The sequence below is a fragment of the Terriglobus roseus genome, from assembly GCF_900102185.1.
Lineage (GTDB): Bacteria > Acidobacteriota > Terriglobia > Terriglobales > Acidobacteriaceae > Terriglobus > Terriglobus roseus_A.
The window spans coordinates 2,129,923-2,360,608 of sequence record NZ_LT629690.1; the positions used below are offsets into that span (position 1 = coordinate 2,129,923).

At 56.6% G+C, this 230,686-nt stretch carries 172 protein-coding genes, 3 tRNA genes, 1 pseudogene and 1 riboswitch (2 of these 177 running past the window's edge); of the genes and pseudogenes, 99 read left to right on the forward strand and 77 right to left on the reverse strand.

Annotation, left to right across the window (positions count from 1 at the left end; genetic code table 11):
* The 4 genes from BLT38_RS08995 to tpiA form a co-directional block, all read left to right on the forward strand.
* Positions 1–136, forward strand: the final stretch of a protein-coding gene (locus tag BLT38_RS08995; protein WP_083344869.1) for a M56 family metallopeptidase. It extends 1,184 nt beyond the left edge of the window; only the last 136 of its 1,320 coding nucleotides appear in the window; its start codon lies off the left edge, out of view; its stop codon occupies positions 134–136.
* A gap of 33 nt (positions 137–169) precedes the next feature.
* Positions 170–1,753, forward strand: coding sequence for a trypsin-like peptidase domain-containing protein (locus BLT38_RS09000; RefSeq protein ID WP_083344870.1), 1,584 nt, complete (start codon positions 170–172; stop codon positions 1,751–1,753).
* Between the two features lie 95 nt (positions 1,754–1,848).
* Entirely contained in the window at positions 1,849–3,063 is a 1,215-nt protein-coding gene (locus tag BLT38_RS09005; protein WP_083344871.1) for a phosphoglycerate kinase, read from the forward strand.
* Between the two features lie 69 nt (positions 3,064–3,132).
* Complete coding sequence (gene tpiA, locus BLT38_RS09010) at positions 3,133–3,894, forward strand: triose-phosphate isomerase (protein WP_269456839.1); 762 nt, start codon at positions 3,133–3,135, stop codon at positions 3,892–3,894.
* A 318-nt stretch (positions 3,895–4,212) separates the two neighbouring features.
* Here tpiA and lepB read toward each other — a convergent pair whose 3' ends face one another.
* Positions 4,213–4,770: a signal peptidase I gene (lepB, locus tag BLT38_RS09020; protein ID WP_083344873.1), complete on the reverse strand. Its 558-nt coding sequence runs from the start codon at positions 4,768–4,770 to the stop codon at positions 4,213–4,215.
* 140 nt (positions 4,771–4,910) lie between these two features.
* On the opposite strand from lepB, the gene murQ reads away from it, so the two are divergent.
* A complete protein-coding gene (gene murQ, locus BLT38_RS09025) occupies positions 4,911–5,870 on the forward strand; it encodes an N-acetylmuramic acid 6-phosphate etherase (protein ID WP_083344874.1) in 960 nt (319 codons plus the stop codon).
* A 64-nt stretch (positions 5,871–5,934) separates the two neighbouring features.
* On the opposite strand, the gene BLT38_RS09030 is transcribed toward murQ, so the two are convergent.
* Together BLT38_RS09030 and BLT38_RS09035 are read right to left on the reverse strand one after the other, a co-directional pair.
* Positions 5,935–7,755 carry a sensor histidine kinase gene (locus BLT38_RS09030; RefSeq protein WP_083344875.1) on the reverse strand — a complete coding sequence of 607 codons (1,821 nt, stop codon included), beginning with the start codon at positions 7,753–7,755 and terminating at the stop codon, positions 5,935–5,937.
* Between the two features lie 82 nt (positions 7,756–7,837).
* A complete protein-coding gene (locus BLT38_RS09035; RefSeq protein ID WP_083344876.1) occupies positions 7,838–9,127 on the reverse strand; it encodes a M24 family metallopeptidase in 1,290 nt (429 codons plus the stop codon).
* A gap of 197 nt (positions 9,128–9,324) precedes the next feature.
* On the opposite strand from BLT38_RS09035, the gene BLT38_RS09040 reads away from it, so the two are divergent.
* Positions 9,325–9,729 (forward strand): hypothetical protein, encoded by a 405-nt coding sequence (locus BLT38_RS09040; RefSeq protein WP_083344877.1) that lies wholly within the window; start codon positions 9,325–9,327, stop codon positions 9,727–9,729.
* 46 nt (positions 9,730–9,775) lie between these two features.
* Here BLT38_RS09040 and BLT38_RS09045 read toward each other — a convergent pair whose 3' ends face one another.
* Positions 9,776–11,374 (reverse strand): hypothetical protein, encoded by a 1,599-nt coding sequence (locus tag BLT38_RS09045; protein ID WP_083344878.1) that lies wholly within the window; start codon positions 11,372–11,374, stop codon positions 9,776–9,778.
* 60 nt (positions 11,375–11,434) lie between these two features.
* On the opposite strand from BLT38_RS09045, the gene murA reads away from it, so the two are divergent.
* Entirely contained in the window at positions 11,435–12,721 is a 1,287-nt protein-coding gene (gene murA / locus BLT38_RS09050) for a UDP-N-acetylglucosamine 1-carboxyvinyltransferase (RefSeq protein WP_083344879.1), read from the forward strand.
* 51 nt (positions 12,722–12,772) lie between these two features.
* On the opposite strand, the gene BLT38_RS09055 is transcribed toward murA, so the two are convergent.
* Positions 12,773–12,964: a hypothetical protein gene (locus BLT38_RS09055; RefSeq protein WP_083344880.1), complete on the reverse strand. Its 192-nt coding sequence runs from the start codon at positions 12,962–12,964 to the stop codon at positions 12,773–12,775.
* A 121-nt stretch (positions 12,965–13,085) separates the two neighbouring features.
* On the opposite strand from BLT38_RS09055, the gene BLT38_RS09060 reads away from it, so the two are divergent.
* The 3 genes from BLT38_RS09060 (at position 13,086) to BLT38_RS09070 (ending at position 16,627) form a co-directional block, all read left to right on the forward strand.
* The gene (locus BLT38_RS09060; protein WP_083344881.1) at positions 13,086–14,696 is read left to right on the forward strand and encodes a M28 family peptidase; all 1,611 of its coding nucleotides are present in this window, start codon (positions 13,086–13,088) and stop codon (positions 14,694–14,696) included.
* Positions 14,697–14,807: 111 nt separating this feature from the next.
* Positions 14,808–15,665 carry a pyrroline-5-carboxylate reductase gene (proC, locus tag BLT38_RS09065; RefSeq protein WP_083344882.1) on the forward strand — a complete coding sequence of 286 codons (858 nt, stop codon included), beginning with the start codon at positions 14,808–14,810 and terminating at the stop codon, positions 15,663–15,665.
* A gap of 26 nt (positions 15,666–15,691) precedes the next feature.
* A complete protein-coding gene (locus tag BLT38_RS09070) occupies positions 15,692–16,627 on the forward strand; it encodes a COX15/CtaA family protein (RefSeq protein ID WP_083344883.1) in 936 nt (311 codons plus the stop codon).
* Between the two features lie 64 nt (positions 16,628–16,691).
* On the opposite strand, the gene BLT38_RS09075 is transcribed toward BLT38_RS09070, so the two are convergent.
* Positions 16,692–17,111 (reverse strand): hypothetical protein, encoded by a 420-nt coding sequence (locus BLT38_RS09075; protein ID WP_083344884.1) that lies wholly within the window; start codon positions 17,109–17,111, stop codon positions 16,692–16,694.
* A 148-nt stretch (positions 17,112–17,259) separates the two neighbouring features.
* Here BLT38_RS09075 and ppk1 point away from each other — a divergent pair, with 148 nt between their 5' ends.
* Entirely contained in the window at positions 17,260–19,623 is a 2,364-nt protein-coding gene (ppk1, locus tag BLT38_RS09080; protein WP_083344885.1) for a polyphosphate kinase 1, read from the forward strand.
* A 40-nt stretch (positions 19,624–19,663) separates the two neighbouring features.
* On the opposite strand, the gene BLT38_RS09085 is transcribed toward ppk1, so the two are convergent.
* The 3 genes from BLT38_RS09085 to BLT38_RS09095 all read right to left on the reverse strand — a co-directional run bounded on the left by BLT38_RS09085 (position 19,664) and on the right by BLT38_RS09095 (position 22,918).
* Positions 19,664–21,835, reverse strand: a complete 2,172-nt coding sequence (locus BLT38_RS09085) for an alpha-ketoacid dehydrogenase subunit alpha/beta (RefSeq protein ID WP_083344886.1) — start codon at positions 21,833–21,835, stop codon at positions 19,664–19,666.
* A gap of 324 nt (positions 21,836–22,159) precedes the next feature.
* Positions 22,160–22,519: a hypothetical protein gene (locus BLT38_RS20780; RefSeq protein WP_231966831.1), complete on the reverse strand. Its 360-nt coding sequence runs from the start codon at positions 22,517–22,519 to the stop codon at positions 22,160–22,162.
* A gap of 21 nt (positions 22,520–22,540) precedes the next feature.
* Positions 22,541–22,918 carry a hypothetical protein gene (locus BLT38_RS09095; RefSeq protein WP_156785074.1) on the reverse strand — a complete coding sequence of 126 codons (378 nt, stop codon included), beginning with the start codon at positions 22,916–22,918 and terminating at the stop codon, positions 22,541–22,543.
* A 134-nt stretch (positions 22,919–23,052) separates the two neighbouring features.
* On the opposite strand from BLT38_RS09095, the gene BLT38_RS09100 reads away from it, so the two are divergent.
* Complete coding sequence (locus tag BLT38_RS09100) at positions 23,053–24,015, forward strand: mechanosensitive ion channel family protein (RefSeq protein ID WP_231966832.1); 963 nt, start codon at positions 23,053–23,055, stop codon at positions 24,013–24,015.
* Positions 24,016–24,055: 40 nt separating this feature from the next.
* Here the strand turns inward: BLT38_RS09100 and BLT38_RS09105 are convergent, their stop codons facing one another.
* Together BLT38_RS09105 and BLT38_RS09110 are read right to left on the reverse strand one after the other, a co-directional pair.
* On the reverse strand, positions 24,056–26,278 hold the full coding sequence (locus tag BLT38_RS09105) for a PP2C family protein-serine/threonine phosphatase (protein ID WP_083344889.1): 2,223 nt from the start codon (positions 26,276–26,278) through the stop codon (positions 24,056–24,058).
* A 2-nt stretch (positions 26,279–26,280) separates the two neighbouring features.
* Positions 26,281–27,240, reverse strand: a complete 960-nt coding sequence (locus BLT38_RS09110) for a YihY/virulence factor BrkB family protein (RefSeq protein ID WP_083344890.1) — start codon at positions 27,238–27,240, stop codon at positions 26,281–26,283.
* Positions 27,241–27,360: 120 nt separating this feature from the next.
* Between BLT38_RS09110 and BLT38_RS09115 the strand changes: the two genes are divergently transcribed.
* From BLT38_RS09115 to BLT38_RS09130, 4 genes are read left to right on the forward strand one after another with little or no spacing between them, the layout of a single operon-like run.
* A complete protein-coding gene (locus tag BLT38_RS09115; RefSeq protein WP_231966833.1) occupies positions 27,361–28,626 on the forward strand; it encodes an alginate lyase family protein in 1,266 nt (421 codons plus the stop codon).
* A 28-nt stretch (positions 28,627–28,654) separates the two neighbouring features.
* A complete protein-coding gene (locus tag BLT38_RS09120) occupies positions 28,655–30,769 on the forward strand; it encodes a glycoside hydrolase family 20 zincin-like fold domain-containing protein (RefSeq protein WP_083344891.1) in 2,115 nt (704 codons plus the stop codon).
* Positions 30,766–31,929 (forward strand): N-acetylglucosamine-6-phosphate deacetylase, encoded by a 1,164-nt coding sequence (gene nagA, locus BLT38_RS09125; RefSeq protein ID WP_083344892.1) that lies wholly within the window; start codon positions 30,766–30,768, stop codon positions 31,927–31,929. Before BLT38_RS09120 ends, nagA begins: the two co-directional genes overlap by 4 nt.
* A 27-nt stretch (positions 31,930–31,956) precedes the next feature.
* Positions 31,957–35,862 (forward strand): sodium:solute symporter family transporter, encoded by a 3,906-nt coding sequence (locus tag BLT38_RS09130; protein WP_083344893.1) that lies wholly within the window; start codon positions 31,957–31,959, stop codon positions 35,860–35,862.
* 263 nt (positions 35,863–36,125) lie between these two features.
* On the opposite strand, the gene cobA is transcribed toward BLT38_RS09130, so the two are convergent.
* The 5 genes from cobA to BLT38_RS09155 form a co-directional block, all read right to left on the reverse strand.
* Complete coding sequence (gene cobA / locus BLT38_RS09135; RefSeq protein ID WP_172838205.1) at positions 36,126–36,923, reverse strand: uroporphyrinogen-III C-methyltransferase; 798 nt, start codon at positions 36,921–36,923, stop codon at positions 36,126–36,128.
* Positions 36,920–37,573, reverse strand: coding sequence for a precorrin-2 dehydrogenase/sirohydrochlorin ferrochelatase family protein (locus BLT38_RS09140; RefSeq protein ID WP_083344895.1), 654 nt, complete (start codon positions 37,571–37,573; stop codon positions 36,920–36,922). The genes cobA and BLT38_RS09140 overlap by 4 nt, the downstream gene beginning before the upstream one ends.
* Positions 37,574–37,643: 70 nt before the next feature.
* On the reverse strand, positions 37,644–39,392 hold the full coding sequence (locus BLT38_RS09145; protein WP_083344896.1) for a nitrite/sulfite reductase: 1,749 nt from the start codon (positions 39,390–39,392) through the stop codon (positions 37,644–37,646).
* 9 nt (positions 39,393–39,401) lie between these two features.
* Entirely contained in the window at positions 39,402–40,091 is a 690-nt protein-coding gene (gene phoU / locus BLT38_RS09150; RefSeq protein ID WP_083344897.1) for a phosphate signaling complex protein PhoU, read from the reverse strand.
* Positions 40,092–40,227: 136 nt separating this feature from the next.
* Entirely contained in the window at positions 40,228–41,496 is a 1,269-nt protein-coding gene (locus BLT38_RS09155) for an MFS transporter (RefSeq protein ID WP_083344898.1), read from the reverse strand.
* A 260-nt stretch (positions 41,497–41,756) separates the two neighbouring features.
* On the opposite strand from BLT38_RS09155, the gene BLT38_RS09160 reads away from it, so the two are divergent.
* The 3 genes from BLT38_RS09160 to BLT38_RS09170 are packed head-to-tail and all read left to right on the forward strand — an operon-like array spanning position 41,757 to position 44,385.
* Positions 41,757–42,566 carry a DUF4410 domain-containing protein gene (locus BLT38_RS09160; RefSeq protein ID WP_083344899.1) on the forward strand — a complete coding sequence of 270 codons (810 nt, stop codon included), beginning with the start codon at positions 41,757–41,759 and terminating at the stop codon, positions 42,564–42,566.
* Positions 42,567–42,581: 15 nt separating this feature from the next.
* The gene (locus BLT38_RS09165) at positions 42,582–43,124 is read left to right on the forward strand and encodes a hypothetical protein (RefSeq protein WP_083344900.1); all 543 of its coding nucleotides are present in this window, start codon (positions 42,582–42,584) and stop codon (positions 43,122–43,124) included.
* Positions 43,125–43,149: 25 nt separating this feature from the next.
* Positions 43,150–44,385 carry an alpha/beta hydrolase family protein gene (locus tag BLT38_RS09170; protein WP_083344901.1) on the forward strand — a complete coding sequence of 412 codons (1,236 nt, stop codon included), beginning with the start codon at positions 43,150–43,152 and terminating at the stop codon, positions 44,383–44,385.
* Positions 44,386–44,462: 77 nt separating this feature from the next.
* Here BLT38_RS09170 and BLT38_RS09175 read toward each other — a convergent pair whose 3' ends face one another.
* Positions 44,463–45,185, reverse strand: a complete 723-nt coding sequence (locus BLT38_RS09175; protein WP_083344902.1) for a response regulator transcription factor — start codon at positions 45,183–45,185, stop codon at positions 44,463–44,465.
* Positions 45,182–45,535 carry a PilZ domain-containing protein gene (locus BLT38_RS09180; RefSeq protein WP_083344903.1) on the reverse strand — a complete coding sequence of 118 codons (354 nt, stop codon included), beginning with the start codon at positions 45,533–45,535 and terminating at the stop codon, positions 45,182–45,184. The genes BLT38_RS09175 and BLT38_RS09180 overlap by 4 nt, the downstream gene beginning before the upstream one ends.
* 164 nt (positions 45,536–45,699) lie before the next feature.
* Between BLT38_RS09180 and yihA the strand changes: the two genes are divergently transcribed.
* Positions 45,700–46,326, forward strand: a complete 627-nt coding sequence (gene yihA / locus BLT38_RS09185) for a ribosome biogenesis GTP-binding protein YihA/YsxC (protein ID WP_083344904.1) — start codon at positions 45,700–45,702, stop codon at positions 46,324–46,326.
* Here yihA and BLT38_RS09190 read toward each other — a convergent pair.
* The 5 genes from BLT38_RS09190 to BLT38_RS09210 are packed head-to-tail and all read right to left on the reverse strand — an operon-like array spanning position 46,323 to position 50,834.
* Positions 46,323–46,991 carry a hypothetical protein gene (locus BLT38_RS09190; protein ID WP_172838206.1) on the reverse strand — a complete coding sequence of 223 codons (669 nt, stop codon included), beginning with the start codon at positions 46,989–46,991 and terminating at the stop codon, positions 46,323–46,325. The two genes, yihA and BLT38_RS09190, sit on opposite strands and share 4 nt — an antisense overlap.
* A gap of 4 nt (positions 46,992–46,995) precedes the next feature.
* Positions 46,996–47,457: a DUF4760 domain-containing protein gene (locus BLT38_RS09195; RefSeq protein ID WP_083344906.1), complete on the reverse strand. Its 462-nt coding sequence runs from the start codon at positions 47,455–47,457 to the stop codon at positions 46,996–46,998.
* A 30-nt stretch (positions 47,458–47,487) separates the two neighbouring features.
* A complete protein-coding gene (locus BLT38_RS09200; RefSeq protein ID WP_083344907.1) occupies positions 47,488–47,889 on the reverse strand; it encodes a type II secretion system protein in 402 nt (133 codons plus the stop codon).
* Positions 47,890–47,891: 2 nt separating this feature from the next.
* Positions 47,892–48,368 carry a type II secretion system protein gene (locus BLT38_RS09205; protein WP_083344908.1) on the reverse strand — a complete coding sequence of 159 codons (477 nt, stop codon included), beginning with the start codon at positions 48,366–48,368 and terminating at the stop codon, positions 47,892–47,894.
* Between the two features lie 15 nt (positions 48,369–48,383).
* A complete protein-coding gene (locus BLT38_RS09210) occupies positions 48,384–50,834 on the reverse strand; it encodes a cohesin domain-containing protein (protein WP_331711416.1) in 2,451 nt (816 codons plus the stop codon).
* A gap of 178 nt (positions 50,835–51,012) precedes the next feature.
* On the opposite strand from BLT38_RS09210, the gene smpB reads away from it, so the two are divergent.
* The 3 genes from smpB to BLT38_RS09225 are packed head-to-tail and all read left to right on the forward strand — an operon-like array spanning position 51,013 to position 53,387.
* Entirely contained in the window at positions 51,013–51,540 is a 528-nt protein-coding gene (gene smpB / locus BLT38_RS09215) for an SsrA-binding protein SmpB (RefSeq protein WP_083344910.1), read from the forward strand.
* 45 nt (positions 51,541–51,585) lie between these two features.
* Positions 51,586–53,091, forward strand: a complete 1,506-nt coding sequence (locus BLT38_RS09220) for a leucyl aminopeptidase (protein WP_083344911.1) — start codon at positions 51,586–51,588, stop codon at positions 53,089–53,091.
* Complete coding sequence (locus tag BLT38_RS09225) at positions 53,088–53,387, forward strand: response regulator (protein WP_172838207.1); 300 nt, start codon at positions 53,088–53,090, stop codon at positions 53,385–53,387. Before BLT38_RS09220 ends, BLT38_RS09225 begins: the two co-directional genes overlap by 4 nt.
* Positions 53,388–53,524: 137 nt before the next feature.
* On the opposite strand, the gene BLT38_RS09230 is transcribed toward BLT38_RS09225, so the two are convergent.
* Entirely contained in the window at positions 53,525–55,510 is a 1,986-nt protein-coding gene (locus BLT38_RS09230) for an arginine--tRNA ligase (protein ID WP_083344913.1), read from the reverse strand.
* 48 nt (positions 55,511–55,558) lie between these two features.
* Entirely contained in the window at positions 55,559–56,599 is a 1,041-nt protein-coding gene (locus BLT38_RS09235) for a lysylphosphatidylglycerol synthase transmembrane domain-containing protein (protein WP_172838208.1), read from the reverse strand.
* A 137-nt stretch (positions 56,600–56,736) separates the two neighbouring features.
* On the opposite strand from BLT38_RS09235, the gene BLT38_RS09240 reads away from it, so the two are divergent.
* Positions 56,737–58,272, forward strand: coding sequence for a hypothetical protein (locus tag BLT38_RS09240; protein WP_083344915.1), 1,536 nt, complete (start codon positions 56,737–56,739; stop codon positions 58,270–58,272).
* A 58-nt stretch (positions 58,273–58,330) separates the two neighbouring features.
* Here the strand turns inward: BLT38_RS09240 and BLT38_RS09245 are convergent, their stop codons facing one another.
* The 7 genes from BLT38_RS09245 to BLT38_RS09275 form a co-directional block, all read right to left on the reverse strand.
* On the reverse strand, positions 58,331–63,742 hold the full coding sequence (locus tag BLT38_RS09245) for a cellulose biosynthesis protein BcsC (RefSeq protein WP_083344916.1): 5,412 nt from the start codon (positions 63,740–63,742) through the stop codon (positions 58,331–58,333).
* 158 nt (positions 63,743–63,900) lie between these two features.
* Complete coding sequence (gene bcsZ, locus BLT38_RS09250) at positions 63,901–65,082, reverse strand: cellulose synthase complex periplasmic endoglucanase BcsZ (protein ID WP_083344917.1); 1,182 nt, start codon at positions 65,080–65,082, stop codon at positions 63,901–63,903.
* A complete protein-coding gene (bcsA, locus tag BLT38_RS09255; RefSeq protein ID WP_083344918.1) occupies positions 65,083–69,648 on the reverse strand; it encodes a UDP-forming cellulose synthase catalytic subunit in 4,566 nt (1,521 codons plus the stop codon). It lies immediately after the preceding gene.
* Positions 69,645–71,984: a cellulose synthase operon protein YhjQ/BcsQ gene (locus BLT38_RS09260; RefSeq protein ID WP_172838209.1), complete on the reverse strand. Its 2,340-nt coding sequence runs from the start codon at positions 71,982–71,984 to the stop codon at positions 69,645–69,647. Before BLT38_RS09260 ends, bcsA begins: the two co-directional genes overlap by 4 nt.
* A gap of 288 nt (positions 71,985–72,272) precedes the next feature.
* A tRNA-Lys gene (locus BLT38_RS09265) sits at positions 72,273–72,348 on the reverse strand.
* 112 nt (positions 72,349–72,460) lie between these two features.
* Complete coding sequence (gene hldE, locus BLT38_RS09270) at positions 72,461–73,945, reverse strand: bifunctional D-glycero-beta-D-manno-heptose-7-phosphate kinase/D-glycero-beta-D-manno-heptose 1-phosphate adenylyltransferase HldE (protein WP_083344920.1); 1,485 nt, start codon at positions 73,943–73,945, stop codon at positions 72,461–72,463.
* 9 nt (positions 73,946–73,954) lie between these two features.
* The gene (locus BLT38_RS09275) at positions 73,955–74,986 is read right to left on the reverse strand and encodes a glycosyltransferase family 9 protein (protein ID WP_231966834.1); all 1,032 of its coding nucleotides are present in this window, start codon (positions 74,984–74,986) and stop codon (positions 73,955–73,957) included.
* Positions 74,987–75,047: 61 nt separating this feature from the next.
* Between BLT38_RS09275 and BLT38_RS09280 the strand changes: the two genes are divergently transcribed.
* The 6 genes from BLT38_RS09280 (at position 75,048) to BLT38_RS09305 (ending at position 80,524) form a co-directional block, all read left to right on the forward strand.
* A complete protein-coding gene (locus BLT38_RS09280) occupies positions 75,048–75,740 on the forward strand; it encodes a DUF4254 domain-containing protein (protein ID WP_231966835.1) in 693 nt (230 codons plus the stop codon).
* A gap of 101 nt (positions 75,741–75,841) precedes the next feature.
* Positions 75,842–76,441, forward strand: a complete 600-nt coding sequence (locus tag BLT38_RS09285) for a TPR end-of-group domain-containing protein (protein ID WP_083344922.1) — start codon at positions 75,842–75,844, stop codon at positions 76,439–76,441.
* An 87-nt stretch (positions 76,442–76,528) separates the two neighbouring features.
* On the forward strand, positions 76,529–77,488 hold the full coding sequence (locus BLT38_RS09290; protein ID WP_231966836.1) for a 2-hydroxyacid dehydrogenase: 960 nt from the start codon (positions 76,529–76,531) through the stop codon (positions 77,486–77,488).
* Between the two features lie 47 nt (positions 77,489–77,535).
* The gene (locus BLT38_RS09295) at positions 77,536–78,582 is read left to right on the forward strand and encodes a gluconeogenesis factor YvcK family protein (RefSeq protein ID WP_083344924.1); all 1,047 of its coding nucleotides are present in this window, start codon (positions 77,536–77,538) and stop codon (positions 78,580–78,582) included.
* Positions 78,579–79,175: a GNAT family N-acetyltransferase gene (locus BLT38_RS09300; protein WP_083344925.1), complete on the forward strand. Its 597-nt coding sequence runs from the start codon at positions 78,579–78,581 to the stop codon at positions 79,173–79,175. The genes BLT38_RS09295 and BLT38_RS09300 overlap by 4 nt, the downstream gene beginning before the upstream one ends.
* A 26-nt stretch (positions 79,176–79,201) precedes the next feature.
* The gene (locus BLT38_RS09305) at positions 79,202–80,524 is read left to right on the forward strand and encodes a M16 family metallopeptidase (RefSeq protein WP_083344926.1); all 1,323 of its coding nucleotides are present in this window, start codon (positions 79,202–79,204) and stop codon (positions 80,522–80,524) included.
* 55 nt (positions 80,525–80,579) lie between these two features.
* Here the strand turns inward: BLT38_RS09305 and BLT38_RS09310 are convergent, their stop codons facing one another.
* The 10 genes from BLT38_RS09310 to BLT38_RS09355 form a co-directional block, all read right to left on the reverse strand.
* Positions 80,580–81,254, reverse strand: coding sequence for a PepSY-associated TM helix domain-containing protein (locus BLT38_RS09310; protein WP_231966837.1), 675 nt, complete (start codon positions 81,252–81,254; stop codon positions 80,580–80,582).
* The gene (locus tag BLT38_RS09315) at positions 81,235–82,803 is read right to left on the reverse strand and encodes a DUF2271 domain-containing protein (protein ID WP_231966838.1); all 1,569 of its coding nucleotides are present in this window, start codon (positions 82,801–82,803) and stop codon (positions 81,235–81,237) included. The genes BLT38_RS09310 and BLT38_RS09315 overlap by 20 nt, the downstream gene beginning before the upstream one ends.
* 83 nt (positions 82,804–82,886) lie before the next feature.
* Positions 82,887–83,747, reverse strand: a complete 861-nt coding sequence (locus BLT38_RS09320; protein WP_083344928.1) for an EF-hand domain-containing protein — start codon at positions 83,745–83,747, stop codon at positions 82,887–82,889.
* A gap of 137 nt (positions 83,748–83,884) precedes the next feature.
* Positions 83,885–84,550: a LolA family protein gene (locus BLT38_RS09325; RefSeq protein WP_231966839.1), complete on the reverse strand. Its 666-nt coding sequence runs from the start codon at positions 84,548–84,550 to the stop codon at positions 83,885–83,887.
* 72 nt (positions 84,551–84,622) lie between these two features.
* Positions 84,623–85,135 (reverse strand): type IV pilin protein, encoded by a 513-nt coding sequence (locus BLT38_RS09330; protein WP_083344930.1) that lies wholly within the window; start codon positions 85,133–85,135, stop codon positions 84,623–84,625.
* A gap of 114 nt (positions 85,136–85,249) precedes the next feature.
* Entirely contained in the window at positions 85,250–85,765 is a 516-nt protein-coding gene (locus tag BLT38_RS09335) for a DUF3224 domain-containing protein (RefSeq protein WP_231966840.1), read from the reverse strand.
* A 324-nt stretch (positions 85,766–86,089) separates the two neighbouring features.
* Positions 86,090–86,968: a glycine betaine ABC transporter substrate-binding protein gene (locus tag BLT38_RS09340; protein ID WP_083344931.1), complete on the reverse strand. Its 879-nt coding sequence runs from the start codon at positions 86,966–86,968 to the stop codon at positions 86,090–86,092.
* Positions 86,965–87,597, reverse strand: coding sequence for an ABC transporter permease (locus tag BLT38_RS09345; RefSeq protein ID WP_083344932.1), 633 nt, complete (start codon positions 87,595–87,597; stop codon positions 86,965–86,967). The genes BLT38_RS09340 and BLT38_RS09345 overlap by 4 nt, the downstream gene beginning before the upstream one ends.
* Positions 87,594–88,370: an ATP-binding cassette domain-containing protein gene (locus tag BLT38_RS09350; RefSeq protein ID WP_083344933.1), complete on the reverse strand. Its 777-nt coding sequence runs from the start codon at positions 88,368–88,370 to the stop codon at positions 87,594–87,596. Before BLT38_RS09350 ends, BLT38_RS09345 begins: the two co-directional genes overlap by 4 nt.
* A gap of 6 nt (positions 88,371–88,376) precedes the next feature.
* Positions 88,377–89,213 (reverse strand): ATP-binding protein, encoded by an 837-nt coding sequence (locus tag BLT38_RS09355; RefSeq protein WP_083347011.1) that lies wholly within the window; start codon positions 89,211–89,213, stop codon positions 88,377–88,379.
* A 195-nt stretch (positions 89,214–89,408) separates the two neighbouring features.
* Here BLT38_RS09355 and gap point away from each other — a divergent pair, with 195 nt between their 5' ends.
* Entirely contained in the window at positions 89,409–90,416 is a 1,008-nt protein-coding gene (gene gap / locus BLT38_RS09360; protein ID WP_083344934.1) for a type I glyceraldehyde-3-phosphate dehydrogenase, read from the forward strand.
* 69 nt (positions 90,417–90,485) lie between these two features.
* Here gap and BLT38_RS09365 read toward each other — a convergent pair whose 3' ends face one another.
* Complete coding sequence (locus BLT38_RS09365; protein ID WP_083344935.1) at positions 90,486–90,995, reverse strand: DinB family protein; 510 nt, start codon at positions 90,993–90,995, stop codon at positions 90,486–90,488.
* A 70-nt stretch (positions 90,996–91,065) separates the two neighbouring features.
* Between BLT38_RS09365 and pyrE the strand changes: the two genes are divergently transcribed.
* Complete coding sequence (gene pyrE / locus BLT38_RS09370) at positions 91,066–91,674, forward strand: orotate phosphoribosyltransferase (RefSeq protein ID WP_083344936.1); 609 nt, start codon at positions 91,066–91,068, stop codon at positions 91,672–91,674.
* Here pyrE and BLT38_RS09375 read toward each other — a convergent pair.
* The gene (locus BLT38_RS09375) at positions 91,671–91,874 is read right to left on the reverse strand and encodes a hypothetical protein (RefSeq protein WP_083344937.1); all 204 of its coding nucleotides are present in this window, start codon (positions 91,872–91,874) and stop codon (positions 91,671–91,673) included. The two genes, pyrE and BLT38_RS09375, sit on opposite strands and share 4 nt — an antisense overlap.
* A 58-nt stretch (positions 91,875–91,932) precedes the next feature.
* Between BLT38_RS09375 and BLT38_RS09380 the strand changes: the two genes are divergently transcribed.
* The 5 genes from BLT38_RS09380 (at position 91,933) to BLT38_RS09400 (ending at position 95,291) form a co-directional block, all read left to right on the forward strand.
* A complete protein-coding gene (locus BLT38_RS09380; protein WP_083344938.1) occupies positions 91,933–92,778 on the forward strand; it encodes a PGN_0703 family putative restriction endonuclease in 846 nt (281 codons plus the stop codon).
* 52 nt (positions 92,779–92,830) lie between these two features.
* Positions 92,831–93,925 (forward strand): S-methyl-5-thioribose-1-phosphate isomerase, encoded by a 1,095-nt coding sequence (gene mtnA / locus BLT38_RS09385; protein WP_083344939.1) that lies wholly within the window; start codon positions 92,831–92,833, stop codon positions 93,923–93,925.
* The gene (locus BLT38_RS09390; protein WP_083344940.1) at positions 93,909–94,217 is read left to right on the forward strand and encodes a permease; all 309 of its coding nucleotides are present in this window, start codon (positions 93,909–93,911) and stop codon (positions 94,215–94,217) included. The genes mtnA and BLT38_RS09390 overlap by 17 nt, the downstream gene beginning before the upstream one ends.
* 95 nt (positions 94,218–94,312) lie before the next feature.
* On the forward strand, positions 94,313–94,756 hold the full coding sequence (mscL, locus tag BLT38_RS09395; RefSeq protein ID WP_083344941.1) for a large conductance mechanosensitive channel protein MscL: 444 nt from the start codon (positions 94,313–94,315) through the stop codon (positions 94,754–94,756).
* Positions 94,757–94,853: 97 nt separating this feature from the next.
* Complete coding sequence (locus BLT38_RS09400) at positions 94,854–95,291, forward strand: CYCXC family (seleno)protein (protein WP_083347012.1); 438 nt, start codon at positions 94,854–94,856, stop codon at positions 95,289–95,291.
* 70 nt (positions 95,292–95,361) lie between these two features.
* On the opposite strand, the gene BLT38_RS09405 is transcribed toward BLT38_RS09400, so the two are convergent.
* Genes BLT38_RS09405 through rfaD form a run of 3 tightly spaced genes read right to left on the reverse strand, consistent with a single transcriptional unit; the run spans position 95,362 to position 97,875 of the window.
* Positions 95,362–96,267 carry an ROK family protein gene (locus BLT38_RS09405; protein WP_197674953.1) on the reverse strand — a complete coding sequence of 302 codons (906 nt, stop codon included), beginning with the start codon at positions 96,265–96,267 and terminating at the stop codon, positions 95,362–95,364.
* A gap of 13 nt (positions 96,268–96,280) precedes the next feature.
* The gene (locus BLT38_RS09410; RefSeq protein ID WP_083344942.1) at positions 96,281–96,883 is read right to left on the reverse strand and encodes a D-sedoheptulose-7-phosphate isomerase; all 603 of its coding nucleotides are present in this window, start codon (positions 96,881–96,883) and stop codon (positions 96,281–96,283) included.
* Positions 96,880–97,875, reverse strand: a complete 996-nt coding sequence (rfaD, locus tag BLT38_RS09415; RefSeq protein ID WP_083347014.1) for an ADP-glyceromanno-heptose 6-epimerase — start codon at positions 97,873–97,875, stop codon at positions 96,880–96,882. Before rfaD ends, BLT38_RS09410 begins: the two co-directional genes overlap by 4 nt.
* 153 nt (positions 97,876–98,028) lie before the next feature.
* On the opposite strand from rfaD, the gene metG reads away from it, so the two are divergent.
* The 4 genes from metG (at position 98,029) to BLT38_RS09435 (ending at position 102,721) form a co-directional block, all read left to right on the forward strand.
* Entirely contained in the window at positions 98,029–100,173 is a 2,145-nt protein-coding gene (gene metG / locus BLT38_RS09420) for a methionine--tRNA ligase (RefSeq protein WP_083344943.1), read from the forward strand.
* An 8-nt stretch (positions 100,174–100,181) separates the two neighbouring features.
* Positions 100,182–101,030, forward strand: a complete 849-nt coding sequence (locus BLT38_RS09425) for a TatD family hydrolase (RefSeq protein WP_083344944.1) — start codon at positions 100,182–100,184, stop codon at positions 101,028–101,030.
* A gap of 74 nt (positions 101,031–101,104) precedes the next feature.
* Positions 101,105–101,605 carry a YajQ family cyclic di-GMP-binding protein gene (locus BLT38_RS09430; protein ID WP_083344945.1) on the forward strand — a complete coding sequence of 167 codons (501 nt, stop codon included), beginning with the start codon at positions 101,105–101,107 and terminating at the stop codon, positions 101,603–101,605.
* Between the two features lie 111 nt (positions 101,606–101,716).
* The gene (locus BLT38_RS09435) at positions 101,717–102,721 is read left to right on the forward strand and encodes a polyprenyl synthetase family protein (protein ID WP_083344946.1); all 1,005 of its coding nucleotides are present in this window, start codon (positions 101,717–101,719) and stop codon (positions 102,719–102,721) included.
* Between the two features lie 58 nt (positions 102,722–102,779).
* Here the strand turns inward: BLT38_RS09435 and BLT38_RS09440 are convergent, their stop codons facing one another.
* From BLT38_RS09440 to BLT38_RS09455, 4 genes are all read right to left on the reverse strand, one after another.
* Complete coding sequence (locus BLT38_RS09440) at positions 102,780–104,411, reverse strand: glycoside hydrolase family 28 protein (protein WP_083344947.1); 1,632 nt, start codon at positions 104,409–104,411, stop codon at positions 102,780–102,782.
* Positions 104,412–104,520: 109 nt separating this feature from the next.
* Positions 104,521–107,220 carry a pyruvate dehydrogenase (acetyl-transferring), homodimeric type gene (gene aceE, locus BLT38_RS09445; protein ID WP_083344948.1) on the reverse strand — a complete coding sequence of 900 codons (2,700 nt, stop codon included), beginning with the start codon at positions 107,218–107,220 and terminating at the stop codon, positions 104,521–104,523.
* 128 nt (positions 107,221–107,348) lie between these two features.
* Positions 107,349–108,572, reverse strand: a complete 1,224-nt coding sequence (gene argJ, locus BLT38_RS09450; protein WP_083344949.1) for a bifunctional glutamate N-acetyltransferase/amino-acid acetyltransferase ArgJ — start codon at positions 108,570–108,572, stop codon at positions 107,349–107,351.
* Positions 108,573–108,609: 37 nt separating this feature from the next.
* Positions 108,610–109,707: a Gfo/Idh/MocA family oxidoreductase gene (locus BLT38_RS09455; protein WP_083344950.1), complete on the reverse strand. Its 1,098-nt coding sequence runs from the start codon at positions 109,705–109,707 to the stop codon at positions 108,610–108,612.
* A 166-nt stretch (positions 109,708–109,873) separates the two neighbouring features.
* Here BLT38_RS09455 and BLT38_RS09460 point away from each other — a divergent pair, with 166 nt between their 5' ends.
* The 3 genes from BLT38_RS09460 (at position 109,874) to BLT38_RS09470 (ending at position 113,447) form a co-directional block, all read left to right on the forward strand.
* Positions 109,874–111,484: a TolC family protein gene (locus tag BLT38_RS09460; protein ID WP_231966841.1), complete on the forward strand. Its 1,611-nt coding sequence runs from the start codon at positions 109,874–109,876 to the stop codon at positions 111,482–111,484.
* A gap of 2 nt (positions 111,485–111,486) precedes the next feature.
* Positions 111,487–112,725, forward strand: a complete 1,239-nt coding sequence (locus tag BLT38_RS09465; RefSeq protein ID WP_083347016.1) for an HlyD family secretion protein — start codon at positions 111,487–111,489, stop codon at positions 112,723–112,725.
* A 128-nt stretch (positions 112,726–112,853) separates the two neighbouring features.
* Positions 112,854–113,447, forward strand: a complete 594-nt coding sequence (locus tag BLT38_RS09470) for a Dps family protein (RefSeq protein ID WP_083344951.1) — start codon at positions 112,854–112,856, stop codon at positions 113,445–113,447.
* Between the two features lie 60 nt (positions 113,448–113,507).
* Here BLT38_RS09470 and BLT38_RS09475 read toward each other — a convergent pair whose 3' ends face one another.
* On the reverse strand, positions 113,508–116,819 hold the full coding sequence (locus tag BLT38_RS09475; protein WP_231966842.1) for an alpha-mannosidase: 3,312 nt from the start codon (positions 116,817–116,819) through the stop codon (positions 113,508–113,510).
* A gap of 502 nt (positions 116,820–117,321) precedes the next feature.
* Here BLT38_RS09475 and BLT38_RS09480 point away from each other — a divergent pair.
* The 3 genes from BLT38_RS09480 to BLT38_RS09490 all read left to right on the forward strand — a co-directional run bounded on the left by BLT38_RS09480 (position 117,322) and on the right by BLT38_RS09490 (position 123,051).
* Positions 117,322–119,757 (forward strand): glycoside hydrolase family 38 C-terminal domain-containing protein, encoded by a 2,436-nt coding sequence (locus tag BLT38_RS09480; protein ID WP_172838210.1) that lies wholly within the window; start codon positions 117,322–117,324, stop codon positions 119,755–119,757.
* Positions 119,758–119,911: 154 nt separating this feature from the next.
* Complete coding sequence (locus tag BLT38_RS09485) at positions 119,912–121,069, forward strand: T6SS phospholipase effector Tle1-like catalytic domain-containing protein (RefSeq protein ID WP_083344954.1); 1,158 nt, start codon at positions 119,912–119,914, stop codon at positions 121,067–121,069.
* Between the two features lie 197 nt (positions 121,070–121,266).
* Positions 121,267–123,051, forward strand: coding sequence for a FecR family protein (locus BLT38_RS09490; RefSeq protein WP_083344955.1), 1,785 nt, complete (start codon positions 121,267–121,269; stop codon positions 123,049–123,051).
* A 63-nt stretch (positions 123,052–123,114) separates the two neighbouring features.
* Here BLT38_RS09490 and BLT38_RS09495 read toward each other — a convergent pair whose 3' ends face one another.
* Entirely contained in the window at positions 123,115–123,909 is a 795-nt protein-coding gene (locus BLT38_RS09495) for a type 1 glutamine amidotransferase domain-containing protein (RefSeq protein WP_083344956.1), read from the reverse strand.
* A 1,084-nt stretch (positions 123,910–124,993) separates the two neighbouring features.
* Here BLT38_RS09495 and BLT38_RS09500 point away from each other — a divergent pair.
* Positions 124,994–126,523 (forward strand): SulP family inorganic anion transporter, encoded by a 1,530-nt coding sequence (locus BLT38_RS09500; protein ID WP_083344957.1) that lies wholly within the window; start codon positions 124,994–124,996, stop codon positions 126,521–126,523.
* A gap of 38 nt (positions 126,524–126,561) precedes the next feature.
* Here the strand turns inward: BLT38_RS09500 and tal are convergent, their stop codons facing one another.
* Positions 126,562–127,647 (reverse strand): transaldolase, encoded by a 1,086-nt coding sequence (gene tal, locus BLT38_RS09505; protein WP_083344958.1) that lies wholly within the window; start codon positions 127,645–127,647, stop codon positions 126,562–126,564.
* Positions 127,648–128,316: 669 nt separating this feature from the next.
* On the opposite strand from tal, the gene BLT38_RS09510 reads away from it, so the two are divergent.
* Positions 128,317–130,884, forward strand: a complete 2,568-nt coding sequence (locus BLT38_RS09510) for an ABC transporter permease (protein ID WP_083344959.1) — start codon at positions 128,317–128,319, stop codon at positions 130,882–130,884.
* 46 nt (positions 130,885–130,930) lie between these two features.
* Here the strand turns inward: BLT38_RS09510 and BLT38_RS09515 are convergent, their stop codons facing one another.
* From BLT38_RS09515 to BLT38_RS09525, 3 genes are all read right to left on the reverse strand, one after another.
* Positions 130,931–131,743, reverse strand: coding sequence for a hypothetical protein (locus tag BLT38_RS09515; RefSeq protein ID WP_197674954.1), 813 nt, complete (start codon positions 131,741–131,743; stop codon positions 130,931–130,933).
* A complete protein-coding gene (locus tag BLT38_RS09520) occupies positions 131,743–135,084 on the reverse strand; it encodes a TonB-dependent receptor (RefSeq protein WP_231966843.1) in 3,342 nt (1,113 codons plus the stop codon). Before BLT38_RS09520 ends, BLT38_RS09515 begins: the two co-directional genes overlap by 1 nt.
* A gap of 75 nt (positions 135,085–135,159) precedes the next feature.
* Positions 135,160–136,614, reverse strand: a complete 1,455-nt coding sequence (locus BLT38_RS09525; protein ID WP_172838212.1) for an alkaline phosphatase family protein — start codon at positions 136,612–136,614, stop codon at positions 135,160–135,162.
* Between the two features lie 368 nt (positions 136,615–136,982).
* Here BLT38_RS09525 and BLT38_RS20935 point away from each other — a divergent pair, with 368 nt between their 5' ends.
* The 3 genes from BLT38_RS20935 (at position 136,983) to BLT38_RS09540 (ending at position 139,167) form a co-directional block, all read left to right on the forward strand.
* Positions 136,983–137,489 (forward strand): hypothetical protein, encoded by a 507-nt coding sequence (locus BLT38_RS20935; RefSeq protein WP_156785076.1) that lies wholly within the window; start codon positions 136,983–136,985, stop codon positions 137,487–137,489.
* A complete protein-coding gene (locus tag BLT38_RS09535) occupies positions 137,482–138,249 on the forward strand; it encodes a hypothetical protein (RefSeq protein ID WP_083344962.1) in 768 nt (255 codons plus the stop codon). The genes BLT38_RS20935 and BLT38_RS09535 overlap by 8 nt, the downstream gene beginning before the upstream one ends.
* Positions 138,250–138,369: 120 nt before the next feature.
* Entirely contained in the window at positions 138,370–139,167 is a 798-nt protein-coding gene (locus BLT38_RS09540; protein ID WP_083344963.1) for a DoxX family protein, read from the forward strand.
* A 126-nt stretch (positions 139,168–139,293) separates the two neighbouring features.
* On the opposite strand, the gene BLT38_RS09545 is transcribed toward BLT38_RS09540, so the two are convergent.
* The 3 genes and pseudogenes from BLT38_RS09545 to BLT38_RS09555 all read right to left on the reverse strand — a co-directional run bounded on the left by BLT38_RS09545 (position 139,294) and on the right by BLT38_RS09555 (position 145,131).
* The gene (locus tag BLT38_RS09545; RefSeq protein ID WP_083344964.1) at positions 139,294–140,736 is read right to left on the reverse strand and encodes an efflux transporter outer membrane subunit; all 1,443 of its coding nucleotides are present in this window, start codon (positions 140,734–140,736) and stop codon (positions 139,294–139,296) included.
* Positions 140,720–141,970: an efflux RND transporter periplasmic adaptor subunit gene (locus tag BLT38_RS09550; protein ID WP_083344965.1), complete on the reverse strand. Its 1,251-nt coding sequence runs from the start codon at positions 141,968–141,970 to the stop codon at positions 140,720–140,722. Before BLT38_RS09550 ends, BLT38_RS09545 begins: the two co-directional genes overlap by 17 nt.
* Positions 141,967–145,131, reverse strand: a pseudogene (locus tag BLT38_RS09555) (efflux RND transporter permease subunit). The gene BLT38_RS09550 and the pseudogene BLT38_RS09555 overlap by 4 nt, the downstream one beginning before the upstream one ends.
* A 128-nt stretch (positions 145,132–145,259) precedes the next feature.
* On the opposite strand from BLT38_RS09555, the gene BLT38_RS09560 reads away from it, so the two are divergent.
* The 3 genes from BLT38_RS09560 (at position 145,260) to lpxD (ending at position 147,518) form a co-directional block, all read left to right on the forward strand.
* Positions 145,260–145,535 (forward strand): ArsR/SmtB family transcription factor, encoded by a 276-nt coding sequence (locus BLT38_RS09560; protein WP_231966844.1) that lies wholly within the window; start codon positions 145,260–145,262, stop codon positions 145,533–145,535.
* A 100-nt stretch (positions 145,536–145,635) separates the two neighbouring features.
* Positions 145,636–146,595: a lysophospholipid acyltransferase family protein gene (locus BLT38_RS09565; RefSeq protein WP_231966845.1), complete on the forward strand. Its 960-nt coding sequence runs from the start codon at positions 145,636–145,638 to the stop codon at positions 146,593–146,595.
* The gene (gene lpxD / locus BLT38_RS09570) at positions 146,595–147,518 is read left to right on the forward strand and encodes a UDP-3-O-(3-hydroxymyristoyl)glucosamine N-acyltransferase (RefSeq protein ID WP_083344968.1); all 924 of its coding nucleotides are present in this window, start codon (positions 146,595–146,597) and stop codon (positions 147,516–147,518) included. Before BLT38_RS09565 ends, lpxD begins: the two co-directional genes overlap by 1 nt.
* Before the next feature lie 66 nt (positions 147,519–147,584).
* Here the strand turns inward: lpxD and BLT38_RS09575 are convergent, their stop codons facing one another.
* On the reverse strand, positions 147,585–149,096 hold the full coding sequence (locus tag BLT38_RS09575; protein ID WP_083344969.1) for a hypothetical protein: 1,512 nt from the start codon (positions 149,094–149,096) through the stop codon (positions 147,585–147,587).
* 146 nt (positions 149,097–149,242) lie between these two features.
* On the opposite strand from BLT38_RS09575, the gene BLT38_RS09580 reads away from it, so the two are divergent.
* From BLT38_RS09580 to BLT38_RS09590, 3 genes are all read left to right on the forward strand, one after another.
* On the forward strand, positions 149,243–151,120 hold the full coding sequence (locus BLT38_RS09580; protein WP_083344970.1) for a bifunctional homocysteine S-methyltransferase/methylenetetrahydrofolate reductase: 1,878 nt from the start codon (positions 149,243–149,245) through the stop codon (positions 151,118–151,120).
* 14 nt (positions 151,121–151,134) lie between these two features.
* Complete coding sequence (gene xseB, locus BLT38_RS09585) at positions 151,135–151,359, forward strand: exodeoxyribonuclease VII small subunit (RefSeq protein WP_083344971.1); 225 nt, start codon at positions 151,135–151,137, stop codon at positions 151,357–151,359.
* A 137-nt stretch (positions 151,360–151,496) separates the two neighbouring features.
* Complete coding sequence (locus BLT38_RS09590; protein WP_083344972.1) at positions 151,497–152,177, forward strand: hypothetical protein; 681 nt, start codon at positions 151,497–151,499, stop codon at positions 152,175–152,177.
* Between the two features lie 82 nt (positions 152,178–152,259).
* Here BLT38_RS09590 and BLT38_RS09595 read toward each other — a convergent pair whose 3' ends face one another.
* A complete protein-coding gene (locus BLT38_RS09595; protein WP_083344973.1) occupies positions 152,260–153,210 on the reverse strand; it encodes a UDP-glucuronic acid decarboxylase family protein in 951 nt (316 codons plus the stop codon).
* Between the two features lie 18 nt (positions 153,211–153,228).
* A complete protein-coding gene (locus tag BLT38_RS09600; protein ID WP_083344974.1) occupies positions 153,229–154,632 on the reverse strand; it encodes a UDP-glucose dehydrogenase family protein in 1,404 nt (467 codons plus the stop codon).
* A gap of 112 nt (positions 154,633–154,744) precedes the next feature.
* Between BLT38_RS09600 and BLT38_RS09605 the strand changes: the two genes are divergently transcribed.
* The 6 genes from BLT38_RS09605 (at position 154,745) to BLT38_RS09630 (ending at position 161,832) form a co-directional block, all read left to right on the forward strand.
* The gene (locus tag BLT38_RS09605) at positions 154,745–157,000 is read left to right on the forward strand and encodes a GumC family protein (RefSeq protein ID WP_083344975.1); all 2,256 of its coding nucleotides are present in this window, start codon (positions 154,745–154,747) and stop codon (positions 156,998–157,000) included.
* Complete coding sequence (locus tag BLT38_RS09610) at positions 156,997–157,968, forward strand: polysaccharide biosynthesis/export family protein (RefSeq protein ID WP_172838214.1); 972 nt, start codon at positions 156,997–156,999, stop codon at positions 157,966–157,968. The genes BLT38_RS09605 and BLT38_RS09610 overlap by 4 nt, the downstream gene beginning before the upstream one ends.
* Before the next feature lie 63 nt (positions 157,969–158,031).
* Positions 158,032–159,246, forward strand: coding sequence for a glycosyltransferase family 4 protein (locus BLT38_RS09615; protein WP_231966846.1), 1,215 nt, complete (start codon positions 158,032–158,034; stop codon positions 159,244–159,246).
* 4 nt (positions 159,247–159,250) lie between these two features.
* Entirely contained in the window at positions 159,251–160,411 is a 1,161-nt protein-coding gene (locus BLT38_RS09620) for a glycosyltransferase (protein ID WP_083347019.1), read from the forward strand.
* Positions 160,412–161,017: a putative colanic acid biosynthesis acetyltransferase gene (locus BLT38_RS09625; protein WP_083344978.1), complete on the forward strand. Its 606-nt coding sequence runs from the start codon at positions 160,412–160,414 to the stop codon at positions 161,015–161,017. It begins immediately after the preceding gene.
* Positions 161,014–161,832, forward strand: coding sequence for a glycosyltransferase family 2 protein (locus tag BLT38_RS09630; RefSeq protein ID WP_083344979.1), 819 nt, complete (start codon positions 161,014–161,016; stop codon positions 161,830–161,832). The genes BLT38_RS09625 and BLT38_RS09630 overlap by 4 nt, the downstream gene beginning before the upstream one ends.
* 77 nt (positions 161,833–161,909) lie before the next feature.
* On the opposite strand, the gene BLT38_RS09635 is transcribed toward BLT38_RS09630, so the two are convergent.
* Entirely contained in the window at positions 161,910–162,278 is a 369-nt protein-coding gene (locus BLT38_RS09635; RefSeq protein WP_083344980.1) for a response regulator, read from the reverse strand.
* A 175-nt stretch (positions 162,279–162,453) separates the two neighbouring features.
* On the opposite strand from BLT38_RS09635, the gene BLT38_RS09640 reads away from it, so the two are divergent.
* Positions 162,454–163,788, forward strand: a complete 1,335-nt coding sequence (locus BLT38_RS09640; protein WP_083344981.1) for a nitrate/sulfonate/bicarbonate ABC transporter ATP-binding protein — start codon at positions 162,454–162,456, stop codon at positions 163,786–163,788.
* On the forward strand, positions 163,785–165,572 hold the full coding sequence (locus tag BLT38_RS09645) for an ABC transporter permease (protein WP_083344982.1): 1,788 nt from the start codon (positions 163,785–163,787) through the stop codon (positions 165,570–165,572). The genes BLT38_RS09640 and BLT38_RS09645 overlap by 4 nt, the downstream gene beginning before the upstream one ends.
* Here the strand turns inward: BLT38_RS09645 and BLT38_RS09650 are convergent.
* Positions 165,569–166,081 carry an AI-2E family transporter gene (locus BLT38_RS09650; RefSeq protein ID WP_231966847.1) on the reverse strand — a complete coding sequence of 171 codons (513 nt, stop codon included), beginning with the start codon at positions 166,079–166,081 and terminating at the stop codon, positions 165,569–165,571. The genes BLT38_RS09645 and BLT38_RS09650 overlap by 4 nt on opposite strands.
* 126 nt (positions 166,082–166,207) lie before the next feature.
* On the opposite strand from BLT38_RS09650, the gene BLT38_RS09655 reads away from it, so the two are divergent.
* The 9 genes from BLT38_RS09655 to BLT38_RS09695 all read left to right on the forward strand — a co-directional run bounded on the left by BLT38_RS09655 (position 166,208) and on the right by BLT38_RS09695 (position 174,502).
* The gene (locus BLT38_RS09655; protein WP_083344983.1) at positions 166,208–167,548 is read left to right on the forward strand and encodes an alpha-amylase domain-containing protein; all 1,341 of its coding nucleotides are present in this window, start codon (positions 166,208–166,210) and stop codon (positions 167,546–167,548) included.
* 19 nt (positions 167,549–167,567) lie between these two features.
* A complete protein-coding gene (gene purQ / locus BLT38_RS09660; protein ID WP_083344984.1) occupies positions 167,568–168,263 on the forward strand; it encodes a phosphoribosylformylglycinamidine synthase subunit PurQ in 696 nt (231 codons plus the stop codon).
* Positions 168,264–168,268: 5 nt separating this feature from the next.
* Complete coding sequence (locus tag BLT38_RS09665; protein ID WP_083344985.1) at positions 168,269–169,087, forward strand: tyrosine-protein phosphatase; 819 nt, start codon at positions 168,269–168,271, stop codon at positions 169,085–169,087.
* An 86-nt stretch (positions 169,088–169,173) separates the two neighbouring features.
* The gene (locus tag BLT38_RS09670; protein ID WP_231966848.1) at positions 169,174–169,443 is read left to right on the forward strand and encodes a FeoA family protein; all 270 of its coding nucleotides are present in this window, start codon (positions 169,174–169,176) and stop codon (positions 169,441–169,443) included.
* Positions 169,440–171,305 carry a ferrous iron transporter B gene (gene feoB / locus BLT38_RS09675; RefSeq protein WP_083344987.1) on the forward strand — a complete coding sequence of 622 codons (1,866 nt, stop codon included), beginning with the start codon at positions 169,440–169,442 and terminating at the stop codon, positions 171,303–171,305. Before BLT38_RS09670 ends, feoB begins: the two co-directional genes overlap by 4 nt.
* Before the next feature lie 34 nt (positions 171,306–171,339).
* Entirely contained in the window at positions 171,340–172,725 is a 1,386-nt protein-coding gene (locus BLT38_RS09680; RefSeq protein WP_083344988.1) for a glycoside hydrolase family 28 protein, read from the forward strand.
* 23 nt (positions 172,726–172,748) lie between these two features.
* Positions 172,749–172,825, forward strand: a tRNA-Val gene (locus BLT38_RS09685).
* Between the two features lie 22 nt (positions 172,826–172,847).
* Positions 172,848–172,917: riboswitch (Fluoride riboswitch) on the forward strand.
* Between the two features lie 55 nt (positions 172,918–172,972).
* On the forward strand, positions 172,973–174,259 hold the full coding sequence (locus BLT38_RS09690) for a voltage-gated chloride channel family protein (protein ID WP_083347021.1): 1,287 nt from the start codon (positions 172,973–172,975) through the stop codon (positions 174,257–174,259).
* 166 nt (positions 174,260–174,425) lie between these two features.
* Positions 174,426–174,502 (forward strand) — tRNA-Asp (locus BLT38_RS09695).
* 341 nt (positions 174,503–174,843) lie between these two features.
* Here the strand turns inward: BLT38_RS09695 and BLT38_RS09700 are convergent.
* The gene (locus tag BLT38_RS09700; protein WP_083344989.1) at positions 174,844–176,949 is read right to left on the reverse strand and encodes a winged helix-turn-helix domain-containing protein; all 2,106 of its coding nucleotides are present in this window, start codon (positions 176,947–176,949) and stop codon (positions 174,844–174,846) included.
* A gap of 626 nt (positions 176,950–177,575) precedes the next feature.
* On the opposite strand from BLT38_RS09700, the gene BLT38_RS09705 reads away from it, so the two are divergent.
* Entirely contained in the window at positions 177,576–179,042 is a 1,467-nt protein-coding gene (locus tag BLT38_RS09705; protein ID WP_083344990.1) for a sigma-54 interaction domain-containing protein, read from the forward strand.
* A gap of 89 nt (positions 179,043–179,131) precedes the next feature.
* Here BLT38_RS09705 and BLT38_RS09710 read toward each other — a convergent pair whose 3' ends face one another.
* Genes BLT38_RS09710 through BLT38_RS09730 form a run of 5 tightly spaced genes read right to left on the reverse strand, consistent with a single transcriptional unit; the run spans position 179,132 to position 184,295 of the window.
* On the reverse strand, positions 179,132–180,127 hold the full coding sequence (locus BLT38_RS09710) for an NAD-dependent epimerase/dehydratase family protein (RefSeq protein ID WP_083344991.1): 996 nt from the start codon (positions 180,125–180,127) through the stop codon (positions 179,132–179,134).
* On the reverse strand, positions 180,124–181,230 hold the full coding sequence (wecB, locus tag BLT38_RS09715) for a non-hydrolyzing UDP-N-acetylglucosamine 2-epimerase (protein ID WP_083344992.1): 1,107 nt from the start codon (positions 181,228–181,230) through the stop codon (positions 180,124–180,126). Before wecB ends, BLT38_RS09710 begins: the two co-directional genes overlap by 4 nt.
* Positions 181,230–182,027: an N-acetyltransferase gene (locus BLT38_RS21035; RefSeq protein ID WP_083344993.1), complete on the reverse strand. Its 798-nt coding sequence runs from the start codon at positions 182,025–182,027 to the stop codon at positions 181,230–181,232. Before BLT38_RS21035 ends, wecB begins: the two co-directional genes overlap by 1 nt.
* A 30-nt stretch (positions 182,028–182,057) precedes the next feature.
* Positions 182,058–182,894, reverse strand: coding sequence for a glycosyltransferase (locus BLT38_RS09725; protein WP_083344994.1), 837 nt, complete (start codon positions 182,892–182,894; stop codon positions 182,058–182,060).
* Between the two features lie 33 nt (positions 182,895–182,927).
* On the reverse strand, positions 182,928–184,295 hold the full coding sequence (locus BLT38_RS09730) for a nucleotide sugar dehydrogenase (RefSeq protein ID WP_083344995.1): 1,368 nt from the start codon (positions 184,293–184,295) through the stop codon (positions 182,928–182,930).
* 270 nt (positions 184,296–184,565) lie between these two features.
* On the opposite strand from BLT38_RS09730, the gene BLT38_RS09735 reads away from it, so the two are divergent.
* The 19 genes from BLT38_RS09735 (at position 184,566) to BLT38_RS09830 (ending at position 209,617) form a co-directional block, all read left to right on the forward strand.
* The gene (locus tag BLT38_RS09735; protein WP_083344996.1) at positions 184,566–185,681 is read left to right on the forward strand and encodes a Gfo/Idh/MocA family protein; all 1,116 of its coding nucleotides are present in this window, start codon (positions 184,566–184,568) and stop codon (positions 185,679–185,681) included.
* Between the two features lie 13 nt (positions 185,682–185,694).
* On the forward strand, positions 185,695–186,075 hold the full coding sequence (locus BLT38_RS09740; protein ID WP_083344997.1) for a hypothetical protein: 381 nt from the start codon (positions 185,695–185,697) through the stop codon (positions 186,073–186,075).
* Positions 186,069–186,431 carry an EamA family transporter gene (locus BLT38_RS09745; RefSeq protein ID WP_083344998.1) on the forward strand — a complete coding sequence of 121 codons (363 nt, stop codon included), beginning with the start codon at positions 186,069–186,071 and terminating at the stop codon, positions 186,429–186,431. Before BLT38_RS09740 ends, BLT38_RS09745 begins: the two co-directional genes overlap by 7 nt.
* A 2-nt stretch (positions 186,432–186,433) precedes the next feature.
* Positions 186,434–187,867, forward strand: coding sequence for an NAD(P)/FAD-dependent oxidoreductase (locus BLT38_RS09750; RefSeq protein ID WP_083344999.1), 1,434 nt, complete (start codon positions 186,434–186,436; stop codon positions 187,865–187,867).
* Positions 187,868–188,051: 184 nt separating this feature from the next.
* Entirely contained in the window at positions 188,052–188,825 is a 774-nt protein-coding gene (locus tag BLT38_RS09760) for a polysaccharide deacetylase family protein (RefSeq protein ID WP_083345001.1), read from the forward strand.
* 8 nt (positions 188,826–188,833) lie between these two features.
* On the forward strand, positions 188,834–189,973 hold the full coding sequence (locus BLT38_RS09765) for a glycosyltransferase family 4 protein (protein WP_083345002.1): 1,140 nt from the start codon (positions 188,834–188,836) through the stop codon (positions 189,971–189,973).
* Positions 189,970–191,250: a glycosyltransferase family 4 protein gene (locus BLT38_RS09770; RefSeq protein WP_083345003.1), complete on the forward strand. Its 1,281-nt coding sequence runs from the start codon at positions 189,970–189,972 to the stop codon at positions 191,248–191,250. The genes BLT38_RS09765 and BLT38_RS09770 overlap by 4 nt, the downstream gene beginning before the upstream one ends.
* A gap of 138 nt (positions 191,251–191,388) precedes the next feature.
* Positions 191,389–192,024, forward strand: coding sequence for a polysaccharide biosynthesis/export family protein (locus BLT38_RS09775; RefSeq protein ID WP_083345004.1), 636 nt, complete (start codon positions 191,389–191,391; stop codon positions 192,022–192,024).
* Positions 192,021–193,307 carry a hypothetical protein gene (locus tag BLT38_RS09780; protein WP_083345005.1) on the forward strand — a complete coding sequence of 429 codons (1,287 nt, stop codon included), beginning with the start codon at positions 192,021–192,023 and terminating at the stop codon, positions 193,305–193,307. The genes BLT38_RS09775 and BLT38_RS09780 overlap by 4 nt, the downstream gene beginning before the upstream one ends.
* A complete protein-coding gene (locus tag BLT38_RS09785; protein ID WP_083345006.1) occupies positions 193,297–194,784 on the forward strand; it encodes a GumC family protein in 1,488 nt (495 codons plus the stop codon). Before BLT38_RS09780 ends, BLT38_RS09785 begins: the two co-directional genes overlap by 11 nt.
* Positions 194,785–195,585: a tyrosine-protein kinase family protein gene (locus tag BLT38_RS09790; RefSeq protein WP_083345007.1), complete on the forward strand. Its 801-nt coding sequence runs from the start codon at positions 194,785–194,787 to the stop codon at positions 195,583–195,585.
* A gap of 35 nt (positions 195,586–195,620) precedes the next feature.
* The gene (locus tag BLT38_RS09795) at positions 195,621–199,826 is read left to right on the forward strand and encodes a BACON domain-containing protein (RefSeq protein WP_083345008.1); all 4,206 of its coding nucleotides are present in this window, start codon (positions 195,621–195,623) and stop codon (positions 199,824–199,826) included.
* 14 nt (positions 199,827–199,840) lie between these two features.
* Entirely contained in the window at positions 199,841–201,754 is a 1,914-nt protein-coding gene (locus BLT38_RS09800; RefSeq protein ID WP_083345009.1) for a DUF2079 domain-containing protein, read from the forward strand.
* Positions 201,751–203,274, forward strand: coding sequence for a lipopolysaccharide biosynthesis protein (locus BLT38_RS09805; RefSeq protein ID WP_083345010.1), 1,524 nt, complete (start codon positions 201,751–201,753; stop codon positions 203,272–203,274). The genes BLT38_RS09800 and BLT38_RS09805 overlap by 4 nt, the downstream gene beginning before the upstream one ends.
* Entirely contained in the window at positions 203,271–204,677 is a 1,407-nt protein-coding gene (locus BLT38_RS09810) for an O-antigen ligase family protein (RefSeq protein ID WP_083345011.1), read from the forward strand. The genes BLT38_RS09805 and BLT38_RS09810 overlap by 4 nt, the downstream gene beginning before the upstream one ends.
* The gene (locus BLT38_RS09815; protein ID WP_083345012.1) at positions 204,674–205,816 is read left to right on the forward strand and encodes a glycosyltransferase; all 1,143 of its coding nucleotides are present in this window, start codon (positions 204,674–204,676) and stop codon (positions 205,814–205,816) included. Before BLT38_RS09810 ends, BLT38_RS09815 begins: the two co-directional genes overlap by 4 nt.
* Complete coding sequence (locus tag BLT38_RS09820) at positions 205,797–206,984, forward strand: glycosyltransferase family 2 protein (RefSeq protein WP_083345013.1); 1,188 nt, start codon at positions 205,797–205,799, stop codon at positions 206,982–206,984. Before BLT38_RS09815 ends, BLT38_RS09820 begins: the two co-directional genes overlap by 20 nt.
* A gap of 112 nt (positions 206,985–207,096) precedes the next feature.
* Positions 207,097–208,059 (forward strand): polysaccharide deacetylase family protein, encoded by a 963-nt coding sequence (locus tag BLT38_RS09825; RefSeq protein ID WP_231966850.1) that lies wholly within the window; start codon positions 207,097–207,099, stop codon positions 208,057–208,059.
* A complete protein-coding gene (locus tag BLT38_RS09830) occupies positions 208,001–209,617 on the forward strand; it encodes an IPT/TIG domain-containing protein (RefSeq protein WP_172838217.1) in 1,617 nt (538 codons plus the stop codon). Before BLT38_RS09825 ends, BLT38_RS09830 begins: the two co-directional genes overlap by 59 nt.
* Here the strand turns inward: BLT38_RS09830 and BLT38_RS09835 are convergent.
* Together BLT38_RS09835 and BLT38_RS20950 are read right to left on the reverse strand one after the other, a co-directional pair.
* Positions 209,614–210,873, reverse strand: a complete 1,260-nt coding sequence (locus tag BLT38_RS09835) for a glycosyltransferase family 4 protein (RefSeq protein WP_083345015.1) — start codon at positions 210,871–210,873, stop codon at positions 209,614–209,616. The genes BLT38_RS09830 and BLT38_RS09835 overlap by 4 nt on opposite strands.
* Entirely contained in the window at positions 210,866–211,231 is a 366-nt protein-coding gene (locus BLT38_RS20950) for a serine O-acetyltransferase (protein ID WP_231966851.1), read from the reverse strand. The genes BLT38_RS09835 and BLT38_RS20950 overlap by 8 nt, the downstream gene beginning before the upstream one ends.
* Before the next feature lie 642 nt (positions 211,232–211,873).
* Between BLT38_RS20950 and BLT38_RS09845 the strand changes: the two genes are divergently transcribed.
* The gene (locus BLT38_RS09845) at positions 211,874–217,594 is read left to right on the forward strand and encodes a beta strand repeat-containing protein (protein WP_172838218.1); all 5,721 of its coding nucleotides are present in this window, start codon (positions 211,874–211,876) and stop codon (positions 217,592–217,594) included.
* Between the two features lie 53 nt (positions 217,595–217,647).
* Here BLT38_RS09845 and BLT38_RS09850 read toward each other — a convergent pair whose 3' ends face one another.
* Both BLT38_RS09850 and BLT38_RS09855 read right to left on the reverse strand, forming a co-directional pair.
* Positions 217,648–218,988, reverse strand: a complete 1,341-nt coding sequence (locus tag BLT38_RS09850; protein WP_083345017.1) for a sugar transferase — start codon at positions 218,986–218,988, stop codon at positions 217,648–217,650.
* A 9-nt stretch (positions 218,989–218,997) separates the two neighbouring features.
* Positions 218,998–220,221 (reverse strand): DegT/DnrJ/EryC1/StrS family aminotransferase, encoded by a 1,224-nt coding sequence (locus BLT38_RS09855; protein ID WP_231966852.1) that lies wholly within the window; start codon positions 220,219–220,221, stop codon positions 218,998–219,000.
* 282 nt (positions 220,222–220,503) lie between these two features.
* On the opposite strand from BLT38_RS09855, the gene BLT38_RS09860 reads away from it, so the two are divergent.
* Positions 220,504–221,487: an NAD-dependent epimerase/dehydratase family protein gene (locus BLT38_RS09860; protein ID WP_083345018.1), complete on the forward strand. Its 984-nt coding sequence runs from the start codon at positions 220,504–220,506 to the stop codon at positions 221,485–221,487.
* Between the two features lie 37 nt (positions 221,488–221,524).
* Entirely contained in the window at positions 221,525–223,408 is a 1,884-nt protein-coding gene (gene glmS / locus BLT38_RS09865) for a glutamine--fructose-6-phosphate transaminase (isomerizing) (protein ID WP_083345019.1), read from the forward strand.
* Between the two features lie 204 nt (positions 223,409–223,612).
* On the opposite strand, the gene BLT38_RS09870 is transcribed toward glmS, so the two are convergent.
* Together BLT38_RS09870 and BLT38_RS09875 are read right to left on the reverse strand one after the other, a co-directional pair.
* A complete protein-coding gene (locus tag BLT38_RS09870) occupies positions 223,613–227,149 on the reverse strand; it encodes a TonB-dependent receptor (protein ID WP_083345020.1) in 3,537 nt (1,178 codons plus the stop codon).
* A gap of 219 nt (positions 227,150–227,368) precedes the next feature.
* Entirely contained in the window at positions 227,369–229,729 is a 2,361-nt protein-coding gene (locus BLT38_RS09875; protein WP_231966853.1) for a transglycosylase SLT domain-containing protein, read from the reverse strand.
* A 275-nt stretch (positions 229,730–230,004) separates the two neighbouring features.
* On the opposite strand from BLT38_RS09875, the gene BLT38_RS09880 reads away from it, so the two are divergent.
* Positions 230,005–230,686: the 5' portion of a hypothetical protein gene (locus tag BLT38_RS09880; RefSeq protein ID WP_083345021.1), read on the forward strand. It continues 161 nt past the right edge of the window; the window shows 682 of its 843 coding nt (coding positions 1–682); the start codon lies at positions 230,005–230,007; the stop codon falls past the right edge of the window.

Genomic DNA, 230,686 nt, shown 5'->3' on the forward strand with positions numbered 1-230,686 from the left:
GACAGCTACACGTAAGCCCCGCATGATGAAGGCTGCCGAACAGGATGACATGCAGCCACGCTTTGTTACTACCGAGTTTGTTCAGCCCTATGTGGCTGTCCCCGTTCGCGGCGGATGGCTGCTCATCGAGTTGTAGTTCCCACTAACGTTACCTGGAGAAAGAAGCACTATGTCCGCAACAACTAATTCCTTAGTAGACAAGAAGAACATTCGCCGTTTTGCTCTGCCTGGATCGCTTGCCGCTGTGGCGGTGCTGGGTTCTGCGATGGCTTTCCATGGCATGGGTGGTGTGCATGCCGGTGCTGTAACTGCTGCCGCGCTGGATGACCAAAGCGTGTCTTCCCTATCCGCGCTGGATCAGGATATGGAGCGCCTGGCTGCGCGTGTTACGCCTGCCGTGGTCAACGTTGCTGTGACCAGCCGCGGCGGCGCTGAGGATGATGACGACAGCGATGGTCAGGCGCAGCAGCAGATTGATCCGTCGCAGATTCCTCCGCAGCTACGCCAGTTCTTTGGGCTGGGTGGTGGCGGTGGTCGCGGACAGGGACGCATGCAGCCGCAGCAGCAGCCGTTGCGTCATGGTGTGGGTTCGGGCGTGATCATCTCGTCAGACGGCTACATCATCACGAACAACCACGTGGTGGAAGGCGCGACGCAGATCAAGGTGACGCTGCATGATCGCCGCGTGCTAACCGGCAAGGTTCTGGGCACGGATAAGCTGACGGACATTGCGGTGATCAAGGTGGACGCGCATGATCTGCCTGCGATTTCGTGGGGCGACAGCGGCAAGCTGCAGCCGGGACAGACAGTGCTGGCGTTTGGTAGCCCGTTTGGTGTGCTGCAGTTCAGCGTGACGCGCGGTATTGTGTCGGCGGTGAATCGTCCTGCTCCGTTCTCTTCAGACGCTCGTACGCCGGGTGGTTTGATTCAGACGGATGCTGCTGTTAACCCCGGAAACAGCGGGGGTCCGCTGGTGAATGCGCATGGCGAGCTGGTGGGCATTAACCAGATGATTGCGACGAACAGCGGCAGCTTTGCTGGTGCGAGCTTTGCGATTCCGTCTTCGACGGCCAAGGCGATTGCAGATCAGATCATCAAGACAGGCAGCGTTCACCATGGCTACCTGGGCATTGCGATGAACGATGTGACGCCGGAGAACGCGCAGTTCTTTAACCTGACGGACGCGTTGGGCGCGATTGTGTCGCAGGTGTCGCCGGGTTCGCCTGCTGCGAGTGCTGGTATGAAGAACGGCGATGTGATCACGAGCATCAACGGCAAGCCTGTCGAAAATGGCAGTGCGTTGCAGGTGGATGTGGCGCAGATGACGCCGGGAACGAAGATCAACCTGGGCATCAGCCGTAGCGGTCAGCACCAGAGCGTGAACGTGACGCTGGGTGAGTACAACAAGGACAAGGAAGTGGCCAGCAACGATGGTGACGGCAGCGGCAAGCAGGGCAACAGCGGCAAGCTGGGTGTTGCCATGAGCGACCTCACACCGGACATCCGTCAGCAGATGAACATTCCTGCGAACGTGAACGGCGCGGCGGTGGCACAGGTTCGTCCTGGGTCGCCTGCGGAAGAAGCCGGGCTGCAGCCGGGCGACGTGATCATGGAAGTGAATCGCAAGGCGACCGCTTCTGCTGATCAGGTGGCTAGCAACATCAAGGCCTCTCCTGATGGCAAGAATGTGTTGCTGCTGGTTTGGTCGAATGGTGGTGCTAGCTATCGTGTGGTGACGCCGAACGCTGGTTAATCTTCCATCAACACAATGACAAGGGGCTGGCTTCGCGCTGGCCCCTTTGTCGTTGCGACTCACGCACATCGGCGTGTGCCGTTAGACTGTTAGCCATGGCAACGCTTTCGATCCGCGATCTCGATCTCCACGGCAAGCGCGTCTTTTTGCGCGTCGACTTCAACGTACCGCTTTCCAAGGATGGCGGCGAAATTCTGGATGACACGCGTATTCGCGAGACGCTTCCTACGATTGAATATGCCCTGCGGCATAAGGCTCGGTTGATTCTTGCAGCGCATTTGGGACGTCCTAAGGGCGAGCGTGTGGAGTCGATGAGTCTGCGGCCGGTGGTGGATCGTCTGCGGATGCTGCTGGATTCGGACCTGGGACTTTCGCGCAATGTGGCTTTCTCGCCGGACTGCGTGGGCGAAATTGCGGAAGAGCTCGTAGACAAGCTGGAGTACGGGCAGGCGCTGCTGCTGGAGAATCTTCGCTTTCATAAGGAAGAGGAAAAGAATGATCCGGCATTTGCGAAGAAGCTGGCTTCGCTGGCAGATATCTATGTGAACGACGCGTTTGGTGCGGCACATCGTGCGCATGCGTCCACGGAAGGCATTACGCATTTTGTGAAGCAGTCGGCCAGCGGCTTGTTGATGGATAAGGAACTTAACTATCTGGGCAAGGCGCTTGAGTCGCCGGACAAGCCTTTTGTCGCCATCATTGGCGGAGCGAAGGTGAGCGACAAGATCGACGTGATCGACAACCTGCTGAACAAGGTGGACGCGATCATTGTAGGCGGCGGCATGGCTTATACGTTCCTGAATGCGCAGGGACAGAAGACCGGCAAGAGCCTGCTGGAAGCCGACAAGATTGACGTGGCTGCTGCTGCGTTGAAGAAGGCCGAGGAGAAGGGTGTGAAGTTCCTGCTGCCTGTGGATCACATCCTTGCCGATAAGTTTGCGCCCGATGCGAAGACGGAATTGTTTGATGGCACGGGCGACTTCCCTGCGGATCTGATGGCGCTGGACATTGGTCCGAAGTCAATCAAGCTGTTCACCGATGAGATCGCGGAGGCTCGCACCATTGTTTGGAATGGGCCGATGGGCGTCTTTGAAATGCCTGCGTTTGCCAAGGGCACCATGGCCGTTGCGCATGCTGTGGCGGACAACATTGATGCAACCAGCATTGTTGGTGGCGGCGACTCGGTTTCCGCGGCGCATATGGCCGAGGTGACCGACAAGATCACGCATATCTCCACTGGCGGTGGCGCTTCGCTGGAGTTCCTGGAAGGCAAGACGCTTCCTGGGGTGGCTGCACTTACGCAGAAGTAACGGTATGGGGTGGCGGAGGGAGCCCTTCGCCACTATCATGCAAGCTGCTTTACGGGAGAGAACAGTCGAGTGTCCACACGCAAGAAGATCATTGCCGGCAATTGGAAGATGTACAAAACTCCGCGCGAGTCGCTGGAGTTTTTGAACGCGTTTCTGCCGAAGGTGCATGACCATGAACGGGACGAGATCATCATCTTCCCGACTGCGACTTCGCTTTCTACGGTGATTGACCGCGTGCGGGGTACGCATCTGCGTGCGGGTGCGCAGACGATGCACTGGCTTAACGAAGGCCCGTACACCGGCCAAACTTCGCCGAACATGCTCACCAGCATTGGCGCGACGCACGTGCTGTTGGGGCACTCGGAACGCCGTCTGTATGCCAACGAAACATATGAGCACGTGAACCTGAAGATCAAGGCGGCGATTGCGCATGATCTGATCCCGGTGCTTTGCCTGGGTGAGTTGCTGGTGGATCGGCAGGGCGGATTTACGCGCGACATCATCATGGCGCAGATGGGTGCCGCGCTGTCGAACATTCCTACGGAGAACGCGAAGCAGATTGTGATTGCGTATGAGCCGGTGTGGGCTATTGGTACGGGATCGACAGCATCGCCGGAGATTGCAAACGAGGTACACAGCATCATTCGGTCGCAACTGGAGTGGGTGTTCAATGCCGAGATTGCGAACAATACCCGCATTCTTTACGGCGGTTCTGTGAAGCCGGAGAACAGCGCAGCGTTGCTGACGCAGCCGGATATCGATGGACTTCTTGTGGGCGGCGCGAGCCTTGATCCGGCTTGCTTTGCGAAGATCGTTCATACGAAATATTGATCTGGATTCTTTTGAAATGATGAAAAGCCCCGCTGATTTGCGGGGCTTTCGTCGTTCGGAATCGAAATCGATTTAGCGTGCGTGACGATAGTGATGATGAGCACGGTGATGGCGGTGGTGGCGCGGCTGGGCAGAGGCGACAGTTCCGGCAACTGTGAGAAGGGCAAGGAGAACAAGGGCGCTGCGACGAATCATCTTCAAGGGAGAAGCTCCAGAATGGCAAAGCCATTGATCGCATTCTCCGCGAGTACTGCCGCAGCGTGACCTGTGAAAATGAAATTTTCTGCGGGGATGTTCCTTGCTTGATTCCCTGACGTCTTAGTGGACGACGCCAGCCTGATCAAAGGGCCAATACACAAAGCTGGCCTTGCCGTAAATCAGCGTGCGGTCTACCGGACCAAAGTCGCGGCTGTCCGACGAGATGGAACGGTGATCCCCCATGACGAAGTATTCGTTCGCGGGGATGGTCATCTCTGGCTGCGAACGTTCGTCCGCGAATCTTACGGGGACATACGGCTCTTTGAGTTGCTTATCATTCACGAACACGCGGCCATGCTCAATACGCAAACGGTCGCCCGGAAGCGCAATGACTCGTTTGATATAGCTCTTGGTGAGGTCGCGGGGATAGTGGAAGACAACCACATCGCTGGGGTGGATTTCACCCACGTGATAGGCCAGTTTGTTGATGAACAGGCGATCCTGATCCTGCAACATGGGCACCATGCTGGTGCCTTCTACACGGACCGGCTGGTAAAGAAACAGAATGATAAACACTGAGACTGCGACGGAGGCTAATACGTCTCTTAACCACGCCCAGGAGACGGCTTTGCGTACCGTAGTTGTCTCTTCCACGTTCTGCTGCTTTGCTTCGTCCATTGCCCTTCTACTACTGTATAAGACGGGCAAGATGACACAATAGTCACAGTCCGGGGCGGTTCCGCAGATATCTGAAAGGATTTCCCCGGCATCGAAAGAGCTTGGACTAGAATGACGATGGCGAAGGACATAGAAGATCCATGCCTGCACTCATGATCGAAGAACAGAACAAACCGGCCCTGCAAGATAAGCAGGGCATCCGCTCTCTGGCCACCGAGCGGCAAAATGAAGCTTCTGAAGGGTTCGACACCAAGTCGGCTCTTGAGATTGCGCGCATCATCAATGCGGAAGATGCGAAAGTCGCCGCAGCGGTGAAGAAGGCACTTCCGGAAATTGCGCAGGTCATCGACGTGGTGGCGCGCTGTCTTCGGGATGGCGGACGGCTCATTTACGTGGGTGCCGGTTCGTCGGGGCGCATTGCCTCGCTGGATGCAGCGGAATGTCCGGCTACCTTCTCAACCCAGCCAGCACAGGTGCAGTACATCATGTGTGGCGGCCCCAAGGCACTTGCCAGCGCCGCGGACGTGAATGAAGACTCCCCTGAGATGGGCCAGCGTGACATTGCCAAGCGGCGCCCTACGCGTAAAGACATCGTGATCGGCATCTCGGCTTCCGGACGTACTCCGTACGTTGTGGGAGCGGTAGAGTATGCCCGCTTGCGAGGCGCACAGACTGCGGCCATTGTCTGCAACCAGAACACGAGACTGGCGGACGCTGCGGACATCTGCATGGTGGCGGAAGTGGGACCTGAGGTGATCAGCGGATCGACGCGCCTGAAGGCCTCCACGGCGCAGAAGATGATCACCAACATGATCACGACGGGCGCGATGACTCGGCTTGGATATGTGTACGACAACCTGATGGTCAACGTGCACATGAAGAACGAGAAACTGGTGGAACGCGGCATCAATGTGCTGCAGCGCGTGACCGGCGTGGACCGCGAAACTGCGATTCGCACGATCAAGTCCGCTGGTAAGTCCATCCCGATTGCCGTGGTTATGCTGAAGGCGAGCGTGGATAAGATGGAAGCCGTTCGACGTTTGCAAAAGTCTGATGGCAACGTTCGTCGCGCGATTGAGAACGCACCACTCGACCTCTAAGACAAACTTTATGCGTAAGAATGGGCCAGCGATTGCTGGCCCATTCTGTCTATACAGAGGTGGCTTAGGTTGCTGAGACCGCGTCCAGTTCGTCTTCGATTGCTTCTTCTTCCGATACCGCTGGAAAAAACATGACGAAGCATGTTCCCGAATGCTCTCCTTCGCGGGTGCGAAGTCGTACCAGGCCGCGATGCTTGCGAATGATCTCTTCACTGACCCAGAGGCCAAGTCCTGTACCCGTTGCGTGCTTGGTGGTGAAGAACGCTTCAAAGACTTTACGTGCGGTCTCTGCAGACATGCCATGACCGGTATCAGCCACCGTGAGTAAAACGCCACCCGAAGGATGCGAGGTTTGGCGTATGCGAACGGACAACGTACCGCCGCCAGGCATGGCATCCAATGAATTTGCCACGAGGTTTGCAAGAAGCTGACGCATCTCTCCGGCAAAACACATCAGTGATGTGTCTCCGCGGCTTTCGCGCAGAACGTTGATATTGGCGCGCAGCAGACGAGGCTGATAGAGCGTGAAAACTGAATCCACAATCTCATTCAGATCAACGCGTGCACGCGATACCGACTGCCGGTAGAAGCGGAGCGTTTGTTGCGTGACCTGCGCGACGCGTGCAAGTTCTTCCTGCGCCATCTCAATGAAGCCGACCGCACCGCCATCCATGGGCTCATGATTGCGAAGGATGTAAAGAAGATTGGTTACGGATTCAAGCGGGTTATTAATCTCATGCGCGACGCTGGCTGCAAGACGACCAGCAGCGGCCAGTTTTTCTGTGCGACGCAACGTCTCTTCTGCCTTGAGGCGTTCGGTGATCTCGCTGCCCACGACACCCACCCAGCGCACGCTGTCTGAGGCTGTCCGCACGGGATAGAACTGCATCAACCATGCTCGTGGCGAATCTTCGCGCCCGTCCTGCAGTTCAAGATTGCGAATGCCTTGCCCCGTTTTGAAGACTTCTGCTGCGCGAGCCTGCACCTCTCGCGCTAAGGAACCGGCGAGAATGCCGCCGTCTGCATCCTGCGTGGCGAACATGACCGAGAAGAAGTCGTTCTGGCGCACGATCTGAAAGTCCGCATCGAGGAAGGCAAAGCCGATGGGTGCGTTGCCCAACATGGAATCGAGCAGTGCCAATGTCTCCAACAATCCGCTGCGCTGCTCTTCGAGCTCACGCACCATGGTGTTGAAGTTTTCGGTGAGCACACCAGCTTCATTCCGTCCTGTGACGGGCAAAGGAAACTCAGGATTGGGCAGAGTGCCGCGTAATACGCCGTGCGTTGCCGTGCTGAGCCTGCGGATGGGCTTGGTCATGCGGCGCACGATCAGAAAGATGGGTAGCAGATTGGCGAGTAGCGCGAGAGCACCATACGTCAGCGCAATGCGGGCGATGGCGGTGACTGTGCTGGCTCCAGAGGTTGGATTGGGCTCCAGCCACAGCAGTGCGACCGGTTTGCCATTTTCCAGCAGAGGCGTGACCGCCTCCACCTGCCCTCGTTTCGAACGGAAGATGTGCTGCCCTGTGACGGTGGGCAGGACTTTGCGTTCTTCGTCGTCCAGATCGCGGTTCATGCCGCCCCTGCTGGCAGCGACGGTATTGCCGCTAAGATCTGTCAGTCGCGTGGACTGGATGCTGGGCGCGATCTCGGCAAGCTCCAGCAGTTCACGGAGGCCCTCGCTGTCGCCACGGCGAATGCGTTCCGTGCAGGCGGCGGCCAAACGATCAATCTGGCTGGAGATACGTGCTTCCAGGCTCTTTCGTGATGCCTGTCTTGTACTGACAACCACGTAATAGAGGTAGCCGCTGAGCACAAGCGTCTGTGCAAGGATGATTCCAAGCACAAGCTGGCCAAAAAACGTTCGCGGCACGAGGCGGCGCATGTAACTGATTATCACGCACGGACAAGCCTACGCGAAAGCGCCGCGGGAAAGTATGACAATCCATTTCGAGAACTGTTGCGTTTTAAACGGCGAACGGCTCCGTGAGAGATGGGCTCTGCGGCGTGAATAAAACTCCACCTTGCGGCGTAATGTGCATGCAATCTTCAAGGCGAACACCAAATTCATTCGGCAGATAGATACCGGGTTCGTCACTGAAGCACATGCCTGTTTCAAGGATCGTCTTGTTGCCGCGCACCAGGTATGGCCACTCATGGCCGTCCATGCCGATGCCATGGCCGACGCGGTGTGTAAAGGTCTTGTAATCAGGGCCGAAGCCGGCAGCGGTGATGATGTCGCGTGCGGCTTTGTCTACGGACTGGCATTCGTTGCCTGCCTTGGCGGCGTCGCGTGCGGCAGCCTGCGCTTTGTGTACGGTGTCGAAGACGCGTTTCATCTTGTCTGACGGTGTGCCGTAAACGAAGGTCCGCGAGATGTCTGCGGCGTAGCCTTCGACGGTGCAACCGTCGTCGATGAGGACGATGTCGTTTTCCTTGATGACCTGCGGTTTGATGGAGCCGTGCGGCAATGCGCTGTAGATGCCGGTTTCGCAGCTTGAGAATCCGGGGAATCCACTCTTGACGTAGGCTGCGCCCATGAGTGCGCTGAAGTCAGCGGTGTTCATGCCGGGGTGGCCAGCCTTCCATGCGGCTTCGTAGACAGAGAGCGTTACCTGATTGGCCAGAGTGAGTAGATCAAGCTCGTGCTTTGTCTTGATTCGGCGGCAGCCCGCGGTGATGGGTGTTCCATCGACTACTTGCAAGCCCGGATTGGCTTTTGCGATTTCTGATGCGTAGATGTAGGGTGTCTTCTCTTCGATGCCGATCTTGCCGGTGCGCAGACCTGCGTCGGCCAAGCCTTTGCCTACGAGAGCGAACGGGCTTTCGTCCTCGTGCCAGGTGTAGATGCGCACGTTCTGGCCGCCGGGGATGGTGTCGAGGCGTTCGCGCATGCGGTCTTCTTCAAATGACGGACAAACGAGAAATGCTGCGCCTTTGACGGGAATGATGAATGCGAACATGCGTTCGCTGTTGCCGCTGCGAATGCCGGTGAAGTACACCATGGAGGTTCCGCCCGCCAGCAGAACTCCCGCGTATCCCTGCTTCGCCATCAACTCCTGCGCGCGGGCGATGCGTTCGCCACGTTCGGCAACGGTGATGGGGGTTGCCTCAGACTTACGGTTGGGGAGAGCTGCGATGGATGGCGGCAGGGGGCCTTTCACGGGCGCTTGGGTTTCCGGGCGCTGGGCGTCGGCCATGAAGGATGTGGAAGCTGCTGCCAATGCGGCGGTCGAGAGAAAATGGCGGCGGTTCATGAAAATTCTCCTTCGCGCCGAACGCATGACGCGGTGGCGCTTCCCTGCAGAAATGTTTGAGTAACAACAAGGTATCAGCAAGTGGCGCGTACAACAGCGGTCGGAGAAAAAAGTTGCGCGCAACGATTGCGTACAGCCGTGTTTGTATCTGCAGAGCGCATGCAAATGTTGCCGCTCTCGTAAGGAGTAACCCCGTCATGAAACAGATCCTCCTGACCTCTGCCCTTCTTCTCTCGTTTGCAGGCACTGCCGCATTCGCGCAGGCTGCCGCACCGCAGACCGCTGCACCGCAAACGCAGGTAACGCACAAGCATCACCGTCGCGCGCACAACCCGCATAAGGTCGCGCTGAAGATGGGTAAGAAGCTTGGCCTGTCTCAGGACCAGACGGCGAAGCTGGAACCGATCCTGGCGGAACGTCAGCAGAAGATGAAGGCGCTTCATACCGACACGACACTCACCGCCGATCAGAAGAAGGATCAGCGTCATCAGATTCAGCAGAACACCCAGACCGAGATGTCTGGCGTGTTGACACCGGAGCAGATGCAGCAGTTGAAGACCATGCGTCAGGCGCATCGTCATGGCGCTAAAACGGGTGCTTAAGCCTGTCTGCACTGACATAAGAGCGCGGAGCGATCCGCGCTCTTGCTCATTTCGCTTGTATCCAGGCGTGAGAAGGCAGCGTTCTGCGAAACGCGCCTAATTGGGGCAGCAAACGCTTTGCCGCGTCCGTTGATGTGGCATAGAACGACACGCCGATGGTAGAAATCGGGCTCTCGAAGTATTGCTGCGATTCATGCAGGACGCCCAGTTTGATCCAGTCTGGCGGAGGGCTGGCAAACCAAGAATCGTAGATCATGACGAGCTCAACATCGTGTTTCTTGGTGACGCGATCGAGCCATGCGGTGTCGCGTTTTTTCTCACGCAGGGTTTCCAGGTTCGCCAATCCGATGAGATCCAGAACGTAGAACTTGCCGTAAGCGTTGAAACTGACCCAGCCGAGGTCGTTCACAGCGACGTTTTCTGAGCCTACCTGCTGCAGGAAGCGATGCATTTCGTATTGCTGGCGGGCAATTTGGAGAGATGCACCGGGCGATCCCAGTAGAGGCGGAAGAAAAGCGACAGCACTCAATAGAGTGAGGAGCCATATGACAGGCGCAAGCAGCTTCTGCCCTTTCATGGCGTGAAGTGTCAGGCCTAATGCAAGAAGCAGAACGAAGATTCGGAGTGCAACGTCGTATCGGAAGTACCAGTCGTATGGCCCAACGAGAACCATGGCTACTGCAGCCAACAGGACTGCCATCATGGGCCACATTGTGTAACGTCGCCGGAGGTATACGCAGCATGTTGCAATCGCCAACAGGCACAAGAAGATGATGCGACGTGACGGCCGCACAAACAGGTTTTTCGCATTGACGGCGACCAGACCTATCAGATGGGTGAGGCCAGTTGAGCGGCCGCTGCTGGCTTCCATGCCGCCCTTCGCCATGACGGAGTTCGGGAATGGTGGCAATCCATGCGCGTGAAGAAAAAGCCCAAGCCCAACCAACGGCAAGATGCTGACGACGAAGACCGTCACGGCTATCCCGTAGCGACGCTTCAGCAGCAACGCCGCGCAGACCGCGCCTGTGTAGACAACGTTCTCGTAGCGGACGGCGGGCGCGAGCGCAGCGGCTGCCAGATAGGGCCACGCGACTGAACCGCCCTCATACACACGGAAGATCGCGATCACGCATGCGACGACGAGCAATACCTGAAGGGAGTGCTCCATGCCGGTCATGGTCAGGCCCGGCATGTTTGCCGCAAGTACCAGGCAGATGGCAAGTCCAGCGATAGAGGGGTTGCCGAATCCGGCAGATCGTAGCCGCGGTTCCAGCCAGCGGGCCAGCAGGATGCAGGTTCCGAGTGAGAACACCATATTCAGGAACAATGGCACCCACTCGGCCACTATGGTCCGACTGAGCGGCGCGAGCAAAAATGGCCATAGCACGCTGGAAGAGGGCGACGTCGTTTCGCCCGGATTGATTCCGTAATGGCCGATTGCGATGTTCTGCGCAAGTGCCAGATGGATGTACGGGTCGTCCAGTGTGTAGCTGAAATGTGGGGCGCGCAGGAGCACGATCATCAACATCACGGCTATGGCCGTGAGATAGACGACGATCATGACGGGAGCAATGACTTTTTGGTTGGCTGCCAACTCCATGTTTTCCGAATGGCGGCTCCCGGTCAGGTCAACGGATTTCAACATACAAAAGGAACCTCTCCCGATAACCTGCAAACCTGCCAAGTCTTCCGTAGACTGAGATACATGGATAAGTTTGTTGTCCGTGGTGGCAATCCGTTGCTTGGCACCATCAAGGTTTCCGGCGCAAAGAACTCTGCTCTTCCCTGCATGGCTGCGGCCATCCTTACGGAAGAGGAAGTCGTTCTAGAAAACATTCCCCAGGTCCGCGATATTGAGACCGAACGCAAGCTGCTGGAAAGCATGGGCGCGCACGTGGAGCTGGGTTATGGCCGCGCGCAGCATCGCACCACGATTCAGTGCGCTGTGCTGTCTGATCCGGAAGCCAAGTACGAGATTGTGAAGACCATGCGTGCGTCTTCGCTGGTGCTGGGACCGCTGGTGGCGCGTGCTGGCATTGCTCGCGTTGCGCTGCCGGGCGGATGCTCCATTGGCGACCGCCCCATCGACCTTCATTTGAAGGGTCTGGAGCTGATGGGCGCGAAGATTACGCAGGAGTATGGCTACATTGAAGCCAAGGCGGAACGCCTGAAGGGCGCGCATATTTCCTTTGACAAGATCACCGTTACCGGCACGGAAGACCTGCTGATGGCCGCGACGCTGGCCGACGGCGAAACCGTGATGGAAAACTGCGCACAGGAACCGGAAGTGACCGACCTGGCCGAGATGCTGATTGGCATGGGTGCGCACATTGAAGGCGCAGGCACTTCGACGATTCGTGTGAAGGGCGTATCGAAGCTGCACGGTGTGCGGCATCGCATTAATCCCGACCGCATTGAGGCTGGCACGTTCCTGATTGCGGGCGCTATCTCGGGCGGCGACCTGAATGTGGATTGCCTGAACCCAGCGCATCTGGGCGCTGTGATTGCCAAGCTGGAAGAGTGCGGCGTCCGCATGGATATTGGCAAGGACAACATTCGCGTTCGCAGCGAAGGCAGCGGATCGCTAAAGGCCGCGGACGTTACCACCGTGGAGTATCCGGGCTTCCCCACTGACATGCAGGCGCAGTACATGGCGCTGGCTACGCAGGCGGAAGGCACCAGCGTTATCACGGAAAACATCTTTGAAAACCGCTTCATGCACGTGCCGGAGCTGTCGCGCATGGGAGCAAACATCCGCGTTGAAGGCCGCACGGCTACGGTTCGCGGACGTACGCCGCTGCAGTCGGCTGCGGTTATGTGCAGCGATCTTCGCGCTTCAGCTTCGCTGGTGCTGGCTGCGCTGATTGCGGATGGCGAGACGATTCTGGATCGCGTGTACCACATTGACCGTGGCTACGAGCGCATTGAAGAAAAGCTTCGCGGAGTGGGCGCGCAGATTCGCCGTATGGGCGAAGTCTTCGGCAAACGATAGTCAACAAAACAAACAGTGTAAAAGGCCCGGCGATGCCGGGCCTTTGCATTTTCAATCTGCCAAAGCAGGGATTCCCATGCGTTGAAGTTTCTCCCGAAGAGGCATGCCTGTGAGCGTTTGGCGCGCCACCTTTTCCTGCACCGGGTCTTCATTGGGATCGTGCATGTTGAAGAGGACTTTGGCGGCTAAGGCCAGAGGCAGAACAAACATCACGGCAAAGACAAACAGGGCGGGTTCGATCATCTGGGAAGTCGTATCTCCTGCGGATATGCGGGGCTGACCTTCTCATCGGCTTCCCCGGGAAACCCTTGAGCGAGTTAGTATGGAAGCCACAACATCCAATTCCCGCAGGAGTTCTCTGCCCATGCGTCGTCTATCGCGGCTTGCCGCTACGCTGCTCTGCTTTTCGTTCGCCTCGCTTGCGGCCTCTGCGCAGATTCCCGTGCTGAGTGAACGCAAGGACTGGTCTGGCCCTGCCGATGCCTGGTGGGCGCATGTTTCTTACCTGGCGGATGACAAGCTGGAAGGACGTCGTGCGGGAACTCCGGGCTATGAAAAGGCCGTAGCGTATGTCGAAGAACAGTTCAAGACGATTGGTCTGAAGCCTGCCGGTACCAGCGGCTATCAGCAGTCGTTTGCGCTTGTGCCTACTTCGATTGATACGGCAGCCTCGTTCTTCCGTGTGAACGTCAATGGCAAGACGGTGGACTTCCCCGTTGGGTCCGATGCGACGCTGGCTCCCGGCATGGAAAACACCTCGGTTTCAAATGCGCCGATGGTCTTCATTGGCTATGGTCTGCGTATCCCGAAGAAGCATATTGACGACTTTGCTGGCACCGATGTGAAGGGCAAGGTTGTTGTCTTCTTCAATGCGCCGCCGATCAACCTTCAGGGACCGCAGCGCGCCTATGCTCGCAGCAACGATCAGCGCTGGAAGCAGCTTTCAGCAGCCGGTGCGGTGGGCATGATTTCGTTGGCACTGGCACCGCCGCAGAATAATGCGAATGGTCCGGCGCGCGCTGGTGGGGCTCGCCTTCTGTTTGAGGATCCGGCGCTGAACGCCATGAAGGGTTTGCAGGTGAACGCGGCCATTGCTTACAACGCGGGCGAAAAGCTGTTTGAAGGCAGCGGCCATAGCTATGAAGAGCTGCGTAAGCTGGCCAATGTGGGCGAGACGCTGCCGCATTTCGCTTTGCCCGGCACGCTGGAAGCGAAGACGACGATCAGCAAGGCTGCGGCGGTTCACATGTCCAACGTGATTGGCCTGCTGGAGGGCTCTGATCCGAAGCTGAAGAAGGAATATGTGGTGGTCAGCGCGCATCTGGATCACCTGGGCATTGGTCGTCCTGTTAACGGCGACAGCCTGTATAACGGCGCGATGGACAATGCTTCCGGTTCCGCTTCAGTGATTGAATGCGCCAAACTGATGGCGAAGTATCCGCATCCGAAACGGTCGATCTTGTTCATTACGCTGGCGGGCGAGGAGTTGGGCGAACTTGGCTCGGCTTACTTTGCGAATAAGCCCACCGTTCCCAAGAAGGACGTTGTGGCGGATCTGAACATGGACATGTATCTGCCGCTGTTCCCGCTGCGCTTCATTGAAGTGCAGGGTCTGGGCGAAAGCACGCTGGGTAATGATGCTCGCGCGGCATTTCAATTGAATGATGTTGAAGTTCAGTTCGATAAGCAGCCGGATGAGAACCGCTTTGTTCGCTCGGATCAGGTGAATTTCGTGAAGCAGGGCATTCCGGCGCTGGCCTTCAAGTTTGGCTGGACGCCTGATTCGCCTGAGCAGAAGATTTTCATGGATTGGGTAAAGACTCGCTATCACAAGCCTAGCGATGACCTGCAACAGCCTGTCGATAAGGTTGCTGCTGCACAGTTCACCGTGGTGCTTGGACAGTTGACCACGCGCGTTGCCAATGGACCGCGACCGGAATGGTATCCGGAGAGCTCTTTCGCAGATCAGAAATAACCCGGCAACGATCACCGCACACGAACGCCAGCCGGCATTCACCGGCTGGCGTTACTCTTGTAAGAGAACAGATATTTCTTAGACACCCTATAAAGCAGCGATAAGAAGAGCATGAGCACAGAACTGGAATACGAAAACACACTGCCCCCCGCAGCGATGCCCGGTATCAAAGTGGCCATCTTGGGTACCGGTAAGATGGGCGGCATTCTTCTGCAGGCCTTCCTGAAGAACAACCTGTTGCACGCCGAACAGATCATTGCCACCGTTGCCCACCCGGAGCGCGCGCATGCGCTCTCCGCGCAGTACAGCGTGGAGGTGACCACGGACAACCTGGAAGCAGCGAAGCAGGCAGACGTGATTCTGCTTGGCGTGAAGCCGATCCAGGTGCCAGCGCTGATTGAGCAGATTCGACCGGCACTTTCGCCGCAGAAGATGCTGGTTTCGTTTGCAGCTTCCGTAAAGACTTCGGCGATTGAAGACGCTGCGGGCATCGAGATGCCGGTGGTGCGTTCCATGCCGAATACTCCGGCGATGCTGGGTGCTGGCATTACGGCGCTTTGCCGCGGACGCTTTGTGTCAGAAGATCAGCTTGGTATTGCGCAGCGCATCTTCGGTACCGTTGGCCGCACTGTGGTGGTGGATGAGAAGCACATGGATGCTGTCACGGGACTTTCGGGTTCGGGTCCGGCGTTCATTTACATCATCATTGAAGCGCTGGCGGAAGCAGGTGTGAACGTGGGTCTACCGCGTGACATTGCGACGCAGCTTGCAGCGCAGACGACCTTTGGTTCTGCACGCATGGTGTTGGAAACCGGCTATCACCCTGCCCTGTTGAAGGACGCGGTAACCACTCCGGCAGGCTGCACGGTGGACGGCATTCTGGAACTGGAAGAAGGCGGCTTGCGTGTGACGTTGATCAAGGCTGTTAAGCGTGCAACGCAACGCGCTAAGGAACTCGCAGCCGGATAACCAGAAGTTAGTTAGGAAAACGAAACATGAATACCGCCGTTGCTACGCCCAGCCAGACACGCTCCTTAAAAGGAGTGCGCCTGTGGGCGTGGACCACGCTTGCGCTGTTTGTTGTGGTGGTACTGCAGGGAGCGGTTGTTCGCGCGACTTCTTCCGGTGCTGGGTGCGGTAATCATTGGCCGCTGTGCAACGGCGAGGTGGTTCCCCACTTTCAGCGGTTGGCTACAGTGATTGAGTTCATGCACCGGTCGCTGACCGGCATCTCCAGCACGATGTTTTTTGTACTTGCTGGATGGACCTTTTACGCGACTCCGAAGAAGCATCCGGCCAGGAAAGCTGCCATGTGGTCGCTCGGTTTCCTGATTCTGGAAGCGCTGCTTGGCGCAATCCTGGTAAAGGGACACTACGTTGAAAACAACACGTCCAACATGCGTGTTTTCGTTCAGTCCATCCACTTCACGAATACGATGATTCTGCTAGCGTGGACTACGGCTGTTGCGGTTCTGCTGGGGAATGTGAAGGCTGCAGCCTTTAACAAGCCGCTACGGCAGGCGTCGTTGCTGACGATTGTGGCTGTTCTCATCACAGGCGCAGCGGGTTCAGTGGCGGCACTTGCGGACACGATCTTTCCGTCGCACTCGCTTCACGCTGCCATTGCAGCAGATTTTGCGGCCGATTCGCCGTTGCTGATCCGCATGCGTTGGATACATCCTGCGGCGTCTTTGCTCATCATTGCCGCAACGCTGCTGTTGGCAAAACGATTAAAGCAGAACAACGCTGGCCATGCAGCGAATCTTCTCTTTGCGAATCTGGCGTTGCAGATGGTAATTGGTGTGGCCGATGTGCTGATGCTGGCGCCAACGTGGATCCAGGTGCTGCATCTGCTGGGCGCGGATTTGTTCTGGATTTCACTGATTGGTATCAGCGTTCCTTTGTTTCTTGCCAAGCCTTCGACGACATAACAAACGTATCGACAGAAAAGCGGGGATGCTGATGCATCCCCGCTTTTCTGTATTTGGATGTGGTCTAGTGACCGTCAACCTTGTCGGCCATCTTCTCTGTGCCGGACTTGGTTTTCTGCGCGGCGACCTTGGTGCCATGAGCGGTGGCATCCGCAGCTTTCACGGTGCCTTCCTTCGTCTTCTCAGCGGCTACTTTCGTGCCGTGTGCGGTCGCGTGGGCTGCTGTCACAGTACCGTCCTTGGTCTTTACGGCAGCGGTCTTGGTGCCATGCTCCGTTGCATGAGCCGCCTTTACGGTGCCTTCCTTGGTCTTGTCGTAGCCGGTCTCAGTGCCCTTTGCGATGGCGTGTCCGGTGTTCTTGGTAGCCTGCGCCGTATCGTGGCCGGCGGTCTTCATATCCTGCTTGGCGGTCTGCGCCATCAGACTGCCTGCGGAAACCACCACTCCTAGAGCCAGCACTGCAAATCGTGTCTGTCGCGTCATCTTGCCACTCCCTCTAAAGAAACGTCTTAGCGTTTCTTTCTATAGACTCTGAAACACGCATTCCGGTTGGACGTTGCGCGATATTCCGGGTTCGTTCACACATCTCTGATAGCCTTGCGCAGCATAACCGCATCCAAGACAAGAGAACATGCCGACATCTGTACGAAAAGGAAAAGCCGCCGCAACACGCAGCGGAAGCGCAACATCCGGTAATAGCAGCCAGCCGCGACATCTCTTCTTTAATCGCGACGAATCATGGTTGCGGTTTAACAGCCGGGTGCTGGAAGAGGCGCAGGACACGACCAATCCGCTGCTGGAACGCGTTAAGTTTCTGGCGATCACAGCCTCCAATCTGGATGAGTTCATCGAAGTGCGCGTGGCGGGTATTTTGCAGCGCATTGAAGACGGCTATCAGCAGCCTTCAGGTGATGATGACGACGGCCTGACAGAGCAGGAACGATTGGATCAACTGGCCGACCATCTGCATCGTTTCAGCCGCGAACAATACTCGGGCTGGACGCGCGATCTGCTGCCCTCGCTGCGTAAGGCGGGCATCGACATTCTTTCCTGGAAGCAACTGGATGATGCGGCTCTGCGGCACGCTGCGGAGTTTTATGAGCGCGAAGTCGACCCTCTGTTGACGCCGGTTACGATCGATCCAACGCACCCGTTTCCGCGTGTGTTGAACAAGGCGCTTTGCATTGGTTTGCTGCTGCGTCGCAAAGGAAATAAACGCGACAAGCGTCCGCTGGGAGGCAGCACTCTTGGCGTTGTGACGGTGCCGCGCACACTGCCACGGCTGATTCGTTTGCCTTCTGCTGAGGGGACGTATCGCTTTCTGTTCCTGCATGAGTTGATTGAAGAGCGCATGCAACGCCTGTTTCCGGGATACGAGATTCTGGCGCGATCGCCCTTCCGCGTAACGCGTAACAGCAATCTTTATATGCAGGAAGAAGAGTCGCGTTCGCTGCTGGAAAGCGTGCGTGCGGAGCTTCATAACCGCCGCAAAGGCGACGTCGTGCGGCTGGAGATTTCATCGGGAGCCGATGAAGAGTTGATCGATCAGCTTCGCGTCAACTTCGAGCTTGATCGCTGGCAGGTCTTCCGCGTTGACGATCCGGTGAACCTGACACGGTTGATGGAACTTTACAGCGCAGTCGACCGCGCTGACCTTAAATTCTCGCGCTTTGCTGGACGAGAATTTGCACCGCCGCCCCTGGCAGATGGCCGCCCCGGTTGTCTATTCGACACGATTCGTAGTCGTGACGTGCTGCTACATCATCCGTTCGATTCGTTCCGCACCGTTGAGAAGTTTATTGAGGCCGGAGCAGAAGACGAATGCGTGATCTCTATCAAGCAGACGCTGTATCGCACATCGCGCGATTCACCGCTGTTTCAGGCGCTGCTGGATGCTGCACAGACCACGGACGTGACGGTGGTGGTGGAGTTGATGGCGCGTTTCGATGAAGACTCCAATATTCGCTGGGCACGTACGCTAGAAGATGCAGGAGTGCAGGTGTTTCACGGCATTGTGGGCCTGAAGACACACGCGAAGCTGGCGCTGTTGGTGCGTCGCGATCCCGATGGAGTGACGCGTCGTTACGCGCATTTGGGCACTGGGAATTACAACTCCATCACTGCGCGGTTTTATACGGATGTGAGTTTGTTGACGGCGAATGAAGCGGTCACTTCTGCCGTGCAGAAGGTGTTTAACTATCTGACCGCCGATGCGCAGAATGAGAACTTCCGTCCGTTGCTGGTGGCGCCCGTTACGCTGGCCACGGACATTCTGCATTTGATTGAGCGTGAGGCGCAGCATGCGCGAGCAGGGCGGCCTGCACGGATTGTTGCGAAGATGAACGCTCTGCTGGATGGCAATACGATCCGCGCGCTGTATGCCGCTTCTCAGGCTGGCGTAGAGATTGATCTGATTGTGCGCGGCATGTGCGCGCTGCGCCCCGGCGTGCGGAAGTTAAGCGAAAGCATCCGCGTGCGCTCCATTGTTGGGCGTTTTCTGGAACACAGTCGTATTTATTGGTTTCAAAACGGAAGCACGAGCGACAACGGCGATGCCAATGACCACACCGAGGTTTACTGTGGCTCAGCAGACTGGATGCCCCGCAACCTGTTTGAGCGATGTGAAGCGGTGTATCCCGTAACGCAACCGGATCTGAAGAAGCGTCTGCGCCACGAAATCCTGGAAACCTATCTGGCCGATAACGTGAAGGCTCGGTTTCTGCAGGAGGATGGCAGCTATACGCGGCCTCCTGTAGGTGCTCGTCCTGTGAATGCGCAGGAACGTTTGATGGAACTGGCGGCGTTGCCCTGGCCTGCTTTTGCACCTCCTGCATCCCCTTCGGTCTCGATGGCGAAGGTGGTTGAAGAGAAGACCGCTGTGCAGGCCGAGAGCAAGCCAACCGTAAAGAAAACTGCCGCGAAGAAGAAAGCGATGCCTGCAAAGAAGACTGCGGCGCGCAAATCTTCGACGAGCAAAAAAACAAGCCGTTCCTGAGCATCTGCTCGGAACGGCTTTGTGGATGTTGTTTTCGCTTTTAGAAAGCGGCCAGGTCTGCCATGGCTGCGTAGATGTGTTCCGGCTGCGGCAGGATCGCATCTTCCAGAATCGGCTGGTAGGCCACGAAGGTGTCCATACTGCCGATGCGGCGCACGGGTGCATCGAGATCGTGGAAGAGTTCGTCACTGATGCGTGCGGCGAGTTCTGCACCAAAGCCCCAGCTACGCATGTCTTCGTGAGCGACGATTACTCGATTCGTCTTGCGGACGCTTTCAGCGATGGCTTCAAAGTCATACGGCGAGAGCGAACGGAGATCGATGATCTCGGCCGAGATTCCCTTCTCGCGTTCCAGCTTTTGCGCGGCCTGCAAAGCGCGCGGCACGACTGCGCCGTAAGTGATGACGGTGAGATCGGAACCCGACTTGACGGTCTTCGCTTTGCCGAACGGAATCATGTACTCCGGGCCGGGGTTGGGGCCGCGTCCGTAGGATTCGCGATAGAGACGCTTGTGTTCCAGGAACAGGACGGGGTCGTCGCAACGGATGGCGGTGCGCAACAGGCCTGCGAAATCCTGTGCGGAAGAAGGCATGACTACGCGAATGCCGGGCGTGTGCGTGAAGATGCTTTCGCCCGATTGCGAGTGATAGATGGAACCGCCGGTGAGATAACCGCCGATGGGAACGCGGATGACCAATGGCGAAGAGTGATTGCCGTTGGAGCGCCACCGGAAGTTCGAGAGCTCATTGCGCATCTGGTGTACGGCGGGCCAGATGTAGTCGAAGAACTGAATTTCAACGACTGGCTTCAGGCCGCGTGACGCCATGCCGATGGCACGTCCGACGATGTTTGCTTCTGCAAGCGGTGAGTTGAAGACGCGGTCCGAACCAAAGTCGGTCTGGAGACCAGCGGTGATCTTGAAGACGCCGCCCTTGCCTTTAAGTTGGCCCGATTTCAGATGCTGATCGCGCGTGGCGTCCGCCACGTCTTCACCGAAGATGACGATGCGTTCGTCACGAGCCATCTCGTCATGCAAGGTGCTGTTAATGAGGTCAGCGATAGTGTGATCGACGGCATCAACCGGCTTTGGCTGCGTGGAGAAAACGCTGTCAGTGGGGTCCAGGTCCTCTGAGTACACGTGCTTCGTGATGTTCTCAATCTTCGGCAGCGGCGCGGCCAGAGCTTCATCGGCAGCCTTGCGGACTTCATCGTCCACTTCGGTCTTGAGCCGCTGAAGCTGCTCCTCTGTGAGAATGCCTTCGCGAAGGAGCAGCGCTTCTGTCTTCAGAATGGGATCGCGGAGGGCGTCAGCATCCAGTTCCGAGGGATGGCGATACCAACGCTCGTCGTCAGAAAGTGCGTGCGAGTACGGACGGATTACATGGCCGTGGACAAATGCCGGCCCTTTGCCGCTGCGGCAGTAGGCGACCGCTTCCTGCATCGCCTCATAGCTTGCGATGGGATCCGTGCCGTCGACTTCGGCGAAATGGAAGTTCGGGAAGTTTGCGACGAGTCGCGAAATGTTGCCGCCGGGCGTGTTTGCCTCAACGGGCGTGGAGATGGCGTAGCCGTTGTCTTCCACGACGAAGAGTACCGGGAGCTTGGCGTTGGAGGCAGTGTTCAGTGCTTCCCAGAACTCGCCCTGCGAGGTGGAGCCTTCGCCTACCGAGGTGTAGACCACTTCGTCGGCGTGGAAGTCGACGTCTTTGAAAGCGCGATAGTCGCCGGGACCGTAGTTCCCTTTTGCGGCTTCAGGATGATTGCTGAAGTAGCGACCTGCTTCTGCGCAGCCGACTGCGTGGAGTAGCTGAGTGGCCGTCGCGGAGGAAGGCGACATGAGGCGTAGCGCCTTGGAGGTCCAGTGAGAGGGCATCTGACGGCCGCCGCTGCCGGGATCGTCCGCTCCAACAGCCTGCAATAGCTGATCCTTCACGGTCTGGCCGACGGTGAGGGCGAATGCGCGGTCACGATAGTAGGGGAAGAACCAGTCGTAGCCCGGCTTCAGCGAGAGGCCCGCAGCAACAAGAAGCGCTTCATGCCCTGCGCAGGATATCTGGAAGAAAATCTTCTGCTGGCGTTTCAGCAGGATTTCACGATCATCTGTCTTCCGCGAAAGATACATCAGGCGGAAGAAGTGAATCAGCTTTTCCGGCGAGAGCGATCCGAGTGCGCTCTGGGAAGACTTCTGTGGTGCGTTCGCGCGTGTTGCCATCGCTATCCGGCCTGCCATCCTTACCTGCTGGAATCAGCGGATCGCCGGCGCGAGGCACAACGTTCCCTGTTGATTGTACTGCTGTTGGGCGGCGCGCGCTAAAGCGTGAAATCGATGGCAGATAAGGGCAGTGTCGCAACGCAGACAGCCATAGTTGTTCCACCCACAAAATCCAGCCAGGCACCAGCGCGTCCACACCGCTGATGGCGGGTGTAGCGGCGTTGCCATCTAATTGTGGCAGTGCGTGCATCGACCGTGCCTACGGCGACCATGCCGTATGGCGTGGTGAATGCAGCTACTGCACTGGCTTGCAAACCGTGATGCTTACTGTCGCATCCGGTCTTTGACTGATTTGGCCAGCTTTTCAATCTCATCTGCCTGCCGGATGACGTCTATGGAGAGTTCATCCTTGCGGGTTTGATCCACTGCGGCTTTCAATAGCTGCGCCTTCGCCAGAAGTTCATCGGCATCTGCAAGCATCTTCTTCTGGCGATCGGACGCGGCCATCTGCGCCTGTGAGTTCATCATCCTTTTCACTGCGGCACTTTCCATGTTCTGCGCGCGGGCAGAGCTCATGGGAACTGCGATAAGTACCCCCGCGGCAATCGCCGCGAAACGAACGTACTTCAACATCCCACACCATCCACACAATGGTCCGTAACGGCGGCACATCTTCGTCGTCATGCGGTCCCCCAGAGGCGCATGTTAGTTGCGCATCTGGTCCTTCACCTGGCGTGCCAGCCGGGCAATCTCATCGAGTCGTTTCTGATCTTCCGGGGTTGCTTCGCGTCCCTGAAGATCGGCTCGAAGCTGTTGCGTCAGCGCCAGCAGCCGATTGGCGTTGTCCACCATACGCTTCTTTCGGTCCAGTTTGCGAGCTTCTTCACGACGACGAATCAAGGCAGGATCGATCCCGGTGTCCGGGTCGCTGGCGGTGCCGAGCGGCATGTGAATATCGGATGAAGAATCGCCCGAGGGAACCCGGCCACCACTTGTCGGGGAAGGGTTGGGCGAACCGCTCTGGGCAGCAGCCGGCAGAGTGACAAAGGATGCGAGAAGTAACAGCCGTACGGTTTTCGTCATGGGAAACCTCTCGTGTGGATATGCGGATGGGTTGCAGCGCGGGAGTGCCTGCGCCATCCTTAAGAGATCAGGACTGCTGGTTTTGGCCTGATTGTACCCCCGGCGGCTTCTGCCGCAAGAAGGACATTTTCAGCATGATGCATCTTTTCGCTCTTCTCCTGGCCGCTGCCACCAAGCAACCGGCGGACTCCCACTCCGGGGAGACTTTTCACGATCTGGGGCAGAGCTGGCACGCCGACGTGGTGGACTTTGTCCGATTTGACGTGCCGAAGCTGGTTGTCATCCTGCTGATGGCATTTGCGCTTCAGAGCATCGTCAAGTTCTTTGTGAACCGCATGCGCCGCCTAGCGGACTCGTATCACGGCACCCAGCGCGCATCGCAGTTGCGAACCATGGCGGCGATTGTTCGCGCTACGTGCTACGGACTGATCGGTTTCATTGCACTGCTGCAGATTCTGCAGTTGTTCAACATTGATCTGAAGCCTCTGCTGGCATCCGCCGGCGTGGTTGGCCTGGGAATTTCGTTTGGCGCGCAGAGCATGTTCAAGGACATGTTGAATGGCGTCTTCATCCTGATTGAGGACCAGTTCAACGTTGGCGATGTAGTGACGATTGCCGGACTGACCGGAACGGTGGAGGATCTGACGCTTCGCTCAACGACCTTGCGCGCGGGCGATGGCACGCTGAACTTCATTCCGAACTCGCAGATTGCTACCGTGTCGAACCTGACGCGTCAGTATTCGGTTGCGACACTCAATGTCGCGGTGGATGCGTCTGCCGATCCTGACCGGGTGATGGCGCTGCTGAAGACCGTGGCGATGGAAGTCCGCAAGGACGATGCGTTTCAGAATGTCGCGATTGCCGACCCGGATATTCTCGGCGTCGACAAGATCAATGGACGCGAGGTGATCTATCCGGTGAATATCCGCGTGAAGGCGAACCAGAAAGATCCGATTCTGCGTGCATTGCGGCGGCGGGTTCTGCTTGCGTTTGAGAAGGAAGGCATTCCGCTGGGGCTGCCGACGAGCACGATCGTGATGCAGGCGAAGGGCGATCCCACATTGGCGCAGCCTCCGGTTTCGATCACTGGAAGCTAGTCAACGTAAATTGCAAGGGTGCGGCGGAAGCCGTGCCCTTTTAAACTTTGCGCGCGAGTACGAGGGTGATGTCGTCTGGTTGTTCCGCGCCACCGATCCATGCGTCCAGCGCAGCCATCACTTCTATGGAGATGACTTCCAGCGGCTGATCGCGATTGGCGCGGACCACGTCCAACAGGCGGTCTTCGCCAAACTCACCGAAGTCATTCTCCGGCTCAGTCACACCGTCGGAATAAGCGATGAGCAAGTCACCACTTTCCAGTTGAATAGTCTCCTGGTCGTAGCGCATGCCGTCCATCAGGCCGACCACGGTGCCACCTTTATCAAGCGCACGCACGCTGCCGTCTGGCTTCATGACAAAGGGCGGAAGCTGCCCTGCATTTGAATACGTGAGGCGTCCGCTGCGGTCGTCGTAGTGCGACAGGAAGAGCGTCGCGTACTTTTCTGGCTGCGTGGAGCGGTAGAGATGGCGATTAAGCAGCGCGAGGATGCGCGCAGGTGATTCGAAGAGCTCGCCGCATTCCAACGACTCCTGATGCGTGGCGCTTCGTGCCTCCTCGGAGAACAACTCCTCACTGGCGAAGCGGTAGGCGCGCACAGCCGCATGGAGCGTTGACATGAGCAGCGCTGCGGAGATTCCCTTGCCGCTGATATCGCCAAGCGCCAGGCCCATTCCGGTGACTTTCTTGGGCTGGTACGGGTCGTCATGGAAGATCAGGAAGTCGTAGTAGTCGCCGGAGACAGTACGAGCCGGGCGGCAGATGCCGTGTAGCTGCAGCGATGGGATCCCCGAAAGCGAATGCGGGAAAAGGTTGGCCTGCACTTCCTGCGCGATGCTGAGTTCGCTCTGCATGCGCTCCTTTTCCTTCTGCTCTTCAATCAGTCGGCCCAGTGACCACGCCATGCGGTTGAAGGAACGCCCGAGGTCGGCAAGCTGATCGTCCTGCTGCACGTGAATGCGATGCGAAAGGTCGCCACTGTCGATGGAAAGCGTTGCAGCATACAGGTCCTCGACGGAGCCGGTCATGGAACGCGTGAGCCGCATAGCGACGTAGAACGCAAAGATCTCAAGCAACGCGAAGATGATGCAGACGGCGATGAAGGAGAACCGCACCGCATCGGTGATGGAACTGGTGAGGCCTGTGCCAAAGAGTTGCTGGAACAGAACCGAAGGCCGCGATGTGACAACAAGCGGCACCGGACGGATGTCTCCGCTCTCCCAGTTCAGAACCGGAAGACGCGAACGGAAGACCACCTGGTAGTCGAATAGATTTACCGAGCCTGGCCTTGTGCCACCCGAGACCCGCTGCTGCTTTGCATTGGAACGTACGCTGCCCGACGCGGTATCTTCCACGACCCCAGGAAGCAACGTCACTACGCCTAATCCCTTGGCCACGTTCGCGAGCAAGGGTTGCGTGACGGGCATGGTGCCAATCACGGTGATCATGTGACCGTTGCTCGATGCCACGCGGTCCACAACCGACATGTACAACACGCCACCGTCTTCGGCGAAGACTTTGAGCTGTCCACCACGGCGCTGTTTAATCCAAGACGAGATCCGCATGGGGCTATGCGCATTGCCCATGAAATCGCGGAACTCGATCTCCTGATCATCCAGATAGACCGAACGCTGTCGCATTCCCAAAGGGCGAGCCCCCTGAGACGGCGTTGCACCTGCGGGCTGCCCGACAGGCTGTGGCGGTGGTCCTGTACGACGTCCCGTCGTAGTAGCAGCAGATGCTACTCGTCCTTCATCTCTTCCCTGTGCCAAATCGGCAGCAGTTGCTCCATCTTCCACGCGACGCGCGAGGGAGAACGCGAAGCCCGCATCACTGGTGCCCATGTTGTCTAACTGAAGCTGGAGATGCTGCGATGCCAGATGGACTGCAAACTGCCCCGCGGCAACATACGCAGAGAGGAAGACCAGCGTGAAGAACAGCACGACAGGCGTGAGGCCAATCAGCAGGTAGGTGAGGATCAGTTTGTTTCTCAGCCGCCATAGCAGGCCGTGCTTTGTTGCCCGATACAGGTATGGGACCGTCACGATGAGCGTGACAGCCAATAGGCCCCAACGCAGGAGGAACGTCTGATCGCCCAGCGTGCCAGGGACAAATGCCAGCGCGATTAGCAGCGCGGTTATGCCCCACAGGATGCGCAGATACAGCGGAAAATGCGAAACATTGGCAGAGAGAGGCGCGCTCGTGGTGGCGTAGAGCGGGTCAGATACGTTGTTCTGCTGGCGGGGACGGAGGATAAGCGGCATGCCTAGGATTCCCCCCGTGCCTGCAAGGCCGCCATGTGCATCGCATGCCGTGTTGCAGAGAAATGTGCTCCTGCCAGCAGGAGCAGTCCGCTGAGAAATGCCCAAAGCATCAGGCCTACCGAGATGTAAAACGGCCCGTAAACATTTTCAAGATCAAGATGCGGCAGAGTGAAGATGTACAGGAACTTTGCCCCCTCCCAGAGCAAGCCCGTCACGATTGCAGTGGGCAACACCGCCATGGGGGGAATCTTGCGATTGGGCAGGATCCAGTAGATCAGGAAAAAGATACCGATGGAACTGATGGTGGCCACAACGCTGAGAAATCCATTGGATAGCGCGGTGTAAAACACATTGTTCGTATGGCCAAAGAAGATGAAACCAAGCACCGACTTCTGCGCGGTGGACATGGCCACCGAGAACATGGCAAGCAGCCCGACGGAGATGGCCAGTCCTAGCGAAACAAGCTGATTGCCGAGATAGCTGCGATTCTTGGGAGCGCGCCACACATTGTTCAACGCCACTTCCAGTGGCAGAAACACGCCTGTGCTGCTGATGAACAGCATGATCACCGAGAAGATCTGCACGCTCTTGTGGGGATGAGCGAGCAGATTCATGTTGCGCATGACGAAGTCCTGCCCCGTTGGCAGGTAGCTGTACATGAGTTCGCTAACAACGTTCGCCATCTGCTGCGAATGAAAAACATTGCGCGACAGTGTGAGCAGCAACACGATAAATGGGAACAAGGACAGGATCACGTTAGCGGCGACAGAAAAGGCGTAGGTATGAACGTCTGTCTGTGTCAGATAACGCAGCAGTTCCATGAATTGTGCCGCAGAGCCGCCCTCCACCGGATCGGGCCAAAGCTCTCGTTCGCCAGGTGCTTCACTGACCTTACTGAGCTTTTCCGCTGCCTCCGCCGGCACGGGTTCGCTTGCGTTTTCCTGCGGCGTGATAAACGGCATAGGGGCTGGTCTGCCGACTCCTGGAAAGGCGGTTGGAACGATGCTAGCAGAGGCGGCATAGGGGATGCTTGCACACCCTCATTTGACCGCAAGGCTTTGAAATTGAGACGTGTAAGAGCCTTGGAAAGACGCGATGCCATCCCGTTAGAACGCGAAGGTGATAGGCTCTTCGGCACGATGTCTCCCCGCTCCAAGATCGCGCTTTCCCGCCGTGCATTCCTCTCCGGAATGACTGCCGCTGGTTGCGCGTATTCGCTGGGAGGATGGAGCCAGGCGGCTGAGAATATTCATTTCAATGTGGCCGAATACGATCGCGACAATATTCTCGCCGGGGCAGCCGATGCCCTGAAGCTGGCACCGCAGACCGTCACCTCTGTGCCCGCACCTAAGAAGCTGGCGAGTCCTCATTTGTATTTTTCAGAGGACACGGAGTGGTTCGCGATCGAGGGTGGTCACTTTGAGCATCGACCCGGGTATTCCAATCCTGCGGCGTTTTCGCAACATCGCGATGCGCTGGTGCGGATGAACGGCGTGGTGGCCGCGTGCGTTGCCGCGTGGCGGCTGACTTCAGAGGTGAAGTATGCGCAGCACGCCTTGAATCATCTGCGAGCCTGGTTCATCGACGCGGATACGCGGATGGAGCCGAATCTGGATCATGCTGCCTGTATTCCGCCTTCCGTTGATGGCAGTTTTCGGGGTGTCGAAGACACGGTAATGCTGGCGGAGACTTCGCGTTGCGCGTCGTTTCTATGCGCTTACAACGGAGCTGCAACTGAGGATGATGCCGCCGCGCTGCGCAAATGGTTTACCGACTTCACCACGTGGATGAACGAAAGTAAGCCAGGCTTTATTGCGCGTGAGATGAAGGATCGCACCGCCATCTGCTGGACTCTGCAGGCGGCCGAAATGGCTCGATTCACGCGCAACGGCGCGCTGCAACTGGATTGCCTGCATCGCTTCCGTGACAAGCTGCTGCGCGAGATGAATTTCGATGGCCAGTTCCCCGCCGAACTGCATCGGCCTGATGCTTATGCCGCGTCCATCTTCACACTGGATTGCCTTTCGATGACGTGCGAGGCGGTGTCGTCGCCGCTGGATCGGCTGTGGGACTACAACCTGCAGGACGGACGCGGCATGCGGTCAGCGGCGGCATGGCTGTTTCCTGTGCTGCTAAACCGTGGGGCCTGGAAGTTTCCATCTGACGCGGAACATTTCACCGATTGGCCTGTACGCCAGCCGAGCCTGTTACTCGCAGGACGTGCATACAGTCGCTCGGAATACATTGTGTTGTGGAAGCGTCTGCCGCTGGAACCGAAGAAGCCGGAGTTGCTCCGGACGTTTCCGATGCGACAGCCCGCACTCTGGACGGTACGTCCGCCTGCCTAAAGGCAGCCAAATCATTTAGTTTGTTTGCATGGCCCTTGCCCCAAAGTTGCGCCGACTGTCTCTCCCCTGCACGTTGATGTTCAGTGTCACGGCTCTCTCGCAGATGGCGCTGATCCCTACGCCACGCGAGGCAAACGCTGTTCGTGCGATTCCTCTTTCGCAGGGTGTGAGCATTGTTTGTTCTGCGTGCAATGCAGACGACACTTTTGTAGTGAACGAACTTACGCGTCAGCTTCGTGAAAGCAACATTGTGGTTACTGCGTCCGGTTCGGCACACATCACTTTGTTGCGCTATGGCAGTGATGCAGGCAAACAGGCGTTGAGTGTCGCGCATGTGGCGTGGTCGCCCGAGATGCAGGACGAGGGTTACGCCATTGTTCCTGACGCATCGGGCGTCAGCGTTGTGGGTGCGACGTCTGCGGGTGTGTTCTACGGGGCGATGACAGCAAAGCAACTGATCGCTGGTAGTGGCAACGCGGCGACTTTGCAGACAGCCAGCATTCGCGATTGGCCTGCGATGAAATATCGCGGTCTGCATGATGATCTTTCGCGCGGACCTGTGCCGACGCTTGCGTTTCAGAAGGAGTTGATTCGCAAGCTTGCGTCGTACAAGGTGAATGTCTATTCGCCGTATTTCGAAAACACGATGCAGTACCGCAGCGAGCCGCTGGCCGCACCTCCGGGAGGTTCGATCACGCCGGAGCAGGCGCGTGAGTTAGTTGCCTACGCTGCGCAATATCACATCACCGTGATTCCCGAGCAGGAAGCATTTGGCCATCTGCATTACATGCTGAATCAGGAGATGTATGCGCCGCTGGCAGAGACTCCGCATGGACATGTGCTGGCGCCGGGGCAGCTGGGCTCTGTTGAGCTGACGAAGCGAATGTATACGGAGTTGGCAGCGGAGTATCCTTCGCCGCTATTGCACATTGGTGCAGATGAAACAGTTGAGCTTGGCAAGGGACAGACCAAAGCTGCAGTGGATTCACGTGGTCTTGGCCCTGTGTATCTTGACTATCTGCAAAAGACCGTTGCAGCGCTGAAGCCGTTGAATCGTCGTTTTCTTTTCTGGGGCGATATTGCGATGAAGGAGCCTGCGCTGCTGAAGACGCTGCCGCCGGACTTTAAACAGCAGACCATTGCCGTAGGTTGGGAATACAACCCGCATACAAGTTTTGCTCCGTGGATTAAGCCGTACACCGATGCGGGTATGGAGTGCTGGGTGGCACCGGGCGTGAATAACTGGAGCCGCGTGTGGCCCAACTTCAACAATGCTCTGCCTAACATTCAGCAGTTCACCGCACAGGGTCAGGCTGCGGGTTGCACCGGGCAATTGAACACACTATGGGAAGACGATGGCGAGGCATTGTTCAACAACAACTGGTATGCGCTGCTGTTTGGTGCGCAGGCCGCATGGCACAAGGGTGAAAGCTCGATTCCGCAGTTTCAGGACAGCTTCGCCCAGGTGTTTCACGGCGATGCCAGCGGCAAGGTAAATGAAGCGCAGAAAGAATTGATGGCCGCGCATGCCGTCTTGAAGAACGGATTCAAGACGAGCGATGCTTCCGACCTGCTGTTCTGGATTGATCCGTGGAGTGCTGACGGACAGATTTATGCGCCGAAGATTCGGCCTTATCTGCATGAGTTGCGCATGCACGCGGAACAGGCGATTGTGTTAGTCGAACAGGCTCGTAACTCTGCAACATTGCGCGAGCAAGATGCTCTGGATGCAATGGAACTTGGCGCGCGCCGCATGGATCTGATCGGCTTGAAGTTTCAACTGACTGACGAGATGGCAACGACGTACGACAATGCCTATCGCTTGCAGAATGCTAAGGACAAAGACAGCCGCACCGAAGTATCGCGCGATTTGAATGACATCAACGCGGTAAACGGCAAGCTGCAGGATCTGCGCAATCAGTATTCGTTGATGCGCGATCTGTATGAGGCTGCGTGGCTCAAAAGCAATCGCCCGTACTTCCTGCGTAATAACCTTGCGCGGTATGACTACACGCTGAACACGTGGCTTAGCCGCATTGATAAAGTGCGTTCCGCACAACGACAGTGGGACCGCACGCAAACGATTCCTCCGGCATCCGAAATTGGATTGCCCGCGCCGCCTGCGCCAGGAGCTCCTCAATGACTGACGAAACGAAACTCGCATCCGGCACACACCCGAAAGCCATCGCAGCGAAAACGCTGATCACTCCACACTCGGTAGTGCATGAGCCACTGCTGATTTTGGAAGACGGCAAGGTCCAACAGGTGACCTCGCTGGAACGCGACGTGTTGCCGGAAGGCGCGCTTTATCTGCCGGAAGCAACGCTCAGCGCTGGGTTCTTTGATGTCCACGTGCATGGTGCGGGCGGACGCGATGTGATGGAAGGTACGCCCGAAGCCATTGATACCGTGGCACGCACGCTTGCACGGTACGGCACGACGCAGTTCCTTGCGACGACTGTCACCGCTGGCATCGACCACACTCTGCACGCATTGGAGAGCATCGCGAATGCAATTGAATCGGCAGCGCCGGAACATGGCGCAGAGATTCTGGGCATTCATCTGGAAGGGCCATTCCTTTCGCATGAAAAGCGCGGTGTACATAACCCAGAGTTGCTGGAGAAGCCTTCGGTTGCACTCTTTGACCGTTTTCAGGAAGCGGCACGAGGTCACATCAAACTGATGACCGTTGCTCCAGAACTACAGGATGCGCTGGAGATGATCGCGCATGCGAGCGAGAAGGGTGTCCGCATCAGCATGGGTCACAGCGATGCAGTTGCAAGGCAAGCGCGAGCGGGCATCGCCGCAGGTGCTGTAAGCGCGACGCATACGTTCAATGCCATGCGTGGCCTAACGCAGCGTGAACCGGGCATGCTGGGCGTTGTACTGGATGCCAAAGAGCTGTATGCGGAATTAATCTGCGACGGCATTCACACCACGCCAGAGGCTGTCCGTCTGTGGTTCCGGATGAAGGGTGAGGAGCGCGCAATGTTGATCACCGACGGCATGGCCGCTACCGGCATGCCAGACGGCGAGTATCTGCTGGGTGACATGAATGTCCAGGTGAAGGACGGAGTGGCGATGTACGCAGGCGTGCTGGCGGGGTCCGTGCTGACGATGGACCGCGCCGTTGCCAATGTACAGACCTTCACCGGCTGCGGACTGGATACAGCCGTGCGGTTAGCGTCACGCAATCCCAAGAACATGCTGAGCCTGCCTTTTGACGAAGCGGAGGCGAGTTTCAATGTCTTCAACGCAGCAGGAAGCCGCGTAGGAACCATCCTGCGAGGAGAGGTTCTGTAACACTCCTGTCACCTGTAGACTCGATGCATGCCGACGCGGCTTCATGCCTTCGACCTTGGACTGATTGTCCTTTATCTGATTGCGATCACCCTGTTTGGCCTGCGCTTTCGCAAGCCCACAGACACATCGCTGTCGTCGTACTTCCTTGCCGCGCGCAGCGTACCGTGGTGGGCCATTGCGCTGTCCATCGTGTCGGCTGAAACCAGTACGCTGACGATCATCAGCGTGCCGGGCATTGCCTTTGGCGGCAATTTCACCTTTCTGCAGCTTGTCTTCGGCTACATGATCGGCAGACTGCTGATCTGCATCCTTTTTCTCCCGCGCTACTTCGATGGCGAGTTGTTCACCGCGTATCAGCTTATCGATCGTCGCTTTGGCCCAATACTGCATAAGGTCACTGCTGGTTTGTTCCTGTTGACGCGTGCTGCAGCGGAAGGCGTGCGCGTCTATGCGGTCAGCATTGTGGTGGGCATTGCGATTGGCACGAATGACATTGCCAGCATTGTCATCATCAGCATGTTGACGTTGGCTTATACGTTTGAAGGCGGCATGGCGGCGGTGATTTGGACCGATGTCGTGCAGATGTTCCTATACATCGCAGGAACCATCATTGCTCTGTTCACGCTGGGTGCAAAGGTCGATGGCGGATGGGCAACGGTGCATGCCGTTACCAGCGCGGCGCACAAGTTGCAACTGTTCGACTTCACCGTAAACCTGACCTCGAATTACACATTCTGGGCCGGTGTGATTGGCGGCGCATTCCTGACCATGGCTTCGCATGGCACCGATCAGTTGATGGTGCAGCGTCTGCTGGCTGCGAAGAACCTGCGTGAGGCACGAGTCTCGCTGTTGGCCAGCGGTGGCGTTGTCTTCCTGCAGTTCACTCTGTTCCTGGTGATTGGCGCGGGGTTGTACGTGTTCTATGGACAGCATCCGGCGTTGCTTATAGTGCATGGTTCGGATCGCCTCTTCCCTGCGTTCATCGTGCAGCAGATGCCAACTGGCGTTGCAGGATTGCTGATCGCGGCGATTCTTGCGGCAGCGATGTCTAACCTTTCCGCAGCATTGAATTCCCTGTCTTCAACGACCATCGTGGACTTCTACATGAAGCTGAATCCCAATGCGTCTGACACGAAGCGTAATCTGCTGTCACGTACAGCAACGCTGCTATGGGCAGTTGTACTGGTTGCCATTGCTATCTATTCGGTAAAGGTAGGAGGCAAAGGACACGTTGTGGAGATGGGGTTGTCCATTGCGTCGGTTGCGTATGGTGCGTTGCTGGGTGTGTTCCTGCTGGGAACGCTGACTCGCTATGCGACACAGTTTGGCGCAACCGTCGGTATGATTGCGGGCTTCGCCTTCAACCTGGCTCTGTATCTGCCAAAGATCCTTCCTGTTCCCCCTATTCATATCGGAGGTTTCTCTCTGTCTGACATTGCGTTCACCTGGTATGTGTTGCTTGGCTCCGTTGTGACGTTTGTGGTTGGCTCGCTGTTCAGTCTTATGGGCAAGCCGCGTGCGAAGGCTGTTGCTGCGGTATTGGTGATGGTCGTATTTGGCACTGCATCGATGCGTGCGCAGAGTGCCGACTTCTCCGAGATCGATACGCTGATGGCGCAGGCGCTGAAGGACAAGCTGTTGCCTGGTGGCGTTGTCGCCATTGGTAGCAATGGACGCGTCGTCTATGAGAAGGTTTATGGCAATCGTGCGGAAGATCCGGCGATTGAGGCGATGACGGAAGACACCATCTTCGATATGGCGTCGCTGTCCAAGTGCATGTCCACTTCCGTTGCCATCATGCAGTTGTATGAACAGGGCAAGCTGCAGTTCGATGATCCGGTGGTGAAGTATCTGCCGGAGTTTGCGTCCAATGGCAAGAGCAGTGTGACAATCCGTGAGTTGCTGACGCACTACAGCGGATTGCGTGAAGATGTGTCGCTGAAGGATGCGTGGAGCGGCAAGGCTGAAGGCGTGAAGCGCGCGATGGAATCGGACCTTTACGGACCTCCGGGAAAGACCTTCAAGTACTCCGACATCAACTTCATCACTCTTGGCGCGATTGTGGAGAAGATCAGCGGTGAACCGCTTGATGTCTACGCAGCGAAGCATATTTTTTCGCCGTTGAAGATGACGGAGACGGGATACTTCACCCCCCACTGCCCTCACCTGTACTGGGAACCAGCCCCTGTTACGTGCCCTGCCGTGTCAAGTGCGGCAATGCGTGCACGCATTGCACCCACAGCCCATAACGACGACAAGCCCATGGATGACGACCGTATGTTGCGGGGTGAGGTGCATGACCCTACGACTCGGCGCATGGGTGGTGTCGCCGGTCATGCTGGTGTATTCTCCACGGTGCATGACACCAGCCTGTTCGCGCAGGCTCTGCTGGATCGGCTGGCGGGACGTCCGAGCAACTTCCCCCTGAAGCAGGAGACGCTGCGGCTGATGTGCCAGCCCGAGCAGCCTACGGGTGCGAAGGGGCTGCGTGGCTTTGGATGGGATATCGACTCGCCCTACTCGCGTCCGCGAGGCACGATCTATCCGGTGGGCAGCTTCGGGCATACAGGCTTCACTGGCACTTCGGTGTGGATGGACCCGCGTAGTGACAGCTATGTGATCCTGCTGGCGAATGCGGTGCATCCGCGTGGGCGCAAGCCGATTACGCCGCTGCGTGGCACGATTGCTACGGCCGCGGCGAAGGCACTGGGATTGGACAAGCCGTTGCTGGGTAAGGCAACACTCACTGGTATTGACGTGCTGGAGCAGACCAACTTCCAGGCGTTGCATGCACTGGCTGCCAAGACACCGGGACATCTGCGCATTGGACTGCTGACCAATAACACCGGCCTGAACCGCAGCGGTAAGCGCACCATTGACGTGCTGTATGCGCAGCGCGGCAATGGGATTGAGCTGACCACGCTGTTCGCGCCTGAGCATGGGATTCTGGGCGCTGAGGACCATGAGGGTCTGGGCAATGCCGTGGATGCAGCAACACATCTACCCGTGATCTCTCTGTATGGGGCGAAGCTAGCCGACCGCTATCCGAAGGTGGAAGACCTGCAGAAGCTGGATGCGGTGCTCATTGACCTGCAGGATGTTCCGGCGCGCTTCTATACCTACGAGACCGAGATGGGTTACGTGATGGAGTCGGCGGCCAAGGCTGGCACGCAGGTTGTGGTGCTGGATCGGCCAGCGATCACGAGCGGTGTGCAGGTTGTTGGGCCGGTTGCCGATGCGGGCGTGCAGAGCTATGTCGACTACATGCAGGAACCCATGTCGCTCGGGCTGACGATGGGTGAGCTTGCAGGGTTCTTCAATGGGGAGAAACAGCTTGGCGTGAAGCTGAGCGTGGTGAAGATGCAGAACTGGCAACGCGGTGTTTGGTATGACCAGACCGGTTTGCCGTGGGTGAATCCTTCACCCAATCTGCAGAGTATGAGTGCGGCTACGCTTTACACCGGCATTGCGTTTGCCGAGTACACAAACCTTTCTGTTGGCCGCGGAACGGATGCGGCGTTTGAGCAGGTTGGCGCTGCGTGGATTGCTTCCGATGCGGAGGCGAAGAAGCTGGCTGACACGCTGAACGCTCGTGCGATGACGGGTGTGACGTTTGCACCGGTGACGTTCACTCCGGCGAAGCCTTATCCGTTTGCCGGACAGGCGATTCATGGCGTCCGTGCGACCGCTACCGATCGGACACGGCTTGATGCACCTGCGATGGGCGCGGAGTTGCTGGCCGCAGTTCATGCGCAATATCCGACGCAACTGCTGTTGGCGAAGGCACAAGGCCTGGTGCTGAATAGTGCGACGATGCAGGCGCTTGCTGCCGGGAAAGATCCGCATGACATTGTGGCAGCGTGGGAACCGGAGCTTTGGAAATTCCGCGAGGCGCGACAGAAGTATCTGCTCTACAGCTACCTACCGGAGTAAGGGGGTACCCCTCCCCTGTTTTTCTAAAATCGTCTTTCTATTGGGGTTACGGCGAGGGTGGCGCTAAAATCGTCTGCCCATTGGGGTTAGGGGTAAAATCGTCTTTCTAAACGAGTTAGGGCCGCGCTATGCGCGGCCCTTCATCTTGCCTGTTTTTATTGTAGTCCTGCACATGTGGGATCGTGCCAACAAATTTTGTTGGGTAACGCATTTGGAATGATTGGCTTATACCGCCTCGGGACGCACTCGGGGATTGACAGGGTTCAGAATGATGGCGAAGTGAGTGCTGAAGCTGCATCTTTGACTAGATGATCCGCGGTTTCATCGTGCTTGCCTTCGAGCATGGACACCATGGCTCGGCCGATGAGGACGAGCAGCGGCGCGTGGCCCGGTTGCAGGTTGCCGAAGTCTTCGAGTGTGGCGGCGACGGCGGATTGCTGTGGTGTGGCTGCGGAGGAGATCGCTACACAGGGCATGTCTGTGGGGACGCCGTGAGCGCTGAGGTCTTCTGCGAGCGTCTTCAGGTTGCGGCCTGGCATGTAGATGGCAAGCGTTGCGTCCTCTGGCAGAGGGCCCTGCCACATGGGTAGCGGATTGGTCTTGTCTGCCGCGTGCGAGCCGCTGATGAGGATGAGCTTGGAGGCGGTGCGGCGGTCTGTGAGCGGGAGTTGAAGCGTGGCTCCTGCGGCGAAGACTGCTGACACACCGGGGATGACTTCCGCTGGGATGTTGGCTTGTTGGAGGGCGTTGAGCTCTTCCGCAGCGCGACCGAAGACGAGCGGATCGCCGCTCTTGAGACGCACGACACTGAGATTGCGGCGCGCGGAATCGATCATGAGTTCGTGGATGCCTGCCTGCGTGATGCGAGGGCGTCCGCAGCGCTTGCCGACGCTGGTGATGAGTGCGTGCGGATTGGCAAGTTGCACGATGGCGTCGGGAACGAGGTCGTCGTGGAGGACAACGTCTGCCGTGGCGAGAAGGCGCGCTGCCTTCAGCGTGAGCAGGTCGGGGTCGCCTGGGCCAGCGCCTACGAGATAGACCGTTCCCTTTTGCGCGCTCATCGAGATACCTCCGCAGGATTCCGCTCGGGATAGTGTTCGCGGGCGTGTCGTTTCGCGATCTGGCGAGAGGGGCAGGCTTCGGCTCCACAGACTTCGCGCTGGGCGAGCTGGTGCAGGAGTTGTTTGCGCGGCTCGCCGAGGGGTTCCATCTGGAGGACTTCGCGACGGAGGCGTCCGAGTTCTTCCAGCCAGGGGCCAATGTCATGCGGCAGCGCTTCATTCAACGCTTTGCGAAGCTGCATGGCATACGCGGGGCTTTCGCCTGCGGTGGAGATGGCGATCTGAAGGTCGCCACGGCGGACGATGGATGGGAAGAAGAAGTCGCAGTAAGGTGGGTCGTCGACCGCGTTGACGAGTATGTCGCGGGACTGTGCTCCGGCGAAGACTGCGCGGTTGACTTCAGGAACGTCGGATCCGGCTACGGCGAGGTACATGTCGTCCAGATCGCTGTCCTGAAACTCGCGAAGGTGGAGGGTGATTTCTCCTGCTTCGGCTTGTTGCTGGACCTTGGCTGACGCGCGTGTGGCGATTACGGTGATCTGCGCTTCGGCGTCGAGCAGTGATTGGATTTTGCCTTCCGCAATGGATCCTGCGCCGACGACGAGGCATGGGCGATTGGTGAGTTTCAGGAAGATTGGGAAGAGTGACATGAGGCTGGTCCTTACGACTTACTACGCTCCGCTCAGGATGATGGACCTCCGAGCGGAGCGGCAGGGTTGATTACATCTCTGCAGGCGGGCGACCGCTGGGCTTGTCGCGTTCTGCGGCTGCGACGACTGCTCCTGCGAGCTGGCCACGAAGTTCTTCGTCGGAGAAGCGGGCGAAGTACTGGCGGAGGTTTTCGTTTTGGGTGCGGTCCTTCAGGTACGTCTTCAGCAGACGCTCCATAGCGACCGGAACTTCCGTTGCGGGCGCGCGGTAGCCGATGGCGCGGGCGAAGCCTGCGTGTTCACCGAGGGCGCCGCCGAGGCAGAAGTAGAAGGCGTCGACCATCTGGCCTTCGTGCTTGACCTTCTTGCCTTCGAGGCCGATGTCAGCGATCCATGCCTGGCCGCAGTTGTTGGGGCAGCCGGTGACGTTGATGCGGAGCTGCTGGTCGAAGTTGGGGACGCGCTCCTCCATCTCGTCGACGAGCCAGCGGGAGAAACCCTTGGTTTCTGCGATGGCGAGTTTGCAGAACTCCGTGCCGGTGCAGGCGACGGTGCCACGCCAGAAGTTGGTGGCTTCGACGTGCAGTCCGAGGGCATTGATTTTCTCAACTAATGCTTGAACTTTTTCGTTTGGCACGTTGGTGATAATGGCGTTCTGCTGGATTGTGAGGCGCACATCTCCATTGCCGTACTCGTCAGCGAGGTCGGCGAGGGCGTGAAGCTGGGAGGCGTCCATCCGGCCACGGAGGACCGTGATGCCCACCGAGGAGAGGCCTGCCTGCTTCTGCGGAAGAACGCCGGTGTGGTCGCGGTAGATGTCGTCGGGCTGGGTTTCTGCGGGTGCGGGGTCCAGCTTGTAGCCAAGCTTGCGCTCGATTTCCGCGAGGAAGGTTTCGGCAGTCCAGCCGTCCTTCATGAACATGTACTTCAGGCGCGCGGTGGTGCGGCTTTCGCGCAGGCTACCTTGCTGGTCGCGGAAGATTTCGGTGATCTTGTAGCAGACGTCTTCTGCCTGATCCTGCTTAACGAAGGCGTTCAGGCGGATGGCGAGATGCGGTTCCTTGGAGAGACCGCCGCCGACGCGGACGGAGTAGCCGACTTCACGCTGGCCGTTGACGGTGCGCTCGATGGCGGTGAGGCCGATGTCGTTGATCTCCGGATAGTTGCACCATTCGGGGCAACCGCCGACGGTAATCTTGAACTTACGCGGCAGGTTGACGAAGTCCGGATGGCCAGTGAGGAAGGCAGCTACCTTCTTCGCGAGCGGTGCGGCATCAAGGAGTTCGTGCTTGTGCAGGCCTGTGAGCGGGCAGCCAGTGACGTTACGGACGACGTCGCCGCAGGCACCCTTGGGCGACAGGCCGACCTTGGAGAGAGCGTCGACGACGAGCGGCAGCGACTCAATGGTGAGCCAGTGGTACTGGATGTTCTGGCGCGTGGTGATGTCGGCGAGATCGCGGCCGTGGTCACGCGCGAGGTCGGCGAGGACGCGGGTCTGTTCGCTGGTGAGGATGCCGTTGGGGATGCCGACGCGCATCATGAAGTATTCCGTGGCCTTGCCTTCGCCACCGACGCCGCCTACGGCACCGATGCCGTCGCCCTGCGTGTAAATGCCCCACCACTTGAAGTAAGCGCCAGCCCAGTCGGGCACGACAGATTCACGGCCTTCTTTGGCGAAGGCGACGACTTCATCCCAGTGCTCCCAGGGGTTCTTTTCAACCTTGAGGCGCTCCATCTTTTGCGCCTTCGTCTCTTTCTTTTCGACGGCGGGCTTTGCTGGGGTTACGGGCGTGGCGTTGCTCTGGACTTCGTCTACCATGATTCCCTTCTACTGCGCCGCGGCTGCGGCAATGTCGTTGTGGCGTACGTCAGAACCGCGCACCCAGAAAATGACGTCTTCGGCGATGTTGGTGGCGTGGTCTGCACTGCGTTCGAGGTTGCGCGCCACGATGATGGAGTTGAGTGCGTTTTCTGTAATTTCCGGCCGGCGGGCCATCTCATCGCGGAGGGCGGCCTGCGTTTCGCGGTTGAGACGGTCCATCTCGTCGTCCATGGTGAGGACTTTTTCTGCGAGGACGGGATCGCCTTCGAGCAAGGAACGGATGGCGCGGCGGATCATTTTGACGGAGAGCGCGCCCATGGCTGCGAGATGGCCAGGCAGGTTTTCGGGGCCTGCGTCAGGGTTCGTCTTTTGCAGCTCTGCACAACGTTTGACGATTGCGGCAGCCTGATCGCCTACTCGTTCCAAGTCGCCATTAATTTTGATGACGGCCATAAGGAAACGGAGGTCCATTGCCATGGGTTGTTCCTTGGCGAGGAGCTCGTAGGCCATTTCGTCGACACCACGCTCGGCGGCGTTGATGGCCTGCTCGATATCGTAGACATGGACGCAGAGGCCTGTGTCGCGCTGCAGATACGCCTCGACGGACAGTTCCAGCGCCTGCTGCGAAAGGGCTGCCATAGCGAGCAGCTTGTCTTTGAGCATGGCGAGTTGTTGCTGGAAATGGATACGTGGCACGGCTAGGGGTTTCCTATCCTCTATTGTCGCGGAAAATTGATTTCTGCGCCAACTTTTTACAGAAAATGGGCAAAAAGTTGAGATTACGGTTTTGAGTGGTCAGACCAGTTGTGCTTTTTGAGGCTAATCGCAGTGGTCAGGCTGGTAGGTCCTCCACGGAGGACATGCTTTGGCCCTTGGCTTCCCTGCCAAGACCGGCGAGGAGAGCCACGGCAACCGCTACGATTGCGACTGTCCAGGCGAGGACGGGTGTCAGGTCGCCATGGAAGTACTTGCGCGCCAGCGCGGTCTGGAACTTGGCGTTGCGCGAGGAGAGCAGGTTGCCGAGCTGGTAGGCCAGGCCCGGAAAGGTGGCGCGAACGGCGGCAGGCGAGAGCTCGTTGAGGTGTGCCGGGACGATGCCCCAGGCGCCCTGAATCATGAACTGCATCAGGAAGCCGCCAGCGGCCACCATGATGGGTTCCCAGGTGAAAGCCCAGATGTAAATCATGGGGATCGCAAGAAGCGCTGCGATGACGATGGAGCGGCGTCGGCCCCAGCGTTCAGACAACGTACCGAAGGTGATGCCGCCGAGGAGAGCGCCGATGTGGCCTACGTCGCTGACCCAACCGACGCGTCCTGGAGTGAAGCCCTTTGCCTTCTGCAGGAAGGTGGGATACAGATCCTGCGAGCCGTGGCTGAAGGAGGTGAAGGCCGTCATGAGGAGGACGAGAAAAAGGAATGTGGGCAGGTAGTGTGCGATGTCGCCCAGGTGGATGGTGGGTTTAACGGCTTTTGCCTGACCGCTGCGGTAGGCGGGAGACTCTTCCACCTTGCTGCGGATGTAGAAGACGAGGATGGACGGCAGCGCTCCGATGAAGAACATGACGCGCCAGTTCACCAGCATGCCTGTGCCGTGAAGATGCGGGAAGACAAGGCCGTACACGGTTGCTGCGAGCAGGTTGCCGACAACGTAGCCTTCCTGCAGCAGGCCGGAGAAGAAGCCTCGGCCTTTTTCTGGCAGTGTTTCAAAGGCGAGCGCTGCGCCGACGCCCCATTCGCCGCCCATGGCGATGCCGAAGAGAGCGCGGAAGACGAGTAGCCAGCCGAGAGTTGGCGCGAGGCCGGAGGCTACTTCAAAGACGCAGAAGCTGATGATGTTGATCATCAGCGTGGGGCGTCGGCCAAACTTCTCTGCCATGGCACCAAAAATGAGAGCGCCAACGGGGCGCATGACGAGTGTCCAGAAAAGGGCTTCCGTCACAGTCTCGACGGTGGTGTGGAAGTCACCCGCGATGGCGGTAATGCAGTAAGTGAGGATGAAGAAATCAAAAGCGTCCAGCGCCCAACCAAGGAAGCAAGCGATGAAAGCATTCTTCTGCGGCGACGTGAGCGCACGCCACTGATGCACAATTCCGGAGGCCATGTTTGAAGGAATGTTAACGGCTCTGCGGCAACACAGGCCATAAAAATCTTTCACGACGAAACATTGTGGCTTTGTGATTCGGTCTGCGACCGATGAACTGCAGACTGAATGCGCGCAAAAAACACCTGTGAAGGTCGCATGACCTTTGCGAAAACTAAATGCATTGGCGCTCGGTCGAGAGGTTATGATGACGCCATTCGTGATTCAGTATTCGGCTGTCTTGTGAACTTTGTGTTCCGCACGGGACAAGGAGATCGAGTATGGCAGAACGTATTGTGCGCATGCATGCGGCTTCGACGCTTGTCTTTGCGATGCTCTCCACCAGTGTTGCCATTGCCCAGAACAAGGCTGAAAAACTGCTGGTAGGCGACACGAAGATTACCGTGATCGCTGGATACAAAGGCGAAGCCAAGTTGGCAGCACCAGCGAAGATTGTTGTTCATGATTTCGATGTGCCGAGCGAGATCATCACCGTGGATCATTCACCGGCGTCACATGTTCTTTCCAACAGTCCGATTGCGCGTATGAAAGGCGATGCCGGGCAGGACCAAGATCCTGCTGCGATTGCGAAGAAGGTGCAGACGGCGTTTTCTAAAACACTGCTCAACGATCTGAAGAAGACTTCTATCCCCTCAGCAGGATCACCACTTGGGGCGAACCCGGAGGAACCCGCAGGCACACTGATTGTGCGTGGAGACTTCATCACGATTAAGCAAGGCAACAAGACGACGCGCATGATGATTGGGCTGGGACGCGGTGCGAGTGATGTGCAGGCGCATGTGGTGATCTCCCTGCTGACAGATAACGGACCGATTCTGCTAAGCGAATTCAAAGTGGATGCCGCGAGCGGCAAGAAGCCCGGTGCCGTAGAGACGATGGGTGTTGGTTCCGTGGCAACCAGCGCTGCGGCAGGCGCAGCAACGGATAGCAAATCAAGCGTGGAAGGCGATACCGCGCGCATTGCCAATGCCGTTGCGAAAGAGATGAACACCATCATGGCTACGCAGGGTTGGGTTGCTTCTCAGCCGAGTGGTGATAAGTCACAAACTCCAGCGCAACAAGCGAAGTAAGAAAGGAACAGCACGATGGGAATTCTGCTTGGCTTATCGCCGTTTATTGCATTTGCAGTGTTGAGCCGCTTTACGAGTGCCGCAGTGGCACTATGGGCTGCCGCAGCGGTGTCCGTTGTGCTGATCCTGCGCGAATTGAAACTGGGGCGCTCGTTGAAAGTGTTGGATTGTGGCACCTTAATTTTGTTTGCGGGGTTGGCATGCTACACAACACTGGTGCATCGGACCTGGGACATTATGGGAGTCAGAGCCGTAGTGGATACGGGACTGTTTTTGATCATGCTGATCTCCCTAATCATTAAGCTGCCATTCACGTTGCAGTATGCGCGTGAAGAGGTTCCGGAGTCGCTGCACACATCACCCATATTTATTCGCACGAATTACATCCTGACTGCCGTGTGGACGGTGGCTATGGCGACCGTTGCGGCGTTCGATATGTTGGCGCACTCCAATCCGGATTATTCAACGTTGTCACGCAGGATGATCATCGTCTCGCTGGTTGCGGCATTCAGCTTCACGAAGTGGTATCCGGACCACGTTAGCAAGGCACACGCTTAACAAAGACACGAAAAGGAAATTACTTATGTTGAAAGCGGGACGCTTTCCCTTCTTCCCTGACAATGTGCAGTACTGGTTTGAAACAAAGCGCGCCTTTGGTGCAGCAAGCTATGGCGCTTCAGAATTTGGCGAAGTGATGGCTACGGTTAATCGCATTACTTCTGGCGATCCGGATGGTTGGTACACAGAGTGGACTGCGACAGCGGAACGCGTGCTGGCAGAAGCTGAATCGCAGATAGAGCGGGGACATCGTGTGAGTGCCCGGGATAGTTATCTGCGCGCCACAACTTACTTCCGCACCGCAGAGTTCTTTCTCCACGGCAATCCGGATGATCCTCGCATTTACAACTCCTATCAAAAATCCATTGCGGCCTATAAGGCTTGTTGCGTGCTGTGTGATCCGCCTGTGCTTCCGGTGGAGATTCCGTATGAAGGCACGACGTTACCGGGCTACTACCACCGCGTGGATGAGTCCGATACAAAGCGTCCGTTGTTCATCATTCATTCCGGTTTCGATGGCTCAGCCGAGGAACTGCATGGCGAGGGCGCTATTCCAGGTGTGGAACGCGGCTATAACGTTCTGACGTTTGATGGTCCGGGGCAGTATGGACCTATCCATCGTGAACGGCTTCCCTTCCGCCCGGACTGGGAGAAAGTGGTGACGCCAGTGGTGGATTTCGCACTGACTCTGCCTGGAGTTGATCCGGACAAGATTGCTTTGATGGGCATTAGCCTAGGAGGCTATCTGGCACCGCGCGCTGCTGCGTTCGAGAAACGGATTGCCGCACTGGTGGCCAACGACGGCGTGTATGACTACGGAATTGCGAATCTTGGTGGCAATGTTTCGCCTGAGCAACTTCCTGTTATCGAGTCCATGATTCGTGCGCCGGAAGCACCGGAACTGGATGCAAAGCTGGAAGAAGAAAAGAAATCGTCTCCGGTGGCAGACTGGGCACTTACCCATGGAATGTTTGTTACTGGAACCAAGTCGCCGCGTGAATACATTGCGGCTACCTTGGAGTATCACCTTCGCAATGGCATTGCAGAAAAGATCGCCTGTCCTACGTTGGTTTTAGAAGCGGAAGACGATCTTTTCTTTAAAGGTCAGCCCCAGGCCCTTTTCAACCATCTGACCTGCCCGAAGACGTTTATTCGCTTTACTGGGGAGGAAGGTGCGGGAGCGCATTGCCAGGTGGGTGCGCATCGCATGGCGTTTGCGCGTATCTATGATTGGCTGGATGAAACGTTCGAAGGCATGTAAGTTACTTACTTCATAAGTAGAAATCGCCACTCCTGCACAAGAGGAGTGGCGATTTTGTTTCTGGGTCGTTGGTCACGTTACGGTAGTTGCTGATCCTGCGGATAATCCTTCAGTAACTGGTGATGCATGCAGTAAAGCGCGAGCTCGAGACGGTCGCTAACTCCTAGTTTGTCGTAGATCTTGCGCAGGTAATTCTTGATGACCTGTTCCGTTGTACCGACGTGATACGCAATTTCTTTGTTGCGCATGCCGCGTGTAATGCAGGAGATGATCTGCACTTCTTTCGGTGACAGATGCGGCTTGTTGCGCGGGCTCATGATGGCTGCCGCTTGTGCGCGATAAGCCTCAATGACCCACGAGACAGACTGGTTGTCGATCCAGGTTTCTCCTGCGGAGATCTTGCGGACGCACTTGACGAGAAGGTCAGGCGAGATGGCGCGCGGCACTACACCGCGAACACCGCGACGATAGAGCTCCACCGTCGTAGCCTCATTGGATTCAGTGACCTGGACGATAATTTTTGCCTGCGGTGCGCGACGGATGAGCTCGGGAATGGCGTCGACAACTCCGGCGATGAGGCTTCCTTCGAGGATGACGACATCGGCGGGAAAACGCTGCAATGCGGAGTAGAGATTGGACAGGGTTTCCGCCTGGGCGACGACGCGGATATCGTCTTCAAGAGCAAAGACTTTGCGGATACCGACTCGGTAAATGGCTTGCGAATCTGCAAGGATGACGCGGATTCCCTCGTTGGGAATGTGGTCTTCTTCAAAGCCGTCCTGCAGGGAACGATCCTTCATTTAGGACCTCCTGCAATGCGGTAACTATCAATGACCGCGCCGATTTGCTGACCATCTTGACTCGATCTTCTCCAGATGACTCGCCCTAGACAATGGACCACAGTATCAGCGGGGCCTCCCATGACTTCGCCTGGTAAAACCATCGTCCACGAGAGCTGGGCATTGATTGCAGGCGCCTCCGCCTGCGTACGGAAAAGCACGCCACTTGCAGAAACATCTTCCGTTTCTGCATCAAACGCTCCCTGCTCTGTTTCCACGCGCACTTTTAACCTGAGAGGAAAACGTACACCGTTCCGCATGGGATCAGCAGGGCTTCCAGATTGTTCTTTCTGTATTTCTTCTGAAGCCATGTAGTTACTGTCGTCACCAGTTACTGTAGTGTAAACCTTTTTCTGACGCTGTATGACGCAACGGATGAATCTCTATTTTGAGGGGATTCAGTGGTTCCGAATCGGCACCTTTGAGCGGTAGCGATCACTTCGATTCATTCCGTAAGGCATTACACTCAGGAACGATGAAGTTGAATGCACAGTTCCTGCTGTCGGCGTTTGCGCCAGAACATTTCCCCACCCAGGCACGCACGGGCGGCGCGCCCGAAGTGGCGTTCCTGGGGCGTTCGAACGTGGGTAAATCCAGCCTGATCAATGCTTTGCTGGGTGCGGGAATGGCCAAGGTGTCGTCTACGCCGGGTCGAACGCGGTCGATCAACTTCTTTGGGCTGTATCCGGTGAGTTCCAGTGGGCAACAGAAGTCGCTTCCGGCGTTGGTGTTTGCCGACCTTCCGGGGTATGGATACGCGAAGATTTCGAAGTCAATTGCAGCGGAGTGGTCGGGTTTTATTGACCCATACCTGACGGATCGTGAGCAGTTGGCGCTGTGCTGCTGCCTCGTCGACACGAACATTCCGCCCCAACCAAGCGACACCCAGTTAATGGACTTTTTACGGCATGAACAACGGCCGTTTGTCGTCATTGGAACGAAGAGTGACCGGTTGAGCAACAACACGCTGGCCAAGTCCATTGCCGCGCTGAAACGGGAGCATGGCGTGGATGAAGTGATCGCCGTTTCCGTGGAGAAGGGCAAGAGCGACAAGGGACTGCGTGCGCTTTGGGAGCGGTTGGAGTCGGTGATTCCGGCTTAAAGCGCTGTCCAGTAGGCCCGGCTTAGGGAACGCGGGAAGAGGGTTGGGGCTGTCTCGAACCAGCGCTTCTGTAACGCTTGCGGTAGGGCTTCTGATTGCTGTGTGCGAAGAATTTCGTCTTTGCTGCGGCGGTCTTGCAGCGTAGCGGCGGTGTCTTCTGCGATGCCGGCCCGCAAGGATGCCAGCGGGGCTTCCAAGTTGCGACTTGCTTTGTTGATTGCGGTTAGGCCGCTTGCGTGAAGTGGTTGCGCTCCCCACTGCTGCAGCGTTTGCAGGGGCGATTGCTCTGCCTCGGTAAGTGGGCGTGACGTTGTGATGGCGGTGGGGAGGACTCCTCGTTCGACCATTTCCGCTAGCCGTTGCGCTGAACTACCGGCGAGGCCGATGGTGATGGCTCGTTTCTGCCGGATTTCATTTTTTAAGGCGCGCAGGGCTTCGTCGAGGGTGGTGACGGTGAAGGTGAGGCAGCCTTCGCGGTTGGCTTCGCGGAGTTGTTGGCTGTCTTCTTCGAGGAGTAACGACGCTGCGCCTGCGGCGAGGGATGCGAGGGCTAGTTCCCTGCCGGATTCGTTGAGGCCGATGTGGAGGAGGAGTTGTCCTGCCCAGTCTTCGCGATGCAGTGAGAGTGCGGTGTAAAGGCGCAGGGTTTGGGACTGCGAGGGCATGCGGTTATGCCCTCGAGGCATTACGCGCGGCGGCGATGGCTTCCAGGTTCTTTCGCATGGTGGCGAGTCGGGCACGGCCAGCTTCAGTGCCTTCGACTTGCCGTTCGATTCCGCTCATCCATTCGGGCAGATTCATCTGCTGCCGGAAGCCAGCCAGGAATGGCTGAATCTTCGCGTATTGGAAGTACATTTCCTGGCAGGTGTTGTAGATCAGTTGAGGAGTGAGCGCGCCGCTGTCGACGAACGACGCCACCATGTCCCAGTAGCCATAGACCTGGAGTACGAAGGCACCCTGCTTTGTGCCGCTGCTGACGATGGCTACGAGTTCTTCCACCGAGGCAGGCAGGAATTCTCCGCCAATGTAAGAACGTGCTTCGCGCATGGTGGCTTCGCGTCGCAGGTCGTAGAGCTTCAGGATCAGTTCAGCTTGTCGGATGGCAATATCAACGGCGGATAGATCGCTCATCGCACTCTCTCTGAAGTGAGTATTTTTCTTTTACCAGGTGGAGTAAAGCGAACCGTCGAGCGAGGCGTTCTGCGCTCCGCTGTGGACGTCATTGATGCCGGTCTGCGTTTCGTCGACAGAGTTGTAGCTGTCGGTGCGATCGCCCATCCAGGAATCCTTGCGGTTGGTGATGGGGTCCATGGGGAGAGCTTTTAGATAGCCTGCGGTGACGAGATCGTCCAGTGTCTGCGGGGCTTTCTGCTTGTCCACCGTATAGCTGTCGATTGCCTCACGCATGACGTGCAGATCCTGCTTGAGGACAGCTTCCTTTGCGGCGCGCAGGTGGCGCGTGTACGCAGGCACCGCCATGGCGGCGAGCACGCCGATGATGACCATGACGAAGAGGAGCTCCAGCAGGGTGAAGCCTTCGTCGTTGCTATGCCCTTTGGTCATGGTTACCATTCTGAATATTTTGTCCCGTCCAGAGCGATGCCCTGACTCTTGGAATGTACGTCAAAGACGTTCTGGCCGCCCCAGCCGCTGGTGTCAGGCTCGTCCTGCATGGAGCGGAGTTGCCAGTCGGTATCACCGGTCATGGGGTCTTTCGGAATGCCCCGCAGAAACTTCACCTTCTTGGTTTGGACGTCTACGCCGTCGACCAGTGTTTCCAAATCCGGCGGATAGTTGAAGCTATCGAGCTTGGTCTGGAAGGCTCCGCGATCTGCGGCGTCCTTGTACCGATCGATGGCGGAACGCATCTGCCACAGGGCGGTGCGCAGTTCCCTTTCCTTGGTCCGCTTCACCTGCCAGCGAGTGACCGGGATGGCGGCACCCGCGAGGATGGCGAGGATGCCCACCACCACGATGAGTTCGACAAGGGTGAAACCGCCCTGACCAGAGTCCGGCCCGGATTTCGCCGTTCGCATACGCATGGCGATTCTCCCCTGTTACTTCACGTGGACCGTGGCCTGCGAACCGACCGCGGGCAGATTGACCTGCGTGCTGTTCTTCGCGCCTACCTTGCTGAGCGAAACGGTCGAGTCACCTGCGGCGTTTGCCTTGAAGGTTAGGACGCACACCGATCCCTGGCCATCCACACCGCGTACCGCAGGCGGACGCGAGATGGAGATGGTGGTGGTGCCGTTGCCTTCGTCGCGGTGAACGACGGCTACGGACTGGCCGTCACGCGAGAGGAGTTCGCCCGAATCGACGTTGACCAGCGACAGAACAGCAGGATTGAACTGCACCTGCAGCGGCACGGAGTACAGGTCCTTCGCACCGGAAGCGATGACCGCCATCTGGAAGGTGCTGCCGACTGTCTGTGTGGCCTGTCCCGGGGCGACTGCGAAGCTTACCGGTGGAGCAGAGGCTGCGGCGGCTGGCTGAGCAGCGGGTGATCCAACTGGCTGCGAATTCTGTTTCAGAGCGGCAGCTGCGGCCTGCGCTGCGGGCGTGTTCTCATTGCCGATCTGGCCGATCATGGCCGATGCGGCCTGCGCTGCTGTAATGGGAGCCGATGGCGGCAGGTTCCGCGCAGGCTGCTGCGGGAAGGCGCTGGTATTCATGCTGGCGGCGTTATCGCCTGCAAGCGCCTCAGCGACGACTTCGCGACGGAGTTCGATCGCCTGACCGGAACCTGTATCGATGGCGCGCGTGTTCAAGCGCGTGATCAGCGGTTCGCGCACGATGTGCGGGATCAGCAGGAAGACGACTTCGTCCTGCGAACGATCGCGGTTGTGCGTACTGAAGATGTTCTTGAGGATCGGAATTTCAGACAGACCGGGTGTGCCGGAGAGCGAATCCGTTTCCTGCCGCGTGAGGATGCCGGCGAGGATGCTGGGTTCGCCTTCCTTAAGCTGGATAACCTGCTCTACCGTGCGCTGACCGATGACCGGCTCTGTGACGCCGGAGATGGTGACGTCGCTGGCATGGGTGGAGATTTCCAGCTTCATCTTGAGTGAGACTTCGCGGTCCTGATGAACGGTCGGCGTGAGGTCGATGTTGACACCGATATCCATGTAGGTGAACTGCGTGTTCACCAGCGATGACACGATGGCCGTAGACGCGCCGGAGGAGTACGAACCGGTGGCGACGGGGATCTTCTGACCGATCTTCAACTGCGCGCGCTGTCCGTCAGTAGCGCGGATGCGCGGATTCTGCAGGATGCGTGTATCGCTGTCCGAAAGCAGTGCTGCCACCGTTGCGTTACCGACGCTGACGGCGAAGTTGCTGGCGGTCAGGTTTGCGAAGGTATTCAGCGTTGGAGACGTTGTTGTGGTGGTTGTGCTGCTGGACGAACTGGACGAGGACGATGAGGTGCTGTTGGCAACCTGTGGCGTGATGGTGACGCTCTGCGGCAGCGTGAGACCGAGATTACGCGAGTGATCGCGATTGACTTCAAGGACAGCCACGTCCACCACGACTTCGCTATGCGGACGGTCGAGGTTGTTCAGCAGCTCCTGCGTGAGCATGAGCTGATCGGGCGTGCCGCGCTCCACGATGGCGTTCTGGCTGGGAACGAGGAAGATTTTGACGTCTTGTTCCAGCACGTTACGCAGTGCGGTCAGAAGCTCGTTCTGATCCGCCTGTGTGGCCGCGTTGGAGAGGTAAAACGTCTGCACGGCACGCGTCTGCAGGTCCTGACGCTTCTGCTGCGTGTTCTGCGCGACGAAGATCGTGTTCGACGTGACTGGCTTATAGAACGTGCCGGACTGCGTGCCGAGAATGCGCAGACCGTCAGACAGCGAAACGCCCTTCAGATCAAGCTGGATCCGGCGCGAGGTGTAGTCGGGGTCGAAGATGACATTGAGGCCGGCAGCTTTGCCGATGGCCTGATAGAGCACCTTGGTGTCTTCCACCATGCTCAGCGTCAGCGGGTCCGATGAAACGGGCTTCAGCTTTAGCGGCTCGCCAAGCGTGGCAAGCTCTGGCGCGGGGCCCGTGGATGCTGGCAGGTCGAGATTGCTGGTCGGGGTGTTCGCGAGAATCCGCTCGGTGACATTAATTTCCTGCTGAGCGGATTGATTGCTGCCGTCAATGGCGAGGGCGCGCTCAAACTCAGTGAGAGCACCATGAATGTCGCCACTTTGACGCAGGACGCGACCACGGTCAACGTGGGCGGCGGCGGCCGAAAAGCGTGCGCGCTCAAAGTGCGTCTTGTAGCGAAGGTCGTTTGGCTTGAGCAGGTGGGCCTGGCGGTACGCCTCAAATGCAGCGTCCCAGTCTTCACGAGACTCGGCATCTGCGCCGCGCTTGGACCATGCCGAGGCGGACTGTGCGTGCGCCGGCGGCGCGGTGAAGGCAGCGGTACTGATGAGCAATGCGGCGGCAGCGCCTGCGTGGAATAGGCTGCGGCCCAACGTCGTACATGCGCCTCTGCCCGGTTTCTGAATCGTCAACTTCCGCTTCCGCCTCTCAGGGGATTCCTGCCTCTCTGTTGGACGGATGTAAGCAAAAACCGCTCACACAAAGCCAATGTCAGGGACGCTGAATCTGCCTGTTTTGTGTGAGAAGTGTACCATCGTGAGAAGGGCGCTGGATGCTTCCGTAGTGGAGGTCCACGCATCAGATAGAACCATGCCGCATTCTCCCGCCGTATTTCAGCAAAACCCATCCAAAAAACCAGCGCAACGCGACCCGGTCGCGGTGGGCCAGCGGGATGCTGCCGTAAACCGGTCTGCCAGCCATAACTACTTTCTTACAGACCGTTTTGAATGTGGAATTGCGCTGCGCGGCACCGAAGTGAAGAGCATTCGCGAAGGCAAAGCGCAGTTGAAAGACGCCTATGGGCTGATCAACAACGGTGAGGCATTTTTGCTGAATGCTCACATTGGCGCGTTTTCGCACGGCAACATCATGAACCACGAAGAGACGCGCACCCGTAAGCTGCTGCTGCATAAGGAAGAGTTGCGCAAGTTGACGGCACGGACCAAGGAAAAGGGTTTCACCCTGATTCCGACGCGTTTCTACTTCAAGAATGGTCGCGTAAAGTGCGAACTGGCGTTAGCCCGCGGTAAGCAGGATTGGGATAAGCGCGAGACCGAACGCAACCGCGAGGCAGATCGTGAAGCTCGCGCGGCTGTTGCGCGTAGCCAACGTCGATAGTCGCGCTGCGATTTTCTTCCGTTGGCAGAGCTACACTGTTGGGGCATGAATGCCTCGCTTCAGTTCTCAAACGCCCCCGAATTTGTGACATCGCTGCTGACCGTGTTTGCCGTTGATAATGGCAGCGCACCTGATGCTCCTTCCATTTCTCTTCTGACAGCAGAACAAGCGATTCTTGCTGCCGCTGCGCCTTTCCTGAACTCTGGTGAGTTTAAGGCGGATGCTGGCGGGACATTGCTGCTGCATGCGCCTGCTGGACTGAAGGCGGAGCGGTTGTTGATTGTGGGTGCAGGTAAGGCTGCGAAGCTTTCGACTGCGGAATTGCGTAAGGCTGCTGGCACCGCGATTCGTACTGCGAAAGCGAAGAGTATTCGCGATGCGGCGATCGTATTTCCGAAGCTGAATGAAAATCTGGACGCCGCGGAAGTATCGCGTGCGTTGACGGAAGGCATTCTGCTGGCGGATTACGATGCGGATACGTATCGCAGCCAGCGGGAAGACCGCAGCATGCAGAATGTTGTTCTGCTTGGTGATGAGACGTCGCGTGGTGCGTTGGAGCGTGGGTTCGCTGAAGGTGAAGTTTTTGCTGCGGCACAGAACTTTGCGCGGACGCTGGTGAATGAGCCCGGCAATGTGCTGACTCCTACGGAGCTTGGCAAGCGCGCTGCTGCGATGTGCGAGGCCAATGGGCTGTCCTGCGAAGTTCACAGCACGGAGAAACTGAAGGAACTGGGCATGGGTGCGTTCCTGGGTGTGGCGCAGGGTTCTGTGCAGCCGCCTGCGCTTATCGTGATGCGCTATAAGCCTGCGAAGGCCGCGAACAGCAACGTGATTGGCCTTGTGGGCAAAGGCATTACGTTTGATACCGGCGGCATCTCCATCAAGCCTGCGGATGGCATGGACAAGATGAAGTACGACATGGCTGGTGCTGCTGCCATGATTGGTGCGATGCAGACGATTGCTGCGTTGAAGCCTGCGGTAGAGGTGATCGGTGTTGTGTGTTCTGCGGAGAATATGCCGAGTGGCTCCGCGTACAAGCCGGGTGATGTATTAACGGCGATGAGCGGCAAGACCATTGAGGTGATGAACACAGATGCTGAAGGTCGGCTGGTGCTCGCAGATGGCTTGCACTATGCGAAGACTTTGGGTGCAACGCATCTCATCAATGCGGCGACGCTGACGGGCGCGTGTGTCGTTGCGTTGGGCAAGTTGAACAGCGGTTTGTTCTCAAACGATGATGAGACCGTTGCGTTGTTCCGCGAAGCAGTAAATACAACCGACGAAACTTTCTGGCAGCTTCCCTGTACCGATGATTATCGCGAGTTGATTAAGAGCGACATTGCCGACATTAGAAACACCGGTATGGATCGTTGGGGTGGTGCGATCACTGCTGCGATGTTCCTGAAAGAGTTTGTTGGCGAGACGCCGTGGATTCATCTGGACATTGCAGGGCAGGCATGGATTGACGAATCTCGTTCGTACATTGCCAAGGGACCGAGCGGCGTCGCGGTGCGGTCGATTGTGGAATGGGTGCGGGCGCTGGCGCAATGACTTTGGCTGAGAGCACCGTCCTTGTTGTGGACGACGAACCTATTTTGCGACTTACATTTTCTATCGTGCTGCAGCGGACGGGAGCACGTGTTCTTACCGCTGACGATGGAGCGGAAGCACTGCGGATTGTGGAAGCAGATCCTGTCGATCTGATCCTGACCGACAAACAGATGCCGAACGTGAATGGAATGGCTTTGCTACGCCAACTGCGCGAACGCGGTGTGATGACGCCAGTCATTTTGTTTGTGAATGTGTTGTGCCAGAAGACGCGTCAGAGATGGAACGACTCGGCGTAGCACAGACTGTGACCAAGCCAATTCATCCACTGGAGTTGGTGCGTGTTATGGAGGCGGTGCTTGTAGACAGGTAATACCCTTATCAGTGTGGAGCTACAAGTGAGGTCAACGCGGTGATTGCGTTGACCTCAACTTTCTTACATCGACAGTGGCACTTCGATGCCGAGCCAGCCGAGGACGCGCGTGAGTTCGCGTGAAGCTACGGCAGCGGTAGCCAATAGCAACTTCTTCCGTGCGGGATCGGTTTCGTTCAACACGTGATTGCGGTGGTAGAAATTGTTGAACTCCTGCGCGAGCTGGAAGGCAAAACGCGCGACGATGGCGGGTTCTGCTGCCGCAATGGACTGCTCAACAATCGTTGTCACACGCGACAGGATGAGCCACATGGCCCACAGGCTGTCGCCTGCTTCACCTTCGAAGTAGGGGGCCAGATCGAGGTCAGCAATGTCATTGATCGCGTGCTGCTCTGTGACGCCTGCCTTCTTCAGGATGTTTGCGGCGCGTACTGCGGAGTACTGCACGTACGGGCCGGTTTCACCTTCGAAGGAAAGCGCATCGCGGAAATCAAACGCGATGATGGTGTTGCGTGTGTACTTCAGCATGAAGTAACGCAGAGCACCCACTGCGATCTGTTCCGCGGAACGTTGGCGCTGCGACTCGGGATCTTCCGGATGACGTGCGTCGACTTCGGATTTCGCAGCTGCGATGAGGCGATCGAGAAGATCGTCTGCCTTTACACCAAAGCCTTTGCGACCACTGACTTCGAGGTGTGTCTTTTCCTTGTCGGCATCGCTGAGGGTGTAGCCGAGATCGATGGCGCAACGCGGTGTGAGCGCAACCATGGCGTAGTTGATGTGCGTGTAGTTCGCTGCGGCCTCGGTGTAACCGAGTGCGCGAAGACTCTCTACGACGTTGGCCTGCGGATCGTTCTGACGTGAGTCGATCACGTTGTAGATGGCAGCGGCCTGACCGTAGTTAGGATGCGGTTCTTCGCCGTGCATGGTGCTGATCCAGCAGGGATGCGTTTCGTACTCGCGGAAGATCTTGTAGCCGAAATCGCGACCCGGTAGAAGGCCGAACTTCCATAGGTGATACGCGATGTCTTTGCCTACGTAAGTCACGGTGCCGTTGGAACGGATGATGACCTTTGCATCTTCATCGGGGCCTTCCACAACTTCTGCGCCGGGGCGACGCATAACCCAGCAGCCCTTATTCTTGCCTTCGGTTTCGAGATACAGAACACCGCGCTCAACCATCAACTGGCGTGCTGCTTCCCAGAAATGCAGGTGCAGGATTTCGCTTTCACGCGGCAGGAAGTCGTACTCGATGGAGAGGCGCTCCATGGTTTCGAGATGACGCTCGAGAACCGCAGTGGCGACGAGGTCGGCTACCTTTGCGATTTCGTTGTTGCCTTCTTCAATGTGGTGCAGCGTGTCCAGGCGCAGCTTCTTGCGTGCTTCTTTCTGGTCGGCATCACTGTCATACCACTGCGAGACGCGGGCGTAGAGATCCCACAGGTAGTAGTCGACGCGTTCGCCGCGCGCGACGAGATCGCCGATGAGTGCATCCACATCCGCAGACGACTTCCCTTCCAGATGCAGCAGGCCGACGACTACGTCCGCCACCTGAACGCCGGTGTTATCGATGTAGTTCTGCACCACGGTGGGATAGCCGGACTTATAGCTGTCCTTGCGCAGGAGACGCGCGAAGCTGTCACCGAGGATGGCGTTGCGCAGATGGCCTACGTGAGCGGCTTTGTTCGGGTTGATGCTGGTGTGTTCGACGAGACGGAGGCCTTCGCCGCCAATGTCAGAGTGTTCGCCCTTGGCAATGCGCTTGGTGATGGCTGCGCGATCAAGCTTTACGTTGAGGTAGCCAGCACCGGCGACTTCAACCGTGGCAACACCGTCGATGCCGTTGAGTTCAGCGGCAAGTTCAGTGGCGATCATCTTCGGTGCTTTGCGCAGGCGCTTGGCGAGCTCAAAGGCGACGGGCGTGGCGATTTCGCCCATCGCGATGTTTGGCGGAAGCTCTGTGGCGATGTTTGCGCCGGTGACTTCGTATTTTGTTTGCAGCACGTTTGCTGTGGTTTCCAGCAGTGCCTGTTTGAGCTTGCGATACATAGTTCGTTCTTTCTACATGGGCTGCGCGTGTGCGCAGCAGTTCTTCACTTACAGGAGATCGGCTTCAGGCGGAAGTGAATGAATTTCCTGCGAGAGCGTTTTACCACCATGCTCTTTGCGGTTGATCAGGAAGCCGATGCCACCGACGATGTTGACGAGCATAAAGATGACGAAGTGCACAAAGAGTGCGTACAGGATGGCCAGCGATGTGGGCACACCCTGCGACTCCATGGCGAGCTTGCCAAATGCTTCAAAAGGGCCGATGCCACCGGGAGCGCTGGGCAACATAAAGCTCAGATTGCTGAGAATGGACGCGAGCATGGAGCCGTGGAATGTGTTGAGGCCCAGGAGCTGCGCGGTGGAATAAAAGACCATGCCTTCACAGAGCCAGACGATGGACGTGAGCAGCACGAGCAGAAAGCGCACCGGGTACGGGATGTGCACGATGGCATCAAACAACTGCTCAGCCCACTCGCCGAACTTGCGTGTGCGTGGGTGATTGCCGTAACGCGCAACGAGTTTCTGCACGAGGAGGTGCAGGATGTGTGTGCCGAAGAGAAGCAGGCCCAGGCAGAACACCAGAATGACGAGCACCAGACGAACCGTCTGCGCGACGCCATACCCGTGGAATGAGAACGCAGCAAAGCTGCTCTCAAGCCCGGAGGCTGCCACGGCAAAGAAGCCGAGCAGCATGACCGTATCCAGCAGACGTTCCAACACCACGGTACTAAGCACAGCGGACGATGACGCGTTTACATCCGGGGCATAGGCAAAGATGCGCAGGAAATCGCCAATGCGGAAGGGCAGGATGTTGTTTGCCGCCAGGCTGGTCATGAGCACGCGAAAGCATGCGGTGAGGCGCGCGTTATATCGGCGCAGCATGAGCCACCAGCGATAGCTGCGGAGGCCGTAATCTACCGAGATGAAGCCCAGTACACCCAGAATCCATACGGGATGGCCGAAGTGCACATCGCGCAGCTCATCCAGGTGGAATCCGCGCAGGGTCCGCCAAAGGAAAAAGGCGGAGATGAGAAGCCCGGGAATGAGTTTCCAGTAGCGGCTTGCGTTGCTGGATGGCTTTTCGCTCAAACAATGGCTCCTGCTCTGCGGGGATACGGGCGGGAATGAAATTGGGACATGCCTCACCGATTATACGAAGATTGGCAGAAGACGCCGCTGCGTACGTCTAACTCTGCACGTTAGTCTTAGGTGCTCGCACACAATACATGGCAACAGTTTCGATTCTTACAGAAGCGCGTTTGCGCTCGATGAATGCAACGGAAAGCAGCAAGCGGACGACGCTGCTGTTTTTAGGTGCATTATCACTGGTGGCCGCGGCACTCCTTGGCTATCACCCGTATGCGGAGGATGGCGGGATTTATGCGTCGGCTTTGGCGCTGCGGTTAAATCCGTCGCTGTTCCCTGCATTTCGAGCCTTTGCCGTGGCGCATACCGGCAAGAGCCTGTTCATCCCGGTTGTGGCTGAAGTGGTGCAGCGGAGCCGTATGCCGCAGGAAGTCGTACTGCTGGGGCTGTATTTGCTGTCGATTGCCGCGACCGTGGCCGCAGCGTACGGAATGGCTTGCGAGTTGTTCTCTACGCGACGGCAGCAGCTTTGGTCTACATTGTTGCTGGCGCTGGCTATGGGCATGCCGGTGGGCGGGACGTCGCTCTATATTGCGGACCCGTATCTGACGTCTCGTTCGTTCTCCACGCCATTGATTCTGTTGGGGCTGACTGCCCTGTTGCGTAAGAGATATGGCGCTGCGGCTGTGTGTGGAGGGATGTCGTTTGCCGTGCATCCGCTGATGACGCTGTGGGCGCTACTGCCGGCTGCTTTTTTGCTGCTTTGGCAGAGATCGCCGAAACGTACGCGGGGTTTTATTCTGCTGGCGCTGGCTGTGATTGGCATCATGGTGGCGATACAGTTTGTGGCGCCTGTTGATTCCGCGGCCGTGCGTGCCGCGTCGCTTTCGCGGGGTTACTGGTTCCCTTCGCAGTGGCAGTGGTACGAGTGGATTGGTCTGATTGCGCCGGTTCTGATGCTGTTGACCGTGGCTTCCGGCCGAAGTAAGACGATGTCTTCTGCGGCGCAGTCCGTAGCTGCTGCGATGGCTGCTTCCATGGTGACGGTGACTGCGGGCGCGTTGCTGCTGATCCATACGGGCAATACGGCTTTCCAGTTGGCACGCTTGCAGCCACTGCGGTTGCTGCATCCCGTCTCCATTGTTTTTGTACTGCTGCTGGCTGGACGGCTGGCAGATCCGGACGCAAGAACGTGGCGGCGCTGTGTGCTCTATCTGTTCGTGCTTGGCGCTGTTGGCGGAATGCTGTTCTTGCAGAGAGAGACTTATCCGCACTCTGCTCACTGGGAAAATCCGTGGCAGCAACGTGGCAATGGATATGAGAACGCTGCTCTTTGGCTTCGAAAGAACACGCCTGTGGATGCGCTGATTGCTGTCGACGCGCGCTACACGACGACGCGCGGTGAAGATGCGCAGATGGTGCGGGCCATTGCGCGGCGAAGCACAATTCCTGATGCGGCTAAGGATGGTGGTATTGCGTCTGTTGTGCCGGTGCTGGCCGATACATGGCTGGCTGGTAGCCAGGCACAGGAAGGACTTGCTTCTCTTCCAGACGCTCAGCGCATTCAGCGGTTGCGTCCGTATGGGGCGTCGTGGATTTTGTTACCTGCGGATGCTGAGACGGCGTTTCCCTGCCCGTATCGCAATGGGGATGCGAAGGTCTGCCGCGTTCCCTGATGTACTGCAGCAAAAAGCACAGCCGAAGCTGTGCTTTCGTTAGCCAATGTTTTGATTGCTATGGAACGCGTAGCGGTCGGAGACCTTCCATTGGGAACAGGCCCGTTGGATAATCCTCTGTCGGGTACTGTGCCTTAAACAGATAGCGCGCGAAGAAGGTGGGCTGCACCATGGTGTAGTTGTTCGTGTTGTTCGCGGCCAACGCTCCGCCCACATACCAATGTTCCGCAACTTGATAGCTGAACTGGCCACCGATGTTGAAGTTGGCTCCGGTGGAGGTGCTGCGTGGCGAATAGGCCGTGGCGCAGGTCTTCTGGGCAATCTCAGTCAGAGAGCAGCCAGAGAGCGATCCGTTAAACAGTGCTACGCTGGCGGAGTCGGACATGGGATAGAACTTGGCCGTGTCCTGTACAAAGGTCTGCACGCCGAGGGCGCCTGCGATGGTGTAGTGCCACTTGTCGCGATAGTGGCCATTCCAGGTGACGGGCAACGAGCCGAGGAAGTAGACCTCAGGGCTGAAGTAGCCGCCGTTACCGTAGGTCAATGGGATTTCGTTGTGGGCATAATGCATGCCGAAGAAGCTACCACCCACGTTCAGCGAACCATACTGCGGCACCTGCCAGACGCGGAAGTACGCGCCCATGGTGCCTTCGAGCTTCTGGTTGTCGAGCGTCTTGTAACCGTTGACCGTACCGCCGTCGCCGCTGATGTAGAAGCCGGACTTTTCATCGCCGAAATCGACACGAGCGCCCACGGTGGTGGAGACCACGCCGCCCCAGATGTTGCCGGAGAAGACAGGTGTTACAGAACCCGGATCACGCAGACCGGCGTAGGAAAGCTGCGTGTCCTTCACGGAGTCGCGTTCGCCGTAGAGCGTGAGGTGATTGAAGAAACGCGCACGCGCGCGACCGGTGATGTTGTTTACCAGGAACGAGTACGGGGTATAGCCAACGGCCAGGCCGAAGTTCGTGCTGGTCATCTGCAGTTCACCGCCGACGCCGGACGAATACTGCGGCGCGGGAGAGGTGATGGCCGTGGCAGGCAAGGTGCCCAATAGCGGTGTGGCAGTGGTTGCGCCCAGCGTGCCGAGATCGAGTGTTCCGCTGTTCAGGAAGACTGCCTTCGGGACTACGGAGAAGCGCACGCGATTCCCCGCCACGAAGGTGGCTTCCATGGGAGCTTCGTAGTCGAAGAGACGGTTGACGCCCGGTGTGCCGCTACGGAAGCGTACCCAACCGCTGCCACCTACCCAACCGGAGTAGCTGGATTCAAGCGTGGCCAGGTCAAGTTCTGTCTGCTGACGTTCGTTGAGCGGCGGCGCTACCTTCTCGTTCGGGTCGTAATAGCCGCGCAGTGGCGGGACGCTACGCGCGACCAAATCGCCATCCGTTGGGATGCGATTGTTGCCGTTGTTATATGGCGGCAGATCCGGGTATGGCTGCGTGGAAAGCTCGCTGGGTGCCGCGGGATAGAAGATGGGCGCAGAGGCCTGACCCACGCCAGCAATCGACGTGGCGGAACGCGAACGCGTGGTGCGGTGAGCCGTCGTTGTGCCCTTGATCACAGGGCGCGTGGGCTGCGGATACTGCTGGCCGTAGGTGTTCTCGCCGCTCTGGATGCCGTAATTGTTGTACGAGCGACCGGGCTGAACCGTCGTGGTGCGTGTGCTGCCCAGTCCCTGACGGTAGGTGTTGCCATCGTTGGTGGATGACGTGTCGTACGGCTGCGTGTTCGTGGGAGCCGTTGCCGGGAGCGACGATGGCTGGCCCGTCTGGCCGGGAACCGGTGTCTGCGCGTATTGCGTGTTGCGCGGCGTGCCGTCCGCGATTTCGTCAGGCGGAGTGCTCTGCCCCATCATGCTGCGTGGATCGGACTGGCGGCGGCGCGCTGCAGCAGCTTCCGCAGCGGCGATTTCAGGATGCACCGTCTTCCCGCCGCGCTTGGTGTTGCTGACGGCATGGGTCGGGACGCGGACGTCGCTGGCCGAGTACGTGACCATTGGGGTTGCGTTCTGCTGCGTTGGCGGAACGTATGGGATGTACGGGCCGTAGACTTCGCCGTTGAACTGGCCGGTCTGCGCACCTTCTTTATACGAGCCAGCGAGATACACCGGATCCGATGTGTTTGCTGACTGAGCCTGCTGGGTGGAACGACGAATCTGTTCCTGCTGGTAGGCGAGTGAGGCGTCAGGCGCGGTGCCTGGCAGATCGGTCTCAGAAGAAAGCGGCTGTGCGCTTGCTGTCAGCGGCGCTTCCTGTGCATGCCCTGTTACATCCGGCATTGAGTAATTCTGTGAGACACCGGGATACACGATGGAGCCTGCGGCCGGAAGCGTGCCGGAGTTGGGAACGTAGTCACGCAGGCGCTGCGTGGAAGGCTGCTGGCGCACCGTGGAATTGGGGTTCGCCATGTACGACGGTACCGTTGGCTGAGCGGTATTGCCGTTGTAAGGCTGTGCGTATCCAGACCCTGGCAGCGGTGCCTGCGTGCCGATCTGCACCGGCGCCTGACCATACGAGTTGGAGGCGTTGGGAAGGTACGGATGTGCCGGAGGCTGCGTCATGGGCGTGCCGTCCGGGTTGCGATCTTCTTGGCCGGGGGCCAGAAGCTGCGCAAGGCCTTCTGCTTGCGTGGGGCTCGGCAGTTGGCGGGGATTCAGCTGCGGCGTTGGCTGATTAAGGATGCTCGCCAGTTCCGAACCCGGATCGGGCTGCGGTTGCGCGGCGAGCGATGCGCGATAGTAATCGGCGGCACGCGTGCTGTCGCCGCGGGCCTGCTCGAAACGTGCAGCAAGGTTCAGAATCTGGCCGTCGCGGGGGTATTGATCCAGCGCGTAGCGCAGCCAGTTTTCGGCGTCCTTCAGATCATTTGCGGCAAGCGCGGAACCGACTGCGGCCTTGTAATCCGCTGCGGAGCCAGTGCTCATGTCCTGCGCCTTGAAGATGGCGACGGCTTGCTTTGCCATTCCGGCGCGGAGATATCCGCCGGCGAGGGCCTTGATGACACCGGGATTATCCGGGAAGGCTTTCGCCGTGGCATTCAGAATTGCGAGTGAGCGCTTCTCGTTGTTGGCAGCGGCAGATTGATTTGCCTTGCGCACAGCCCAGTTGGCCCAGATGACCTGCACCGTGCGGCGCTGTTCGTCGGAGAGATCCTGACGGCTGCCGAGCACCAGCAACTGGCGATAGAGACCAACGTCATTCTGCCCGTTGAAGAGCAGCCAGGCGTTCTGAATGTCAATGTCTGCCGGAGCTACCGTGTGTTGGCTGGCATAACGCTGCTGCACACGGTTCAGGAAGAGCATGGCCTGAGAAGGCTGGCCGAGACCGTTGTAGATGTTGCCAACGGTCTGGAGATATTCCACGTCGCCTTCGAGCGTCTTGCGCGTGGAAACAGGAATCTGCTGAATCTGCGCCAGCGCATCGCGGTCGCGGCCTGCGGTATGCAGCGCGGTCAGCAGGCCCTTCCATGCATCCACGCGATCCGGGTTTTCACTCAGGATGCGCTGGTAGATGGGAAAGGCGTGTGCTGCGTCGTTCCGCTGAAGATACAGGCCCGCCAACTGCAACTGCAATGCTGCCGGGATGCGCTGACCTGCGGTGTTCTGCTGCGCGATAGCGCGCTCCAAGAGGCTTTGCGCGATGTCGTACTTGTTCTGCGATTGATAGATGGCTGCGGCAGTGCCGAGGAAGCCGGGGTCATGGAGCGCCTGATCGTAAACAACAGGCGGCATGCTCTCCAATGTCTGAATCGCGCCCGCATCGTCATGCATGGTGTGCAGGGTGTTAACTAATCCCTGCCATGCGAGCGCGTTCGTAGGGTCCCCGGAAAGTACCTGCCGGTACAGGCCAGCGGCCTGATCAAGATGGTTTGCCTGCAAGAGCAGGCTGGCGTACTGCAGCTGTGTGTCTGCCTTCAAGCCCTGCGCTCCCGCAGGAAAAGGCATATCGAGCGCCGAGCGCAAAACGCGTTGTGCATCCGCGTCGCGGCCAACGGCGGAGTAAGCCGACGCGAGCGAACGGAGGTAGTCAGGGTCACGCATGAGCTGCGTGCGAATGGTCTGCGGTGTGCGGCGTTCCGTCTCAAGTGCGGCGGCGGCATGGCCTGCCTGATACTGCGACATGAACAGACCGCGCCAGCCTTCAATCGCTTGCGGCTTCAGGCGAATGTATTCCTGATACGCAGCACTGGCTGGTTCCGGCTGCTGTGCCTTGGCGAGTGTTCCCGCGAGGCCCAACAGAGCCTCCGGGCCGCTGGGACGGATAGTAAGCGCCTGCCGGTACTGTTGTTCCGCAGTGGTCAGGTCGTTTTCATTGAGAGCGATGCCGCCCTCTTGAATGGTGTAGAAGTAACGCGCCGAGTTGAGGTTCGCGTCGAGGCCCTTGTCCGTTGCACCTTCCTGCTTTGCCTGCTCCAGGAAGGAGATGGCGCCGCCGAAGTTCTGCTGGTTCATGCGGACATATCCCATGCCAGCGAGTGCGCGAGCGTCGTCGGGATTCTTGGCCAGCAAGGTCTTGAAGCGCTCTTCTGCCTCAGTGAAGCGCTTCGCGTTCAGCGCGGCGTAAGCAGCACTCTGCTCCGCGTTGTACTGACGCTGCTGAGCGTTTTCTGGTGGTTCAACATATGGAGTACCAGCACCGGGCTTGCGGCTCTTTGCGGCGGCACGCTGGTTCGCTTCCGTGGTGCGGAGCGCGTCCTGCAACTGCGCGTCTTTGTGTTTTGCGAGATAGTTGCGGATGTCACCGGCGGAAGCCGGGTTCTGCGCGTCCCACACCAGCGATTGCTTAAGAGCCTCCACTGCCTGAGGATCGTTGGGATGGCGCTCCAGCAGGCGACGGCCTTCCGCTCGCGTCTTCGGGTTGTACGTGAGGATGCGGCCCAGGGCTACTTGATAACGCGAGTCCGCGGGATAGCGGTCCATCAATGACCGCAGCGCGGCAATGGCGTGCGGGCGACCGTCTTCCGTGGCGGCTTCTGTCTCGTAATAGGCCAGTGCCCATTCGCCCTGCGGCGGGTTGTTGCCGAAGACGGAGCGGTAGATGCGGACGGCTTCCGCGTAATTTCCAGCGGCGGCAAGCTTGCCTGCCTTCTGCAATTCCGCGAGCTGTGCTCCCTGCTGCATCACGCTTTCTGCGCGAGCAATGCCGGGGTCGTTCGGATTGATGGAACGCAGGCGTTGCAGATAGGTGTTGGCGAGAGCGTTGTTGCCGGACATCTTGGCGGCGCGTGCCAGGCCAGCGAGTGCGTCCGTATTGTTGGGATCGGCCAGGAGGACCTGCTGCCAGGTCTGGGCAGCCATGTCCATGCGTCCGCGCGACTCCAGCGAACGGGCCTTATCCAATAGAGCTTGTGTTGCCGCGCTGGTGGTGGCGGGTTGTGTCTGGGCCTGCAGGCACAGTTCTGCCGGAGTGCTCAGGAGAACGGCACTCAGGAACAGAAGCGTCCGCCGGGATGGAGCTTTGTATGCCATTCAATCTGCCTCTGCGCTGGTACGCTGCCTGCGCATGCTAAGACCCGCGACCTGGGGGTCAGGTTTGCCGTGTTCCCCACAGAATCTTACTCGTTTCTTGGGTGGAACAGCCGGTTTTTTTAGGGGTTTACTCTTGTGGTAACAGCTACTTGGCTTCCCTACTTCCATTTCAGCCTGAGCTTTCCATCACGGTCGAAGCGAAAACGTCCCTCCTGCCAACCTGTCGCAAATAACGCAAGATTCTGGTCATAGTACAGAGAAGAGTGGCCATACAGACCGGTTGCTGAGTCCTTGCTGGCCGTCAGGCGATCGTTCTGCGTCTTTGCCTGACTCATGCGGCCAGTGCTGACCAGAAAAGGAATCATGGCTGCCGAAAACCCGACCGTGCCCTCTGGATTCAGGATCTTTCCGGTGGCATCCACCTGCAGCGGAGGCGTCGGGGCCGTTTGCATGTAACGTCCCATGCCCTGCAGATATCCCAGCGAGTCAGAAACGCCGTTGGTGCCCTTGTCGGCCATGCCGAGCCAGAGATAAACACGGATGGATTCATAACCGCCGACCGGAGCGAAATCAGTCTTGCCGGTGGCTAGTTGTGCCGGGGTTCCGCTGGGACGTACGGCTGTCCCTGCAGTGACCCAATCCATGGCATATCCGGTGGGAGAGCTTCCCTGTATCAGCGCAGGGTAACTTTCCAGCAGCGGTGTCCATGGCCCTTGCGGCGATTCCGTACGCAGACGGGCCACCACCTGCGGCGGCGTGTATGAGGGATTCAGGATGAAGGTGTTCTGATCAGGGTGAAAGCCCTGCGGACCGGGCAGCAAAACTGTCCCCAGTCCCGGCACCAGCGCGACTTCGCTCTGTGCGATGCGGTTCGCAAGGACCGTACCAAGCTTTGCGAGACGATCGTCCTTCCAGAGACGTCCGGCCTCAACGAGGTCGTAAGCCATCCAGAGATCGGCGTCAGCCGCGGAGTTGGCATCGAGCGTCTTCCACTGGCCTTCGGGTGACTTGCCCCAATTCCATGCAGGGAGACGTGCTGTGAGGTCGCCGCCGGCGAGGTTGTCCTCGGTCCAGCGGAGCATCTTGTCAAAGGTAGGACGGTCGTTGGTGACAAGGGCGAAGAACATGCCATACGCCATGCCTTCGCTGGTGGTGCGGTCGTTGGCGTCGTGGTCAATCACGCGGCCGGAGGCATCGACAAACTTTGCACGATAGGACTGCCACAGCGGCCACGGGACCTCTGCACGGCAGCCCGTCTGCGATAACAACGTCACGCACGCGATTGCGACCGCCGCTGTGCGACGGAAGCCATCACGCCACCCTTTTCGTACTCCCAGCATTTAGTCCTCTCCCTGCAACCGCAGCCGTGCGCGACGGCGGAGCGATACACGGATGATTATTGCCAGCAGGATGCTGGCCAGGATCACCAGTACTACAACGGATGCAGGGAATTCGGAAAAGAACAGCTGGAGACGTGTCCAAATTGACAACGACCCAATCTTGTAGACGTCGTTGCCAATGCGGTATGAGACGAACTGCGTACCGTGAAGCACGGCGACGGACTGCGAGATGTCCGAGGACGAGCTGACGCGGAGGAAGGTTGTGAGGAACGCGGGGATGACCGAATGGTCACGCAGAGCGATCACAACGACCGAGCGGTTGGAACGCGCAGGCCATTCCATGCCTTCGATCAAAGCGTCGGGCAGACCGCCGGAGACTTCCAGCTCGCCTGTCTTGACGTGATCGGAGGAGCGAACCTTCCACCATGCGTGTTCGAGAGGAGCGAAGAAGCCCTGGGTGTCGGAAATCTTGAGGCCGCTGGTTGAAGGCTGTACCGGCAGGTGGTTGTTCAGCTTGGCGAAGGCCGTCTGATCTTCCACGGTGCCCATGACGATGTAGTCCTTCTTACCGTCAGACTTCAAGCCGTCGGGACCGTCGACTGTGACATCGATTGCGGGATAGCCGGTGGCAGCACCGAAGTGGCCCATGAGGGTCAGGTAGGCTTCGATCTCATCTGCGCCTGGGTTATCCGGCAGGATGAAGGCGGTCTGCGACAGGTCCTTGTATCGCGTGAACGGGAAGCCTGCGTTGGAGAACAGTTCCAGATCGGGCAGCACAGCCAGATGCGGAATGCCACGGATGTCGAGGTAAGAATCCTTAACGATGGCTCCCTGCAGGTTGAGCGGCGCCGTGTCCTGGCACTTGTTCTTCTTCGCGATCTGGAAGACGAACTTGAGGCTCATGGTCTGCGAGAACGGACGCATGTTTCCGCGTGGGATGGGGATTTCCGTTTCGAGGCGCGCGGAGGCGCGATCCGCATGAGGCATGGGCGTGGACGAAACGTACGCCGTGTTCATGTAGACCTGCAGCGTGCTCTCATTCGCCAGCGGCACCGGGTTATACCGGTAGTCCATGTGGAAGATGATGTTGGCGCGCGAACCGTAATAGAGATCCGGTGGCAGACGCATGAAGACGCCTACAGGCACGGAGCCGTCGCCCTGAAGGTCTCCCGTCTGCATTAACTCACCAACGGTTGTGAGGCGATCCGTGGGCATCCAGCGTGGTGCATCGTCTGGCTGGCTGGGAGCAGGATGCGTTACGGATACCGACACCTGATTGCCCTGCCACATGTCTTTCTGCAGCGAGAGCGCTTGCGCAGCAAGTACTGCGTCTGCGGCGGAATTTCCGGTGAGCACCAGAACCTTGGAATACGGGTCGGATGGATTCGTCCGCATGGCTATGGTGGGCCCGCCAGTGGACTGCACATTGAGCGATGACGGGAGTTCCGCGGCGTTCTCGCTAATGAGGATGACGTTGCCCTGAGGAATCTGTCCGAACGACACCGGGAAGCGGACCTTGCGGTAGTCGGTGAGTACGCCGAAGTAGGAGGCGACAATGCCGGCAGCCTGCATCGCTTTCGTGGAAGGCTGGTTCAGGAAGACGATGGGCACCACGGGGTGCAGGTTGACTGCGGCGTCATAGAACGGCAGCGGCAACAGCTTGAGGTCGTCCTGCAGGGGCAGCAGATTGCCGGTGAGTTCGATGGAACTGTTGTTATCGATGTGCGACCACAGCGTGGAGTGCGAGGGGTCTTCGCACTGCAGGGTGTAATGGCCGATGAACTCAAAGGTGATCTGGTTGTCGCGGACGAGCATGTCCGCGGGCATTTCCAGCGTGGCTTCCATGAGCGCGTTGTTCTCGTTAACGCGCGTGACGGAAAGCTTCTGGCTCTCTGCAATCTTCTCTTCCGGTGTCAGATCTGCAGGCGTCAGATTCGGCTGTTGCGTGACGGGCAGCGTGGCGAAGAGAGTGCCGTTGACAGAGACCTTCAGATGGCTCAACGCAGGCAACAGGCCCGGCGAAAAGTGATAGCGCAGATGCAGTGTCGCGGTCTTCACAACCTGCGTCTGCGGCACAGCGAAGTAGACAGAGTGGTACGCGTCCACACCGCGCAGAACGACGGTGTCAGCAACGCCTACGTCCTGCAACGTGAAGACGTTGTCGAACTGTCCCGGAGGCATCACACGCTGTTGCAGCGCGGAACCGGGTGTCACACCCAAAGCGCCAACGTTTGCGGCTCCACTTTGTGGTGCAGGTGGCACCATTATGCCGGGTGCTTGCGCATGCGATGACGCGCCCAGGCCCAATAACATTCCCAGCGTGAGCAGCAGCGCCAGCGGGGCGATTCCCGTACTCAGCGCACCTTTTCCACTACCACCGTTCTTCTTCATCAGACCTCGGAAGGTTTCTCTCAACCCAATTACTGCAAGATGCAAGATGCGCGCCAGGCTCTTCAGCGGCCTATCGGCTTCACGTGCTTCGCCCCATCCGAGCCACGTGTCGGCACGCGAGTACAGCACTTGCGTGAGCGCCTCTTCTTCGGAGATGGAGAGTGGATCAAACTGCGCGCGAAGCTCTGTTCCATTTACGCGAACGATCGTAGCGGGAAGCGACTCTTCGCCATCCAGCACCGGGAAGTGGAGACGAACCGGTTCCCCGCCTTCCACCATTGCCGCTGCTTCGTCGGTTTCCATCATCACGCCGCCACTGGAAACGTCGGCGGTCACACCAGTGAGCATGGTTCCATCGGGCAGTTCAACGGTTACAGGCACCTGCATGGTGACACGCACTGTTTGACGACGTTGCTGGCTTTCCCACGCCACACCGCAGGCCACGCCCAGGATGAGGATGTTGAAGAAGGTCCAGATGACGTTCATCAGGATGGTTCCAGGGTGGGTGCCGTCATACATGTTCGCGAGAATGTTCAACGGCCAGATAAGGCCGCTTCCCGGGAAGTGAATGTATCGCGGAATGGCGCAGAGCAGCCCAAGGAAGCTAAACGCGAGCATTGTGAGGAACGGCAATGCGATACGCGAATCGAAGAACCTGCGGCTAACCACACCGCCCTTTGCCGTTACGTTGAACGAACCCAGCTTGGGGTTGAGGATGGCCATGAACGTGGGCAGGAAGATGTACGGCGCCAGCACGGTCTCGTAGATCTCGTTCCAGAACGAATGGCGATGCTGGCCCTGGATGCGCGAGTTCGTCATGGATGACAACACAAGGTGCGGGAAGGCGTACGCGAGAATCGCTGCCCAGTACCCCGGCACGTTCGTGTGTCCCAGGATCAGGTAGATCAACGGAGCGAACAGGAAGATCAAACGCGGCAGACCGTAAAGGAAGTGGGTCATCGCGTTGAAGTAGCAGAGCCGCTGCATGGGCTTGAGGCCCGGCGCAAACAGCGGATTGTCTGTACGCATGATCTGAATCATGCCGCGTGCCCAGCGAATACGCTGCTTTACGTGACCACTGAGGCGTTCCGTAGCCAGACCTGCTGCCTGCGGGATGTTGATGTATGCCGTGTTCCAGCCATTGATCTGCATGCGGAGGCTGGTGTGAGCGTCTTCCGTGACGGTTTCAACAGCGATACCGCCAATTTGATCCAGAGCTTCGCGACGAAGTACGGCACAGGAACCGCAGAAGAATGTGGCGTTCCAGAGGTCGTTGCCGTCCTGCACGATGCCGTAAAACAGTTCGCCTTCATTGGGGATGGCGCGGAACTGGCCGAGGTTACGTTCGAACGGATCGGGCGAATAGAAATGATGCGGCGTTTGCAGCATGCCCAGCTTGCGGTCGCGAACGAACCATCCCACAGTGACCTGCAGGAACGAGCGTGTGGGAACGTGGTCTGAATCGAAGATGGCCACGAGCGGTGAGCTCAGGCGCTTCAAGGCGCGGTTGATGTTGCCAGCCTTGGCGTGCGCGTTATCGTCACGCGTCATGTAACCGATGCCTGCTTCTTCGCAGAAGATACGGAACTCTTCGCGCTTGCCGTCGTCGAGCACATAGACGTTCAGCTTGTCGGCGGGCCAGTCAATGAGTGTGGCGGCGAGTGCCGTGTAACGGACCACGTTGAGCGGTTCGTTGTAGGTCGGGATCAGCAGATCCACTGCAGGCCAGTCTTCCGTATCGTCCGGTAGCGGCACGGGGGTGCGGCGCAGCGGCCAGAGCGTCTGCATGTAGCCCAGATAAAGAATGGAGAACGAATACGCTTCCGCCAGAACCAGCAGGAAGATAAAGAACGCATCGAGTCCGCCCCACTGCGAAGCGGGGTCCAAGAAGAACTTAATGACTGTAGAGATACGCCAGTAGGCGTAGCGGTACGTGGAATAGCAGGACGCCATCATCAACGTGAGCGTGATGAGGTACGACGAGGACGAACGATCCATCCATACCGCGATGAGAACGGTCACAACGCCGAGAATGGCCTGCTGTGGCCACGTGAGTTCCAGTAAACCTGCGTAAACCAAAAGGCAGACGCAGCAGAAGACTACCGTCGTGCGGAGGAGAAGCAAGAAATAGTTGTCGCCGCTCTCAAACTGCTGCCAGAGTCGCGTTTCTGTCATCGTTCACTCCAGCGGATGCTTCGCATACTGTTCTGCGCTGGTGCTGCAAGGTTGCGAGCCCACTCCGCCAGATGCATGTAATCCTCCGCAACCGGCGATTCCGGCGCGTAATCCATAACGGTCATACCTTCTGCCAACGCTTCCGAAACTGCAGGAGAACGGCGGATCATCACCGGCAACAGACGGTCGCCCAGTTGCTGACGCAACACCTCACGCACATCCAGATGAAGCGGCAATGAGGCATCAAACTGGTTCAGAACATAGTAAGGACGAACGGGGCGCCCCTCCGTGTCCTGTGTTCCCGCAAAGAAGCGTTCCATGTTCTTGATGCCGAGAACGGAGTTCATGTCTGGCGTGATGGGCACGAGAATCTTCGCCTGCTTCTCTGATGCAAGGCGACGTCCTAACCATGCGCTGGCGCTGTTCAGATCCAACAGTACGCGCTGCGTGCCGTGTGCATGCCGAGATATCTCATCCAGAAGATCCGCCTGTCCTTCGTCGTTACCATTCAGTCGCTCTGCCTGGTAATTCACCATGAAGACTGGTGCAGCCTTGCTGCCTGGTGGGGGCGAGAAGGTCCGCACTACATCTGGACGCAATTCGTTTGCGCCAAAGTAATACGGCAGTAGACCGTGAGGCGTGACGTCAGCAAGAAGAACTCGTTCCCCCATGGAGGACAGCGTGCGTGCGACGGTAGCCACCATGCTGGTCTTGCCGACACCGCCGGCCAGAGACATGACGCAGAGTGTTGGCACCGGAACATCCTTGCTGCGCGCGGGGACAGCGGGCTCCGAATGCGTTTCCGACCCGACCAATCCCTTCAGAGCAAACCAACGTGCGGCAACGCGTTCGCGCGACTGCTGCAAGGTATCTGATGAAGGACGCGCGGTTGGCGCGTTCGCGACATCGCTGGAGGCCGATCGAGGTTGCGACACTTCCCTTTCCGCCACGTACTCCGGCGCGGGCTGACGCACATCGCGTGCAGCACGATCATCTGAAGCAGCTTCTATGCGCTGCGTTTCGGAGAATCCTGCGGCGGGGCTTTCGCGACGATCCTGATACGAAGGCACTTCGGCAGAGTCTCGTGCATCGCGTCCTAGCCATTCCGGACGCTCCTCGGAAGAACGCGCGGGCTCGCCCTGGATGGTGAATACGGGATTGGAATCGGACCGGCGGACATCTGTAGGAAGCCGACGCATGGACTGTTGCGAATCAGCAGCGTATTCCCCAGCTTCCGAAACATCACTGTCACGCCGTGCGGGTTCCTGGCGCGAATGACGCGTCGTGCGCGCCGAGATGTCAGTTGCAGATTCGCGACGACGAACACGCGAGGTGTCCAGCACGTGGGTATTCCCCGGTTCCGGGTCCACAGGACGGGTTATTGAACGTACGGCTCTCTCAGCAGATGCAGATGATGGTCGAGCACCGGGAACGCGCGGCGGGATATATAGATCGCCCGGCGCAGAGTTCAGGTCTGACGGAGACCGTGGAATAGCAGAAGCGCTTGCGGCTTCAGGCTTGTGATCGTAATAGCCGTGGTCGTCGATGTCCTGCGCGCGCATTTCGCTGGGGCGATGCAGGCGCTCCTGCTCGTCCGGACGACGGCGTTCGTGTGCATCTTCCGGAGTGTCGGTCCGGTGGTCCGGATAGGCATAGTTCTCTGTATAGGGAGAGCGCTCCGTTCCCGCGGCCGCAGGCATTTCTGCGCTGCCCTTGGAACGGTAGTAATTTTCTGTGATCCTGCGCTCTGAAGAGACACGCTGCGGGACGGAACTGCGGACGCCTTTGCCGGGAGCAAATGCCGTGGGTTCCAGGTGCCCAGCGTAATAGTAGGGATCCTCGATCTCACCGGGGATGTTCTCCCGGGTCGAGTTGCGGTAACGCGCATCGGCCTCTGCGTAACGTGCCGCCTGCTGCTCAACATGGCGGCGCGCCTCCTCCATCTCTCGTTCTGCATCCTGGAGTGCGCGCTTCAGATTTTCTGCGGTTTCTACGTGGCGCTGGGCGGCCTGACGCTCGCGGCTGGCGCGCTCTTCTGCAAGTCGGCGAGCCTCTTCTGCTTCCTGCCGGGCCGCTTCGTTATCTGCAACTTCCTGCTCGTGGCGGCGCGCCTCTTCCAACTCTCGCACGGCAGCCTCCTCCATTGCCTGTGCGGCATCCAGCTCAGCCTGACGCTGCGCTTCCACCATGCGATGACGCTGTAGCGCGCGATGTTCGCGGCGCTCCGCGGAGAAATCTCTGTACTTGCCACCGTGGACGTTTGCCCACGTATACAGAACGGCTACGTCTTCCGGAGTCTCCGGAGCGTCCTGGCGTTCGTCTTCGGCTGGATTCATGCTGCTATCGTCCATGCTCTCCGTTTCTTTCCGCCTGTACCTTCAAGGTCATCCTTCAAAAACCGGCTCAATAACAAAAAGCGGCCACGGAGGGCCGTGCCGGTTTTAGGCCGGCAATCGGACGAGGTTTGCACATCAGCTGGTGCGAAAAGCACCCTGCTTGTGGTGAGGCTACGTTCCTTACCATCTCAAGTCAACCGGGGTATCTGCCACTAAAGTTGCAGGCAGGAACCTACGTCGGAACCCATGCTCCGGAACGGGAATGTCATGAAAAAAATGCGGTGGGAGTGGTGAGAGGTCTGGGATTCGAACCCAGGACCAGCGCCTTAAAAGGGCGATGCTCTACCAACTGAGCTAACCTCTCGAACAATTCAAGAATACCTGATTCTGATCAGAATGTCGGCCTACCCAACGGTGGAAGAGTGGCTCAGATATTCTGAGCGAACCGTTCGCGATACTCCCAAGCAATTCGCACTCTACTTCGCGTAGCCTGCCGTCATCTTCTTCACGATGTTGGTGGTGGAGAAGCCCTCCACAGTGGGCACAATCTCTACGCGTCCACCAGCGGCAAGAACATCTTCGTGGCCCACAACGGTCTCCACGGAATAGTCGCCGCCCTTCACCAGAACATTCGGCTTGAGAGCACGGATCAACTCGAGCGGCGTCTCTTCATCGAAGAGCACCACCATGTCGACACAACCGAGTGCAGCCATCACGCGCGTGCGTTCGTTCTGACCCACGATGGGACGTGTGGGTCCCTTCAGTTCACTCACAGAACGATCCGTGTTCATTGCGACCACGAGCTTCGAACCGTAGCGGCGGCAGTCTTCCAGAAGCGTTACGTGACCAATGTGAAGGAGATCGAAGCAGCCGTTGGTGAACACAACCGTTTCACCAGACTCCTTCCATTCGTCGATGCGTGCAACTGCGCGATCAAGATCCAACACCTTCTCGGCAGAGGTGATGCCACCGGAGACAGTAAGCTCTGCGACGATCTCATGCGCCGCCACAGGCACTGTTCCCAGCTTGGCAACGACAATTCCTGCGGCAACATTCGCCAGATCCACCGCGGTGCCTACCTGCAGACCACCGGCCAAGCCAGCTGCCAACGTTGCGATGACGGTGTCGCCTGCACCAGATACGTCAAAGACTTCGCGAGCACGTGAGGGGGAATGAATCTCTTCGCCTTTGCCGTCTGCATGGAGTACGCGGATGCCCTTCTCACTCATGGTGACCGTGAGGTAATCCATTTCAAGGGAACGCAACAGATCTCGCCCTGCCTGCAACAGATCATCCGTCTGGTGAGGAGGAACACCAGTCGCCATGCTGAGTTCATTCAGGTTGGGGCTGATGGTGGTGGCGCCGCTGTACTTGGTGAAGTCGCGCGTCTTTGGGTCTACCAGAACGGGAACACCACGGGAACGTGCGGCTTCGATGACGGCGTGGCAAAGCGACCTGGTCAGTGCGCCTTTTGCGTAGTCAGACAGGATGACTGCCTGAACGGAGGAGACTGCCTTCGTCGCGAAGGCGCGGAGAGCCTGGCAATCACCGTCTGCATGCTCATTGCGGCTCTCTACGTCGATGCGCATCAACTGCTGCGTTCGGCTGACAACACGCGTCTTCGCGATCGTGGGAAGGCCGCAGTCAACGAGTCCTGACGGATCCACACCAGAATCCTTGAGCAAGGAACGCAGTTCCGCTCCGGCTGCGTCGTCACCTACAAATCCTGCCAGGGTTGCCTTCAGCCCGAGTCCGGCAAGGTTCATCGCGACGTTTGCTGCGCCGCCCGGTCTGGAATATTCACGAACCTGCCGCAGGACTGGGACAGGTGCTTCCGGCGAGATGCGTTCCACATCGCCCACAATGTAGCGATCGATCATGACATCGCCAACTACCAACACACCGAGGCTGCCGAAGCCGCCCTCCAGCAGGTCAAGTACCTTGTGCAACTCGGGAAGCATGCATCTCCTTCAGAACGTCTTTGCGACGGACACCTTCATGGTAGCGGTAAGTGCAGCCAATACCTCATCCACGGTGATAGAAAGCAGACATTTGCGCTTTTGTTCAATGCAGGTCTCCAAAGCGCATCCCCAACAGTCAACATAGTGGTAAATCACACGATGATGTTTGCCGAAGGGGAACCACATACGCGGCTTGTTACGTGCTGCAAAGATAGCCACGCAAGGCGTTTGAACCGAGGCAGCGAGATGCATTGGTCCGCTGTCATGACCGAGAAAGACTTTGCATTTGTGGAAGGCAGCCGCACTCTGCCGGGGCGACAGCTTGCCGCACAGATTCACAACGGGACCGGCTCCCTCAATAGAACGCCAGCCATCGGCTGCAAACTCGCTTGCCTCTGATTCCTCTGGAGCACCGGCGAGCACGAGGCCGTGGTTCGGATAGAGCTCTGCAACTCGAGTCAGAAGAGCACGCCAGTTATCGCGACCCCAATCCTTCGCCTGCACCTTAGTCCCCACGCTGACTGCGATGCACGGCATATGAGCAACGGGTTCCAGGAGACGATCGGCTGCGGCAATCTCATCGTCGGAGAGTCGCATGTCCCAGCTTGTGGGCTCGTTCAGATAGGCTTCACCGAGAGCGCCGATGTTACGTGCCAAACGCGATGCTTCCGGTTCCAGCATGCCTGTGGCGTCGACCCTGCATCGCTGCATGTCTTCTGTAACGGGAATGCCGATGATGTTGCGGATGCCGCAGATTGTTTGGAAGAAACGTAAATCTCGCTGAGCTGTAACAGTGCCGCGCGCAGCCATGAGGTAGACCATTGCGTTCGGGCGGAAGCGGCGAATGCGGAAGACAAGCTTCAGCAGCTCCCACGGGCTGCGTGTGCCTACCGTGTAGCGCTCATAGCCATGGATAAGCCCGGAGTCGCCCAGAACCGCGGCAGCAGCGGGCGCCTTCCCTGAAACAGGAAAGTTTGTCAGCAATCTACGATCCGCCATGGGAAACGCACGTTCCACCAGGTGAAGCGATGGAAGTGCCACCAGTGTGTCACCTAAACTTCCCAGTCGATAGATCAGAACCCTACGCGCTGATCGGCCGATAGTGGCACTCCTGCCTGTTCCCGTTACACTCATTCTGACCTGCATGCTACACGCCAACTCCACTTTCGACCCCACGCCAGAAATGACACATCTGCTTGATGCGCATGCGGAAACGCTGCGTTTTGCGGAGCACACCGCAAGCTGGCACGTTGTTAACTCAGAGGTTCCTGACGTTGATTTATTACTGCGTTTACATCGCAGTAACTTTGACCTATGGCACCTGGAAGATCGAGCACGCGACACAGGCGCAACCGATGCAGTGATCGCCCAGGTGAAGCGCGAGATTGATCAAACCAATCAACGCCGCAACGACCTGGTGGAGAAAGTGGACAACGCATTGATGTCCGCGCTGGCTACTGCAAGTTTACCCAATCCTGAGTCTCCGTTGCATTCGGAGACGCCGGGCATGATTTTGGATCGACTATCAATTCTGTCCTTGAAGGTCTTTCATACAGACGAAGAGACACGGCGAGAGGACGCATCCGAAGAACATCGCGAGCGCAACCGTCAGCGACTGTCGATCCTGCAGGAACAGAGTTCTGCACTGACCGGATGTCTGGCTGACTTATGGCAGCAGGTGGTGCGTGGTGAGCGACGTTTTCAGCTCTACCGACAGATGAAGATGTACAACGATCCCACTCTGAATCCGGTGCTGTACGCTGCAGCGGAACGCAACCGGATGCGGGGCTCTTGACCGCGCCGCAACACTCCCGTATAACGCATAGCGAACACCCGTTGCCAACTTTATACGTTCCCCCCAAACAAACGGGCATACGGAAAACTCTCAGGACACTCATGCCAGCCGCAAAATCCGCAGCCTCCACCGCCTCCAAGACTTCTGCAAAGCCCGGTAAGAACGCGACCACCGGAAAGCCACCACGCACCATTGCAGGCACCGTAGCGCCTCAGCAGGACGAGTTGAGGCAGGAAATTCTCCGGCAGTATGAAGAGGCAGTCCGCGCGATGCAGCAGGGCAACTATGCCGCTGCACATCCGGCGCTGGAAAAGCTTCTGCAGATTGCCCCGCCGGAGTTCGTCGATCGCATCCGCATGTATCTTGCTGCTTGCGTTGCGCAAGCGAACCGCAAGACGGCGACCTTCACGTCTGCGGAAGAGAAGTATGACTACGCAATCTCACTGCTGAACGATGGACAGTTTGAGGATGCGCGGGAACATCTGAACGAAATCCTGGATGGCAACTCCGAGGCCGATTATGCGTTCTACGGTCTGGCCGTCCTTGCCTCAGTCACCGGCGACTCGCACAACTGCCTGGAGAAGCTTACGGAGGCGATCCGGTTAAATGGCCAGAACCGCATCCTGGCGCGCTCCGACTCAGATTTTCAGGACATGTCGGACGATCCTCGCTTCACCGAACTGCTGTACCCGGAAGCGTAAAAATACAAACGAAACATCGAACCACGGGCCGGCATCTTGTCGGCCTGTGGCTTTTGGTGCGATACCGCTGCGACTAACATGGAATCCATGAAGCCTATCCTTGCCGTGGCCCGCCACTTCACACCTGAGGTGAATGCGCGCATTGACCGCGATTTTGAGCCTCGCTGGAATCCCAATGAACAGCCATGGACGCAGGATGAACTGCTGCAGGCCGCGGATGGCGCCGACGCTGTCCTTGTTTCGCCGGTGAACAAGCTGGATGCGCGCTTCTTCTCGCTGCTTTCTAACTCAGTGAAGGTGATCGCGACGTTTTCTGTGGGATACGACCACATCGACCTGGCAGCGGCGCACGCCAGAGGCATCCCTGTCTCGCACACGCCGGGTGTGTTGACCGATGCGACCGCGGACGTGGGCATGCTGCTTCTTCTAGGTGCCTCGCGCCGCGCATACGAGGCCCAGCAGCGGCTTCGCAGCGGTCTGTGGGCATCGTCCAAGGGCGATCTGCTGGGATGGTCGCTACAGGGCAAGGTGCTGGGCATTTATGGCATGGGCCGCATCGGCCAAGCGCTGGCACATCGTGCGCGCGCTTTCGGCATGCAGGTGCACTACAACAATCGCAGCAGACTTTCGCCTGATGAGGAACAGGGCGCGGTCTTTCACGAAGACGCTGCTTCCCTTCTGCGTGTAAGCCAATTCCTTTCGCTGAACGCACCGGCTTCGCAAGACACACGGCACTTTCTGCGAACTGAAAACATCGATCTGCTTCCTGCTGGCGCAATCGTCATCAACACGGCGCGTGGAGCGCTGGTAAACGACGACGACCTGATTACCGCGTTAAAGTCCGGGAGGATTGCCGCCGCGGGACTGGACGTCTTTGAAGGCGAGCCAAAGCTCAATCCCGGGTATCTTGATCTGCCAAACGCGTTTCTGCTGCCACACATTGGAAGTGCCACGGTCGAGACACGCACTGCCATGGGGATGCTGGCGCTGGACAACATTGAGGCCGTACTGAAGGGCAGACCCGCACCGACGCTTCTGCGGAATTGAACGTAAACCTACACAAATTCCTATAACGAAACGGGTACACTCCAACAATGCCAGCTTCGGCAAAACAGCTTCGCGTGGTCGCCATCGGCGGGGGCACAGGCCTCTCCACGCTGCTACGCGGCCTGAAGCGCTATGTAGACACTGCGGATGCAGGCGAACACGATAACAACGCTTGCCTCAACGTACCGTGCCGCATTCGCAAATTGTCTGCGTTGGTCACAGTGACGGACGACGGTGGTTCATCCGGGCGGCTTCGTGAGGATCTGCAGATTCTGCCGCCGGGCGATGTGCGCAACTGCGTCGCAGCTCTCAGTGAAGATGAGCAACTGCTGACCAAGCTGTTCCAATATCGTTTCCCGAGCGACGGAACGATGCATGCCCTCTCCGGTCACTCGTTTGGCAATCTTTTTCTAGCAGCTTTGACAGCCATTCACGGAGGCGATTTCGCGAAGGCGGTGCAGGCCTCGTCGCACATTCTGGCGGCGCGCGGCAACATCTATCCGGCTACGAACTCTCCCGTAACGCTCTCCGCCATCATGGAGGATGGCTCCGTGGTTCACGGCGAAACGAATATCACTGCTTCGAGACATCGGATTGCAGAGCTGCGCATGCATCCCTCAGATGCTCCTCCCATGCAGGAAGCGCTGGAAGCAATTCAGGAAGCGGATCTGATCACCGTTGGACCAGGGTCGTTGTTCACTTCCCTCGTCACCAATCTGCTGGTGAAAGGCATTCCAGAAGCGATTGCTGCGTCGAAGGCGAAGCGTGTGTTCATTGGCAACCTGATGACACAAGCCAACGAATCCATTGGCCTGACTGCGTCAGAACACATGGAACGCATACGGTCGCACACTAATGGTTTGCAGCTGTTTGACTTTGCTTTGCTGAACACCGCATCGATCTCGCCAGCGCTGTTGCAGCACTACGCCAGCGGCGGGCAGCAGCCCATTGAAAACGATCTGGACCGCATTCGCGCCATGGGTGTAACGCCCGTAACGGGCAGCTTCGCGTACGAAGGCGTCGTGCTGCGCCACGACTACGATCGTGTAGCCGACGCGCTGATGGATCTGTGCGAACGCGAGCCATCGCAATGAGCCATACGCCGCTTCTGGAAGGCTATGGCGTTCGCCTTGAGCCGCTGTCCTCTGCACACATTCCTGCACTCACACAGATCGCGTTGGATGAATCCATCTGGCGTTACATGAATGTGCGCCCGACCACGGCGGATGACGTGAAGAAGCACGTTGAAGACACTCTTCTTCAGGCTGAACAGGATCTGGTGGAAGCATGGGTAACCTTCGTTGGCGATGAAGCGGTTGGCGCCACCCGTTTTCTGGATATCCAGAGAGCGCATCGTGGGGCGGAGATCGGTTTTACATGGCTGGCGAAGCCGTGGCGTTCCAGCGGTGTGAACCCACGCGTGAAGCTGCTGCAGTTGACGTACGGCTTTGAAACGCTGGGACTACGTCGCATCGCGCTCAAAACTCATCACGAGAATGTGCATTCGCAGAACGCCATGCTGAAGCTAGGCGCGCAGTATGAGGGCACCTTTCGCAATCACATGATCATGCCCGACGGATCGACGCGGCATACCAAGTGGTACAGCATTACCGCGGAAGACTGGCCTGACGTGAAGGCGCGCCTTTTGGAACGCATTTCGGGTGAACGGATACAGCGTAGAGCCTAACGCTCGTCGACCGCTACAATGGAAGGATGGTCGAAACCACTCCCCTTGCGGAGAATGCCGCATCCGCCACCGCCTCCAATGAACGCAACATCCGCCGCACCACGCTGCCGAACGGCATGATGGTGCTGACCGAACGCATGCCGCATGTCCGTTCCGTCAGCCTGGGCGTCTGGATTGGCACCGGATCGCGCGACGAACAGGCAGAAGAGAACGGCCTTTCGCACTTTGTAGAACACATGGTCTTCAAGGGCACCACGACCCGCTCCGCACGCGACATTGCGCGTGAGACGGACGCGATCGGCGGCAACCTGGACGCATTCACCGGCAAAGAAACCGTCTGCTTCAACATCAAGGTGCTGGATACGAATGTGCCTGCCGCGATGAACATCCTTTCTGATCTGGTCCTGAACCCGACGTTCGCAGCCGACGACATTGCGCGCGAACAGTCCGTGGTGCTGGAAGAGATCAAGATGGACGAGGACAATCCCGACTATCTGATCCACGAGATTCACACAGCGAACTTCTGGAAGAACGATCCGCTGGCGCGCTCCATCCTGGGCACAGCGAAGACTGTCTCCAGCTTTGATGAAGCCGCCGTGCGTCGTTTTCATTCTGAGCGTTTCGTCCCATCGAACATGGTCTTTTCAGCCGCAGGTCATCTCGAACACGAAGAGATGATTGCGGAGATCACGCGTTACTTCGGCGCGTTAGCTGCGACGTCTAGCACTCTGGCGCGCTTTCCGGAACCTGCGCCTACGCCGCACATCACACTGCGCAACAAGAAGTCTCTGGAGCAGGTGCAGATCTGCCTCGGCGTTCCTGCGCCGCGCGTGGACCATCCTGATCGCTATGCGCTGTACCTGCTCAGCAGCATCCTTGGCGGCGGCATGAGTTCACGGCTGTTCCAATCAGTGCGCGAAGAGGCAGGGCTGGCTTATTCGATTTACTCAGAACTGTCGCCCTTCCGCGATACAGGCGCACTGAGCATCTATGCAGGAACTTCGATTGAGAAGACGCAAGAGATGCTGCACCTGATCCTGGAAGAGTTCCGCCGCATTAAGGCAGCCCCTGTAGGAGAAGATGAACTGGAACGCGCCAAGAACCAGAGCAAGGGCAACATTGTGCTGGGACTGGAAAGTTCCTCATCGCGGATGAGCAACCTTGCGCGTCAGCAGATGTACTACGGCCGATTCAACACGGTGGACGACATCATCGCCGACGTAGATCGCGTGACCGCTGCCGATGTGCAACGCCTTGCCGTGTCACTGCTGCAGCCAGAGAAGATTTCACTGACGTTGCTAGGGAATCTCGGCGAGTTGAAGATCACTCGCGACGATCTCACTTGCTAAATGCAAAAAGCCTCGCTCGCGATGGATTCATCGCGAGCGAGGCTTTTTTGTTCTTCTACGGTACCCAGATGCGATAGAGCAGCAGGCACAGGGCTGTTGCAATTGCGGCCAACAGCAGACCGCTGGTGCGACGCTTGTAGATGAAGAAGATCAGCACCAGTCCAGAAAGCGATACCAGCGTGAGTAGGATGGCTGAACCGTCTATCACCCATGACCACACCTTGCCGCTGTCGCGCCCCTTGTGAAGGTCATTAATGACGGCAACGAATCCTGCTTTCGTCTCCACCACCTGATACTTTCCTGTGGCGCGATCTACCGTTGTGTCCGCGCTATAGCCCGGGCCGCGGAAGCTGAAGGTGATCTGGTCGTCGTCCACGCGCAGGTCTTCGGTATTTACCGCACCGTGGACATGGTCCGTGTTGCGGATGTGCTCCACGATGGCCAGTGTGTCCGGATGGTCCTTCGGTCCCATCTCTTTCGCGGACAGCGAACCGTTAAGATTCTTAACCACCTCTCCATGCGAGAAGTAGTCCGCGTGGTTCAGTGTGAGTCCGGTCACAGCGAAGAACAGCACCACGGCGAAGCTCACCATGGACAAATAGATATGCAGCCAGCGCGAGACAATCGCGGTCTGCTTACGCAGACGCACCCGGAGAGGCTGTTTCGCCTTTCCGGGTGTGCTGTGATGGCTTTCGGGTTTGGTGGAAGGACTAGTGTTTACGGTAGTCAAGCTGCACCGCTCCGAGTTCATCGCTTGCCGGCAACGTCTTCGCAGAAGGCGTGCCGTTGAAGTTGATCTCCTGGCGAAGCAGCGAGTGACCACCGTGTTCACGCGCGGCTTCAATCACCACTGTGTACGTGCCTGCCTTTAGCAGCTTGCCGTTGTTGTCTTTACCGTCCCACTTCAGCGTGTATGAACCCGGGACACGCGTAGCACTGGAAACCGTTGCAGAGATGTCCGTGCCTTCGCTCAGATTGCGCAGCTGGTCATCGCGGTACCAGCCCTTCAACTCATTCAGCCAACGAGGATTCTTGAACCACAGCGCAATGGTGCGAACGGGATACTTGTCCTTGTCTTCAATCCACACCGCAACATAAGGACGACGATAACGCGGGTTATCCATACGCGGCAGTTCCAGCTTGATCTGCAGTTCCATGGACTGGTTCCAGTTCGTGCCGGCCTGCGGTGCTGCAGCGCCCGCCTTCACGATGTATGCAGCGCGTTCGAGTTTGGGCTCTGCGTAGTTCGTCCAGCCGTTGCTGCGAATTTCTTCGCCAGACGCAGTCACGATGAGATATTGCGCATCGGGATGACGCTGCATCAATGCCTGCGATTCACGCGGCGATAGGATGGACAACGCTGTAGCCAATGCGCCCGCAGTAGTTGCATCCTGAGCGATAACGCTGGAGGACAGCACCTGCGCTGCAGGCGTAGCCGTGCGCGGGTCGATGATGTGGGACATGCGCTCGCCTGCAACATCGAAGCCACGACGATAGCTGCCACTGGTGGCGATGGCACGGTCGCGCAGCACAACTGTGTCGATGGCTGCATCGTTCTCGGTGTGCGCCTGAGGATTGGCAACGTCAACACGCTGGGTCAAGGCGCCGCGAGTTACGATGTCGCCACCCACGTTCAACATCACGCCTGATGCACCTGCGTGCAGAGCGGCTTCTGCAGCCTTCTCCGTGATCCAGCTTTTCGTGAACGTAGCAAGGACCAGCGGAGCATCGCTGAGACGCGTTGCTGTGCCGTTGGTACGATCCAACGACCAGTGGGGCTGCTTCATCGTCTGCACAGCAGCAGCAAGCTGTTCCGTGGAAGGCGCTGCACCTTTTGCAGCGGCACCACGCCATACCTTTGCAGCAGTCTCGCTGGAAGCGTTCAGAACTCCGCCCGTTTCACCCTGCCAAGCATCGAAGTGAGCGAGCACTTCCATCAACTCCGGCGATACCTTCACTGCAACGCCGCGTGTCTTCTGCCAACGCGAAAATTCGCTGTCCGCATTCCATGCGCTGAGTTTCGAGGAAAGACGATCGAACTCTGCAAGCGCGGCCTTCTCGGCTACACGTGCATCGCGCTGCGACGGTGCACTGATGGCCGCATCCAGTGATGTCCCCAACACGTTTTCATGCGAGAAACCCCATGTACCCGCGGCATCCTTCGCCGGAGCAACAGAGGGTTCTGCAGCATGTGCCGCAACAAAGCCCGGCAGAACACCAAACGCAATCGCAGCCAGTGACACTGCACCATTCTTCATCTTCGAAACTGTCTTATTCACCTGAAAATCTCTCCCGGATCTTTGCCGTGTGAGTCGAGAAATGCTCCGGTCAAGTATTTGGACCGGAATAAAGTCAAAACTGATTACTGCTGAGGCTGCTGACCGCCCTGGCCACGACCACCACCAGGACCTCCCGGACCACCAGGACCGCCCGGTCCACGTCCCTGCGGCTGCTTCTCCATGTAAGCGGTGGCCTCGTCCATATCGACCTTGCCGTCGTGGTTCGTATCGATCGCCTCAAACTGCGCCTGCATACGATCGGGCATCTCTTCCTTGGTCAGAGCGCCGTCCTTGTTGGTGTCCCACTCGTCAAAGAGGTGTTCCGCGCGCTGGCGGGGGGTCTGCTGACGCATGCGAAGCTCTGCCACGGACAACGTGCCATCGCCATCCTTGTCCAGCGTCTTCAGCGCTGCAGGCGCATTCGTGATTTCTGTAGCTGAAAGGATGCCGTCCTTGTCTACATCCAGAACGATCATGACGGGGTCCATGCTGCTGAAGTTGCCACGACCAATAGGACGCCCCTGGGGATCGGCCTGCTTGCCGGACATGGCAGCGATTTCCGCCTTCGTCAGCTTGCCATCATGATTCGCGTCGCCCTTTTCAAAGAGCGGCTTCATGCGCTCAGGCACTTCGTCTGCCGTCAGAACACCGTCGCCATTCTTGTCCAGCAGCATCAGGCGCTGCTCAAGATCGCTGCTTGCGGTCTTGTCTTCCAGGCGCGGATTGTATTCCGCTGAGGTGATCTGCCCATCGCCGTTCTTGTCCAACTTCAGCAACGCCTGCGATGCAGCGGCAATCTCCGCTGCCGAAAGCTGGCCATCACCATCCGTATCCAACGCTTCCAGAACGATGCGCTTGGGCGGTCCGCCACCGCCGGGGCCCTGTGCAACAGCGGCCGAGGAAAGAAGAATGGGCAGGGCAAACAGCAAGTGCGATGGCTTCATCGGGAACGATCCTGAGGAGAATGAGGACTGAAAATGTCCTCATTCAGTTGTAGGACATATTTGGTCCTAGATCAAGGACGAAATTCCCTTTTGCAAAGACGCACCATGCGATAAACGACCGTTTGAGAGAAAGATGGCTATGCCGGAGGCAGACCGTCCACCACCGTCACACCAGCAGGAGGAGTGAAACGGAAGTCTGCATCGGAGGCGGCGACGTTCTCTTTCATGTCCCGGAATGCGAACTCCGTTACGGTGCCGTCGATCTCTTCGATACGTAGTCCGGTGATGACTCCCGTAGCGGCGATCACGGTGACGGAGATGCGTTGCACGCGCTGATCGCCAGGCGACATCGCATAGTGCGGCGTTCCGCTTAGAGTGACTTCCCCACTGCCCGCTGGGGTTACCTTCAGGTTGTCCAGTTCTTTTTCCAGCTTCGTATGGCCCAGCAGGAAGCGCAGCGGAGAGCGCATGTCGTCCAGTTGTTTTGCAGGGACGCGTTGCGCCTGCGGATCGCCCGGCGTGTAGCTAATGGCGTATTTGCCGTCGAGCACGAAGAGCTTGCCGTTGCTGTACTGCCAGCGCATACGTCCCGGCTTCTTCAGCAGCAGCGTGCCACCTTCAGTGCGTTGCTGTCCCATGCCACTGTAATGCTCGGTGTACGTGGCGTGCAGCGTGGTCAGGTGGTTGTAGTGGTCGTCGACCTTCGAAGCGATTGCGTGAACATCCTGCGCGTGAGCGGACACTGACAACACAGCGACCGCCGCAAATCCTGTAAGAAACTTCATCGTTTTGCTAAGACGCACAAACTCTCCCTGGAGTCATCCGTACAGACGAAAGGCGCAGCCGAAGCTGCGCCTTCCCAACATCAAACCCGTTTACTGAATGGGCTGTGTGCAGGCGGTGCCCCCCTTGGGGTCGTACTTCACCTGCTGCGAATCATCAGAGCAGAAGCCACGGTCGCCGGTGTTGCCCACCTTCTGCGGAACTGCGGTGATCTCGTACGAGGTGTACTGATCCTGATTGTTAATCGTTACTTTATTGCAGTTCACGAGGGCGAAGGTGTAACCCGCCTTCTGGCCGCCCGCGAGATCCGACGGCAACAGGCCGGCCGCTGCGGGAGTTGGAGCTGCTCCCTTGTCACCACCCAGAGCTGCCAGCGAGCAGGCATAACCGTTAGCCGGATACGTCTGCTGATACTGCAACTGTGCCGCTACGATGGCGCGGATGGACTGGATCGCCGAGGTCTCGTTGCCCTGCCGCTTGATGCGCGTGATGTTCGGGATCGCGAAGGTGGCAATGATGATGATGATCGACATCACGATCAGCAATTCGATGAGCGTAAAGCCCTCATCCTGGCGCGATGCACGGCGGCGGTTCGGTAAAGTCATGCGGATCCTCAACGGAGTTCGAAACGGCTTATAGCCCTGCCGAGAGAGACGGAGGGAAAAGCGAATCGACAACACAAACTGTAGCAAAAAGAAGCCAGACTTGTTCGCCTATGGCTACTTGGCCGGTAATGTGTACGTGAAGTCATAGCTATGGCCGGATTTATCGATCGTGATCTGCAGGGAACCTTCAATTCCCTTCAGCTCTCCGGTGCCGGTGTTTGGCAGAACGGCGATGTCCATCACGCCGGTCTTCGGGTCGGTCGAATCCATCGTCGCCTTGTGTGAGAACACAAACGTCCCGGACTTGCCGTCGATCTTTACGTTCATCGTTTCCAACGCAACGTAGGCCATCGCTGATCCAACCGCAGAAGTGGTCATTTCACCCTTGCTGGTACCTTCGATGCCGCCGCTCCATACCTTGTCGATGGTCATGCGACCGAGCCCCGCAGCTTTGCCGATTTCGCTGGCCTCCGCTGGCTTTACTGACACCTGGAATGTTCCGGTTGCGTGCATCTTGGCAGTCCTTTCAAAGCCCGGTTTCGCTGTCTCGCTTGCGCTTACGACGCTCTGCGAGAAGGCGTGAATCGGCAGCGCCAGCATGAGGAAAGCGGTCATACGAAACAGGAGCATTCGATTCATTCGCCAAGCTTAGCAAATCATCGCCATTGGCCTGCAGATTGGATTGCGATGGGGAAAGAAGCAGCAATATCAATTCAATCCACAGCCAGGCAATACAAACCAACATCAGAACGCCGCTGACTCCCCAAAGTGAGGAAAGCAGCGTCTCGGGGTGCGACGCGTCAATATGTCTGTAGTCTTTGCGAACAAACGCAAGCACAGATATTGCCGTTAGCATGCACGCCAAAATGAGCCTTTTGAGGTTTACTTGCGTCATCTGGATATTTAGATGCGCCTAATGAAGAAAAGGGAGGGTTGAAAACTCCAAAACTGATATCACAACTTGTTTTTTTGTCGGAACGCCTTCACGACCTCGGCGGGATCCCTGTGATCTCCCTCCACGGCGTGGTTCATCGCCTGCATCTGAACCTCGCTGATCTTCCCTGTCAGCATTTGCAGTGCTTTCAGGGCTGCGGGGTGCGCCCGCAGCATGTCCTCCCGGACCAGCGGAACAGCCTGGTACGGCGGAAAGTAGTGGCGATCATCCGCAAGCACCCTGAATCCCAGGGCGGTAATGGCGCCATCAGTGGAGTTGCCACTGACGATATCCACCTGATGGTTTTGTAGCGCGCGATACAACAACCCGAGGTCCATCACGCGAGGAGAATCCGCAAAGTGAAGCCCATACGCGGCCTGGAGTCCGTGAAGACCGTCAGGGCGCTCCTCAAACTCGTATCCAACGCCCAGTCTTAACGAAGGAGCCGCCGGCGCAAGCTGACTCAGGCGGCTGACGTGAAGTCGATCTGCATCTTCACCACGCATCACCATGGCAAAGGTGTTTTCAAAGCCGAGCGAAGGCATTACCAGTACGTTGTATCGTTCGTGATAGATGCGCGCGACCGTATCGAAGACGCGTTGCGGATCGTGATCGAGCGGCTGCTTCAAGATGGAGGTCAGCGCCGTTCCGGTGTACTCCACATAAGCGTCGATGCGACCGGAGACAAGCGCCTGATGTGCGATGTAACTGCCCGCAAGATAGAAACGCCGATCCACTGGCTCACCTTGCGCTTCGATCTCCTGCGCCAGAAGTTCGCCGAGCAGAACCTGTTCTGTGAAGTTCTTTGCGCCGATGACAATGCGCGAGCCACGCGGCGGGTTACATGCGGTCAACGGCAAAAGTAGTAGCAGCAACAAGCATGCCGCCGCGCGCCTCACTGCTGCCTCCGCACTTCCAACCTGCGTTCAATCCAGCCAAGAAACGCATCAGCAAAGAGCGCAAGCAGAGCCGCAGGGACAGCTCCCAGCAAAACGAAGCGGTTGTCTACCGACGCGACGCCACGGAAGATAAATTCGCCCAAACCGCCCGCACCAATCGCCGCCGCAATCGTTGCTACACCGACGCACGTTACGGTCGCTGTGCGCAGGCCGGCTAACAGAACGCTTGCGGAAAGCGGCAATTCCACCTTGGTCAGCCGCTGCCAATCCGTCATGCCGAGAGCGCGACTTACGTCGATCAGAGCCGGGTCGATGCCTTGTATACCCACATAAGTGTTGCGAACAATCGGCAGTAGCGCATAGCCAGTGAGCGCAAGAATAGCGAGCCGCGCTGCGTTATCCCCGAGCCATGGCACCGGCAGCAGTAAGCCGAAAAGTGCAAGGCTGGGAACGGTCTGGACAACGTTCGCAAATCCGATGACAGGTTTGGCCCAACGTTCATGCCGCGTGAGCCAGATGCCCGCAGGAATGGCGATAAGCGAGGCGAACAACATCGCAGACACCGTGAGCCAAAGGTGCTCGAAGGTTAGTTGAAGAAGCTCGTGCAGATGCATGCGGAGGAAGGTCATGCCTCTGCCTCCACAAAGCGCTGTACCGCCGCGACGTATTCCTTCACCTCGGGAATCTGCGAGTGCAGAACATCGCGCGAAGGCAGGTCTGCAACGATACTTCCCTTGTCCACCAGCAGAACGCGATCCGCAAGAAAGACCGCTTCCTGAAGATCGTGCGTAACGATCACGGCAGTCTTCTGCAACTTCTTGAGCAGATCGCGGAGCATGGTCTGCATCTCGGCGCGCGTCAGAGGATCGAGCGCGCCGAAGGGTTCATCCAACAGCAGGATGGCAGGATCAGCAGCCAACGCCCGCGCCACACCAGCGCGTTGACGCTGTCCGCCAGAGAGCTGCCACGGCATGCGATCCGCAAACTTCGATGGATCGAGCCCCGTCATGGCAAGCAGTTCACGAGCTCGCGATTGCCGCTCCGCCAGCGGCTTTCCTGCAAGCTCCAGCGGCATGGCTACGTTGCGTTCGATAGTCAGGTGAGGATAGAGGCCCGTCTCCTGAATCACGTAACCAATGCGGTGGCGCAAGGCCAGCAAATCGCCCTTGCCGACCACTTCGCCGTCGACGAGCACAATGCCGGAGGTCGGTGAGACCAGCCCATTGATGGTGCGTAGCAGCGTCGTTTTCCCGCTGCCGGAGCGCCCTAGCAGCGCCGTGGTCGTTCCGGCAGACAGTTTCAGCGAAATGCCATTCAGAATGACAACGCCCTCGCCGGAGTAACTTCGGGAGGGCGCCGCCTTCACTACTACGTCGCGGATCTCAATGGCCGCGCCGTTCATATGTTCTTACTCAGCCTGCGGTTCGTCCGGCTCGATACCTTCCGATCCGTCCAGATCGGGCGTATCGACATCGGCAGGTACAGGAGCGTTGAAGGCATCATCGCTGACAGCAGCTACCGGAGCTGCTGTGCCCTGGCCCTTGACGCGAACGACCGTGATCTTCGTGAAGCCTTCCTTGAACGACGGCGGACGCAGACGCTCTGCCATCTTCTGCATCACGTCATCGGCGACCCGGCGCTCGCGCTTGCTGTTCCGATCTACGCAGACAGCCAGCGGCACGTCAAAGTACACGGCCTGCACCTCGTAACCGAACGAGCGCGCCATCTTGATCCACTGGCGACGTTCGTGTGCGCTGAGGTTGGTGGCATCCACGTAGTTCCACGGCATCTTGGCAATCAAGCGCGCACGCAAAAGTGAACGCAGTGTGCTGAAGACCAAGCCGCTGTACCGTTGGTCCGTAATGTCGTCAAAAAGGATGTTGCGTAGCATGTCGCTGCTGAGCGGCGTCACGCCACGGCGCTTGAACCAAGTGGTCTTACCGCTGCCGGGAAGCCCAATGGTCAAAACGACATAGCCACGGGGAGCCGACTTGTCGCCTGCCGGGATCGAAGGCGGTTCAACGGGCGCAGCCAGCGATTCCGGCTGCGTTTCCACTTCGATTTTGCCGGGAGCAATTGGCTCTGCCTCAACCGCTTCCGGTTCGGCTTCAGCGGCTATCTCTGCTTTTGCAGGAGCTTCGGGGTAGCTCGGCTGCAGCGCTGCAGGCTGATCCTGTGGGATCTCCTGCCCAATCTTTCCAGTGGCCTCGCTGTTGTTGGGGCCACGCTTACCACGTCTTTTCATCTTGTTGCGGATCCAGTCCCGCATAGCCGGTTTGTAACACACCACACGCCTCAGGCCAAACCCGATGGGAACCTTTGATGGCTCCCCAGGGTTTCACACAGCCGAATTGCGCCACCCCACGGCGCACCCGCTACACTGGTTGCGACGGACGAAACGGCGTTCGCCGTAACCCTGAGAGGAAGCTAAAGACACGTCATGGCAGTAAAGGTAGGCATTAACGGATTTGGCCGTATCGGCCGCAACGTCTTCCGCACCGCAATCGATAATCCTGAAATCGAGTTTGTGGCCGTCAACGATCTGACCAGCCCTTCCACGCTGGCTCACCTGCTGAAGTACGACTCGATTCTCGGCAATCTGAAGCACGAGATCGAAGCTGGCGACGACTACATCAGCGTCAACGGCAAGAAGATCAAGGTTTTCGCTGAGCGCGATCCTGCCAAGCTGCCCTGGGCAGAAGTTGGCGCACAGATCGTGGTGGAATCCACCGGCCACTTCACCGACGCCACCAAGGCCAAGGCCCACCTGGGCGAGACCGTGAAGAAGGTCATCATCTCCGCTCCTGCCACCAACGAGGACGTGACCCTGGTACTTGGCGTGAACAGCGACAAGTATGACGCGTCGAAGCACAACGTCATCTCCAACGCGAGCTGCACCACCAACGGCCTGGCGCCTGTGGTGAAGGTTCTGCACGAGAAGTTCGGCATCACCAGCGGCATTATGACCACGATCCACAGCTACACCAACGATCAGGTCATTCTGGACTTCCCGCACAAGGATCTGCGCCGCGCCCGTGCTGCTGCGCTGAACATGATCCCCTCGACCACAGGCGCTGCCAAGGCGCTGAAGCTGGTTATCCCTGAGATGGACGGCAAGCTCGACGGCTTCTCCATGCGCGTGCCCACGCCGAATGTCTCCGTGATCGATCTCACCTTCAACACGGAAAAGCCGATGACCATCGCCAGCATTAACGAAGCGATCAAGTCAGCCAGCGAAGGCGCGCTGAAGGGCATCCTTGGCTATACCGAGGAAGAACTGGTGAGCAGCGATTTCAAGGGTGACAACCGTTCGTCCATCTTCGACTCGAAGCTGACCAAGGTCATCGGCGACAAGACGGGCAAGGTCATCTCCTGGTACGACAACGAGTGGGGTTATAGCTCGCGCGTGAAGGACCTGATCCTGTTCCTGGTGAGCAAGGGTCTGTAAGTCTTCCGCAATACAAAAAGCTAACGGGTGCGGCTAAGGCTGCACCCGTTTTGCTTTACAGAGAGTTCGCTAGACGACCTTTTCATCCGCGCTTGGACCATACGTCGAAGGCACGTTCACTCCCAGCAGGCGCAGATAGACCGTCAACTGGCCGCGATGATGGGTCATGTGGGTGAAGGTGTCGGCGATCTGATTGATGCGTGTGCCTCCTGCCAGCACCTTATCGCCCATGCGGAAGCTCCACGTCCCGTTCAGGTGGCCTTCGTTCGTGCCTTCGAGAGCAGACTTCCCTTTCACGGTTGAATCATCGGCCAGCTTCAGCAAGGCTGCGGTTGAGTCCGACCCCTTGGCCTGGAAGCTGCTGCGTGCGGAATTGTCAGCGAAATCAAGGCCATCCGTAGCGATCATCATCGCAATCCAAGCAGGCATTTGCGCTACCAGAGCCGCCAGATAACCAAGCTCCATCGACTTGTCATGCGGCTTCCATGAGTTCTTGCCTTCCGGCACTACGGATAGCACCTTCCGGTTCAACGCATGTTCCCGCTGCAACTGGTCCACAAAGAAACGCACTGCATCCATGTCACATCACCTCACGCACAACACGATACTCCGACTTGCTGACTGGCCTAGTCGCTGTTTTGATAGAGACATGGACCTCTCCACTGCTCTGACCGCCGACCGCGCTAAACTTCTCAGCCTGATTGCAGAACTCAGCTTTCGTCTCGGCGATTTCACGCTGGCCTCTGGCGCCAAGAGCGATTACTACATCGACTGCCGCACCACCACGCTGGATGCCGAAGGCGGTCGCCTGAGCGGACTTGTCTTCGCAGAGCTGATTCGCCAACACGCTCCCGGTGCAGTCGCCGTTGGCGGTCTAACGATGGGTGCTGATCCGCTGGTGAGCAACACGGCGTCGGCGTCGGCCTGGTACGCGCTGGATCACGCGGATGCGAAGCCGGTGCATGGCTTTCTGGTTCGTAAAGCGCTCAAGCAGCACGGCACCGGGCGACAGATTGAGGGCTACGTGCGCGAAGGCGCTTCCGTTGTCGTGGTGGACGACGTCTGCACCACCGGCGGTAGCACTATCACCGCGATTGAAGCTGTGAAAGCCGCAGGCATGACCGTTGCAGCCGTGCTCTGCCTGGTGGATCGCGAACAGGGGGGCCGTACCAACATCGAAGCCGCAATCGGCGATGCTCCGTTCGTCAGCGTGTTCACTGCAAGCGACGTGCGCGCGGAGAAGTTGCGGCAGAGCTAGAGGTCGCTCGCTTCAGACACCTCAACCTCAGAACTCTTCACCAGCACCTTGCATTTGCCGCAGTTCGGGCAGGCGCGGCCTTTGCGGTGAAGCACCTGTGAGGTAAGGAAAACTTTGCCGCAGGAAAAGCAGGTGACAGCGGCTGTGTTGCCATACCAGTCTTCGCCCTGTCCCAGATTCGATTTGTCGAGAGTACGCACCTCTCCATGCTATCGGCAATTGCGCACAATTCGCCTTTTCATCGCCTACAATGGAGGCATGGCTGTGCGGACCGAATCCCCGGAACTTGTCGTGCGATCCGCGACGAATCTTCGCCGCGAGATCAGCGCTCGCAACCTTGGCCATGCGTATGAAACCACCTACAGCAGCATCCCTTCCGTGCTGTTTTGTGAAGATGAGAGCGGCCAACACGGCAACTTCCATCCCGCGAGTTACAAACGCATTCTTGCCAATCCTGAATGGGCAGAGCGGCTGAGCAAGACGTACACCGCCTCCAGCCGCATTGCGCATGGCAACGAGCGCAGCCGCGGCGAACTGGATTGTGCAGTGAGTTCCGATGCGCTGCTGATGAACATCTTTTGCCATCCGCAAGCGTTACGGTCGAAACGTCTGAAGCTGCTGCTGAATCTCGAACCAGACACAATGCCTGCATTTGGCTTCCGTGTGCGCACGTCGCTGCGCGATGGCCATGACGACCGCACGGAGATGGATATGCGCATCGACGATCTGCTGGTGGAAGCGAAGCTGAGCGAGTCGGATTTTCAGACGGCGCGACCTGATCTGCTGCGGCGTTATGAAGCGTTCGAGGAGGTTTTCGAGACCGATCAACTTCCGCGCTCACGCAGCCTGTTTCGCGGGTATCAACTTCTCCGTGGAGTGCTGGCAGCGCACTGCAGCGATTCCCGCTTCGCGGTGTTCGTCGATGAGCGCAGACCCGACCTGCAGCGACAATACTTCGCGGTACTCTCTGCCATCCGCTACAGCCATTTGCGCAGCCGCATCCTGATGATCACGTGGCAGGAGATCGCGGCTACGCTGCCCGCTTCCCTGCAGCAGTTTCTTGAAGAGAAATACGGCATTGTTGTAACGCCGAAAACCCGGTGAACGGTGACGCCGGTCACACCTTGCTGTTCACGAAAGCGTAAACTTGTAGGTGATGATTCCTACTCTCGAATGGACCGACCAGGGCGTTCGCTTCCTCGATCAGACGAAGCTTCCGCTTGAAGAAACGTACGTACTCGCCACCAGCTATCAGGACGTTGCCACCGTCATCCGCGACATGATCGTTCGCGGCGCTCCAGCCATCGGCGTATCCGCCGCCATGGGCATGGCACTGGGCATCCAGAACTCGCCCTCGACCACCGTTGCCGCTCTGAGCAAGGATGTGGACGAGATGGCCAAAGTGCTAGCCGCCACCCGCCCAACCGCAGTCAACCTGTTCTGGGCAATTGAGCGCATCCGCGTGCTGTATTACCAGCTTGTCGACAAGCAGCCCGCGAATCTGTCGGAAGCTGAGAAGATCGAGCGCATTCGCGAAGAAGTTCGCGCTGAAGCGCTGCGTATGTACGACGAAGACATTGAAGCCTGCAAGACGATGGGCCGCTTCGGAGCAGAACTGTTGCCGAAGGAAGGCACAGTGCTGACGCACTGCAACGCAGGCGCTCTGGCCACCTGTGGCTATGGAACGGCGCTGGGCGTGATTCGCGCGGCTGTAGAAGCCGGACACAAGATCAACGTGCTGGCCGATGAGACTCGCCCGTACCTGCAGGGTGCTCGCCTGACCGCGTGGGAACTGCTGCATGACGGCATCCAGACCTCAGTGCTTTGCGACAACATGAGCGGCGCGCTGATGCGCAAAGGTCGCATTCAGGCAGTCATCGTCGGTTCGGACCGCATTGCTGCCAATGGCGATGTGGCCAATAAGATCGGCACTTACTCCGTCAGCGTTCTGGCGAAGGAACATGGCATTCCGTTCTACGTTGCCGCCCCTTGGTCCACCGTAGACATGGCGACGAAGCACGGCGATGACATTCCAATTGAAGAACGCAGCGCCTACGAAGTAACGCACTCCAACGGCAAGCAGATGACGCCGGACGGCTGCGGCATTGAAAACCCTGCTTTCGACGTCACCCCGGCAAAGTACGTGACCGCCATCATCACCGAGCGCGGCGTGCTGTATCCGCCGTACGACGAGAGCATGCGTGCCATGGAGGCCGCAGTTAAAGCAGAAGCCAATGGCGTACCTGCATAACCATCACCGGATTGCATTTATGGATTGGCGCCAGCGTTCGCTGCTGCGCGCCAATCTACTGGTGCTCCTGAGCCTGACGGTCTCATTCTGGCTGTCGAATTTCCCATATAACAGGGCCAATCCTTGGCTTGTGATTCCACTGCTGTTTTCCTTGATTGGAACGGTGGATACGTTGCGCTGCATGCGCACGAAGTGGAACTGGTACCACGGCGGTGTGGTGCTCTGTGCCTACATGGACCTGATGTGCGTCTGCGTCATCCTGTTCTTCCTGGTCTATCCGTTCTGGCTGTAGTACCGCGAAATTTTCGATCACGCAAAAATCATGCGCTCCCATAAACGCGCGGCGGCATGTATGCTGTCCCCAATGTAAGGGGGGCAATACTCCACATGCTGAAGGGCTTTCGCGATTTCATCCTGCGCGGCAACGTTGTTGATCTGGCAGTCGCGGTCATCATCGGTGCGGCATTTGCGGCCATCACGGCATCGGTAACGGCAGACATCATCACCCCGTTTATCGCTGCGATTGTTGGCGCACCGGATTTCTCCAACCTGGTTGTTCACGTTCCCACACTGCGCCATGTAGTACCGCCAAATCCCCTGCCTGCGGGTTATATTCCGCCGGGTGAACTTCACGTTGGCAAATTTCTCAATGCAGTCATCAACTTTCTGATCAACGCAGCAGCCATCTACTTCATGATCGTGATGCCTATGAAGTATGTGATGGCAAAGTTCGAGACGCCCGCAGTGGCCACTACAAAGCCTTGCCCGGAATGCCTGTCTGACATCCCGGTGGACGCCAAGCGCTGCAAATTCTGCGCGCAACCGGTGTAACTCTCCAGCAATTGTTCATGAACCGGAAGGGGTCGCAGATGCGGCCCCTTCTGCTTTGACAGAACGCTGGCAGCAGACCCGCGCTATGATCGTATGCATGAAGCGCGTACTTGCTCTTGTCGCCGTTGCCGTCCTTACCGTAGCCGCATGTGCACAGTGGTCGAACCCTTCGAAGGATATTCCGGCCTACAACGCCTCCGCGCCCACCAAGGCCCTGCCGCCGATCCTGCATGACGCGCAACTGACAGGCGTGTACTTCTCGCACCCGTACCAGGTAACGGTTTACAAGATGGCAGCAAAGGTTTCGCCGGTGCTGCACCAGATGCCCTGCTACTGCCGTTGTGATCTCGGCATGGGCCACAACAGCCTCCACTCCTGCTTTGAAGGCCTGCACGGAGCCGAATGCTCCACCTGCATGAAGGAAGCCGCCTTCACCTACCAGCAGACAAAGCTGCACAAGTCTCCTGCACAGATTCGCGCCGCCATTGAAAAGGGCGACTGGATGAATCTGGATCTGGAACACGTCAGCCTGTAAAACCCTCTATGCAAAACGTGAAAGGCCGCGATTCATCATCGCGGCCTTTCGTTGTTTGTGAAGAAGTGAACTATTCCTGCGGCCAGAGCCAAGCTGCACCACGCACACCGCTGGCGTCGCCGTGTACAGCCTTACGCAGTGGAGTTTCAAATCCCTTGCCAAAGGTGTACTGCGCGATGAGCGGAGGCACATTCGTGTACAGCCGATCCAACTGAGACAAACCACCACCAAAAACAATGGCATCCGGGTCCAGCAGGTTGCAGACGTTGGACAAACCGCGTGCAAGACGATCTTCCAGACGCTGCAGTGCGGCCTCTGCTTCGGCATCGCCACTTTCGCTCAGCTTGACGATTTCAGGTCCGCGCAGCGCCTTGCCAGTGACAGCAAGAAAGTCGCGTTCCAGACCTGATCCGGCAACCCAGGTCTCCATGCATCCGCGCTGACCGCAGTAGCATTCCGGGCCGGGCCATTCGCCTTCACGCTGCATGGGCAGCGAGTTGTGTCCCCACTCGCCACCAATGCCGTTCGGTCCGTTGTGTACCCTGCCTGCGATGGCAACCCCACCACCGCAGCCGGTGCCAAGGATGACGCCGAAGACAACGTTGTATCCCGCGCCAGCTCCATCCACTGCTTCTGAAACCGCGAGGCAGTTTGCGTCGTTGGCGCAGCGAACTTCGCGGCCCCATGACTTGGAAAGATCCTTCTCCAGCGGGCGGCCATTCAGCCACGTGGAGTTCGCATTCTTCACCAGCCCAGTGGACTTCACCACCGACCCCGGAATGCCAACGCCCAGCGTTCCCTGCTGGCCAAGACGCGTCTCCAGCGACTTGGCGACCTCAATGATGGTTGCGACTGTGCCGTCGTAATCTTCACGCGGTGTGGGAACGCGGAGGCGATCCAGTTCCTGTCCCTTGTTATCAAAAGCGCGGCCTTCAATCTTTGTGCCGCCGAGGTCAACTCCAATACGCATGCTCATTCGCCCGTTCCGCTTAGGTTAGCGGCTGCTCTCCTGCCTCTGCGGCAGCAAGGAGACGAAGCTCCACCAGCTCGCAGATAGTGTGTAGCAGCAGCTTGTGTGCTTCTTGGATACGTGCCGTCACATTGTGACGCACAATCAGTTCCACATCTGCAATGCCTGCGCATGCTCCACCGGCGCGTCCAAGAAAGGCAACCGTGGCAACACCATACTGCCGCGCCGTATTCAACGCACGCAGCACATTCTCGCTGTTGCCGCTGGTAGTGTAGGCAAACAGAACGTCACCCTTCAAGCCGAAGGCACGTACCTGCCGCGAAAACACATCGTCGAAGCTGTAATCGTTGCCGCAGGCCGTCAGATCGCCGCCGTTTGCGGTCAGGCTGATCGCGGGATATGGACGACGCTCCTTGTGGAAGCGAACCACAAACTCCGTGGTGAGATGCGATGCATCCGCAGCCGATCCACCATTGCCGCATGCCAGCAGCTTGTTGCCGCGCAGCAGTGCGTCGGCAAGTACTCGTGCTGCCTCTTCTACCAGCGGTTCAAGCTCCAGGATCGTATCCAGCACTACCCTTGCATCGGCTACGTTGCTTTGTAAAACGCTCAATTCCTTCATCCTTTTAACTTCTCCGCACGCGGCTCCAGATAGCCCTTCACGTAGTCGTGAATGCCGTCTTCCAGCGTTGTAAATGGTTTGGTGTATCCCGCCGCGCGCAGTTTGTCCGGCTTGGCTTCGGTGTAGTACTGATACTTCTCGCGCAGCGTCTCCGGCATGTCGATGTATTCAATATTGGGCTTCTTGCCGCTCGCCGCATACACCGCCGTGACCAGGTCATTCCACGTACGCGAAATGCCGGTGCCACAGTTGAACACACCGCCAATCTGCGGATTTTCCAGCAGCCACAGGGTGACATCGACAGCGTCTTTCACGTAGACGAAGTCGCGCATCTGCTCGCCGTCCTTGTACTCCGGACGATGGCTCTTAAACAGCTTCACCTTGCCGTCACCGTCGCCAATCTGGCCGAAGCTCTTATGGACGACGGAACGCATGTCGTCCTTGTGATCTTCGTAAGGACCGTACACGTTGAAGTACTTGACACCGGCAATGGGATGACCGTTCGCGAAGAAGCCATTCTTCAGGGCCCATAGGTCAAACATGTGCTTGGAGTAGCCGTACATGTTCAACGGCTCCAGCTTCGGCGTTACGCTGTCATCGTCATCATAGCCAAGCGAACCATCGCCATAGGTGGCAGCGGATGAGGCATAGACGAAGCGTGCGCCATGCTCCTGTGCCCAGTTGCACAGGGTGCGCGTGTAGCCGTAATTGTTGGTCAGGAGGTAGTCCGCATCCTTTTCCGTGGTGGCGGAACATGCGCCCAAATGCACGATGCCGTCAATCTCAGGCAGCTCCTCTTCGCCCACGCCATGGATGCGATCAAAAAACTCATTGACCGGGATCAGGTCTTCGTATCGCAGACCGTTCAGGTTCTGCCATTTCTCGCCCGTTCCCAAGTCATCCACCAGCAATAGATCGGTGTTGCCGCGCCGGTTCAACTCTGCCACTGTGTTGCGTCCGATGAATCCGGCTGCGCCGGTAACTACGGTCATCTTTCCCATGAGGATGATTGTAGCCGTGCGAAGACCATGGGTAGTGGCAGCGAAGTACACGTAATATCTGCTTTTAATCGAAACTTATCCGCAACCTATATAGGCCTGAGGCAGAAGCCTTTCCATGGCGCTGATAAACTGACCGTTAGCGCGATGCCCAATAAGTTCTATCTCACGACTCCGATTTATTACGTCAACGCCCGGCCACATATCGGCCATGCGTATACAACCATTGCCGCAGACACACTGGCGCGCCGTAAGCGCCTTGATGGCGTGGATACCTACTTCCTTACAGGGACGGACGAACACGGCCAGAAGATTGGCCGCAGCGCCGCGTCTGCAGGCGTTCCGCCGCAGCAGTTCACGGATGAGGTTTCCGCCACCTTCCGCACGCTGTGGCAGCGCATGGGCATCAGCTACGACCAGTACATCCGCACCACCGACGAGAAGCACAAACTCGGCGTGCAGAAACTGTTCCGCGTTCTGTATGAGAAGGGTGCGATCTATCTCGATCGCTACACTGGCGCGTACTGCGTTTCCGATGAGGCCTTCGTCGATGTGCCCGTTGGCGATCATTGCCCCGAATGCGGTCGCGTGACCGAAGAGGTAACGGAAGAGAACTTCTTTTTCCGGCTGTCGGCATATCAGAAGCCACTGATTGATCTCATCGAATCGAACCAGCTCACCATTACGCCAGAAGCTCGCAAGAACGAAGTCCTGAGCTTCCTACGCGGCCCTGTGAACTCCGGCGCAGAAACGCTGCTGAGCGATACCGGCATCCCCTACGTTCCCGGTGCAGTGAAGGACCTGTCCGTGTCGCGTACCAGCTTTGACTGGGGTATTCCTGTTCCCTCGCCTGCTGCCGACACCACAACGCAGAAGCATGTGATCTACGTGTGGCTGGACGCGCTTGCCAACTACATGACCGCAGTTGGATATGGCGACGAAAGCGAAGAAGGCGCAGAGATGTTTGCGCGCTACTGGCCTGCCGATCTGCACTTTGTTGGCAAGGAGATTGTTCGCTTCCACTGTGTCTACTGGCCCGCGTTTCTGCTGGCCGCCGCCCTGCCGCTGCCGAAGAAGATCGTTGCGCACGGATGGCTGCTCTTCGAAGAGAGCAAGATGAGCAAGAGCCGCGGCAACATTGTGCGTTCCGAAACCATTCTTGATGCCTTCGGTTCATTGAAGCCGGAAGCCGACAAGAAAGAACAAGACCTGTTCGGCGCGGACGTGTTGCGCTACTTCCTGCTGCGCGAAATCTCATTCGGCCAAGATGGTTCTTTCTCATTCGATGCGCTTGTTGCGCGTTACAACAGCGATCTTGCCAACGGCTACGGCAACCTCGTCAGCCGCACGTTGAGCATGATCGTGCAGAACTTTGATGGTGTGATTCCGGATGCTGCTCTTACGACGGAACTCACATCAGACATCACGACTGCGATTGAAGCCGTTGGACGTGGACTGGAAACGCAGGACTTCACCGCAGCCGTGCAAGCCACGTCTGCCTTGATTGCCGCAACAGACGGTTACCTGACGGCGAATGCGCCTTGGAAGCTGGCAAAGGATCCGGAACAGCGCGAACGCCTGGCCACCGTGCTGCGCACAGCTGCGAAGAGCATCCGCATGGTGACTGCGTTGCTGCACCCCGTACTGCCGTATGTCACGGCACGCGTGTGGGATCAGCTTGGACTCGGCTCCATTGAACGCGCCGCCGAAACTGGCGAACTGCGCGATCTGACACAGGGCGGATTCGCCGCAAACACAAAGCTTGGAACACTCGCGCCCATCTTCCCGCGCGCGGAGAAGGAACTGATTACTCGCATGAACGACGCAGAACAGAAGCCCGCAACCACCGACGCCAACGCGCCACAAAACCTGGCCGAAGGCGAACAGAAGCTGACACCAGTAAGCGATGCCACCACTACCCCAGTAGCAGCAGAAGCCGCAGACCCTCCCGCGAAGCCGGATACACCAGAGATCACCATCGACGACTTTGCGAAGGTCGACCTCCGCGTGGCGCAGGTGCTCGTCGCCGAGCGCGTCCCCAAGGCCGACAAGCTGCTTCGTCTTGAAGTTGACCTGGGCTATGAGAAGCGCCAGATCCTCGCAGGCATCGCACAGTACTACGAGCCGGAAAAGCTAATTGGTCGCAAGGTCGTCATCGTTGCGAACCTGGCTCCACGTAAGCTGCGTGGCTTCGAATCGCAGGGCATGGTTGTCGCAGCTTCTATCGGCGACGGCACACCCGCACTCGCCAGCTTCATTGAAGACATCGAAATCGGGGCGCGCCTGCGGTAGTTGCACCTATGCACATCGTCGATTCGCACGCACATCTCGACTTCCCCACCTACGCCGATGATCTCGACGCTGTACTCGCGCGTTCACTGGAAGCGGACGTGCGCACCATCCTCTCTGTTGGTATCGGTGATGGCCCGGAGACGATGCATCGCGCACGCGATCTTGCCGTGAAGTACAAGGGCAATCACGCTGTGCCACGCATCGTCGCATCGGCGGGCATTCATCCGCAGGAAGCACAACACGCAAATGATGCCGCACTAAGCAAACTTCGCATGCTGGCAGCGGATGAAAACGTTGTTGCCATCGGTGAAATCGGTTTGGACTACTACCACATCGAGAACCCTGACATCGACGTCCAGCAGCAGGCGTTTCTTGCGCAGATGGAGATTGCACTCGCGGCGAACAAGCCAATCCTGATTCACTGCCGCACCAGCGAACTGGCTACTCCGCAGGCAAAAGAGCGCTTTGGCCCAGCCGATGCGCAGGATGACCTGCTTCGTCTGATCGCAGAAAACTTTGCGAATAAGGGCGGCGTTGGCGTGATGCACTGCTTCTCCGGCACAGCGGATGAAGCGAGCCGCGCACTCGATCTTGGGTTCTACCTATCCTTCGCCGGCAACGTGACGTATGCGCGCTTTCCATCCATCCGCGAGGCAGCAGAGCTTGTGCCTGCTGACCGCTATCTGGTGGAAACAGACGCGCCCTTCCTGGCGCCGATCCCCTATCGTGGCGAACGCAACGAGCCCGGACGGACGCGTGTGACGGCGGAGTTTGTCGCCGAGTTGCGCAAGATCCCGCTGGAACAGCTTGCAGAGGAAACCACAGGAAACTTTCGTCGCCTCTTCCGCGTAGAATAACGCGGCAACGTGCGGCATCTTTCTGTCGCTCTGAATCATCAGCAACATTGCAGTACTGGCAAGGAGAACGAACAATGGCAGCCGATAACAGCTTTGACGTCGTCAGCAAAGTGGAAGTGCAGGAAGTGAAGAACGCGCTTGACCAGGCCACCAAGGAAGTCAACGCACGCTTCGACCTGAAGAACTCGAAGTCCACCATGTCACTGGAAGGCAACGACGCCATCCAACTGGCGTCGCAGGACGAGTACACGCTGAAGGCCGTCACAGACATCCTGCAGCAGAAGCTGGTGAAGCGCGGCGTCTCGCTCAAGAATCTGGAGTACGAAAAGATTGAGCCCGCCTCAAACTCCTCCGTCCGCCAGAAGATCAAGCTGAAGCAAGGCATTGCGGGCGACGCGGCAAAGAAGATCACCGCCGCCGTAAAAGACAGCAAGCTGAAAGCGCAGGCCTCGATCCAGGGCGACACCGTCCGCGTGACCAGCAAGGATCGCGATGTTTTGCAGCAGATCATCTCACTGCTCAAGGGCAAGGACTTCGGCGTGGAGCTGCAGTTCACCAACTACCGGTCGAATTAAGCCTTCCTACAATTGACACCCCGTTTACGACGCAAGTTGTGGACGGGGTTTCTCTTTCCTGCGTCCCACTGCACTGCTTTCGCGTCAAAGAACTGTTACAGTTTGAAAAGCGTGAGTCTTCTCCCCAGTGCGACTGCCAAACAGGTCTTTGACCTTGTGCGTGATGACCTTGCTGCCGTAGAGCGTGAGTTCAGCCGCCAGGCAGAGTCCGAAGTTGTGGTCATCCAGGACATTGCAGAATATCTGCTGGCAGGCGGAGGCAAACGCATCCGTCCGCTGCTGCTGTTGCTTGCGGCAAAGGCGCTCGGCTTCCAGGGCGAGAGTCGCATCCGCATGGGTGCCGTGGTCGAGATGTTGCACACCGCCACGCTGGTTCACGACGACATCATTGATGAAGCGAAGACCCGCCGCGGCAAAGCCAGCACCAACACCGTGTGGGGAGAAAGCAAGTGTGTCCTCGCGGGCGACTGGTTGTACATGCAGTCGTTCCAGACGGCTCTGGAAGAGCGCAACTTCCACGTGCTGGATCTGCTCATCGGGCTGACACAGCAGATGGTGGAAGGCGAGCTTCTGCAGATCCAAAAGCTGGGCCACCTGATCAACGAAGAAGAGTACTTCGACCTGATCTTCCGCAAGACCGCGATGCTGTTCAAGGTGAGCATGCAGCTTGGCGCTGCTCTCTCCGGAGCCAGTGACGAAGTAGAGCAGCAGCTTGGCGAATACGGCCGTAACCTTGGTCTGGCCTTCCAGATTGTCGATGACGTACTCGATATCACCGGTGAAGAATCCACCATCGGCAAGCCCGCCGCCAGCGACCTGCGTGAAGGCAAGGCTACACTCGCCGTGATTCATGCGCTGGAACGTGGCACAGGCGCCGAACGCGAAGCCATCCGCACCGTGTTGGCCGATCGCAACTTCAGCCGCGTGAAGCACGCTACGATTCTGGAAATCCTGAAGCACCACGGATCACTGGAATACGCAATGGATGCAGCCCGCGCTTATGCGGAAGCAGCTCGCCAGTCCATCGTCGATCTCCCTGCTGCGAACAGTGAAGCCGCCAAGGCGTTACGCGCATTGCAATGGGTCCCCGGCTACGTAACCGACCGCGACCGCTAAAACGAAAACTCCCCAAAACTAAAGGGTGTGCGAAGCTGTTTCGCACACCCTTTGTTCTTTACAGAGTCTTGCCGCTAGCGTCAGCAAACACCGCATCCTTCGCCGCTCTGCTCCAGCCCACGCGCACATCCTTAGCGTGACGGAAGTCGAAGGCGCTGGGCGTGGTGGGTGCGGTAATCGCGAAGAAGTCGGCCCTGTTCACCTCTTCCAACACAAAGGACGGACGTGCATCTGCCTTCACAGGCGCAATCTCTACATGGCTCAGTTCCACGTTGTGGACGTGGCGCAGGAAGAAGCCCTGCGCAGGCATGGGGCCGAACATCTCGGGATCGGGATACTTTGCGATCTCTTCGGGTGGAACCAGCTTTGCCTTATCGGCGGTAGCACCGCCCTGATGCTGCATGTAGAAGTTGCTGATCTTCATATCGCGGATGGGAAAGTCCGGAATCCCCGAGAGAATGTTGCACAGATTCGACGTTGAGTTGTAGCTGGTGATGTTGTTCACCACAATGCGCTGCAGCGTGCCTGGCTTTGTCTCCGGCTTTGGCCCGCGTAGACGTGCTCCCAAACGGAAGAAGAGTGGGCCGGCAAACAGATCGCGCATGGTGATGTTGGAGATAGCAATGTCTTCACACAACGCGCCGTCTTCGCTCTCAAGGCAAAGACTATGGCAACCGTCAAAAACACAGTTGGAGATGGTGATGTTCTTGAACCCACCGTTGGATTCGGTGCCACACTTGATGCGTCCGGTGCGATAGGTCTGAGGAGCATCTGCCGCGAAGTGTTTGTAGGTGCCATCCAGCACCGTTCCCAGCATGTAATCGCCAGTCACTGTGCAGCCAGTGATTGTGACGTTCTCCGTTGCGCGCGCGTAGCCCAACGCATAACTCGACTTCGGGCAGATGCCGTCATCCCACGGCGAATTCACTGTGCAGTTGGAGACGTGCACATTCTTACAGCAATCGATGTCGATGCCATCGCGATCGGTGTCGATCAGCAAACCATCAATGACCAGATTGTCGACGCCTGTGAGCAGGAACCCGAAGTGGCCGCCCTTCAACAGACGAAACTCGCGAAAGGTGACATTGCGGCAGTTCTTCATCGCAATAGCCTTGTTGCCCACGCCCGCCTGCTCCGCTTTGTAAATCGGATAATCGCCACGAGCAGCGCGTGTTGCGCCGAAGGACAGCCCCTTGCCATAAATCAAACCAGGGCCGGTGATGGAGACATTCTCAATACCCTCGCCCCAGATCAACGAGTTGTGCCAGTGGTTGTGGCCGTAATCCTGGAACGGTTCAATCGCCGGATTCTGTGGCTCTGCAGCGTCATACGTGCCACCCATCTGTCCCGTAGTCTCACCAGGCTTGGGAGATTCCGCTGCAAGAATCACTGCGCCCTGCGACAGGTAAAGATGAACATTGCTCTTCAGTCGGATGGAGAACGTGAGATACGTTCCTGCCGGGAAAACGACCGTGCCTCCACCAGCCTTATTCGCGGCCTCAATCGCCGCGTTAATGCCATTGGTGTCCAGCTGCTTTCCTGTTCCCATTGCTCCGTAATTGCGAACATCGAAAACCGTAGGAGTGGATGGCGTGGATGCTCCCGTTACCTGGGCCGAACCAACGGACGGCACAAAGGCGGCAAGAGCAAGCGGCGAGAATTTCAGAAGGTCGCGACGGGCTGAGTTCATGGCGAAATGAATCCTATCAAAACGCTTTGATCGTTCCCCATCCAATAGACGCCAAAAGAAAAAGCGCCTGTTATGACAGGCGCTTTTCCTATTTGAGGAGTTGAGAGCTCTACTGCTTCGAGGGTTCCGGCGCTTCCGTGTTGATGCCAATCTCTGCGAACGCTTTCTTCGCATCCTTGGCCTTCAACGCGCCATCGCGAACCAGCTTGGAGATGGTGGCAGCAACAATCGCCTTCGCATCCACTTCAAAGAACTCGCGCAGATGTTCGCGGTTATCGCTGCGTCCGAAGCCGTCCGTGCCCAGCGTAACCAGACGCTTGCCAAGCCATGGTGACAAGGCATCCGGCATGACCTTCATCCAATCGCTGGCTGCAATGACCGGTCCCGGCGCATCGCCAAGAGCTTCCACCAGATACGGTGTCTTCTCTGCTTCAAACGGATGCAGGCGGTTCCAACGCTCGATCTCAAGCGCGTCACGACGAAGCTCGGTGTAGCTCGGTACGCTCCACACATCCGCTTCAATGTTGAACTTGCTGGAGAGAATCTCCTGCGCCTTCAGCACTTCATTCAGGATCGTTCCCGAACCGAAGAGCTGCACCGTTGCCTTGCCCTTCAGAGCTGACTTGAAGCGATACAGGCCCTTCAGAATGCCTTCGCGGACGTTGTCGCCCTGCGGCATTTCCGGGTGAACGTAGTCCTCGTTGTACATGGTGACGTAGTAGAAGATCTGCTCGTCATTCACGTACATGCGCTGCATACCGTCCTGCAGGATCACAGCCATTTCGTAGGCATAAGCCGGGTCATAGCTGACGCAGGTGGGGATTGTGCTGCTGATCACATGCGAGTGGCCGTCCTGATGCTGCAGACCTTCACCCAGCATCGTGGTGCGTCCAGCTGTGCCGCCCATCAGGAAGCCCTTACCGCGCGAATCCGCAAATGCCCACGCCATGTCGCCGATACGCTGGAAGCCGAACATCGAGTAGTACATGTAGAACGGAACCGACGGCACACCGTAGTTCGCATAGGCTGTTCCGGCAGCGGTGAAGCTGGCCATGGAGCCTGCTTCCGTAATGCCCTCTTCCAGAATCTGGCCGTCTTTTTCTTCGCGGTACGAAAGCAGCATGTCGCTATCGTGCGGCGTGTACTTCTGGCCTTCGCTGGCGTAGATGCCTACCTGCTTCACAGCCGATTCCATGCCGAAGGTACGGCCTTCGTCGGGAACGATGGGAACAACCAGGCGACCGATGTTTTTGTCCTTCATCAGAGCGCGCAGGATGGCAACAAATACCATCGTGGTGGAAACAGCGCGGCCCTTCGATCCGCCAAGCCATTCCTTATAGAAGTCAACTCCAGGATTCGTGAAGCTGAAGGGCTTCCATCCGCGCGTAGGAACATAACCACCGAGCTTGGCGCGGTGCTCCTGCAGATACTTCAGCTCCGGCGCCTCATCGCTGGGCTTCCAGGGCTTGCCTGCTGCAGCCTGCTCGTCAGGAACAGGAATATCGAAGCGCTGCTTGAAGGAGAGAACGCCTTCGTCGGTCAGCTTCTTTTCGTTATGTGCCGCATTACGGCCTTCGGTGGATGCAAAGCCATAGCCCTTCACCGTCTTGGCAAGAATGACCGTCGGTCCGCCCTTATGCTCCACGGCACGCTTGTAGGCGTTGTAAACCTTCTGCGTATCGTGGCCGCCGCGGTGCAGCTTGGCAAGCTGCTCGTCGGTGTAATCCTTCACAAGCTCAACCAACTGCGGATACTTGCCGAAGAAATGCTCGCGGAGATACGCGCCGCCCTTGGCCTTGTACGCCTGGAAGTCGCCGTCGACGCACTCTTCCATACGCTTCAGCAACAGGCCGGTATGGTCGCGCTCAAACAGTGCATCCCAATCCGAACCCCAGATGCACTTGATGACGTTCCAACCGCAACCGCGGAAGTGGCCTTCCAGTTCATCGATGATGCGCTTGTTGCCGCGGACAGGACCATCGAGGCGCTGCAGGTTGCAGTTGACGACAAAGATGAGGTTGTCGAGATTCTCGCGGGTAGCCAACGAAATCGCACCGAGCGTATCGACTTCATCCGACTCACCATCTCCAACAAATGCCCACACCTTACGGTCGGTATGCGGAATCAGGTTGCGGTTCTCCAAATACTTCATGAAGCGCGCCTGATAGATCGCGTTCAGCGGGCCAATGCCCATGGATACCGTCGGGAACTGCCAGAAATCCTTCATCAGCCACGGATGCGGATAGCTCGACAGACCAGGGTGATCGCGCAGTTCGTGGCGGAAGTTAAGCAGATGCTGCTCGCTCAAGCGGCCTTCGAGGAAGGCGCGAGCATAGACACCGGGCGATGCGTGGCCCTGGAAGTAAACGAAATCGCCGGGCTGTTCCGTGCCGTCAGCAGCGGTGTACTTCGCATGGAAGAAGTGATTGAAACCAACTTCAAACAGCGTTGCTACCGACGAATACGTGGAGATGTGGCCGCCAATGCCCGCGTCCTTCTTGTTCTGGCCGTGAACCATCGCCATGGCGTTCCAGCGGATCAGCGATTCCACGCGGCGTTCCATATCGCGGTCGCCGGGATACGGAATCTCGTCATGCTTGGGGATAGTGTTCTTGTACGGCGTGGTGAGTTCAATGCCGGCGGTAACGCCTGCCTCGCGTGCGCGCTGACGCAGAGCCGTCATCAGCTCCGCACCCTGCTCTGCGCCTTCGGCGACGATCATCTCGTCAAACGCTTCAATCCACTCTGCAATTTCCTGCTGCCGGTCGTTCAGGGCGCTTGCCGGGGGCACTGCTACATTGGTCGCCATCGCTGCTCCAGATTCTGTGTCGATACGTGACAGAAGATGCGCGTGCTGAAACGACTCAGCACGCACATTTCAACCACAGCCATTATAAGTGCGAAGAGGAAAAGGTATAAGCGAAACGAATCGGTCGCCTAGGTCGAATAATCCGCGTTGATATGCACGTACTCCACCGTCAGGTCGCACGTCAGGAAACGCGAACGGCCCGGCCCGCTGCCAACGCTCACGGCGATGGTGTATTCGCGCTGCTTCATCTTTTCGTGGACAACAGCTTCGTCATATCCAGCAGCACGCACACCGCGGTCAAATACTTTCACGCCACCAATCGTCACCGTCGTCTCTTCCGGCGAGAACGGCACGCCGGCGTAGCCTGCCGCGGCAATGATGCGTCCCCAATTCGGATCGGCGCTGGACCATGCCGTCTTGCAGAGCGGCGAGTGCGCAATGGACTTGGCGATGGTTTTCGCGTCGGCATCGTTCGCGGTGCCGCTGATTTCCAACGTCACGACGTGCGTCACACCTTCTCCGTCGTCAATGATGGCGTGCGCCAGCTCATTGCAGACGTGCTGCAGCGCATCACAGAAATCGTCTTGGAAACTGCGCGGCGCATCGCTCCACTTCACACCACTGGCGCCACTCGCCAGCAGCAGAACCGTGTCGTTGGTGGAGGTGTCACCGTCCACGCTGATGGAGTTGAAGCTGGCTTCCACTCGCCCCTGCAACAGCTCACGCAAAACGGCTGGTTCAGCCGCAATGTCGGTAAACAAATAGACCAACATCGTGGCGTGCGGTGGCCCAAGTTGCGGCCCGATCATGCCTGCGCCCTTGCAGCATCCGAAGATGCGCACAGAGGTCTCCGCCGCTTCCACCGTTGCCTGCGACACCTTCATCTTGGTGTCGGTGGTCATGATCGCGGTGGCAAAAGCCTCTGCAGCAGCATTGCTATGCGCAAGACGCTCCGCCGCGTGGGGCAGCGCACTTGTCAGCTTTTCTATCGGCAAAGGCACACCGATGATGCCAGTCGAAGAAGGAATGACCTCCTCTGCCGCGCATCCAAATAACTCCGCAGCCTTGCGGCAGGTTTCTTCTGAAACCGCGATGCCCGGCGCTCCTGTGGCGCAGTTGGCATTGCCTGCGTTCACAACCACGGCCTTCACACAACCCTGAGTCGCGGCCATATGTTTACGGCCTACCGTTACCGGTGCGGCAACCACCTGATTGTCAGTAAACATGACCGCTGCTGAAGCCATGCGATCCGCCACAGCCACCGCAACATCAGTGCGGCCGCTAGCTTTTATACCTGCCTTAACAGCCGCCCAGCGAAACCCGCGCGGCAGCTCTTTTCTCAATGATGGCAACTACTTACACCTTCTTCCTGAAACAAATACTTTTGATTTACCAGCCGGTATGATCGACACGGACTGTAGCTCCAACGCGAGCACTTTCGTACGCCAGATCGATCATGCGCGCCGTTCGGACAGCGCAACGCGCTGTGACTTCCGGCGCCGCCAATCCCAGCAGCGAGTCCGCCACATTCTGATAGAAACCGCGGTAGTCACCCGGCAGCGTGGGGATAATCTCCTTCTCCAGCTCGTTCGGCTTCTGTGTGTTCGGGCAGTAGGTCAGAACGCCGTAACGATCCTCCGGCTCCTGTAGCCAGAGTTCTTCAGCTCCCTGCCGTGGCGGCAGATGGCCGCTAAGAATCGTCGGTTCCTGCGGGTCGAGCCCGTTCTTCACATAGGTGCCACCGGTGCCGTTTAGACGGTAACGAGGCGCCGGATCGGCGGCCAACACGCTAGTGCCCAGCTTCACGGTGATCTTGCGGTCTTCCCGGCCAGTGTCGAAGACCAGAGTCAGATCAAAGCCGTCCGGAACCTTACCCACATTGCGGTCGGAACGAATATTCGCCGTCAGCGTGGAGGGACGCCCAAAGAGCGTCAGCGCCTGATCAATCAGGTGCGGCCCAATGTCATAAAGCTGTCCGCCACCCGCAGTTTCTTCCTCACGCCAGGCATTCGGTTTCGGCTCAGGACGATAGCGGTCAAATCGTGATTCCAGCATGACGACACGGCCTACGCGGCCATCGCGAATGATGCCCTGCAGTGTTTGGAAGTCGCCATCCCAGCGCCGATTGTGGAACGGGAACAGAAGGAGCCCCTTCTGAATGGCAATCTTCTCCAGTTCCTCAGCCTGCGCGGTGGTGGTGGTCATGGGCTTGTCGCAGACCACGTTCTTACCCGCCAGCAGGGCTTGTTTCGTCATGGAATAGTGGCTAATGGTGGGTGTTCCCAGCACCACCAGCTCCACATCGCTCTGCAGCAGATCTTCGTAGCTGCGCAGCTGTTCAGCCTGCGGAAAGGCGCGCTGTGCCTCGTCGCCGGAACGCTGCACAATATAAGCCAGTTCCAATTCAGGAATAGCGTCTACAAAGGGCGCGTGAAAGACACGTCCTGCCAGTCCAAATCCCACAACTCCTGTCCGAATGCGCCGCACTTCTTCCGTTCCCCCTGCCCGCGTCCTGTTCTACCGCGCGAATCAACAGGATAGAACGCCAAGATGAATCGCGCAGAAAAGAATGTGCACAGAATTTGTGGCACGCAGGCAACATTTTCTGCATCGGGAGATGGGGTTGAGTGCATCTGAAGTAGGAAACCGAAGCATGGCCGACGCCCGACCACTGACCGGCGAGTCAGTGGAGACGAGGAACCGAGCCGCTTGGGTCGCAATGGAGCGTATGACGCAACACGATCGAGCCTCAGGCTTACACTGCCTCCCGCGGCGCTGGACACTGTCCGCGGCGGCGGTTCTCTCGCTGATGCTGCCGCTCGGAGCCGTTGCCCAGGCAACGAGCACAGCGCCGGGCACCAACGACCACACCGCTAGCGGAGTTTCCACCGTTCAGGGCGCGGAGCAGATTTTCAGCTCTGTCCCACAGGCCGCCGGCAGCACGCAGGTAACACAACAGGACTTCAAGGGATCACTCATCGATGGCAAGGCCACCGATGGTGTGCTGGATCTGACGCTGGACGATGCAATCCAGCGCGGCTTTCGCACGAACCTGGGCCTGATCCTGCAAGGTGCACAGACACAGACGGTGAATGGTCAGAAGCTGCAGGCATTGCAAGCTCTTCTACCGACTGTCACCGGCTCGGCTTCCTACACGGTGGAGCAGGTCAATCTTGCCGCCTATGGTTTGACCTTTCCGGGACTGAACCCGATTATTGGTCCCTTCCAGGTCTTTGACTTCCGCGCGTACCTTTCGCAGTCGCTGGTGAATGTGAGCAGCATTCAGAAGTACATTGCTGCGAAACATAATTTTCAGGGCGCGAAGCTAACCGCCGAAGACGCACGCAACATGGTGGTGCTGACCATCGGCAATGCTTACCTTCTCTGCATTGCGGATCAGGCACGCATCGACGCAGCTGTCGCGGAACGTGCGAATGCAAAAGTCTCTCTCGATCAGGCTACTGCAGCGCATGACGCTGGCACCAGCCCCAAGCTGGATGTACTGCGCGCACGCGTTGACTATCAGAATGCCGATCAGCAGGTTATCCAGACGCAGAACAATCTGGAGAAGGACAAGCTGAGCCTGGCTCGCGCCATTGGCCTTCCGCTGGATCAGAAGTTTCGCATTGCCGATGCGGCTCCTTTCTCGGCTGCAACGCCCACCACGCCAGAACAGGCGTTTGCCGATGCACAGAAGAACCGCAAGGATCTACAGGCATCCGCAGAGCGTGTGAAGGGTGCGCAATCGCAGAAGTCCGCGGCGAAGGCTGAATATTACCCGACCGTTGACTTTAACGGCGACTTCGGTGACCTGGGCACGACGCCCGCTCACTCGCATGGCACCTACACCGCAACAGGACAGGTCTCTGTTCCCGTTTTGCAGATTGCACGTACGCAGGGCGACATTCAGGTGGCGGACGCCAACCTGAAGACCGCGCAGGCTCGCTATTCCGATCAGGTGCAGCAGATCAACGCGGATGTTCGCGATGCGCTGTTGGACATTGAAGCGGCGGAAAAGCTGGTGGAAGCCACCAAGTCCAACGTGGACCTTGCGAACGAAGCTCTTAGCGAAGCACAGCAGCGCTTCCGTGCTGGTGTGGCAGATAACCTTGCCGTCTCCGATGCGCAGTCGCAGACCGAACAGGCGAACAACCAGTACATTAGCGCGCTGTATCAGCACAACATTGCAAAGCTTTCATTGGCGCGCGCCGTCGGCTACGCCGGAACGAATTACAAACAAGCTCTTCAACTCGGAGGAAAGTGATCGTGGCAGATTCCGATCAGCAGCAACAGCAGCAGAACACAGCAGCAGCACCCGATCCGTCTGAGACGGCACCGGCCAAGGCGCGCCGCAAGTTCATCATCATCGTGGTTGTCCTCCTTCTCGTTCTAGTGGCCGGTTTCTTCTACTGGCGCTCCACTCTGACGGAAGACACGGACGATGCGCAGGTGGATGGCGATCTCTACCAGGTATCCGCACGTGTCTCAGGTCAGGTGATCAAGGTCAATGTCACGGATAATCAGGAGATCAAGCAGGGCGATGTCATCGCCGAGATTGATCCGCGCGACTATCAGGTAGCGTTGGAACAGGCAGAGGCGCAGCTTGCCAATGCCAAGGCGAGCTATCTTCAGGCCAACTCCAACGTACCCATTGTCAATGTCCAGACGCGCACGCAGGTAGCGACTTCGGGTTCGGACGTTGCGACGGCTGAAGCTTCTGTGGCACAGGCGCAGAAGAACGTTGCTGCAGCGCAGGCCCGCGTCGATCAGGCAAAGGCAAATGCTCTGAAGGCACAGCTTGATGTGGACCGCTACAAGCCCCTCGTCGAAAAGGACGTGATCAGCAAGCAGCAGTTCGATCAGGCCGTTGCGCAGGCGGCAGCTACCAGTGGTGCCTTGCTGGAAGCGCAGCAGAACGTAACTGCACAGCAGGCTGCCGTGGCTCAGACAGTATCCAAACTGAACTCTGCCCGTAGTGACGCAGCGCAGGCACGTGAAAACGGTCCGAAGCAGGTTGTGGTGCAGAAGGCTCGTGCAGAAGCGGCCAATGCTGACATCATGACGGCACAGGCAAAGGTTGATCAGGCAAAGTTGAACCTCAGCTACTGCCATATCGTTGCGCCGATCGGCGGTATCATCAACAAGAAGAATGTTTCGGTGGGCCAGAACATCTCGCCCGGCCAGAACATGCTGACGATCATCCCGCTGGATAACCTCTGGATCACTGCGAACTTCAAGGAGACCCAGCTCCAGCACATGAAGGTGGGCCAGGAAGTTACCGTGAAGGTGGACGCCCTGGGTGGACGCAAGTACAAGGGCCGCGTAACTCAGGTAGGTGGTGCAACAGGCTCGCGCCTGTCGCTCTTCCCGCCCGAAAACGCCACGGGTAACTACGTGAAGGTCGTACAGCGTATCCCGGTCCGTATCGACCTGGAGAAGGGTGAGAACGACGATCACCTGCTGCGTCCTGGATACTCAGTGGTTCCGGATGTAGGCATTAAGTAGCTTGATTGCAATACATGCACGAAGGGCGCGGCTAGAACCGCGCCCTTCGTGTTTCTGCTGAAAATAGGCGACCCCTGTTTCTGCTGTGGCATCCAACCAAAACAAGCCATCAAGGAGAGGCAAGCATCATGGCAGTCGCAATCAAGAAGGCCGATACCAAGGATCTGGTAACACCGCACTGGCACGAAAAGGCCAACGAGATTCAGAAGTGGGGTACCGTCACGAAGGATCTTCCCCTGGGTCTGGACGCGGATGTTCGCGCAAAATCGTGCAAGGCATTGAACCAGCTCCTGGCAGATTCCATCGCGCTACGCGACCTGTATAAGAAGCATCACTGGCAGGTTGCCGGTCCCACTTTTTATCAGCTTCACCTGCTGTTCGATAAGCACTTTGATGAACAGGTTGAGATCGTGGACACCATCGCAGAACGCATTCAACTTCTGGGTGGCGTAACCATTGCTATGGGTGGTGATGTTGCAGAAGTCACCAGCATTCCGCGTCCCCCGCGTGGCAAGGAAGAGGTTCCGGTACAGATCTCGCGTCTGCTGGAAGCTCACAAGATCATCATTGAGGAATGCCGCAAGATTGCGAAGGAAGCGGATGACAATGGTGATGACGGCACTAACGATCTGGCTGTATCCGATGTGCTTCGTGTGAATGAACTGCAAGCATGGTTCATCATGCAGCATCTGGTGGACATGCCGCTTGTGCATGCAAAGTAACATCGCTATTCAGAACGCAGAACGGCCTGCCTTGCGGCAGGCCGTTTGTTTATTGCCAACTTACTTCCTCTCGGTATTCGGGTAATCAATACGGAGTGAGTTAATCGAATAAGGATTGACGGAAACACCAACCTTGTTCGAGTCAACAACTGGTATTGCACTCCCCTCCGGCTTCTCCATCAGATTCGTCAGCGTAGCTGACTTCGCGCCCGTAGGGATTCGGAACTCGACCTTGCCGCTTTGGCCTGCCCATTCATAGAAGTGGAGGATCAGTCCGTTGTCATCTTCCGCCTTCTTGACTGCGGTCAACACAACATTCTTGTTGTCGGCTTCGATGAAGGAGTGCGTCAGAGGCAACGAGCCTGTATGCGCCTGCACCTGCAAGGCCTGGAGCTTGTAGTTGTATTCGTAGCCGTGGCGAACTGTGAGCGCAGTCTTCCAGTCAGCGGCATGCGGATAGAGCGCAAAGCTGAAGTGTTGATGACCACGATCTGCCTCTGGATCGGGAGAAAGAGGAGAGCGCAATAGCGTCAACCGCAATACATTGTCTTTGCCGTCATAGCCGTACTTTGATTCGTTGATGAGAGAAAAGCCGTGCTTCGCATCTCCCAAATCAGCCCAACGCATTGCAGCAACTTCAAACTTCGCTGAGTCCCAGCTATTGGTTCTTGTCGTCGGCCTCTGAATTGTTCCGTAAGGAATTTCGTAGGTCGCCATATTGCTTGACGCTGCCAGTGGGAACGCAGCCTTCAGCAGGATGTGGTTCTCATGCCAGTCGATGTCATTGACCACTTCCACCTGATCGGAATTGGCATAGAGCACGATGTCCTGCACAAACTTTGAGCTCTGCCACGTTCTCTCCACACGAACCACAGCGCGGAATGGAGTATTCTCCACCAACTTTACCGAGTCAGCTTTCGTAAGCGAAATCACATGATCCAACGTGCCGGGATCAATGTTCCAGGCATCATCATCCACTGGTGTGTCTTTGAATGCCTGCAACTCGTTGCCGCACGCGCCGGAAGCCAGCGCTTCAAAGTTGTCCTTCTTGTTGTAGAGGCTCTTGATGCAACCAGTACTCGGATCCACCGATACCTTGAGGTTCGCATTCTCAATCACTGTTCCATTCGCTTTGAGGTCGCTTGTGAAAGCGCGACGGCCAGGAACGACGTGAAGTACTTCGTAACCGAGTGAAGGGATATCTTTCGCCTGAAGCAATAGCCGATATGTGTTGGTCGCCTTATTGCTCGAGACGATCTGCGAGGGCACAACACGACCAGCGCGATCCAGTACGCTGACGCCATCGCCTTCCGCGGTCGGCATCTCTACATCAACTGGCACAATTCCCGAACGATTCCATCCCAGTGGGTTGAAGACCAGAACAGGAACTTGCCCCGCAAGTTTTGTATTGATGTGAGCTTGAATCGAGTTGAGAGCTTTGGAAGAAACCTCGTTCGTAGCCCAACGGACCTGATCGTAATCCTTTTGTGATTCCTTATAGAGAACACCGATTCCCGAACCAGCAGCGAGATCATGGAACTGGTTGAAGAGCACCTTCTTCCATGCTTCGTTCAACTCCATGGCGGGATACTTACTTCCATCCAGCCATGCGAAAGATGCATATTTCTCCGCATTCAGCATCCACTCTTCGCTCTCACGCATATTGCGTTTGTGTGCAGCCTGCGTGGTGAGCGTGCCGCGATGATGCTCAAAGTAGAGTTCGTCATTCCAAGTTGGAATACTGATCTTCCCTGTTTCAAGCTGGGATAACGCTGCAACGCCCTTCCCCATTGCCTGGTAGTTCCACGTCGGTGAAACAGGTGAAATCTTATTCTCGATGTCGTTGAAGTAGGTCTTTGCAAAGCCCCACTCGATTTTGGGGGCAATCTTATCTGGCTGCGCCCAGTGCGTTGCCTCATCCAAGACCATGCGAGTGGCTCCGCCGCCGTGGTCACCCACACCATACAGATCCATCATCTCCTTCAATCCGGGAGCAAGCGTACGTTCCTGCACGAAATCGTTAGTCATTCGGAGAGGAGTCATCTTGTTGTTCGCGTAGCCGTGCGGGAAGTAAGTGAGGACCTTGCTACCGTCAGGCGATTCCCACCAAAACAACTTGAATGGAAGCGGGTTGGTCTCGTTGAACACCATCTTCTGGGTCACAAAGTAGTTGATCCCCGACTTCTTATAAATCTGGGGAAGCTGCCAGTTGTAGCCAAAAGTATCCGGATTCCAGCCGATGCTGGCTGTTGTTCCGTAGAGTTCCTTAAACGACCGCTGGCCGATCAATAGCTGACGAACCTGCGATTCTCCATCCGGCATATTCAAATCCGGCTCAACCCACATACCGCCGACTAACTCCCAGCGTCCTTCCTGAATACGCTTCTTGATCTGGTTATTAATCTCGGGATACTTATCAACGAGCCATTCGTTATATTGAGCTGCCGATTGCGTATAGGTGTATGAGGGATATTCATTCATCAGATGGAGCGCAGAGCCAAAGGTGCGGCGCACAACATCCACCGTCTCGGACCAAGGCCACAGCCATGCAGCATCAATGTGGGAGTTGCCTGTGATGTGATATGTCGCCTGCTTGACAACCGGATCTAATGCTTGCAAATCCTGCTGGGACTTGCGCAGCGAGGCATCGAATGCCTTCTGGTTTCCGGACTCCAGAGACTTGAAGTCAATGTCCTGAACAGCCTTGTCCAGAGCAGCTGTCGTCGATGGATCATTCTTGGCGAATTGCGGAACCAGGAGCGTCGACGCGATGATCTCGTTATACAGATCGCGCGGACTGGGCCGCGATGGAACGAAATCGATGCGAATGCGGGTCGCGGGCACTCTCTTGGGACGCCCTGAGACTCGAAGCTCCATCGCCACAAAGATCTTCTCGCCAGGTTTGATGTCCTTAGCAAGGACCTGAGGCATCAGGCCTTCACCTTCAGCAACACGATCCCCATTGATGAAAAGCGTTAATGCATATTCTTCTGGACGCCATCCTTGAATCCACAACTTGGATCCTGTGAGGTCATATCCATTGAGCGTTTGCGGAACGGTTATTGCGCCGCGAACCCAGAGGATTTCCTGTGTGCGCACGTCGCCGGAAGCATTAGCTATCTCCCAGGACGAATCATCAAAAGAAACATCCTGCGCTCCCGCGACATATCCAACGTGATATTTCCAGTTCGATGTTGGAAGCTCATCCAACTTAGAAAGCTTGTCGATGTTATCTTGCGACTGCTTCGTCAAAGCCTGCACAGCAGTCGCTATCTGCTGTGGTCCAGGGTTATCAAACTGCTTTGTTTCAGGAGTGTATTGCGCATGCATTGCTCCGCACGAAATAAGGCTTCCGCATAGAACAGCAGCCATTGCGAGCGAATCTGCACGTCGACGATAAGAACTCGACTTACTCAATTTTTCAGTAAACACAAATACTCCTTAGAAACATGAACGATGCAACAGGGACGCTCGCCACCTATGCAGGTGCAGGACGCGATGTTAGAGGTGCTGTCCCGCGAATTCTATCGCGCAGCCTTAGCGCGCTTCTCGCTCAATCTAAAGCGTTTCGATTTAAGTTGTCATGGCAGCTTTGTAATCAGCTTTCTTGACATGTGTTTACCGCAGAAAAGATAAGTGCAGGTGTGATTCTGGCAGAACTGCCAGAACAGTATCCGACGACAGTGAAGTGTAGTTTGCGCCGATGCGCCGACATGGGAGACGTGTGTTTCCCTGTCGATACTCGTGACGCGCGAGGCACCGTCGTCGGCGATGAATACTGCGTTCAACGCACGAGGAAGGTCTTATGAAGAAAACTGAAGGCGGCCTGTCCAGAAGAGATTTTTTAATTCAAGGGACAGCAGCTCTTGGCACAGTGGCAGTTTCCAATTCCTTTGCCCAGACAGTGCACAGCACTACTGCAAGCAGCAAGCGTGTGTTGCACATCATGGGGCACTCGCATATTGATGCCGCGTGGCTATGGCCGTGGCGCGAAGGTTCCGATGAAGCATTGAACACATTCCGCAGTGCTTTGAACCGCATGAAAGAGACACCGGGATTCTGCTATTCCCATTCCTCCTCGATGCATTACCGCTGGGTCCAGAATGCCGATCCCGGAATGTTTGAAGAGATCAAACAGCGCATCCGTGAAGGTCGTTGGGAAGTTGTAGGCGCGTGGCCCGTTGAACCTGATTGCAATATCCCTGCGACGGAAAGCTTTGTTAGGCATTGCCTCTACGGAAAGGAGTTCTGCAAGAACGAGCTTGGAGTCGATGTCAAAATCGGATTCAATCCCGATTCCTTTGGACACGCTGCGGGACTCCCAACCATCCTGAAGAATGCCGGCTATGAGTATTACGTCTTCATGCGCCCACAAGAGAATGAGATGGATCTTCCACTGCTGTTCTGGTGGGAGGGCCCGGACGGCTCGCGCGTACTCGCGCTCAGACTCTATCGAACATATGAGAATAATGCCTCCCATCTTGCGGCTGATGCAGAACACTCGTTCGCACCTGGCATGAATGATGGGGCATTCTTTCTTGGAGTCGGTGACCATGGAGGCGCAGTAACTGCCGCGCAGATACGCGAAGTCCTGAAGATGAAGGGCGATCCGAACCTTCCAGAGCTGCGTTGGAGCACGCTGCATGAGTTCTTCGACGCAGTAAAGAAGTCTCCTGCATTCAGTTCCCTGCCCGTCGTTCGTCACGAACTGCAGCATCATTCGCGCGGCTGCTATTCCGCCTACGGAGAAGGCAAGGCGCTCAATCGTCGTGCAGAGCGGTGGATGGTGGAAGCTGAATCCATCTCTCTGTTCTCAAGCCTAACGACGACACATCAGTATCCTCACAAAGAATTCGTTGACTCATGGTGGAAGATTCTGTTCTGCCAGTTCCACGACATGGCAGCGGGAACAGCGCTCTATGCCGACTATCAGGATGTGCGTGACAGCCTTGGTTTCGCATGCGAAGTTGCTCAGACAACGAAGGTGCAGGCGTTGCAGACAATGGCTCGCCAGGTGGACACCACGAAGGTGGTACAGGGCGCAGTATTTTTGTGGAACCCACTTCCCTGGCCTCGTAAGACATTGGTTGAGTACTACACAGGTCGTCGCCCCGATAACCTGGAATTTATTACTCACCTAACAGACAAGGATCAAAAGAAGTATCCGATTCAGTGGCTTGCTTCTGAAAGCATGACACAGCAACATCTTCGACTTACAGCATGGGTAGACTTACCAGCTTGTGGTTATAAGTTATTCGAGCTTGCACACGGTCCTGCACCGGATGGAGCAGCCTTCTCGAACGCCATCACCGTATCTAGGAGTGGATTCGGCATATCTTCAGCCAAGGCTGAGGATGGAACCGAGCTTCTAGCCAGGAGCATTGGCCTGGTCGTTGTCGCCGATTCATCTGATACATGGGCGCACGCCGTAAACGAGTTCCGTCAAGAGATGGGACGCCCCACGCTGGTTTATGCCGGTGTTGTAGAGGAAGGGCCTGTCACTCGCATTACTCGCCATCGCGCAACGTGGATGGAATCCGAAATCATTCTCGATCTCGTTGAGTATGCCGGTATCGAAGCAGTGGAACTTCGCTTTGTTATCAATTGGAATCAGCATGAGCAGATGCTGAAACTCGAAGTCCCCACTGCACTGACCCAACCTCGCATTTTCGCGAAGGTTCCCGGCGCAGTCATTGAACGTGCCGTCAATGGCGAAGAAGAGCCGTATCAGGATTGGGCAGCTGTACAAGGCAAGATCAATGGGAATGACTACACGCTTGCCCTCATCAACGAGCAGACCTATAGCTACGATTGCCTGGACGGACTGTTTAGAACGGTACTCATCCGATCGGCCCCGTTCGCTCGCCACAGACCCGACAAAACCGTCTACTTCGACGCGAATGCATGGCAGGACCAGGGTCGTCAGGAACGCCGCTTCTGGCTAGTCGCCCAAAAAGGAACGCATTCCCAGTTGGCATTAGATCGCATGGCGGAAGAACTCCAAAGCCCGGCTGAGCACGTGATGACCTCTGCTCATGCAGGACACATGGAATGGGAACAATCGTTCTTTGAGGTTTCACCCAGCTCGGTGTGGGTGCTTGCACTGAAACCTGCGGAGAACGTCAAGGATGGTTACATCGTTCGCGTACAGGAACGCTCCGGCGTGGCCACAAAGACATCTTTGAAGAGCACGTTCTTGAACCTTGACCATTCAGTGAACCTTGCCCCTTGGGAGTTGAAGACATTGCTCATTCAACGCTCCGCCTCGGGGCCAGCAAAGGTTAAGGAAGTATCCATCCTGGAGGTTTGATAAAACTTCAAAAATCAATGGGGCTCTCCGTCGCATCACCGTCGGAGAGCCCCATTGAAATATGTGATTCATTTCGAGTTAGTCAGTGTTATGATTCGCTCTCTCCCTGTTTCAATCGAGTACCCGCTAGTTCATTGCCAAGGAGCGACGCGTCATGGGTAAGAAGATTGTTATCTGTTGCGATGGCACCGGAAACGGTTTCGACAAAGTCTCGGAAGAATCAAACGTTGCAAAACTCTACAGCTCCCTGCAAATAGGTCCCGGCCAAGTCGCTTACTATCATCCCGGCGTAGGGACGATGGGTGACCCAAACGCTCGCGGGTTTGTTAGCAAGCATCTGTCGAAGCTTAGAGGCTTGGCGTTCGGCAACGGACTACTTCGCAATGTGGGTGACGCCTATCGCTACCTAATGGATAACTATGAGGATGGTGATGAGATTTATCTCTTCGGCTTTAGTCGGGGAGCCTTCACGGTCCGTGCCCTGGCAAGCCTCATCAACGTCTTCGGCCTGCTATGCCACGGCAATCATGGCGCAATCCCCTACATCCTCGACATGTATTCGAGGCGCAGCCGAGACGCTAAGGGCAGGATCAAACAGTTCAGTTCAGATGAAGTATTCAAATGGCAGTTCTCACACGCGAATCCTGTGAAGATTAAGTTCTGCGGCCTTTGGGACACAGTGGCGAGCTACGGCTGGATCTACGATCCCATCACTCTGCCGTTCCTTGGCATGAATCCCATTATTGAAGTGGGGCGCCACGCGGTTTCGATTCACGAACGTCGTTGTTTTTATCAGGACAATCTATGGGGTGAAGCTCGTTCGCCGCAGGACTTCCGGCAGGTATGGTTCGCAGGTGTCCATTCTGACATTGGCGGAAGCTACCCAGAGGAGACCAGCGGCTTATCAAAGATCGCCTTGGAGTGGATGATGGTCGAAGCCATTGCTCACGGTCTGGAAGTCAATGACTACAAGGCGAAGATCGTTCTCGGTAAGTGCTCGGCGTTTCCCAGACTCGAGGGACTCCCAGAATATGTGGCACCAGACGCTAACGCAAAACAGCACTTTTCGCTGAACGGGATTTGGTGGGCATGCGAATTCCTGCCTCAGCAGGATCCTCACGTGGATAAGAAGAAGTACATCCTGCCTATGGGGCGAGATCGGGTCATCCCACCAAACTCCTTCATCCATCAGAGCGTCGTGGAGTCGAACTGGAAACCAAAGTCGCTTCCCGCACATCAGGTTGAGCCCTGGGTGCCGCTCGGAGCGATACCGGATCGGGGCGTGGCTCACAATCTTCTCGCTGCAGACTGAGTAGAAAGTGCCGATCCGCCATCTAACAAGATAGGGAGTACGCCAGGCGTACGGAATTTCCCCCAATTGATGTCAAAAGGCGCATTGCCGCCTTTGCTGAAAGCTTTGTCTGCGGCCTATACTCGTTTGGTTTCTTGAGGCCTGCTTAAAGCAGTTCGCTGCAGGCACATCAATTCGACCTACGTTGCGAGGCGGATATGAATCGAATGATTGCACTTCTTACCGTTACGCTGGGAGTCGCGCTTTACAGCACAGCATCACAGGCGCAGACACCCGCGGTCCCTGCCCCATCTGCTCCAGCAAACACGGATGCACTTCGCGTCGATGCGAACAATGCGCAGTCCAATGAAAACCCCGACGCCGCAAATTCAATCCGCATCGTCCGCCTGAGCCAGGCTACTGGCAAAGTTGAGATGGATCGCAATGTCGAACGCGGCTTTGAAGCCGCTTTCAACAACCTTCCCATCACACAGGGCGCTCGGTTGATGACTCTTGAAGGATCTGCGGAAGTGGAATTTGAAGACGGCACCACGCTTCGCCTGATCCCGCAGACAGAAGTGGATTTCACCCAGCTCGGCCGTACGGCCACGGGCGCCACCATTTCGTCCATGAACGTGCTTCGAGGAACGGTCTATGTCTCGCTTAACAAGACCAAGGGCAATACGTTCGATCTGACCTCAGGCGACGGAGTCATCAAGCCGCGGCCGGGAGCGCACCTGCGATTGGAAGTGAAGGATCCGGAAAGTCGACTTTCCGTCATCTCCGGCTCAGTTGACTTCACGAATACCGCCGGCACGCACGAAGTCGGCAAGATGAAGAGCCTTATCTTCAACACAAACACCCACGCACCGGCGGACCTGATCGCAGGTATCGAAGATGCCTCCTTTGATGAATGGGATGAGCAGCAGACCGAATACCACCAGCGTTACTTCCACGGCAACGCTCTCGCAGGCTCAGGTTCCTCCTACGGTCTTGCGGACCTTAATTACTACGGTGCGTTCTCCGATGTAGATGGTTGCGGTCGTATCTGGCGGCCTTACTTCGTTTCTGCAGCCTGGGATCCCTACTCCAGCGGCATTTGGGCCTTGTATCCGGGAAGCGGCTACAGTTGGGTGTCGCCGTATCCTTGGGGATGGGCTCCTTTCCATTACGGTTCATGGCTGCAATGCGGCGGAGGATGGGGATGGCAACCCGGTGGCAACTGGTATGGACTCGGTGGTCGTAACCCGTATTGGGGCCGGGATGGCCGCCATCACTTCATCAATCAAATTCATGTGCATCCCACCCCGCCGCATCCTCGACCGGTCCCAGGGCAGACAAGCTCTCTGATTGCGGTGAACGCGAAACGGCTTACGTTTTCTCAGGTCGATCGCGCTACGAACTCGTTCAACTTTCGCAATGACTCGGCGGGTCTCGGCATTCCGCGAGGCGAATTCGGCAAGTTGAATAAGCTCTCAGAAACGGCGGCCAAAACTGGATCGAGCAATGTCCCCGTGCTCTTCACCCCGGTGAATCGAACTGACGTCTCGCCTGTAAGTCACAGCAATCTCGCTGCTCATGATGCCAGAGTGCCCGGAGCTCGAAACGGAGAGGCAGGATTCTTCAATCGCCCCACCAATCAAACTCAAACCATGCACAACACCTACGCAGAACGAGGCGGCAGCAGCGTACACAGCGCTGGGGGACCGATAAATGGCGGCAGCTATAACAGTAGCCCGCATACCAGTGCTTACTCGGGCAGCGGGGTTGGGTATTCCAACGGGCCGCACCCCAGCGCCTACTCGGGCGGTGGTGGCGGATACTCCGGCGGTCCGCGTCCAAGCGGAGGTGGATATTCCGGCGGCCCAGTCGCTGGTCCTCGCGGTGGCGGCGGTGGATATTCAGGTGGCGGTGGCGGAGCGCCCCACGTTTCCGCGCCCATGCCAGCTTCAGCGCCTGCACCCTCTGCTGCTCCGTCGTCCGCCCCGAGTGGGCACCGGTAACGACAGCGCATAGACTCCCCGTCACCAGATTCAACCTATGGTGAGCCGATCCTTGGTATCGGCTCACTTCTTCTTAGCGAGTGCCGGTAGAAGAAGCTTTAGAAGCGCTTGATCGGAGAATGGGTTCTGGCCTGAGATGAGTTCACGATCCTGAATTACGTAGCTCTGCCATGGAACGGCCACACTTACGTCACCGCCTGCCGTAAGCAAAGCAATGTCGGGATAAAAGAGAACTTTACCGCCGATCTCAAGCGGCTCTCGCTGCTGTTCTTCTGCTGTTGAGAAGATGGTCATCTTGTATCCCTCATATGCCCATCCTTGAGCCTTCGTTCGAGCACCGGTTGCATCGCCTGCTATCAGCGCCGCAACCACTTCCTTCGAATTAGGAAGTACGGAAAGAAGAGAGATTGGGCCGTGGCAGAGTACCGCCGTAGGCTTGGACGTTTCATGAAAATGACGCATCACGGTGCCAGCATCAGGATCATCAAGCAAGTCCATCATGGGACCATGGCCGCCGGGGACGAAAACGGCGTCGTATTGATCCAGGCCTGACGCGATGACGTCCGAGATGGGAGTTGGATTCTTTAGCCCGGTCAGGGTGTCGCGGAATTTTAGATAGTCCTGAAGCTTGTTCTGATCTCCTCCGAAGAAATCGGGGACAGCAGAATGCACATCCAGTTGCGGCGTGTTGCCTTTCGGGTTGGCAAAAGTAATTTCGTAACCTTCCTTCATCAACTCCCGAACCGGAACCGTCAATTCGTTGAGATAGTAGCCAGCGCCTGTGTACACCTTGCCATCTTTCAGTGGCAGGCCGTGACCGCTCGAAACTAAGACCAGTACCTTTCCTTTTGTTGCCATTTTGTTCTCCTCACTGAAATCGGGTGACGAATTTAACTGTGAATGAAGTCTGTTATTTGTCCGGCTTCGGCCATGCAATCGCCGGAATCGTGGATGCACTTCTGATACGGGTGGAAGTTGTAGACCTTGTTTTTCAAAGCGATGTGGGACGAGTGACCGCAGTCGGAGAAGCTCTCGCGTCAAGGTGACTTTGTCTGACGCGATGCCGACTGGACCGTGAATCTTTCACGCGACAGATCGTTGCTTCGATGTCTCGTCTTCCAAAAGCGATTCTTTCGAGAGCACGTGGGCCTGAGGTGTTGGCCCTCGGCAAACGGATAGTCTTCGGAGCTATTGTGTCTAAAGGCGATCCGGCTTTTCGATCGGTTTGGCGAGAGCTTAAAGTGCTTTGCAGCAGCCGACGGATTAGAGAGCACTCGGACTTTTACCTCGGGCCTGCAACGTTCCTCGAAGAACTGGCGAGAGTTCTTTTCGCGGGCCCCATAAATTCCTTGGGCAATGGCACATCGGTTGTGCCATGATCGTTCTCCACGATGAGGATCCTGCCGCAAGTCGCCCGGATCACGCTGCTGATGGCGTTCGCCTTTGGCCTCCACATGTGTTCGGGAAATGCCTCATCACCGAATTGGGCACTTTCCCATGCTCCTCATCACAACCGGCGCCATTTGCCTTCACACGCCGGAAGCAAGACTTCCAGCCGTACACGCCGTTGGCACGATTGGGAATCGCTAGAGGCGTCGCTGCCCGATATTGCGCATGCTCACTCGCCGATGGTCTCCCGACAATTGCTTCGCGTTGAAGCAAAATGCGACTCGCACGCGGATGGACACATTAATCGCTTGCTGCATCCCCAGTTCTTAGCTGTTGCGCTCCCCCTCCCCGAGCTGGTGGCGGAACCTCTCGCGAAAGCTTCGGTCATTGCGAGAGGGTCTACTCCACGCGCACCGGGTTCTTCGCGCGGACCTCCTCTCTCCTAAATCGCTCGCAGATCGCTTAGCACGTGCGCATATTGCCAGCGCAGTCGTGCGTATAGAACAGCGCGGTCGCGCATACGCACGAAGATGTGTGCGACGAAGGAGTCTCGATGAACAACACAAATCAATCTTTTAAAAAGCCACATGCTCTGATCAGCGACATATCCGCGTCGCTGGTCGTGTTCTTGGTTGCACTACCACTTTGCATGGGTATCGCCGTTGCATCAGGTATGCCACCCGCGCGCGGTCTGGTGACCGGCATTGTCGGTGGCATCATGGTGGGAACCCTATCGGGTTCGCCGCTGCAGGTGAGCGGGCCCGCTGCAGGACTGGCCGTCATCGTTTTTGAACTGATAAACGATCACGGCATTGGAGCGCTGGGCCCCATTCTGGTCGTTGCAGGAGCCATTCAGTTGCTCGCGGGCATCTTGCGCGTGGGCCGCTGGTTCCGCGCGATCTCGCCAGAGGTGGTGCACGGTATGCTCGCGGGCATTGGTGTACTCATCGTGATTCAACAATTTCACGTCGTGTTGGACCGTGCACCAAAAGCTACTGGCCCAGCGAACATCTTCGCCATGGGCGAAGCTCTTGCAGCCGGATTATTTCCACTGGATGGCAGCAAGGAAGAGTGGGCACTGTTAGTAGGTGTGGTCACACTCTTTGTGATCTTACTTTGGGAGCGCTTTCGACCAGCAAAGTTGAAGCTTGTTCCCGCTGCTCTTCTCGGCATTGGGGCTGGAACAGCGTTGGCACAGACACTGCATCTGGGCATCCGTCGCATTGATGTACCGGCAAGCCTGGGCGACATGGTCAGCTTCACACCGCTATCTGCATTTCTCGCAACACGCTGGACATCACTGCTAGGAACTGCGATCGCATTAGCATTCATTGCCAGCGCCGAAACCCTTCTGTCAGCAGCTGCCGTAGACCAGATGCAGACCAAAGTACGCGCCAACTATGACAAGGAACTTGCCGCGCAAGGTATCGGCAACATGCTCTGCGGTTTTCTTGGCGCACTGCCAATGACAGGAGTCATTGTGCGTAGTTCCGCCAATGTACAGGCAGGGGCCGAAACGCGCAGATCTACAATTCTGCATGGCTTGTGGCTGCTTATCTCCGTCGCAATATTCGCTCGCACACTTCGGATGATTCCGATGGCGTCACTCGCAGCGGTGCTGGTTCTGACCGGCATACGACTGGTGAAGCCAAAGGACATTCTTCATCTGCGCCGCTTCGGCTGGCCACCCGTCATCGTGTACGGACTGTCGATGGTCACAATCGTCGCAACCAACCTGCTGACCGGTGTTCTTGTAGGCATCGGACTGTCGCTCCTATGGACACTCTGGAAGCTGACTCATCTGCAGTTGGATGTTGAGACCACGGATCATCGCACGGACATTCACTTGGCCGGAGTAGGCACGTTTCTAGCGATTCCCAAGATCTCGCGCACGCTGGACGACACACCCAGCGGGCCTCCTATTTACATCCACGGCTTCTCACTGCGCTACATCGATCACGCGTGCATTGAGATCATCGAAGCGTGGGTTGACCGGCGCCAGGCCGCAGGCGAAATCGTCTACCTGGAACGCGAACATCTGTTGAAGCGTTACCAGACTCCGGTCTCACAAGCGGTGGATTAGAGAAGGGCTTGAGTGATGCTCTGGGCCAATCCTCTTCATCAGGTGGTGCTCTGAAGAACTTTGCTCTTCTCGTCAATTGCCTTGAGGAGTTGGCCCCATGATTCTTCGAATGCCTTTGCGCCACCTGATTGAAGATCAGCGGCGAGTTTGTCTAGGTCTATTCCTGCACTTCTGAAGTCATGCAGGACTTGTTCAAAATCGCCCCCGGAACGCGGGATTGCGCCACTCACCGTCCCATGATCGCCGAATGCGATGAGCGTCTTTTCAGGGATTGTGTTGATCGTGTTGGGAGCCGCGAGGGCATTGATATAGAGCACATCCGATGCCTTCGGATCTTTCGTGCCAGTGCTCGCGAACAGTAGACGCTGTGGGCGAGCACCTGCATTTTCTAAGCGCTGCCAGCGATCCGATTCCAACATATCCCTGTATGCCTTGTAGACTTGCTGACCGATTGCGATTCCCAACTTGTTCTTGAGTGTTTCGGGTACTTTGTCCATCGTGGCTCCGTCCCAGCGACTGAGGAACACGGAGGCAACAGAGCGGACATCAAGGCTAAGTCCGGCGGCCAAACGTTGTTCCAGGCCGCGCAGATATGCCTCAGCAGACGCCTTGTATTGATCAAGCGAGAACAATAGCGTGACGTTGATCGGAACACCGTCGGCAATCGATTTCTCGATGGCTGGAACGCCTTCTTTCGTGCCTGGAATCTTGATGAAGAGATTCGGACGATTCGCCTTGTCATGTAAACGCTTAGCGGCTTCGACGGATTTGGCGGTGTCGTAAGCAAGGAGAGGAGAAAGTTCGAGGGAGACCCACCCATCCACTCCAGATGTGCGTTCGTGCGCACCCGCAAACAAGTCAGCCGCGCGGGTCAGGTCTTGCAATGCAAGCTCAAAGAACAACTCCTCGCCAGCTTTCCCATCCGTATTTAGGCGGCTCACATCCGTGTCATAGGAACTGCTTTTCGAGATTGCATGTTCGAAAATCGTGGGATTGGAAGTCAGGCCGGTCACGGAGAGATCGTCTATATAGCGCTGCAGCGTGCCGCTGTTGAGAAGATCGCGCGTAATGTTGTCCAGCCAGAGGCTTTGTCCCAGATCATGAAGCTGTTGCGTCGCTTTCATAGAAATCCCTCCATACAAGCTCAGATGTCCGGCGATTCCATAGCAATTCACACGATTTGTTGGGACACCCATCAACGCGAACAGCGTAAAAGATGAACCGCGGATCGCTTCTCCTTTTACGCTTTTCAACCTTCTAAGTTGTCACGCCGTCTGTCCCTACACGATTCATAAGAGTCTGGGGTCCTTGGTAACTATCTAAATCGTGTTCCATGGATAACACTGATCATGAACACAGACCTGGGAGAAGGCGACTCTACGGAGTCGCCCCTTTTTTTACCCACGGAATCCCGGAATCGCGTAAGCTCATATCAATCGAGTTGAGGCACTGCAGCACAGACTGCCGAAAAGGCAGCGGGCGTGGAAGCTCTTGACGGGGGATGACTCACACCAGGTCTGTGAGAAACCTTTCATCCCTCGTACGCTCGGTACACGATTGATGCCTGATCTCCCGCATCTCGTGTCTCCTCTCAGACTCCTATAAAAGCGTCGATCCGATACGAGGCCGTCACTCCAGTCCTCTTGCTCGCGACCGTCATCGTCTCGAATACAGTCCTCAATTGTGCACCCAGCAATCAGGATTTCTCTGTTCGTTTCACTTTTGTAAAAGTTTTTGGAACCGCACAGCCTCTTGCATGCGTATTCAAATGCAGCCCACTGCCAAGAGGACCCATGCTTACAGACCTGCGCGACGCCCTACGCCAGCTTCGGAAGGCTCCAGGATTTACCGCCACTGCAATTTTGACCCTTGCCTTGGGCATCGGAGCCACAACGGCGATATTTACGCTTGTTCATCAGGTCATGCTCAAGTCGCTTCCGGTCACTAAACCGGAAGAGCTTTGGCGTGTGGGCGACAAAATCCGTTGCTGCAACTGGGGCGGCTACACGCAGGGCAACGATAACAACTTCTCGCTCTTTTCCTGGGAAGCATATAACTACTTCCGCAATCACAGCCCCGAGTTCACTGATCTTGCAGCATTGCAGGCGGGCAATGCTCCGCTTGGTGTCCGTCGCGCAGGGTCCCATGCACCCGTTGACACTCACAACGGACAGTACGTTTCTGGGAACTTCTTCCGGACATTCGGCGTGCAGCCCTGGGTTGGCCGACTCTTGTCTGACGCTGACGATAAGGAAGGCGCGCCCTTCGTTGCTGTGATGAGCCACCGTGTGTGGCAGCAAAAGTATGGTGCTGATCCCTCTGTCGTTGGTTCCAGCTTCCAGATCAATGGCTACGCGTTCACCATCATTGGTGTTGCTCCTCCAGGGTTTTATGGTGCGAAGCTCTCTGGCTGGGGCATGCCTGATTTTTGGCTCCCCATTGCGTCAGAACAGGCGCTTCCCGGAACTCAGGCGCGCATGAAGAAATCTCGCGCTGCCTATCTGGATATCATCGGCCGCGTTAAGCCCGGTACCGATCCACAGAAGCTGGAAGCCAGACTCCGCGTCGAATTGCATGACTGGCTTGGTAGCCATGTCCCCGAGATGGAACCGGGCGAGCTGCAGCTTTGGCAGAAGCAGACCCTTCATCTCATCCCAGGCGGCGATGGCGTCACCGCCATGCGAGACGATTACAAGGATGGCCTCAAGCTTCTCTTTATCGCTGCCGCCTGCGTTCTCCTTGTGGCCTGTGGCAACCTTGCCAATCTGATGCTGGCGCGCGGCTTGAAAGACCGTGGTCAAATTGCGATTCGTGTCGCCATGGGTGCCTCTCGTGCACGCCTCATTCGCAAGGCACTCGTCGAGACGATCACACTCGCCGTTATCGGTGGGGCTTGCGGCATTGCAATCGCTATTTGGGGAACACGCCTCATCCTGTATCTCGCGATTCAGATTGGTGGCAAGGACAACTACGTTCCCATCAGCTCTACACCCTCCTGGACCGTCCTGCTCTTTACCCTTGGCATCTCTGTGTTCACTGGGGTCCTCTTCGGCGTTGGCCCTGCATGGATGACATCGCACGCTGATCCGGCCGAGGCGCTTCGTGGAGCCAATCGTTCCGTTGGCAGCAATCGCTCAATTACTCAGAAGGCGCTCGTCATCGGTCAGGTCATCATGTCCATCGTGCTGCTCTCATCAGCAGCTCTGCTTGGACGGAGCCTCAGCAACCTCAAGCATCAGGATTTCGGATTCGATCATCATGGCCGTTACGTCGCCTGGATCAATCCCACCCTCTCCACACTCAAGCCGGAGCAGATGGAGCCGCTCTTCCGTCAGATCAACGACCGTCTCATGGCTATCCCCGGTGTCCGCGGCGTTGCATCTGCGACGTATGCACCGATGACCGGCGACAGTTGGAACGAAGGCATCCGCGTGCAGGGGCAGCCCGAGCCTGATCCCAAGACAGATTCAAGCGCTGGTTGGGCTCGTATTACACCAACCTTCTTTGACACCATCGGCGCCAAGATCTCACTCGGACGTGCGTTTACAGAAGAAGACACGGCTACCACTCGTCACGTTGCTGTCATTAACCAGGCTTTCGCCAACCGTTTCTTCAAAGGACAAAACCCAATCGGCCAGCACTTCGGCGAAGACCGGCTGAAATACTCCGGCACATTTGAGGTCATCGGCGTAGCACGCGATATCCGCTACATGACGTGGGGCTATAAAGATCCGGTCGGTCCCATGTTCTGGGTTCCTGAAGCGCAATCCGTGCAATACGACGATCCCAACTTCACCGACGGCGATCGCTGGTCGCACTACCTTTACAACATCGTCCTGTGGGCCCCGAACAATCCGCCTGCTCTTGAAGAACAGGTCCGCAAGGCTCTGGCAGGAGTCAACTCCGAACTCGTTCTCAACAACGTCAATCCCTACACTTCGGTAGTTGACGCGGACTTCCAGCAACAGGACATGATCGCTACGCTCACCACCATCTTCGGTGTGCTTGGACTTCTCCTTGCCGCTGTTGGGCTATACGGTGTGATGACCTACATGGTCGAACAACGTACCAGCGAAATTGGCCTTCGCATGGCTGTGGGCGCTACGCGGGCTGATATGCTTCGCATGGTTCTGCGCAGTTCGTTCTGGCAGATTGCCATAGGCCTTGGCATCGGCATCCCGCTCGCAATCCTTGCTGGAAAGCTTCTCAAGGATCAGCTCTTCCACGTTCAGCCGTGGGATCCCGTCATGCTTATTGGATCGGCTCTCCTACTCGCATTCGCAGCACTCATAGCCTCAGCGCTTCCGGCGCGCCGCGCGGCCAGCATTGAGCCTATGATTGCTCTCCGCAACGAAGGCTAACCTCGTTCGGAGGTACGAGACAAACAATCGATGAAGCGTGAGAATCTTATTGGGTTGAGGGCAACTGGCTCTCAACCATCACGCTTTGCTTCCGTTCGATGGTCCATACATGATTTGGCTTTGCCATATCCCAATCGAACGCCTGTCCTTGGGTGGGAAGACCGATCGTGCGTAGATATTCAAGCCGCGCACCTGCTTCCGGCAGACGGAGTACATACATCTCCGGCAGGTCATGTCCGGTGACGTAAAGCAGACCGTCATGGCCCCAGCGACCGCCTGATGCGCTCATGTGGCCGAACTTCTCCAGGACATTCAACGGGAACAACCACGCTCCCTGCTGGACAAACTGTGCGTTGTATTTCACAAGTGTAGTGAAGGTGTGGTTCCGCGTGAGATCACCACCCTTGTTGTCGTAATTCGCGAAACAGGCCCACCACGCGCCGTCATGCCAGTCGATCCACGTAAGCGAACCCTGCGTGGGACCGAAGCTGTGGCTACGAACATGCTTCATGGTTGCACTGTTGAAAAACTCAACTGAACTGATCTGCGGTACGTTCGGAAAGTTAGACATCGCGCATACCAGTTCACCCATCACCACAGAACAGCTATTCATGTGGATGAAAACCTTAGGATCGCCTTCGAATAACCCCACGCGCTTGCCTGTGGCTTTGTCGTACTTGCCGATCTTCGCGTCTTCAATCGCATAGACAAAACGGGCGTCGGTTGCGACGCCCTGGTTTGCCTCGGCGGCGGGGATGCGCCGCAGCTCTTTCGCTGCGGCGACATCCTGTGCCGGTGTGGTGATGGTTATGAGTGCTGCAAAGCTCAACGCCAGTGCACTCATTGTTTGCAGCTTCATTAGTAGTTCACCTTCAGACCGAATTGAAGAATGCGTGACGGGAAGGTTCCGGAGAGCGTTCCGCCCGTAGTTCCCACTCCACCCACAGTACCGCTGATGCTGGAGTTTGTGGGCGAAACGAAGTTCGTATGGTTAAACAGGTTATAAGCCTCTGCTCGGAACTGCACCTTGATGCCGCTTTCACGTGCACCAAAGGTCTTATTCAAAGCAAGATCCGTGTTGTAGTACGACGGCCCAAGGCCGGGATTGCGGCTCATGTTCCCGAAAGGACTTGGGGTTGCCGCGACGGTGTTCGGAATCTGCACTGCTGCAGGGTTGATCCACTGACGGTTGGTGCCAACGCGTGAGTTAATCACGAGCGGAACACCGGCGTTTCGGTTAGGACGATACTGGTTCGCGCCGCGATTGGTAGCGCTGAGGCCCGGTGACACCTGGTATGCACTGGGTGGCGTGTAGACGATGTTGAACGGAGTGCCCGAAGCAAACTGGTTGATGGTGCTAAGCTGCCATCCACCAATCACCTGATTCAACAGCCATCCGCTGTGGCGGAAGAATGCCTTGTCATAACCGAACGGCAACTCGTACACAAGACTCAGTGAGTCAATGACGGGCTGGTTGTAGTCAGACTGCGCATACTCTCCGCCAGGATTGTTAGCGTCCTGCGGTGAAGGTCCGTTGCTGTCCTGCGATGCGCTGTCGTTGTCCATACTCTTCCCCCACGTGAAGGAGTTGAGCAGGGTCAGGCCAGCAACAAAGCGTTGCTCGTAACGCAACTGCAGCGAGTTGTAATTACCCATGCCAGCATTGCGCGGATTGGTGATTTCGCTCCACGTCGGAATCGGACGAGCAAAGTTCTTGGAAGGATCTTTCTGGTTAAGGTTGCTGATCGTTTCCAGCTTGCGGCCCTGATTGCCCACATAGGCAACTTCCACGAGCGTGTTCTTCATCAATTCACGCTGTACGGACAGGTAGTAGCTATGCGCATAACCATCGCGTCGGTTGGGATCGATCGAGATGACCGTTGTCTTGAGCGGGTCAAAGGTTTCCGTCAGACCTGCGGGATAGCCATCCTGGGTCCTGCGGAATCCTGCAGTGGTAGGAGTTTGGGTAACCGCGACGCTGATGGACTGTGGCGCGTTGATGGCAAGCAGATCGCCGGGACCGGCACGAGTGTAGTGAATATAACCGACACCGTAACCACCACGCAGTGACGTCTTCGGATCAATGGCGTATGCAAATCCAACACGCGGTGCAAAGTCATTCAGGTCAGGGTTGATGAGAGTTTTGTCATACACGCCCCCACTGTTCTTCGCGGACAACATGGTTGCGGTCTTGGGATCGAAATTCGTAACCGTGTTGCCGAGGTTGTAATACGGCGAACCATACTCCCAACGCAAACCGATGTTGAGCGTCAGCTTGGGGTTGACCTTCCAGTCGTCCTGACCGTAGATGGCATGCTGATTCTGGCGCAGGTGCGCCACGAAGTAACTGGCAAGCGCATAACCACTAGGTGCGCCGAAGAGAAAGTCCGCCCAGTAAGTATCGGTAGCAGCCGCTGTGCTGGAGCAACCTGTAACCACTTTTTGGCACTTACTGAAACCACCGGCGAAGGTATAGCTGCCGCCAAGAGGATCGGTGTTCTGCACCGACATCCAGATACGCTCAAACTCATAGCCAAACTTCAGAGAGTGCTTACCGCGCACCCACGAATAGTTGACCTTGGGATCAAGCAATGCAGGATTCTGCCACTGCGGGTTGGTCGACTGACGACCAAGTGCCGAGAAGCCACCTGAGATCGAAGTTGTTGGAAGACCACCCGCAACTGCTGGGTTAGAAGGTAGACCGGGGATGGAGAAGTCTGTATTGCCGATGGAGAGTGAAGCCTTACCAGCCTTCGTGCGCGACAATGCAAGACGCACGTCCAGAATCTGATTGTTGTTGATGATGTGTGTGTAACCAAGGAGCGCCTGCTGATCCTTGATGCGCTGCACACCGTTCGATCCACCATCAAGAGGCAAAGGCAGCGTCGGAAAGTTCACTCCGTTTTCCTTACGGTCACTTAACCGCAGGAAGAGCGCATCCTTCTTCGTTGCCTGCCAGTCGAGGCGCAGGCTTCCCTTGTCAGAGTTATCTGTGAAGCGCGAGCTGCCGCGATAGTCATTCGACAACGTCGTGACTGTTGATGCAATTGGTGTCAGCGTATTCAGATAGCCAATCACCTGCTTCGCGATCGGTGAAATGTTTGGAGATGCTAGGACAGAGGTTCCGTGTGAGTAGATGGTTCCGTTGTATGGATCCTGCACGTCCACGCTGAGGATGCCGGCGCGCTGGTTATACAGCGGTAGGCTGGCAAACGCCACGGGCTGCACCACCTGACGGAAGCCTTCGTAGTCCACAAAGTAGAACAACTTGTCCTTGAGGATGGGGCCGCCAAAGTTCACACCGAACTGATTGCGATTGAACTGTGGCTTCACACCGCCCGTCGGTGCGAAGTAGCCGATGGCATTCAAGTTGGTGTTACGGATGAACTCATAGATGGTGGCATGGAAGGCATTGGTGCCGCCACGTGTTGCCACGTTTACGGTTGCACCGGGACCGCGACCATACTCGGCATTCATGCTGTTCGTGATGACACTGAACTGCGCAACAGAGTCTGGTGGAGGCGTGATGATCTGGTTATCGAATCCCTGGTTGCTGGCTCCGTACGCGTTGTTATCCACGCCATCCAACAGGAAGTTGTTGAACATGGAGCGCTGGCCGTTCACGCTGAACGAACCCGACCTCACCAGGCTGGCCGTGTTCGCACGCGGTGCAGCGTCTGTGGTGGGACGCACACCGGAAACGAGTGCCAACAAGTCTGCATAGTTACGCGTCACCAGAGGCAGTGCGGCCGACTGATAGTTCGAAACCCCCTGCGAACGCTGAGCGGTTTCGGTTTCTACCTGGATAGCGACGTCGCTGACTTCGACGGTCGTATCCACACCGCCTGCTTTCAACGTGAGGTCAAGCTTTTGACGACCGCCCACCTGTACCGTGATGTTGTCTGCAATAGCTTTCGAGAAACCAGAAGACACGGCTTCCACGTGATAGCGACCGGCTTTCAACGCGGGCACTTCGTAGTGACCGGAAGCGTCGGCCTTGGTCGTCACAGAGACACCGGTATCAATGTTCGTGACAGTGACGGATGCCTGTGGGATCGTAGCGCCAGATGCGTCTGCGACTGTGCCCACGAAGCTTCCGCTGTCGAACTGGGCCATCGCCCGTGGTGTACCGGCGAATACCAGCATCAGGATCAACAGCGTGAGCGCCGTGATCCGTGAAAACAGGTTTTCTGGTTTCATTACCTTCCTCGGTTTCATGGTTGTTTGCGATCGGGTTGAGTTGAAGGGATAGCTTGATGGTTGGGGAGGCAAGCGTTATCGTTCGCCGTCATCGACGTACTCCTTCCCCAAATAGGTGGTGGTGTTCAGATGGCGGCGGATCCCGAATCCCACCACGGTGTATTGGTGGTGAACGGGTGAGGCTGCGCGCGGATTGTCGACCGCAAGGTTGCGGCCATCCAACGAGTTCGCATGCCAATCAAGTAGCGCAGCCATCGTGATGGCGAGATCGATATTCCCCGAAGGCGCATGCACTACACGAGCGACCGAGAAGTCCGGCCCCATGCAGATGAGCGGAATGTGTTCCATCCACGGATTCAATCCGCCATGCGTTGCAGCGCTGTCGCTCGGCCCATCGGTGTCACGCAACACGGGCACACTGCCCGGTTCGCCGAACGCACTCTTCTCCCCCGTGGGACGCATGCTTACGACAAGGTCCGGGCCATCATGCGTGCAGAGATGTACCTTCTCAAGGGCGAAGGTTCCAGCAACACTTCCCTTCACCGCGTCGGCTTTGCATCCCTTACCCGGTAAGGATCGCGTAAAGAGAAGCTGTACATCCTGCCTGCTTCCGAGCGCTTCCGACAAGGCAGTCAGCTTTTTCCGAAAATCTGCTGCGCTATGAGGATGGATGTAGAACGAAGATGTTGGCCCATCGTTGAGCGCGGTCACTTCATCCGTTTGCAGACCAGCCGCGCGATAGATTGGCCGCAGGTCGACACTGGCAGCGATATCTCCGAAGCCATGGTCCGCAGTGATGAGGATGTCCGTGTCAGCGAGTTCTCCTCGCTCACGTAACGTCGCGATCAGCTTCCCCACTTCAGCATCGACCGCCGCAATCGCTGCCAAAGCCTGAGGAGATCCCACACCATACTTGTGTTGCGAAGTGTCCGGCTCCGTCATCCAGTCGATGACCAGGTCATGGGGCAACTCCGGCAATACATACTCACGCAGCACCTTCTGCGCCCACAGGACAGAGGTCAGACCCTCATGCGCTGCCTGAACACCAAAGCGCTGACGGATGGCCTGATCAACGTTTTCGGGATAGGCGACTCTCTTCCCACCATCCAGTCCGGCATTGATCAGCGTTCCAGTGCCATGACGCGCTTCTGGAGCCAGCAACGTTGCCGCTCCTGATGATCCAGAGGTGATGACCACAAAGTGTTTGCCCATGGCGGTCATCGTCTCGCTGATCGATGGTCTGGCAAGGATGCGGTCGTTATGCGTGGCTGCACGCAGGACAAGGTTGCGTTCCTCGCCCGTTGTCAACGGTGTCGCTGACTCGTTCGGCATGTAGAGCAGGTTCGACAGAATGTCGTGCTGGTTCGGCCACGTTCCCGTAGAGATGGTGGACGCATTCACCCGAGTCACCGTGGGGAAAACAGAATGATGCGCATCGAAGACGGCGGAAGACTTTTGCAGCGCATACAGGTTCGGCATCTTCGCGGCAGTGATCTGGTCTGGACGTAGACCGTCAATCAGGATCAGCATCACCCGACGATGCGTTTGCTCAGCTTGCGCAACGCACCAGCAAAGCATCATCGCAAGGAATACGGCGCAGCGTTGTCTCCGTTTGGTTTTCATGGCTTGATAGGTCGGAGATTAGGCAGGAACATCCGTCGAACAAAAGCAATTTCGCCGCGACTTGACCGTTAAACGCCATAACTCATTCTTGTTTCAGCGCTTAATCTTCCATGTGCGCGTACGTTAAATCTGGTTTTTGGCTTGCAATTCACCAATGCGTAACAGTCCAAAGCCATCATGAACGAGCGAGGACTGTCGACTTGCTACAGGAAATGCGACCTCTATCGGAAGGCACAGGCCCGATACACAAGGGGCCTGTGGTCCATCGCGATCTGGTGCGACGCATCGTCCTTTCGTCCGCATTTGCCAAGTCGCCTCGCCTTTCGCACTTCCTTCGTTACATCTGCAACGAAGAAGAAGAAGGCAGACAGGACAGAATTAGCGAACAGAGCATCGGCATCGCCGTATTCGGACGGAGTCCTGATTACGACTCGAACGCAGACAGTATCGTTCGTTCGCATGCCAGCCGATTGCGCCACCGTCTCCGTGAATACTTTGAAACCGAAGGCGTAAGCGAACCGATCGTCCTGACAATTCCAAAGGGGAGCTACATTCCGCGCTTCGAGCCACGAAATGCGGCACCGACTCTTCCAACAGAGCCAGAGCAAACGGCTCGATCACTTTCCGACCTTAATACGAGCGAAGAAACAGCAATTCAACTTATTTCTTCAGCCTCATCCGGAAGGGCCCGTTATCAAATGGAAGATCAGTTTTGCAATCGCCGCTGTAATTGCACTGACGTCGATCGCGATGCTCGCCTTACGTCCGAAGGAAATGCATAACCATGCTCCACACGTCTTCTGGAATGCATTTCTGAATCGCCAACATGGCCGCACGATGTTGGTTGAATCTGACAGTGGCCTGGTGATGTTGCAGCACTTTACCCGCCGTCCCGTGTCACTCGCTTCATACATCAGCGGCGAGTATCTGAATGATGTTTCGTCACCTGACGAAAAACCGGATACAGTTACGCGCCTAAGTAGCAGGCGATACACGCCTGCCGTAGACGGTGCGATCTATGAAAAGATCTCGCATCACCTACCGGATGTGCAGGACAGCATAGATATTCGCTACGCTCGCGATCTCCGTCTGAACGATTTGAAGCAGGGCAATGCGATTCTGCTGGGTACGCATGAATCCAATCCATGGGTGGAGCTCTTCGAAAGTTCGATGAACTTCACATTCCAGAACAATCTGGCAGCGGGCACCACTTCCATGGGGAACCGTCATCCTCAAGCAGGGGAACAGGCCATGTACCCCATGTTGAGCAATGATCCGCTTCATACCGTGTACGGACTGGTCGCCTATCGTCCGAACCTGACTCGAACAGGCCACGTCCTCATTGTGGAAGGCGAGACCATGGCCGGCACTCAAACAGCTTCAGAATTTCTTCTGGACGACACTCACCTGTTGCCGTTTCTCAAATCCATCCAGAAAAAAGACGGCACCATCCCGCACTTCGAAGTTCTGATCCGCTCAAGTAGCGTCGCCGGAGAAAGCGCGCAAATCGACCGCGTCGCCTACCGTGTGGACGCAGATTAAGACCGTCGATTCTCTACCGCGTTTATAGGTCATCACTTCGGCGCGCTCGTCGAGTATGATTCTCGAACCTGCAGTTCCACCTGTTGCGACGAGTCCTTCTTCGTCGAGTAGAGGAATGCGATGAATCGACAGCTACAGCCTGCCCTTACCGCCTTTGCCCTGGGACTCATCGGTCTTGGGGTTCTCGCCCTCATTTACGGTGACTTTGCGCTCGTCTGGCAGCCAGTACCAATGTCGTTGCCGAGCAGGTCTGCCTTCGCTTACGGCTCGGGTCTGTTGATGCTCTTTGGCGGCATCGGCTTGCTGTTCCGAGTCTCCTCGACGTGGTCTGCTCGCATCCTCTTCCCTTACCTTTTCCTTTGGATGCTTCTCAAAGTACCCGCTCTCCTCGTGGCTCCAAAGCTGGAAGCCGTATGGTTGGGTTTCGGTGAGATCGCTGTTCTCTTTGCGGCGGGATGGATTGTCTTTGCCACGTTCGCCGAGGTCAGCTCTGCTTCAATTCTTTCTTTCCTCTCGGGTGAAAAAGGCACCCGCATGGCGGCCATACTTTTCGGTATCTCTTTGATCCCGATTGGACTTTCGCACATCTTCTATACCAAACAAACCGTCGACCTTATTCCAACGTGGATTCCATCTAGAACCGCGTTGGCCTATCTCACGGGTGTAGGACAGATCATCTGCGGTGCAGCGGTTCTGTTTTCTATCGTTCCATGCGTTGCCGCAGCGGTTGAGGCTGGGATGGTAAGCCTGTTTGCGATGTTCGTTTGGCTTCCTGCAATCCTCGCCTCACCTAAGACCAGGCTTCCATGGACCGCGTTCTTCATTACCTGGTTCTTTGCCTCGAGCGCCTGGGTGGTATCGCGCGGAATATCTTCTGATGTGGAAGCAAACAATATCGGCAAGAACAAGCGACGTTAGCTCGTAAGAATAATCAGTGCTTCGTGCCTGCACTCATAGACAGAAGGAGGGCTGCTCCTAAACATCCAGACGCCCCCCGCTAGGTGAAACGGCTTTCAGCATGATGCATTTTGGAGAGAGGAAGTCTTATTTCCATCCGCCACCAAGCGCCGCATAGAGATTCACGAGCGAACCAGCTTCTTGCGCCTCTGCTTGCGCCAGCTTCAACTGCGCATCGTATAGATCCGTGTCTGTCGTAAGTACCTCAAGATAGCTCGTGTTTCCGCCCGAATAGCGAAGCCGCGCAAGACGAACAGCATCGGACGCGGAGATAACAACCTGATGCTGCTCTTCACGGCGATTCTGTGTCTCTCGATACGTCACGAGTGAGTTGGATACGTCTTTGAATGCATTGAGAATGGCCTTCTGGTAGCTTGCCAACATCTCCTGCTGTTGCGCTTGAGAGTACTTGTAGTTACTCGTAATTCGTCCACCCGCAAATATCGGCTGTGTAAGAGAACCGGCGGCGTACCAGTACGCATTCTTCCCCTCGAAGATGCTCTGCAACTGATTGCTGGCGGAACCTCCCATACTTGTGAGCGATATCTGTGGGAAGAATTGAGCCTTCGCGACACCCACGCGAGCATTAGCCGCAATCAACTCTGCTTCAGCTTTGAGAATGTCTGGCCGACGCTCCAATAGTTCGGACGGCAACCCCGCAGGAACTGATTCAGGATGCGGTTGTTCCGTAACGGTCAGTCCCCTCTGAACGCCATCGGGATTATGCCCCAGCAGAACACTAATAGCATTCTCCTGAATCGCGATCTGACGCCGAATCTCCGGCAGGTTCGCCTGTGCTGTATGCAGAAGCTCCTCTGCCTGTCGAGTATCTGCACGCGACCCCGCACCGTATTGCTCCAACGACTGAGTTAGATGAAGCGAGTCTTCTCTTGCTTTGATCGTGTTCTGCGTAATCTCTAGCTGCGAATCGAGACTGCGCAATTGGAAGTACGCCGTCGCAAGCTCTTCGATCAAAGATGCGCGCGTTGCCCGCTGAGCCCATTCCGTTTGCAATAGCTCCGCTCGTGCGGCTTCGGTCTGACGACGATAGAGTCCCCAGAAGTCAAGATTCCATGCAGCCGAGGCGCTGAATCCGCCTCCTCGAATGAAATCGTTCGAGGTGCCGTCTGCATTCTTGTTTGCAAGTCCTGCCGGCAATTGAAGAGCACTGAAACTTCCACCCGCACCGACAGTGGGCAGTTGCTGCGAGCGGATAATGCTTACCTGAGCTTGTGCTTCAAGAATGCGTTGAGCAGCAATCTTCAAGTCAAGATTGTTCTTCAGTGCTTCATCTACAAGGCTCTGCAACACTGGATCCATAAAGATCGTGCGCCAGTCCTGCTCTGCGATAGATGCTTCATTTGCGATGGCAGGCGCCAACGCTCCACGATATGCCTGCGGCGTGGTCACGGCTGGACGCGCGTAGTTCGGTCCCACCTTGCAACCGACAATAAGCAGTACAAGAATGGCTGCGGCGGCAGCCCGCCCTGCACGATGAAGCAATTGATTAGAATCAGCGGACTTCCACATGTTGTCCCTCACTGAGTACGTCGCTCGGACTGGCAACGAGCGATTCCTCACCATTCAAGCCAGCGAGCACTTCAATCTCTTTACCCATGTCTTTACCAATCGTTACTGGAATGAAATGGAGATTGTGTTGCGAATTGACCGTAACAACGTGCATGCCAGCGCCATCTACTACCAGCGAGCTGGTAGGAATCACCAACGATGCATGCTGCTGCGAGAGCGTGAAATGAACCTGCGCATACATGCCCGGCAGCAGCGATGCATCACTATTTGCCACCTGCACTTCAGTGCGCATCGTTCTCGCGGCGTCATTCAAAGCGGACGCATTACGAGTCACAGTTCCGCTATAACTGCGTCCGAGACGTTCACTTACCTGGATGACCGCATTCTGCCCGTCGCGAATGTTGACCGCTTCTGACTGCGGCACGTCGACATAAACACGCAGTGTGTCACTCTGCGCAATGCTAAAGAGTGGCTTCCCACCTGTAGGTGCAGCCGCACTTACAAGGTCACCACGCTCGATATTGCGTTGCGTGATCACACCATCGAATGGTGCAACGATATGTTCGAAGCCCTGCATCTGCTGCAAACGAGCCACATTTGCTTGATTTGCAACAACCGCAGCTTCAGCCGCTGCGATGTTTGCATTTGCAGCCGCCACATCTGCCACGCGAGCATTGTGCGTCTGCACAGCGGAATCAACAATCTGTTGCGAGATGGCGTGCTGCTCACCAAGAGGCAGGTCGCGTTCTTTCGTGATGCGCGCCAGTTCTGCATTTGCTTTTGCCTGCTCAAGTCCAGCACGCGACTGCAGCAAGGCAGCCTGCGATTGAGCAAGTGTTGCCTTCGCCTGGCTCAGTTGCTGATCGATCTCCGGGGAGGAAATGACAGCAAGAACCTGCCCTGCGCTCACCTTTGTTCCAATGTCTACATTGCGACGGTCCACGTAGCCATCCACGCGAGCAAACAGATTCGCCGTATAGAGAGGCTCAACGTTGCCAGGCAGGATGAGTTGTGAAGTGGGCTCACCCTTCTGTGCGTGGATGACTGTGACAACGGGATGCGTCACCGGAGCATCATTGGTTGCAGCAAGTGCCTCGCGATAGCTTGTAATGCGCGGCACGGCTCCAACAGCAACCAGAGCGATTGCAATAACTGTTCCGAGTCCTACTGCCTTTACGCGGCTTCCCTTTTTGGTTTGAACGCGGTCGCGGGTCGGGTTTTCCATGGTGATCATGCGGCCTCCTGAGTTGTGTTTCTTCCGTGAATCAACGTGAACATCAAAGGAACAAAGAATAGAGTTGCGAAGGTTGCCATGCTGAGTCCGCCGATAACAGCGCGAGCCAACGGAGCATTCTGCTCGCCGCCTTCGCCAATACCCAGCGCCATCGGCAACATACCGATGATCATGGCGAAAGCCGTCATAATGATTGGCCTCAGACGCGTGAATCCTGCTGTTACAGCAGCCCGCAGCGGTGACTCACCATTGGCTCGCAGTTCGTTTGCAAACGTAACGAGCAGGATCGAGTTCGCAGTTGCAACGCCGATCGACATAATGGCACCCATCAGAGATGGCACATTGAAGGTCGTCTGGGTGAGGAAGAGTGCCCACACGATACCGCAGAATGCACCCGGTAAAGCGCAGATGATGATGAACGGATCGCGCTAGCTCTGGTAGTTCACAACCATCAACAGATACACCAGCAGCGCTGCAAACGTGAGGCCGATACCAAGACGTGTGAACGCCTCGTTCATGCTCTCTACCTGGCCGCGAACCACAATCTTAGTTCCCGGCGGCAGGTTGTCACTCGCTTGCTTCACAATGCGATTGACCTTCGCAGCCACAGAGCCAAGGTCGCTGTTCTGCGTATTCGCGTAGATGTCATAGACTGGTGCGCCATTGTGGTGATTGATGACGACAGGCATGATGGCTGGACGAAGCGTCGCCATGTTGCCCAACACTTCCGTCCGATTCGCTATCGTATGCATCGGGATCGGCGTATTTTGCAGGGCGTTGATGGAGTCAATGCTGTACTGCGGTGTCTGTGCAGCGACCGTATAGGTAATGCCCATCTTCGGATCCAGCCAGAAGTTAGGCTGAACCGCAGCACTTGAGCTCAGCGAAACATACAGGCTATTCGCCACGTCCTGCTGCGTAAGCCCAAACTGTGCAGCGCGAACACGATCAATATCCAGATGAAGATCCGGCGCATCCACCACTTGGTGCATGTGCACGTCAACAGCACCGGGTACAGTTGCCAGTTGCTCACGCAGATGCTTTGCAATGGCGTAGTTCGACGGATCGTATCCCTGCACCTGGATATCAATTGGCGCTGGCAGACCAAAGTTAAGGATCTGCGTCACCATGTCCGCAGGCTGGAAGAAGAACGTTTCATCGGGGAACTTCTTTGGAAGCTCTGCGCGAAGTTGCTTAATGTAACCCTGCGTTGAGTGATGCTTTTCATTCAACGCGATCAGGACTTCGCCATCGGCGCTGCTGATCGTAGACCCATCGCCGAACGCATAGTTAAACGTCTCCGGTGTGAGTCCGATGTTATCCATCACCAACTCTGTCTCGTCGGCAGGAATGGTTTTGCGGATCTCCTCTTCCACCTGGCTGAAGATGACCTTGGTCTTCTCAATTCGTGTGCCAGGACGTGTGCGGATATGCAGTTTGATCTGTCCCGCGTCGACGCTTGGGAAGAAGTCCCGACCGATGAATGGCAGCAATACGAAGGCGGAAAGCATCACCGCTACCGATGCAAAGAGTGCCTTCCGACGATGAGCCAGGAATGCTTCCAGTGCCGTTGTGTAGCGATTCTGCAGGCGCTCATAGCCACGATTAAAGAGTTCGTTGATGCGGCGGAAGAACGATGGTGCACCTGCATTTTCAACAACCTCTGAATGTCCTTCAAAGCTGTGTTCCGCACCGAGTAGAAAGTTCACTAGAACTGGCACCAGCGTGCGAGAAAGCACATAGGAAGCCAGCATGGCAAAGACGACCGCGAGCGCCATAGGAGTAAACAGAAACTTCGCAGGACCTGTAAGGAAGACGACAGAAACAAACACAATGCAAATCGTGAGAGTTGAGACGAGCGTGGGAGTGGCAATCTCGGATGCACCGATAAGAACCGCATCACGAAGCGATTGCCCGTGCATGTGCCGGTGAATGTTTTCAATGGTTACCGTCGCATCATCAACCAGGATGCCAATCGCCAGTGCAAGACCACCGAGAGTCATCGTGTTCATGGTTTCCCCAAGCGCACTGAGGACAATGATGGAACTTAGAATCGATAGCGGAATCGAGATCGCAATAATTAACGTGCTACGCCAGCTTCCTAGAAAGAGCAGGATCATCAGCGCGGTAAGAGAAGCAGCGATCAAACCTTCGCGCAGAACTCCTACAATCGATGCCTTAACGAAGATGGACTGATCAAAGAGTTCGGTAATCTTCAATCCCTTCGGAGCCGCTGCACGTGATGCTGGCAACACATCATCTTTGATCTGCTTCACAATATCGAGGGTGGAGACCGATCCCGTCTTCATGATCGTCAGAAGCGCAGCGGGCTTTCCGTTGGCTCTGGCAACGTTCTGTTGCACAGACCAGCCATCGCGGACATGCGCAACGTCTCGCATGTACACCATCGCGCCGTTCACCTGCTTAATTGGGACATCGTTCAGCGATAACGCATCGACAGGGCTTGAGTTAGTGCTAACGGTGTACTCGGTGTTTTCAACCTTCGCAGTACCGGAGGGTAGAGTGACATTCTGCGCGTTGATCGCGTTCGTCACATCGATCGGCGTAAGGCCTTTTGCCAGCAAAGCATTCTGATCAAGATCGACCATGATCTGCCGAGCAACGCCACCATAAGGCGTGGGCAGAAGTGTTCCTGGAACCTTCGTCAATTGCTGACGAACGCGGAACAAACCGTAGTCATAAATCTCTGATTCTGAAAGCGTGTCGCTTGAAAGCGATAACTGAATAATGGGCACCGTTGATGCACTAAAGCGAAGAATCCATGGTGGATTCACACCCTGCGGCATACGGAATCGAATGGAATTCACCGCCGCGCCTACTTGTGACATGGCAGCATCAATGCGCACCTGAGGCTGGAAAGAAATCTTGATGACTGACGCACCATTTGTGGTCTGCGAATCAATTGACTTCACGTCATTGACCACCGCCATCACAAACTCACTGAAGGTCGTGATGCGCTGTTCCATCTCCTTAGCGGGCAAGCCAGAGTAGGACCAAATCACCGTAACTTGAGGGATATCAATGTTTGGAAAGATGTCCGTCGGAGTCGTCGCAATCGAAGAGAACCCAAGAACAAGTATGAGAATCGACGCTACAATAAACGTGTAAGGCTTATTGAGCGCAAGACGAACTATCCACATAACGACGTCTCCATAACGCGACGTTTCAGCATTTCGACTACTTTGATGTGCGTCAAAATAGTTGGATTCAGGAATTCACGATTCTTGAACATTTCGCATGGTTAGCGCGTCTTATAGGTGTGAACGCGGTGAAAGAAAACGAAGCAACACTGATCGCGAAGGCACTCGGAGATCCGAACCGATTTTCCATCTACAGGCAGATCGCGGAAGGTGATGAGACCTATTGCGGCGAGGTCTGCAACAAGCACACACTCTCGCCAGGAACGGTCTCACATCACCTCAAGATCCTCACGGACCTCGGCCTCATCACATCGCGCAAAGAAGGACTGAACGTTTATTACCGTTCCATTCCGGAAAAGTTCTCGTCCTATCTCGCCTATCTGCAGAATCTCAATCGGAAGTAAAGCCGCCTGAACTCAATGTTTTCGACGTCGAAATAGCAGTACACTGTTCGGGTTGAATGCTTCAGGAACAGAGCGGGTTCGGGCGACGATGCGACAACGCATGGAGTACACAGCCCTGCGTCTGATCGTGGGATTGCTGCGTGTTCTTCCGCGGAATGCGGCGCGGGCTGTTGGTGCGGGGCTTGGAACGATTGTGGGGAAACTTGCAGGCAAACTCTCGTCTGCCGGTGAACAGAATCTTCAGATTGCGTTCCCCAACATGAGCGCCACGGAGCGCCACGCCATCCTGCAAAAGACCTATCGCAATCTTGGCTGGCTTCTGGCGGAGTTCTGCCAGATGTCGAAGTACTCGCCAGAGTTCGTGCGGCGAGAAGTCATGCGCTATGAAGGTCTGGAGCACTATCAAGCGGCCAAGGCAAAAGGCAAAGGAGTGCTCGTACTCACCGGACATCTGGGCGCATGGGAGCTGTCTAGCTTTGTCCATTCCCTCCTTGGCGAACCGATGGGCATGGTGATCCGCCGACTCGACAATCCTTTGGTCGACAACTTCGTAAACAGTATTCGCTGCCTGCACGGCAACCGTGTATTGCATAAGGACGACTTCGCGCGCGGCATAATCAAGGCTATGCACCGAGGTGAAGCAGTTGGCATTTTGATGGACACGAACATGACGCCACCTCAAGGTGTGTTCGTCCCCTTCTTCGGCGTTCCTGCATGCACTGGTAGCGGTCTGGCACGTATCGCACGTAAGACGGGCGCTGCTGTTCTACCGGGATTTCTTCTATGGTCAGACGAAGAGTCGCGCTATGTACTGCATTTCGGCGAGGAGTTGCAACTGCAGAAAACGGACGACGCTGAAACCGATGCGCTAGCGAACACTGCTCTCTTCGCACGCGTCACTGAAGACTACATCCGCCGTTATCCTGACCAGTGGCTGTGGCTACATCGTCGTTGGAAGACGCGCCCAGAAGGCGAGCCACCGATTTACAAGCGCCGCAGCACTCAGACCGAACCTGCCTTACCGGCGTCGCGAACAGCAAAACAAAGTGAGTTGGTGTAATGGCAACTATTGCAGAGATTGCAGAGTGGACCAATGGGCAGGCGGTTTCTTCGTTACTCGAATGTGAGATCAGGCGCGTCAGCGCGCTTGATGATGCAGACGTCGATGCAGTCGTCTTTGCTTCCGCTGCCGATGCTTTAGAAAACGCGCTGCAATCGCGCGCCGGCGTGATTCTTGCTTCGGCGAAGATCGCCGCTGAACACAACGACAAACGTCTCGTGCTGGTAAAAGATCCTCGGCTTGCTTTCTCTATTGTTGGAGATCGTCTGCGTCCGCCCGTAGTAGCAGCGATTCATCCAAGTGCAGTGATCGACACAACTGCGCAGATTGGCGAAGACACCAACATCGGTCCCGGCGTAGTGATAGGCGCTGGCGTTCGCATGGGCAACTCATGCCTCATCGGTGCGCGCGTTGTCGTCGAACCTGGCGTCGTGATCGGTGATCGCGTGCGCATTCAGGCAGGCGCAGTCCTCGGCGCGCTTGGCTTTGGTTATGCACGCAGGCCAGACGGCAGTTACCTGATGTTCCCGCAACAGGGAGCACTCGTAATTGAAGACGACGTGGAGATTGGCGCGAACTCCACCATCGATCGCGGTGCCCTGGAAGAGACACGCATTGGCGCAGGCACGAAGATCGATAACCTGGTGCACATTGGCCACAACTGCCGCATCGGGCGCAACGTCATCATCGCAGCACAGACCGGCATTAGTGGGTCGTCCGTGGTGGAAGATGGAGCGATCCTTGGCGGTCAGGTGGGCATGGGCGAACACGCCACTGTAGGCCCCGGTGTGATTCTTGGCGGTGGCGCTGGTGTACTGAGCGGCAAGAAACTCTTCGGCGCAGGACAGGTCTTCTGGGGACGTCCTGCACGTCCGCTAAAGCAGTACCTGCGCGATCTGGCACGCCTCAGTCGAGGACGCTAACGAACAGACGAACAAAGGCCCGCTCATTGGAGCGGGCCTTTGTTCATGCTTATAACGCTAAATAAATTAGTTCACTTCGTTGGTAGACGCATCCATGTAGGCCACGTCGTTCGCTGTTCCCTGCACCGTGATGTTCGTGTTGTCGATCTCCGAACCGTCAACGGTGTTGAATGCGTGAACCTGACCACCATACGCCGTGTAAACCTTGTTCAGACTTTCGACCCAGCAGAGGCCGGTGAGGCTACCGTAGTAGTACTTGTCCAAATTCTCATTCGGATAAGGCACGGTCGTCGAGCCACCCGGTGTGACATTGGGAACGATGCCTGCGGTTCTATTCGTGATGTCGTAGCGTGTCAGGCAGTTGTAGTTCTGGTTGTGAGCCTGACGCTCACCGCTGGCGCAGTTCGAAGAACCAATCCAGAGCGTGTTGTTATCCGCGAAGAGCATCTTCGTGTGCGTTCCATCAGAGATGGAGTACGTCGCCGAGATGGTCTTGGTGGACAGAGGAATCAAAGACAGGTTGCCACCAAACAGACCGTCCGTCTGCAACGACTGTCCCGACACATAAAGCGTATTACCGTCGGAGATGGCTGCCGTAGCGCCACCCGGAACAGAAACGAAGGTGGTTGACGGCGAAACAGCCGCGCCATTGGGTGGGTAGTAGTCGATACGCAGTGTGTTCAGGTCGACAAAGGAAACGCCAGAAACATCATCACCCGTTGCCGACGTTCCACCGCACTCCCGACCACAGTTCAGAAAGTACACCTGCGACCCATCCGGCGAGAAGTATGCATCGTAGGGTCTGTGGAAGGTAGGTTGCGGAGTGCCGTTGCTGGTGCCATCCGGTGGATTGACCGGGACGATGCAGTACACCGGGTTATTTACCGGCATGCATGTCAGCGAATTGGCAGGAGGCGTCTGGTTTCCAGCCTGGTTGGCGTTGAGCTGTAGAACACGGTAAACATTGTTCGAATTGCGCAGCATCAGCAGGATCACGCTGTGGGACGGATTCGCCACCACCTTGTACACGCTGGGAACCGGGAACGAGTAGGTCGTCATGACCGAGCTCGTTGTGGCCGACGCCGTCGACGGAGCATTCATAACGAACAGCCCGCTGCTCTCCACCGCGGTCAGAACCGAGTACACATCCTGCGACACGAAGTAAGAGGACAACGCACCCGTGGTGGATGCAGTGGTACCGGATCCAGCCTCGGTCGAGTAGTTGATCGTATTGATGGCGCCATCCGAGCTGTACACGTAACCGCGCATCTGCTCTGGATAGTTGATGATGCTCTTCGCATTGCTGCTGTAAGCGCTAATCATCGTGGTGCTGTTGGCCACGTAGACGTTGGAACGGATATCGCGCTTGGCGTCCAACACTTCCAGACCACCACCCAGAAGCGATGCCTGGGAAATGGCGACCATAACGCGCTGAGTCAGCTTCGACGGCGGTACGGGACGGCCAGCGAACTGATTCTCGGTGGTCTTATAGGGGCGATATCCACAACCCGTCAGGAGAACAACGACGGTGGCACACAGGAGGGCGGCTGCCGACCGCGCAACGGAAACACTCTTCAACGGAAAACCTCAATGTTGCTGCGGGAATCTCCCTGTCCGCAACCTGCCAAAGTATACCAAAGCAAACAGGCTGAATTGCAGAGCGGGTACTAGGTTGGACGATCAGAACGGCGAAGCGTTGGACAAAGTAGGATAGGGAGATATCTATGTCTGACGTTTCTCTGCCCAGCATCGACCGCATTTTCGGCTCTCGCCCCATCCTTTGCGATGGCGCCATGGGAACCATGCTGTATGCGCGCGGCATTTTTATCAATCGCTGTTTCGACGAGCTGAACCTCAGCGAGCCGAAGATGGTCCGCGATATCCACGAGGAGTATCTTCTTGCGGGTGCGGAACTTCTGGAGACCAACACCTTTGGCGCGAACGCCGTTCGCCTCAGGCGCTTCGGTCTCGAAAACAAAGTGGCAGAAATCAACGCTGCCGCGGTGAAGCTGGCGCGCGATGCGGCGAATGCCGTTCGCGAAAAACATGCGCATCATGCCTATATAGCTGGAGCGCTTGGCCCTCTTGGTTTACCGGAACCGGAGCGTGACGCCGACGTGATGATCGCCGCCTATCGCGAGCAGGTCCAGGCGCTTGCCGATGCAGGCGTGGATCTGTTTGTCGTAGAGACAATGACCTCCATGGCTGAAGCGAAAGCGGCCATCGACGCGATCCGTCAGGTGAGCACCAATCTACCCATCATTGCCATGGTCACCGTCACCGACGCAGGCAATGTCTCTGACGGCACTTCGCCAGAAGAGGCCGCAAAGCTGTTAGCTGAATGGGGTGCAAACGCCATCGGCTGCAATTGCAGCGATGGGCCCCAGCTTGTACTGGACACCATCGAGCGCATGCGCCGGGTAACTTCCCTACCGATCGCCGCCATGCCCAATGCTGGCGTTCCCAGCTGCGTAGATGGTCGCAGCATCTATCTGTCGTCGCCAGAGTATCTAGCCAGCTTCGCACGCAAAGCCATGCGTTTGGGCGCAACCATTATTGGTGGCTGCTGCGGCACCACACCGCAACACATCCGCGCCATGCGTTCCAGCGTAAAGGCAATTCAATCACAGGCAGAGGGTGTGGCTCAGGTGGGCGACAAGCCTGCCGCAGCGGTGATCGAACCCGCACCGCTGGCCGAGCGCTCACAGCTTGGCCGCCGCATCGCCACGGGTGAGTTCGTCACCATGGTGGAGATCGTACCGCCGAAGGGCTTCGATCCCTCGCGGGAACTCGAGGGCGCACGCATGCTGAAGAAACTCGGCGTGCACGCTATCAACGTGCCTGACTCACCCCGCGCGAGCACGCGCATGAGCGCCAGCAGTCTGTGCCTGCAGATCGAGCAGAAGATTGGCATTGAAACCGTGATTCACTTCACGTGCCGCGATCGCAACCTGCTGGGAATTCAGAGCGACCTCCTCGGTGCGGCATCGCTGGGCATGAAGAACATCCTCTGCCTCACGGGCGACCCACCGAAGATGGGCAATTACCCTGATGCGACGGGCGTCTTTGACGTGGACGCCGTCGGCTTGACGCGTGTTCTTCGCGACATGAATCACGGTCTCGACATCGGTGGCCAGAGCATTGGCGCAAGCACCGGATTTGTCCTGGCCTGCGCGGCCAATCCCGGCGTTCCGGATCTGGATATGGAAGTCCGCCGCTTCGCCGCCAAGGTGGAAGCGGGCGCAGAGTTCGCCATCACACAGCCTGTCTTTGACCTGAAATTGCTTGAGACATTCCTGAAGCGAATCGAAGGTTTCCGTATCCCTGTCGTTGCGGGCATCTGGCCACTGACGAGCGTAAAGAATGCGGAGTTCATGAAGAACGACCTGAAGGTGCGCATGCCGGATCAGATTCTGCATCGCATGGCTGCGCATGCCGGAACGCCGGAACAGTCGCGTGCAGAAGGTATCCGCATCGCGCAGGAAATGTTGGCCGAGGCTCAGCCCATGGTGCAGGGCGTACAGGTAAGCGCTCCCTTCGCCCGTTACGCTGCAGCGGCAGAGGTGTTGGAAGCGCTGCTGGTACCCGTCACAGCAGAGTAGGATCAGAAACAGACATGGCAACGTTTGAAGAGCAATTGAAGTCGCTGGAAAGCGTGGTGGAACGACTCGAAAAGGGAGACCTTCCCCTGGAAGAATCCCTTGCGTTCTTTGAACAAGGCGTCGCTCTGTCCGAATCCTGCAAGAAGGAACTGGATACGGCGGAAGGCCGTGTGCAGGTACTGCTGCAACGCGGCCGCAAGATGGAAGCTGAAGACCTTGCTCTAAGCGAAGACGAGTAGCCTAACTACCTTGAAATCGTCCGCCTCCACAATCCATCTCGAAGAAACGAACTTCGTGCGTAATCGCTATGGAGCGAAGCCGCTTGTAATGCGATACTCGAACTTCAAACTGCCACCAGAACTGGGAGAACGCCTGCTTGGGTAAGCCACCGATCAGCGATGCCGCGATGCGGAAGATGTACGAAACAATGAAGGCGCTTCGCAGCGCAAAGCGGGATACATCCACATGGACAGGCGTGGCGCGCAACGTCAAAGCTGCCGCAACGGCGGAGCCGGAATCGCTGCTGGCCGGAATCCTTTCGCAGTTGCATCGCCGCGATACCGTGGTCACGGCGGGCGAACTTCCGCTCCTGAAGACTGCGGTGGAAAGCTACTTCCCCATTTCCGTTGCGTCGCTTCACACCGTCGTCTGCAACGGATCAACGGAAGAATGTGCTTCGGTTGCAGCCGGCATGGCACTGCGATCCATGGATGCCACACGCGATCCGAAGCCTGTTACCGTCGTTCTGCTGCAGGATTTTCCTGCGCTCTTAGGGACTCTGAAGTTGATGGAATCCAATGACCTGCCTCTGCTGGTGATTGCAAAAGGCGAAGCTGAATCAAGGGCTATTGCGGAAAAGCGAATGAAGTCCACACAGGTTCCAATACTTCCCGTCGATGCAGCCGATGCGGTGGCCGTATGCCGCGTGATGCAGGAATCGTTGCTGCGCGCACGCAATGGATGGGGCGGCTCGGTCATTCACGCTATCGCAGTTCCAGGAGCGTCTGATTCTGTGGCGGGGATGGAAGAACGTTTGCGTGCACGGGGTCTGGTCTAGACGCTTTCCGGCAATAAGTCCGCATGAAGAAGAAAGGGCATGGCTGGCGCCATGCCCTTCCCACTTATCTGTGTCGAACTAACTATGCGTTGGCTGCAACCCGCCCTTTGAAGTAATCCATGGAAAGTTCCAGACCTTCACGCAGGTTCACCTTCGGCTCCCAACCCAGCAGGGCTTTCGCCTTCGTGATATCGGGCTTACGCTGCTTCGGATCATCCTGCGGCATGGGCCGATAGACAATCTTGCTGCTCGAACCGGTCACTTCCAGCACCGTTTTCGCGCAATCAAGAATGGTCCATTCTTCAGGGTTTCCGATGTTCGTCGGCAGAGGTTCGCCACTCTTTGCCAGCGCCACAATGCCGCGAACGAGATCTGACTGGAAACAGAACGAACGTGTCTGCGATCCATCACCGTAGATCGTCAGATCCTGCCCCTGAAGTGCCTGCATCATCAGGTTGCTGATCACACGACCGTCGTTCGGCTGTAGACGCGGACCGTACGTGTTGAAGATGCGCACCATGCTCGTCCGCACCTTGTAGTAGTTGTGATAGGCCATGATCGTGGCCTCAGAGAATCGCTTCGCTTCGTCGTAGACCGAGCGTGGACCGATGGGATTCACGTTCCCCCAGTAGGTCTCTTTCTGCGGATGCTGTTCGGGGTCGCCGTAGCACTCCGACGTGGACGCATGCAGGAAACCGGCGCCATACTTCTTCGCCACTTCCAGCGCGTTCACTGTGCCATCGGAACCGACACGCAACGTCTCGGGTCCCAGCTTCATGTAATCCACCGGGCTGGCAGGAGATGCGAAGTTGAACACAAAATCCACTTCGCCAAAATCAAATGGCTTGCAGATATCGTGCTGCTCAAACGAGAACTTCGAGTTTGACTTCAGGTGCGCCAGGTTTTCCAGCGAGCCGGTGCAAAGGTTATCGACACCGACAACCTCTGCACCTTCAGCCAATACAGCATCCGTAAGATGCGATCCCAGAAAACCTGCCGCGCCTGTAATCAGAACGCGCTTCCATTGCGCCATGTCTTGCAATCCTCTCGCTTACGCGTTGACCAATTCGCGGACAGGATGCGCCACCGGACGTCCCACGCTGTAGTAAGTGATACCAGCATCTGCGACCTTTGCCGGATCGTACATGTTGCGGCCATCGACGATGATGGAATAACGCAGCGCCGTACGCAGCTTCTCCAGATCAAGTGCGCCAAACTCATGCCAATCGGTGAGGATCAGCAACGCATCGGCGTCCTCTGCGGCAGCATAGATGCCATCGGCATAGCGCAGTTTGTCCGACTCAGGCAGTACAGCGCGCGTACGCTCGATAGCTGCCGGATCATACGCCGTGATGGAGCATCCTTCCGCGATCAGCATCTTCACCATCTCAATGGCTGGGCTGTCGCGGATGTCGTCCGTATCGCCCTTGAATGCCAGTCCAAGCACGGCCAGCTTCTTACCGCGAAGCGTCCACAGAGCTGCACGTACCTTAGCCAGGAAGCGCTTCTTCTGGTTAGCGTTGATGCGCTCAACTTCCGTCAGAAGCGAGAAGTCCACGCCCATCTGCTCAGCAACAGAACGGAACGCCGCAACGTCCTTCGGGAAGCAGGAGCCGCCATAGCCGATACCGGGCCGCAGAAAACGCGGTCCGATACGCGTATCCAGCCCCATCCCTTGCGCCACCTGCTGCACGTTTGCATCCGTGGCTTCGCAAAGGCTAGAAACAGCGTTGATAAACGAGATCTTTAGCGCCAGGAAGGCGTTCGATGCGTGCTTGATGATCTCCGCGCTCTTTGTGGAAGTGAGGAGAAGCGGGGGCGGAGCGTCCGATGTGAATTCTCCGGGAATAATTCCTTCCCGCGTGTAGTAATCGCCGGAAGTCAGCGGAGCATAAATTTCTTGTAACAACCGGGCTGCCTTTTCTGAATCCGCGCCGACCACAATACGGTCTGGGTGCAGGAAGTCCGATACGGCGGTGCCTTCGCGCAAAAATTCAGGGTTTGAGCAGACATCAAACAGGCTGCGATCTACGCCATTGCGCTCAATCGCACGGCGGATCCACTCATTGGTGTAGACCGGCACGGTGCTCTTTTCGACGATCACCTTGTACGTCTTCAGGTGCCGTGCAATTTCACAAGCGACTGCCTCCACGTAGGAGAGGTCAGCATCACCTGTTTCAGATTGCGGCGTTCCTACCGCAATAAAAATAGCCGCAGCTTTCTCGGTTGCAGCGCCCAGATCGGTGGTGAACTCAACTTGATTATTCCGATATTTGTTCAGTAATTGTGGGAGATGCTCCTCGTGAATGAGGCTATCTCCCCCTTGCAGCGCCTTCACCTTCGCGGGATCATTGTCCACGCAAATCACATGGTGCCCCATCTCAGCGAAACAAACGGCAGCCACAAGGCCGACGTAACCGGAACCAACAACCGCGATATCCACAGTCTTTCCCATGAAGACAGCATACCTCACGGGATTGTCCACAGAAGGCCCTTAAGACGTAGGTCCCAAGACCTGCGTTGGGCAGTCACTCCAGTTACAACAAAGAAGGTTATGATCTTGAGAGATGCCGCCCCTGACGAATCAGCCATCCGATCGCGTAGTACCTGAAACTAACGCCGGTTTCAGCGCAATTACCGCAGAAAGTGCACTTTCGGAAGCCCTGAATGTGTTGCGAAAACGCAAATGGGTACTCATTATTGCCGCAATCCTTGGCATTCTGTACGGCGTCTATCAGGCCGCCACGCAACCCATTGTTTATGTGGCCACCGGCCGGATCCAGGTTGCCAAACCGAACGGACAGGCTTCCTTGGGTGTGGCCACAGGAAATCTTACTGGCAGTCTACAGTCGGAAGATCTTGAAACTGAAGTTCTGATCATCAGTAGCGAATCACTGATGTTAAGCGTCGCCCAAGAGATGAACCTGGCGAACAACCCAGATTTCATGGGATCTGGCCCATACCGAAATATCAACGACCCGATAGTCCGTGCCGCTGTTATTGGGAAGCTGTCCAACGCCTTCAAAGTGGCGTCGATTCCTCGGACCCAAATGATCCGTATTACGGTGACGGCCAACAAGGCTCAGCTCGCTGCAGACCTGGTCAACCACCTCATCAATGCGTATCAGCAGCGCTCGTTTGAAAGCCGCTTCGCTTCCACGCAGCGAGTGTCGCAATGGCTGCAAGGGCAGCTGGACGATCTTAAGCAACAGGTAGAAGCGTCGCAGGAACAGTTAATGGATCTCCAGAAGAAGATCGGTGTACTGGGCCTTGGAGCGGACGCCAGTAAGCCAGTCACCACCCAGGTTACAGCCGCTGTCGAAGCGCTCAGCACCGCTGCTATTGCAGCCAAGGTGCAACGTATCCTCGCAGAATCCCGATATCGGGTTCTGGCTTCTTCTGACCCAGCTCTGATGGAAAGCAACTTGCAGGCGTCGGGAGCCGGACAGGAATCTGAATTATCCAAGTTAAGAGATGACGCCGCGCAAACGAAAGCGCAGATCGCTCAATCCAGCGTTAGTTTGGGGCCCAAGAACCCCCAGATTCTCGCCCTGCAGGCTCATCTACGCGAAGTAGACCGGGAAATTAAGACGGAAGAAACACGCATGGTTACCGAGGCCAAGCAGGCCTTGGTCGCGGCACAGGCGAATGAAGCTCAAACCGAAGGGGCGTTGGAAGACCAAAAGAATCAGTCTTATCGCCTACGGGACGATCTAGTCGAGTACACGCTTCGACAGCGTGATTACGAAACGAACCGCGCCCTCTATGAGGCACTTCTTGCGAAGCTTCGAAGTGCCAGCGTTCAGGCAGGTCTTGACGCACTGGAAATCGATGTCGTTGATCCAGCGTTCAAACCGATCGGTCCTACGATGACGCCAAGATCCAGCATCCTGAGCAGAGACCTTATCTTGAGCTTGGTTTTCGGGATCATGCTTGCATTTGCCTTGGAAAGTCTCGACACCGGAATCAGAAGTGTTTCGGAAGTGGAACACATCACACAACTTCCGTCACTCAGCATTATTCCTCGCGTACGTCGGATGCAGTCCGACGGTTCTGGCTCCGCAACTGTTGCCCAAACCAATATCGGCGTTCTCGCCACATCCAAATCGCAGTTCTCTGAAGCATTCCGGTCTCTCCGAACCGCTCTATTGCTGGCAACCACAGGTCACCCGCCAAAATTCATTCTCATTACTAGTTCAACCCCGTCAGAAGGCAAGACAACGGTGTCCACGAACCTCGCCGCAATTCTCGCGCAGCGGGAGACCCGAGTACTGCTCATTGATGCCGATCTTCGACGTCCCAACGTACATCACCGTTTTGGATTGAATGGCCGAGTAGGCCTTTCTACGGTGCTGTCTGGAGGAGCCACTCTGGAAGAAGCGGTGAAGAACGTTCCCGAAGTTCCGAATCTGGACGTGTTGTGTAGTGGTCCAGTGCCTCCGTTCCCCACTGAAATGCTCTCGTCTGAAAGCATGAAAAATCTTCTACAGGAATGCGGCGAACTGTATACCCACGTCGTAATCGATTCCCCGCCGATCCTTTCTGTAACGGATGCCGTCATCCTCGCTCACTATGCTGATGCAATCGTTATGGTGGTACGCCACGGCAAGAGCAGCCGCAATGTGGTCCGGCGCGCGCGCGATCTAATGGTACGCTCCGGTGCACCCGTGACAGGAGTTGTGCTGAACTCCGTAGACATTAATGCTCCGGAATACCACGGCTACTACGGGTATTCGGGATACAGCTACTCCAACATCGACTCGGAATCATGGGAATCGAATGGACGGGAAAACGAACGGAACAACAAGGGAGGCCAGGCATGAAGAAGTTTTATAACTTCATCCTTCTTGTCTCTCTCTTGTTGAGTGGAACGTCATGGTGCCACGCGCAATACACCGGCGTTGCGGCCACGACCGCGCCAGGGTTGAATGTGCGCCATCCTCTCACTACTGATCAGGCAATTCTGTTTCCTCCGCAGCAAGACATGAGGATTTTGCCCAACGACGTAGTGGTGATTTCAATCTTTGGCGTCACTCCGGCATTTACGGATACGGAACGAGTAGCGCTGGACGGAACCATCCATCTCCCATTGGCCGGAATCGTCAGTATCGGAGGCTTGACGAGTACCGCTGCGGAACAGAAGATCGCGGGTGTAATGGAAGATCAAGGGCTGTTTCACGATGCACAAGTGAATCTAGTCATCTCCGATATGCCTGACCATGTCGTCACGCTAGTGGGCGCCATGGGCAAGACCTTACCAGTCGTAGGGCAACGCCGCCTTCTAGACGTTCTTTCCGCAGCCGGTGGCTTACCTGAGACGGCAAGCACGGTCATCAAAATAGATCGTCTCGGATTAGCCGAACCAATCTATGTGGATCTTGGCAACGATCCGTCGACAAGTATTGCTGCCAATGTTCCGATTTTCTCTGGTGACGTCATTACTACAGGAAACGTCGGGGCTGTTTACATCGTAGGCGCAGTTTCATCCGCTGGAACACACGTTTTACCAGGATCACGGCCCATGACTGTATCAATGGCAATTGCGTCGGCCGGAGGTACCACGGAAGTCGCTAAGCGGGATAGTTCGATCCTCGTTCGCATAACCGGGAACACGCGCTCCGTTGTACCACTGCGACTGAAGGATATCCAAGAAGGCAAAGCTGCCGATCCGGTTCTACAGGCGGACGATATCATTCTTGTCCCCACAAGCACTCTTAGGAGCATATTCCGATTTAGTAACGCGACGGCTATCGTCAGCCTTGCCGTTTCCATGGCTGCGCTTTTGCGATGACTTGCTTGCACATAACCCCTGATCGTTTCGGCGAATAAGCATTACAGGAGATCGATGGTTTCCATGAATGAGCGCGTCCGGTTGGCGTATGTGGTCAGTCATCCGATTCAATACCAGGCGGAACTGCTGCGGCGCATCGCTGCGGATCCGAGAATCGATCTGCGCGTTTTTTTTTGCTCTGATTTCTCGTTGCGAAGCTACAAGGATGCTGGCTTCGGAGTGACTGTAGAGTGGGATGTCCCTCTGACGCAGGGGTACATTTCGACAGTATTGCCACGCTGGAGAGATACCTCTAAGCCGAGCCCTCTTCGCCCTATCTCACGAGGCTTCTTCCGAGAATTGCGCAAGGGAGTGGATGGAAAGCCGTTCGATGCGGTTTGGATTCACGGCTATTCAACAGTGAATTCGATTCACGCGATACTTGCCGCAAAGGCGCTTGGGATACCTGTACTATTGCGCGCTGAGTCATGGCTCGCAGACCGTGTTCGCTCGGGCCAAAAACTATTCGCGAAACAAGCGTTTTTTACCATATTGCGTAGCCTGGTAAACGCCGTACTTCCCATTGGGACGGAGAACGCTCGCTACTGGGCGCATTATTTAGGAAAAGACTTTCCTGCGTTCCTGATGCCATACGCAGTGAACAACGGATACTTTTCCGCACGCGCAAAGCAAGCTGAAGCCACGCGTTCAAATCTGCAGGCGGAGTTGTCTCTCGATCCTTCGCGGCCGGTCATTCTGTTCGCTTCGAAATTGCAAGAGCGCAAACATGCAGATCACTTACTGGAAGCCTATCTTCAGTTGCGCGCACGCAGTTCTTCCGCGCCCTACCTGGTCATCGTCGGTGATGGTGAGATGCGTTCAGCGCTTGAAAAACGTGTGGCCGAGAGCGGAGTAACGGACGTCCGTTTTGCTGGCTTCCGTAATCAGAGCGAGCTTCCCCGCTTCTTCGATCTCAGCGATGTGTTTGTACTCCCCTCAAGACATGAAGCATGGGGTCTAATCACCAATGAAGCCATGGCCTCCGGACTCGCTGTTATTGTGACCAGCGACGTGGGGTGCGCAGCGGATATTGTCCGTAATGGTGAAAACGGATTTGTATACCCGATAGGCGATATACAGACGCTGAGCCATGCACTGGAGAAAACTATCCAGCCAGGTGTACCCGAACAGATGGGAAGACACAGCGAAGAAATCATCGCTCACTGGGGGTATGCCGAAGACATTGCCGGACTGAAAGCAGCCTTGCGACACGTCACCGGCAAAAATGCAGGAGCCTGACTCCATGCGTATCCTTCATGTCATCGCCACACTGGACCCGGCCGCAGGCGGCCCGATCGAAGGCGTGCGCACTCTTTTCGGATACAAGGATGAGGGTTATGAGGGTGAAGCCGTCACTTTTGACGCTCCAGATGCACCTTATCTGCAAGGGCTCCCCTTTCCGGTTTATCCACTCGGACCACGCACTTCCACGTATGGCTACAACGCGAAGCTGTTGCCCTGGCTGCGCGAAAATCGCGACCGTTATGACGGTGTAATCGTCAACGGTTTGTGGCAATACACCGGCCTTGCCACCATGCTCGCCATGCGCGGGCACAAGCCATACATGGTTTTTTCGCATGGCATGTTGGACCCGTACTTTAAGCGTCGCTTTCCACTGAAACATCTGAAGAAAGCTGTCTATTGGTATCCCGCGGAATATTGGATTCTGCGAAACGCGTATCGCGTGCTCTTCACCACCACCAGTGAAGAGAAGCTGGCGGAAGAAAGCTTCGCTTTTTGGAAATGGAAAGCGCAGGTGGTGCCTTACGGTATCCGCGCCCCACAGACCGACCCCACTGCAGATATTGCTGCATTCCTACGTGTGGTTCCTGCGGTGGAAGGCAAACGGTTTCTCATTTACCTGAGCCGTATCCATCCCAAAAAGGGTTGCGACTTACTCTTGCAAGCATTCGCTTCAATCGCGGCCAGCGCCCCGGATCTACATCTCGTGATGGCTGGTCCAGACGAAACTGACTGGATACCGGAGCTACAAAAGATCGTTGACAACGCAGGTCTGACTGACCGCGTTCACTGGCCCGGCATTTTGCGTGGTTCAGAGAAGTGGGGCGCCTTCCGGGCTGCTGAAGCTTTCATCCTCCCTTCTCACCAGGAGAACTTCGGCATTGCTGTCGCGGAAGCTCTGGGAGCGGGTAAGCCCGTTCTGTTGAGCGATAAGGTCAACATCGGCGACATGATCCGAAATGAAGGTTGTGCTCTCATTGAGCCAGACACCCTTGAGGGAACACGCCTTCTTTTGGAGCGCTGGATTGGATTGTCTGCCGAAGAGAAGCAACGCATGAGCACGGCGGCTGCCGAATGCTTCCGCACGCGCTTCAACATGTTGGAGACCGCTCAAGCCATCATGGCCCTCTTCCAACAGGCGAAGAACGAAGGAGCAAGCTGAATGGCACGCGAAGCTGCTTACGTGGCCACAGACCATATCGACGAAAGCGAACATGCTGACCCGTATCTGCGACCCGCGTTCACCCTGCGCAACCGTGTGATGCGTGTGCTGTGGGGTGTTGTGTGGCTGCTGCTCTATCGCCCTTCGCCGCGCCCCATGCACGGTTGGCGCTGCTTCCTGCTTCGTCGTTTCGGAGCCACGATGGGCTCGAATTGCCACTTCTATCCCAAGTCAAAGATCTGGGCTCCGTGGAATCTCTTTTGTGCGGATCAGGTCACCGCTGCGGACGGCGTAGAGATTTATAACCCCGCACCCATGCGCTTTGGCTCGCACGCCATCGTGTCTCAAGACGCCTTTCTCTGCGGCGCAACACACGATTACAACTTGGCTGCGTTCCCTCTGCTGGCCTACGAGATGCATTTCGGAGCCTACTCATGGGTATGCGCGCGAGCCATCGTTGGCCCTGGAGCCAACCTGGGCGAAGGTGCCGTGCTTGGACTGGGCTCTGTCGCCACGCGCAGCCTTGATCCATGGACGGTCCACGCAGGCTCGCCTGCGCGCCTGGTCAAAGAACGCAAACGCACACATGGAGACACACCCGCATGATCTCCGTTATGGTTCTCACTCTGAATGAAGAGGGCGACCTGCCAGGATGCCTTGAATCCATAGCATGGTCCGACGATGTCTGGGTGTTTGACTCTCTGTCCACCGACCGTACGACTGCGATTGCAGAGGCATCCGGTGCCCACGTGATCCAGCGCAAGTTCGATAACTGGGCCGCTCATCAGAACTGGGCCATGGAAAACATTCCGTTTAAACATCCGTGGGTGTTTTATATCGACGCGGACGAGCGTATGACCGAGGGACTTCGCACAGCGATCCATCAGGCTGTGTCAGCAGCGGAAGGACATGTTGCATTTGAAGTGGAACGGCGCGATTTCCTGAACGGAACATGGCTGAAACACGTCCAGCTTTCCGCCTGGTACACCCGGCTGTTTCAGCCCTCAAAGATGCGCTATGAGCGCCTCGTCAACCCTGTCTCAGTGGTCGATGGAACTACAGGACGCATCGCAGGATATCTGGACCATTTCCCGTTCAGCAAGGGCGTCACCTATTGGATTCAGCGACACAACGACTACAGCACAAAAGAAGCGCAGCAGCTTCTCCTGAATCAGGCAGATGCTCCGCCCTTTCGTCTGCGTGACGCATTCTTCGCCTCAGACTTTCAGACGCGTCGCAAGCAGCAGAAGCAATTGTTCTATCGCTTGCCCGGTCGCCCAATTCTGAAATTCATACTGATTTATTTCGCAAAACGAGGCTTCCTGGACGGCAGCGCCGGCCTGACCTACGCTCTGCTTCAATCGATTTACGAATACTTCATCGTTCTAAAAACGAGGGAGCTAAAACAGAATCAACCATAGAAATATCCCAAAGCAGAAATGCCTCCCTATGAAGGAGGCATTTTCCGTTGTCGTAAAACTTCGTTTTGAACCTGATATTAGCTGCGCAGCTTCGCCAGCAGATCTGTCGGGTGCACCGGCTTCGCCAGAATCTCAAACTCGTGCCCCTGGGCGCGTGCCTTCTCGAGCAGGTCAGCGGTGGCTGCTTGTCCGCTAAACAACAGAATCTTGCAGGTGGGCAGCTTTTCCCGGATCTTGATGGCGGCTTCGATACCTGTCATGCCGGTCATGATCACATCTGAAATCAGCATGTTGGGCTGGAATTCATCAATGGTTTCCACGGCTGATTCGCCGGAGTACACGGCTTTGGCCTCAAAGCCTGCCTGATTGAGGATGATCGCAAGGGTATTCGCGATCACCTGTTCGTCGTCGGCAACCAGTACCTTCGGTTTGCTGGGGGTTGTCATATCAATCACAGTTCTACTTTACCCGGTGGTATATGGCAAGTTTCTGGAAGTTGTTGTTTCACCGGAGGATGATACCCTCAGAGGACGCCCTGCGGCCAACTTCGGCCGGCCGCGCCGCCACCAAACTTTCAGGGTCCGGTCACTTATCCGGCTCCACTACCAATGGAGACGCCCAATGCAACAGGCCATCATTCGCGCCGAACGCGTTGAAAAATATTATGCTCAGCCGAGCGAGAACCGAATTCAGGTGATCTCGCCGACTGATTTGTCGATTGTGCCGGGTGAAATTGTCGCTCTGCTTGGGCCCTCTGGCTCCGGCAAGTCGACCCTGCTTCGCATGCTGACGGGGCTCTCTGTGCCTTCAGGCGGCCAGGTTTACTGGCATGAAAAGCCCATTGGTCAGACAGAAATCAACGTCTCCATCGTCTTCCAGAGCTTCGCGCTGTTCCCTTGGCTGACCGTATTGGAAAACGTGGAAGCGCCTTTGCAGGCGCGGGGTATGGAGCCTGCAAAGCGTCGCAAACGCGCCATGAAGATGCTCGACACGGTCGGTCTCGACGGCTTCCAGCACGCTTATCCCAAAGAACTCTCCGGCGGCATGCGTCAGCGTGTGGGCTTTGCACGCGCACTCGTTGTCGAACCGGAAGTGCTTTTTATGGATGAGCCCTTCTCGGCCCTTGATGTGCTCACCGCAGAAAACCTGCGTTCAGAACTGCTGGAACTCTGGCAGAAAAAGACGATGCCCACGCAGGCCATCTTCATCGTCACACACAACATTGAAGAAGCTGTGCTGCTTGCAGATCGCATCATCGTTCTTGGCCGCAATCCCGGTCATGTGCGTACGGATTTTCGCGTTGCACTGCAGCATCCACGCGACCGCAAGGCCGCAGCGTTTACGCAACTGGTTGACTACATCTACAAGGTGCTGACACAGCCAGAGGCGCAGCCACCCGAGCTGCCGCGCACTGCAGGTGGCAAGCGCGTTCGCGATCAACGATTGATGAGCTACCAGATGTTGCCGCACGCGCGCCCTGGCGGTATCGCCGGTTTGCTGGAATTAATGGTGGATCACAGCGGCAAGGCAGACATCTATCGCCTCGCTGACGATCTTGCCTTCGAAGTCGATGACTTGTTGCCCATCGTTGACGCTGCCTCATTGTTAGGTTTCCTAACTGTTACCGAAGGCGACGCGACACTCACTGCTATCGGCACGGAATACGCCAATGCGGAAATCCTGCGGCAGAAGGAGATTTTCCGCGAAGCTGCGCTGGAACACGTGTTGTTGCTGCGCCAGATCATGCGCGCCTTGGAAGCCAAGAGTGACGGCTCAGTGCCGGAAGAATTCTTCCACGACATGCTGGACGAACAGTTCAGCGAAGAAGAAACTCTCCGGCAGCTTGAAACGGCCATCAACTGGGGCCGATACGCAGAACTGTTTGACTTTGACGCGCAGCGCCATCGCTTCATCCTGGCGCACGCCGCTGAACCTGTCGTGGAGACGCACGAATGAAGATGCTGCCTGGCAGCTTCAGTAATTTGCGATCACGGGGTGAGATGGTCATCCCGCGCACCCTTGCGCGTTCGCAAGCGGTACGCAGAAGCTGGCCCTTTCTTCTTGATCTGATCGTTGCCAGCATTGGCCTTGCTGCGTTTTACGGAGTAGTCCAGATTGCGCGCCTTTGGCTGGGTCATGCAGAGCCGCAAGTGACGTTGTCGTTATCCCCGCGAGCGTTGCCTCTCTACGCACTCTACTCCGTGGTGCGTATGTTCCTCGCGTACCTGTTGAGCCTTGGGTTCGCCATCGGCTATGGCTATGTCGCAGCGTACAGCCGACGGATGGAAGCGCTGATGATTGCAGCCTTGGACATTCTGCAATCCATCCCTGTGCTGAGCTTTCTTCCCGGCGTCATGCTGGCAATGGTGGCGCTGTTCCCTTCGCGTCAACTTGGCCTGGAGTTGGGTGCGATCGTGCTCATCTTCACCGGCCAGGTGTGGAACATGGCATTCTCGTTTTATTCCTCGTTGAAGAGCCTTCCGCGTGAATTAACAGAAGCCAGTGCCATCTATGGTTATTCGCGGTGGCAGCGACTCTTCCAGCTTGAATTGCCATTTGCAGCAATTGGTCTCATCTGGAACAGCATGGTCTCAGTAGCAGGCGGATGGTTCTTCCTGATGGCCTGCGAGATGTTTGTCTTGGGCTCGCGCGATTTCCGCTTGCCCGGCCTTGGAAGCTATCTGCAAACCGCTGCAAGCGAAGGCAACACCCCGGCCATTTTGTGGGGGCTGTTCACGATGATCCTCATCATCGTTGCAACAGATCAGCTCCTATGGCGCCCCATCATCGCATGGAGCGATCGCTTCAAATTTGAGCAGGTGGAAAGCGCTCGTCACGTACGTTCGCCACTGTTGGCCATCCTGCAGCAATCAAGTTTTGTAAAGCGGATGCGGCACGTCACGCTTTCTCCCGTGTTGGAGAAGTTGTATCGGCATGAGGCGAAACATCGTCCCACACATGTCGCGATGGATGGTGGCGATCAACGCTCTCCATCTGCGCTCGCTCAAGTTGCTTTAGGACTTGTAATTTTCGCAGCAGTGGCCTATGCCGCAATCCAAGCGCTGCATCTGTTGCATTCCGTCGACCGCAAGGAATTTGGCCTTGTACTCGGTGGAGCAGGCATGACACTGCTGCGCGTGATCGCTTCCCTGTTTCTTGCGACGCTGTGGACCGTGCCGGTTGGCGTAGCGATTGGATCGCATCCCCGTCTTGCGCGCATTGCACAACCGTTGGCGCAGATCGCGGCCAGCGTACCTGCCACCGCATTGTTTCCTGTGATCCTGCTTCTTCTACTGCGTAGCGGAGGAGGCATGAACACCGCAGCCATTTTGCTCATGCTGCTCGGAACGCAGTGGTACGTGCTTTTCAATGTAATCGCCGGTGCAATGGCCATTCCGACTGACCTCAAAGAGGTCTCGCGCCTCTTCCACTTCGGCACCGTGCAACGCTGGAAGACCATCATTCTCCCAGGCATCTTCCCTTACCTGCTGACTGGTCTCATCACAGCCAGCGGCGGGGCATGGAACGCAAGCATCATCGCGGAGTACTTCCGCCTGAAGGGCAAGACGATGACGGCCTTCGGCCTGGGCGAACAGATCAGCGCAGCAACGGACGCAGGCAACTTCGCAGTACTGCTGCTTGCGACGATTGTGATGGCGCTGATGGTGGTGACGATCAATCGTCTGGTGTGGCGTCCTCTATTCCGTGTTGCCGAGTCGAAGTATCGCCTGGGCGCTTAACGGCTCTTGTTCGCGTTTCGAAACGCATAGATCACTGCGAGTATCGGCGGAGCCAGCAACGCACCCCACGGCGGCAGCAGGATGCCGCCAACGATCGGTCCCAGCATAGCTGCCCACCACGGCACCAGTGTGCTGCGTTTCAGCAACAGCGGTTGAATCAATGCGCCATCGACAATCGCGATAAACGCGTACAGACCCAGCGTCCACCATAGTTTGTCCAGATCTGTGTCGACGGATGCAAAGAACGCGGCAATCGCCGGCCCACATACTGCGAGCGCTGTTCCGATCCCCGGAACAAACTGACATACCGCCGCCACCAGCGCCCAAAGCGGCGCCCAGGGCACATGGATGAAGTACAACCCCACAAACCACATCAAGCCCACGCACAGGGCGTCCAGCGTCGTGGCACGCCACCATCCCATCAGCGCGGTGCCCGCCGTGCGCAGATGGTCAGACGGTTGAGGCTGGTAAGAGTTCGCCAGCCGGGAAGGATATTGCTCGTCCGCCACGTTACGCTCCTCATGCGACAAACGCACACACCATAGGATGCATCACAGCAATGCGAACGACAGGTGAATCCGCAAAGCGAATCGCAAGAGATCGCGACGCTTCGGGAACCGTCCGCGAGGAAACGAATGGCTGTCATGATGCAGGGCTTTTACTGGGATTGTGCCAAGGAAGAAAACCGGCTGGGCGAATGGTGGAACTACGTCGCGGAAAAGATCCCGTCGCTTGGCAAACAAGGCATTGGTTTTGACGCCATCTGGCTGCCACCCATCAGCAAAGGAGCAAGCCCAGGAACCATGGGCTACGATCCATACGACTACTTCGACCTTGGCGACTTCGAGCAGAAAGGCTCAGTGAAGACCAGCTTCGGCAATCGCGCAGAGTTGGAAAGCCTGATCAAGACCATCCATGAGAACGGCATGGGCGCCATCGCGGACATGGTGATCAACCACAACAGCGGCGCGGATGAGGAAGAAGAAAACCCTCTGGACGGTCAGAAGCGCTGGACAAAGTTCAATCCAAAGAGTGGCAAATTCCCACGCAACTGGGACTGCTTCCATCCCTCGCGCTACGAGAAGGTCATGCTGGAGGGTGAGCAGTTTGCTGGCTTTCCGCACCTGTGCCATCGCAACCCGAAGGTCTATGCGGCGATGTATGAGTACGCCCGCTTGATCATCGAAGACCTTGATTTCGACGGTTTCCGCTTCGACTTTGTCAAAGGCTTCGGTGCGTGGATGATCGGCCTGCTCGCGAAGTATCAGTACCAGAAGAAGGACAACCCCAACTTCTCGCCCTTTGTCGTAGGGGAATACTGGAGCGGTCCGGATGACATTCACGACTGGCTGGATGCGGTAAGCACGTTAACGGATTCGCAGATCGCCGCGTTCGACTTCCCTCTGCGTTACAAGCTGAAAGACGTTTGCGACACGCTCAATTACGACCTGCGCAATTTGACCGACGGCACGTCTGTCTCCGCGGCGCGCCCGTTCAATGCCGTAACGTTCGTGGACAACCACGACATGAACGACAACTTTGTTACGAACGACAAGATGCTCGGCTACTCGTTCATCCTCACGCAGGACGGCTATCCCTGCGTCTTCTGGAGGGATTACTACAACTACGAACTGGCGCGGCCCAACACGCCTAACGGCATCGACGCGCTGGTACAGGCACACCACAAACATGCTGGTGGTGAAAGCTGCATTCTGCACGCCGACCCTGACCTGTACATTTCGCAACGTGGCGGCACGGAAGACCAGAGCGGCCTCATCTATGTCCTGAACAATCTCGGCAATCAGTGGAGCGGCACCACGGTGCAAACCAAGTGGCCCAACACGCGGTTTATTCCCGTGGCATGGGACGGTCACGACCAGGCACATCCTGACGAACGCAGCACCGACGAGGAAGGCAACGGCGAATTCCCTGCGCCACCTCGCGGCTACTGCGTGTACGCGCCGATTTTTGAGTAGCCTTTGTTACCCTAGAGTCATGAAGATTGGCGTGCTTGTCTTCCCCGGTTCTAACTGCGACCACGACACGTACAACGTGATCGATGCCGTCGCGCAACAGCCTGTGACCTTTCTCTGGCATGCCAGCGAGGATCTGCAGGGATGCGACGCCATCCTCGTTCCCGGGGGCTTCGCTTATGGCGACTACCTGCGTACCGGTGCGCTCGCACGTTTTGCGCCCATCATGGGATCGGTGAAGAAGTTTGCCGCGCAGGGCGGCCCCGTTATGGGCATCTGCAACGGCTTCCAGATTCTCTGCGAGAGCGGCTTGCTGCCTGGCGCGCTGATGCGTAACGCAGGGCTGCGTTACATCTGCAAGCAGGTGAACCTGCGCACCGAAACAAACGACTCGCCCTTCACGCACTTGCTGCAGCGCGGTGAAGTTCTCCAGATGCCCATTGGCCATATGGAAGGCAACTACTTCTGCGACACCGACACCTTGGCCACGCTGAAGAAGCAGGATCGCATCGCATTCCGTTACAGCACACCCGCCGGCGATATCACTGCTGATGCCAACCCGAATGGTTCGTTGGAAAACATCGCCGGCGTACTGAGCGAAGGCCGTAACGTGCTGGGCATGATGCCGCATCCTGATCGCTCCAGTGAGTCCATCCTTGGCACCGCAGATGGACTTAAGCTTTTCCAGGGACTTATCGCGAGCCTGCAGACCGCCTAATTTGCATGATTGATATTCACCACCATCTGCTGCCCGGTATCGACGACGGCTCCAAGAGTCTCGAACAGTCCATCGCCATGGTCACCATGGCAGTGGAAGATGGCATCACCCACATCGTCGCCACACCGCACGCCGACGATACGTGGAAGTACAACCGTGAACGCAACGCAGGACTGCTTCAGCAGTTACGTGAAGCGTTACCCGCAGAAGTCGCCGCAAAGATCACATTAGGCCTCGGTTGCGACTTCCATATGAACTGGGAAAACACGGAAGACGCGCACGTTCACAAGCGCCGTTACACCATCAATGAGACGGAATACCTGCTGGTGGAATTGCCCGATGTTGGCATTCCAAACCGGATGGACGAGCTGCTGTACCAGCTCCGCGTAGACGGTCTGACCCCGATCTTGACCCATCCGGAGCGCAACACCACCTTGCAGCGTTCTCGCGACCGTCTGCGCGAATGGATGCAGAGCGGCCTGCTTCTGCAGGTAACCGCAGGATCCGTCACTGGCCACTTCGGCAGCACTGCGGAAACCTTTGCGTGGGAACTTCTGGAGAAGCGCTGGGTCCACTTCCTGGCCACGGACGCACATAATCTGGACCGCCGGCCCCCGCATATGAGTTCGGCGTATCGGCTTGTATCGGAACGGCTTGGCACGGAAACGGCTGAGCGTCTGTGCGTCTCCAATCCCCTTACTGTGTTTGAAGGAAGGCCATGGCCGTCGCAACCCGAACCAATCGGCCTGTTTGAACAACCGTTCGTCGACGATGATGACGACGATGACAAGCCCTCCTTCTGGCGCCGGCTCTTCGGTCGTTGATCGGCCAAGAACCCTTCTGAAAAAGACATCGCCAACAATCAAGGACTAATTCTGTCGTAGATTGCGTTACGATGGTAGAAGCGTGCATGACGCCCGCTGAAGTTTTTGGAAGAAGGGCCCGCGCAGTGCACCTGGCAGAGTTGAAGCATGGAGAGAAGGCCACGGTGCTGGGTGTGGCACAGGGCGAGGCATATTGCCACCTGTGCGCCCTGGGGCTGAACGCCGGAGCGGAAGTGGAAGTTGTGCGAACCCTCTCGCGCCGCACGGTCCTTATCATTCGCGTGGATGGCTTCGATATTGCCCTGCGTGGTGAGACTGCATCAACAGTGAAAATCCGCATGGAGAGTGCCCTGTGAGCACCGCAACGGTCATCGCCGTGGAGAAATCCGCATCGACCAGACCCGCAGGGGCGTATCACACCATCGGTCTCATCGGACCGCCCAACGTGGGCAAGACCACGCTGTTCAACCGCCTGACAGGACTGCGCCAGAAGGTCAGCAATTACAGCGGCGTCACCGTTGAGCATCGCTCCGGAAAATTGAAATCTGGTCAGACAGTGATTGACCTTCCTGGCGTGTGGTCACTCACACCTGAGAGCGAAGATCAGAAGATCGCCGTCAATGTTCTGCACGGCACGCAACCCGGTGTTCCAAAGCTTGACGCTGTTTTGCTTGTCGTCGACGGCACTGCACTGCACCGCTACATGGGCCTTATCCATGAAGTGCTGGCATGCGGCCTGCCCACCATGGTTCTGATCAACATGGCGGACGAACTGGTGGCGCGCAACGGCTACATTGATCCACTGGGTGTGGCACGCGAACTAGGTTCACCCACAGCCTTGATCAGTGCATCGCGCGGCACCGGCATGGACACCATCTCGCACTTCCTGAATGGTGAACACGCCGCGGCACAGATTCTGCCCGTACTGCAGGCTGGCGGCAACGCGGCTCCTGGTTGCGCTACGGACTGCAACACACTCACACGTTCCGGCGCGTATCGCCGACCGCATCATTCCAAGTTCACACGAGCCTTTGATCGCTGGGCGCTGCATCCCGTCGTTGGCCCGCTGATGTGCATCAGCTTCATCGCGGGCGCGTTTCAGATCATGTTCCGCCTCGCTTATCCCGCAGGCCAATGGCTCAGCACATGGCTTGGCAATATCGGCATCGCGGCCGGTGCGCACATTCCTGATGCGATCCTGCGCGCGATCATCGTCGACGGCATCTGGAACGGCATTGCCTCTATCCTCGGCTTCCTGCCCACTATCCTCTGCATGTTTCTCGTGATCACGCTGCTTGAGGATTCCGGTTACATGGCACGCGCAGCGGTCATCGCAGACCGCACCATGGGCCACGTGGGACTGAATGGACGTTCCTTCCTGCCGCTGCTCAGTGCCTATGCCTGCGCCGTTCCCGCCATCATGGCTACGCGCGCCATTCCATCCAAGCGCGATCGTCTGGCAACGATCCTTATCGCACCATTCATGACCTGCAGCGCGCGCCTGCCGGTGTACGCGTTGCTTATCGCGGCATTCATCCCGCAGCGTCAAGTTCTTGGCAATCTGCTCGGGCTGCAGGCCGTCACGTTGATGCTGCTCTACGCGATCGGACTTCTTGCGGCCTTGTTCACCGCGAAGCTGCTTCATTCCAGCGCTCTCAAAGGCCAGGCTTCGATGTTCGCCATCGAACTGCCTAACTATCGCATGCCGCGCCCACGTACCGTGGCACTGGCCATCTACGACCGCAGCATGGTCTTCCTAAAGCAGGTGGGCACCGTCATTTTGGTGCTGAACCTTGCCATCTGGTTCCTCTCGCACATGCCATTCCACAATGGCCAGCCCAGTGATGTGGGTGCAAGCTATCTCGCCCACCTTGGCGACTTCATCCAGCCGCTGCTGCATCCGCTTGGCCTGAATCGTAATGTGGGTATCTCGCTGTTAGGTGCGTTCGTGGCGCGCGAAAGCGTCGTCAGCACGCTGGCCACACTCTATGGTCAGGTAAACGTAGGCGATGCCTTGCGCGCCGAGATTGGCCTTGCCGGGGCTATCGCGCTGCTGGTCTTCTTCGCGCTCGCCATGCAATGCACCGCAACGCTCGCCGTTGTACGTCGCGAGACGAATAGCTGGAAGTGGCCGCTGCTGCAGTTCGCGTACATGACGGTACTGGCCTACGGCGCATCCTTCGCCACCTATCGCATCGCACTCGCTTTGCACCTGTAGATTTCCGCTGCAATGAAGCAGTAAGCTGCAGGGCATGACGCCGCTTCCCCGCCGCACATTTCTCAAAACCTCCGCAGCCGCCGCTGTCGGACTCCCATGGATCGCAAACGAGGCGCAGCACGCAAAGGCCTCATCAGCGACTTCGAAACCGTCGGGAGTCACCATTCATGCGCGAGAGATGGGTGCCACAGGCGACGGCAAGACCAAAGACACACTTGCCCTGCAACAATCCTTGGATCGTTGCTCCCTGCTCGGCGGCGGTGAAGTCATCCTCTCCACAGGCGAGTATCTCAGCGGCGCATTGCAGCTGCATTCCAACACCACCTTACGTATCGAAGAAGGCGCTACACTCACCGGCTCACCGGACATGCAGGACTATCCTCTAGCGCAGGTCCGTTGGGAGGGCAAGTTCATCAAGGGCTACTCGGCCTTCATCAACGCAGTGGATGCATCGAACATTCGCATCACAGGACCGGGCCGCATCATTGGCAGCTCTGCGATTGTTGGTCGGCTGGAAAAAGGTACGCGCATGCGCTTGCCCGCGTTGATTGAGTTCACCAACTGTCGCAACGTCACCGTGGACAACATCTTCACCAAGCAGTTCGGCATGTGGTCGATCCATCCGCTTCTCAGTGACAACGTAACGTTCCGTAACGTCACCATCGAAAGCGGCGCAGACGGCATCGATCCTGACTCGTGCCGCAACATGGTCATCGACAACTGCATCTTCCGCACGGTGGACGATTGCATCGCCATCAAGAGCGGACGCGGCTCGGAAGCCTATCGCATGGCGCGCCCATCCGAGAACATTCACATCTCCAACTGCACCTTTACCGACGCGCGCTGGGCCTGTGTCTCCATCGGCTCTGAAGCGTCCGGCGGCGTGCGCAACGTGGTGGTGGAGCACTGCAAAATCCTCTCCGCATATACGCACGGGGTGTACATCAAAACGCGCAGCGGACGCGGCGCATTCATTGAAGACATCACCTTCCGCGACATCGAAGTTTCTGGCTGTCGCGAAGGCTTCCTTCGCCTCAACAGCCTCGGCAGCGGCCTGCAGGATCAAGACCCCGTTCCCGGTGACGAAGGTCTTCCGCAGCTACGCAATTTGCGCTTCACAGACATCCGCGTAAACGATGTGCCTCAGCTTCTACTTGCGACCGAGATTCACCCCAAGAAGCCACTCGATGGCCTTGTTCTGGCAAACATCTCCGGCACCTGCCGCAAAGGCATGGAAATAGCCAATGCAACGCACGTCGACATTCGCAATGTGACTGTCACCGGCTTTAATGGTCCACTGCTGGCCACTAAGAACGTCACCGGCAAAGGCCTTGCAGGAGCAGTAGAACTGCCCGCATCAGCCCTGCCGAAGGTCCCCGATGAGATTCTTCCACCGGCAACACCGTACATCCTCAAGTAAGTTTGTTATTCTGTATCAGGAACGGGCGAGTAGCTCAGCTGGTTAGAGCGCCTGCCTTACAAGCAGGATGTCGGGGGTTCGAATCCCTCCTTGCCCACCATCATCACCGTTCTCGCAGCAAGCAACCAAAAGGCGATGGGGTTCGCCTTGATGCCCAGCCCACGGGCTGGAGCTGATGACTCCTACGACAGTAGGAGGCCCATTGCCCAAAATTGATTTCCGACAAATCTTTAACGAATCTTTCGGCATGGTGCGTCACCTGCTGCGTTGGATTCCCCTTGCCTGCTACGTTGGCATTGCCGCTGGAACAGCATCCGCTATCTTGCTGGCGTCGCTGACCTACGCAACGAATCTTCGCGAAAGCCATATTTGGCTGATTCTGCTGCTGGCCCCGATGGGCTGGTTGATGGGCCTGATGTATCGCCACTTCGGCAAATCGGTCGAAGGCGGCAACAACCTCATCCTGGAACAGATTCACAATCCCAAAGACGTTATCCCCTTCCGCATGACGCCGTTGATCTTGATCGGCACGTTCCTCACCCATGTCTTTGGTGGCTCTGCAGGCCGCGAAGGAACGGCCGTGCAGACCGGCGCATCCCTTGCCGACCAACTGACGCGTCCGCTGCGTCTATCGCCTCAGAATCGCCGCATCCTGTTGATGACCGGCGTCAGCGCAGGCTTCGGCTCGGTTTTCGGCACACCGCTGGCAGGCGGCGTCTTCGGCATGGAAGTACTCGCCATCGGAGCCATCGGCTACGACGCCATTGCCCCCTGCTTTCTGGCGGCCTTTGTAGGCGACCTGGTCACACGCGCATGGGAACCCGTGATCCCTGGCATTCGCCACACGGTATACACCGTTTCCGAAGTGCCCAGCCTCAACGTGCGCACCATCCTCTACGCGTCGATTGCGGGCGTTCTCTTCGGCCTTGTTGCCATGCTCTTCGCGCGGACAACCCATGCCATCGCCAGCACCATGCGCCGCCTTATCCACCGCACGGAACTGCGTCCCGTCGTTGGTGGACTGCTGGTTACAGTAACCGTCTTCGGCATCGGCTATGCACATACCAGCAAGTATCTGGGACTCGGCATTCCTACAATCGTCGCCGCGTTTCACACACACCTGCCGTTTTACGATTTCGCCGCCAAGCTCGTCTTAACCGCCGTCACGTTGGGTACGGGTTTCAAAGGTGGCGAAGTCACTCCCCTGTTCTTCATCGGCGCCACGATGGGCAATGCTCTGTCCTCGATAATCCCCCTGCCGTCTTCCCTCCTTGCCGGCATGGGCTTCGTCGCGGTCTTCGCAGGCGCCGCAAACACCCCGTTGGCTTCAACGCTTATGGCCATGGAGCTCTTCGGAGCCGAAGCAGGTGCTTACGCCGCGATCGCGTGCATCCTCAGCTATCTCTTCTCTGGTCACAACGGTATTTACCATGCCCAGCGCGTGCAGAGCAGCAAGTACGAGGACGCGCCCGCAGAAGAACTTCCCCTGACTCTCGAAGCCAAACTGCAATCGGAAGAAAGCACCGAAAGATAAGCCACCGTCGCACAAATGAAAAGAAATGCACAGGAAAAGGTTCAGACCGAGTGCGCCAACGGCAATCAAACCTGATACACTCAATCTTGTTGTTGGGCAGTTCGGTCTGGTCCTGAAAAGGAACAAACCTCGAACACCCAGAAACAACAAAGTGTGAACGCACTTTGGGGACGTAGCTCAGTTGGTTAGAGCGCTGCCCTGTCACGGCAGAGGTCGCGGGTTCGAGCCCCGTCGTCCCCGCCACTAAATCCAATAAATGTAATGGCTTAGTGGCAATAGTGACATCGCTTGAAACCTCAGGGAAGACTCGAGGGACTCAAGCAAACATTTCCCTACAATCCCTCCACCACCGCTTCTGAGCGTGACGCTTCTCTTTCGCAAATAGCTGGTTGGTATGTTTCGGTGATGCAATGATTCGCATGCCTGGGGAGCTGTCGCGTTGGGGTGTGGCGGAGTACCAAATCACATTTGTTACTCCAACCTATTCTGCCGCAGTGGCACAGAAGAAAAGAGAAATGCCAACCATCAAACAACTAATGGTTGGCACTCACTGCAATCACCACATTTATGTACGCGACCTAAGATCACGAAAGATCGATCGAAATGTCGTATAGCTCATTTTCACCAACTGAATAACCGAACAATAGTTCTCCAGAGGGCGTTACTTCCAGAACGCTCGACGAATAATCTTCGTCATAGCGTTCGGGCATTTTCTGCACCTCCGTGAGGTTCCCGCCAGCAACGAGATACTTCATAAGTACGTAGCTCCCCTCGCGGGCTTCAATGAAGTAGAGTGCGTCCTTCTTTCGGTCCCACGCTTGCGCGCCGATCGTGGTGGAAGAAGAAACATCGTGCCAGGTACGCGAAGCCACATCAAACAACTTGAGTTTCGATTGATCGTTCGATACCGCCGATAGATAACGGCCATCGGATGACCACTTCGGTGATGACAGTCCCGATCCTCCAGGAAGCGCCTCTACTTTCTGGTCCCCAAGTGTCAATGTGAAGATTGCACTTTCCAGGCGATTGCCACCTGACTGCGACTCGAATGCAACCGTCTCGCCCGATGGTGAGTAGGCAATCTGTCTCACATCTCGTATTGCTGCGACTGTGGTCCGTGCGCCTCCTCCCGCTGCATTCACGCGACCAATCGTGTTCTCACCGTTTCGTTCTCTGACATAGATGAGGGTACGATCGTCCGCAGACCATTGTGGAAATTTCGCGAACTCGCCTGGGGCTGAGAGTTGAATTCGCTCACTTCCATCAAGCCTGCTCTTCCAGAGGCTTCCTTCCGGGTGCAAGGTATAAGCAATCCACTCACCGTCATGCGACACACTCAACGACGACACCGAAAGATCTCGAAGTAACGGTTCGCAGTTATGACTCAACATAGTGAGATAGAGTCGGCTCTGCACACCCATCGCATAAAGATGACGCAGATCTGGACTCAGCATGGGTGATCGCCAGAAATCAACTGGGCCTGCTGCAATCTCCCAAGGATCACCCGTGCTTTTCCATCGAAATAACTTCTCGCGTCTAGCCCAGACTGAAGAAGAACTTTCACCGTCGACGACATAGACGAAGTACTTACCGTCGGAACTCCATGAGCCACAGCAAGCATGATGCTCATGAGGATCACCTTTTAGGACCGGAGTAACATTACGGTCGGCTAGGTCCACCTCATACAGGCTCTTTTGCTCATTTGCCTCATGGACTGAGAAGCGCACCGATTTCCCATCCGGCGACCAAGATGGCCAAAAGGGTGTACCTGCAGGACTCGCAAGTACTGAAGCATCCTGACCATCACTATTCGCCAGCATGACCCGTTGCTGGGACACATACACGACTTGTGTACCGTCTGGTGACCACGAAGCTGATCGACCAAACAATTCAGCAACTGATTGAGATGGGTGTCCCTGAAGGGTTACCGCGGTGATGGGACCATCCCGATCGTCTCTGGAGACAAGTGCTTCTGCCCGCGACGAACGAACCGCCGAAATATACCCATTTGTCGCATTCAGAGGAGCTGCCGCTATGGTTCCACCATCGACTGAGACAGAAGCCAGATAGGATTTCTTGCCACGGAGCTCAGTAAAAACGAGCATGCCTTTGTCGAGAATCAAAGGCGCCCTGCTGATCTTAGTAAATCCATCTCGTGTGAGCTTCGTCACCGAGCGAAGGCTTTCTCTCTGGTTATAAACATTTCCAAAAATAGGAACCACGGCAAAAACGAATACAGCAATCAGTCCAATAAACAATGACGACTTTACAGTCACAACCTGGTGTGAAGTTTGACTAGGCCGTGCGCCAACGAAATCTTCTCTCAACTTATCGAGAACATCAGATTCCGAGTTTGAGGTGGATAGGGAGTTACCCTGGGTTAGGGCCCCCAGGGATATACGGTACCCCTTCTTGGGTACTGTCTCTATGTACTCGCGGCCGTTCGGTAGCTTACCGAGAGCCTTGCGCAACATGAAGATTGTTTGTGTAAGGTTGTGCTCTTCAACGACGACGCCCTTCCAAACAGTATCCAGAAATTCTTCCCTGCTTACTGTCTTTCCATTGGCTTGTAAGAGCAGCGACAACGCCTCTCGCTGGCGTTGAGGCATATCAATTATCTCAATCCCACGCATGACAACCATTTGGTTGGGCTCAAACGTGTACTCACCAAAATGCAGTATCTGCTTCATATAAAGGACCTTGGAGAAAATCCGTTAATTTTGATCCGCCTCAACCGTTCTTTTGAGGACTTCCGTCGCGCTAAGTCTTAACGTGATGAAGTTCCCAGAATTACGAAGCCGCGGCTCAATCTCAACGGTGGAGAATTCTGTTCTTCGAGGGCTCAAACCCTCTTTTTACTCTTAGGAGTGCTTTTCTATGTCTGCCAGTAAAGTGTTCCATCTGCTTGTTGCGAGTGACTTGCGTACTGATCCCCGACTCTCCGGCCGGGCTTTAGTTTTGTTTCATTACCTTCTGATGGTCTTCGCGACCTTGTTAGGTCTTACAACGCTGTCTCGATTCCGGACGGTATTTGCAATTGCGACGCCCAGAACTTTGTCAGCGGTTGTATCAGTGCTCGTTCAACTTCTATCCCTCACATCACTCAATGTATGGCTGCACGGCGCTAGTTCCGTTTTCCCAGGGAACCTTGCCGTAAGTCTTGAGTCGCGAAGTCACGTTCACGCATAGGAAGCTCACGCTTTCTACGACCGAAATCAGGGGGATTATCGAAACGTTCTAACGATACTCCTAAAAATTGATTTTCCATAGCTATTTCGTATCTCCGCGACATATAGGCCCCAAGGACCTCAAAACTATGCTTCGTACACGCACAGTCGCTCTTATCAGCCCCTCTACTCCCTTCCTTCAAGCCGCTGTAACTGCCATGACCTTTGAAGGTCATGATGTAGTCGCGTTCGAAGCGCTCACAGAAGCGCTCAGCGCTATCCACAATAGATCGTTTGATGCAGTTGTCATCGATGTATCTGCCCGCCCACCGCGAGATCAACGGTCATTAGCAAATATTGTCAGGCTCGTAGGAAAAGATAGGATCTGGATTGCTCTCCCACTAGGCGTAAGCCCGTGGGCATCAGATGCCGAGCAATTAGGAATTCAACATACACTTGGCGTTCCGCTTCGTCCTACTGAACTTGAAGAAGTATTGACCTATCTTCAAGAGCTTCCAGTTTCGCCAAGCTCCTACGATGCTGAGCCTGCACAATCGCGGCCTGTACATATTGAAGATCTTCCGAATAACCGCTATTTTCTTGCCGCCAGCCCGGCAATGATGCGGATCTATGAGAATATCCGCCTGCTGGCTCAAGTTGACGCACCTGTACTTATCTTGGGTGAGAGTGGCGTAGGAAAAGACGTTATCGCCAATCTTCTCCACAAGCATTCGCGTCGTGCGGCACATCCATTCTGCTCAGTAAATTGTGCAGCTCTGCCTCCTGACCTACTTGAGAGCGAGCTTTTTGGTTACGAAGCGGGAGCCTTTACAGGTGCCGTGAAGGCAAAGCCTGGCCGGTTCGAACAGGCTGATAAAGGGACATTGCTACTGGACGAAATTGGCGAAATGAGCGCGCCAATGCAGGCGAAACTGCTGCATGTACTCCAGGATGGTCGCTATTCTCGCCTGGGCGCACGTACGGTATCAACAGCTGACGTCCGTGTTATCGCCGCAACCAATGTCAATATTGACAGTGCAATCGCAGACAAGTTATTCCGCGAAGATCTTTATTACCGCATCAGCACCTTCACCATCCAGGTGCCACCGCTGCGTGAACGGCGTGAAGAAATACCATATTTGATTGAGGAAATGGTGAAGCGGCAAGCAATGGCGTTCCATCAGGACCCGGTTTATATCTCGCCCCGCATGATGTCTATATTGCAGGAATATGAATGGCCCGGTAACTTGCGCGAACTAGGTAATGCAGTTATTCGCATGCAGGTATTAAAAGGACAAGAGTCTTCGATCTCCGACATCGAGGCTAAGGTCCTGGGTAAGGTGGCGAAGGTTCCATCGTGTGGAAAAGATGCTCCTGAGCCTGAAGTGAGCGTGAACGAAATGCGTTCAATCGTGCGGAATTTCAAGGATCAGACAGAAAGCCGCTTGATCCAACAGGCTCTGGAAGAGGCTCGCTGGAATCGCCGGCAGGCAGCTCTGGCTCTGCGGATCAGCTATCGCACCTTGTTGTATAAAATCGAGCACTACCGCTTGAAAGAAACCCGCCTACCTATTCGTTATGACATGCAGGGTGGCGGATCTTCGCTTCCGGTCTAAGGTAACCATTAAAGGCTCCCCAAGGTAACTTGGGGAGCCTTATTACTTGGGACTAACATAAGAAAGGAGAGGTTACCCTCTCCTTTTTCTTATGCATTAACCAATGCTTCCTTCCTTATCTGTTCCTTCTGCCATTCGATAGTACGAACAAGCCCCTCTTCCAACTGCACAGAGGCGCGGAATCCTAACAGCCGTTCTGCCTTCCGAATATCTGGAACGCGCCGCAGGACATCCTCATACTTACGACCGGCGATCGCATCGTAAGGAATCATGTTGATCTTGGGCTCGCCTGGCTTGCCGCACAACCGGTGGATTTCACGGGCCAAATCAAGAATCGTTATCTCTCGGTTATTACCGATGTTAACAATCTCAAGATTCGCCGTGGTCGCTTCGGCCGCCGCAACGATGCCACGTGACGTGTCTTCCACAAATGTGAAGGAACGCGTCTGCATGCCGTCGCCGTGAATCGGAATAACTTCATCATTCAGAATCGCGTTGATGAAGACCGACTGCGGACCACCCCACCATGTCAGATTTTGGCGTGGGCCATACGAACCAAAGATGCGAAGAACTGTGGCATAAATGCCTGCCTCTTCTGCCATCGCAAGCACCAGATGTTCATCGAACATCTTCGATGCCGCGTATGCCCAGCGAGCTACTGTTGCTGGTCCCAGGACACAGTTTCCATCTTCTGCAAACGGAACGTCAGGGCTCTTACCGTATACATCGGACGTGGAAGTAATGGTGAAGCGTGCACCGCTCTCAATCGCAACCTGCAGCGCATTCTGCGTGCCGATGGAGTTAACGAGCAGTGTCTTCTTTGGGTTTTCGTAGCGTGGAATCTTGTAAGCGGCAAGGTGGATAACACTGTCAACCTTACCAGCTGCCTCTCGCAGAGCTGGAAGATCACATACGTCAACTGCGTGAAACTCGAAAGAGGAATGCGACGAGGCCGCTTCGAGATTGCGCATATGACCGTGTGACAGGTCGTCGACTGCGATTACGTGGTAGCCCTTTGCGAGCATCCTATCCGTCACGTGGGAACCCAGGAATCCTGCTGCTCCCGTAATAAGTACTCTCTTCATGCTGCCCTCACCATTTCTACGATTTGATCGACACTACGTTTGCGGGCAAGCCCGCCTCCGAATAAGTCGAGATTGCGTGGTTCGGCCGATGGACCGTTATGCACAAGTGCATTTGCCGCCTGGATAATCGGTTCACGATCACTGCCCACGAGCATGTTCCACCCGCCATGCAGAGTCTCGCGCCATTCAGTTTCTTCACGAAGCGTGAGACATGGAACCCCCGTGAAATACGCTTCTTTCTGCAGTCCACCCGAATCTGTCATGACGAAGCGTGCATTCCGCTGCAACGCAAGCATCTCGAGATAGCCAACAGGTTCGACAACGTGCACATGACTTCCAAGAAAGACTGAGCTATCGCTCTGTGCCAGGCGATTCCGAAGACGCGGATGCATCGGAAAAACAATCGGAATATCGATCTGACGAAACGCACTCAAAATCGAAGAGAGCTTCGCACTATCGTCGGTCATTTCTGCCCGATGCAGCGTGACCAACGCGTATCCACCGTTTTTTACCGGAAGATCGCGCAGCGTCGCGGCTTCGCGGTGAAGATTGCCAAACTGTTCAACGGCATCCAACATGATGTCGCCCACAAATACGGCACGATCGCCTAGCCCTTCCAGACGGAGTTGCTCTACTGCAGCATGTGTCGGGCAAAGGAGCAGATCGGATACCTGATCTGTAACGATGCGATTGATTTCTTCCTGCATGACGCGATTAAAGCTGCGTAACCCGGCTTCGAGATGGATGAGCGGAATATGCAACTTCGCTGCTGCGAGAGCAGATGCGATTGTCGAGTTCGTATCTCCATAGGCAATCACCGCATCCGGCTTCCAGCTGATCATCTCTGCTTCAATACCAGCGAGCATGATCGCCGTCTGCAGCCCCGGCGTATGTGCCGGAGTGTTCCTCAGCACCTGCGGTTTTGGCATGCCGAGCTCACTGAAGAAAATGTCGGACATACCGGGATCACGATGCTGCCCCGTGTGAAGCAGACGATGATCAATCGGAGAAGAGGCGTATTGATTGAACTCTTCAATCGCCTTCGACATGATGGCCATCTTGACGAACTGAGGTCTCGTGCCACCAACAGAAAGAAGCTTCATTAGTTGACTCCCGTCTTCTTGTCTGTGGAGGGTTGGAGCTTCTGTTCATCAGGTACTGGTCGGATGGCGCGTGCAGGAGATCCCATAACCACCATGCCGGAAGGCACGTCGCGCGTTACAACAGATCCAGCAGCAACAAGTGCGTCTTCTCCAATGGTGATGCCCGGCAATACTGTGGAATTCGCAGCGATGCGAGCACCGCGCTGCATCGTTACACCACCAAAGTGTTTGAAGCGTTCCTGTGTGCGTCCGACGAAATTGTCATTCGTGAATGTCACTTCAGGCGCAACGAAGCAAAGGTCACCGATCTTCGATTTCGCTGTGATGTACGCGCCGGTTTCAATCTTGCAACACCGGCCAATTGTCACTTCATTTTCCACGGCCACACCACGACCAATAATCGTGAGCTCGCCGATGCTGGTATCTTCTCTAACGCTTGCAAAGTCTGCGATCAGCACACCGTCATGAACGATGGATCCGGTATAGATAACTGCGTTACTCCCGACCAGGCATCCGTTTCCAATGAAGGTAGGCATCAGCTCACGAATGTTTGTCGTCGCGCTTGCCTTTGACTTCATCGGCTTCTTTCCGATGACAACACCGTCATCGATGCGGACATCCTTGCCGATGGTGATGTGGCTATGCAGGACAACATGGTTTCCAATGACCGTCCCTTCGCCAATGCTGACCCCTTGACCAACAACAACGTGTTTGCCGAAGCTCACGTCGGGATATTGGCGGTTTCTGTCTTGCTCTTCCATAAGAGTGTTTTCAGAAACAACAAACTCTGTTTTCATAGCTCTTTGTCACCCCTCGGATGCCGCCAGTTAGCGGCTATTTCCTGCAACTTTCATGAACGGTCCTGTCTCGTTTTCCGCGGAGACGTTCGCGTCGTGGTCTGACGAGCAAAAAGGAGGGTACCCACGTTCCCTGGAGAAAATGCAACCGGATGCAAGACGAAGGTGCTGGCCCACTGTACGTAGAATCCGCATCTTGCTTGTTCCTGCAACACGGCGATGTAAGACCACCGGGAATTCTTCAATGTGATAGCCCATATAGGACGCACTCATGAGAATTTCAACGGTCGAAACAAAACCAGTGCTTTGAAATTGTGCTTCGCGTACAAATGCGCCGCGATACGCACGAAACATGCTGGTGTAGGTGTAGAGCTTGACTGGCGACACTACACGATAGAGCTGCGAGCACCACCGGCTAAGTCCAAGCCGCCATGCAGGAACTCCGTCAACTCCACCTTGAGGGTGGTACGGAGAAGCCACAACGACATCCGCCTTACCTTCGATAATGCGCTGGATCATGGGGATGAGATTGTCTGCACGATAGCTGCAATCTGCATCGATGGTGCAGACAATCTCGGCATTCCCCACAGTTTGAAAGGCAGTACGGAACGCTTCGCCCAAGCCACGGTTCGTACCGTGAGAGACGATCTGAAACGCCGCCCCGTCGGGGACCGCCCGTGGAATGAGTTCCACGGTGCGGTCAGTGCTGCCATCGTCCACGAAAAGATAGAAGACGATAAAGCGATCCTGGAGGCCGCGCTGCAGTTCAGCCAGACGTATTCTGAGAACCTGCAAGCTTTCCTGCTCGTTACAGACAGGAATGACTATCGCAACCCTCGGTAGGGATTGTGTGCGCGTGCGCCCCATGATGTATCTCCCTTTCTTTCTTATCGACGTCGATTAGCAGTGCACAATCTTCGTAGATTCAATGCCGCGGGTTGCATTTCGGCTATCCACTACAAGCTGTGCGTTCTTGACGATCGAAGCGTAGTCGTAGTCCGAGTGATCCGTGGCGATGACGACACAGTCAAACTCTGCGATACGATCCAACGGTGTGCAGGTCATACCCAGGTCGTAATGACGACCGCGGCCGACGGTGGCGAAGTAAGGATCGTTGTATTCCACGATTGCCTTCTCGTCCTGCAGCATCTCGATGATTTCGAGCGAGGGTGACTCGCGGAGATCGTCGATGTCCTTCTTGTAAGCCATACCCAGAACCAGAATGCGTGAGCCGTTGATCGACTTACGATGCGAGTTCAGAGCATTGGCCACAGCCTGCACCACATAGCGCGGCATGCCTTCGTTGATCTCGCCTGCCAGCTCGATGAAGCGGGTGTGGAAGTTCCACTCACGCGCCTTCCAGCTCAGGTAGAACGGATCGATCGGAATGCAGTGACCACCGAGGCCAGGGCCCGGATAGAAGGCCTGGAAGCCGAACGGCTTGGTCTTCGCGGCGTCAATAACTTCCCAGATATCGATTCCCATCTTCTGCGACAGGATCTTGAGTTCATTCACCAGTGCGATGTTGACGCAGCGATAGATGTTCTCAAGCAGCTTCGTCATTTCCGCAGCCTGTGTGGACGAAACCGACACAGTCTTGGCGAAGATGTTGTTGTAGAGAGCGGATGCCAGGCGTCCCGAATGCGCTCCATGGCCACCGATCACCTTGGGGATATCGCGACGAGCGACCGTATTGTTACCTGGGTCTTCACGCTCTGGCGAGAAGGCTACGAAGAAGACGTCGCCATCCGGATCCATTCCCTCTTCATATGCGCACAGACCTTCCGGGCTGCCGGCATTCAGGATGGGAATGAGCACTTCTTCTGTCGTTCCGGGATAGGTCGTGCTCTCAAGCACAACGAGCTGTCCACGGCGCAGCCAGGGAGCAATGGACTCCGCGGTGCGTTCGATGAAGGAGAGATCGGGATCGCGATGCTCTGTGAGCGGGGTTGGTACGCAGACAATAACTGCGTCCTGATCGGAGATCTTCGAGAAATCGGTCGTCGCACGGAATCCCTGCGAACGAGCCATTTCGATCTCAGTTGGGGGAATACGGAAGATGTAACTCTTCCCTTCCTCAAGCTGGCTGACTTTAGCCGTATCGATGTCAAATCCCTGGATAGCGACACCCGCTTCCGAGAACAAGAGTGAGAGAGGCAGACCGACATATCCAAGGCCGATGACGCCAACCTTTGCAGTCTTCGCTTGGAGCTTATCGAGTTGACGCTCCACCTGATGGGCACGTGATGCGAGAGTTGCGCTGTTCATGCCGGGACATCTTGCACGGTGCGTACCAAACCCAAAAAGAATGGAAGACCTTATAAATTCGCGCGCAATGTCTGGGCTTTTATAACTTCCCCGTATCTATAACAACGGAAAGTAACGTGACGGTGTGCAAACAGTATGCAGAACTTTGCGTCTCTATTTTGCTTTTGGCCCCGAAGGCCTGAAACCTACCCCTGAAACCGCCATTTGTATTGGCATAACAATTGCACAGTCACAAGCAAACGATTCCTAGATTGGGGAGACGGAACGAACATGGATACGCGCTTGAAGATTGGTGTGGTGGGTCTCGGGGCCTGGGGTTGCAACGTCGCACGTTGCCTATATGAGTTGCCTGATTGCGATCTGGTGGTTTGCAGCGACCTGAGCGAGAACCGCCGTACGATGGCGGAGCGCAACTGGGGTGTGCAAACAGTTGCATCTCTTGACGAAATGATCGCGCAATTCCCGGAAATTACAGCAGTTGCGATTGCCGCGCCGGCAATCCTTCACTATCCGTTGGCGAAGAAGGCTCTGCTCGCGGATAAGGACGTCTTCGTCGAGAAGCCGTTCACTCTGAATGTCGCTGACGCGGAAGAACTGATGGCACTCGCGGAAGAGCGTGGCAAGGTTCTGATGGTCGGTCACCTTCTGGAATACCACCCTGCCGTGAATAAGATTCGCGACATTGTGCAGGCTGGCGAGCTGGGAGATGTCTATTACATCTACACGCAGCGTGTGAACCTGGGCCGCATCCGCGGCGATGAGAACGCGATGTGGAGCTTTGCACCCCACGACATCTCCCAGATCCTTTACATTCTGGGTGAAGAGCCGGTGGACGTCAGCGCCCGTGGCCAGTCGTACATTCAGGACGGAATTGAAGACGTGGTGTTCCTGAGCCTGTTCTTCAAGAACCGCCGCATGGCACACATCCACATCTCCTGGCTTGACCCGCATAAGATGCGCAGCACCACCGTGGTGGGCAGCAAGAAGATGCTGGTGTTCGACGACGCCGCCGCAACGGAAAAGCTCCGTATTTATGACAGCGGCGCTCAGCAGCAGGCGACCTCCTCGTATGGCGAAGCGATCCAGGTCCGGTTTGGAGATATCCAGATCCCGCACCTGGCTACCACCGAGCCTCTGAAGCTGGAATTCCAGCATTTCATCCAGTGCGTGAACAAGCGCCTGACACCTCGCAGCGATGCGAAGGACGGTCTCCGCGTGGTCCGCATTCTGGAAGCGGCTCAGAAGTCGCTGGAACTCGATGGACTGCCGATTTCGCTGAAGTCCGGTATGGCACGTAAGCGCATGCCGAAACTCAATCCCATGGATCGTCAGTGGACGCCTCAGATGCCGGTTCCGGGACGGGCTCCTGTGGTGGCAGTTTCCTAAGGGCGAGACTCACATGAACGGATACAAGACAGAGTTGTTGGTGATCGGTTCTGTGCTGCTGGCTGCGGCTGGTCAAACACTGATCAAGCTGGGGCTCACGGGACATGGGGCTTTCTCCAGAACGTTATTGGAGTGGCCCCTGGCTCTCACCGCCGGTGTTGTCATCGGCCTTTGCGTGTACGGATTGGGAACTGTGATGTGGTTCGCCGCAGTGGCACAGCGCAACATCAGTTACCTCTACCCGCTCGCGGGGATCAACTATGTGCTGATGGGTTTCATCGGGCACTTCCTGCTGCATGAGGGGATGGGCCCGCTGCGTTGGTGCGGAATTTTCGTAATGACTACCGGCATCGTGCTGTTATCGAAAACCAACACAAAGGAAAGCGAATGCTAATCCAGACCTCTTCTCTTTCCTTTGCCTGGGGTTCTCTCGCAGTCAGTATCGCGATGGGGTCTTTCGCGCAGATCACGTTAAAGCACACGACCAATCTTCTCTCGGTCGTTAAAGAGCGATATCGTGCAATCCCCTGGCTGCTTCTGTGGGGTTTCCTGTTCCTGGGCGCCATGGTCTTTTGGATTTTTGCGCTGCGCCGACTGGATATCTCCATCGCGTATCCGCTGATGAGTTTGGGCTATGTCGTCGTAACAGGATTGGCGGCAATTCTCCTACGGGAACAGGTTACGAAGTGGCGCTGGATTGCAGTAGGGCTAATCACATGCGGGGCCGCCATGGTGGCAGGGAGCGTCTAGATATGCAGAATGCTGAAGTCCGACAGTCACACATTGCTGTTATCGGCGGCGGTTTTACCGGCATGGTTTGTGCCTTTCGCCTGTTGCGCGCCGGCTACCGCGTCACCATTCTGGAACGCGAGGTTGAGCTCGGCGGATTGAGCGCAACCCAGTCCTATGGCTCCTTCAATTGGGACCGCTATTACCACTGCATTCTCACGTCCGATAAGCCGCTCCTTGGACTTATCAAGGATCTCGGTCTCGAAGATCAGCTTCGGTGGAATAAGACAGAAGTAGGTCTGTTTGCTCACGGCGAACTTCATCAGATGACCGGACCAACTGACCTGCTTCGCTATCGCCATCTTTCCCTGTTTTCGAAAGCTCGGCTGGCGATCATGACGTGGTACATCACGCAACTCAAGAACGGACGCAAGCTGGAAGGCATTCCACTGTGCCAGTGGACGCGTCGCCTTTTCGGCAAGCACGTCTATTCCCAGATCTGGGAACCGCTCCTGCGCTGCAAGCTGGGCGAGATGCGCAAGTACGCTTCCGCCGCATTCCTCTGGGGGACCATTGTCCGACTTGCGTCCACACGCGAGAAGGGCCCCGGAACACAGGAATGCCTCGGCTATATGCACGGAGGATACGGAACAGTCTTCAAGCGTCTGCAGCACACTGTCAATTCGCTGCACGGTGAGACAAGCCTTGGCGTCGATATCCGTAGTGTTGGCCCCGGCAGAACCGATGTACCGGGAGAGAGCGTCCTGATTCGCGCGCGGCATAAGGACATCTATGTCGACGGCGTCGTACTTACCACTCCCAATCGCGTTGTCGCCTCCATGCTTCAGGTGGACGACCACCTCTACAAAGAGCGGCTGGGACAGGTGGTGTACATGGGCATCGTATGCACCGTTCTCGTGCTGAAGCGGAAGCTTTCGCAGTACTACGTGACCAATGTCGCGGAAAAGATCGGATTTACAGGCGTCATTGAAATGACCAACCTGATCGATCCGGAGCAGGAAACAAACGGACGTCACCTGGTCTATCTGCCGCGATATACATCACCCACGGACCCACTCTTCGCAGCAACCGACGACGCGATATGGGAATTCATTCAGCCAGACCTGAAGCGGATCTTCCCTGACCTGCAGGAAGAAGACATTGAAAGCCGCTACGTCTTCCGCAGCAAGGACGTTCAGCCCGTACCGACCATCGACTATTCGACGATCGCCCCACCGGCACGCACACCCGTTGCCGGAGTGTACTTGGCAAACACCTCGCAGATCATCAACAACACGCTCAACAACAATGCAATGACCTCCATTGCCGAAGCCACGTGCGACGCACTTATGCGGGACATTCCGGCCATGCAACGGGTTGAACATACCGTGGACGTTCCGAAGATGCCTTCGGTGTTAACGGAGACGCAGGAGGTACGTACGGCATGTACAGCATGACGTTGCTCTTTGAAACTTCATTTCGCCTCCTGGATGGATTGCTCAGCCGCAGCCCGGTGCTGTGCCTTTTCCTCCTCTCAGGCGGCCTGATCCTGGGTTCCATGATCCTGGATCGAAAGAATCGTGTCGGTGTTTCCACCCCAAAAACACCCATTTCGAACCATAGTGTGGGGGACGGTCGAGCATGAACACCACTGACCAGCCGGAAGATGCTCCGGTATACGCGTTTTGCTATCACGAGATCCACGATGTGACCGTGAACGACGTATATTGCATTACGCCTGATCTCTTCCTGCAGCATCTGTGGACCATGCGCGATGCCATAAACGGCACGCTTCAATCACTCGTCATCACCTTTGATGACGGGCACGATTCCAATCTTCAATTCGCGGCTCCTCTGCTGGAATCCGCTGGGCTCCGAGGTCATTTTTTTCTTCCCAGTACCTGGATCGGCCATCGCAATGGATTCATGAGTTGGGAGGATGTTCGTGATCTCGCATCCAGAGGACACGGCATCGGGTCGCACAGTGCCACACACGCTTTTCTTACTTCCTGCAGCGCCACTGGAATGTACGAAGAGTTAGCGGGATCACGCCAGACCCTCGAGGATCGACTGGGCATGCCCGTGACCACCATTTCAATGCCAGGTGGTCGATGGAATGAAGAAGTGCTGCGCGCATGCGCACTGGCCGGATACGAAACCGTGTATACCTCAGAGCCCGGTTATTTCCGCCCTGCAATCACGATGGACACGTTGCACATGCCTGCTGTAGTCGGCCGTTTTGCCATACAGCGCCGGACAAGCCTGCGAGCAATCAACGGCTACGCCAGCGGCGACTGGGGGACCGTGCGCAGGATCCACTCCATGTATCAGGCACGCAATAGTGTGAAGCGTTTACTTGGCGACCAGGCGTATCAGAAGCTTTGGTCTCACTTGTTCCGAGCGACACCGAATTAGGGGGCAGTATGCGAGTACTACAGCTTGTGTCCAGCTCGGGTTTCTACGGTGCGGAACGAATGATCAATCTGTTGGCCAGCTCGCTGAATCAAGCGGGGGAACAGGTCTATCTCGGCTTGTTCAATGCAGACTCAGCATCCTGTGCGCAGGTCGTTCGAGAGGCTGATCAGAATTCAATTCCGGTTTGGAATCTCCGTTGCCGCGGCCGCTGGGACTGGCGCGCAGTTCATGATCTCGCCAACTTCCTGAAGGTCAATCGCATTGATGTTCTGCATACGCACGGTTACAAAGCCAACATCTATGGCTTCCTCGCTGCACGACTTGCCGGATGCGCGATTGTTGCGACATGCCATAACTGGACGAAGCGAACGAATGCGCTGCAAAAATATGCAGCGCTAGACCAGATATTTCTGCGCTGGTTCGACACTGTGATCGCAGTCTCCCAGGGCATCATTACTGAACTGCGTCACAACAAAGTGCGCCGTATTCGCATGATTGCCAACGGCATCGATGTAGCAAAGTACCAGGCCGCAAGCAATCACTCCAGACAAGATCAGCCTGTTGTGATCGGATGCCTCTCGCGTCTCTCCAAGGAAAAGGGCGTCGACGTCCTACTCTGGGCATTACCTCGGATCCTGGACCGATACCCTAACCTGCACTGCTGTGTCGCCGGAGAAGGGCCAGAGCGCGAAAGCCTGGAAGCATTGGCCGCGAAACTAGGCGTAGCCAACGCATTTCACATGCCCGGCTTTTGCGATGACACGGCGGACTTCTTGAAGCTTTGCACCATCGTCGTCCAGCCATCGCGCATGGAAGCCATGCCTCTGGCCATTCTTGAAGCAATGGCTGCGGGTAAGGCGATCGTCGCTTCCGCAGTAGGCGAAATCCCTCGTCTGCTCGAAGACGGACATGCAGGACTCCTCGTGCCTCCTGACAGCCCGGAGAAGCTCGCAGATGCAGTACTTACCCTGTTGAAGGATGAAGCTCTGCGTCAGAGCGTGGAGCGCAGAGCAGCACAAAAAGCCGCAGCACAGTTCGATGTTGCGACGATGACGGCCGAGTATCAGAAGGTCTATCGCACGGTGGCCTCCACCCGCCAGCCTCAACGACATCTGGCGCACGCCGACCGTATGGATATGCAGGCATGATTGCGCCAACACTTGCGTCATCACCATCGGGATCGAATGTGGCGAAACGCGATCGCGAATGGAACATCTGGCTCTCAGACGCATTCTGCTTCACCTCCTGGTATAGCTCAGCGCTCGTTAAGGCTCTGCTCAATACCAACGCATCCGTACGCTTCATCACTACCGATGTTGCCGGCGAACCTGCTTACTTCAGGTCGCAGGGAGTCACACCAAACCCCGGCCCGTTCTCCTCTCACTATGCGAGCAAACTTCCCTCGCCCGCCAGGAGAGCAGCACGACTCCTCTCGGTTATGGCCAACTCTGCAGCCTTGCGCTGGCAGTTAAAGCATTCCTTAGCAACGCGCCCGGATGTACTGCATTTACAGCAGTTGCCGGCGCTAAACCACGGAATCAACGATGACTTCCGCACCATCGCGTGCGCCCAAAGCCTCGGCATACCTGTGGTGCACACAGTACATAATCTGCTGCCACACGACAGTGGAGATTCGCTGCGGGCGACCTATGAGCGCCTCTACACAACCGTAGACCGGCTCATCTGCCACTCGCCTGACGTAGCTGAAAAACTGACGAAACAGTTTGGCGTGAATGCGCACAACATCTCTGTCATTCCGCACGGACCTTTATTTGAAGCGCCCATCGAAACAGGCAACGAGCGGTCGTTTGCTCGAACCAGCTTGAATATCGAACACGACCGCCCGGTAGTTCTCTGGCAAGGCGTGATGGCTCCGTACAAGGGCCTGGATCTATTGCTGCAGGCGTGGGAACGATGCATGTCGAGCTGGCCTGACACTGCCACCAAACCACTTCTATTGATCGCAGGCACCGGACCAGCATCTGAAGCCGGTCTGGTCAACGCTGCTGCAAAGCAGTTCCCAGAGAGCATTCGCCCGGAGATTCGCTACATCACAACGGCGGAACTGCCGCTCTTCTTCCAGGCATCCGACGTTCTGGTCTATCCCTATCGCGCGATCACCACAAGCGGCGCACTTCTCACGGGACTGACCTACCGGAAACCCATCATCGCCTCTGATCTGGCGCCATTTCGGCAATTCCTTCGGAATAAAGAAAATGCGCTTCTCGTGCCGCCGGGGGACGTAGCCGCCATGACCGAGGCGCTTCATTCACTTTTGCTGGGGATATCCACCGCTGGAGAAGCCAGCTCTATCTACCGCACGCTGGCTGCTGGAGCTGCACAAAATCAGGAGCTATACACCAGCTGGGACACCATCGCAAAACAGACACTTTCCGTCTATCGGGAACTAGTGCGAAACCAATGAAAGGAAGTGTGCAGGGAGTTGCACATCTTTTTCGTCTACACCCGCCGCACATCACAGGAAAGCCCTGAATTGGCCATATTCACGCTATCGGACTTTGGCTCTACGGTTGCATCTCCCATCGGTGGGAAGGAAAGGGCTATGGATTCGATGCGGAAAACAATATGGAGCGCACTACGCATACCGCTGCTCCTGCTCTGCACAGTTTGCTGCAGCGGCCAGCAGGCCACGGCGAATGTGACCAAGTCGGCGGTATCGACCTCAGGACTGCCGGATACTCGTTCTTCAGCAGCAACCACTGCATACACCATCGGAAGCGGTGATGTGTTGAACGTGCAGGTATGGAAAGAGAAGGAACTGAGCCAGGTCGTGGTCGTTCGTCCTGACGGCAAGATCTCCCTTCCCCTTTTGGGCGACCTTCCGGTCATCGGTAAAGAACCAACACAGGTTGAAGAGATGGTTCAGACGCGCCTGCAGTCCATGGTGGTTGAACCGCACGTGACGGTCACAGTTGCTGAGATTCACAGCCGCATGGTCTACATCACGGGCGAAGTTGCTCGGCCCGGCGCATACCCACTCAACACTCCCATCACAGTGCTTCAGCTGATCGCACAGGCGGGTGGTCTTACCGAGTTTGCTTCAAAAAAGAAGATTCAGGTGATCCGCGCAAACAACAAGCGCGATCAACAGCTTCTGAATTACAAGGCCATGACGCAATCCAAGGACGGCCACAGCGACGTGACCTTGAATCCCGGTGACACGGTGGTAATCCCATGATCACTTCAAAGTACATCCTTCTTGCAACGAGCGCGCTGCTCTGCACTCCTCTCTCGCTGTTGGGACAGGCTACTGGTCAGTCTGCAACCACCAGCGGTACACAGGTGGAGTCGCAGGAATTGAAGCCATCATGGATCAGCTCCAACGTCGCCATGGGTGAACGTTCCGATCTGAATCTTGGTGTGTCCGGCAGCTATGGACACGATTCAGCTGTGAACAACATCCCTGGCGTCTCGTCGCAATTCACTAGCCTTCAGGGAACACTCGGTATGGCTTCCAGAAGCCGTACGAGTTACTTTTCGCTGCGCCATGACGCCACATTCCAGTTGTTTCCCGGCAGCGGCCTTGATATGCAGCAGTATCAGTGGACAACGCTGAATGTGACCCACTCGCCTTCACGCAGAACCACGTGGGGAGTGAATGCTGCAAACGGCTACGGTGCCGACGCCGCGCGGGCAAGCAGCTCTTTGAGCCTCGCTTCCGTAAACACAACAGCGATTGATAACAACAGTGTTCTTGCCGGCGTTATCTCCGGAAACACTCTGCGCCAATATGTATCGGGAATTGTTGATCACCAGACGTCAGAGACTTCGGCTATTTCTCTCGGTGCCAACTTAGGCTTTCAGAACTTCCTGGGCGCCGCTCCGTCCACACGTCAGTATGACGTGACGGGTTCCGTTCGCAAGTATCTCAGCGAAGCCTTCCTGGTCGGTGTGCGCGCAGACGGCGTGCAGCAATACTACGGCAACGGAAGCTGCACAACGTCGACGGTTCTGGGATTTGCGACGTTGCAACTGACGAACTCCATCAAACTCGACGGTGGCGCGGGCCCTGCCTTTGGAGCGTCGCAGTGCACAGGCAGCTATCAATACCAGGTGGTGCTATCGGCAGAGGGCTATCGCGGCCGTCGCGCTTACGTTGGCACCAGCCGTAAGCGTGGCAATGGAGACGTCGCTGGCTCCCTCTGGGAGACGTCCGCATTCGGTGGCATGCAGATCGGCCGTCCGCGGCAATTCACTGCTGCCTTGAATGGCGGATACACCAGCTATCACAGCGGAGTGGTAACAGCTCAGAACAACGATCTGAGTGGTTACTTCATCTCTGTCGAACTTCATCGCCCCATTTCAAACAATGCGGAATGGACATTCACTGCACGTCACTTTGAGCGCTCAGCAGCAAGCACCGTTCCTGTAGGCGCAACTCCCGTTGCAGACCTTTCACGCACGGTCTTCTTCGTGGCCTTTAACTGGAACAAACAAAATGGAGGACGCTATGGCCGATGAGCGCAAAGCATCACCACTCGCTGCGGTTTATACGCTACTGAGTGCGATTCGTTATCGCTATCGACTCATCATCTTCGTCGCCGTCGTGGTATTGGCAGCGGGATTGACCTATGTGATGAGCATGCCCGATGTCTACCAATCTTCAACACAGATCCTGGTAAATCCTCAGCGTGTTTCAGATAAGTACGTGAACAGCATTGCAACCATGGATGCCAGTGAACGCCTGAATACTTTGAGCCAGCAGATTCTTAGCTCGTCGCGCTTGGAAACCATCATGGACGAACTTCACCTCTTCTCCAATCTGCGAGATAAGGTGAGCCGTGATGAGCTGATCGCGCGGATGCGGAAGAACATCGGCATCGAGTTGAAGCATAACTCGGAAGGTCTGAGCGCATTCACGCTCAGCTATACCGGCGATTCCGCACAGGAAGTAGCAACTGTTGCCAACCGTCTTGCTGCATCCTTCATCTCGTGGAACCTGCACGATCGCGAGCAGGAAGCAAAAGCTACCACAACCTTCCTCGCGAATGAATTAACGACGACAAAGTCGCAGCTAGACGATCTCGAAGAGCAGCTGCGTAGCTACAAGATGAAGCACCTTGGCGAGCTGCCGGATCAGCTCGATGCAAACATGCAGACGCTATCGCGCCTGCAAGTGGAGCTTCAAGCGAATACAGAAGCGCAGAGCCGCCTGGATCATGAGGCGCTCCTCACCTCCTCTTTGCCGGACACAAGCTCGCAGCGCACTGCTGCCCCGGTTACCTCTTCATCGATGCGGCAGAAGCTTACAGCGGATAGGTACGCAGCGCAGACGGACCTGGCTGAACTGCACAAACACTACACGGATAGCTTTCCCGATGTAGGCCGCAAGGAAGCTGAAATCCGCGCTTTGGACGCGCAAATCGCTGCGCTGCCAGCCGATTCCACCCCCGCTGCTTCGGCAACCGCCGATTCAGCGACCAGCACCAATCCTCGGCTGCAGCTGATCCATCGCGACCGCAACCGGCTGCAGGACGAACAGCGCAAGATTCAGAGCTCCATCGGCCGTTATCAGTCCAGGATTGATTCTGCGCCGGTGCACGAACAAGAGATCTCGCAGCTTCTTCGTGACTACGGTACGGCCCGCGATCACTATCGGTCACTGCTGGAGAAAACCTACTCCGCACAGATGGCTGCGCAGCTCGAGCAGGAACAGCAGAGCGGAAACTTCACCATGCTGGACCAGGCACGTGTTCCCGATGCTCCTATCGGACCGAAGCGAGTTCCCTTGTTTCTGGGTGCCTTCTTCTTCGCGATCGCTGCGGGAATCGGAGTCGCGCTCCTCGCTGAAACTCTCGATAACACTGTGAAGTCAGAAAACGAACTGCGGGATTGTCTGCCTGAGATTCCGTTGCTTGGAACAACACCAGGAATGAAGAACGTTCCTATGATCCGCAGGGGCCTTCCACAATCGCGCTTTCTGCTGGGAGGTCAATAAATGATTTCGCTTTCCCTCAAGCATGAATCCGTGACGCACACACGTCGCGAATTGAAGTTAATCGACGATGCAGAGATTGCTCAGCTAGCGCAAGAGTATATCCACGTCGATGACGAAGAATATCTGGATAGTGTTCCCCTGTTGGAGGGTGACGGAGTCGACAGCACGCAGGAGTATTCCGTATTCCACGTCGATCCATACGGCGCAGCCGCAGAGCAGTTTCGTCTGATGCAGCGCCGCCTCAGCAACCTGCGTCCTGCAGGCGGAAGCGTATTACTTACCAGTCCTGGCATCGGAGATGGCAAGACCACAAACGCAAACAATCTTGCGTGGGCACTTGCTGAAGCGGGACACAGCACACTGCTGCTGGAGCTCGACCTTCGCCGCCCTGGCTTGCATCGTTACTTACCAGAAAATCCCCCGCACGATCTGAACGATGTCTTGCTGGGCGACATATCGGCACATACCGCGGTGCGGCGCTTACATGAACTCCCTCTGTTCTATCTGGGAGTGAACAAGCCCGCGGCGCGCCCCATTCGTCTCCTCCGTGCCAAGAAGCTCAACGAATTAATTCGTTGGGCAAATCAGACTTTCTCTTGGGTAGTCATTGATGGCCCGCCAGTCGTCGGCGTGTCAGACGTGGAAGAGATCCTGCCCAAAGTAGATCTCGCGCTGATGGTTGTGCGCGAGCGTGGAACACCGCGAGCCATGTTAGAACGTGCCGCGGAACGAATGGGCGAACGCCTGAACTTTGTTATTTACAACGATGCACTGCTGTCAGATTCATACGGACAAAAGTAATAGCTGAATCAATTCTGTTACGCAAGGAAACCTATATGAACCTTCCTAGAAGTATTCGAAATTTTTACTTCGTGCTTGTTAGCAGCCTGCTGCTAATGGGCATCTGTCTTCTACCTCAGTCTGCGTTGGCTCAGAGCCAGGATCTGACAGTTGTCGTCCTGGTGAATTCTGCGAACACCACCGGATACAACACCAACAGCACAGCTCCGGGTACCTACCAGATGGGTCCGGAGAGATACCTCGTTCACCTTCAGGTACCTTACAAAGTCGTCGACGTTAGCACGACAGCTGCGATGGACCTCTCGTCTTCGCAGCTCATCATCGCTGGACATAACGGACTGAACCCGAGCGTTGCATGGCAGAACGCAATTGTTGCCGCAGTTGCCAACGGCACGGGCTTCATGAACCTTGATAGCGACACTGGTATCGGCACACAGAGCCATATTCAGACCATGTTCCACGCTACTGGTGCAACGCTGGGTCAAGCTCAGACCAGCATCACCATTCCGGCGGCAGTGCAGGTGGGTGGCGCTCAGGCCCACTACATCGCTGCATTGCAACGGCATTGGCTGAATGACCCTGCTGGCGACATCACGTATAACTACCACGGCAACGGTGTCACCACGATCGCGTCCAACGCGACACTCTTGACCGGTGCAACTGGAACCGTTGTTGCGGAACTCGGAACGGATCCGCTGATCCTCACATCGACCTATGGCCGCGGAAGACTCGTAGACTTTACCACCTACGACTACCTGCACGCCGACCGATTCGGATTTGTGGAGGGCGTCGATGATTTGTTCTGGCGCAGCATCGTTTGGGCAGCTCGTAAACCCTTCGTGTTGCGCGGCTATCCGCGCATCGCTGCCATTCAGATGGATGACAACGAGGTCGGTGTTATGTCTCGCGTTCCCGATATGTGGAACACGAGCCTGACAGGCACGGTTGCATCGGATGGCACGGGCGGCCCATGGATGCCCCAGCTCAATCTGCAGGTTAGCTCCGTTGCAACTGGAGACACCGACCGCGCGCCGATGATCACCGCCATCAACGCAAACAACCTTCATGCATCGATTCACGGCTTGGACTATGGCTCCGGTGGCGACATGTACTGGAACCTGACCGTCCCGACCACGGACGCGCAGTGGCAGGCGAACGTAGCATCTGCTCTCAGCTGGAAGGCTGGTTCGGGTGGAACGGATACCTTCCCGAAGTTGAGCCGCTCCATGGTTGCGCACTACTGGGATATCTCGGATAACACAGGCTATGAAATGTACAACAGCCTGAACATCCGTTACATCACCTCTCCGCAAGCCGCAGGCACATATTACTTTGACTATCCGAAGACGGTAGCGGGACGAACCCCACTCGGGCCATTCCGCATCTACGAACAGCCTCCCGTATATCCGGTCGATTACGACGAAACATTTCCTTTCTTCTACGCCGATGATGTCGTAGTTCACAGCGTTGCTGGAAAACCTGCACAGACCTTTTTCGGTTTTGCCACGCAGGTTGGACAAATGGCAGGACGCTTCACGCGACCAGACGCACTGTGGCCGAGCTCGACCAATAACTACACCGTTGCTGAGAGCTTGAATCAATGGGAGTACTACATGTGGCATTTCTGGTCGGGCATGGAGCCTGTTCAGATCTACACACATGACGGCAACAACCTTGATCAATCAACGGTCGCTGATCGTCAGAGCTTCATCACGCAGCTCTCCGCATGGTTCAAGACCAACAAGGGCACCCATCAGTTCATGGATGGCATGGGTGACTACCTCCGTGCACGTAACCACTCCCTGTTGAAGAGCGGTACGGTTACACCGTCCACCATCAGCCTCACCTTCACCGGTGCGGCTACGGATGCAGACGGAAACCTCATCCCCACGAAGACCTATGTCTTCTATGGCGATGACGAAGGAACACTCCTTTCTGTTCCCGGCTTCAGCAACGGTGGCACGTATTCCTTCACCAACGCGGCACCGCCGACCATGCAGGTATCACCGGAATCGTTGAGCTTCTCAACGACCGTTGGTAGCTCTCCTGCTTCGAAGACTGTCGCCGTGACCAACCTGGGTTCGGGAACCTACACCTGGACCGCAACCAGCAACGCATCGTGGCTCACCACCACACCGACCAGCGGCACCTCGGGTGCAACTGTCACGGTTAAGGTGAACAGCAACAGCCTGGCAGCGGGCACGTATACCGGCACGATCACCGTCAGCTCCACGACAGCCGCTTACAGCCCCTACACCGTAACCGTAACTCTGACGGTCATTCCGACCACTGCCTCGCTGGTAGGAAGCCCAACTTCGCTCGCCTTCACGCAGCAGGTTGGTACGACGACCGCATCGGCAGCACAGACCGTATCCATCACCAACCCAAGCACCACGAATGTGAATTGGACTGCCACCTCGAGCGCGTCATGGTTGACCGTGACACCTGCAAGCGGTGGTACGCCTGGAACGGTCAGCGCTACTGTCAAGGCTGGTTCGCTCACGGCGGGCAGCTACAGCGGCACGATCACCATCAAGTCGACGTCGCCTGCGCTGACCCTCCTGATCCCGGTCACATTCACGGTCACGGCTGCTCCGGTCACTATCTCCACCTCTAACCTGAACTCGTGGACGATCTCGCCCCTCGGCGGTCTCTCCAACTGGTCCAGCAACGGCTCTGCTCTCAGCTACAACGGAGCCGGCGTAGCGCCCATCTATTCGGGCAGCGCAAACTGGACTGACTACGACCTGTCCGTCAGCATGACGATGCCGGTCTCAAACTACCCGGGTGGTTTCCGCGGTCGCGTAAACCCAGTTGATGGATCGGGCTATGCAGTATGGTTCTATCCTTCTGACCACACCGTAAATCTGTACAAGGTAGTGAACTGGAACATCTCGAATGGGTTCACGCTCATCGGCACCTACAACTCGTTGATCTTCGATGCAAGCGCACATACCTATCTCCTCTCGATGCACGGCAGCACAATCACGGTATCGCGAGACGGTGTACAGTTGATCACCGCGAACGATTCCACCTACACCTCTGGTCTCGTAGCACTGGATCCTTCTAACCAGGTTGTCTCTTACAACTCGGTGGTTGTCTCCAATGCAAGCAGCCTGGCAGCAACGTTGACGGCATCGCCCACATCGTTGACCTTCAGCGCTGTACCGGGTGCAACCGCAGCAGCACAGAACGTTAGCCTCTCGTCCACGTCCAGCCTGTCATGGACCGCGTCAACCAACGCGGCATGGCTGACGGCGGCACCGGTGTCGGGAACCTCCACGCCGGCAACAGTAGCAGTCACCGCCAGCGCTGCAAGCCTGAGCGCCGGAACGTACACGGGAACTCTGACACTGACACCATCAACAGGTAGTGTGGTGCAGATTCCCGTAACGTTGTCGGTCACGGCTTCACCGAGCGCGGTCATCAACGCTGTTCCTTCCGCTGTCTATATGTTCAGCCCGGTTGGATCGTCGCCCACTGCCGCATCGGTATCCGTTCAAAACTCGGGTACCGGAGCACTGCCGTGGACTGCTACCAGCAATGTCTCCTGGCTCACGCCCTCACCTGCTTCTTCAGCAGCTGCTGGAACGTTGACTCTGACGCCATCCACCGCGGCTCTCGCAGTGGGAACAGTCATGGGCAACATCACCCTGAGCTCCACCAACGCCACTGCGGCTGTCACGGTTCCTGTGACACTCAACATTGGCAACCTGTTGTTCCAGGATCAGTTCGCTTCCGGCTCGTCGCAGTGGACAGCGTCGCCGCTCGGCATGGCTTCAAACTGGAGCGTGTCGAACGGATCCTTCAACTACAACGGAAACGGCCACACGCAGATGTACGCGGGTAGCCAGAGCTGGACGGATTACACGGTATCGGCTGACGTCAAACTCACCAATACTTCCAACTATCCGGGCGGCATCCGCGGTCGCGTCAACCTCACATCGGGCGCAGCCTACGCAGTCTGGCTCTACCCGGGTGACAACACGATCAAGCTCCTGCGTTCCACTGCATGGGCCATCGACTCCCCAGGACTGGCAGTTGTGGGGCAGTCACCCACGATGCTGCTCGACACCAATAAGCACACAATCCGCATGCAGTTCGTTGGCAGTCAGATCCGGGTCTACTACGACAACACTCTGATCATCTCGGCAACGGACACCACCTTGACTTCGGGCGCTATCGCACTCGATGTCTCCTCGCAACCCATCTCCTTCAGCAATGTAGTTGTTCAACAGTAAGGGTCCCTAGAACAATGTCGACCTCGACTATCGCGACAGATTACATCCACGCTGAAACGAACCAGCTCCCGAAGCGACCGGCAATCACATTGCCGGTCGCCCTGGGCGCCGCTTCACTCAGCATCTGGATCTGGCTGGCTTTTCTTCGCTCCATGCACACCGTTGGTGCGTTGCTAACTGCAGTCGTTTTCGCTGTAGCATTCACACTGCTCGCGTATAGCCCTTCTCTATCCCTAGTCTTTCGTAAGACAACATCTCCAGCACTGCAGCGCGAACTCGCGCGTTGTGCAGCAGTCTTTGTTTTCCTGCTCTTCTTCGTTCCGGAATACGCCGCGAGAGTTCGGCCGCCCTTTGTGCGCTCGGCGATATTGCTCGCAATCTTCACCGGCCTCTGGGCCGCCCTTTTCCGCGACAGTCTCAAGGAAGCCGACCCACAGGATGAGGAAACATCTCGCAAGAGAAACTGGCCAATCCTCGAAGCATCCTTGCTGCTGGTCGGTCTCACCTATTTCGCAGTAAAGAAGTATCTGGTGTTCGGATACGTCGGCCAGGACCTCGCATACTTCGGCCAGATCATGCACACCACGCTGCATGGGCACCTCTTCTGGGGTTCCCTGCTGCAGGACGTGCTCTATTCGCACCCTGTCACAACAGATTTCGCTGGGCATAACTCGCCCATCATGTTCCTGTTCCTACCGTTCTACGCAATCTTCCAGAGCCCGATAACTCTGCTGGTCCTTCGCAACGTCACGATGGTCGCGTGTGCCTATCCCGTGTTCCGCATTGCGAAGTTGTCATCCACGGATCGGGCAGCCCGCATCTGGGCAGTGGCCTTCCTGCTCGTGCCGGTGATCTTTTATCAATCAGTCTTCGACTTCTATCCCCTAAGCTTCGTCGCACTGCCGGTACTGTTCACGATCCTTTACTACCTCGAGGGCAAGTTCCGCCCCTTCACGATTGCATTCTTCTTCACCCTTGCGGTACGAGAAGATCTGGCACTCTTTGCCGTGTGCCTCGCCGTCGTTGCGCTGGTTCAGCGCAAGTCGATGCGCTGGATTGCATTGCCGCTGATTGCTGGCCTCGTGTGGGGTGTTCTCTCTTACAAGGTTGTTCTGCCACACGCATTGAACGGAGCATCGTTCGTCACTGACGCGTGCTTCAGCCATCTGGGAGCAACACCGACGGAGATGCTCACCCATGTGTGCAGCAGCCCGCAGACGACCGTTCTGACACGGAACAACATCGTCTACCTCAAGCAGCTCCTGACACCTACTGGACTTCTGCTTCCTTTCGGTAGCTCGCTCGTCATCGCCTCGTTTCCCTTCCTGGCCATCAACCTTCTCGCTGGTGCAGGCAAGTGCATCACGACTGTGATCTATGCGCAGTACTCAGTGGTTCCGGCTACGGTGCTGTTCATCGCTGCGCTTCTCTTCTCCACCAACAGTAAGAGCAAGCTGGCCAGCATCACGCGCCTCCGTCTCAGCAGCTCGCGCGTGGCACCTCTGATCACGCTCGCACTGACCGTCGCTACGCTCGCCTTTGCTACTGGAAAAGCACAGTTCGACGAGATCTCCAAGCAACCATGGGACGCAGAGGCACACAAGGTCGCGGCAATGATTCCTTCGGATGCATCGCTCGCCGCTCCGCGCTACATGCTTCCCGCAGTTGCCAATCGCGATTGCCTCTATCAGACACACCGGCTGTATCAGTACCACCATCCGGTCTATGAGTACCTAGTACTCGATAAGGACTGGACACACATCAACGCAGCCGCCGAATACGAAACTGCCTACCGTCAACTGCTGGCTACCGCTCCCATTGATCCGCGCTTCCAGGTGATCTATGAATCGCCCGCATATCTGGTGTTGCGTGATCCAGCCATGCACGGTGTTGGGTGCTTCCCGAACGCCAACGAGGGGCAGCAATGAGTCGTAAGCCAGATTTCATCCGAGACATCGGAAATTATCTTGTGGGTCGAGGATCGCTGATCCTTCTTGGATTCGTTACGTTTCCATTGCTTACAAGAGTTCTCCCGGTCGAGCAATACGGCATCCTGTCGTTAACGTTCCGACTGGTACTGTTACTCGTTGTCCTATCGAAGTGCGGACTGCAATACTCCGCTGCACGTTTTTACGACGCATCAAAGTCAGACGTCGCGGGACAGCGTAGGTTCTACTCGACGCTGCTCATTGGACCGGCCATCACATCGCTGCTCTTTTCCGCGATCTACATGGCCGTGTTGTTCAGCAGTTCGGCGTTACGGACAGATACCCAGCTCTTTCACTGCCTCCTGCTCGCTCCAGTCGCAGTCGTACTTCGCACGCTGCAGTCGATGCTTCTTAGCTTCCTGCGCAACGAAGGCAGAAGCCGTCTCCACACCATCGTTGAAGTTATGACGAAGGTCACAACTATGGTCGGCCTCATCGGGCTCGCTGTCGCAGGTCAACATCGCGCGTTCCCCGTGGTGCTCGCCACCATGACGGCTGAAGCCATCGTCGTCGCCGTTCAGATGGGCGATGTGCTCCGCCGCGGTCTGATTCACCCAACGGCCATTGACTGGGATCTCATCCGTACCAGCCTTAAGTTCGGCATGCCGCTGATCGCATACGAACTCTCCAGCTTGGTGCTGGATTCGGCAGATCGCATCATCGTTCAGCGTTACATGGGCGATCATTCGCTCGGCTTGTACTCCGCGGCTTACAGCATCTCGGGATATCTGCAGGATGTCGTCATGACTCCTCTGAACCTGGCGCTCTTCCCTATCTACATGCGCCTCTGGAACGAAGAGGGCAAAGAAGCAACATCGCGCTTCCTTTCGATGTCGCTCTCATGGTTCGTGGTGGTCGCATTGTTCATCACCGGCCTCTCCACACTCTGCGCAGGCGACGCGCTCGTCTTCCTCGCATCCACTCGCTTCGCAGGTGCTGAAGGGCTGCTCAAGGTACTCGTACCCGCGCTGATGGTCTATGCGCTGCATATCTTCTTCAACGTAGGCCTGGTGTTGCAGAAACGTACCACCCTGCTTGCAATCATTGTCGTCGTAGCCGCCGCAGTAAACATCGCCGCCAACTTCGCCTGGATTCCTCGCTATGGATTGATGGGAGCGGCAGCCGCTACGTTCCTCAGCTATGCGGTCATGGTCGGAACGCTGATCGTTGTAAACCGCAACATTCTGCCTCTGCATGTGAATCCGGCGCTTGCCATCAGCGCAGTGGTGGCGCTTCTGTGTGCCTACCCACTGCCCACCTTCATTCACTCGCAGTTACTTATCGTGCAGCTACTGGGTCGCGCTGCTGCGTTTGGCACGATGTTTGCAATATGCATTTTCATCATGTCTTCGGATTTCCGCAAAGCTGTTAAAAAGGCCTTCGCGAAACTACCCATCGGCACAATCTCACCGTTGCGCGTTCCTTCGACCGCAGCGACAGGCGAAGGAGGTGCGGAATGATTTTGGAGTCGACCTCGCCCGGTGCGCTCACAAGCATACGCGCAATCGCAATGTATTCCGCAGTTGTCGCGGGTGCACTCGCTACGATCCTGTGGAAGTCCGAATTCGGTATTTATCTGCTTTCCGTGCTGTTGCCGCTGCAGACGACGCGTTACCACCTGCACGCGTTTCCACTCGGATCAAACATCGTAGATATTCTGATTATCTGCACTTTGATTGGCAGCGTCCTTCGCCCTCAAGCACCGTTGATCAAACGAACTTCTGTGCTCGCGTTCCTCGGGTTGATGTGCGCGTTCTACTATTTATCGCTCTGGCGCGGTGCCTTCTATCTGGGCGGAGGATTCCCCATCTGGTTTAACGATCTACGCCTGGTGGATTACAAGAACTTCATCGTAATGCCAATGCTCGTGGTCGCTGTCACCAGGACCATCCGCACACGCAAGCAGATCGCCATCATCGTTGCACTCTGCTGTGTGACAGCACTCGCCGTCGATTTCAGCTATCTCAGGGGGGCCGCCGGTCGCGACTTCTCTCACTACGCCGAAGAGACACGCGATGCCGGCCCTCTCGGATATGCAGGTGAAAATGGCCTTGCCTCTTACCTCGTAGAAGCAACCGCTTTTCTACTGCCCTTACTGGCGCTTAAAGGAAAGATGTTGGTGCGTGCCGGCCTTCTGCTTGTAATTGCCGCAAATACCACCTGCATCCTGTTCTCTTACTCGCGCGAAGCCTATCTCGCCTTAGCACTGGTCTTATGTTTCCTGGCAGTCGTCAAAATTCGATGGCTGTTCATACCCATCCTTCTACTCGTAGTGTCCTGGCAAGCCATCTTGCCTCTCGCTGTGCAAGAGCGTATCGCCATGACCTATACGAAGCCAGACGCGGGTCAGGACGCGGCACTGGACGCATCAGCGCAAGAACGCGTGATGCTATGGACAGACGCGATCAATATGTTCAAGGCCAATCCAGTCGTAGGCACCGGGTTCCTGACATATGCATTGATGGGACGCGTCGGCTCCTATAAGGACACGCACAACTTCTATCTCAAGATGCTGGTAGAGACAGGGCTCTCTGGCCTGCTTCTCTTCCTCGTGCAACTGCTCCTCTTCACCCGGACAGGCCTGCAGCTATTCAGCCGCGCCCGCGACTCCTTCCTCTCACTGGTAGGACTCGGCTTTGCATGCTTGATGTTGACTGCCGCAATCGTCAACTTCTTCGGTGACCGATGGATGTTTATTCAGGTTGACTCCAACCTTTGGATTCTTCTCGGATGCACACTCTGTGGCATTTCAATTGCAAGTGTGAAAGCGCCTGTGGCAACGGAAGAAGTAAAGCAAAAGGCTAGGAAGCGCCATTCCTGGCACGCGCCGAATCCGCCACTCGTTCATGGAGATGCAGTATGAAACCCGTATCCACACAATCGCGATCGGTGATGTTCATCATCGATCAGCTCACGGAACTGGGCGGTGCAGAGCGCATGATGTTCGCTCTGGCACGCTCCCTCCCTGAGCGTGGATACAAGGTCACAGTGGTGACGCTGCGGGATAATCCTAGCCCCGAAGCTTACAAGCTCTTCGACGAGATCGTGGTGCTGCCCACACGCTCCTGCCTCTCATTACAGGGCCTGAAAACCCTCGGCAAACTGCGCGATTTGCTCCGCGAGCGCAACGTATGCCTTGTACAGACGTACTTCGAAAGCGCCGATCTCTTTGGGGCCATCGCAAGCCGTCTCGCCGGTGTAACCACCATCTGTTCCAGCCGCCGAGATATGGGGATCCTGCGAACCGCGAAGCACAACCTGCTCTACCGGCTCCTGACCCCGCTCTACAGCCATGTTTTTGCAGTTTCAGAAAAAGTGGCGCGCTGGCACCGTGAACAGGACGGCATTACCGCGAAGAAGGTGTCCATCGTGCATAACGGTGTCGCACTCGAGCGCTACGAGCTATCTGCACATACGTCAGAACTGCGGATTGCCCACGCGTTTCCGGAAGATGCACTTCTTGTCACAACTGTTGCAAACATTAATCCATGGAAGGGCGTGGACGTCTTCATCAAGGCGGCTGCAATTGTCCATCGCCAGAACCCTAAGGCCATGTTTGCCGTTGCGGGCGACTGGACGGATCAGGAACATCTGCAGCAGTTGCGCAACATGGTCCGTGAATCAGACTTGGATGATTGCGTCCGCTTCCTAGGCCGCGTAGAAGACATCCCCGGCTTACTTCACGACTCCCACGTATTCGCGCTGCTTTCCCGCTCGGAAGGATTTCCAAACGTCGTGATTGAAGCGATGGCAGCCAGACTGCCAGTCGTGGCCACCGATGTAGGCGGAACCGGAGAGGCTGTTGTTGACGGCGTAACGGGCTACCTGGTTCCCAACGAAGACCACCAGGCCGCTGCAGGCCATATCATCGCGCTACTGAATGACCGCACACACAGGGCATACATGGGAAACACCGCCCGCGAGCTTGTAGAGAAACGATTCTCGATTCAGGCAATGGTTTCGCAACATGTGGAGGTGTACGATGCCCTTCTCGCTACTTAGTGTGTCGGAAATATCACCTTGGTCCATTCTCTTCTGGCTATGCGCAGCCGCGATCGGTTACGCCTACATTGGTTATCCTGCCCTGCTCTGGCTTGTGACACGCTTTCAGAAGCACCGCGCTGTGCCTGCATCCACCGCGCCCACGCTGACCCTACTTATCTGCGCACATAACGAAGCCGCGAATATCGGAAGAAAGCTTCTCCAGTGCCTGGAGCTGAACTATCCAAAAGACAAGCTGCAGATCCTCGTCGCTTCGGATGGGTCAACAGATGAGACCGAAGACATCGTCCGATTCTTTGCCCCGGAAGGGGTGGAGCTCATCATCGTACCGCAACAGGCTGGTAAGACGAACGCACAGAACGTCGCCATGCGAAGCGCTAAAGGTGAGATCGTCGTCTTCTCCGACGCCACCACGGAATACCACCCCGACGCGCTGCAATATATAGCCGGAAACTTTACCAATCCGAATGTGGGAGCAGTTTCAGGCCGGTATACCTACTGCGATCTCAACGCCTCATCCGTAGGCGAAGGCTCACGCGCATATGCAGGGTATGACAACCGCATCCGCGAAATGCAGTCCTCCGCAGGAAGTCTTACTGGATGCTGCGGCTGCATCTACGCAGTACGCAGAGACCTATACACTCCACTCGAACCCGGCATCATCAGCGACCTTGTAGAACCAATGCACGTCTTGTTACAGGGGGCAAAGGTCAAGTTCGAACCGCGTGCCCTGGCGCGCGAAGATGTGGGACACAATGCGGGCAAAGAGTTTTCCATGCGTGTCCGAGTCGTTGCGCGTGCCCTGACAGGCCTCTCAAGCGTGCGCCAGTTACTCGCTCCGTGGAAGCATCCGTGGATTGCCCTGCAGCTTTTCTCTCACAAACTGCTGCGCTACGCAGTTCCGCTCTTCCTGATAGGTATGCTCGCAGCCACGTGGATGCTCCGCTCATCTATGGCCTACGGCACTCTTCTAGTACTTCAACTCGCTTTCTACGGCCTCGCCATCCTGGCAGCAGCTATACCTGCACTGCAAAAGAAAAGAGTATTTTCACTACCCATGTACTTCTGCGTGATGAATGCGGCTGCTCTATGGGGAGCCATTAAATTCATGCGCGGACAACGCTACACAGTCTGGAAGCCGCAGCGCGAAACTTCACACGCAGGTTGATACGGGAATGAGCTCACGTCAAACACTGCGGCACGCTTTTCTAAAATCGTTAAGCAAATCCGGCGCCTTGAAATCGGCACGAAAGAAAATTGGCGCGTCTGGAGCCACACTCGTGTTGACGCTGCACCGCGTCATTCCAGACGATGCGATGGAATCCTGCCGTTCGCCTCACGGCATGGTCATCCGCGAAAGCGCATTCCGCAGCCTGCTCGTTTATCTCAGCAAAAATGCAGTATGCGTAAAGCCTGGGGACATCGATCAGCCGGAAGGATCAAGCACGCGTCCACGAGTGTTGATCACCTTCGATGACGGATGGTTCGACAATCTCGCAATCGCTGCTCCCCTTCTCGCACAATTCGGAATGTCCGCTTGCTTTTTTGCGGTAACGAACTATGCTGGTCGCTCACAGCCTTTCTGGCCTGAAAGAGCCCTGGGATTAGTACGAGCCCTGCACGATTCGAAGAGCCAAATTTCGTTGCGAGACCTTTTCTCTCACTTGGTCGATGCAGAAGGAACGCCTTTACCCGCCGGCCCTATTAAGGAAGAGGAACTCCTTAGCTGGTTAAAGCAGTTTGATCCTGAGACAATTTCTGCTGCAATCAGTGATGCCGAAAGAAGTATCTCTTCTCCCATGACAACTCGCCAACCTGATCCTTGGGAGCGGCTCATGACGTGGGACGAGATGCACACTTTGACGCGTGCAGGTCATACGATCGGATCGCATACAGCAACACATGCTCTACTCACGCAGTTGACGTCCGATGAAGTCGCTTCAGAGCTTCTCACATCTTCCACTGCTCTTGAGCAACACATGGTGCCAGAACACACTGAGCGGCACTGGATTGCATATCCAAACGGCTTCACAGATAACCGCGTACGAGAACTGACAGCCAAATGTGGATATCACTACGGATTCACTACAGTGTCCGGCCTATGGCGCAAAGAGAGTGAGCCATTAGCAATTCCGCGAGTCAACGTGTGGGATGGATCTGTCTTATCGCCAGAAGGAACATTCGATGAAAGCTATCTGGAGTACACGTTATTTTTCCGGCCACTATTGGCGGGTTCCTTGTAGAGCGCTGTTTCTCTTACTGCCACTTCTCTACTTCGCCCCAACATTAGCAGCCGCAGAGCAGTCGCAGCCCCATGTCTTCTTTAGCGACCTGACAAGTGCTCCCGCTTCAGGCGGCGAGTCAGATCAGGGAGCATTCATCACACTCTATGGCAGCGGCTTCGGTGAAAAACGCGGAGCAGCTTACATCTCTATTGGAAATGAGCGTGCGTTCGCGTATCCCGTCTGGTCTGAACGCACACTTACCTTCCAACTGCCGAACCGCGCACAGTCTGGATCAGTAGTTGTCCATACGGACAAGGGCGCTTCCAATGAAATTCACCTCACCGTCAGGGCAGGACACATTCGCTTCTACCCCGAGAGGAAAGGCGAAACACTTCAGTCCGCAGTAGACAAGCTCCATGCCGGAGATATTCTTTACGTCCGCGATGGCGTTGCAGTCAATGCTCTTGATCGTTACGAATCGTCATGGAACATCATGACCAGCGGACGCAAAGATAATCCCATCGCAGTAGTTGCTTATCCCGGTGCCAAGGTGACGATCGGTTCGGTGGATGGTCCGAACATCGCAGCCAGAACTCCCAATGTCCAAAGAACCTCAGACCACTGGGTGATTGCAGGCTTACATTTCGTTGGCCATCAAGAGGCAATGGATATTACTGACTCCAAGGATTGGCGGGTTGTGGGCAATGACTTTACCTGCCCTCATGGCTTCGGACCAACCGGCTGCATCGAAATGTCTCAGGTTTCTGAAGTCGCATTTTTAGGCAACAACGTTCATGACGTTGGATTGCCAAGAACAACGAAGGTGTATCACGGCGTGTACTTCAGCACGGACAGCAATCACATCGACGTTGGATGGAACACGATTGCAAATGTACGCGGATGCCGCGGCCTGCAGTTCCATTCCACGCCAACCGATCCCGGCACCGGACTGAATCAATACGACTTGCATATTCACGACAACGTGATTCACGACACCGCTTGCGACGGCATCAACCTCGCAACGATCAATCCCTCTGCAGGCCCCGTTGAAGTCTTCAACAACCTTCTCTACAACACAGGCCAGGGTCCCGATCCCGAGGATGGCAGCGCGAATTACGCTTGCATCTACATACAAGGCGGCTCAAACTCTGGCCCCGTAAGTAGTGGCGTGGTTGATGTCTATAACAACACCATGTTTCGTTGTGGAGGAAGGCGCAACACAGATTCGGGAGCCATCGCTTTGTCAGGCGGGTCTACGAAACAGGCGATACGAATCCGAAATAACATCATCGTTCTGGACGGTGGTGTACCGCTTTTCTCTCCGAATAGCAGACCTGTGCCATTTCAGGCGCAAGCAAATCTTGTCTGGTGGCTGCAGCCAGGTAAGGATGGACGATCACATCTCCCGGAAGGTTTTCAGCTTGTAAATCCCATGCTGCGAAATCCCTCCAACGGCGATTTTCGTCTCTCCGACGCCAGCCCTGCGTTGCATCGCGGCGTACCCACGGCATTGAACTGGACATTGGATGGCCGTATGAGAACTTCCAAAATCCCCGATAGCATCGGGGCTTTCTAAGAAGTTACTTGCGACCGATCGCTCTGCTGCAGAAGTTGCAGCAGTATCTTCTCGAACCCAGCCCGCCCTTTTTCGACATCGAAGCGCGACGCCCATTCGAGCCCATGCGCGCGGAACCGAGCCCGCAACGCATCGTCGGACATAAGAAGCGCGATGGCATCCGCTATTTGAGGAATCGATTCACCATCGACAAGCAATCCGTTGTGGCCATGATCAATCGCATCGCCTGTTCCTCCAGCGACACCACCAATAACAGGCAAGCCGCAAGCAGCCGCTTCAAGAAAGACCACTCCAAAGCCTTCCGTATCTCCATTGAGATTGCGATTCGGCTGCAGGAAAACGTCAGCGGCTTCATAACATCCCGGCAGATCGGCATCAGAAACGAAGCCCAAAAACTCCACCACATCTTCAAGCTTCAGTTCACTGATCAGACGTTGAAGTGATCCCAACTCCGATCCCTTACCCGCGATAACGTAGCGCCAGTCATCTTGCAAGTCGCCGCTCTGTTTCAAACGAGCAAGTGCTCGCAGCGCCTGATCAATTCCCTTTCGTGGTTCAAGACGCGCTACGGTAAGCAACACCTTCTTGTCGCTCCATCCATAGCGACTCCGAAGCTCTTCTCGCCTGCCAGATACATAGAAACGATCATGGTCAATAAAGTTTGGCAATACGGTCACACGATCTGAGATACGCGCAATAAGGTCTGCCGTGTAACGACTAACGGCAATATTCATATCAGCATCGCGCAGACTACGCCTCTGATACATACGCATAATCGGTTGTAGAAAGGCTGGAGCCACCTGCATGGTGAGTTCTTCGCCATGAACGTAGTTCACCAGAAGTGAACCGGATGGATTCGCAGGCATCAGCCAACCAGCAGAGTAAGTGCCTCCGCATACGATGACGGACGGCGAATACTTTCTGCACAGCGCCTTCCACTGCTTTCTGCCGAGCACAAAAAACCGCATCAGCGAAGGAAGCAATAGAAATGCCTTCGTAAGAGGCGAACGCGCATTCTGCGGCAAATGAAACTCAAACGCGTCCAGCCGCTCAACTGTAAAGCCGTTGGACTCGACGGCCATATTGTCCCACGCGCGCGCTGTCTCTTGGTCCACCTTCCAGTTGTCTGCAACCACGACTACTCTGAAACCCCGAAACTGGCGCAGCAATCCCAAATAAATCTGGACCACCCCCCCGTGATATCCCGGAGCGAAGTATGGCGCGACAAAGAGCAGGAGCGGACGTTCGTCAGGCATCGATCAAGCACTCTTCCTTCGCCTGCGCATCGGATGGCGACGGACGCCTCTTCACGATAGTGGCAGGCACACCCATAACCGTTACTCCAGCAGGAACGTCGCGAGTCACAAGCGAGTTGGCGGCGATCCGCGCACCATCACCGATCACAATAGGACCGATGAGCACGGCACCCGTTCCCACATATACGTTGTCACCCAGACGTGGAACCCCGCGCGAGCCAACCCCTCGAGTCCCCAGGGTGACGTGATGCGCCAGATCGCAATTGCTGCCAATCACGACATCGGGATGGAGAGTGATGCCTCCACAATGCGCGATCAGCAACCCTGGTCCGATCTGTGCCTGAACATTCAATCGCATCTGAAGGAACGCTTCAATGAATGTTGAGCCCAGTAGGTGGACCACCTTGGCTGGCAACCAAAGGACCCTGGCCTTATGGGGAGCATAAATCCACCTTCCCATGCGATACCAGAGCAGGCACCACACTGCGGGATTAAGCATCATTCGGCGCCCAGACTCCCCAGAAGCCTTGTACCTGGCGCAATCAGCTTGAAAATCTGAGATCAAATATGCCCCCCAACCAACCCAAGCACGCAGGTCGCCATCTCAAAAGTCCGCATCACGCTGGAATTTTTTTCTCCCGACAAAGAAATAAGTTCCTCGTTTCACAAGGGTTGCACGCAAAATCAACAACTTAGAGGGCCTAATCCAAAAGGTTCCGAAATTGCAATTTGTTGCACACGATCATAGCGATCTAGGGTGTCACAGGTCTCGCCTCGTTGCGCGACGTGAGTCATTTCTTGTGTCAAAGACGGAGTCAGCAATATGCAGGTTCGCAGTACCTCCAACCATTTCTTGCAGTGTGTTTTGGTCAGGCCGACCGCACAAGTAGTTCTTTTGGTCGCGCTTTTTGCTTCATTCGGGTTGGTTAGTGGCTGCGGAGCGGGCTATGGAGTAATAGCCTCCCCTTCGAGCACGTCCGTCACACTGAATGCAGGCCAAATGGTTCAGATCCCGCAAACCACCACACATTCGTCCAAGTGGGTGCTGAGCGGTATTGGGTGCAATGGAGCGAACTGCGGAACGGTCGAGCCAAGCCTTAACTCCATCATCTATACGGCTCCCGCGACGGTTCAGTCGCAGATCCACGTGACAGCAGCGACCGACGACACGACCGGCAAGTTTGATGCAACCGTCAACCCTGCGCTCAAAGTCAGTGCATCGCTTAAGAGTGCCACCGTCAACACGGCGTACACAGCAACCGTATCGACCAGCGGTGGATCAAGCCCAACACATATCGCGCTTTCATCTGGCGCCCTTCCCGCCGGTATGCAGTTCAATGCATCGAACGGTCAGATCTCTGGAACACCAACCACTGTGGGCGACTATCCTGTGACCTTCCAGGCGACCGATGCCAGTGTGGCCGGCACAGCCACGACGGTCCAGACCACCTTTCACGTACTCGCCGACTCGCAAACTTCCCCCATCAATATCACCACGTCGTCGCTCGACGTGGGCATCGTAAACCTTGCTTATAGCGCGGTATTGACTGCCAATGGTGGGACGACTCCATATACCTGGACCATCGCCTCCGGCTCTTTGCCTGCGGGGATCGCGCTTAGCGGCGACGGAGTGATAAGCGGAACGCCCACCACCGCTGGCACCTCCACCTTTACGGCACAGATCACCGATAGCTCCGGCTTAAGCAGCTCCGTACCGCTAACACTACTCATTCTCAATACCGGCGCTCCTTCTACACCACTGACAATCAGCGCACCCCCTGCGGGCACTGTGGGGACCGCTTACACCGGGACAATCGGCGTGTCAGGCGGCTTAGCTCCGTATAGCTGTTCCGTTGCTGCGGGACTCCTCCCAGATGGCCTTGTTCTGAATGGGTGCGTCCTCACCGGTACGCCTACCACTGCAGGCAGCTATCCATTTGACATCACTGCGACGGACGCTGCTTCTCCCTCGAATTCGTTTACCGCAACCATCGTTGTCAACATCGTCGCAGCAGCCACACAGCTTACGATCGGGCCTCCAGCATCCGCTACCGCCGGTGTCCCCTACAACGGCTCCATCTCAGTCAGCGGAGGCAAAGGTCCATATACCTGCTCGATCATCAGCGGGTCACTGCCGGCAGGCATCACTCAAAACAACTGCGCTCTGCAAGGAACTCCTTCGGCATCGGGTACCTTCCCGATTCGAGTCAACGCTACCGACTCCAGCAGTCCTGCGAACACCGCGACGGCAACGTTCTCCCTGGTCGTCAGCGCCGGTGCGGGACAACTAACTCTCGCGTCACCCCAGGCAGCAACCGTTGGTGCGACCTACAACGCAGCCATCGGCATTACCGGTGGAACGGCGCCTTATACCTGCTCGATCACCAGTGGAACATTGCCCAACGGACTGAGCCTGAACGGCTGCTCCTTCACAGGCATCCCCACAACGGAAGGCAGCTATCCTCTTGGCGTCAAGGTATCGGACTCTTCCTCAACGCCCATCTCTACGACAGGCAACATCGTCGTTACAGTTGGTTCCGCTGCAGCCTCGCTGGTGATCTCTTCCCCGGCCGCGGGAACGGTTGGAACGGCCTACAGCGGCACCATCGGTGTAAGCGGTGGCACTGCGCCTTACACATGCTCACTCATTGGCGGATCTCTGCCAGCAGGCATCACGCAGAACAACTGTGCTTTGAGGGGAACCCCCACGACATCGGGTAACTTCTCCTTCGCGATCAAGGCCACGGACTCCAGCAGCCCTGCAAATACTCGGACATCAACGCTCTCCCTCGTTGTGAACGCCGCTGCAGGTCAACTCATCCTCACATCACCAGCGGCCGCAACTGTCGGCAAGGCTTATAGCGGTGTGATCGGTGTCACCGGCGGCACTGCACCTTATCGCTGCTCACTCGCCAGCGGCACGCTTCCTGCAGGGCTTGCGCTAAGTGGATGCACGCTGATCGGAACACCAACGACAGCGGGAAGCTATTCGCTCGGGATCAAGGCATCGGACTCTTCCTCAACGCCTATCTCCACAACAGGCAACATCGCCGTTACGGTCAATGCCGCCCCAGTCACGCTGGTCCTCACCTCTCCTGCACCAGCAACGGTTGGAGTGTCGTACAACAGCACAATCGGCGTAAGTGGTGGCACCGCGCCTTATACCTGCACGATCGTCGGCGGAACGCTGCCAGCAGGTATCACGCAGAACAACTGCAGTGTGGCCGGAAACCCCTCGGCATCGGGCACCTTCTCCTTCGCAGTAAGAGCCACGGACTCCGGCAACCCTGCAAATACTCGGACATCAACGCTCTCCTTGGTTGTGAACGCCGCTCCAGGCCAACTCAACATCTCATCACCAGCAGCCGCAACTGTCGGCAAGGCTTATAGCGGTGTGATCGGTGTCACCGGCGGCACTGCACCCTATATGTGCTCGATCGCCAGCGGCACAGTTCCTGCTGGCCTTGCACTGAATGGATGCACCCTCGTGGGTACACCCACAACAGCAGGAAACTATTCGCTCGGAATCAAGGCATCGGACTCTTCCGCAACGCCTATCTCCACAACGGGCAACGTCGTCGTTACAGTCAATGCCGCCCCAGTCACGCTGATCCTCACCTCTCCTGCACCAGCAACCGTTGGAGTGTCGTACAACAGCACCATCGGCATAAGTGGTGGCACCGCGCCTTATACCTGCACAATCACTGGCGGAACGCTGCCAGCGGGTATCACGCAGAACAACTGCGCTCTGACTGGAACCGCTTCGGCATCGGGTACCTTCTCGTTCGCAGTCAGGGCAACGGACTCCAGCAGCCCTGCAAATACTAGGACATCAACGCTCTCCCTCGTTGTGAACCCGGCTGCAGGTCAGCTCATCCTCACAGCGCCAGCGGCCGCGACTGTTGGAAAGGCTTATAGCGGAACGATCGGCGTCAGCGGCGGCACTGCACCCTATCGGTGCTCACTCGTCAGCGGCTCGGTTCCAGCTGGTCTCGCCCTCAACGGATGCACGTTGAACGGCACGCCCACAACAGCGGGAAGCTATTCACTCGGGATCAAGGCATCGGACTCTTCCGCAACCGTGATCTCCACCACCAGCACCATCTTGGTCACAGTCAATGCAGCCCCCGTCACGTTGACTCTGACTGCCCCTGCCGCAGCAACGCAAGGTACCGTCTATAGCGGCATCATCGGCGTAACGGGTGGCACCGCTCCTTACACATGCACGATCACCGGCGGCAATCTGCCAGCGGGCATCACGCAGAACAACTGCGCTCTCACTGGAACGCCCTCAGCATCGGGTACCTTCTCCATCGCAGTCCAGGCAACGGATTCCAGCAGCCCTGCGAATAGCAGAACAGCAACCCTCTCCTTCGTGGTGAACGCAGCAGCAGGCCAACTCACACTGACATCGCCTCCCGCAGCAACCGTTGGCTCCACATACACTGGCAACATCGGCGTTACTGGCGGCACGGCACCGTACACCTGCTCGCTCGTCAGTGGAACAGTTCCTGCAGGCCTCACGCTGAACGGATGCGCAATTGCTGGCACCCCCACAGCATCAGGAAGGTACTCACTCTCGATCAAGGCAACAGACTCTTCCGCAACGCCGATCTCCACAACCGGCAACGTCGTGGTCCGAGTCAACGCAGCCGCCACACTCACCCTGACCTCTCCTGCTGCAGGAACGGTAGGCACCAGCTACAGCGGCACCATCGGCGTACGCGGTGGCACTGCTCCTTACACCTGCTCGCTGACCAGCGGAACAGTTCCTGCTGGACTCACGTTGAGCGGATGCACTCTCATGGGCACTCCGACAACAGCAGGAACTTCGACGCTGGTGATTAGCGCGTCAGACTCCTCTGCAACCCCGGTTACCGCGTCCGGAAACATCACGGTAACAATCAACGCTGCACCGGCCGTGACGCTCACTCTGTCTGCTCCACCTGCGGCCACAGTTGGAACAGCCTACACCGGCACCATCGGCGTAAGCGGTGGCACCGCACCATACACCTGCGCATTGGCCAGTGGCACGGCTCCGGCTGGATTGACACTAAACAATTGCACTCTCTCTGGCACTCCGACAACCGCTGGGTCGTTCATCCTGTCCATCAAGGCATCGGACTCCAGCACCCCGGCCAACAGCACAACAGCGAATGTTACCGCCGTTGTGAATGCAGCGGCGTCAACAACGCCCTCGGGATCTCCGCACATTAACTACACCGATCTGAACATCGGCAGCGGTACGGGCGGCGATAACGGAAACGGCGTATACGTTCGAATCTTCGGTGCCAACTTCGGCTCCAGCCAGGGATCCAGCAACATCACTCTTGGCAATGGTTCGCTCGTTACCAATTGCTCGCTCTGCTCATGGTCCGACACGCAGATCATCGCTCAGGTCGGCTCGGCTGCAAGCACAGGACAGATCGTCGCAACAGTCAACGGTCTACAATCCAACGGAGTTCCGTTCACCGTGACGCCGACGACCATCGTCTTCGTCTCGCCGAATGGCTCTGACTCCAACAACGGTTCGTTCACTTCGCCCTATAAGACATGGCGCGCAGCGTTCAACTCTGTAACCTCCAACGACTCCAAGTCGCCGTCGCAAAACACGGTGATCTATCTGGAGCCAGGAACGGACGTCACCTTCGACGACGGTCGTGGATACAAAGCAGCCATCTCCACAGACAGAGGCGGATCGTCCGCGACCAGCCAGCTTTCGATCGTGGGCTATCCCGGCGGCACCGTGACGGTTGGAAGCTCCTCCATCACGAACGGCGTAAAAGGATGGGGTAACTACATCACCGTCGCAAACCTCACAATCATCGGACAGGTTTCTGCAGTCGATGCTGAGGCAGGCGACGTCCGCATCATCAACAACAGCATCTCCTGCCCCGCTCCGCCATCCGGAGTAGGTGGTACGGCCTGCGTCCTCGGCGAAACCACGGATCCCACCGAAACGTGGGTATTCCAGGGCAACAATGTTCACGACACGGGCGGTAACGTCGATAAGACCTACCACGCTGTCTACTTCTCAAGCAACGTGAACCACGCGGATGTGGGTTGGAACAATGTCGGTCAGAACTTCAAGGGTTACTGCCGCGGCATCATGTTCCACGCAACGCTTGGCGACAACCAGTACGACCTTCACATCCACGACAACATCGTCACCAACTCATACTGCGACGGCATCGCGTTGGCTTCGGTCAATCCTTCGCTGGGAACGGTTGAGGTATACAACAACGTCGTATCGAATGCGGCGCTCGCATCGAACCCCTACGGTGTCGCGAATGAAGCAGGCATCGCCATCAACACGGATCCGGCAGGCGGCGGCAGCAGCGGCAACGTTGAGGTCTACAACAACACCGTCGTGAACGCTGGCGCATATACACTCGGCAACCAGAATGGCTGCTTCGGAGTTGTTCTGAGTGGTGCAGGTATGCACCTCACAAACAACATCTGCGATCAGCCGTCATCCTCGCAGCCCTACATTGAGAAGGGATCGACCAACGTCAGTGGCAGCAACAACCTCTGGTATGGTGCGGGTGCCGCTCCCTCGTGGGACCCCGCTCCAATCACCTTGAATCCGTTGCTGTCGGGGATCTTCTCCTTGCTGGGCTTGTCGCCTGCAAGTGGTGCCGGTACAACGTCGATCATGTCACCGTTCGACATCCTCGGAAATGCACGCGGCTCGCGGCCTTCCGTAGGTGCCTATCAATAAAACAATCTTCAATTCACTGCGTAGGGGCGACAGAAATCTGTCGCCCCACTTTTTTAGATCGCTCCCCGTCCCACCAGAACAACCTTCACTGTCTCAAGCACAATCGCGAAGTCCAGCCAGATAGAGAGATGCTTCACATAGAAGAGGTCATACTCCACCTTGCGGCGCGACTCTTCAATGTTCGATCCATAGTGATAGCGCACCTGCGCCCATCCCGTAAGCCCCGGCAGAACCGAATGACGATGCTGATAGAACGGAATATGTTCTTCAAGAATCGAGCACAGATGAGGCTGCTCCGGCCTGGGCCCAATCAAGCTCATCTCGCCCTTCAGCACATTCAATAGCTGAGGCAGTTCGTCAATACGATACTTGCGCAGATGACGACCCAGAGTCGTGATGCGGTTCGTCTCCTCACCCGCCCAACCAGTGGTCTCGCCTTTTTTAACCGGCGCCATGCTGCGGAACTTCACGATGCTGAACGGACGACCAAAGAGTCCGATTCTTTCTTGCCGGAAGAAGATAGGCCCATCGTTCCGCAAGCGGATCAACAGCGCAGTAACAGCCATCACAGGCGACGCAAGTAACAACAACGTACCAGCCAGCGCCACATCCAGAAACCGTTTCGCAAGCCGCTTCGTCGAGCGGTTCACATAGTGTTCGCTGAAGATGCAATCCTGCGCGCGCAACTGATCCACGCGGACACGCCCCGTGGCACGCTCAAAGAACGTCTGCGCATCTTCAATGAAGTGTCCCGCCATCTTCAAATCAAGAAGCAGAGACAGATTGTCCTCAGACTGAGCCTGTGTGTTCGCCACAATCACGCGATCAAAATGCTCCGCATTGTTCTTCGTGGTATCGAGCGCACAACGTAATTGAGAAGGCAGCGTAATCCGAGCCACTTCCATGTTCCATTCCGGACTGGAAGCAATCACGCCATGCAGCTCACTGGCCTCGTCACCCGAACCAACAATCAGAACCTGCTCACGATTTCTCGGAAGCGCCAATCGCCTGGACAATAGCGTTACAGCCGCAACAATTCCCGCGAACATCACCGTGCGCGAAAGCACAGGCGTAGCAACGGGAATAAGCAGCGAAACAATCGCAAGCAGCAGGAACAGAACGCCGAAGGCGCGCATCACCTGCACCAGCGTCTCGCGCCCCATGCGAACCACATTCAGGTTGTAGAGCTCGTGGTAGTACAGAATCGTCTGGCACAAAAGCCCAACAGCCATCAGCCGCAGCAGACCAAGCACAAGACTGCCGGGGGAACGATTCGGCTCAACAGCTACCAACGGCAGAACAAACAATAACGGTGCCACGATTACCAGCACCACAAAGTCAAACGTAAGAAGAAGGGCGGCCCTCGGTGGGAGGGCCTTTCCGCTTATCTTCATGGTCGTCTCCTAAACGAGTTCCGCAACCACCGGCGCAGACTCTGGCTTCAGAGTGCTGACCGCCTGCTTGATTGCGCTCACAACGCGATCCACTTCGTCATCGCGCAGTTCCGGATAGATGGGCAACGAGAGAACTTCGCGCGCGGCACGTTCTGCCTCAGGCAACGATCCTTCTTCATAGCCAAGCTCTGCGTACATCGGCTGACGGTGCAGCGGAATCGGATAGTGAACAGCCGACTCAATGCCCTGCTCCTTCAGCAGCTGCTGCAGCGCATCACGCTGCGGAACGCGGATCGTGTACTGATGGAAAACGTGCGTACGCCCAGGAGCGGCCTGCGGCAGAACAATCTCTTCCACATCGGCCAAACCTTCGCTGTAACGTGCTGCACGCTCAGCGCGCTTCGTGTTCCACGTATCCAGGTGAGGCAGCTTCACGCGCAACAGCGCGGCCTGCAGCTCGTCCAGGCGGCTGTTCCATCCCAGGAATTCGCTGCGATACTTCTTGGCGCTGCCGTGTGCGCGAGCCATGCGGAGATACTGAGCCTTTTCCGCATCACGCGTAACGATCATGCCGCCATCGCCGTAAGCGCCGAGGTTCTTGCTCGGGAAGAACGAGATGCAGCCATAATCGCCGAAAGAGCAGACCGGAGCGCCGTCATAACGCGCACCCAGAGCCTGAGCCGTATCACCGATAAGCGCCAAACCAAACTTTGTGGCGAATGCACTGATCGCCGTGATGTCCGCAGCCTGACCATACAGATGAACAGCAATCACCGCCTTGGTTGCCGGCGTTACCAGGGACTCAAGCAGCTCCGGATTCATCGTGTACGTGATCGGATCAATGTCGGCAAATACCGGGGTTGCTCCCAGCAGGCTCACCGTGTCCGAAGTCGCCACGAAGGTAAACGCCGGAACAATAACCTCATCGCCAGGGCCAACGCCTGCAGCCTTGAGCGAGAGCAGAAGCGCATCGGTTCCCGACGCAACACCCACTGCATAGCCCACGTTGCAGTACTCGGCCATTTCCTTTTCCAGAGCAGCAACCTCCGGACCAAGAATGAAGTGCTGATGCTGCAGCACACTCTCTATCGCCTTACCGATTCCATCGCGCAGCGAATCGTATTGCCTCTGCAGATTCAGCATCCGTACCGTTTCCATTCCTGTCCCCCATTCGTAGGTGTAGATCACCTTGCTCCCATGCTGTTGCACGTCGGCGGCCAGATCAGGAATCACGCAGATGGGCGGGTTTTCGCCGAAATTCAGGCAGATACGGCCTTTGCAACGCCCTGCCGGGAGCGATCACACAATGCAAGGGTTTGCATACTTTTCGCGCGCATCGGCAGTCGACTTCAGCGGTTACGCAACCTCCCTGGAAGCCATGATCCGGCGCTTTCCTGCAATTCATTGGGACTTTACATGCAGATGCGCCGTGTCTCCCCCTGTTTCTCCAATGGCATGGCAAATGCAATTGCGTTAGTGCGAACCAGTCAACACACGCTTAAGGAGTGCATGAGGATGGCACGTTATCTAATTACGGGAGTCGCCGGTTTTATCGGTTCCTCTCTTGCCCACCACGTGTTGCAGCAAGGCCATGAAGTTATTGGCATCGACAATCTAGTGGGCGGCGATGTCCATAATCTGGATGACATCATTCGAGACATCGACTTCCGCGTGATAGACATCAACGAGACGCTTCGGCTGCGCGAGTGCTGCCGCGGTGTCGATTATGTTCTCCACCAGGCCGCCTTGGCATCTGTGCCACGGTCCATCCGCGAGCCTCAGGTTACGCACGTGGCCAACGTCGACGGAACGCTCAGCGTCCTGATCGCCGCGCGCGATGCCGGCGTAAAGCGTGTTGTCTATGCTGCATCCTCTTCCGCATATGGCGATAAGTCCTCTCACCCAAAGAATGAAGACATGATCCCCTCGCCTCTCTCGCCGTACGCGGCGCAGAAACTGGCGGGTGAGTATTACGTCAAGAGCTTCTGGCACGTCTACGGACTGGAAGGCGTCTGCCTCCGCTATTTCAACGTCTTCGGACCCCGTCAGGGTTCTGACTCGCCTTACTCGGGCGTCATCGCGAAGTTCGCCTCTGAAATTCTGAAGGGCAACACTCCGCTGATCTTCGGCGACGGCAACCAGAGCCGCGACTTCACCTATATCGACAACGTCGTATCGGCCAACATGCTGGCATGCATGGCCCCAGCACAGGACGTTTCAGGACGTGTCTTCAATGTAGGCACTGGCCAGAGCCACTCCTTGAATCAGACGTATGAGCTGATGGCACACTATCTCTCCTTCAAGAAGGCGCCGCTCTACACGGCACCGCGCCTGGGCGATGTGCTGCACTCTGAGGCGGATCTGACGCTGTCGCGCAAGACGCTCGGATACGAGCCGCTGCACAGCTTCAAGGACGGCCTTGCCAAGACAGTGGGATGGTTCCTGGAGCAGGAAGCCTCCGCAATTACAAAGTCCACCCAGTATCGAATGGTGGGCTAACCCCGCAGTAAATTCATCAACGAAAGGCATACCAGCTATGTGCGGAATCGTGGGTTACATCGGTACCAAACCAGTAGTTCCAGTCATCCTGAATGGACTGAAGCGGCTGGAATATCGCGGTTACGACTCGGCTGGCATCGCGCTGGGTGGAGGGGAGAGTGGACTCTCCATCCGGCGCGCTTCGGGCAAGCTTCGCAACCTCGAAGCTCTGCTTGCAGATGATCCTCTACGTGGTGATTACGGCATCGGTCACACGCGCTGGGCAACGCATGGCCGTCCGTCTGAGACCAATGCGCACCCGCATCGTGACTGCTCAGGCTCGCTCGTCGTGGTCCACAACGGGATCATTGAGAACTACCGTGCGCTGAAAGAAGAACTCTCCGCACAGGGCCATGTCTTCCTGACCGAGACTGACACCGAGATCATCGCTCATCTCATCGAAGAGGAAAACACCGTTGCGCGTTGCAACGAGGATATTGATATCCCGTTGGAAGAAGCCGTGCGCCGTGCAGTGCTCAAACTCACAGGTGCATTCGCCATCGGCGTCATCTCGCATGAAGACCCGGGCAAGCTGGTCGCAGCGCGCAGCGGACCTCCCGCCATCGTCGGCTTTGGCGATAACGAATACTTCCTCGCCTCTGACGTTCCGGGTATCCTGCATTACACCCGCGAGATCGTCTTCCTTCAGGACGGTGACCTTGCCGTTCTGACAAAGTCCGGCGTCCGCTTCTCCAACTTCGAAGGAAAGCCCATCGTCCGATCGCCGCAGCATATCTCGTGGGATCCGGCACAGGCAGAAAAGAACGGCTACGCACACTTCATGCTCAAAGAGATTTACGAGCAGCCCCGTGCCGTGCGTGACACGCTTGCAGGTCGACTCTGCAATGCATCCGGTGTCATTGAACTGCCTGAGATCAACGTAAGCCCCGAGACATTCCAATCGGCACAGCGAGTCCTTATCGCATCCTGCGGCACCAGCTGGCATGCAGGTCTTGCTGCAAAGTTCCTTTTGGAACGCATGGCCCGCATCCCCGTGGAAGTGGATTACGCCAGCGAATTCCGGTATCGCGATCCGCTCGTAAGCGGCAGCGACATCGGTTTGCTCATCAGCCAGTCCGGTGAAACCGCAGACACGCTCGCCGCACAGGCAGAGATGATTGCAAAAGGCTCGCAGACCGTAGCTATCTGCAACGTAGTCGGAGCTGCGCTTACTCGCAAGGCCGTCGGCACCATCACGACCAATGCGGGGCCGGAAATTGGCGTGGCCAGCACCAAGGCATTCACCGCACAACTGGCTGCATTGCTCGCATTCAGCTTGTACGCAGCGCAGAGCCGCGGAACCATGACTCCCGAAGAGATCCAGGCACTGTCGCAAGACCTGCTGAAGCTTCCGGCACTCATGGAGACCGCACTCCGTTCCTGCCAGCCCGTTTGCGAATCTCTTGCAGAGATCTTTGCGAACGCAAGCGACTTCCTCTTCCTGGGACGTGGCATCCACTACCCCATCGCTCTGGAAGGCGCGTTAAAACTGAAGGAAATCAGCTACGTTCACGCAGAAGGCTATCCCGCAGGCGAGATGAAGCACGGACCCAACGCGCTTGTCGATGAGACACTGCCCGTCGTCTGCGTAGCCACCAAAGACATTCACGATCCCACCAGCGTACTGAAGTACGAAAAGACCCTAAGCAACATTCAAGAGGTCACTGCACGCGGTGGACGTGTGATCGCGATCGCTGTGGAGGGCGATAACGAGATCGCGAAGCTGGTCGAGCACACCATCTATGTGCCGCAGGCTCGCGAAGTACTACTGCCGCTGATTGAAGTAATTCCGCTGCAACTGCTCGCTTACCACATCGCGGTAAAGCGCGGTTGCGACGTAGATCAACCAAGGAACCTCGCAAAGAGCGTCACGGTTGAATAAGTTCACCGCGCGTGGGGAGTGCAGCGTGCAACAACGCTGCACTCCCCACATTTTTTGTGCGCGGATTCAGATGCATCGAACGACACACAAAGAATGATCCGCACAAAGTAGAGATCGTGGATCACGCGGCAAAGCATTCAGCGAAACACAAAAGAGCGGCATGTCATCTGACATGCCGCTCCTGTTTGTACGGGCAAGTAGGTTTTAGAACAGAATTCGACCACCCACCTGAATGATGCGGTTATCACCACCCGTTCCGGTTACCTTGCCAAAGTTCGCGTTGTTCATGGTAGCCGTTGGAGTGCCAAGGTTGGTCAGGTTAAACACGTTGCGGAACTCACCGCGCAGCTGAAAGCGCAGCTCGTGATAGATGCTGAAGTCGCGGAACAGCGATGCATCCACGTTCCGATACCCCGGTGCATCAAGCGTGTACGGACGCGTATTGCCAAGCAGATTCAACGGCCCAAGTCCTGGGCAGCCACTGGTACCGGTGATGCAATACGCACTCGTATCAAACCACTGGTTCATCGCGGTCACACGCGATCCATTGTTTGGCAACACACGCTCAACCTTGCCCGGAACCACGCTGGGACGGTTATTTCCGTTGCCCGAGTTGTAGTTATCCGTGCCCGTGGTCACAGTAAATGGCTGGCCGCTATTCGCCGTCCAGATGGCGGTAATCTTCCATCCATTCAGTGCATTCCGAACGAAGAAGTTATAGCTGCTGAAGTAATCCGGCTCCCACACAAACGACGCCGTCATCATATGGCGACGATCCTGATCCGAACGCTGCCGATACTCTAGCTGCGGATAGTTCGCGTCCAGAAACACGCCATTCGTACTTCCCGTGCTGTCCAGGAAGTTCGACTGCAGCGTCTTGCTCCACGAGTAGTAACCGCGAGCACTGATGTGCTTTACGATTCGCTGCTCGACCGATACCTGCAAACCGTTGTAATTCGAGTTCTGATTCGAACGGATGATCCACACATTGCTGTAGATCGGGTTCGCCGCAGAAGCTCCATACATGGCATTTAGAGGACGGCGGTTATTCACTGTTCCACTGGTATTGGCATAAGCGCATGTAAGTGCCGTATTCGTGCAGCTTGCACCACTACCACCCGTCGAATTGATATTGAACACCGGCCCGTTAATGTCGTTGTAGATGGGCGACTTGCGGTTATACGAACCCACAAAGTTGATCGACACCGCAGTGTTGCGCAGCAACTGGTGCTGCACGCCGAAGTTCACCTGCATGGCATACGGCCAGCGGAAGTTCGGATCGAACGCCACCACCTGGTTCAGTGGCAGGAACGTAGCCGTCTTGGTCGCGTAATTGAACACCAGGCCCGGATATGGATTCGTGCCTGACGGGAATTCTGTCGGATCGTTCTGATACGGATGCGTCAGCGAATTCACCTTCGCATAGCCGCTGTTACGCACGGCATACGGAGCATAGTTCGATGGATACTCCCACATGTTGCCGGAGATACCGCCGAAGAACAGACCCGCCGCTCCATGGAAAACCGTCTTGCCGTTGCCCATCGGATCGTAGGCAAATCCAACACGCGGCGACACATGGTTCATCGGCGAGAACACGCCGCCCTTCGGCACTCCCGGATCGCCTGGGAACAACATGCCAACAGGAGCAAGGTTCGATCCTGGTTTGCCCAGAATGCTCGCATTAAATGCATGCGACTGCACTCCAGGCGTGAAGTTCGTCTGCATCCTCTGCGGATCGGTCGGTGCCTGCTGGAAGTCATACCGGACGCCAAGGTTCAATGTCAGGTTCGGAAGGATCTTCCAGTCATCCTGCGCAAACAAACCGTAGCTATACCAGCTGGCGTTCGCATACAGTGGGGTGTCTTGGCCCATGCTTGCTGGGATACCCGCCATGAAATCAGACGTTGCATTGCCCGTCCGTTGGCCAATAGCCGTGCTGAAAGTGAAGGTTCCGTAGTTATTCAACAATGTCTGTTGGAAGTCCTTCTCCAGCCCCGCTTCACCACCCAGATAGAGTGAGTGCTTGCCAAGCGTTGTGCTGAATACATCACGAAGGCCATACACATTCGCGCCAGCCTTAGGTCCGGTAATAGCTTGTGCAAGAGTAAAGGGCATCACACCCCCTACCGAGATATTCGGGCGAGACGGTGTTCCCACTACGCCCAGGTCGGAGCCGAAGGCGGCCAGCGTGGAGGCGGGATTTGCTGTACGGCCACCGTACTGTCTTGTGTATGTAACCCAGAACTGATTGATTGATCGATTGCTGATCGTCCACGTATCCGCAATGCTGGCATTCTGCTGTTTGTTCTTATAGTCCGAATAGGTCCACTGCTGCGTGAAGGAATTATTATTCGTAGCGCCAGAGGTTACATTGGGCGAGATACGAACTCTGTAGTTCAGCAGAAAGTAAGAAAGTGTAAGGCGATGTGATTTAGATATTTGGTGGTCTGTCTTGCCAAGGTATTCCTCATTCTGCTCAGGAAGAGGAGCACGTGTCCTGTAAATATATGGCGTATCACCAAACGCAGCGGGCTGTCTGGGACCAAGATTCGCCTTGAGCCACTTCACAATATTGACAGCGGTGGGATCGACAGCTGGCAGCCTATTGCCCGCGTAGGGCGTCGAAGTCGTCGATGCGGCACCAGTCGTAGGCGAATAAATCGTCGGACGGCATACAAGGAAGTGAACTGCAGTATTCGCGGCAGTGGTTGGGTTAGACGTGCAGCTTGCCTGCTCCCCTGACGTGGGCAGGTTTTCGGAGAAGTCGCCGGCCATTTGGGCATCGCTTGGCAATGCACCCATAAAGTTTCCGCTCTGGATAAAGCGGAATCCGCCAAAGCTCGCAAAGAAGAAATCCTTATCCTTACGAATGGGTCCGCCGAGCGTAGCGCCGAAACGATGCTGGTTATATGCATTTTTTACGCTTGAGTTATGCGCGTTCGCATTGAAGTTACGATCGCGGAAGAATTCGAATACGGAGCCATGGAACTTGTTCGTACCACTCTTGGTCACGATGCTGACCACGGCTGAAGAATAACGACCCAACTGCGCGCTGTAGTTATTGGTGACCACATTGAACTGGTTCACCGCATCTGGATTCGGCACTTGGTTACCGGTATTACGCAGGCCCGTCATATTCAACGTGCCATCCAGGTAATACGAAGTCTGACCCACAATGCTATCCGGCGCGCCGTTCACAATCACGTGCAGTTCCTGGTAGCCCAGGTTGTTCACCGTCTGCACGTTCTGAACACCCGGCACCAACTGCAGCAGACGAGTCACATCACGGTTGACCAGCGGAAGGTTATCAATCTCGCGATTCTCCACCGTGTTTCCCAGCGTAGAGTTCGCCAGATTCACAAGCGGTGTGTCCGCTGTCACTTCCACTGTCTCTGCGCCGCCGCCCGCCGTAACGGTCAGCTTCAGTTCAGCAGACTCAAGCACGCTCAGGGTTACGCCAGTCTGTTCCAGCGTCTTGAAACCTGGAGCATTGACGACAACCTTGTACGAACCTACCGGAAGGAATTCCTGGCGGTAGCTACCGTCGGCCTTCGTCTGAAAGGTACGTGTAAAGTTCGTCTGTGTATTCGTCAGCGTGATCGACGCATTAGGAACAACGGCGCCGTCCGCATCCACCACCGTACCGGAAAGAGTCGCGGTACTGAGCTGGGCAGAAGCAGACAGCGTGCATGCCAATGACAGCACACATGCAGCAATTGGGATTCGTGACCGATTCGTCATCTGGGTATTTCCTCCGGAAGCGCTTCCCATCACGAAAGCGATTCCGAATTCGGAACCGTTTCCATTCGCGATGGTTGGACCACGGAATATAAACAGATTTTCGAAAAGCTTTGCAACAGGTTATGTGCGGAAATCTGTCACTTTGTCGCTATTTGCGGCGAAAAGGTCCACTGAAACGTTTCAGCATCGGTGAGACCTGTCCTACACGTTTCGGAAACGCTACCGATAAAGCTGTCGGTACATCTCCCGATTGCGCAGAATGCTCTGCACGTACTCGCGTGTCTCCGTATACGGAATCGACTCCACAAACTCCGGCAGGTCCTTGTAATTCCCTTCACCCACCCAGTTCCGCACCGGCACATCGCCAGCGTTATACGCTGCCAGCGCGTACTCCGGCGTGTTGTTCCACCGACCCAGCACCTCACGCAGATTCATCGTGCCCAGCTTCAGATTGGTCGACGGATTCAGAAGCATCGGCGCGGTGAACTTCTTAATCCCCGCACGCTTCGCTTCCTGCTTGCCAACGCCGGGCAGCAACTGCATCAATCCCATCGCATTCGCACGCGAGATCGCGCCCGGATTAAACTCGCTCTCCTGGCGGATCAGCGAAGCCACCAAATAAGGATCAAGCCCCTGCGCCTCTGCGCTGGCCGTCAGGTCGCTCCAATAAGGACGCGGAAACAGCAGCGTCCAATACTCAGTCGGCACTTCGCTCACTGGCAACGTATACAAACCGGAACCGCTGCGCTTCACCGCCTGCAACGCGCGCACGTTCTCGCCATAGCTGGAGTAGATCTCAGCTTCCGCCAGCGCGCCCCACTGCGACGCCGTTCCACTCGCCTGAATCTCAGGCCCGATGTATTCATTCAGCGCGGCATTCGCCAGCAGCCGTGCCTTAATCAGATGCGGATCATTCTCCGGCAACGCTGCCACCAGCGTCGGCGCCGGCGGTGTCTTCACATAACCCAACGCATCCGCAGGTGTCGTCAGCGTCTGCGTTCCCATCTGCTGCAACTGCTGCCGCGCCAAATTGGCATAGTAGTAGTTGCGATAGGTATTTGAGAGCACCGTGAAGTAGTTCGCAGCCTGCGCCGGATTCTTCTCAACATCACGCAGCAAACGGCCGCGCCAATACAGCGCAGTAGGCACTTCCTGTCCTAAGGGGAAGCGCATGATCTGCTCATCCATCAGGCGTGCAGCCTCTGGATAGTTCCGCAAACGGTAGTTCAACCAAGCCGACCGCCAGTGCGCACTCGGCGCATAGGTGCTGTTCGGAAACATCTCAAACAGCTTCCCGTAGTGCGCAACCGCCTGCGTCGAGTCCCGTTTGATCAGATACATATTGCCGCCGGAATACAGCGCCTCTTCCAGCCAACGACTCTTCGGGAAGCGCTGCTCCATCTGCTGCAAAATCGACGCGTGCCCCGCGGTATCGCCTTCGTTACGCGAAATCTCCGCCAGGATATAAAGCTTCAGAGCTGCACTGTCATCGCCCGTATCCGGCAGCTTCTCTGCATCACGCCGCGAAAGATGCTTCAACTTCAAATCGCAAACTGCACCATAGATGTCCAACGCATCACGATCCGCCTGCGACAGCGATGGATCATTCTTAATCGCGTCGTACTCCGCGCCCGCCTCGCCATAGCGCTTCGCATTGAATAGCGCATCCGCATGCAGCTTGCGCTCACCCGCCGTGGGGCCAGCATTCAGTTGCTGCAGCGCCAAACGCGACTGCTGCGCTTCAGGCGAAAACGGCAACCGCACAAAGATCTGCCGATAGATCGACACCGCAGCGGCCGTATCACCAGCCATCTGGTGCGCCTTCGCCTCAGTAATCAGATAGTCAGCACTCTGCGCCTTCGGCTGCCCCATCAGAATCGCCAATGCCCGTAGCGCGTTATTCGCATCGTTATTTAAGAGATAAGCATTCGCCAGCGTCACCGGCGCACTCGCCACAAAGATGCTCGCCGGATACTTCTGCGCAAAATTCGTCAGCAGAGTAATGGCCGTAGAAGCATCACGATTATTCAGCGCCGACTGCGCCGCAAGATAATCGGCATAATCACGCAGCGCACTTCCCTGCGCCGCAGCTTGTTTGTATGCACTTACTGAATCGCCATAGCGACGATCCGCGGCATACGCATGTCCCATCGCCAGATACGCTGCTGCAGCACCTTCTCCCGGATGCGCGCCCGCATAGTTCTGTACACCGGCAAACGCGGCCGTCGAACGTCCAGCAGCCAACTGCTGCGCCATCGGTCGCAGCGTCGAGCTCTCAACAAACGCAGTATGCAGTGTCTTCGACTGAACGGTCGGCTCCGAGACCACACGAGTCGTCTTCGCATGCGTTCCACTTTTCAGCGCATGGCTACTCGAAGCCTTGCTGCTCTTCGCATGACTCGTGGTGGACTTGCTCTTCGCAGTCGAACTCGTCTTTGCCGAGCTATGTGTCGACGAGGCAGTCGAGTGCGTTGCCTTTTTCTTCTGCGCCGCGGCATGCACCGCGTCCGCAAACACCAAAGGCAAAGACAAAACCGCAACAGCGGCCAAAGCAGAACCGGATCGGAAGAAAACCCTCACGTTACCACTCTAGGATGCAGAAGCCTCTTCGAGCCTCAACCCACACAATTTGGACGAACCAAGCAAGGTAACGACCCGCAATTCCGCTCTTGTGGTTTTGCCTCAAGGGTTTATCTCGCGCGCACCCATCGCGTTTCGATTACACAGCCCGAGTCGCCATTTCGCGTCACGCGATTTGAAGAACAATCCCCGAGCAAAGGCCCTTTGGTACAGTGGGGGAGTTTTGCCCCTTCAATAACATCAAAAAAAATCTGGTAGGAGTTAAAAGTTCCCCCATGTCTCAGTCGTACGTTAATAAAGTCGTCTACGGAAAAGCTCTCTCAGTTCTGGCACTCGCGCTTAGCCTGGCGCCCGCTTCCTTCGCGCAAGATGCTGTTGTTACAGCCCTGAAGCAGAAGTACCGCCTCTCCGAGATCAACTCGCAGGGAGTCGTCGCAAACCCTGGAACTGTATTGACGATTGAGGCAGACGGCATCAATGCCGAGCCCTACCCCACCATGATCACGTTCGAGAATCCGGTAGTAGACGGGCAGGTGAAGCAACGTTCCAAGGGCCTCGGCTTCCTCAAGAGCTCGAACCTGCAGATCCTACAGCCAGGCCAGAAGGTGTACATCACCAAGATCAATGACAGCTCCGACGCCAAAGAAGATTCGCTGAAGGTCACCATCCTGACCACCGACGCTGTTCTGGCCACATTCGGCAGTGGATACGGCCAGTACCGCACTTCCAAGCGCTACTCCACCACACTGGCATTCAAGCTCCCCGCCGGAACCCTTGCTCACATGTCCCCGGAAGACGCCGCAAAAACGATCGAAGCAGTCCTCTCCGTAAATCAGGGAGATCAGGTGCGTGCGCGCGATTCCGGTACCGTTGCGCGCTCATGCGAACCGCATTGTGCTGTTTCCACCACCACAGGCACCGTCGTCGGCAACGCAGTGGTCGCGCCCACCGCACCTG

Excerpts from the sequence above, each read along its gene's own strand:
- BLT38_RS09000 (WP_083344870.1), top strand. The coding sequence starts at position 170 with ATGTCCGCAACAACTAATTCCTTAGTAGACAAGAAGAACATTCGCCGT.
- BLT38_RS09005 (WP_083344871.1), top strand. The coding sequence starts at position 1,849 with ATGGCAACGCTTTCGATCCGCGATCTCGATCTCCACGGCAAGCGCGTC.
- lepB (WP_083344873.1), bottom strand. The coding sequence starts at position 4,770 with ATGGACGAAGCAAAGCAGCAGAACGTGGAAGAGACAACTACGGTACGC.
- murQ (WP_083344874.1), top strand. The coding sequence starts at position 4,911 with ATGCCTGCACTCATGATCGAAGAACAGAACAAACCGGCCCTGCAAGAT.
- BLT38_RS09030 (WP_083344875.1), bottom strand. The coding sequence starts at position 7,755 with ATGCGCCGCCTCGTGCCGCGAACGTTTTTTGGCCAGCTTGTGCTTGGA.
- BLT38_RS09035 (WP_083344876.1), bottom strand. The coding sequence starts at position 9,127 with ATGAACCGCCGCCATTTTCTCTCGACCGCCGCATTGGCAGCAGCTTCC.
- BLT38_RS09040 (WP_083344877.1), top strand. The coding sequence starts at position 9,325 with ATGAAACAGATCCTCCTGACCTCTGCCCTTCTTCTCTCGTTTGCAGGC.
- BLT38_RS09045 (WP_083344878.1), bottom strand. The coding sequence starts at position 11,374 with ATGTTGAAATCCGTTGACCTGACCGGGAGCCGCCATTCGGAAAACATG.
- murA (WP_083344879.1), top strand. The coding sequence starts at position 11,435 with ATGGATAAGTTTGTTGTCCGTGGTGGCAATCCGTTGCTTGGCACCATC.
- BLT38_RS09055 (WP_083344880.1), bottom strand. The coding sequence starts at position 12,964 with ATGATCGAACCCGCCCTGTTTGTCTTTGCCGTGATGTTTGTTCTGCCT.
- BLT38_RS09060 (WP_083344881.1), top strand. The coding sequence starts at position 13,086 with ATGCGTCGTCTATCGCGGCTTGCCGCTACGCTGCTCTGCTTTTCGTTC.
- proC (WP_083344882.1), top strand. The coding sequence starts at position 14,808 with ATGAGCACAGAACTGGAATACGAAAACACACTGCCCCCCGCAGCGATG.
- BLT38_RS09070 (WP_083344883.1), top strand. The coding sequence starts at position 15,692 with ATGAATACCGCCGTTGCTACGCCCAGCCAGACACGCTCCTTAAAAGGA.
- BLT38_RS09075 (WP_083344884.1), bottom strand. The coding sequence starts at position 17,111 with ATGACGCGACAGACACGATTTGCAGTGCTGGCTCTAGGAGTGGTGGTT.
- ppk1 (WP_083344885.1), top strand. The coding sequence starts at position 17,260 with ATGCCGACATCTGTACGAAAAGGAAAAGCCGCCGCAACACGCAGCGGA.
- BLT38_RS09085 (WP_083344886.1), bottom strand. The coding sequence starts at position 21,835 with ATGGCAACACGCGCGAACGCACCACAGAAGTCTTCCCAGAGCGCACTC.
- BLT38_RS20780 (WP_231966831.1), bottom strand. The coding sequence starts at position 22,519 with ATGACGACGAAGATGTGCCGCCGTTACGGACCATTGTGTGGATGGTGT.
- BLT38_RS09095 (WP_156785074.1), bottom strand. The coding sequence starts at position 22,918 with ATGACGAAAACCGTACGGCTGTTACTTCTCGCATCCTTTGTCACTCTG.
- BLT38_RS09100 (WP_231966832.1), top strand. The coding sequence starts at position 23,053 with ATGATGCATCTTTTCGCTCTTCTCCTGGCCGCTGCCACCAAGCAACCG.
- BLT38_RS09105 (WP_083344889.1), bottom strand. The coding sequence starts at position 26,278 with ATGCCGCTTATCCTCCGTCCCCGCCAGCAGAACAACGTATCTGACCCG.
- BLT38_RS09110 (WP_083344890.1), bottom strand. The coding sequence starts at position 27,240 with ATGCCGTTTATCACGCCGCAGGAAAACGCAAGCGAACCCGTGCCGGCG.
- BLT38_RS09120 (WP_083344891.1), top strand. The coding sequence starts at position 28,655 with ATGGCCCTTGCCCCAAAGTTGCGCCGACTGTCTCTCCCCTGCACGTTG.
- nagA (WP_083344892.1), top strand. The coding sequence starts at position 30,766 with ATGACTGACGAAACGAAACTCGCATCCGGCACACACCCGAAAGCCATC.
- BLT38_RS09130 (WP_083344893.1), top strand. The coding sequence starts at position 31,957 with ATGCCGACGCGGCTTCATGCCTTCGACCTTGGACTGATTGTCCTTTAT.
- cobA (WP_172838205.1), bottom strand. The coding sequence starts at position 36,923 with ATGAGCGCGCAAAAGGGAACGGTCTATCTCGTAGGCGCTGGCCCAGGC.
- BLT38_RS09140 (WP_083344895.1), bottom strand. The coding sequence starts at position 37,573 with ATGTCACTCTTCCCAATCTTCCTGAAACTCACCAATCGCCCATGCCTC.
- BLT38_RS09145 (WP_083344896.1), bottom strand. The coding sequence starts at position 39,392 with ATGGTAGACGAAGTCCAGAGCAACGCCACGCCCGTAACCCCAGCAAAG.
- BLT38_RS09155 (WP_083344898.1), bottom strand. The coding sequence starts at position 41,496 with ATGGCCTCCGGAATTGTGCATCAGTGGCGTGCGCTCACGTCGCCGCAG.
- BLT38_RS09160 (WP_083344899.1), top strand. The coding sequence starts at position 41,757 with ATGGCAGAACGTATTGTGCGCATGCATGCGGCTTCGACGCTTGTCTTT.
- BLT38_RS09165 (WP_083344900.1), top strand. The coding sequence starts at position 42,582 with ATGGGAATTCTGCTTGGCTTATCGCCGTTTATTGCATTTGCAGTGTTG.
- BLT38_RS09170 (WP_083344901.1), top strand. The coding sequence starts at position 43,150 with ATGTTGAAAGCGGGACGCTTTCCCTTCTTCCCTGACAATGTGCAGTAC.
- BLT38_RS09175 (WP_083344902.1), bottom strand. The coding sequence starts at position 45,185 with ATGAAGGATCGTTCCCTGCAGGACGGCTTTGAAGAAGACCACATTCCC.
- BLT38_RS09180 (WP_083344903.1), bottom strand. The coding sequence starts at position 45,535 with ATGGCTTCAGAAGAAATACAGAAAGAACAATCTGGAAGCCCTGCTGAT.
- yihA (WP_083344904.1), top strand. The coding sequence starts at position 45,700 with ATGAAGTTGAATGCACAGTTCCTGCTGTCGGCGTTTGCGCCAGAACAT.
- BLT38_RS09190 (WP_172838206.1), bottom strand. The coding sequence starts at position 46,991 with ATGCCCTCGCAGTCCCAAACCCTGCGCCTTTACACCGCACTCTCACTG.
- BLT38_RS09195 (WP_083344906.1), bottom strand. The coding sequence starts at position 47,457 with ATGAGCGATCTATCCGCCGTTGATATTGCCATCCGACAAGCTGAACTG.
- BLT38_RS09200 (WP_083344907.1), bottom strand. The coding sequence starts at position 47,889 with ATGACCAAAGGGCATAGCAACGACGAAGGCTTCACCCTGCTGGAGCTC.
- BLT38_RS09205 (WP_083344908.1), bottom strand. The coding sequence starts at position 48,368 with ATGCGTATGCGAACGGCGAAATCCGGGCCGGACTCTGGTCAGGGCGGT.
- smpB (WP_083344910.1), top strand. The coding sequence starts at position 51,013 with ATGCCGCATTCTCCCGCCGTATTTCAGCAAAACCCATCCAAAAAACCA.
- BLT38_RS09220 (WP_083344911.1), top strand. The coding sequence starts at position 51,586 with ATGAATGCCTCGCTTCAGTTCTCAAACGCCCCCGAATTTGTGACATCG.
- BLT38_RS09225 (WP_172838207.1), top strand. The coding sequence starts at position 53,088 with ATGACTTTGGCTGAGAGCACCGTCCTTGTTGTGGACGACGAACCTATT.
- BLT38_RS09230 (WP_083344913.1), bottom strand. The coding sequence starts at position 55,510 with ATGTATCGCAAGCTCAAACAGGCACTGCTGGAAACCACAGCAAACGTG.
- BLT38_RS09240 (WP_083344915.1), top strand. The coding sequence starts at position 56,737 with ATGGCAACAGTTTCGATTCTTACAGAAGCGCGTTTGCGCTCGATGAAT.
- BLT38_RS09245 (WP_083344916.1), bottom strand. The coding sequence starts at position 63,742 with ATGGCATACAAAGCTCCATCCCGGCGGACGCTTCTGTTCCTGAGTGCC.
- bcsZ (WP_083344917.1), bottom strand. The coding sequence starts at position 65,082 with ATGCTGGGAGTACGAAAAGGGTGGCGTGATGGCTTCCGTCGCACAGCG.
- bcsA (WP_083344918.1), bottom strand. The coding sequence starts at position 69,648 with ATGACAGAAACGCGACTCTGGCAGCAGTTTGAGAGCGGCGACAACTAT.
- BLT38_RS09260 (WP_172838209.1), bottom strand. The coding sequence starts at position 71,984 with ATGAATCCAGCCGAAGACGAACGCCAGGACGCTCCGGAGACTCCGGAA.
- hldE (WP_083344920.1), bottom strand. The coding sequence starts at position 73,945 with ATGCTTCCCGAGTTGCACAAGGTACTTGACCTGCTGGAGGGCGGCTTC.
- BLT38_RS09285 (WP_083344922.1), top strand. The coding sequence starts at position 75,842 with ATGCCAGCCGCAAAATCCGCAGCCTCCACCGCCTCCAAGACTTCTGCA.
- BLT38_RS09290 (WP_231966836.1), top strand. The coding sequence starts at position 76,529 with ATGAAGCCTATCCTTGCCGTGGCCCGCCACTTCACACCTGAGGTGAAT.
- BLT38_RS09295 (WP_083344924.1), top strand. The coding sequence starts at position 77,536 with ATGCCAGCTTCGGCAAAACAGCTTCGCGTGGTCGCCATCGGCGGGGGC.
- BLT38_RS09300 (WP_083344925.1), top strand. The coding sequence starts at position 78,579 with ATGAGCCATACGCCGCTTCTGGAAGGCTATGGCGTTCGCCTTGAGCCG.
- BLT38_RS09305 (WP_083344926.1), top strand. The coding sequence starts at position 79,202 with ATGGTCGAAACCACTCCCCTTGCGGAGAATGCCGCATCCGCCACCGCC.
- BLT38_RS09320 (WP_083344928.1), bottom strand. The coding sequence starts at position 83,747 with ATGAAGCCATCGCACTTGCTGTTTGCCCTGCCCATTCTTCTTTCCTCG.
- BLT38_RS09330 (WP_083344930.1), bottom strand. The coding sequence starts at position 85,135 with ATGACTTTACCGAACCGCCGCCGTGCATCGCGCCAGGATGAGGGCTTT.
- BLT38_RS09335 (WP_231966840.1), bottom strand. The coding sequence starts at position 85,765 with ATGCTCCTGTTTCGTATGACCGCTTTCCTCATGCTGGCGCTGCCGATT.
- BLT38_RS09345 (WP_083344932.1), bottom strand. The coding sequence starts at position 87,597 with ATGACCTTCCTCCGCATGCATCTGCACGAGCTTCTTCAACTAACCTTC.
- BLT38_RS09350 (WP_083344933.1), bottom strand. The coding sequence starts at position 88,370 with ATGAACGGCGCGGCCATTGAGATCCGCGACGTAGTAGTGAAGGCGGCG.
- BLT38_RS09355 (WP_083347011.1), bottom strand. The coding sequence starts at position 89,213 with ATGAAAAGACGTGGTAAGCGTGGCCCCAACAACAGCGAGGCCACTGGA.
- gap (WP_083344934.1), top strand. The coding sequence starts at position 89,409 with ATGGCAGTAAAGGTAGGCATTAACGGATTTGGCCGTATCGGCCGCAAC.
- BLT38_RS09365 (WP_083344935.1), bottom strand. The coding sequence starts at position 90,995 with ATGGATGCAGTGCGTTTCTTTGTGGACCAGTTGCAGCGGGAACATGCG.
- pyrE (WP_083344936.1), top strand. The coding sequence starts at position 91,066 with ATGGACCTCTCCACTGCTCTGACCGCCGACCGCGCTAAACTTCTCAGC.
- BLT38_RS09380 (WP_083344938.1), top strand. The coding sequence starts at position 91,933 with ATGGCTGTGCGGACCGAATCCCCGGAACTTGTCGTGCGATCCGCGACG.
- mtnA (WP_083344939.1), top strand. The coding sequence starts at position 92,831 with ATGATTCCTACTCTCGAATGGACCGACCAGGGCGTTCGCTTCCTCGAT.
- BLT38_RS09390 (WP_083344940.1), top strand. The coding sequence starts at position 93,909 with ATGGCGTACCTGCATAACCATCACCGGATTGCATTTATGGATTGGCGC.
- mscL (WP_083344941.1), top strand. The coding sequence starts at position 94,313 with ATGCTGAAGGGCTTTCGCGATTTCATCCTGCGCGGCAACGTTGTTGAT.
- BLT38_RS09400 (WP_083347012.1), top strand. The coding sequence starts at position 94,854 with ATGAAGCGCGTACTTGCTCTTGTCGCCGTTGCCGTCCTTACCGTAGCC.
- BLT38_RS09405 (WP_197674953.1), bottom strand. The coding sequence starts at position 96,267 with ATGAGCATGCGTATTGGAGTTGACCTCGGCGGCACAAAGATTGAAGGC.
- BLT38_RS09410 (WP_083344942.1), bottom strand. The coding sequence starts at position 96,883 with ATGAAGGAATTGAGCGTTTTACAAAGCAACGTAGCCGATGCAAGGGTA.
- rfaD (WP_083347014.1), bottom strand. The coding sequence starts at position 97,875 with ATGACCGTAGTTACCGGCGCAGCCGGATTCATCGGACGCAACACAGTG.
- metG (WP_083344943.1), top strand. The coding sequence starts at position 98,029 with ATGCCCAATAAGTTCTATCTCACGACTCCGATTTATTACGTCAACGCC.
- BLT38_RS09425 (WP_083344944.1), top strand. The coding sequence starts at position 100,182 with ATGCACATCGTCGATTCGCACGCACATCTCGACTTCCCCACCTACGCC.
- BLT38_RS09430 (WP_083344945.1), top strand. The coding sequence starts at position 101,105 with ATGGCAGCCGATAACAGCTTTGACGTCGTCAGCAAAGTGGAAGTGCAG.
- BLT38_RS09440 (WP_083344947.1), bottom strand. The coding sequence starts at position 104,411 with ATGAACTCAGCCCGTCGCGACCTTCTGAAATTCTCGCCGCTTGCTCTT.
- aceE (WP_083344948.1), bottom strand. The coding sequence starts at position 107,220 with ATGGCGACCAATGTAGCAGTGCCCCCGGCAAGCGCCCTGAACGACCGG.
- BLT38_RS09460 (WP_231966841.1), top strand. The coding sequence starts at position 109,874 with ATGGCCGACGCCCGACCACTGACCGGCGAGTCAGTGGAGACGAGGAAC.
- BLT38_RS09470 (WP_083344951.1), top strand. The coding sequence starts at position 112,854 with ATGGCAGTCGCAATCAAGAAGGCCGATACCAAGGATCTGGTAACACCG.
- BLT38_RS09475 (WP_231966842.1), bottom strand. The coding sequence starts at position 116,819 with ATGGCTGCTGTTCTATGCGGAAGCCTTATTTCGTGCGGAGCAATGCAT.
- BLT38_RS09485 (WP_083344954.1), top strand. The coding sequence starts at position 119,912 with ATGGGTAAGAAGATTGTTATCTGTTGCGATGGCACCGGAAACGGTTTC.
- BLT38_RS09490 (WP_083344955.1), top strand. The coding sequence starts at position 121,267 with ATGAATCGAATGATTGCACTTCTTACCGTTACGCTGGGAGTCGCGCTT.
- BLT38_RS09495 (WP_083344956.1), bottom strand. The coding sequence starts at position 123,909 with ATGGCAACAAAAGGAAAGGTACTGGTCTTAGTTTCGAGCGGTCACGGC.
- BLT38_RS09500 (WP_083344957.1), top strand. The coding sequence starts at position 124,994 with ATGAACAACACAAATCAATCTTTTAAAAAGCCACATGCTCTGATCAGC.
- tal (WP_083344958.1), bottom strand. The coding sequence starts at position 127,647 with ATGAAAGCGACGCAACAGCTTCATGATCTGGGACAAAGCCTCTGGCTG.
- BLT38_RS09510 (WP_083344959.1), top strand. The coding sequence starts at position 128,317 with ATGCTTACAGACCTGCGCGACGCCCTACGCCAGCTTCGGAAGGCTCCA.
- BLT38_RS09515 (WP_197674954.1), bottom strand. The coding sequence starts at position 131,743 with ATGAAGCTGCAAACAATGAGTGCACTGGCGTTGAGCTTTGCAGCACTC.
- BLT38_RS09520 (WP_231966843.1), bottom strand. The coding sequence starts at position 135,084 with ATGAAACCAGAAAACCTGTTTTCACGGATCACGGCGCTCACGCTGTTG.
- BLT38_RS09525 (WP_172838212.1), bottom strand. The coding sequence starts at position 136,614 with ATGCTGATCCTGATTGACGGTCTACGTCCAGACCAGATCACTGCCGCG.
- BLT38_RS09535 (WP_083344962.1), top strand. The coding sequence starts at position 137,482 with ATGCATAACCATGCTCCACACGTCTTCTGGAATGCATTTCTGAATCGC.
- BLT38_RS09540 (WP_083344963.1), top strand. The coding sequence starts at position 138,370 with ATGAATCGACAGCTACAGCCTGCCCTTACCGCCTTTGCCCTGGGACTC.
- BLT38_RS09545 (WP_083344964.1), bottom strand. The coding sequence starts at position 140,736 with ATGTGGAAGTCCGCTGATTCTAATCAATTGCTTCATCGTGCAGGGCGG.
- BLT38_RS09550 (WP_083344965.1), bottom strand. The coding sequence starts at position 141,970 with ATGATCACCATGGAAAACCCGACCCGCGACCGCGTTCAAACCAAAAAG.
- BLT38_RS09565 (WP_231966845.1), top strand. The coding sequence starts at position 145,636 with ATGGAGTACACAGCCCTGCGTCTGATCGTGGGATTGCTGCGTGTTCTT.
- lpxD (WP_083344968.1), top strand. The coding sequence starts at position 146,595 with ATGGCAACTATTGCAGAGATTGCAGAGTGGACCAATGGGCAGGCGGTT.
- BLT38_RS09580 (WP_083344970.1), top strand. The coding sequence starts at position 149,243 with ATGTCTGACGTTTCTCTGCCCAGCATCGACCGCATTTTCGGCTCTCGC.
- xseB (WP_083344971.1), top strand. The coding sequence starts at position 151,135 with ATGGCAACGTTTGAAGAGCAATTGAAGTCGCTGGAAAGCGTGGTGGAA.
- BLT38_RS09595 (WP_083344973.1), bottom strand. The coding sequence starts at position 153,210 with ATGGCGCAATGGAAGCGCGTTCTGATTACAGGCGCGGCAGGTTTTCTG.
- BLT38_RS09600 (WP_083344974.1), bottom strand. The coding sequence starts at position 154,632 with ATGGGAAAGACTGTGGATATCGCGGTTGTTGGTTCCGGTTACGTCGGC.
- BLT38_RS09605 (WP_083344975.1), top strand. The coding sequence starts at position 154,745 with ATGCCGCCCCTGACGAATCAGCCATCCGATCGCGTAGTACCTGAAACT.
- BLT38_RS09610 (WP_172838214.1), top strand. The coding sequence starts at position 156,997 with ATGAAGAAGTTTTATAACTTCATCCTTCTTGTCTCTCTCTTGTTGAGT.
- BLT38_RS09615 (WP_231966846.1), top strand. The coding sequence starts at position 158,032 with ATGAATGAGCGCGTCCGGTTGGCGTATGTGGTCAGTCATCCGATTCAA.
- BLT38_RS09620 (WP_083347019.1), top strand. The coding sequence starts at position 159,251 with ATGCGTATCCTTCATGTCATCGCCACACTGGACCCGGCCGCAGGCGGC.
- BLT38_RS09625 (WP_083344978.1), top strand. The coding sequence starts at position 160,412 with ATGGCACGCGAAGCTGCTTACGTGGCCACAGACCATATCGACGAAAGC.
- BLT38_RS09630 (WP_083344979.1), top strand. The coding sequence starts at position 161,014 with ATGATCTCCGTTATGGTTCTCACTCTGAATGAAGAGGGCGACCTGCCA.
- BLT38_RS09635 (WP_083344980.1), bottom strand. The coding sequence starts at position 162,278 with ATGACAACCCCCAGCAAACCGAAGGTACTGGTTGCCGACGACGAACAG.
- BLT38_RS09640 (WP_083344981.1), top strand. The coding sequence starts at position 162,454 with ATGCAACAGGCCATCATTCGCGCCGAACGCGTTGAAAAATATTATGCT.
- BLT38_RS09645 (WP_083344982.1), top strand. The coding sequence starts at position 163,785 with ATGAAGATGCTGCCTGGCAGCTTCAGTAATTTGCGATCACGGGGTGAG.
- BLT38_RS09655 (WP_083344983.1), top strand. The coding sequence starts at position 166,208 with ATGGCTGTCATGATGCAGGGCTTTTACTGGGATTGTGCCAAGGAAGAA.
- purQ (WP_083344984.1), top strand. The coding sequence starts at position 167,568 with ATGAAGATTGGCGTGCTTGTCTTCCCCGGTTCTAACTGCGACCACGAC.
- BLT38_RS09665 (WP_083344985.1), top strand. The coding sequence starts at position 168,269 with ATGATTGATATTCACCACCATCTGCTGCCCGGTATCGACGACGGCTCC.
- BLT38_RS09670 (WP_231966848.1), top strand. The coding sequence starts at position 169,174 with ATGACGCCCGCTGAAGTTTTTGGAAGAAGGGCCCGCGCAGTGCACCTG.
- BLT38_RS09680 (WP_083344988.1), top strand. The coding sequence starts at position 171,340 with ATGACGCCGCTTCCCCGCCGCACATTTCTCAAAACCTCCGCAGCCGCC.
- BLT38_RS09690 (WP_083347021.1), top strand. The coding sequence starts at position 172,973 with ATGGTGCGTCACCTGCTGCGTTGGATTCCCCTTGCCTGCTACGTTGGC.
- BLT38_RS09700 (WP_083344989.1), bottom strand. The coding sequence starts at position 176,949 with ATGAAGCAGATACTGCATTTTGGTGAGTACACGTTTGAGCCCAACCAA.
- BLT38_RS09705 (WP_083344990.1), top strand. The coding sequence starts at position 177,576 with ATGCTTCGTACACGCACAGTCGCTCTTATCAGCCCCTCTACTCCCTTC.
- BLT38_RS09710 (WP_083344991.1), bottom strand. The coding sequence starts at position 180,127 with ATGAAGAGAGTACTTATTACGGGAGCAGCAGGATTCCTGGGTTCCCAC.
- wecB (WP_083344992.1), bottom strand. The coding sequence starts at position 181,230 with ATGAAGCTTCTTTCTGTTGGTGGCACGAGACCTCAGTTCGTCAAGATG.
- BLT38_RS21035 (WP_083344993.1), bottom strand. The coding sequence starts at position 182,027 with ATGAAAACAGAGTTTGTTGTTTCTGAAAACACTCTTATGGAAGAGCAA.
- BLT38_RS09725 (WP_083344994.1), bottom strand. The coding sequence starts at position 182,894 with ATGGGGCGCACGCGCACACAATCCCTACCGAGGGTTGCGATAGTCATT.
- BLT38_RS09730 (WP_083344995.1), bottom strand. The coding sequence starts at position 184,295 with ATGAACAGCGCAACTCTCGCATCACGTGCCCATCAGGTGGAGCGTCAA.
- BLT38_RS09735 (WP_083344996.1), top strand. The coding sequence starts at position 184,566 with ATGGATACGCGCTTGAAGATTGGTGTGGTGGGTCTCGGGGCCTGGGGT.
- BLT38_RS09740 (WP_083344997.1), top strand. The coding sequence starts at position 185,695 with ATGAACGGATACAAGACAGAGTTGTTGGTGATCGGTTCTGTGCTGCTG.
- BLT38_RS09745 (WP_083344998.1), top strand. The coding sequence starts at position 186,069 with ATGCTAATCCAGACCTCTTCTCTTTCCTTTGCCTGGGGTTCTCTCGCA.
- BLT38_RS09750 (WP_083344999.1), top strand. The coding sequence starts at position 186,434 with ATGCAGAATGCTGAAGTCCGACAGTCACACATTGCTGTTATCGGCGGC.
- BLT38_RS09760 (WP_083345001.1), top strand. The coding sequence starts at position 188,052 with ATGAACACCACTGACCAGCCGGAAGATGCTCCGGTATACGCGTTTTGC.
- BLT38_RS09765 (WP_083345002.1), top strand. The coding sequence starts at position 188,834 with ATGCGAGTACTACAGCTTGTGTCCAGCTCGGGTTTCTACGGTGCGGAA.
- BLT38_RS09770 (WP_083345003.1), top strand. The coding sequence starts at position 189,970 with ATGATTGCGCCAACACTTGCGTCATCACCATCGGGATCGAATGTGGCG.
- BLT38_RS09775 (WP_083345004.1), top strand. The coding sequence starts at position 191,389 with ATGGATTCGATGCGGAAAACAATATGGAGCGCACTACGCATACCGCTG.
- BLT38_RS09780 (WP_083345005.1), top strand. The coding sequence starts at position 192,021 with ATGATCACTTCAAAGTACATCCTTCTTGCAACGAGCGCGCTGCTCTGC.
- BLT38_RS09785 (WP_083345006.1), top strand. The coding sequence starts at position 193,297 with ATGGCCGATGAGCGCAAAGCATCACCACTCGCTGCGGTTTATACGCTA.
- BLT38_RS09790 (WP_083345007.1), top strand. The coding sequence starts at position 194,785 with ATGATTTCGCTTTCCCTCAAGCATGAATCCGTGACGCACACACGTCGC.
- BLT38_RS09795 (WP_083345008.1), top strand. The coding sequence starts at position 195,621 with ATGAACCTTCCTAGAAGTATTCGAAATTTTTACTTCGTGCTTGTTAGC.
- BLT38_RS09800 (WP_083345009.1), top strand. The coding sequence starts at position 199,841 with ATGTCGACCTCGACTATCGCGACAGATTACATCCACGCTGAAACGAAC.
- BLT38_RS09805 (WP_083345010.1), top strand. The coding sequence starts at position 201,751 with ATGAGTCGTAAGCCAGATTTCATCCGAGACATCGGAAATTATCTTGTG.
- BLT38_RS09810 (WP_083345011.1), top strand. The coding sequence starts at position 203,271 with ATGATTTTGGAGTCGACCTCGCCCGGTGCGCTCACAAGCATACGCGCA.
- BLT38_RS09815 (WP_083345012.1), top strand. The coding sequence starts at position 204,674 with ATGAAACCCGTATCCACACAATCGCGATCGGTGATGTTCATCATCGAT.
- BLT38_RS09820 (WP_083345013.1), top strand. The coding sequence starts at position 205,797 with ATGCCCTTCTCGCTACTTAGTGTGTCGGAAATATCACCTTGGTCCATT.
- BLT38_RS09830 (WP_172838217.1), top strand. The coding sequence starts at position 208,001 with ATGAAAGCTATCTGGAGTACACGTTATTTTTCCGGCCACTATTGGCGG.
- BLT38_RS09835 (WP_083345015.1), bottom strand. The coding sequence starts at position 210,873 with ATGCCTGACGAACGTCCGCTCCTGCTCTTTGTCGCGCCATACTTCGCT.
- BLT38_RS20950 (WP_231966851.1), bottom strand. The coding sequence starts at position 211,231 with ATGCGATTGAATGTTCAGGCACAGATCGGACCAGGGTTGCTGATCGCG.
- BLT38_RS09845 (WP_172838218.1), top strand. The coding sequence starts at position 211,874 with ATGGTTCAGATCCCGCAAACCACCACACATTCGTCCAAGTGGGTGCTG.
- BLT38_RS09850 (WP_083345017.1), bottom strand. The coding sequence starts at position 218,988 with ATGAAGATAAGCGGAAAGGCCCTCCCACCGAGGGCCGCCCTTCTTCTT.
- BLT38_RS09860 (WP_083345018.1), top strand. The coding sequence starts at position 220,504 with ATGGCACGTTATCTAATTACGGGAGTCGCCGGTTTTATCGGTTCCTCT.
- glmS (WP_083345019.1), top strand. The coding sequence starts at position 221,525 with ATGTGCGGAATCGTGGGTTACATCGGTACCAAACCAGTAGTTCCAGTC.
- BLT38_RS09870 (WP_083345020.1), bottom strand. The coding sequence starts at position 227,149 with ATGACGAATCGGTCACGAATCCCAATTGCTGCATGTGTGCTGTCATTG.